Here is a 228525-nt window from a genome sequence, read left to right as displayed (position 1 = left end):
TCATTCTCCTTCCCATTAAACCCATAACGATAGTCCCCTGCGCACTTTCACTCCGACAGCCAACCCGCCCTGCACGCTTTTTTACTCAAAGAACTGGCCCTAAGATATAGTTTTTTCTTTCATCTGTTCTTTCAGCTGAAAGAAAAAAATAACACTACGTCGGTGGGATAGTGGATGCGTTACTGATGCTGAGGGATAGATCCTGCGGATGGGCATTATCCTGCCGTATAGCCCTTATACTGACGCTCACCGCATCCACTATCCTGCCGACGGAAGCAAGATAGTACTAACGTTGATCAGGGTACTACTGCTCACGTTCGCGCAGGCATTTCATCAGCTGGTGGGTCAGCGGTCTAATGCCTGGCAGCTATAATCTGCCGCCTAATAGCGATCCTCCGCCACCACCGCCATGACGCCACGGCTGCTGGGGCGGGAGTGCGTAGCGCAGCGTAGCACGGAGCCGCAGCTAGCCGCGCCTAGTCCTTGTTAATAGCTGGGAGCGAAGCGGACAGCAAAGACAAAAAGATAAGGCCGTGGCGGCTAGGCAGGTGGCGGACAAACGAGAGGCAGCGTAGGGATGGCTATAGCAGAGCCAATGCGGGCAGCCGCCAGACCGGGAGCTGCCCGAACGTAGGACGAAGGGGCGCAAAAACTGTGACAGGTTGCGCATAGGCCCCTTGCATACGGAACACTTGCGCGCAACCTGGCGCAGGTTTTTGTACGACCCGAGGACGGAGTGAGACCGCTTTTCCTGGTTCACTAGTAATACGCAAGGACCTGATTTGATGGTGGGAGGCTGGTTCGATTCCCAGAACAGGAACAATACCTGCACGATCAAAATAAACATTAGATACACTGCAACTACTCATTTTTGCTAACTTTGCAAACAATGGATACCGTCAGAGATATCTTTATAAATCTTCTCTCCGATGCTCTTTGGGCACTTGGCGGCTTTGCTGTGACCTATTTCCTTTTTAAAAAAAACCTTTTTTTAAGGATCCTGACATGATTCGAACTACCCACTGTAATTAATTCATTATCTACACATTACACTTCCAATCACAATAACATTATACACTTTTGTATCCACTAATCAGATACTTACTTTTTCATCTTACCGGGTGATACAACTCTATAGCAGCCTGTAAACGACCTACATCGTCCTGACGATACCTTTCTGTGCTGGATGGATACTTATGACCTGCGAACTGCTGTACTACACCTATATCATGGCCCTGTTTAAACAGGTTAGCGATTACACTCTGGCGGATGCGCTGGGCACTAACTTCCCTGCCCCGGAACATACCTGCATAGCTACGTTTTACATGCTTACTGATATCTTCTCGTGCCATCCCATTACCACGCTGGCCGATTATTAGCAGCTCACTTTCCTGGCCAGCTAATAATACAGGGCGTACTTCCTGCAGGTAACTGCTGAACCAACCTACCTGTAACGGCTTTAGGGCCAGTGTGCGGCTATTGGTAACGGCGGTACATTGGATATATACAGAACCACTCTCCAAGAACACATCCTGGACACGTAATGCGGCCAGCTCTCCCACCTGTAAGCCCTGGTAGATCAATAAGCTCATTAACACCTTATTTCGTAAAGCAAGCGCATTAAAACGCTCTTTGCGCTCCAGTAACTGTTCTAGCTCAGTACTGCTGAACAGGTCCTGCAGCTGGATGTCTCGGCTTCGCCTGTCACGCAGTTTGATCCCCCGTGCAGGGTGATCCGACCGCTGCCCCGTATAGCACAGGTAATCATAATAAACTTTGATGCTGCTCACGATCCGGTTTAAAGTATGGCTGTTACGATAGTGATGACGAAGGACGCCTATATAACCCATTAAGTCCTTATAAACGGCGGTAGATGCCTCGGGGTAACCGGATAAAAAGATGCTGATTTCGCGGGCATAGGACGCCGCTGTAGATGGGGTGTATTGCTGTTGTAAATACTGTTCCAGTGTCATAACTGTTGTAATTGATGGGCGCCTACCTTGGCATAGATCTGCGTCGCTTCCAGGTGTCTGTGACCTAAAAAGTCCCGCACATATTCAAGGCTCATACCGCCCTGTAGCAGATGCGTAGCTATACTGTGACGCAGGTAATGTGGTGTGACCCCCTCCCATAGTCCTGCACGTCTGACCACACCTTTCAGTAAATGATTATAACTAACTCCACTCATCGCCTTACCTACACGGTTCAGCATAAAGGCACTCTTATCACTTTCTTTGCCTTTACGCCACTGTTCAAGGTAGGTGGTTAACTCCCCTGCTACCTTACCCGTCAACGGGATCACACGACGGCTGGCCCCTTTACCTGAACGTACATACAATAACCGGTGCCTGGCCTGTACATCACGGATGCTTAGCTTCACTGCCTCACTACGACGAAGACCACAGCTATAAAACAGGTGTAACATTACCCTCTCCCGGATGCTCAACGCGGCTGTAAACAAGGCCGCTACTTCATCCTGTCCCAGCGCCTCACGGCTGTTACGCTCACCTCTGCGGAACTTTAACCCACTCATCGGGTTATAGCTGATGCCTCCACTGGCCTCCTGCCAGCTAAAGAACACTTTCAATGCATATACATAATGGCTGATCATCCCCGCACTCAATGCCCCCTCTCGGCGCTTTAAAGGCCGTATATGCAGCCATTCGTAAAAATCAAGGATACACCTCGGGGCAACCTCTGTTAGCCGCTTAAAACGCCCGTATTGCAAAAAATCACGTACACAACCAGGTAACATGTTCTGGGTTGTTGTACTATAACCGCTCTGTTGTAAGTATTGCTTAAAAAGTGTAGGATAATGATGCATGGTACCGCTATGATCTTAGATATACTTTTTGACCCCCTTGAGCATTTTTCTGGAACACGGAACGCAAGGCACTTTTTCCAGTATTCACGCAGGTTCCAGCGTTCCACTAGCGTTCCGTAGCGTTCCAACCTCTGGGGAGGGACTGTCTGCTTTAATAGCAGTGATTTGGGTGGATAGGTGGGATTTGATACGGTCTCTTAACCCCTGATAGTTGTCCCAGTATACTATCTTGTAGATAAACCCTTTATTAGCGTGGCCGCCACAGGGACGGATATATTCTAACCGGGTTAGGTCATTCGCATAACGGAACAACTGCGTTTTACTGATCTTTAAGCCCTGACGGATTTCACGTAAGCTAAACTCGGCCTGGCTGTAATGCTGACCATATTGACTACGCAGGTAGTCCTTTAACTGTTCATAGAACTGACGAAGACTACCATCCAGCTCATCTACTTTCAGGACTATACTGTCGAACATAATACTTATGGCCTGCTCTATATCACTGATCTCTGCTATCAGACGCCCCTTGCTGTCTTTGGTACGCTGGTATTGGTGTACCAGCGTTACCATCTTCACAAAGTTTAAAAACAGGTCATGTAAACGGCGGATCTTATGTGCATCCTCGGGCAACTGTAAACGCCCCGCATAAGGATTAACTACCTCCAGTGCTTCCAAACAGCGCACCAGGTTACGGATAAAACCTTTACTATCCTGTTCCTTGCGCGTATCTGTCTCCCCCGCTGCCTTACTGTTCTGGTAGCCTATAATACGTCTGGTCTGCTCAGGGCTCTCGTCTACAGCTATCAGGAACACACGGCTCATATTGTCCTCATAAATCTCTCCATGGGTTGTACAGGCTAGGCTGGCTATCGGACCTCTCACTGTCTTTTGTCCACTGGTGATCTGCCCATTTTCCAGTTTAATACTGGTGGCACTATTCAGCTCTCCATTACTCTGCAACTCACGGAACGCGAACTCTGCTTCCTCACTCAACCCGTCTATATCCTCTAAGCATAGTAACCGATTCATAAAGTAACGCTCAGGGTAATTATATAACACTTTATCACTTACCCGTGTCAGCCGTGTGACCTTCTCAGGGGGCATACAGTCTGATACCTGCTTTAATAACCTGGTCTTTCCACTGCCACTACTGCCCTGTATCAGCGCATGTAAGGGTGCAGGCATCTTGTAACTCAGCGCTACCAGTAATAAAAATAACCGGTTCCTTTCCTCGCCTACTATACCCGTTTCGCCTAATAGCTTGTTCAGGTTCTCTAATAAGCCCTGCTCCCTTAAAAAACGCTCTGCAGCACTCCGCTCCCCAACACTTAAAGTATAACCCTTTGCCTCTTCTCCTGCTGCTGGCGGCTCATCCCTTTCACGGTACTGGTCCAACAAGTCGGTTAACTGGTATAGGTCCTGTTCCAGTATGTCTTTTCGAAGCCCCAGCTTCTCACCTACCTCTCTGCATAACTTCTCTACCTGCTTATCTTCATACAGGTCCAGTTTATTGCGGCTCTTCTGGCCATTATCCTTACGCTCTACAACCAGTGTTACCTTCATGCTGTCCAGCTGTTTACTCACCCCTCCCTGCACGTAATAAATGGCCAGATCGCCGCTGTAGCTCAGTTTGTAGGGATTACTACTGTCCAGTATAGAGGTGGCTGATAAAGGCGCTGCAACTGGCCCAGAGGCAGGAACGTTTTGTTTTTCAACTGATTCAACTGAAAGAAAAAAATCAGTCCGACTATTTAGTAAGTGAGGGAAGATCTCAGCACTATGACTAACACCCCTACTGTTGATGTCTTCGCCTTCCGGTAGCTGTAAGGTGCTGATTAACACATGGGGTAACTTATCTTTAAAAGTAGTGGCGTATTTCGCAACTGCCTTACGTCCTGCTTCATCCCCATCAAAAGCAAAGATGATCTCCTGCAGGTGGGTTAAGCCTTTGATGGCTGCTTCATGTTCTGCGGTTAGACCATTGGTACCATAACAGGACAGGATACCGTATGTTTGGGATATTTCGCTACACTGTAACAATGTGGCTGCATCTATTACTGATTCGGTCAGTATCAGTCTTTGTACATCTGGCTTCGGATAACAGGGATAAAGACCACGCCTGTCCTTTAAGTAATAATGTCGCTGGTCTTCATCATTAACTGTACTGCGGAAGTACATACCGCTTACCTCTCCGCCACTGTTACGTAAGGCAAACACAATACAATACTTCCCAAAAGGTTTATACGCCTGGCTACCATTGCTACTTGTACCCCATGGGGATAATAACCCTACAGATACACACGCAGCTATCAGCTCATCATCCTTACGGTTGCCGTGATGGAACTGTGCGGTATTATAACCAATCTCTAAACGGGTAGCATCTAAACCTCTGCTTCGTATATACTCCTGCGCGGGCTTGCTGTTATGCACTGCATTCTTAAAATAAATGAACATGTGACCAAGCGTCTCCGCTCGGCTGTAGTTCCTTGCTGGTGTAGCAGGAACATTACCACCTATTAACGCCTTACACTTCAGGATAGCTTCATGTTTACTGCAGCCTTCCTTGTACATCACAAAGTCTATTACATCCAATGGCTTGCCATGCGTCTTACAGTTACTGCTAAAACAATAACAGCTATGCGTCTTGTAATACACCTGCAGGCTCGGCGTCTTGTCATCGTGGAACGGGCAGTGTAATCGCAGGTGCTTATCCGGTTTTAACCCGTAATAAGACAGCACCTGCGATAACGTTAGCTGCTGCTTAATGGCTGCTATTTCCATCATAGGCCTTTTTAACGATCAGCTTTCCTTTTCCGACTATGATATCTATCGGATCACCTACATTAAAGCCTGCTTCTTCCAGCCACAGACCTCGTACATTTAACCAGGGTACATTACGACCGCCATGCCAATGATTACTGACTGCCCGGTACTGCCCATGCATTTTACCGCGACGGAGTGCTTTACTTTTAGTTCCTGATGACATAAAATATTTTTTAATTAACCGTAAACGGTGCAAAGATACCGGATCAGTTTAATTGAGCAAATATTTTACGATTTTATTTTACCGCATTCGTTTCATAATTTTGACTAAACCCTCTATAACAGGGGTTTTATTAACCGTAAACGTATCATACAATGGTCTCTTTTGGTAAAAAACTCAGGGAGTGTAGGGAAGCTAAAGGGTTCTCACAACAGGAACTTGCTAAAAAACTGGGGTCTGCTCATACTGTCATAGGACGTTATGAACGTGATGAGATGCTACCGTCTATTGATGTGGTCAGGAAGCTGGCTGAAGCCCTGGAGACTACCGTGGGATTCTTATTAGGGGAAGCTAATGATACTAATATTTTGAAGGACCCTAAGATGATGAAGCGGCTCAATGAGATTAATGAACTTCCTGAGAAGGATAAAGAATGTGTCTATTCGCTGCTGGACGCTTTCCTTGCTAAATCTAAACTACAAGCTATTCTTAAATAAGGAAGCCCGGTGATTACCGGGCTTCCTTATTTAAGTTTACATATAAACTCACTATATTTATTCTTATACTCGATGCATCTGATGTATCTCTTCAATAGCAGCCTCAGGCCAAACTTCGAGTTTTAAACAGCCTGATGCCTTTTTAACCGAGATGTTTATCACTCTTCTATATCCTTGAACGGAATATATTTGTTAGGATCATCAAAAAGCCCTTTCCAAGAATTATCTGGCAAGTACGTTTCCACCTCTATGTCATTAAACCAACTAACAAATAACTTCGCATCGAAATCTATAAAAAATATAACATGCAATAAACTAGCCGCACTAAGCATTTGATAACTAATCCTATACTCTTCTGTTGCGCTAAAGAAATCAAGAATTTTGTCATCACTTACTACTTCCACATTATTTCGAAACACAAACTCATCTTCACTTGGATCGTAGTCCGGATCGTACGTATTCATATTAAGAATCCAATAAGCTATAGGCATTAGATAAAACCCATACTCATTTTTGTATTTAATACATCCAGCAAAATACCCTTGTTCTAATTTCTCTTCTATAGTCATTTTAATGTGGTTGTTCGCGTCTACCAGTTCCCGGTATCGCCTGTTGTCTTATTTTATCAATATAAGCTTTAGGCAAGCCATAAGCGCTTCTTGATTTACTTGGATCTGAAATTTGAGGTGAATTTGGAAACGCACTGCCCTTTCTTTGAGGAACTGCACTATTAACTATTTCATTAGCTAAACTACGCGGTATCTCAAACGAGACAATCTCCGCCCCAGCTTCTGCACCACCTCTTTTTTGATAAAAATAAATTTGGTGGGCTTTATCATCTAAAGTTACAAATAACATATCGTTTCCTCTTATCGATATTTTACCATCCCGACTGAATAAGACTCTTTCCTGACTTTGTTTATCACCCTGTCCCCCTTGGATTCTAAAAACCCTTACATCCTCCATTGTCCTCGAATACCAAGCCTTATCAGTCAACGGACCGTACATCGCTGTATTATTCTGAGTATGTACAGCCATGGAAAAGGCTTCAACGCTTTTCGACTGGTCCTCATCCAGAAAAATGTTGTCTACTGCATAAAGAACCTCATTTGCATTGCGCCTAATTGACTTAAAAAATTCCATCTCACCTTCATTGCCCCTACCCTTAGAACCAGAGAAACCTATGTAGTATTTCTTATCTCCGTAGTTAATAACAGCCCTTTCTGGTATACGAGGTTCTTCTTCTCTAGTATTAAAAACTCCTAAAGCCTTATAGAACCAATCCTTCTTTTGTACAAAGGTTATATTGGTTAACTTAAGAGATGCAGATCCATCATCATTTTTCGTCAGAGTATAGTGTAATTCTTCTTCTCCATCTAAATCAATCGCCTGTATTGGTGTATTTCCTGCGAACTGGTATGGAGTATACCACGGATAGCCCTTCGTCAACGGATCCACACTCAAAAACTTCCCTAACCTCGGATCATACACCCTCATCCCATAATCCTGCTGATTTCCCTCTCCCTTCACCTCATTATCATTCTCCTTCCCATTAAACCCATAACGATAGTCCCCTGCGCACTTTCACTCCGACAGCCAACCCGCCCTGCACGCTTTTTTACTCAAAGAACTGGCCCTAAGATATAGTTTTTTCTTTCATCTGTTCTTTCAGCTGAAAGAAAAAAATAACACTACGTCGGTGGGATAGTGGATGCGTTACTGATGCTGAGGGATAGATCCTGCGGATGGGCATTATCCTGCCGTATAGCCCTTATACTGACGCTCACCGCATCCACTATCCTGCCGACGGAAGCAAGATAGTACTAACGTTGATCAGGGTACTACTGCTCACGTTCGCGCAGGCATTTCATCAGCTGGTGGGTCAGCGGTCTAATGCCTGGCAGCTATAATCTGCCGCCTAATAGCGATCCTCCGCCACCACCGCCATGACGCCACGGCTGCTGGGGCGGGAGTGCGTAGCGCAGCGTAGCACGGAGCCGCAGCTAGCCGCGCCTAGTCCTTGTTAATAGCTGGGAGCGAAGCGGACAGCAAAGACAAAAAGATAAGGCCGTGGCGGCTAGGCAGGTGGCGGACAAACGAGAGGCAGCGTAGGGATGGCTATAGCAGAGCCAATGCGGGCAGCCGCCAGACCGGGAGCTGCCCGAACGTAGGACGAAGGGGCGCAAAAACTGTGACAGGTTGCGCATAGGCCCCTTGCATACGGAACACTTGCGCGCAACCTGGCGCAGGTTTTTGTACGACCCGAGGACGGAGTGAGACCGCTTTTCCTGGTTCACTAGTAATACGCAAGGACCTGATTTGATGGTGGGAGGCTGGTTCGATTCCCAGAACAGGAACAATACCTGCACGATCAAAATAAACATTAGATACACTGCAACTACTCATTTTTGCTAACTTTGCAAACAATGGATACCGTCAGAGATATCTTTATAAATCTTCTCTCCGATGCTCTTTGGGCACTTGGCGGCTTTGCTGTGACCTATTTCCTTTTTAAAAAAAACCTTTTTTTAAGGATCCTGACATGATTCGAACTACCCACTGTAATTAATTCATTATCTACACATTACACTTCCAATCACAATAACATTATACACTTTTGTATCCACTAATCAGATACTTACTTTTTCATCTTACCGGGTGATACAACTCTATAGCAGCCTGTAAACGACCTACATCGTCCTGACGATACCTTTCTGTGCTGGATGGATACTTATGACCTGCGAACTGCTGTACTACACCTATATCATGGCCCTGTTTAAACAGGTTAGCGATTACACTCTGGCGGATGCGCTGGGCACTAACTTCCCTGCCCCGGAACATACCTGCATAGCTACGTTTTACATGCTTACTGATATCTTCTCGTGCCATCCCATTACCACGCTGGCCGATTATTAGCAGCTCACTTTCCTGGCCAGCTAATAATACAGGGCGTACTTCCTGCAGGTAACTGCTGAACCAACCTACCTGTAACGGCTTTAGGGCCAGTGTGCGGCTATTGGTAACGGCGGTACATTGGATATATACAGAACCACTCTCCAAGAACACATCCTGGACACGTAATGCGGCCAGCTCTCCCACCTGTAAGCCCTGGTAGATCAATAAGCTCATTAACACCTTATTTCGTAAAGCAAGCGCATTAAAACGCTCTTTGCGCTCCAGTAACTGTTCTAGCTCAGTACTGCTGAACAGGTCCTGCAGCTGGATGTCTCGGCTTCGCCTGTCACGCAGTTTGATCCCCCGTGCAGGGTGATCCGACCGCTGCCCCGTATAGCACAGGTAATCATAATAAACTTTGATGCTGCTCACGATCCGGTTTAAAGTATGGCTGTTACGATAGTGATGACGAAGGACGCCTATATAACCCATTAAGTCCTTATAAACGGCGGTAGATGCCTCGGGGTAACCGGATAAAAAGATGCTGATTTCGCGGGCATAGGACGCCGCTGTAGATGGGGTGTATTGCTGTTGTAAATACTGTTCCAGTGTCATAACTGTTGTAATTGATGGGCGCCTACCTTGGCATAGATCTGCGTCGCTTCCAGGTGTCTGTGACCTAAAAAGTCCCGCACATATTCAAGGCTCATACCGCCCTGTAGCAGATGCGTAGCTATACTGTGACGCAGGTAATGTGGTGTGACCCCCTCCCATAGTCCTGCACGTCTGACCACACCTTTCAGTAAATGATTATAACTAACTCCACTCATCGCCTTACCTACACGGTTCAGCATAAAGGCACTCTTATCACTTTCTTTGCCTTTACGCCACTGTTCAAGGTAGGTGGTTAACTCCCCTGCTACCTTACCCGTCAACGGGATCACACGACGGCTGGCCCCTTTACCTGAACGTACATACAATAACCGGTGCCTGGCCTGTACATCACGGATGCTTAGCTTCACTGCCTCACTACGACGAAGACCACAGCTATAAAACAGGTGTAACATTACCCTCTCCCGGATGCTCAACGCGGCTGTAAACAAGGCCGCTACTTCATCCTGTCCCAGCGCCTCACGGCTGTTACGCTCACCTCTGCGGAACTTTAACCCACTCATCGGGTTATAGCTGATGCCTCCACTGGCCTCCTGCCAGCTAAAGAACACTTTCAATGCATATACATAATGGCTGATCATCCCCGCACTCAATGCCCCCTCTCGGCGCTTTAAAGGCCGTATATGCAGCCATTCGTAAAAATCAAGGATACACCTCGGGGCAACCTCTGTTAGCCGCTTAAAACGCCCGTATTGCAAAAAATCACGTACACAACCAGGTAACATGTTCTGGGTTGTTGTACTATAACCGCTCTGTTGTAAGTATTGCTTAAAAAGTGTAGGATAATGATGCATGGTACCGCTATGATCTTAGATATACTTTTTGACCCCCTTGAGCATTTTTCTGGAACACGGAACGCAAGGCACTTTTTCCAGTATTCACGCAGGTTCCAGCGTTCCACTAGCGTTCCGTAGCGTTCCAACCTCTGGGGAGGGACTGTCTGCTTTAATAGCAGTGATTTGGGTGGATAGGTGGGATTTGATACGGTCTCTTAACCCCTGATAGTTGTCCCAGTATACTATCTTGTAGATAAACCCTTTATTAGCGTGGCCGCCACAGGGACGGATATATTCTAACCGGGTTAGGTCATTCGCATAACGGAACAACTGCGTTTTACTGATCTTTAAGCCCTGACGGATTTCACGTAAGCTAAACTCGGCCTGGCTGTAATGCTGACCATATTGACTACGCAGGTAGTCCTTTAACTGTTCATAGAACTGACGAAGACTACCATCCAGCTCATCTACTTTCAGGACTATACTGTCGAACATAATACTTATGGCCTGCTCTATATCACTGATCTCTGCTATCAGACGCCCCTTGCTGTCTTTGGTACGCTGGTATTGGTGTACCAGCGTTACCATCTTCACAAAGTTTAAAAACAGGTCATGTAAACGGCGGATCTTATGTGCATCCTCGGGCAACTGTAAACGCCCCGCATAAGGATTAACTACCTCCAGTGCTTCCAAACAGCGCACCAGGTTACGGATAAAACCTTTACTATCCTGTTCCTTGCGCGTATCTGTCTCCCCCGCTGCCTTACTGTTCTGGTAGCCTATAATACGTCTGGTCTGCTCAGGGCTCTCGTCTACAGCTATCAGGAACACACGGCTCATATTGTCCTCATAAATCTCTCCATGGGTTGTACAGGCTAGGCTGGCTATCGGACCTCTCACTGTCTTTTGTCCACTGGTGATCTGCCCATTTTCCAGTTTAATACTGGTGGCACTATTCAGCTCTCCATTACTCTGCAACTCACGGAACGCGAACTCTGCTTCCTCACTCAACCCGTCTATATCCTCTAAGCATAGTAACCGATTCATAAAGTAACGCTCAGGGTAATTATATAACACTTTATCACTTACCCGTGTCAGCCGTGTGACCTTCTCAGGGGGCATACAGTCTGATACCTGCTTTAATAACCTGGTCTTTCCACTGCCACTACTGCCCTGTATCAGCGCATGTAAGGGTGCAGGCATCTTGTAACTCAGCGCTACCAGTAATAAAAATAACCGGTTCCTTTCCTCGCCTACTATACCCGTTTCGCCTAATAGCTTGTTCAGGTTCTCTAATAAGCCCTGCTCCCTTAAAAAACGCTCTGCAGCACTCCGCTCCCCAACACTTAAAGTATAACCCTTTGCCTCTTCTCCTGCTGCTGGCGGCTCATCCCTTTCACGGTACTGGTCCAACAAGTCGGTTAACTGGTATAGGTCCTGTTCCAGTATGTCTTTTCGAAGCCCCAGCTTCTCACCTACCTCTCTGCATAACTTCTCTACCTGCTTATCTTCATACAGGTCCAGTTTATTGCGGCTCTTCTGGCCATTATCCTTACGCTCTACAACCAGTGTTACCTTCATGCTGTCCAGCTGTTTACTCACCCCTCCCTGCACGTAATAAATGGCCAGATCGCCGCTGTAGCTCAGTTTGTAGGGATTACTACTGTCCAGTATAGAGGTGGCTGATAAAGGCGCTGCAACTGGCCCAGAGGCAGGAACGTTTTGTTTTTCAACTGATTCAACTGAAAGAAAAAAATCAGTCCGACTATTTAGTAAGTGAGGGAAGATCTCAGCACTATGACTAACACCCCTACTGTTGATGTCTTCGCCTTCCGGTAGCTGTAAGGTGCTGATTAACACATGGGGTAACTTATCTTTAAAAGTAGTGGCGTATTTCGCAACTGCCTTACGTCCTGCTTCATCCCCATCAAAAGCAAAGATGATCTCCTGCAGGTGGGTTAAGCCTTTGATGGCTGCTTCATGTTCTGCGGTTAGACCATTGGTACCATAACAGGACAGGATACCGTATGTTTGGGATATTTCGCTACACTGTAACAATGTGGCTGCATCTATTACTGATTCGGTCAGTATCAGTCTTTGTACATCTGGCTTCGGATAACAGGGATAAAGACCACGCCTGTCCTTTAAGTAATAATGTCGCTGGTCTTCATCATTAACTGTACTGCGGAAGTACATACCGCTTACCTCTCCGCCACTGTTACGTAAGGCAAACACAATACAATACTTCCCAAAAGGTTTATACGCCTGGCTACCATTGCTACTTGTACCCCATGGGGATAATAACCCTACAGATACACACGCAGCTATCAGCTCATCATCCTTACGGTTGCCGTGATGGAACTGTGCGGTATTATAACCAATCTCTAAACGGGTAGCATCTAAACCTCTGCTTCGTATATACTCCTGCGCGGGCTTGCTGTTATGCACTGCATTCTTAAAATAAATGAACATGTGACCAAGCGTCTCCGCTCGGCTGTAGTTCCTTGCTGGTGTAGCAGGAACATTACCACCTATTAACGCCTTACACTTCAGGATAGCTTCATGTTTACTGCAGCCTTCCTTGTACATCACAAAGTCTATTACATCCAATGGCTTGCCATGCGTCTTACAGTTACTGCTAAAACAATAACAGCTATGCGTCTTGTAATACACCTGCAGGCTCGGCGTCTTGTCATCGTGGAACGGGCAGTGTAATCGCAGGTGCTTATCCGGTTTTAACCCGTAATAAGACAGCACCTGCGATAACGTTAGCTGCTGCTTAATGGCTGCTATTTCCATCATAGGCCTTTTTAACGATCAGCTTTCCTTTTCCGACTATGATATCTATCGGATCACCTACATTAAAGCCTGCTTCTTCCAGCCACAGACCTCGTACATTTAACCAGGGTACATTACGACCGCCATGCCAATGATTACTGACTGCCCGGTACTGCCCATGCATTTTACCGCGACGGAGTGCTTTACTTTTAGTTCCTGATGACATAAAATATTTTTTAATTAACCGTAAACGGTGCAAAGATACCGGATCAGTTTAATTGAGCAAATATTTTACGATTTTATTTTACCGCATTCGTTTCATAATTTTGACTAAACCCTCTATAACAGGGGTTTTATTAACCGTAAACGTATCATACAATGGTCTCTTTTGGTAAAAAACTCAGGGAGTGTAGGGAAGCTAAAGGGTTCTCACAACAGGAACTTGCTAAAAAACTGGGGTCTGCTCATACTGTCATAGGACGTTATGAACGTGATGAGATGCTACCGTCTATTGATGTGGTCAGGAAGCTGGCTGAAGCCCTGGAGACTACCGTGGGATTCTTATTAGGGGAAGCTAATGATACTAATATTTTGAAGGACCCTAAGATGATGAAGCGGCTCAATGAGATTAATGAACTTCCTGAGAAGGATAAAGAATGTGTCTATTCGCTGCTGGACGCTTTCCTTGCTAAATCTAAACTACAAGCTATTCTTAAATAAGGAAGCCCGGTGATTACCGGGCTTCCTTATTTAAGTTTACATATAAACTCACTATATTTATTCTTATACTCGATGCATCTGATGTATCTCTTCAATAGCAGCCTCAGGCCAAACTTCGAGTTTTAAACAGCCTGATGCCTTTTTAACCGAGATGTTTATCACTCTTCTATATCCTTGAACGGAATATATTTGTTAGGATCATCAAAAAGCCCTTTCCAAGAATTATCTGGCAAGTACGTTTCCACCTCTATGTCATTAAACCAACTAACAAATAACTTCGCATCGAAATCTATAAAAAATATAACATGCAATAAACTAGCCGCACTAAGCATTTGATAACTAATCCTATACTCTTCTGTTGCGCTAAAGAAATCAAGAATTTTGTCATCACTTACTACTTCCACATTATTTCGAAACACAAACTCATCTTCACTTGGATCGTAGTCCGGATCGTACGTATTCATATTAAGAATCCAATAAGCTATAGGCATTAGATAAAACCCATACTCATTTTTGTATTTAATACATCCAGCAAAATACCCTTGTTCTAATTTCTCTTCTATAGTCATTTTAATGTGGTTGTTCGCGTCTACCAGTTCCCGGTATCGCCTGTTGTCTTATTTTATCAATATAAGCTTTAGGCAAGCCATAAGCGCTTCTTGATTTACTTGGATCTGAAATTTGAGGTGAATTTGGAAACGCACTGCCCTTTCTTTGAGGAACTGCACTATTAACTATTTCATTAGCTAAACTACGCGGTATCTCAAACGAGACAATCTCCGCCCCAGCTTCTGCACCACCTCTTTTTTGATAAAAATAAATTTGGTGGGCTTTATCATCTAAAGTTACAAATAACATATCGTTTCCTCTTATCGATATTTTACCATCCCGACTGAATAAGACTCTTTCCTGACTTTGTTTATCACCCTGTCCCCCTTGGATTCTAAAAACCCTTACATCCTCCATTGTCCTCGAATACCAAGCCTTATCAGTCAACGGACCGTACATCGCTGTATTATTCTGAGTATGTACAGCCATGGAAAAGGCTTCAACGCTTTTCGACTGGTCCTCATCCAGAAAAATGTTGTCTACTGCATAAAGAACCTCATTTGCATTGCGCCTAATTGACTTAAAAAATTCCATCTCACCTTCATTGCCCCTACCCTTAGAACCAGAGAAACCTATGTAGTATTTCTTATCTCCGTAGTTAATAACAGCCCTTTCTGGTATACGAGGTTCTTCTTCTCTAGTATTAAAAACTCCTAAAGCCTTATAGAACCAATCCTTCTTTTGTACAAAGGTTATATTGGTTAACTTAAGAGATGCAGATCCATCATCATTTTTCGTCAGAGTATAGTGTAATTCTTCTTCTCCATCTAAATCAATCGCCTGTATTGGTGTATTTCCTGCGAACTGGTATGGAGTATACCACGGATAGCCCTTCGTCAACGGATCCACACTCAAAAACTTCCCTAACCTCGGATCATACACCCTCATCCCATAATCCTGCTGATTTCCCTCTCCCTTCACCTCATTATCATTCTCCTTCCCATTAAACCCATACCTATAGCCACCCGCATTATACCGCCTACCCGGCATCTGCATACCAAACGGATAATACTCATTCGCAGAAAGCAAATCATATTTATACGCTCCCTGCCCTGCCAACACCTTCTTATCCGACACCGTAGCCAGCACGTTCCCCAAATGGTTACTTAACTCAAAGACCTTTTTACCACGAGTAAAATTAGCGATTTCTCCCAAACCTAATCCTCGCAACACTATTCCATTCTCTGTACCACTGTTTAGATCAACCTCGGGCCTGGACACACCCAACCTGCTACTACCATACAAATGGCTCTCTGATAGTCTGATATTATCGCCAGCAGGAAGAGTATAAACACTCATTACATTCCCCGTAGCATCCCGTACATACCAGGTAGTAGTATCATGGTAACTCTTACTGATACGATTACCGCTCACATCATAACTATAATGAATCGTATCATTTCCTTGCTTTACAATATAAGCGATTTTACCATATAACGTCCAGTCAATCTTCTCGATTTTCCCCGCAACATCTTTCACAAGATTACCAATACTGTCATATGCATAGTTGCCCGGCAGCTGTTTATCAATATCGCTCTCATAATTAGCAGCACTTACCGCATCATCCACATAATCCAGCTTATTGGTACCGAGGCGATAAGCATAGCTAAGACTATCCATACCCAGTGGCTTATTCGCAAAAGTCTGACTACCATTACGGTTGTAGCTAAGAATATTACCATTAGGATCATAACTAACGGACTCCTTAAAGTCTTCCAATGCCACCGGATTCCAGGTATTTGTCGCCACATTCAGGCCATTGTACGCCTGCATCCCCTTAATCCGGTTCAAAGCATCATATCTGTAATTATACAACAACGGATTACCCAAACCAGCGACATACTGGCCAATCGCCCCAATATTACCATTATACAGCGGTTTAAAATCACCGCCTGCAGCAGCAAAAGGCAGTTTGGCACTGTTAATTGGCTTATAATCAGCTCCATAGTAATTCAATGCAAAACCAAATGCATCCACCGGAGTTACAGCCCCAGCTTTTCCATCGCCTCCCTGATCGCTCTCTGGGCTCAGTGCGGTACTGTTCACACCTTTGAGCCATCCCTGCAAAGTATACGCATAATCAAGCCCCTGCACCTGTTGCTGACCGATCACTGTACGCGCCAGTGGGCCGTGCTTGTAATACTGATAGTACGCATCATTCTCCCAATACACCCTGTCCTGACTTGTCTCGACATTCGTTAGCCTGTTCTCTGCATCATAATTATATCGATGATAAAACGCATCAGATGCGCCTGGCTGATAAGCTACTTCATTGACCTTACCGCTGATCAGATCATAACTATATGCCACTCTCTTGAAACGATGGCCCGCAGCTTTCATCCTTCCTTCCCGGTAGTCTTGCAACAGGGTGTCTACATTTCCGAGAACATCATATGTATAAAAGGTTGCTGTGCTATGCCCACCGCCATTCACTGAATCTGCATTCCTATACAACGCAGTCCAGGACACACGATTACGAAGATTACGTGCTGCGAATTCCGTCGTACTGAAGAACGGATACGCAATATCATAAGTCGTCTTTGTTATCTCCCTGCGACTATTCGATACACTATTAAACCAGCTGGTGAAATTCTCCTGCTTCCGGCTGATAGCATCAGTCATGGCAGTACCAGAAGTCAGCTCCCCGACTTCTGTTATTCTTCCAAGATCGTCATAGCTTGTATAGCTGTAGTTATTAGATGGCTGCTGTTTGGCATTCTGCGATACAGCCAATCTACCCAGGCGGTCATACCAGAATTTTGACTTGCCAGCATCGGGTGTCTTCTGTGCCACAACACCATTCAAGGTGTTATACCTGTACTCCGTCGCCATTGTATGAGCCGGTACTAATCTTACACCCGCAGCTTTAGCCACGTCCACACTGTCCACCCAACTCTGCCTGCGGTTCTTCACCACGCCTGCCGGTGGAACGGTCTTCACCAGGTTCCCTGCCTGGTCATAATAATATAGGGTATAATGATATTCACTAAGCGAGTACCTCACTGCAAATTTCTCCAGCCATGCCGCTTTCAGGGCTGTACGCATGTACTCTGTATCGAAATTATTCTTTACAGAATCTGCGTAAGTATTATATATCACCCTCGCAGCACTTTCTGCAAAGAATGTGCTGTCGGAACAAGCAGTGGTCTGGTCTATCTCCACCGTCGGGAATACCCCCAGGTTGCCGCACAACAATGGCAGACCATTCACTACATAACAACTGTCAAGTCCGGGACACCCTGCCTGGCTTCTTACCGGCGTACATGATTTCTCCGCCAGCGCTACAGCACTGATCAGCTTCTCGTCAAGATCTGTAATAGTCTGCGCTCCAATTGTCTTACGGACAACGGACGCATAAATATCATTACTTCTTACATTTTCGCTGGTGTCTTTACATCCTGTCTTACCACCGCTAGTGGCGATCATCAGCAACCCCTTGTTATCCAGGATACCCGCTCCGGCAATTGTACCGTCCGGATGCTGAGTGAGATGACGAACATAATCAGCACCGTCCACCCGTACATGACTCGACCACAGGATGCCGTTATTAGCTCCTATTTTATGCAGATATACATCCCTCGATCCAGCACCAATAGGAACAGTCTGCGCGGCCAGTATACTACCATCTGCTGTTGTAACTCCGCTAAACAGATTTCCTTCATTGGTTGTAGGAAGGTCAATCTTTCGTGCAAAAAGCACATCACCACCGCCATTAATATCTAACAGAATACCCGCACGATCGCCTAATAATTTATAACCAGTGGCGGTCTTAAGAATACCTCCCGGTATATTATCACTACCGCTGATACCATAACCACTCATACCCAATACGTCACCGGTCGACTTGCGCTGTTTTATCACAACAGCATCATAATTGGCGCCCGCAGCACTCATCGATGTTGCCATCACCAATGTATCGCCATTCTCCAACAGCGAAATCGCCTCCTTCTTTGCTGAAGATGCAATGACCTTTGACCATTTCAGCATACCGTCATTAGTCAGTACACCAGTTACCCACTCCAGCGGATTACCCTGTGATATACTCAATCCCGCAAATGCATACTCTCCCTCACTGGTCTGGATTATGTCATAACCTTTTCCCTCGTAATTGCTGCGGCCCATTCCCATTGCCTTGTTCCATTCAACACCTCCCAGGCTGTCAAGCTTTACAACCATTATCGTACCTGCATCATAACAATAAGAGTTGGTAGACCCTATCGCTATATATCCGCCATCTGCTGTCTGCCTTATACGTTTAAATTCCTCATGATTCTCTGCTCCATAGGTTTTTGCCCATAATAACGCTCCCGTAGCATCCGTTTTGACCAGATACGCATCTTCCTGACCTGCACTACATCCCCTGGTCCATCCTGCCAGCAGATATCCTCCATCACTACTGCGAACGATATCCCTAATGTCATCAACACCGCCGTTAGCATAAGTACTTGCCTGCGCATTCGTGCCTGCCTGAGCTGGTTTACATACCGTGAAGCTGTCACCGGTTCCCTTTGTACAACTGTCTTGCAGGAAAGCAAGGTATTCCCATGCCTGTTTACCGAACCCGAGACGGTTATTCATATATGCCGCAAAGAATTCATTCTTTTTGTCCTGTAATGTATCGTCCATTACTATCATCGGCTGTATACCGTAGGTGGCTACAAATGAAGTGTACAAACGGTTTACATCCTCACAGGTTGCACAGCCCGGCGCTACATTACATTGCAGCAATACCGGGATATTGATCTGCGCAGGCAGCCAGCTGCAGCTGCTGTTCACAGGACTGCTACAAGCTGATTCCAGCATATCCAGGTCTGACTGGCTGATGTTCACGCCACGTTTGCGGCTCAGATAAGACGAAAACGTCTCTGAAGGCAGCTTCAGGGATGTGTATTCCCTGCGCAATTCCGCCAGCTTATCACATTGACAATCCGTAGGACGTGAAAAACTGGGCTGGTCTCCATAACTTACCTGGCGGTCATATGGTTTGGGCATGGTGATCACATCAGCGTTACAGCTCATGCTTTTCGTAATGCCATGCTGCAGATTGTATTCATCTATTACTTCTTCAAAACTATGATACTGATAGGTACTACCTGGCTTTACAGTACTGGAGCCATTGGTATGGTCCCGGTCTGCACCTTCCTTACAAACCTCCAGCAATTTCGGTATGATATCATTATCAATGGCAGACTGGCTGTAGCAGCCGGATAACTGTGCTGCCCAATAAGAGACATACGCACGGCAGTTTTCATCGTAGGTACGCATCTCCATTGCCCTGGCAGTATCTTCCATCGCCTTCTTATCGGGCGTTCCCACCATATTGCTCAAACCTGCATTCGCAAGCTGTTCAGTGGTGGATGTAAAACGAAGCTGTTTGCCGGCACTCAACAGGTCCTGTGCTTTTGCGCCGCAATTGATCGCCTTCAGATAATCATCCAATACGGTACGCTTAGCCGTGAGGTACATACTACGGAAACTACGCCACGCCATGTTCAGATCACCTTCACACATTTTACCTTCGTCGAAAGCTAATGCAGGCGTATTGTATAGAGCTATGCACGAATTATCTGTTCCGGAACATTTGATCGAACTGGCAGCAATGCTCCACATAGTATAACCCGTACTATTAAAGTTCTTCAAACGGGCCTCCAGCGCCGATTTAAAATTAGCAGACAAGGGATCGATACCTGTTCCCGGGAATGGGATTCCCGACATATTCGTAGGATTCAGATACCCTTTATTCCGTGCTTCAGCATAAGTATCAACAGATTCAAAATCCACACTCCATTCTTCGCTGCTACGATATTTGCTCTTTTCAATCAGCTTGCAATACTCTGGATGCAAGTGCAGTAAAGCGGGCGCCCAGGAACTCTTGAAAGCTGCCGCAAAGTCCGAAGGCCGCAGGGTTTGCGGATCCACGAACAGTCCGCTGGCTTCATTATACACTTTATCCGGCCGGCCTGCTTCATCCAAATAATGGATGGATGTATCCATATAAGCATACATCGTATCCTTGCGATCCAGGTAGAATATAGAATAGATGTTAGCCGTATCGCTGGGAATCGCGTACTGCCCTGAAGGAGCTTCCATATCCATCAACATCGCATCACGGATAGCATCTGTTTCCGTACCCGTTCCGCAAAGAATCGTACAGGCGTCCAGTGCAGTGTTGTATGCGGCCTGCGCCTCGCTGCGGTAAGATGCGGTGTCTGTCACAGGATAATTATTCTCCGACATATACCTGTCACGATAAGGCTCCCAATCCCCAAGACTGGCCAGGCAACCCGCACAATCCGGCACACACTGAACAGCACGCAGGAGATTCTGTTGCTGCTGCAGAACAGTGTCGTAGCTTTGGCACACATTACTCTTCAGGAAAACGCTGTCCCTATAGTAATCCATTGCCGCCTTATTGATCGTCAGCGTCTTCGCGAAATCATAACTACCCTTTTTCAGATAGACGTCAAAGGACACATTTATTGGCTGAGGTATCTTATTACAGTCAACACTGATATTATCGAGCTTCGCCTTTATTACTTTTTCAAACGGCTTCTTATCATCAAAGCGCTGGTTAAACGCATCGTCTGTGATCCGGATCTCCAGATCGTACAGGCCCGTATAACATACAGGTTTACCATTACAATCATTTTTTTGTAATACCGGCGGTGTCAGCTGATAAGTAAATGAGAAATAACCGCTTTCCGATACAAACTGGGAATGCCTGCTGCTGATCTTCATGTCAGCGATGGTATTCTGTCCGGGACCAGACAGTGAATCTGTTACAGACAGACTATCTTTGGATGGCAGATCTTCCAGTCCCCTGTTTTCAGGAGAGCCGGCCAAAGCTGTAGCAATTGTACGGCCATGCATATCAACATATGCCACCGAAGTCTGTCCATTGCCATCGGTTACTGTGTTTTTAAAGTAGTGCGTATTATCCCCTACCTCTGTACCAAACAGCGCATAGAGGTCCTCCTTTGCAGCAGTATTGTAGGTATACTTTGTCTCATGGCCACTCCCTAATTTAAACGTCGGTCCCACGCCACTCTGACGAAGTACTCGTCCGGTATTATCCGCTGTATATTCAGTTTCAGTAAAGGCATAACCCTCTCCATCAGGGATGAACTGGTTAAAGCCAATATTTTTCTCAGGGTTAGCGGGCGAATAATACTGGTTGGTACCGGATGCCGTACTCATTGGCGCGGCAGAAGCGGTCAGGTAGGTTTCCGGAGAAGGAAGTGAGTCATAATAACTCTTGTCATATTCTGCTCCATTGAGAGCGGAGTTCAGATTATGAGCGTATTTCAACACCGTATTCAAGGTAGGGGCTGGCAATACCTGTACGGCAGGTCGTCCCTGGTAATCATAAAAAGTTTCTGCAGCTACTACAGTGTTCGTCGTATTGTCTTTCGTAACGGTCTGACGGCCTCTCAAACTTCCATCATAATACTGTACTACCACTTTCCGCTTTCCATCTTCTGCGAATGAGATAGTAGATTGCCAGTTCAGTGTCGGCTCATGCCCGGTAAACTGATAAGCACCTATACCTGTTGTGGTATCTGAACTCCAGGCAGTTTCCATTCGCTGATAACCCACCTTTTCCTGTACACCTCTTACACGGTAATAGAGAGTACCCGCATCATCATATAAAAGCGGGATACTGTAGTTATTACCGGCGATGGTAACCCGGGTCGTATTATGCTCAAATATCAGGGCTGGATCGGGACTGGAAGGATTACCATAACGTCCGGCGGCGAGCGCACTCTGGTCAATATATGCCCATTCCAGGTCGTAGACATCCGCTCCTGTCATTACAGGCCAGTTCACTTCCAGCTCGTTGGTGGTATCTGCTTTTGCAGGATTGCCATATATAAATTTAACAGCATCCGCTTTGCAAGCCAATTTATACACAGGATGGACTTCCATCTCGTTCAATACCAGTAAGGCAGGAATGATATTCGCCTGCGCAGTGGACGTTATACCCAGCACCTTCACTTTCACCCGGTGGGCTCCATTGAACACAAAACTACTGCGCATGGTATAAGTACCTGCTGTGTCGTAGTTAACAGAGAGCTGCTGATCAACAGAATCAACCGAAAGATCAGCAAGTGTGTAGTAAATACGCAGGTTCACCGTTGCACGGAAAGAATCCGGCAATGGTAATGTTGCGTATTCATTTATACTGAAGGTAATAATGTTCTTCACCTGGTACGGCGTATCGAGTCTGCCAACCAGTGCAGCATTAAAATAAGCCGAGTCCGATACCGTTGCGATCGAGTCAGCAGTCAGCTGCCCCTTTGCGCCGTCCAATATACGCTTAAGGGTAATTTGCCCCCCTGTCTGCGCGCTGGCCAGCTGTGGCAGATATGCCAGTAACAAGAACAATATTCCTTTCAGAATCGTTTTAATTCGCCTCTTATAGTTCATAGTCCGGGATACTCTAATTCTTTTTCTTTTGCAGTCAGCTACGCGGCTCGTTGCGAACCTCGTATCTAAATTCCACCTGCAACTGTTTCATTCCTTGTCACACGCTTCTGTTACAAAGAATTGTTGTTTCTATTTATCCTTTTTACCAGCGGCCTTTTCGCTTTTCAGCCGCTTTACTTCCTGCTCCAATGCTTCTACCCTGGCGTTCATTTCCTGTAATGCCTTTACCAGCAATGCTACAGTATTCGCTTCATCAACACCTTTATGTTCAGCAGCTGACATCTCCTCTGGCAGTTCATCAGCAATAAAACCGATACGTTTAGTATTCGTGCTGTCCGCCTTAAATACGAAAGTACGGACCTGCGCATCTTTCAGAATGCCGGTTGCACTTGCCGTAAATGGCTGGATATCCCTTTTAAGGCTTCTTAATGAGGACTGAACGAATCCGGTAGCTGTTACCTGGCCGGTTACAACAGCATTACCACTGGCATCTGTTTTTAATCGCCAATTGGTGCCAGAGCCTCCTGTAAATCCGATTTCATTACTATTTGTGGCGTATACGCTACCACGGCTGACAGCGTCCGAAGTCTTAAGATCGAGGTAAGTGACGGTTGTTCCCGGTGCACTTTTGAGTACCCAGCAGGCAGGTCCATTATGATAAAGGGCTGTGCTATCCGGTGTCGTTAATCCGGTATTATTTCCTACTCTCACCCAGCTTTCCAGGCCTAATCTGCCATTCGGTTCTGTCTTTAGCGCGACATTAGCCCCTTTGGTACCAAATGTCACATTACCTGAATGCCAGAATTCTTTCCAGGTGGTCCAGGTACCATTGCTCTGATTACGGAAATATGTCCTGCCCAGATAAGTACCGGCCATTCCGCTGGCTATCTGCATCCCGTAATTATTGCCATCAGTAAGGCCGTTCCTGTGCCTGGTAGAAATTAAATTCCACCAGGTGCCGTCTGTAACCGGTGCATTTGTTCCCATGTTTACGGATCCGATGAAGCTATTGCTCACAAGTGTATTCCAATCCGGAGGAGTTTCGTACACACCGCCTCTTACAAAAAGAGAAGAAGAGTTACCCATATGAAGCACATCTAACCCTTTGTATTGTAAACGATCCCTTCCAATCGATAATAAATCGGTCTTCGCACCGCCTGTGTTGGTGGCATCATGTCTAAAGATCCAACCTTCATTATCATTGTCCCTTGCTTCAAAGATCATGTTCCCCGGAGGGTTATCGTCTGGCGATTCAACAAAAATCCTCCATGCATCGGAATTATATACCCAGGTCAAACCATTTGACGGATTACCCGATGCCTTGTTAAATGTGATGTCACTAACTGTCGTACTTCCTCTTGCCGTAACTGTCGCCAGCGTCTCAGGCGTAAGCTGCAGTGTATCCTGTCCTGTTATCGCAATTCCATTAATACCAACAGTTTGTAACTGAAGTTTACGGAACTCCGTCCGACCATTTCCCTTGTTATACAAAAAACCCAGGGTATCCTTCGTTTTGTTTTCTATGATCAGTTCAGCAGTATCACAACCGCTGTATATCCGTACACTGTCAGCGCGTATCTGGTATACGTGCTTCTGTGCCATTACCTGACTTGTCACAAATGAAATGCTTAAAAATAACAGCAATCGTTTCATTCTTCTGTTCATAGGTTTATTTAAAAATAGATTCAATTATCAGTTTATAAATTTCCAGAGCCTGTGAATACTGCATATTCCGTTTACTCCTTAATTAAAGCGCTTCTTGTTTCCTTAATTGTCTTAACACCCCTCTCTGTCTCCTTCTTCACGCGGGTTAATGTCGCGTCATCATCATACTCAAAGAAAGTGGCATAGTTATTTTCGTCCAGCTCAGCCATCATACGCAGGTTCCTTGCATCATATACAAATGACTTCATATTGGCATTATATGGATGAATGCGGATATCATCATAAAAAACTGTTGTCGATCCTGTTGCAAACAATACAACGGAGAACTTTGAGCTACCTGCCGGAACATCTATCACCTGTTCATATCGTTGCCAGCCGTCAATGATTGCCCCAACAGGTTTAATTTTAACAACCACACTATTTCCATCTGCAAGTGTTACTGCAAGTGCTACCTGGTTACTTTCATAAGAGCTGCATTGGCAATCCTGAATTTCTTTCACCCACGCACTAAACACCACCTTCCCACCAGATAGCAGCGCGAAAGAAGGCAGCAACACTTCGCTGTTTGCCCGAACGCTTTTCAGCACGGTGGTCGGGATATTATTACAAGTGAAAGTTGTCTCGTTGAAAGAAGGCGTACCAAGTGTGTCAGCAGCGTCCATTACAGGGCTGATGACACCTACAGTGTCTCCGGGCGCAACTCTGATACTATATCTGCCTGTATGTCTCTGGGTAGAGTCTATCCTGCTCATATAAGGTGTGAAGTCAAAACGGCGGCCAACAGGACAGGCTTCCTGACAACTTGCATCCGCAAAATAATAGTCTTCAAATCCTTCAAAAGCTGCTTCCTGGTAACGGCTATTCTGTACAACGGCTACTGGTATTGCATCACCATATCCGTATATCCCTGCATTATAACGTCCAAGCGGGTCCTTGTTTTCCAGTTCGAAGCCTTTTGCGTTAAAAATGGTGCTTTCTGCATTCCATACCCATGCCTCTTGTTTTTGGGCCGACCACTGTCCGTCTTTAACCTGCCAGAAAGCATCGAAATCAGCAAAGGCGCCATCCTTTCGGATATCTGTCGGTTTATCAGGATCAGATTCCGCACGCGATCCATAATAGGTATAAGAACGCATCGGACGCCAGCTACCTAATAGGCCGTAAACGTATGGATTGACACTAGTATCTGTGACAGCACTGTAACATACCGCCAGATATGGCGCTGCGCCGACTGTAACTGTTCCAACGATAGAATCGCCACACATATCCGACGTAATAGCCACCCTGTATTCGCCTGCTTTTTCAGCGCTGAAATCGGAAATGAAAAGATCAGCTGCTGCGCTCTGTGCCCTAAAACCATTAGGCCCAGTCCAATATGCACGCCTGGCTGTTGTAGGAAGGTTAATGGTACGAAGGTGGACCGTCTCCCCGATGCAGTACTCAGGCTTATCGCTGGACACGACCTGCGCGGTAGCGAAATCTATGATTTTTACTGATTGTACCGCTGAGGCGCCACAATCATCCTCTACTCTTATGTCATAACTCTGGTTAGCGATCAGACTATAGCTTCCACCTGATGCCACTGAACTGAAATAACCATTGTTATTCACTGCCAGATAAGGCCCTGTGGCCCCCTTACCGGATTCGGCCAGCTTAAAAGTGTAAACGCCGGATTGCGCAGTACTTCCGTAACGGCCAAATGCCTTGATCGTTCCCGAATTATTCGGCTGTCGGGGACAAACCCATCCAAGAGAGTTCTCTACATCCACCGCCAACGGCTGGTTAATATAAGGCACGTCTTTAGCGTTTGACCCATAGTCAACAGCCGCGTCCTCATAAGCCGATACTGCAATACGATAAGACCCCGGAATGGACAACAACAGACTATCGCCCTCTGCTACTATCGGATTGCCGGCCCCTGCAGGGCCACTTACGATCTGATAATAGGTGGGTAGGTCAAGTCCTTTATAGTAAGCATGCCCTGTCGGTTTTACAGATTGCCCTATACACGTCTGTATAGCGGTATAGCTCCATGAATACCTGTAGACATCTTGTTCTTCGATCGTTATGGGAACCTCGTACATGCCGCAGTTATCCGTTACCCGCATCAGGTAATTACCCGGACCAAACATTTCCATTTCTCCATTTCTTAACGGATACACTACAGTACTATTACCATATTCTACTATGTAAGTGAATGCTTTGTCGGCCGGACTGATTACATCTATCCTGGTGCCAACTGAAAACAGCGAAGTCTTATGCACTGCTATCAACGCAATACCTTCCCTGCCCAGGTTTGCACCAAGTCCTTCTTCTGCAGTAAGGTAATAAGGAGACTCCCCTGCAGGCGCATTCGCCGAAAAATTGTGCTGCGATACAGCTTTTCCATCTGCACCTGTAATGGTTATTTCATACTCCCCAAATATGAGGTGATTGATAGTATCGGTTAAAGCTGCCTCTTTATTGTAGCCTATCGTATCGTAGCGATATGAACCAGTATTTGTGTTCCTCAGACTCACATAAAGAGGATAACAAACCATCTGTGCACCATGAAGAGTATAACTGAGATTAAAATCTGTGCTGCAATTCTTTTCAACTGTCGAAACCATCCAGGAGGATGGCAGAGGTAGCGTAACCGAAATTATTTCATTGCAGGGCGATTTGAAATTGACCTGTAATGGCGCTCCACGATAGTCACTTATAGTAGTCCCTGCGGGCAAAGTCAGGTAGCCGGGCGCCGATGTTAATGGCACATAGTCCGTCGACACACCGCCTACTGTACAGCTCACCTGCAATGGTCCGTTCTCAGAAAAATATTTATGGAAAGTAGCTATAAAAGATCCGATGTTCCCTACCCGCAATTTTTGGCATTCGGACTGTACAGGCTCTATACTAACCCCTATGTCTGTTGTAGCTAAAGATGTAATCGCGTCAATTGTCAGTGTCTGCGTTGGCGCAGTAGACGTACAGGCATCGGTTACGGATAACGTATAAGTTCCCGGTTTCAGGCTGTCCAGCAGTAAAGCCGACGCCGATGTCACAAAGCTGGTACGACCGCTGTATCCTGCTGGCTGTCCCGTTATTGTGACTGTATAAGGCGCACTTCCACCAATAAACGTAATTGTTCCCTGTCCTGTATTACAGGCGCCAAATGCCATCCTTTCTTCCGTGACAGACACATTCATCGGTACATAGGTGCCTGAAACAGTAACATTTGTGCTGGCAGACACGGATGCGTTATTACATATGGCCTGCACTACCACTCTGTACTGGCCGCCGGGCACATTTTCAAACACGGGAGCTGCACTTTGTGGCACGCCATATCCTCCGGATACCACAGGCTCAAGGCTGTACAAAATATTCGTTAGCGAAGAAGCCCCGCTACCGGTTAATGTCACTGTTATCTTACCGTTTGCCGCGCAGGTGGAAGTTTGTGCTGCCGCACTCACCGCCCACTGGCTGCATTGGGCATGCACACTGCCGTTGCGCAGTAACAAAAAACAGAGTATCATCCAACACAAGATGACCTTCCACGTATACCGATCTTTAAATATCATCGAATCTCAGGTAATATATTATTCAATAGTTCCTTCACCAAACTGTCCAGGTGCACTAATTCCTGCTATACTGGCATTGATATATGACCTTTACAGGTTCGCTCCTGCCGGCATCCCGGTAGTATACTGATGGCAGCGTTATTGTCAATAATCCAGGGGTAAGCACGTAGGGATATGTCTTCATAATCGACGGAAGCCTGGGATTGATCACCTGCCGGATCCTGAGTAAGCCGCCCCCAACAATATTATAACTGCCGTCTATGGCTTCTCTGCCCCGCAGGAAACAAGAGTCGCCTGTAAACCGGATGCCATGCGGAATTCCCATCTTCAACTGGCCATCTTCCACTCTCGGATCAATCGATCTTTTTTCCAGTAATACTCCATCGTTCTGCGAATACACTTCGGCCTGTACACTGAAGATATTCCACTGTCCAAGTATTGCGACAGAATCTGCCGCCTGCTGCGCACGTGCGGTATTCGCAAAACCAGTCATTGCTATCAGCAATACAAAAAGTCTTTTCATCAACATCTTATTTTTTCAATGAGCGTTTTTTAGTACGCACAGATTATTTTCAGTTTTTTCCTATCCTGGACCTGCCAGTTTTGCTTGTACTCTACCGCACTGGCATTTATAATCTTCTTATCCTTGTTGATATTCAAAGAATACTTTCCATTCAGCAAGTCAAGCGGCGTTTTCATCATAGTGACTGTCCCCGCATCGGCGCTTACATTTCTCCGGCCGGAACGAAGTACTTTTAAACTCACATCGTTGCCGGTATAAGGCGTTCCACTCTCATCCAGGAAATAAATATTCTTTGCACCACCATTCATTGTATTGGCATCAACCGCCCATATTTTGGTTGAATTGCCGAACGTCGCAACAAGTGGATCACAGTCGTCATCATTCACTTTGTTTTTTCCGGAAATGAGGATCTCATCGCCGGAGAAAAAGCATTCATTGATCGTCTGTAAGGACGCCCCTCCTATAATCTTTCCGTCCCTGATATCTACATGATCGAGTGTGGCATTTACGTTCTTATATGCACCTGCCATACCTTCATACATCCATGCGGCAGGGTAGTTAAATTGAAATACGGAATCGCCGAACTCATTCTGCGTTGCAGTAAGGAGGACATTTCCGGTTTCCCCGTCATACAGCAAATTGCTGGTTACAACCTTGCTTCCCTTATCCATTGCCTCCACCTTTTCCATAATACCATGCCTGTTAATCACCTTCATAGCTGCCGCAGACCGGAACAGGTTACGTTCACTCTGCGGGATCGCTATAACCGTCGGAACACCAATAATCGCAAAGCCGGCGAAAGTGACGTCAACATTGGCCTGCACCTGAACACTGAGTGTCTTCATCTCTGTCTGACGCATATCCATCATCACCTCTACATCTTTACCAATAGTCAGGTCTGTGCTGATCTTACCTTTGGCATCCATCGACAACACCGTGTTATTCAACCTCTTAATATCCACAGAATCGTTTTCGACATGATAATAGTAGCGGGTGTAAGAACCTGGCTGTCCGGCTGAATCGGTTGCCGCATAAATATTCTCAGCTTTCGGTTTTCCATGCATGTCGTTCAGCTCTACCTTAAAACCCTGACTCATTACGAGATGGTGCTGTGCATCTATTTTCAGGAGATTCCTCAAACCTGGTTTAAACGTCTTTTTGGTATCAGGATTCAATAGCGAATAGTCTGAAAAAGTAGGGAAATCATACGCCGTGTAAAACAGATTTTCCTTGTACCCTGTTACGGACTTAATTTTCGAACCGGCGTTATGGATAGACCTTGATATCACCGCACTGTACCCAACTGCCGGACCGGGGTAGAAAGACTCGCACATGGGTGTTTCTACATATCCCATATTCGTTGGCGCCCACAGCGCCGCCCGCTGACCATATTCAATAGGCACGCGCAAAGGGTTTTCCTCACCTCCGAGCACCGGCTCGTAAGTAGCTACGCCGCTACTGATCTTCCTGTCCTTTCCATCGATGTTCCTGATAGTTGTATACTCATATTCGGTACCGTACCTCGATTCCTTACGGCCGGTCATAGCGTTCCAGTTATCATATATGACAATACGCTTAACACGCTGTCCACCACCATACTTCTTATAATCAGGTACATTTAACCGCACCCACGAGCGGCTCAGATCAAGATCTCTGACCCATCCTTTACCTCTCACCATATTATCAAACGACTTTAGCGCATTGATCACATTACCAGCCATTGAAGTCAGCATCTTAACACCATCCGCCAAATCGAGGTTGTCTCCTACATCTGATCCCGGATATGCCTTTGATGGCAGGTTAAGCCGAAGAAACTGTGCGGCAGTCTTTGCTATTGTAGTGTACTCGCCGCCATCTTCGCCCTTCTTATTAACAGTTTTGATCTTAAACCAGATCGTGTTCCCATTGTTTAAGAACCCATATTGTCCCGGCACCAGGTCAGCATAAGCTGGCACGAACTCGTATCCTTTACCCCATTTGTCAGAAGGCATTCTCACACTTACCCTGAAGGCTATGTTGTTGTCAAGACCTGACAGGTATTTACGATATACCTCTTCGTTTGAACTGACGGCCTCAGGAACGTTTACCACCACATACGGATAATCGCCTTCAGCACCATATAACTGCGGTTTCACGTTGTTCATATCCACAGGTGCCTGAGAAGAAAAACCTGCTATATTGAACATCCGGGCTGCCCTTTTATGTTGGACAAATCCGTAGTCATCGCTTTCATAAGTGATCTTCATTCGTCCTCCTGATGGAAGTACAATTGAATCCAACGTCCATGCTGCGGCATTCAGTGCTGCCTTTACGCTATCCTGTACGGCATAGGGGCGATCAGCATTAGTGATCTTGTTATTATCAGTATACCCCGGATTGTCTGCCATACTTTTGTAGTTGCCCCAACGGTCGAATGATTTATGATCGTAACCGGGATTCTTTCCTGTATAATGAAATACATAGGCATTCTTACGTCCCTTTTTATTACCATTGTAAGTGAACCATATGCGTTTCAGGGTCAGTTTTCCGGTGGAGTCTGCAGTAGTCACATCGCCTCCTATGCTGCTATATCCCTTGCACAATTCATATGTATATTCGAAATGCACCGTCTTAACAGGGGTTGCAGCCGTATTATATTTCATGAAATCAGCCTTGGTATACAGGTTGATCTCTTCCAGCCGCTTTGACATTTTACTGTTGGCGATCTTTTGTCCATCTTCCTGGATAGGTTGCTGGTCCTTTCTGTCGCTCACTACAAACGTCGCGATCATATTTTTAGACTCAATGGAGTTCAGGTACCACAGTTCCTTCTCACCATATACATAGCTACCCTTATCATCTCTGTCGTCTGTTTTCAGGGATTCATTATAAGTTGCGCCTGCAGAATACGGGGTACGCCATTTAAAAGGATTATCTGCGCCTGCGGTACGCGTGTAATTGAATTTTACCGCATTCCCCGGATCGTCATCGGAAATACCATTTCCTGTCAGATCCACATAGTCCGGCGAAACGATTCCGGTCAACAGGAATGAATGCGGATAAGCAGGTGTTTCTTCACTATTGAAATACCAGTCAACTCCGTTCCTGTTCTCGGTTGTGTTGTCCGTTCCATGTGTGTAACCAACCGTACCTTCAACCGGATCGCCGTTGTTATGATTTACTGCGAAGGTTACTTCCTTTTGTCTGATGTTATAAACCGGCAATCCATAAATATTTCTTTTCCCGTCAGGACTAAGCACCTCTATTTGTGAAATGTGGTTATCCTTCCGTAAACCTGTTACCCTTTTCTCGCGGATCAGCGTATCGGGTATGACAACAAACGACTCGTGTACCGCCGCAGGTGTGAACAGGTCTTTTCCCTTTATAGTATCTTTTCCGTTATGGATATATAGTTTTACATACGCAAAACTTTCGTAGTTAACATATTCTACTCTGAGGTCATAGAAAACACCGGCCTCCAGGTTAACAGAATCCTGACTATAGCCGTAATGGTTCCACTTGTCTATAAATATCTTTTCGTTAATGAATACTCTGATACCATCATCAGTCACAGACTCTATCTTGTATTTTCCAGATACCGGCGCTTTTATCCGCCCAGTCCATCGTGCGCTGAATGCCTTACCACCTTTTTCTCCATTCGGAGCCCCTGTAAGATCATCGTATTTAAAAGCGTTTATATCCGGGAAATAAATATTAGTATCTATTCTTTCATACACTTTCACTTTCTTCTTCCAATCTGACCCGCTGTAATACTCACCACGAAGGCCTGGGGTATCCAGGTCATGTTCACCACCATTATTTGACACAACTGCACAATCACGCTGCTGTACATATTTATTTAAGAGATGATTTTCGATATATGTTGATTGCCCTACCAGACCCGCCTCCGCTGCTGTCAGATAAGTAATTACCTGTGTACGCTTATCCCGTTCATTCTTCACTACTGATTGGTTAGTCAACTGAACATCGCCCCTTTGCAATCCGCCGGCGTAGCGTGTAAGGACATTTGTTGTGCGAATATCAGGGCCTGAACCGATTAATTTCGGAAAAACGACATCATCGCCCCCTACGGCATTATAAAAGGCTGCAGTGTTGACGGTCATTTCTCCCGGGTTTCGGAAGTAAGCCGGCTCAAACAAACCATTGGCCTTTCTAAAGCCAACCATCTGCGCAAGACGGTTCGACTTTGCCAGCCACTGACCAGCTTCAGTATTGGAACGGGTATATGTGATGTCCAGACCGATATGCGCAATGTTACCAAAACCGACGTCCACTCCAACGCTGCCGGACCTGTCTTTTGTCTTTATTTTATGGTCATACACATATCCAATATCGCTTCTATAACCACGGAAGCTACCCCCTACCCCTTCACCCGAAATGGAAAAGATATCATAGGTATAACTGGGCACTCCAATGTTGGGTAATGTTGGCTTCTCGCGGTAAACAATATCTTTCTCCCTGTTGAAGTCAAGAACAGCTAAGGGATTTGCTGCTGCGTTCTGGTAATTGAGATAACCATATGCCGGCAAGCTCACTCGCTGGTCTTCTTTTTCAATAGACTGTTTAGTAACATACCCGCTTAAAAAGAGACTCGGATGCACCATGGTAGCTTCCCAGCCAGCCTTCAGCGTAATAGTCATCATCGAGTTAGTATAAGGTACAGACATCGATGGATTGTATGACGGATAAGCGAAGGAAATACCACTGGATAAAACGCCTCCATAGCTGTCACGGGAAAATTTTAAGGGGCCCGCCTGCATGTTGGGAATTCTTGCATTGAGAGCGTCCTTCCGCATCTTTGAAAGCCCTGCGCTAAACTGTATCGACTTCATGCCCTCTCTGCTGTTATAAGCTGAACCGATTGATAAAGATCCCGAAAGCCCCCCTTTATCCTGTATATCCTTCTGATACAGGCTGGCTGAAATGCTCGGGGAGATTGTCAATCCGTCCTGCGAATTGCTGGTAAAACCCAGGCCGCCCGCAGCACCATACGCGCCACTTTTGGCTGTGCGCAGACTCACTCCTGTGCCAACTTCCATTCCCCATCCACGGTAAGTATTATGAAAAACCCCAAAACTTCCGGTGAGTTCGGGCGTCGTTGTTGTCGTTGCTTTCTTAAGCGCTTCCTGGTCCATCCCCACGATTTCCAGGTTTAAACCTGCACTGGCTCCAATTGTCTTATTTTCTTTGATACTCTGTGTTTTGGTAACGGAATCGGTGCCGTTAAAGTCATCAGGTATTCCCCGCACATTACGTGTAATCGTACCCGGGTTCAGGTTCCATCCAAGACCAGTCCAGCTGGCCTCCTGATCCATGGTGATACCACTATTGTAACCTATAGCAATCGGATACCCTCCTACGTCCATTAAAGGAATAGAATAAGAGAAATCGCCGGTAAAAAGGTCCACCATATTGTCACTATTGACGGAGTGGAACTCCTGCATTTCCGGCTGAGTAGGACCGCCCTCGGCTTTCTCAGGTGCAGCAACGTGGGCATTATCCCTCCTGGAAACATCCGGATGGGTAGCCGCCATTGCAACTATGTCAACAAATCTGTTACCTGGCATTACAGTACGCTTAGCATAGCCAGAATCTCTATAATATGGTTTGGTAGCAGGTGCGCCTGATGCGAATGGAGGTATGACCATCTCTAAATAAAGCAGCACCAGCATGGCACGGGCAATCGTTTTCTTTCTCTTTGCAGCAAGAGCCAAAATCATCGTCGATCTCATTTATAAGTATAGCTCCGGTGGCCCGGTTTTATCTTGTATATGTAAACTTTATCTGGGAATGTCTGTTGCGTGAACTTTTTTGCACGCGTTCAGGAAAGTTTTAACGTCCCGGAGGCGACTGACCATCGGAAGTATCCATCAATGTGAACAGGAAAAGGGAGACTAAATATTTCATGGTATATAGCATCAAACCACACCAGGCCGATACGATCCATACAGGCCGAATGTGTCAACAAAAATCGTCAGGTAATTTACTAACCGGGTCAGGCAAACAATATCAAACATATCCGAACAAAGCAATTCACTTATAAGGTATAGCTTTTAAAACGCAGTAGAGTTGAGATGACATCTTACATTACTCAAACTATTACATAATTCAATGACGTATTAATTGCCCCCGTTTTAGAGCGCAATAATAGTTATTTTTTCTCAAACATTCGATAATAATACTTATGTTTTTTTTCTCATTTTAATACGGATTAAAATACAAATTCGTTTTCCGCCAATAATTAAACAATGGCTCTAACATGCGCCTTACCTGACGCTATGACTCGCTATAAGCAGCAAAAGCCTCCAGATACTTACTGATATACTCTTCTTTTCGCTTCAAACGGTATTGCATAATAAAACGCGGATGTTCCAGCGGTACGACCGTTTCAAAAAACCGCTCCTTCTCATTCACCTGCTTCAGGAAAGCTGCATTCTTTCCCGTACCAAAACAGTAACAAACACGGGTATCTATCCCAAACTCCAGCTGCTGACGGATGCTTCGTACCATAAAGTCATAAACCGCATTGGTCAGGGCCTTACTGTCGTAATAATTGTAATTGATCTCGGAGCCATCCGCTTTCACCGACGTAAATCCAAGTGGAGAAACGGAGGCAAAATAAAAATCATGGTAGAAAGCGGTTGGTCCTCCATATGCGCTGATTACATCATAAACGAAGACAGACGAAGGCTCGTGGGTTTTCAGCCCTTCTATGTTGATCCCTACAACTTCTGTCAGTCTTTTAGTATCGGTAAATGGAATACCCGTTGCACCAGAACCCAGGCGGCCGGGATTAATACCCATGATCATACGGCGTTCGTGATGATCATTATAATACTTGCGGTAAAATTGCTGCATAATATCCATCACCTGTGGCTGTTCGCGGAAAGGGTTCATGATCCTGATGCCCGGAGGCAGGGTACCGGTATAATGCAGGTTAGTATTGAATTCAATGACGTGCTCGGCGAATGTCGTTTTCTTCATGATAGTATTTAGTCATAAAAATACTATCCAACCGGCGAAAATCAATTTTAATGTATAACTTAAGAAAATCGGAGACTGATTTGTTAGTATCTTACCAGCCGGAGATTAGCCAATAGGCACGTTAAACTCGCCAAGTGATGGCATTCACAGTCCACCAGGGGCAAAAACGCCGGCAACTACTGTTTGGCGGAAATGTGAAGATTCCCGTTGCCGTCGTAGTTGATTTGCGTTATTTGATTATAGATGAAACAATACGATGTGTTTCCAGCGGGCCCAAATGTCTCGATATGAAAGTATGAAGGCGTAACGTCCCTGATTCGGGCGTCGGATTTAATTTTGTCGTCATTTATGTGGATCATGATATTGGGGCTGTGTTGAGTATTGTCGCGATATGCCCGAAACTGTCGCATATACGACGCCACCCTTATGTCATTACTTGTTGTTTCTGGCATTGCTTGCGTATCTTCTTTAAGATTCCCTCCCGAACATTGCGGATGAGCCTTCGCCTCCGCGACATCTGTCCTAGTAACTTTGGGAACCGTCTGTGATCTTGCAACGATTGCCAATGAAGTTAAAATAACTACTGCTAGTATCTTTTTCATAACATCTATTTTTAAATAGCTTCAGAATTCTGACTAAATGGTTAAAAACGCTATTGATATAGTAATAATCCGATCGGCCCAATAAAAAGTACCTTACCTCCCTGACAATGGCTTTACTACCGGCGCCAAGTCCTTCAAAAAGAATGCTTTGGAAAGCGTCACATTATAATAAGGCTGGGCCTTACTTACCTTAGGTTCAGACTTGGTATAACCAAAATAGTTGGACACTTCCGCTCCCATTGTCAACCCTGTCTTAGGCTCAGTAATCCACATGCGTGTAAAGAAGAATCCCCTCGTATCCTTTTTATATACCTGGTTCACCATTTCTATTTCCCCATTCGCCGACAAGAAGCTAATGGGAGTATAATTGATATTAATGCCAACAGAAGAACTTACGCGAATACTGATATCTTCCGTTTCATACCGAAGCAATAGACCCGCCAGTCCCAGATAAGCGTCATATATATTGAGTTTTACCTTATTCCGCAAAGGAGTAACTAGCGAAAACGCTGTACCAGGTGGGAACCGTTTAGTTATGGTATCTATGTCATAGTTATGGTTATTCAAATACGAGGTTTCCCGAACCGTTCTTCTCCAGATGAACTCAAACTGCGGAGCATAATACAGTTTTAAGTCGCCTTCCTTAAAGAAATTAAGCCGGAACAGCGGAGTAATGTATGCGCCAATATTATCTGAAACCTTAGATACCACTTTCATAGCGCTATCCTTATAGTATGCGGCACGGCCTGTGTCAATAGTGACTATCCTTGAGGTAAATGTAATGTCACGTGCAGAATCGGTGCTGGTCATTGTACGATTGCCGTACACTCCAAGACTAATCCCCATCTTTTTCGTTTCTGCGATAAAAATATTTGTAGCAAAGAAGAGGTTTTGTGCCTTTACGCCGTCAACCAAATCAAAATTAGTCCCAAGGTAACCCAGAAAGCGGTAATCAGTTAATAGCTTATTCGGAGGCAAAACTATCAACTCTATGCTCGTAGCTCCAGACTCATTATTATCTTCACTATCAACATCTTCTTTGTCATCTTTTTTCTTCCTTACAGACAGTTTTAAAATTAGCTTTAGGGGTTCAACCTGGATGTAATTGGGATCACTAGGGTTGAGCTTGATCGTGAAAACATTTTTGTTCTTCATCATCGCATTCAATGACGTCCCACTTATAGGATCAATTACCTCGAAGTCGTCTTGGCGAATGGTGCTCGCCCTTTCCACCGCTACATTTACTATATAATCCTTAAATGCTTCTCCTATATTGCCGACCTTGATCTGCAGGCTTATAAAACTTGCACCAGTGTTGCTTCTAAGAACGGTGTCCTTTACCTTGTCAAAACCTATACTGTACTTGTCCTGTGCTTTGCTTACATTCAAACAAAGAAAGGCCACAATGAAAACAGGTATAACTACTTTCATAAATAAAGTTTTAAAAGAAATGAGAAGAATTTAACCAGGACAGGGGCTACTTTACGGTGATTCAAGCCACCTAACACATCCCTGTAAGCAAATCTAGCAGGTTATTCATTTGTAAAAAATACCAACTAGTTGGTATTTCGTCTGGCTATTTTAAGCACATTCCCGTGATGTATAGATCCTATATATTATTATTTTTACTAAACTTACAATCAAATCCAATGCTTGAAGCATCGTCGCACAATTTTTAATGCCCATCACTATGGAAAATATTTCTCTATTTAATGATACATTCAGAGAGTTTTTAAAAGAAACCAGCAAAAAGAGAACGGATAAATTCATCACCAGGTTATCATCTCTTTTCGATACTCCGGAATTTCATCTTTGCAGGTCAACGATGGAAGACTATTATTTTAAATACCCAAAAATTCGTCTGGACAAGGAGACTGCATGCAAAATGCTATCCCATCGCTTCAAAGAGGGTCTTTTGTCTGTTGTTGACTATAGAACTCTGCTTGACGACGATTTAGGAGATGAATGCGATGAAGATTCTTTTGAAATTGACGATCCTTCGACCTGGAAACAAGCCTCATTAAACTGGTATGCGTTCGAACAGGAATTACTGAATAAATACTGGGCCAGTATTGAGAAACCTGAGAATTTCATCTTCTATAAAGACAGAGATCCCAATGGTATAAGGGAAATGGTACTTTCAGGACAATTAGTGGTATCAATCAGTGGAGAACCTCTAGCAACGCTCTATTCATTTTTTGATGTCAGCCCTACGCTCAAATATTACGAGAAATTATTTGCGCAGTTTCTCCCGGAATATCCATTGCAGAAAGAAGTCTCTACAAAGAAAATCAAACGATATGCTAAAGATATCGGGAATGGCATAAAATTGGGGTTTTATGTCAACTATGCAGCACTAGAGAAAGAATTGAAATATGGATATCTCGAATTTCCGCCCTTCCTGATAGAAGCATTTTCGAGCCAGCTGGCACATCCTATCACCGAGTCAAATTATCTGAAAGGACAGATAGACCAACCCATTATAAGAATCCAACCATTTCACTTTATGGGGACTCCTTCTGATAGTAGATTGGGCGACTCTTCCGAGCGTGTCGAAGAACTGCAAAAGAAACTACATTTTCACTTTGCAGTTTTTGCTTTCTATGCAAGGATTTATCTGAAAGAAGTAGCTGAAATATTGTTAGCATGCAGTACTAAGCAAAACGATACCTCACATTAGTACTGGCCCCTGCGTAGCCGGGATACTGCCGTTACTGGCCAGGGAAGCTACCGGAGCAATAACACTTCTATTGTTGCTCATCACTACTACTTTTCAGGTTATGCGGGCCGCGCTGGTGAATCCGGTGAAGAATTTAAGGACAGAATAAAATGTAAAGTCAAAAATTATTCGGCCATCTGATTCACCCCGGATGGCTTTTTTATGTCTACGCCTCCCCTAATATATCATTTCTCCCTAATCCCACTTTATTGTACATATGACAATATATCCCGGCTTTTTGTATATTTATACTCACTACGTATCTTAGATTGTCATGCGTAAGAATTCCTACAATGATGAAGAACTACTGGAACAGATCCAATTACACAGGGATGCTGCCGCTTTTACGACGCTATACGAGCGTTACTGGGAAAGGCTGCTCACACTCGCCTACATTCGCCTTCAATCATCTGCAGACGCCCAGGAGGTAGTACAGGAAGTTTTCCTCGACATCTGGAAACGGGCTGGTAACATTTCCCTGGAACATTCTTTTCATACATATATATCCGCCGCACTCAAATATAAAATACTGACCCTCTTAGCCAAACGTAAAGCAGAACAGGCCAGAAGTTCGCTCCTCGTTCAGGATGAAGCCGATGCCAGCACAGAACAATGGCTTAGCTACCAGCAATTACGCCAGGAGCTGGAACAAACCGTACAAACCCTCCCCGAAAAATGCCGCCTGGTATTCCGCCTGAGCAGGGAAAAAGGTATGAGTGAAAAACAGATTGCCAGGACCCTTAATATCTCTATTAAGACCGTAGAAGCCCATATCTCCAAGGCATTAAAAACGCTGCGTACCTCCCTCCAGCATCTCCACTCCTTTTTCCTCTGGTAATTTTTTTTTTCAGCGCACTAAGGGAAACTGCCTTTATCCGAAGACTATATATAAAAGAGGCCCTACAATGAGCGATCTGACATCAGAACAGATATCCCGGCTTGCCGATAAATGGCTGAAAGGAACTATCAGCCAGGAAGAAAAGGCTTTGTTCGAAGCATGGTATAATAGTGTACCTGAAGGTACTGTTGAGTGGCACGATGAAACGGCGCATTCCTCCCGGGAGCTCCGCGAACAGCTGCTACAACAGATCAGGGACCGAATGGAAGAAAAAAGGCCTCTTACATTGTATAAAAGGATACCCGTCAGATACCTGGGCGCAGCTGCAGCGGTAATTGTGTTGATGATTGCAACAGGTATCTACTGGTATACCGTCAGGAAGGACCAGCCATCATCCATAGCCAACAATAAAGAGGCAGCCGCCCGGCTCAAACCAGGTGGTAACAAAGCTACCCTTACACTGGCCAACGGCGCCGTAATAACGCTTGAAGACGAACAGAATGGCGCCCTCGGACAGCAGAACAATACTAAGATCATCAAACTCAATAACGGTCAACTCGTCTATAACAGTGAACAGGGAAAGGCGGGCAGTACACCGGCCGTTCTCAATACACTTTCTGTGCCCCGTGGCGGCAAATACAACATCACACTCGCCGACGGAACAGTGGTATGGTTGAATGCAGCCAGCAGCATGACCTTCCCCGCTGCCTTTACAGGCAGGGAAAGGCAGGTCACTCTCAATGGTGAAGCTTATTTTGAAGTGGCTGCCGATGCCTCCCGCCCCTTCATTGTAAAAGTGGGTGATATGCATATAAGGGTATTGGGGACGCATTTTAATGTCATGGCCTACAATGATGAACAATCTGTAAACACCACACTATTACAGGGAGCAGTGAAAGTACAGAGCGCTGGCGGTGAGGCATTGCTTAAACCAGGACAACAGGCTAAAATGGATCATACCGGCAATCTAAAGGTTGTACGGGCCGACATCGACGCTGCTATCGCCTGGAAAAATGGCCTGTTCAGCTTCAACAACGCCTCCATAGAAGAAGTAATGCGGGAAGTGGCCCGCTGGTTCGACGCAGAAATTGTATACCCGGATGGCATTCCACAGGATCGCTTCCAGGGTGAAATAGACAGAAACTCAGATATAACGGCCGTTCTGAAAATACTCGAAGCTAGTGGGGTTAAATTCACCGTACAGGGACATAAGATAATGGTAAGATCCTGACACCGTAAAGACAACTTTTATCAACCAAAATTGAATGCAGGTATGGACAACGCACCTTGATTCCACCTGCCGTATAACCTGTAATAAAACAGGGGCGATTGAGCCCGCCCCTGCAACGTTTGGGTTATACTGGCAATAAACAATCCGCTGAAGATCAATTATCACTCTCACCCAAACACTGCAAATCTATGCAATTGTATGATTATGTGGAAGCCACAGGTATGCCCGGACTTCCGCCAACCAAAATTGAACATCGCAGCATAGCAAAGAAAGTGACGCTATTCCCTGTGCGCAAAATTCTACTGGTTATGAAAATGATCACCATTTTACTGACAATCGCCTGTCTGCAGGTAAGCGCCGCCAGCTATGCACAAAAGCTGAGCTTATCTGCAAAGGACCGCCCACTGGAAGAGGTGTTCCGGGAAATCAAAGAGAAAACCGGATACCTGTTCTTCTACAAAATAGGCATGCTGAAAAATGCAGAAAAGGTGAACGTACAGGTAGAAAACGGCGATCTGCGGTATGTGCTGGACCTCATCTTCAAAAAACAGCCCTTCACCTACGAGATCGTCAATAAAACAGTAGTGGTAAAACCACGGCAGAATGACCTGCTGATGGTTGTACCCGAAGAAGCAGCCGCTGGCAACGTTTCCGGCCGGGTGACGGACGAAAAGGGGAATCCCCTGCCCGGCGTATCTGTACAGGTAAAAGGTACTTCCAAGGGCACACAAACCAATGCCAATGGCGAGTACCAGCTGACAGGACTAGCGGATAATGCAGTGCTGGTATTCCGTTACATTGGTTTCCAGCCGCAGGAAGTACCGGTAAACGGACGCAATACTATTACGATAGCCCTCTCCTCCGGCGCGCTTGGCCTTAGTGACGTGGTAGTGGTAGGTTACGGTAAACAATCCCGTCAAAACCTTATCAGCGCTGTAAACACTGTAAAGGCAGATGAACTGAACAAAGGCGCCATTACAGATGTAGGTCAGCTGTTACAAGGTAAAGTTCCGGGACTGAACGTTTCTGCCAGTGGCGACCCGAATGCTGTAGCCGCCGTAGTACTGCGTGGCGCTTCTACGCTGAACGCATCCCAGGGCCCGTTCTATGTTATTGATGGTATACCGGGCGCTGATATCTCTGTGATCGCTCCCGATGATATTGCTTCTGTGGATGTGCTTAAAGATGCTGCCGCCACCGCCATCTATGGTAACCGCGCTGCCAACGGCGTGATCATGGTCACCACTAAAAGAGGGAAAAAAGGACAATTACAGGTATCGTACAGCGGTTATGCAGGTATAGAAAAAGTATCCAACAACCTGGAGATGATGAATGCCGAAGAATTACGCAGCTTCCTTTCAAAGAATGGACAATCCTTCTCTCCGGCAGATGATAAAGGTGCCAATACCGACTGGCAGGCTGCTATACAGAGAAGTACCGCCGTATCGCACAACCACAACCTCTCCCTGAGCGGAGGCACAGACCATAGCTCATATGCCGCAAGCCTGAACTATACAAAGAAAGAAGGTATCCTCCTGAATAGCGATCTGGAACGTGTCATCGCCCGCCTGCAGCTGGAACAATACGCGTTGAATGACAAGGTTAAATTTGGCCTGAATGTGATGAACTCCAACAGCAATGCCGATGATATCCCCTATCGTAACGTGGTACTCCTGCAATCAGCCTTGCACCTGCCTGTTTCGCCTGTTAAAAATGCAGACGGTTCCTGGTTTGAGAACTTCGCCACACAGAGCTATTATAATCCTGTTGCGATGATGAACAACAGCGAGATGAACACCAAATACAACAATCTTGTCGGCAGCTTCACCACCCAGGTGAAACTCCCCTTCGGATTTACGTACGATCTTAATCTATCCTATGTCGGCTTCACCTCTTTACACGGTGAATACTATAACAAATATTTCACGACAAATTATAACAGCATGTATGATAACCCTAATCCCGGATTAGGCTATCATACACCGCAGACCTTCGGCCAGAACGGACAGGCGACCAGGAACTCCTACCAGAATACAACAAAGATCCTGGAAACATTCCTGACCTGGGACAGAACATTCGGAAAGCATACCATCAACATGGTATTAGGATATTCCTGGCAGAACAACAAAGTGGGTGAAGGCTTCCAGGTAACTACCAGCAATTTCCCGGTAGATAATATCAGTTATAATAACCTGGCCCTGAGCAACCCTTATGCCGTATCCGGCTTCCAGATAGGCCTTGGTGCGAATGGAGTTTACCAGGAGAACAGACTGATCTCGAACTTTGCCCGTTTGAATTATAACTACGGCGACAAATACCTCGTACAGGGATCTGTAAGAAGAGACGGAAGTTCTGTATTCGGCGTCAACAACCAATGGGGCTATTTCCCCTCTGTAGGTCTTGCATGGCGCATAAGCCAGGAGAACTTCATGAAGGATATCACCGCGCTGAGCGATGTAAAACTGAGAGCCAGCTATGGTGTAACAGGTAATGCATCCGGTTTTAACGCTTATACTTCCCGCTTCATCTCCGGTACAGTCGGCGTGTTTTATTACAACGGAATGTCCATCGCTGCAAGCGGTCCCATACAGGCGGCCAATCCGGACCTGAAATGGGAAAAGACAGCAACTACCAATCTCGGTGTCGACTTTGGTATACTCAAGGGTAAACTCAACATTTCAGTTGATGTCTATAACAAGAAAACAACCGGTATGATCTACTCCTACAGGGTAGACCCGATACTTGTTCCAACCGGCACCATCGTTGCCAACGGTGGCAGCATGCGCAACAAAGGGATAGAAGTAAGCCTGAACGCTACGCCGGTACAGAACAAGAATTTCAGCTGGACCAGCAGCCTGAATCTGGCACATAACCAGAACAGGATCACCAGTCTGACCAATCCGCTCTTTTCAGGAGGAGATTCCGTACTGCTGGCCTTCCCTGAAGGCGCCGGCCAGTCCAGCCACTCCCTGCAGATACTGAAAGAAGGTAAACCACTGGGACAGTTCTTTTCACTCATATATGCCGGCAAAGACGCCAATGGCGTTTCCCAGTTTGTAGGTGGCGATGGTAAGCTCACCACTACTCCCGTTATCGGTACAGACTATCATTACATCGGTAATGCACAGCCTAAATTGCTGATGGGATGGGCCAACAATTTCCACTATCGCCAATGGGACCTGAGCATCTTCCTGAGAGGAGTATTCGGCAACAAAATATTCAATGCGACCAGGGCTGACCTGTTCAGACCTGCTACCGCCCAATATACCAACATCCTGAAAGAAGCGGCCAATGAAAGCGCGGCAGATTTCAACGCATATCTCTATTCCGACCGCTTTGTTGAAAGCGGCAGCTATGTGAGATTTGACAATGCCAGCCTTGCCTACAATTTCAAAAAAATTGGCCCTTATATCAAAGGACTCAGGCTGTATGTAACGGTTAATAATCTTTTTGTCATTACCGGATTTAAAGGCGTTGACCCTGAAGTGAACCAGGGAGGCATAGCACCAGGAGTAGATTACAATAACTTCTACCCGAAGACACGTACTTTCTTATTTGGCGCAAACCTATCCCTGTAAGTGAACAAGTAAAAATATTCATTATGAAAAAACTACTTCAATATATAAGCATTCCTTTGCTGATGAGCGTATTGGGAGCCTGTTATAAACTCGATATGCCAATCACAAGTGAATTAACGCCGGATGTATTTCCGCGGGACAGCGCACAGTTTGTTGCGGCATCAGGCCCCGCCTATGTAGCTTTGAGAGGAAACATTTCGGTGGAATACTTCTTCCTGCAGACGCTATCCACCGATGAAGCCATCTTCCCCGCAAAAGGAGGTAACTGGTACAACGGTGCGGAATTTCAACAAATGCACTACCACACATGGACTAAAGACAATGGGCTGGTAAACGGGAACTGGACCTGGCTTTCCACTATCATTGGAACAGTGAACCAAACGATATCGATCCTATCTAAAAATGCACCGGAAGGAACTTTTAAACAGACTAATCTTGCAGAACTTAGAATGATCCGTGCGCTGGCTTATTTCATGATGATGGATAACTATGGCAACGTCCCCATCGATACAGTGAACGGCGACTTCACGCCAAAGCCCAATACTCCCCGCGCCCAGGTGTTTACCTTCGTAGAACAGGAAATAAAAGCATGTATCCCCTACCTCGGCACAGATCCTGTTGCTACGTATGGCAGGGCCAATAAATGGATGGCCTATACCTTACTGGCGAAAATGTACCTGAACGCTGAAATTTATACAGGCACTGAAAGAAATAATGATTGCATCGCCGCCTGCGATAATGTTATACAATCCAACCAGTATGCGCTGGAACCTAAAAACACCTACCTGCAGATGTTCTATCCCAATAACGGGCCGCAGATGAAGGAGTTTATCTTTGCAATACCTTTTGACCCTTCCTGGTCAAGCACACTTCCTTTCAGATGCCAGAACCTGCATGCACGCTATGATATCCCGAGAGGACTGGCGCAACAGAAGTATCATCTTCCTTTTACACCGGATGGTGCTATCTGCACCCTGCCTTCATACTATGCGAATTTTAACGATCCTGGTGACATCAGGAACAAACAGTGGCTCACTGGTCTGCAATACCTGGAAGATGGCGTAACACCGGCAACTGTTACCACTACGAAGAAAGGGTATGACCAGTTCTATACCGGTGCAGATGGCTCCGCTCCCTTTACTTACCAGATCGAGCTGAAGCCTGAAGTGACCCTCCGCCAGGATGTAGCTTCCTTTGATGTAGGCAACGACGAAATTGCATGGAATATGGGATACCGCAACATCAAGATCTATCCCGATGCCACTTCACTGAACAGGAACCAGAAAAATGATATTCCGTTCTTCCGTTACTCAGACGTCATACTGATGAAGGCGGAAGCTATATTACGGGGAGGAAACCCTACAATGGGTCATACAGCACTTACACTGGTCAATCAGCTGAGAGCAGAGCGTAGTACCTCCGCTCCATTGAGCGCTGTGACACTGGAAGATATTTATAGCGAAAGAGCCCGTGAATTTGCATGGGAATCATGGCATAGAAATGATGTGATCCGCTTCGGCAAGTATGAAGAAAAATGGGGGTTCAAAACAGATGCAGACCCAAATCATCGCATCTTCCCCATCCCTACTACGGCCTTCCAGCTTAACCCTGCGCTTGTCCAGAATCCGGGGTATGCGCAGTAACACCATCGTACAACATAAATTTTACACCCGGTATAAGCACACCGGGTGTAAAATTTATCAGCAAGTACTTAATTTCACCGGAGGATCCACAGGATACGTTAGTGTCCGGGACCCCGACAACCAATTTTTCAATATCAGATAATGAAGATCTCTTTCCCGGCCAGAGTACGCCAATACTGGTATTACATCGCCTTGTTCCTTTCTGTTTGCTTTTATTCCAGTGCTGCCGCACAGCTTAATAAAGCGGAAGCTACTGCGCTGATCAGCAGGATACTGCCCGAAAAGGCAGGCGCATTTGCGGTAGAACCACTTCCGGCACAATCAGACAAAGACGCTTTTGAAATAGAAAGCAGCAAGGGAAAGATCATTTTAAGAGGCAATAACGGTGTGGCAATAGCAGCCGCCTTATACCATTACCTGAATGAATACACGCATTGCCAGATAACCTGGAATGGCACCAACCTCCATCTTCCCGATCGCCTGCCTGCTGTGCCTCAGAAGGTGCAACGACGCTCTCCATACCAATACCGCTATTACCTGAACTACTGTACGTTCAATTATTCCATGAGCTGGTGGAACTGGGAACGCTGGGAAAAGGAAATAGACTGGATGGCGCTGCATGGCATTAACATGCCGCTGGCCATCACAGGAGAAGAATATACATGGTACCTGGTCTATAAGGACATGGGATTCAGCGATGCGGAATTACAGGACTTCTTCAGCGGCCCGGCCTATTTCGCCTGGTTCTGGATGGGCAACCTGGATGGCTGGGGCGGCCCCTTGCCTCTCAGCTGGATGAAAAGCCATCATGCCTTACAGGTAAAGATCCTGCAAAGAGAAAGAGCACTGGGCATGAAGCCCGTATTGCCAGCTTTTACCGGTCATGTGCCTACGGCCTTCAAAAAGAAATTCCCTGCTGCCAAACTGATAACAACCAACTGGAAGAACGGCTTTGCCGATACGGAGATCCTGGACGCGGCTGATCCTCTTTTTGCCATGCTGGGCAAGAAATTCCTGGAAAAACAAACACAGTTGTATGGCACTGATCACTTGTACTCTGCGGATACTTTCAATGAAAACGAACCTCCCTCCGATGATCCCGCCTTCCTCTCCGGATTGAGCGCGCGGGTCTATGAAGGCATGAAACAGGCAGATACTGCCGCCGTATGGGTGATGCAGGGATGGCTGTTCTATAGTGACAGGAAGTTCTGGAAAGCGCCACAGGTAGAAGCCTTGCTGAAAGCTGTACCAAACGATAAAATGATCCTGCTGGACCTCGCTGCCGAAATTGAGCCTGTCTGGAAAAGAACGGATGCATTTTACGGTAAACCGTGGATATGGAATATGTTGAACAACTTCGGCGGTAATGTCAACCTTTTCGGAAGAATAGAGGGTGCTGCTTCCGGACCCGCACTGGCGTTGAATGACACCCATTCCGGTAATATGGCAGGCATTGGCCTTACCATGGAAGCGATTGAACAGAATCCGGTATTGTATGAACTGATGATGGAACATACCTGGCAATCCGAACCCATACAACTGGATGAATGGCTGCATAAATACATTCGTAACCGCTACCGCAGTGAAAATGAAGATCTGCTCAAAGCCTGGGATATTCTTAAACACACCGTCTACAACGGACAGGCCATCAGGGATGGTGCAGAATCCATCATTACCGGCCGTCCCACCTTCGATTCTGCTGCCGAATGGACACGTACCCGTCTCAATTATCCGCCACATGAACTGTTGCCTGCATGGGACCTTTTCATCAAAGCGGCTACAGCGGGTGTCAATACTGATGGTTTCCGCTATGACCTGGTAGATATCAGCAGACAGGTACTGGCAAACTATGCACAGCCGCTGCAACAGCGATGGGTACGCGCGTTCAGAGAGAAAGACAGCGCGGCTTTCCGTTTGTACAGCGCCCGTTACCTCACACTGATCAGCGATATGGACGCACTTCTGGCTACCCGTAAGGACTTTATGCTCGGTCCCTGGCTGGCTACCGCCCGCAGCTGGGGCAACAACAATGCAGAAAAGGCTTTATATGAGCGCAATGCCCGCGACCTGATCACTTTATGGGGAGATGCCAACAGTCCCTTGCATGAATATGCCAACCGCCAATGGAGCGGACTACTGAACGACTTCTATAAACCTCGCTGGGAACAGTTCTTCGATATACTGCAACAGGCACTGCGAACAGGAAAGGAACCCGATCTGCAGGCATTCGACAAACAAATACGCGCCTGGGAATGGCAATGGGTCAATCGACGGAAAATATTCCCTGTTACTGCGCAGGGTAATAGTATACAGACCGCCCGCAGGTTATATGATAAATACAGATCAGTAATAGAAGAGTAAGTATCAAAAGCAAGTTGTTTTTTTTCGAATCATATAAACGAGCCTTCCACGGTCAGATGTCTGAACAAGAAGCGGGTGTATCGGGAACTGATCGCCCACTTCTTCTTCAGAATAAATTGATACCTCAGAGAGCAAAGCTACCCATATCTGAACTCAGCGCAATTCCGGCAAACTTAAACGTCCTATCAGAAAGATTACCTTGTTTACCCCTCTGACGAGGAGTGATACACTACTTCCCGATATTTCGTAACTTCAATATCTAAAATTTGGTCACCATGAGAAAGCATCTTTTACTGGTGATACCAGCCTGTTCTCTTTTAACACTCTTCTCTTTCCGGTTCGCCGCCGATAAACATAGAACAGCTTCCACACGCAGTAACAACGTATCGGAGGAGCGGGTTTCCATCGCCTGTGCGCCACCGCCTCACAAAGACATCCTGCCTGACGCAAGTGGACGATATGCGCCTGTATTTCCCGGCTGGGGTGATTACCACTATCCCGTTTCGACCGTCAATGACAGCGCGCAGTTCTTTTTCGACCAGGGACTGAACATGTACTATAGCTATCATCTTACCGAGGCGCTGGCCTCCTTCAGGGAAGCCGCCAGGCATGACACTACATGCGCCATGGCTTACTGGGGACAAGCACTGGCCATGGGCCCTTATTATAACGCCTACTTTTATCAAATGCCGCCCGGCGTATTGTCCGTGCTGAAACAAATGAACGAGGCAGCGGCGAATGGTACAAAAAAAGAGAAAGACCTGGTGAACGTGATGAATGCGCGCTATTCCAATGATCTTACCGACAACAAACGCAGTGAATTAAACCGCGCATATGCTTTGGCGTTGGCTGCATTAATTACAAAATATCCTGCTGATGCCGATATAAAGGCATTGTACATAGATGCTGTGATGCTGGAACATGTCTGGGACTTCTGGCAAACCGATGGTACGCCCAAAGCATGGACGCCGCAGCTGGTAGCCTATTGCGATGAGATACTGAAAGCACATCCACACCATCCTGCAGCGTTGCATTATCAGATACACCTTGTCGAAGCTTCCCTGCACCCGGAAAAAGCATTACACAGTGCAGATGTGCTGAAAGATGCGCTGCCCGGCGTACCTCATATGGTACACATGTCCAGCCATATGTATCAGCGGAATGGTCTCTATACGAAAGGTGTGGAAGTAAACAAGGCGGCATCGTCACTGGTGCTGCAGTATGATACACTGGCGGCTCATCTTAAGTTAGGCGTATTTGCGCTGACACATTACGATGCCGTTGGGACCTATTGCGCGATGAACGCCAATATGTACGAAAAAGGCAAAGAAATGTCCGGTCATCTTCATCACATCTTAACCGACAACTATCCGAAGCATCTGTCCAGTACCTTCTTTCAATACCTCTCCATGATGCCGATGTTCAATGCGATCAGATCGGGTAAATGGGATGAGATCACTGCGATGCCGGAACCGGATACTGCGCTTCATTACGCGAGACTGTTGAACCATTTCGGGAAAGGACTGACGTTGGTAAAGCAGTCTGATACATCCGCCGCCCGTCAGCACCTGCAACAATTGCAGGCGCTATTGAAAGACAGCGCCCTACGTGTCAGGAACATGCCTTTCAATAGCGCCATACAATCAGCAACCATTGCGGAAGCTATTTTAAAAGGTGAACTGCTCTTTGCACAAGGAAAACATGACGCCGCAATACGCGCACTTGAAGCCGCCGTTGCCGGCGAAGACAATCTGATCTATCGTGAACCAAAGGAATGGCCTATACCCGCACGTCATTTCCTGGGCGCGCGCCTGTTGCAATTGAAGAAAGCAGCGAAAGCAGAACAGGTATACCGGCAGGACCTTATCCATAATCCCGGCAATGGCTGGGCATTACTGGGCCTGCATCAAAGTCTGCTCATGCAGCGTAAGCCGAAGGAAGCAGGCAAATACAAGGCGGCATTCAACGATGCTTTCGCAATGGCGGACGAATTGCCTCCCGCATCTGTTTATTAGCGCATATATGCTCACGAGCGTAACAAACACAGGCACTAAACGTTTTGAGAACTGGTACGTGAGGTGGGTGGTCCCATGGTCCGCTGGGGCACCAGACACCGGGAGATAGTCGCAGCAGCATCTGCTAATGCATAATCCGCCAAAAACCTTTATATTCCACTTTGAACATTAACCGTTAATCCAAATGAAGCATCTCATCACGACCTTATTATTGCTGTCGATCGTTTACCCGGCCTTCTCCCAACAGCAGACAAACAACGGCTATCCTGCGAAACTGGCGGATGGTATTTCCATTGCGACGCTGAAGGACGAAAAGATAAGCGAGGACAAGATAAACATGCTGGCAGAAGAGATAGGCAAAAATACCTACCCTAACATTCACAGCCTGCTGATCAGCCGTCACAACAAGCTGGTATATGAACGTTACTGGCCGGGCGAAGATCAGCACTGGGGTAATGCCATTGGTGTGGTGCCGCATGCGCAGGACAGCCTGCATGATATCAGAAGCATCTCCAAAAGTATTGTATCTGCCTGTGTCGGGATTGCCATACAGCAGGGAAAGATCAAAAGCGTTGACCAGAAGGTGCTCAGTTTCTTTCCTGCTTACGCTGCACAGGATACCGGCCTGAAATCAACACTCACTATCGAACACCTGCTCTCTATGAGTTCCGGCCTGGTATGGAATGAAGATGTTCCCTACGACAACCCGGAGAACAGCGAAATAAGGATGATCATGAGCCCCGATCCGGTAGGATATGTACTCAGTCAGCCGATGGAGGCGCCTCCCGGCCAGGTCTGGAAATACAACGGAGGCACTACCCAGCTGCTGGCAGCCATCATCGAACGCACGACCGGCAAGCCGGTAGACCAGTTTGCCCGCGAATACCTGTTTAAGCCATTAGGCATCACCGCCTTCGAATGGCTGAAATATCCGGGCACCAACATACCAGCAGCCGCTTCGGGCTTACGCCTGCGTTCCCGGGACCTGCTGAAGTTCGGCCTGCTGTACAGTAATAATGGCATCTGGCAGGGCAAACAGGTAGTTCCGGCCCATTGGGTAAAAGCGTCCTTTCAACCGCATGTAAAGCGCCCCGGCGGTGCTTATGGCTACCAATTCTGGATCTGGAACGATACTGTAGATAATAAGCCGGTAAGCGTAGTGAACTGCGTCGGCAATGGCGATCAGCGGATCATTTTTGACAAGGAACATGATCTTGTGGTGGTTATTACTGCCGGCAACTACAACAAATGGGATATCCGGAAGAATAGTGCGGCCATAATGAGAGATTATATCGTTCCCGCTGCTGAGAAATAAAAAAATACCGGCTTCTTTCCCGGAAACAGGATTGTCCTGCGCGCAGCGCATTAACCTACTTTGAAAATTGGCCGATGTGCCAGAGGATACCTGATGGGTCATGCACAAAACACTCCTTCCCCCAGTCATATGTTCGTATGGGTGTCAGTTTCACACCTTCATATTTAGCGGGCAGGTTTAGTGTCTGCACTTCATTCCAGAAACGGTCTACGTCCTCCACTTCGAGGAAGATCATAGAATTATCTATCCAATCCTTCACATATGCCTGCTGGAGATAAAATGCCAGTTCACCAGTTATAAAAACGGACATATCGGCAGAGAGGACATGTTCCTCGAATCCAAGGTCCCGGTAAAAATTACGGGACACCTCAAAATTTTTAGCGCCGATGAATGGCCGGATGGATATAGCTTTATGTTCCATGGGTTGTGTTTTTAGTGATTATCAGGGGCCTGGCTTACAGATTAAAGGTATAACAAAGCCCGGACAAATTGTCCGGGCTTCATTGCAACGAATCATTAATTTATTGACGCCGTTAATACAGCCTTCTGTAGCCAGCGCTGCCCATCGGGGAGCCTGCCAGCGGCTGAAAGTAAGTGGCGTCTACCTTCGCCGATAGCCAGGTCGGGAACTTCCCGTTCACCAGTGTACTGGTACCTTCCGCTACCCGGGCACCATTTTCCAGGTAAATGTAATTCTTAGCATAGATAGGCGTTCTCGCGTTTACCGGTCTGATAAAGGCATTTGCATTGATGATCTGCACACCTGTCTGACCAGTGGTACCATTGATACGCAGGCTGTTTCCCATTGTATACGCGATGGTATTGTTGGTGAATTGCACGATCGCATTTGAGTACCCTCTCATGCTCACGCCATCGAGCGATCCACCCTTGAACAGGTTATTGTGGATGATATGGGTAACCCCGCTTCCACCAGAACCATAGAACTGACACAGCTCGCCCCAGCCGTCGTGTACATAGTTGTCGTGTGTATTAGTGTTTGTGGTACGTCCACCTATCAGGATACCGCCGTTGTGTGCGGAATTCCTCTGTGTAGCCCAGTTGGTCACTTCATTCCTGTAAATCTCCAGCTGATCGATCGCAGCCGTTTGAATACCATCCAGTCCTATGTTTTGAACCTTGTTGTTATAAATTTTCACATTCCGCCAGATGATGGGCTGTACATACTGGTGAGTGGCAGTCATTGACGATGTGGCGCCGTAGTAAGGAGCATTAGCCGTCAGATCCCAATAGGTAGCTGTATGACCGATATACATCGCCTCATTTGTCGTGTTCCTGATCAACAGATCATGGATCTTCAGATTCGACATAGTGGTGTTTGGATACACTGTAGTGGCATCTCCCCTTACAGGATCTGTTTTCGCTACGATACCGTTTCCACCATACTGGATGGTCATGTTGGAGACTTCAATGTTATCGCTCTTGTTGCCGATCTGCAGGTCATAGTAAGATGCTTTTGCAGCCTGGGTAGAACCGCTGATGATCATCTGTGACTGGCCTGCTTGTCCGCCGAAACGAATGTAATGACAATTCCAGAAAACACATGCTACCCCATAGGCGCCACCATTCCAGGAAGGATTACCGATCGTTACGGTGGTACCTGTCAGGTTGCGAATAGTAATAGGAGCTGAAGCGCTCCCACTCAGATTTACAACCTGTACAGCTTTAAATGTGCCTTTCAGGTTGATGACGTCTCCGGGTAAATAAGTCTTTGCTGAATTGTCAATAAGCAGGCGGCCATAGGCGTCAGGAACAAGTGTAAATTGTCTTCCTGTAGTTGTTGTGATGACAGACAGGCCATTGTCTGTGTCTAGTTTTTCTTGTAAAATGTCTTCTTTTTGGCAGCTGGCAGCCAGAAAAAGCATAGCTGCGCCAATCATTGATTGGACAATGTAATTGCGATTTTTCATGTTGCAGTAGGATACAGTTAAAATTTAGGGCACGGTAACTCTGCGCACCCCATTAATGTTGTGATTAATCAGATTTAAACAGGTGTATAAATTAAATGACTCGTTGCAGTGTATTCCTCTTCTATTCCATTGTGAATTCCAATGGTCCTTCAACTCTTCTGTTGGTCTTCATTGGCATGCATCGCTCACATTAAACCGATGCCGAACATTCCATGACGATAAAAGTAAATGACAATTTGCCCCCTTAATGCGGTGGCAAATCTAAAAATTATTATTTGAAATGAGAAGCGAAAATAATTTTCAACTAAACGAAAATATATCCAGTAACTGTAACTAATCAATGAATTTAGTAACTGTTTACTATCTTGTGTCGCCTGTAACAAGGCATCATTATTAACTGAAAACCCTTGCTGTATATGAGAAAAATTGTCTGCCTGACAGTCATATGGACTATGATCACCGGCATGGTCTATTCCCAGACTACCAAAGCAACAGAAGAAAAAGAACTGCTGAAATCCATAGACCTATTCACCAATACAAACCGGCAAAGCTGGTATGAGCTTGAGAAAATGATGAGCAGTCTTCCCGACAGCGAAATTGTACAGCGCACGGAAAAATTCCGCAATGCTGCATTCATCAAAGCTTTCAATTCATTCAGTCAGTCAAATGGCGACAAATACGCAGCGGTGCGTTCGGCAAAATTTGTACAACATGCGCCTCCGCCGCCTGCATTGCTGGCACTCGACTGGGATACCACCAGCCTCCGCGACCCGCGTAGTCTGACCAGCAATATTGATCTCTTCGCAGTGGTACTGCTCCGCACATTCGATCCGACAATGACCGCGCAAATTGCCAATTCAATGTTCACTGTGGCCATGTTTTCTGATTCCACATTACAACAACACGCACTTCGCTACTATCGTACAAAAGGACTATATGGCATGCAGGTGTATACCCAGCATCTTTCCGGCGATAGCTGGCAGGTATGGGCTGCCGATCATCTGCTGGCAGTTTCATTCCGGTATGACGTGAGACGGGGTATCATCACAGCTGCCAGCCGCACCAGGCTTGATGATCCGGCATATTTGAAAATCCAGTGGCCTCACTCCATCGCAAAACCAGCTAACAAAACCATCCACCTGATGGATGATCTTCTCCAATCGATCTGGGACAGCTATCCCGCCACCGGATATACCAATGAGGATAGTTATTATCGTAACAGACAATTGCAAACTGTAAAATTGGCAGCTTTTCTCAACAACAACCGTGCCCGCTACAGAACAGCGAGAGAACAGGAGTTGCGCTCATTGGAACAGCCTCCGGCCTCACTTCCCGGTTTTAAAGAACTGACCGGAGCAGAAGACGACATTACACCTTACAGGGATAGCATTTACAATGCTGCAACCATCTTATATCCGCACCAGTGGGCTTCTGCCATACAGATGGCGGCACTGTCCTATTTTGAGCTTAATGGGAAAGATTATGCAAGACGGGTACAACATAATGCCATATTCGGGGTAAACAGTTATGCGCGCCGCCTCAATGATAACGAATGGGAAGTATGGAATGTAGGCGCATTGGATGCCAGCTGTTATATATGGGACCTCAGGTCCGGACATGTCAGCAAGGTCCGTTACTGGCTGCGGGAGGATACCAGGCCCTGACGCCCACCAACATCCCTTATTTTAGTAATCTTTTAATCCAATATGTCAAGGAGCTTTCCTTTCACTGCGGGAAAGTGTTGTCCTCCGGATGACACTTTCCCGTAGTCTTTCATGCAATGTTATGGAAGATCAGCATGCAGTTTTGGACTTTGTCCTTTAACTGCAAAATCCTGTCCTCGAACTGCAGAATGCTGTCCCTTAACTGCATTTTCCTCCACTGCAGGAAAGCGCTTTTTTTCGGGTGGCACTCCCCAACGCCCGTAGCGCGATATCAGGAAAGACTCCTATGCGGTTTAAACAATGTATACGAAAGGCCCTTAATCCTGTCATAAAGACACCTGATTCGGTTATAAGCCCCTTTTTCTGTATGTGATGCTAAAGTCAGCAACAGCATTTTGACTGGATGTGAGTTGCATGTAACCAGCATATGACCAGGATTAACTTCCGATTATCCTCCGATTGAATCGGAAGATAATCGGAAGTTAATCCTGGTCATATGCTAGTTACATCCTGGTCACATGCTCCCAGGTCAAACGCTCTTTCGAGCACCGTTCACTTTAAGATTTTTCATAATCCAGCAGCAGCACGCCGGATGTTGACGGAACAGCCCGGTTAAGTTTCAGGTTGGTCCGGTCTTTCAGGTCTGAAAACAACGGTTTCCCTCCTCCCAGTATCACGGGATGCACCGCCAGCAGGTAATTGTCGACAAGCCCCAGGTTCACAAACGTGGTGATTAGTTTAGCGCCGCCATAGAGCCAGATGTCCTTTCCCGGCTGGGCCTTCATTTCATTTACCCTGCGGGCGATATCGGATGTGACATACACTGCGTCGCTACTTTCTTTCGATTCTGCTGAAAAAACATACTTGCTTTTACTATGTACATTCTCCCAGAGTTTCTTTTCCGGTAATGGGGCATCGGCTGCAGGCTGATATTGGCCCCAGAGGTCATAACTCACCCGTCCGTAGAAGATAGTGTCGATCTGCGCCAGAAACGCGTCAAAATGGGACATAATGCCCTCTTCCGACCCTGGTCCATCGTCAGTGATACACCAGTCTATTTCTCCGTTGGGACCTTCAATAAAGCCGTCCAGTGTTACCGCAAGATTTACAATTACTTTTCTCATGTCGTATGGTTTAAGTTTTATGTTTCTTCCAGGTTCCGCTAAAAACCCTTTTATTGTTGCAAATAACGCAATTTTTAGCCGCGTTGCTTCTAATTGACATCATATACCCGGATTAAGTACCCATTCGAAATCCGGGCTTAAAAACCGGTTTTACCCTATAACAGGAATATGCTGACCTTCTCATCCGCCCGGCCCTCCAAAGTGCGTGAGCTCCCGATGTATACAAAAGACAAAGGCCGCGCAAAGGCGGCCCTTATCATTGTTACAGATCAATTCACTTAAAGCACCACGAGCTTTTGTGTGGAGTTGAGCGCTGTATTCGCGATTTTCACCAGGTATACGCCTGGTTTCAATGCCTTAGGTTCTATTGTATAATTAGTTCCTGTAGTCATTCTCTGCAGTATCAGTTCACCAGTCAGGCTATAGACAGTGATAATGCTTCTTTCTGCCTTCGCATTGGAGAAACGGATCTGCACACCATTGCTGCCCACAGCGGGGTTAGGATATACCTGGAACGCCGGATGCGCGAAAGCTACTTTGTATTCTTCAGGTCTTGCCTGGCCATGGAATGGCTGGTTACAATACAAAGACCAATCTATACCTGATCTAGCCTCTGCAACGGCTTCGCCGGTTCTTGCACCGGAAAGCAGGGCAGCAGCATACCATTTCGTGTTCACGCTTGCAGCGCCGGTAACACCGGTAACAAGCTGCAGACGGTAGTCATACTTCGCCTTTCTGGTGGCTTCTCCTGAATAGATATAATCTGTGTTTGTTATGATAGCGATCACCACATTGTTAGCCGGAGCAGCAGGCAATTTCAGTGTAACGTTACCGCTGGAAACATACTGGCTGTATACAGGTGTCCCATTGGCAGTCCAGTAAGCCAGCTGACAGGTCATGTTTGCGCCGATAGGCTGAAAGTTTACAGTAACGGTATTGCCGGTTACTGTTAAAGGGATCTGGTTAGCGCCCGACCAACCTGGCAGTGTAGTGGTGTCAGGTCTCAACACCCCGTTGGTACTGGTTGTTTTCGCATACGGTGTTGCGATCCACGGAGCAGGATTTAACCAGGAAGGCTGCCACTCGGCACCGATAGAACTACCGAAGTTATCATTGAGCAGCGCAACAACAGCTCTCTTCCATTTACCAAAATCAACCATCGCCTGTTTAGCCCTGTATTCTGTGATCAGTCTGCGCATCTGAGCAGCGCCGATTCCACTTGCGATTCCTTCCAGTACCCTTGAAGAGGCATATCTCCAGATCCATGGAACGGCATTGTCGCCCAGGGTATTACCGAGGAATGTCGGGAAGGATGAACTGTATTGATGACCACCCAGGAATCTACGCCATGTACAAAGCTGTTGACCGCCGCTGTACATATTCACGCCTTCTGCTGATGGTCCGCCGAAGCTGCCATCCTGCAGCCAGCCTGAATAACATTCTATAGGCATGAACGGTGCAATGAAATCAGTACCGTTCAGGAAGCCCATAGAGCTGTAGTTATTGGACCTGCGGGCATCAGCTGTTTGCTGGAACCACACGTTACCGCCTTCATGGAACCATGCTGAATTCTTTACGCCGGGTAAATCTGCCAGCGTTGCGTGGATACCCTCATGCACCATGGCACTTCGCTGATATTCTCCGTCGCTGCCAGTGTATGCAGGGTCAAAAGCATATACCGGATAATAAGAAGCCAGGATCATCGGCCAGCTCCTGCCGTTGTAATAAATAGCGCTCTGCCATCCGCCGGCCTCTGTGCTATCTGCATTGTCTGTGCAAAGCCCGGAACCATACAGGTATACTGCGCTCTTATAACCGTTTCTGGCTCTCACATCAGCAGGCCAGCCCATTGTATCGCGGAAGTATCTGAACTCGCTGTTTAAGCGGGCCAGCATTGGTGTGATAGCAGCGGAAGTAATTCTTGCGCGTTTCTTTGGTCCCCAGCGGAATGTCCACCAGCCGGAAGACTGGGTACCAACTACCTGCGGACAATCATTCAGCACTTGTGCCGGTTCAGCCAGATTAGGATATTCACTCCTGAAGTCATAACTAATGGTAGGCGAATATGCCGGCCAGGTATAATTGCTGCTGTCGCCGGTAGGCGGAGGTGTTGTCACCTGAGTACCATACACCCGCCATTCAAGGATACCTGTTGACTGCGAAGTGTTACGCATTGACAGCCGCAGCCTGGTTACATTCACGGATGCAAATGATACCGTGTTGAATGCATCTTTCTGTAAAGGAACATTTGCCAGCTGTGTCCATGCAGCGCCGTTCCAGTATTCAAGATACGCTGTAGTGGGCGTCAGTACACCACCGGCATCATCAAACCAGTATACCTGTGCAGAGGTAATGGCATACGTCTGCGACCAGTCATATTGTACCCACTGGATGGAGTTAGGATTGTTCCAGTTCCCATAGGCGCCATGACTTTTGTCGTTTGAATTGGCCGGCGTGTAATTGTCATTTAACGCCGTAATTGTTTCCCATGAAGAAACATAGGACGTTGTTGAAGTGGCCTGTGGCGCAATATTCGTTTGTGCGTGCGCAACAAAGCTGCCAAATAACAACATGAGCGATGTCCATGTAAATTTTAGCATCGTGTGCTCTTTTAAATGGTGATAAAAAAAGGATAGCCTGGATAGTTGTTCACTTCACCATCAACGGGTTTTTCAAAGCCACAGCAATCCCACAAGCGGGCATTTCAAGTCACAGCTTCATAGGTTCTCGCATTAGTCGTCAGAATGAAAATTAAACTACAGCAGAATAGAGCGCCATAGCTGGGTTCGTATCATTTTCCTATACCGTGAATGGTTCTTTTGAGTTTTAATAATATGGGTTTTGATGCTCAGTACACTATACTATTGCACGTTGTAAAAATAGTATAGTCCTCAATACAAGGAGCTCCGTATTTTAACTTTTTCAACTAGTATTTTATCCCATGGTGTCACTAAGACACTATATAATCATAGATCATCACCAGACTTATAGTACCAACAGGGCGATATACAATCTTCCGCGTATTTTGTTCAGGTTCCGCTCTAAAAAATAGTATTTATGTTGGATCAGGAAATAGCTAATTTTGTCGCCTTACCATATCTATTCGTTTCGTTTACATCTACCATAATCCTAAAACCTCAAACCATGATTACACTTACCTCAAGTTCCACAGATGTCATCCAGAACCTCGCGAAACAGATTGACCAGGACCCTTTTTTTGCCGACGCACTAACGGCTTCACTGGTAGCAGCCAATGCCAGGGCAAAGACCAGCCTGGACCCTGAACTTTACGCAGCGTTGAATGATCTGTATTCTTCTTATGGCTGGCCGGTTATGCCGGCAGATTATCTTGTTTACCTGACGAATTTCGCAGAAGTCATTCCCAGCGAAAACACAAACCCTAAATACGATCCATGGCAGAACACCAGTTCACAAAATGGCTATAGTCAGGAGATCTATGACCGCCTCTGTCACTTTTACTGGCTGGTGGACCAACCACTTGACGGCAAGACCCTACAGGATTACAGGAGCGCTATTAATGATTTCTCATTTGCCGACTGGCTGGTTGAGTATGCTAACGCCTGGGGCAGTTTCCTGAATACACCGGAATCGCTGACACCTGAAACCCTGGCATCCTTTAAAAACGATCCGGAGTATAACCTGCAGGACTATTCTGATGACGAGCCAAACTGGACCTCATTCAATACTTTCTTTTACAGACAGCTAAACTCCCTGCAGCCGGACGGCTCCCCCATGCGCCCTGTGGCAAATCCTTTTGACAATACGATCATCTCCTCTCCTGCTGATTGCACCTTCAAAGCACATTATAAGATTGACGGCAACGGGAATGTACTGGACGTGGACGGCAACAGAACCAATGTCACCTTAAAGAAGACGCACAGCATTGGTAATATCAGCGACCTGCTGGGACCAGATGCGAGCCAGTATGCCAGCAACTTCTATAATGGTACATTTGTCCATTACTTCCTGAGCCCGTTCGATTATCACCGCTACCATGCTCCTGTAAACGGGAAAGTGCTGTACCTGGGTGCTGTACCGGGTAAAGTTTATTTAAACGTAAATATCTCCGGCGGACAATTTGATGCGCCTGATGGTGCAGAAGATGGTTATGAATTCTCCCAGGCGAGAGGGATACTGGTGCTCGAAACCGGTGACGACAGGGTTGGGAAAGTAGTTGTCGCGCCGATCGGCATGGCGCAGGTATCATCTGTGAATATGTACAGTGATGACCTGGAAGGAAGGCCGGTACAGAAGGGACAGGAATTCGGCTATTTTGCCTTCGGAGGCTCTGATATTATTATGCTGTTCGAACAACCTCTCAGCGCACTTAAATTCGTCACACATGTTGCGAATGCCGAGGAACCAGCCAGTTATCATCCACCCGCCCCCTTCCACTTTAGGTATGGACAGGCATCCGTGATCATCTGCAACCAGGCATAATGTCCTTTTTATAATAGCCGGTAAGCGGGTATTTTCTGCTTGCCGGCTTTGTTATTGTTGACCAGCATCGTCCATCTCATCTGTATTTTCTTCCCCATAAATTGACGCGTTAAACAAAGTAGTTTGACGTTTTAAACAAAGTAGATTCCTATAGTTGTCTTTAGTTTTGTCTTACAAAAATTCTAAAATGAAAGACAACTACAACGGAGCATTACAACAAGCGCTTCACTCGGGATTCAACGCTGCATCAACGACTCATGATGTTATAAAAGGAATTGACCTTACTGGTAAAAAGGTGATCGTTACCGGTGGCTACGCAGGTATAGGACTGGAAACAGTAAAGACGCTGGTTGCTGCCGGTGCCAGTGTGGTTATCCCTGCACGCGATGTGGAGAAGGCCAATAACAATTTAAAAGGTGTAAGCAATGTAACAGTAGCAGCGATGGATCTTATGGACCCGGCATCTATAAATACCTTTGCAGAAAAATTCCTTGCTACTCATGAAAAGCTTGATATCCTCATCAATAATGCGGGCATCATGTGGGTACCATTGCAACGTGATAAACGCGGGTATGAATCGCAGCTGGCAACCAATCACCTGGGGCATTTCCAGCTAACGGCCAAGCTCTGGCCAGCCTTAAAGAAAGCAAACGGCGCACGCGTGGTGAACGTATCGTCCTTCGGGCACCAGATGGCCCCCTTCAACTTTGAGGACCCTAATTTCATTAACAGGGAGTATGAAACATTACAAGGCTATGGGCAGTCTAAAACAGCCAATAACCTGTTTGCCGTGGAACTGGACCGCCGCGGTAAAAGCGCCGGTATAAGAGCTTATTCGCTGCATCCGGGATCAGTGTTGGGCACAGACCTCGGACGTGTTGCACCGATGGCCTTATTCCAGCAAATGGGCACGCACGATGAAAACGGAGACATCTATCCAGAAGTGGCCGCCAGGTTAAAAACTGTGGCCCAGGGTGCCGCTACCTCCGTCTGGTGTGCTGTCAGCCCCCAGCTAAACGGCATAGGTGGCGTGTATTGTGAAGATGCGGATGTGGCACAACTGGATGAAGGGAATATTGTACATAATTATGATGATCCTTCATCGCTTCGGGGTGTAAAACCATACGCTGTTGATGCCGCCAATGCACAGAGATTATGGACGCTGAGTGAAGAGATGACAGGGATTTCATTTCCTGCAAGTTGAGATAAGGTGAACTCCGCTAGATCCTGTGTTTATGCGCAGGGTTTCCCCCCGGGGAAAAATGGTGAGCCCCTGAAACATACATTCAGAACAAATGACCATCAACAAAACACAATAGGACTCCGCTAGGAGTCCCGTGTTTGTAGCGCGGGGTTTCAACCCCGGGGCGAAAATGGTGCACCCCCGGGGAAAATGTTTAAACCCGCAACGAAAAATGGTGGCGCCCCGGGAAAAATGGTGCAACCCGGGAAAACATGACGTCCCCGGGAAACCAAAACACCCCGGCAATCCATCCGACCCGTTTTATTTTTGTAGATTTATCATTTACGGCAATGGAATTTGAAACAAAATACATCACCCCTGACATTAAATTATCTGAGTTTAAAGGCAAGTCCTTTAGAGTCGAAGTCATGTTTGAACACCATATGCTGGTCTGGTTCATCTCGGGCGAAACTAAAATCATTCAGGCTGACGCTACCCATACATTCAACGCAGGCGATACCTTCCTGATCCCACGCAATCAGCTGGCTACTGTTATCAATTATCCCAAGGACGGACTACCGCATAAAGCCGTGGCTATGCATCTCACCAGGGAGCGTCTAACGGATTTCTATTCCCGGCACAAGGCTGTTAATACCGGGAGGGTACAACCATTGCAAAAGGTGTATCGCTTTACCAAACATCCCCTGCTGGAAAGCTGTCTTGCATCGCTTATTCCCTATTTCGACCTGGGCGATAAACTCCCTGCAGATATAGCGGCAATCAAAATAGAGGAGGCGATCAGTATTTTAAGATCCATTGATAAAGATGTAGATGGGCTGCTGGCAAACTTCGAAGAGCCGGGTAAGATCAACCTGACGGAATTCATGGAACGACATTATATGTTTAACATGACGCTGGACAGATTTGGTTATCTCACCGGCCGTAGTCTGGCAACCTTCAGAAGGGATTTTAAAAAGGCTTACAATACCACTCCGCAGAAATGGCTGACAGAAAAACGGCTTGATCTCGCCCATTACCAGATAGCGGAGCAACAACGAAAACCTATCGATGTCTATGTGGAAGTAGGTTTTGAAAATCTATCCCATTTCTCTTATGCTTTTAAGAGCCGCTTTGGGTATCCGCCGAATGCGCTGCTGGATAAGAAGTGACAAATAGTTCTGCTATCTCCGGGCAGGATTATCACTGATCATCAAAGATGTTCAGATAGTGTATTTCCACGTAATCATATTTCTTAAACAGCTCAAACTGTGTCCTGTCGCAATAGGCATAGATAAAGTTATCATCATCCGGCCTTAAAAGGCAATACTTCTCCTCCCTGTCTTTCAGTAGTTTGTTGAACATCATCCCCAGTTCATAGAAGTTCCATTTATCCAGGTGCTCAACTGTCTGGAACCGTCCTGACGTAAAGACGACCTTCATCCTGTTGGATACGGGATCAAACGGCGAGTTGATATTTAATTGTATGGTATTTTCCGGGTTGATGTGTAATACCCTTTCCAGTTCCTGACGCAGCCATTGCGGGGCTTCCTTATCCGCGTAAACGGGCAGATAATGCCTGCCATCATACAGGTCGGACTGGTATTGCAGATTCAGCTCTTCCAGTGTCAGACGTGCAGGGATCTGTGGAATCTCCCTTGCTTCTTCGGGGAGCAGGGGCAAATAATCAACGGTATCACCCACCAGCGAATATCCGGGTATACCATTCAACAATTCGTTACGGCTTACATAAGCAAAGTATAAATTGGATAGCTTGAATGATTCATTGGCGGCAGTAGTATTACGCAACGGTACAATACCATACCCACTAAAGCGATGTACAAGATGTGAATTGACCGTTTTAAAGAGATCGGCAATAAAGTCGTCCAGGCGGGCAATATAATTATCATACAACATGCATTCCTCGTGCCGTACATAATCATCTGATATTTCAATGTGAAGCAGGTCTTCATCATTATTCTTCAGTACGATCCGGCAGAGATGGTCCTTAATGGCTGTTAACACGCTATTGAGGTGCTTGATCAGATCGGGGACAAACCAGTCATAGTGGTCGGGGAACTCCAGTCTCACGGCATCGCCATGAAAGAAATGGACAACTTGTTTTTCAGGCATAAGAGATTATACAACGAACACAAAATAGAAAATTAGAAATATTATTTCTGTTTTTTTTATCTGTTGCAACGCTTTAAAACACCCGTGATCTTTTCGCATTTCTGCTACTTATTTAACACGCTGTTGGGCATTGTTCACCGACTCTTCCTGCCTCTCCGGCGAAAAACACCTGACGAATCTCCCTATGTCAGGTAGTTTCGGGGCATATTGACTTCCCATGGCAGACATCATCACCTCAATTGCATATGCGTATAAGTAAACGAACAACAGCGAAGCTGCTGACATGTATTATGCTGGTACAGCTCATTGCCTGTGGCGGTAAGAAAAACGGTCCTGCGAAAAATGATGTGAAGACTTACCCGGTACTTGAAATGGCTTATCAGCAGGCAGAGATAGACAATGATTACCCCGCCACTATTCAGGGTATTCAAAACATTGAAATACGTCCGAAGATCGACGGGTATGTGGAGGACATATACGTAGATGAAGGCGCAGCTGTGAAGAAGGGACAATTACTTTTCCGTATCAATGCGCCGCAATATGAGCAGGAAGTAAAAACAGCTGAGGCGAACATTGAAATAGCACGGGCAGATGTGAATGCAGCGCAGATGGATCTGAACAAAGTTAAACCGCTTGTGGACAAAGACATCGTCAGTAAATATGCCGAGGAATCAGCGCAATATACGCTGCAATCCAAACAGGCTGCGCTTACACAGGCCAGGGCTGCATTAAGCAATGCAAGAACGAACCTGAGTTATACCTGCATATACAGTCCTGCCGACGGCGTGATAGGCATACTACCTTATAAGATAGGTAGTCTTATCAACAGTACAACACCGAACCCTTTAACAACCGTATCCAATATCAGCAGGATCTATGCTTACTTTTCGATCAATGAGAAACAGGGGCTGGATTTCTTTGCTGCATCTAAAGGGAGAACCATGCAGGAAAAGCTGGCGACGCTTCCTCCTGTAACATTAGTGCTCGCAAACGGAACACTGCTTCCGGATAAAGGAAAGGTAGAAACAGCCAGTGGCCTTATCAACACACAGACCGGGGCACTGAATATGAGAGCTACCTTTCCTAATCCGGCTGGCCTGGTTCACAGCGGCAGCAGCGCGCTTGTGCGCATTCCGGAGAAGATTGATACTGCCTTACTGGTTCCGCAGAAAGCCACTTATCAGATACAGGGAAAATTGTTCGTGTATATACTGGAAGCCGGTAATAAGGTCAGGTCTGTCGAGATCACTTCTACAGCATCAGCAGGACAGGCATTTATTGTCACCGCTGGCATCAGGCCGGGCGACAAAATTGTGGCGGATGGGATATCGAGTTTAAGGGAAGGCCTGGTCATAAAACCTAAAACGATCAGCGCAGCCGATGCATTAACCTCACTATGACAAGCCTGCCTGTTAAAACAATGATATGTTAAAGCGATTTATAGAACGGCCGGTATTATCGACGGTAATATCTATTATTATCGTGACGCTTGGCGTACTCGGGCTGGCATCATTGCCGATATCACAATATCCTGATATTGCTCCTCCTACTGTACAGGTACAGGCCAGCTACAGCGGAGCAAATGCAGATGTTGTAATGAAGAGTGTGATTGTTCCGCTGGAACAGCAGATCAATGGCGTGGAGAATATGGATTACATTACCTCTACTGCCGGTAATGACGGCAGCGCGAACATCACTATCAGTTTCAAGATCGGCAGCGATCCGAATTTGGCGGCGGTGAACGTACAGAATGCAGTATCGCGTGCCACACCTTTGTTGCCGCAGGAGGTAACCCGTGCAGGTGTAACGGTTCAGAAGAAACAAACCAGTACGCTGCTCATTTTTGCCTTATACAGCGATAATCCGGCTTTTGACCAGACCTTCATACAGAATTACGCGTCTATCAATGTATTGCCTGTTATCAAGCGTATACAGGGCGTAGGCGATGCATCATCTCCCAGCACAATGAATTATTCCATGCGTATCTGGCTGAATACACAGGCCATGGCATCGTATGGGCTGGTACCTGCAGATGTCACTGCCGCCCTGGCCGATCAGAACATCCAGGCGGCACCGGGACAGTTTGGTGAGCAGGGAAAGCAATCCTTTCAATATGTGATAGCCTATCCGGGCACTTTGACGGATGCCGCACAGTTCGGGGACATAGTGATACGTTCCAACCTGAGAGGCCGCATTCTTCGGTTAAAGGACATTGCACGGGTGGAACTGGGCGCATTGAGCTACTTCAACCCTGGCCGGGTGAACGGGCGTCCGGGCGTTTCTGTTGACGTAGCACAGGTGGCAGGTTCCAACGCCCACCAGGTGATCCGGCAAACACTGGAAGCCCTCCAAGAGGCTGCAAAGAGTTTTCCACCCGGTCTTAAGTATGCCGTGTTACAGAACGCAGATGACTTCCTGACTGCCTCGATCGACAAAGTATTACATACCCTGGCAGAAGCTTTCGTGCTTGTATTTATCGTCGTATTTATCTTCCTGCAGGATTTCCGTTCCACGCTGATACCTGCTATTTCTGTTCCCGTGGCTATTATCGGCACCTTTTTCTTCCTGAAATTATTCGGGTTTACAATTAACCTGCTGACGCTTTTTGCTATTATACTGGCGATAGGCATTGTTGTGGATGATGCGATTGTGGTGGTGGAAGCTGTCCATGCCAAGCTGGATGAAGGGTACGAGTCGGCGGAGCAGGCCAGTGTCGATGCACTCGGTGAAATATCGGGAGCGATCATTTCCATTACACTGGTAATGTCTGCCGTATTTATTCCTGTCAGCTTCATAGGCGGTTCGTCAGGCGTATTCTACAAACAGTTTGGCCTTACGCTGGCCACTGCCATTGTGCTTTCAGCTATCAATGCGCTTACATTAAGTCCGGCGCTATGTGCGTTGTTTCTAAAACCTCATCATGAAAAGCATCGGAAAAAGGGGCTGTTACAGCGGTTCTATACGGCGTTTAACACCGCCTTCGCGCTGATGACCGCCCGTTACCGGCAGTCGGTTGCGTTTCTGGCGAAGAAGGTGTGGATACCGCTCTCCATACTTGCCGTCTTTATCGCCGTATTGTATTTCCTTTCGAAAAGCACACCAACGGGCTTTGTGCCCGATGAGGACCTGGGTGCTGTCAACTGTAATATTGCGCTGCCTCCCGATGCCTCGCTTGACCGGACAGATGCTGTGGCGCGAAAGGTAGAGCAGATTGCCGGCACCATCCCGGAGGTGACCAGTGTACTTGTGGTAACCGGCCGCGGACAACTCTCCGGCAGCGGCAACAATTACGCGTTGGTCGTCATGCGGCTTATTCCCTGGGCACAAAGGAAACGGAATGTGCAGACGATCATCAAAGAGTTGTTTGCAAAGACGGCCGATATTACAGAAGCGGAGATCAAGTTCTTCGCACCTCCTACTATCCAGGGTTTTGGCGCTACCAATGGATTTGCGTTCCAGTTACAGGATAAAACAGGTGGCAGCATTGCCAGCTTCTATAAGGTGGGAAAAGATTTCCTCTCTGCGCTGACCGACCGCCCGGAGATTCAGTTTGCTACTACATCATTCAATCCCAACTTTCCGCAATACACGATGACCATCAACGTGCCGAAAGTAAAAGAGGCAGGATTGAATGTGACAGATATTACGGGCGCCATGCAGGGTTATTATGGCGGCATCTATGCATCTAATTTCAACGAGTTTGGGCAACAATACCGTGTGATGGTACAGGCTTCACCTGAATTCCGCACAACGCCGGAAACCCTGAACGCTGTATTTGTACGCACGCAGGATGGTCAGATGGTGCCTGTTACTGAATTCGTGACACTGACACAGACTTACGGGCCACAGTCCATTACCCGCTTTAATCTTTTCAACTCCATCAGCGTGAACGGTACACCCAATCCGGGCTACAGTTCCGGGCAGGCTATTGCCGCTATACAGGCAGTGGCCGCAGAAACGCTTCCGCAGGGTTACAGCTTTGAATATTCGGGTATCACAAGGGAAGAATTGATGGGAGGCAGCCAGACAGTATTTATATTCCTGTTGTGCCTTGTATTTGTATTCCTGCTGCTGAGCGCCCAGTACGAGAGTTATCTGCTGCCTTTTGCCATACTGCTGGCCATCCCCGTAGGGATCGCGGGCACCTTCCTGTTCATCAGGCTCTTTGGCATCAGCAACAATATCTATGTACAGATCACCCTCATTATGCTAATTGGACTACTTGCTAAAAATGCAATTCTGATAGTGGAATACGCGCTTGAAAGAAGAAAGGCTGGCATGGACATCGTTGAAGCAGCTGTAAAGGGAGCAGAAGCGCGGTTACGGCCTATTTTAATGACTTCCTTTGCCTTCATCCTGGGGCTTATCCCCCTGATGCTTGCTACGGGCGCAGGCGCCAACGGCAATCGCTCTATAGGTACGGGAGCAGTCGGCGGTATGCTGATCGGCACCACCTTCGGGATCTTCATCACACCTGTTCTGTTTATCCTGTTCCAGACCTTGCAGGAAAAACTCAGCAGCAAAAAGCGCGTAATATGAAACGGCATTTCTCACAGCATATCGTCCTTACCGGTATAGTTATACTGATGATGACATCCTGCGCTATCACAAAACAGTATGACAGCCAGCATACAGCCATAAAGGGCCTTTACAGGGATATTGACGAAAAGGATACCGGCAATATTGCCAGTCTGCACTGGAAAGAGATATTTACGGATACACTGCTGCAACAACTGATCACCACGGGGATCAATCAGAACCTGGACATTCAGGCCGCCTATTCCCGCATCCGGCAGGCGGCGGCGATGTATGAACAAAGCAAGCTGCAGTTCCTTCCCTCATTGGGTGCAAATCCAACAGCTGCCTTTGCAGGATCATCTGATCCGCAGGCCATCGGGAAAACTGTCACAAACAGCCTGTACCAGACAACGTTAACGGCCAGCTGGGAAGCCGACATCTGGGGAAAGCTGAAGAGCGCCAAACGGGCCAGCCTTGCCGGCTTACTGCAGGCCCAGGCCAACGCCCGGGCGGTACAGACATCGCTGGTAGCAGGTATCGCCAGTAGTTATTACACCCTACTGGCGTTGGACGAGCAGCTGATCATCACACAGGAAAGCGTGAAGAACTGGCAGTCGACAGTGGATATTATGAAGGAGCTCAAAACGGCCAATACCGTTACCGGAGCTGCTATTGTGCAGAGTGAAGCCAGCAAGTATGCTGTATCTGTCACCATCCCCGATCTCAAACGGTCTATCCGGGAAACAGAGAATCAGCTGAACCTTTTACTGGGGAATATTCCAGGGCCAGTCAGACGCGCAACACTGGACAGCCAGCACCCTATTACGTTGTTAAAAACAGGCGTACCGGCTCAATTACTGGCTAACAGACCCGATGTACAGTCGGCAGAATATAACCTGCGCTACTATTTCGAATTGACGAATGTAGCCCGCAGTTATTTCTATCCCTCCCTGACGCTAAGTGCATCAGGAGGGTATGCAAGTTTAAGTTCTTTCTGGGGAGTGGGTTCCTGGCTCAGTAACCTGACAGCAGGGTTAAGCCAGCCTATTTTCAACCAGGGAATCAATAAAGCAAGGCTGCGTGCCGCCAGGGAACAACAGCAGCAGGCAGCCCTAAATTTTAAAACCACCGTGTTGACAGCTGGAGAAGACGTGTCTGATGCCATGTATTCATACCAGATGGCAGGGCAAAAGGCAGCAGACAGAAATCTGCAGCTGGAGAACCTGCGGAAATCAGTAGAATATACGCAGGAACTGGTACGTTACGGTTTCGCTAATTACACAGAGGTATTGACTGCGCAGCAAAACCTGCTGATTGCACGCCTCAACAAGGTGAGCGACCGCGAACAGCAACTGCTGGCCATTGTGTCTCTCTACCGTGCATTAGGCGGCGGCTGGAGGTGAGCCGCCGGTGTTTAGAAAACATCCAGTATCATCAGCTTCTTCTCTCCCGCCGGAACTGACCAGCTGATCTCATTTCCCTTCTGAAATCCCAGCAGGGCTGTACCGATAGGCGCCAATACGGATATCTTGTTCTGGCTGATATCTGCTTTGTCGGGCGTAACGATCGTAATGGCCAGTATGCGGTTCGTTTCCAAATCTTTGATAACAGCGGTAGAATTAAGTCCTACCACTGTATCAGGAAAATTCTCCTTGCTGACCAGTTTTGCTTTTTTCAGCTCTGTTTCCAGTTCCATTACATTATTCTTATCGAATGCCTGACGACTTCCTCCATTTCTGATACATGTTGTGAGGATATCAAAATCCTCCTTCTTTATTACTAATTGTTCTTTTTGCATTTCTTTTCATTTTTGGTTTAACATTGATAATTCGGAGCTCGATTTGCCCCGTGTTTGCAAGCCGCGGTTACAAACACGCGGACTTCCGGCGGAATCTGTCACGCGCTTTTTTTCAGCGACAGCGGCAACATTTTGGACAGGATCACCTTCCATTTTTCTGCTTTATCTTCCAGGTCAGAGAGCTCACCGACTTTGTTTTCCGTCTGTCTGAAAAAGGGAATATCAGCAGGTTGTGTTTCCATCATGAACTTAAAATGTAAGCTCATGTTTTCAAGATATTGCTCCAGCTTTCGCGTTCTCAGGCCATTGACCCGGATACGGCCATATTGCTTTTTCACTGAACAGTTGGTCACCTTATTCAGATCAATGACATAGTCAGTAAGCGTTCCTTTATTGATGCCGTTCAATACCAATAACTTTCTCTGTACCCCATCCAGCCCAATGATACAGTTCCTCAACACTTCCTGGCTTGAGAATGTGAGGTTGTACTTTGATCCCAGCCTGCTGAAATAATCAAGTAATCTTTTCATCTTTCTTTGTTTTTGTCTGTTTCGAATAGCTGTCAGCAACCCGTAACATAACAACCCAGCTGCTGAAAGCAGGATAAACACATCTGCAAATGACATGATATTTTTTTACAGCGCAGTATGATCACCTGTTTCGGGCAAAGCCATACAACAGCAATACCGGGGTGGTGATGCATAATATAAAATACCATTTAGGACTGGAGATCATTCCCCGTTCCACGGAAATGGCACACAATAGTGTTAATAGCGCGACAGCTCTGCCAGCTGAAACACGTTGTTTCCGGTACATGGCAATAACTTTTACACGTTAATTACTAACAGTAATAAGATTGAAATACTTATCCCAGGCTATTGGAGCAATCAGGCCTGGGCAAACCTGTTAAAGTCTTTAAAGTTGGAGAAGTAGTACAGGTCTACACAAAAGGGGATAAATTCCGGGAATGACCAGGTAAAACAGTTGCTGATATCAGGTATCACGTACCTGACAGCATCTGTGGTGTTATTATGTGAAGTCTTCCGGATCATTTACTCAAACTTACTAAATAAATCTGTCATAATAAACCCAAATATCTAATGGTTTGTTAATTCTGGCGGCATTATGCTAACTTTAACGGTATGAAGGCAGGTACGTTTTTACGCAGCACATCACTCCTCGATGACACCTTTTTTGAACAAACCGTTATTTTCATCACAGAACATAACGAAAAAGGCGCTATGGGCTTCGTAGTGAACAGACTATTTCCCAGGAGGATCAATGAACTGGTAGAGTTCAGGGACTGTGCTCCCTTCCCCTTGTATGAAGGCGGACCGGTAGACCAGGAGCACCTGTATTTTATACATCAGCGTCCGGATCTGATAAAGGGAGGCGATCCGGTAACAGACCGTATTCACCTGGGCGGCGATTTCAAGGCGGCCATGCAGTATATTAACGACAATACCATCACTGAAAAGGACATCAGGATATTCATAGGCTATTGTGGCTGGGACGACCAGGAACTTGAAGCGGAGATAGCGGAGGGCAGCTGGGAGCTTGCGCCGGAAGCTGAAGTTGGCCTTTTATAAGCGGGACCCGAAATATTACAACTGTAACATTTGTGCTGCAATGGACCGGGATGCCGCTCAGGCTCTATGTTCGGCATGATCCCGCAAACTATACCACCGGGCATATCGTGTATCGCGTACAACTTCAATAGAACAAGCATCTTGTACTAAGATAAAAAACGAGGCACACCTGACAATCGGGTGTGCCTCCTTGCATTGGCGCTGCTACGGGACTTTTTTACTAACTTTAGAAAAAAATAGACATGGATAATAGAGGGCTACTTTTTATTCCGGATATAAGTGGCTTTACCCGTTTTGTGAACGAAATAGAGATCGATCATAGCCGGCATATCATACAGCAATTACTGGAAGTCCTGATCAACGCAAATAACACCGGACTTGAGATATCAGAGATTGAAGGGGACGCCATTCTGTTCTATAAATTCGGAGAACCACTGGAGCTGGAAGCACTATATAAACAGGTGGAAAAAATGTTCTGCGAGTTTCACCGGCATCTGAATGCATACGACCACCGCAAAATATGCCAGTGCAGGGCCTGTATATCTGCTGTGGATCTTACCCTGAAGGTCATTACCCATTACGGCGAGTTCACCACATATAATGTGAAGAATTTCAGTAAGCTGATAGGCAAAGATGTGATCGTAGCCCACCAGCTCCTGAAAAATGATATTGCACAGCACGAATACTGGCTGGTAACGGATAACCTCTTACAAGACACACCGCCTACAGGGCTGGCCACATGGATGAAGTGGGACGCCAGCGCAAAACAGACAGAAACAGGCGAAATTCCCTTCCACTATACACAGCTAAGCCAGTTAAGAAAAGAACTGCCGCCGGAACCCGATCCTCAACTGGAACTTTCAGACAAGGTGAAAGTGGTCTCCGTATCCAGGGATTACGATGTGGACATTAAAACCCTCTGTTTTACCGTCGTACATTTTGAGTTCCGCCATCAATGGCAGGTAGGATTAAAAGAAATAAATGAGGTTGAACATTTTCTGCCCGGTGTAGGAAGCCGTCATCAGCACATACTGGACAACGGACAGAAAATTATGATGTTCACAAGCAGTTTTGCCTATAATCCCGAAGAAAAGATACTATTTAGTGAAACCGACGAAAAGCGGAAAAGCTCGACCTACTACATCATTGAAAAAGCACCTGATGGCCGCTCCCGCCTAACGATGGACATCTACATTCCTAAAAATCCGGTACGGCAGCTGCTGTTTAATCTTTTTGAGAAAAACAATTTACAAACCGGCCTGCGTCAGTCACTGGAAAACCTGGAACCTATCGTGAAGGAGATGGTGCTGCCGCTTGAATTCTAATATCGGGCCTGTTACCGGCCTGTTATAAGCAAAATACTCCTCTCCGGCTGTGATAAGCCGGAAAGGAGTATTTCAGATCAATTCAGGGCTTATTTTGCCCTTATAAGCGAAGTTATTTTTTATACATTCTGCAGTTCTGCAATTTCTATCTTTCTCATCTGCATCAGCGCTTCCTGCGATTTCTGCGGATTAGAAGACTTAAACAGCATCTGGCCTATGTTTTTCGGCACTACCTGCCAGCTGACGCCGAAAGGATCTTTACACCAACCACACATGCTTTCTTCCCCGCTTTTTGTAAACGCATCCCAGTAATAGTCTATCGTCTGCTGGTCGTCGCATTCCAACACCAGTGAAACTCCTTCTGTAAAGGTGAACTGCTGAGGCACGCCGCTATCCATTGCCATGAGCAAATGACCATTGATAGTAAATTGTGTATGCTGGATCTGCCCGGTCATTTCCCCATCTGAATAGCGCATGATACCGTCATTCTTATATTCAGGGAAAGTCTTTCTGTAGAAATCGAGTGCCTGTTCACACTGCCCTTGCTGGGCCTGGCAGAACATCAGCGTAGGTACGAGTTTGTTATACGTCCAGTCATCAGGTCCATAATACAGCTGCCAGCTAACACCATACTTGTCTACCGCCCAGCCATAACTGGCGCTCCATGGGTAACTATCCAATTGCATTAATATGTTGCCCTCTTCGGTCAGCTTTTCCCATATCTGTGCAATAGCGACCTTGTCGTTAGAGATCCACATGAAGGAAATAGCCGGATTCGGCTTGTATATAGGTCCTCCGTTCAGGCCCATCAGTTCAGTGCCATCCAGCAGGGCTTTGACAACGATCGGATTCTGATCTGTAATTTTTGAATTGGGGAAAACCGAAACATAAAAATCAAATGCCTCTGTGGCCTTCCCGTCAAACCATATACAAGGAAAGATATTGGTGTTGGATGAAGATTTCATGATGCATCATTTTCTATCGAATTTAACCAATTGCTCAATGACAACGAAATTTCTTCATTCTTTGGCAATATCCTTATCTCTTCCTTCTACCAGGAACAGGTGCAGGTTCTCGAGTAATTGATCAGCCGTGCTTGAGTTCGTAAAAATGGCATAGCCCATTTTCAGATCATCATACACTTCGAACCGGCATTTAAAATCCCCGTTATTACCGCCATGGCCAAACGTTTTACCAAAAGGTGTTTCCCTTATCTGAAGGCTCATACCCATATATGTAGGCACTTTGGGTTTATTTTTCAATCCGGTGAAATCATAATCTGACTGCTTTGACATCATGACATCATAGGTTTCCGGTTTAAGTCCTTTCCGTTCTAAGAGGTACAACATAAACCTCGTGAAGATCTGCGCTTCGGTATGCATGGAATACGCCATGCCCGGCTTTTCCGGCAGGTTGTTGTTATTAGGTCTCCCCTCAAAGTGACCATATGCCACCATCCGCTGCAAAGAATCATTTTTTGAGAAAAAAGTATGGTATAATCCAACGGGTTGGATCACCTCTTCCTGTAATACCTGCTCTACCTTTTTACCTGTGACCTTTTCCACCACCATTTTGAGGTATTCAAAACCTTCTCCAGAATAGCCGAAAGCCGTTCCGGGCGTGAACTTGATGACGAGTTTACCCTCACGCCAGTTCGGAAAACCGGTACGATGTGTCAGTACGTGCCTTGCTGTGATCAACTTGTAGCGATCGTCATATTCTATGTCTTTATAAGGAAGGTACTCATACAAGGGCTTGTCGAGGTTAATAACACCACGTTCTGCCAGTTTTTCAACGGCCAGCGCAAACACAGGTTTGGTAATAGAAGCGGCTTCAAACAATGTGCTGTCGCTCACCTTTTGACCGGTTATCGTGTTGGTGACACCATATGTTTTATGATAAACTACTTTTCCATCCCTGATCAAAGCGAGTGAAACGCCGGGTATTCTATAATACTCGCGATAGGCTTCAATAAAGCTGTCCACCTTACCAGGGTTATCAGCAGTAAAATCAAACAGTATACCTTTATCAGGGATCAGATCAGGCACAGGCGCCAGTGGAAGAACAATATCGGGCGCGACTATTTTCTGTCCGGGTTTCGCTACAACTGTTGGGGGTGTTTTATAGGTGACATCATATAGTTTGTCATCAGATTCAAAATAACGATCGGGAAATGAGAGCTCATATTTCCCTGCAGGAATAACCACTGAATATTTACCGAGGCTATCTATTGCTGCAGTTATCCATAGTTTCGGGTGCTCCAGTGACCTGAGACGCACCTGGCCGGGCAACTTCACATCGGTGTGTTTATCCCAGTTCACTTTACCTGAAACGGTAGACAATTTCCCGTCCTTCGGTAAAAAGACGATATCACCCAGGCTGTTTGGATTCATATATTTAGAACCTCCGCTTCCCCAGTCTGACCAGGAAAAACTTCCATCCTGGTCTTTGTCGAATACATTAAAATCAAAGCCCAAAGACTTATCAAGCGCCAACTCATTTCCCAGGTGGATCCGCCACTCGTAAAAGCGCATATCCCCCTTCCTGGTCATAGCCACCTCCATAATATTCCAGGAGGCGGTGCTGGCAAAGGGATCATAGAAAGCGTTGTTCGTATTACGTAGTTTCTTGCTGTACATAAATGAGGCCACGCCGGAACCGGAGATCAGGTGAAGGGCATCAAGGCTTATCTGCAGGCCATCCTGGGTGTTCCACGCTACATTTTCGGAGGTATCTTCCAGGAACTCGTCGTCCCTTATCGTAAATGCCAGGTATAATGATTGGTCTTCCAGGCGGTAGCCCAGCTGGAAGAAACCGGAGAAATCAGCCTCGTCTTTGGGCTTTGTATCTGAGAGATGCATTGCGATCATGTACTTCGTTGCATCTTTCGGCCAGTCTGAAAGATCGCCGTCAATAGTGACCTTACCCAGGGGATAAGCAAAGGCTACACTCCCGTTGTGGGCCATGGAGTGCAGGCAGAAATGCATGCATAATACAGCGACGCATACTGTTTTAAGAGATGGAATTAACATGTTCAACAATTTAAAGGTAAAGTACTTGGTTCCGTTGAACGAAATAGTGTTGCTATCTAAGGACTCCTTAACTATAAAAAGGTTGCATGCGTCATAAAATCTCCCCGGGGCGCGGAAACTTATCATGCTACTCCGCCGTAGCTGGAATCCGGTCAGGCCATCCCCGGAGGGATATGCCTGAGATTTGCGGCAGGGCAGGTTAAACATATCTTATACAAGGTCTTTCCTCATTTCCATCAGAGAAATTGAAGATAGGGCTGCTGAGGATTTATTGGAAAAAGGCATCAGGGTACCGGTAGGTACAAACCCTTTGCGCCGGTACCAGGCAATCAGTTCTTCCCGCTTGTCGATTACTGTGATGGTAATGGAGTTACACTGCTGTTCCCTGGCAAAGGTTTCACCATATTGTATCAGCCGGCTGCCGATGCCTCCGGTCTGTACACCTGGCAAGACTGACAGCATGCCAAGGTATAATGTAGGTGCTCTTTTTTCCAGTAGTACGCAGCCTAATATGACAGACCGCATGTCGCAACATTTAAACATCGTTACTCCTGGCCGGCTGATAAGCTCAAGTAAACCATTTTCAGTGGTCCTCTCCCCTTCTACCAGGTGACCTTCGGAGGTCCAGCTTTTACTGCCTGCTTCGCCTTTATAAGCGCTGTTGATAAGCTTTGTTACGGCGGGAATATCGGCTGCCGTAACGGGTGATATTGTAAAAACTTCCTGAGTTGGCTGCATACTTTAAAATACTATTTCCGTGGATATTATGCAAATCACCTACACGATAACTTTATGATTGAGAGCATCGAAATACCTCTCCGGTAATATCGGACATATCTGACTACGCCATGCGGGGAATAAGCTCAATACCGGCGCATTAAATAGAGCCATAAGGCCACTAAGGATCGCAGATAGCGCAGCCGGTTCTGTAAAGTGTTAAATTTGCTGACATCGGCTTTATGGACGTAAATATTTAATTTCCCTTCGTTTTAGATATATTCCATTAACCACAGATCAAAACCTCTTATTTTAACATGCAAAAAGTTATTAACCCTATTGTATATGCCTGGTGCCTGCTGTTTGCGATACCCTTTATATACAGCTGCTCTTCAAACCGTAACAGTACGAAAGACGTAGTCCACATTCCTTATCCATTGCCGATACCTGATTCCATGCCTGCAGTTTTCTTACCCGGACTCGTTTCAAAAGACGGTTTGGATTTTAATGCAGCCTTCTCTCCGGACGGGAAAACATTTTATTTCTCCCGGTCACGAAACCGCAAATATGTAATTTACGAATGCAGCTATAGTGGAGGTAAATGGCAGGAGCCAATAATCTGCAAGCTGTTTGACACGCTTTACTCCAACACAGATCCGTTCTTTGCTGCAGACGGCGCCCTCTATTATATTTCGAACAGACCTGTAGTCCCCACTGATACTACCGACGACTACAATATATACTGCATGTCAGGACAGGAAAACTCTTATGCGCCTCCGAGATACCTGCCAGCTGTAAACAGTGACAGTACGGAATACTACGTATCTGTTGCACGGTCGGGTAACATCTACTTTGCCTCCTACAGGGAAGGTAACCTCGACCTGTTCATGAGTAACAAGTCTGACACTGGATACGAAAAACCGGTTAATCTGGGTGCTGTTGTCAACTCAGCTGATGACGAACATGATCCTCTTATTGCCCCTGACGAATCGTTTCTCGTATTTACCTCCGGCAGGCCCGGAGGGTTGGGAGAAGCAGATCTATATATCACTCATAAAATAAACGGTCAATGGCAACAGCCCGTGAATATGGGTAGTAATATCAATACTAAAACCTATGATTACTGCCCTAATCTGTCTCCAGATGGCAAATACTTTTTCTATAGCAGTGAATTTGAGATTAAGTGGGTTAACAGTGGCATTTTAAAAAAGTAAAGCTGTAATTTATTTTCTTATCTTTCCCGCTCTCAAAAAACAACGTTATGATATCTGTCAGAGCTGCTGTCGCCTTTATACTTGCTCTCTACCTCTTTGCAAAGACCGAATTGGCTTTCGCGGTAAACTATCAACATGTAACCGATACCGGTATAATAGCTGATGGCGCCACGCCGCAACTGATTGCCAGGACTTTCGCGTTTACGGAAGGCCCGGCGGCAGACAAACAGGGCAATATCTATTTTACAGACCAACCTAACAATAAGATCTGGAAATACAGTACCGATGGTCGTCTCTCTGTTTTCATGGACAGTGCTGGCAGATCAAACGGGTTATACATCGATAAAAAAGGCAATCTCTATTCGTGTGCTGATGAAAAGAACCAGCTTTGGATGATCGATGCTCACAGGAAGATAACGGTACTGATCAATGATCTTAACGGTAAAAAACTGAATGGACCTAATGACCTTTGGGTATCGCCACGTGGAGATATTTATTTCACAGATCCGTACTATCAACGTAGCTGGTGGGAAAGGACAAAGCCTGAAATAGAAAGAGAAAAAGTTTATGTGTGGTTGCGCGGCAGCAGAAAAGTAGTGCCCGTTGTCGACACCCTGCAGCGTCCCAATGGTATTGCCGGTACGGCGGATGGCAGGTACCTGTATGTATCAGACCTTCAGGGCGGCAAAACTTATCGCTATACGATCAATAAAGATGGGGCTTTAAGTGAGGCAAAACTCTTTGCAAATATGGGCTCCGACGGTATGACAACTGACAACCAGGGCAACGTGTATTTAACCGGCAGAGGCGTTACGGTATTCAACAGCCGGGGAGTACAGATAGCGCATATTGCGATCCCTGAAGGTTGGACAGCCAATGTTGCTTTCGGGGGCAAAAAAAAGAACAAATTATTTATAACTGCCTCCGAGGCAATTTATACCCTCGATATGAAGGTGAAAGGTGTTGAGTAAAGCTATTTTCTTATTATCTTCATCCCCGATTAATAACTTATGCCGTGAACTTCACCACACTATCATTAAGGGACGCAATAGACCAGGAATTGGTAACCCCACTCGCTACAGATTTCGACATGCTGCTGGAAGATAATGCTGACTCCCTCACCGTTAGGATATATGAAGGAGACACTATCCTGAACGAATATGTGGATCTGAACGACCTCTATACTGAAGAAAAGACCGCAGGTATTATTGTAAACGGCAACCTAACCGTTAACGCCCCCATTATCGACTTTGAGATCGACACCTATTCTGCCTTCCTGATCGTACATGGATCTCTCACCTGTAAAACCCTGGCAGCAGGATGTACTGAGATCATTGTAGACGGGGATGTAACGGTAGCAGATGCGATGCTCGCTTACTACAACCATGGAAATGTGGGGATTCAGGGTGACCTGCATGCCAGGCTACTGATTATCGATGAGCATGGCGCCACCATTAAAGGAAAGATCAACGCTGCCACCTTTTGCCGTGGATGGCACATCAAAGCGGCTGATTATACTAACTGGCGGCATATTTTATTGCCTGACGTGGCTGATGAGTTACTTGATAAGGATGACTACCTCTTTGCCGGCGATGTCCGCCTGTTACATCTGCTGAAGGATGGAAAGCCTGTATTCAGCGATAACCTAGGTAACATATCCGCTGCCAATAATCCCGAAGCAAAAGTTGTTTCGTGGGAGGAGATAAAACCGCTGATACAGCATCTGAAGTGCAAATACGAAGATTACCCTTTTGCTATTGCGGAAAAACGTGATCCGGGATTACCGGATGACAAATTCCTGCTCTATAACGGCACTACCGCACTGGATGAGCTGGACCTGGATATTGACTATATGGGCATAGTAGTCGTAGGAGACCTTCATGTAAAAGGTAGTATCATCAACGAAAATACTGATGGTGCCTGTTCATTGATAGTGCTCGGCAATCTGAAGGCGAAAAATGTATGTGTCGGCGGACAAATCATTTACATCACCGGGTACATTGCTGTTGAAGAGGTGCTGATAGGCATATATAACCACGGAGAACTTTATAGTACATCCTACGTCTGGTGCCCTCTGGTAATATCAGACGATTATCACTTTGACTTTTCAGACCATGCTGCAGTGAAAGTACTGGAACTGTATGACGAAGATGACAACGACATTATAAAGGAAAAGTTGATAGAGGACTTTTTCGATGAAGAAGACGGCTTCCTGCCATATAGCACAATCCGCGAGGGCCTTCCCCTGCTCAAACAGCAGGTGCGATATGCAGCGATCACCAGGGATGCCATTCAGGCGATCATCAATGGTCCGCTCCTGGGGCCGGACAATTTTAAAGTTGCGTTCAGTGAGGACGACTGGCATATCACATTGAACAGGGCGGGCGGAGACATAGATGCTAATGGTGACGATAGCCCTGCATCGGTGATTGCTATCAACCTTAATAAAGGCAAATACTATTGCTGGTATCTGTCCAATGATGATACCATCGTCACGATGATAAAAGAGGGGGAAGACTGGATACCGGCACCCGCTGCAGCTGCTGCTGATATACTGGAACACTTTTCTCATATCAGTACGATCATAAAACGTAAGGTACGCTGGAATAATAAATATGTTCAGAACATCGACCAGGAGCAATTGTGGAAACTGGTCTGGATGTTCCGGAATGACCAGGAGGAAATAATATTTCAGGCTGCCGCGACTACGATCTGCAGAAGAGTGCTCTATGCCGCAGCCTATCCCTTTGCGTATATCTTTGCCAGGTACCAGGAAGACAGCGAGCACCGCGGTCTGGCCAACTATCCTTCGTGGGCGCCAGCAGCTGCATTATTGGACGGACTGATACAATGGGGCTTTGCAGAGGAGATCACCAGAAAAAAGCCCCTGGCGGAAAAAGCAGAAGAACTGGATACTGTTACCAATTATAACTGGGGCATCACCTATGAGATCCCTGAGCAGTATAAGACCCGACCCATTGACCGGGATTTCATGACTGAACTGAATGCGGATCTTGCATCACGTGAAGGAGCAATACTGCGTCTCGACGCGGGAATCGGTTCGTTCATCATTGCAGGCATGCATGTTAATGACCTTGCTATCTTTAATGAGCTGATGCATCCAATGGGTATCTATCCGAAATACTTCACCGTTGTGGATGAGGAAGAGGAAAACGCTTTGAAGGAGATCGCTGACGCACTGCTCGACATTGCCGGAGATGGAGATCCGCTGAATCTGCAACCTTATCGCGAGTATCAGGAAACCTTCTGGAACTATGTGTATAATGAGCGTGGAGATATCGCGTTCTGGCAGGACTGGATTGAAAGGCTGCAAAGCAGGTTAACAATGCAGGCTGGCGCATCCTATATGCTTCTTGGGGACGACAGCATAACTCCTATGCATCCTGAACTGATCCACTGGATCAACTGGTGCGACAAGTATGAGACAATCAAAAAAGGAAGTCATATCATTATGCCGGGAGATGAATAATGAGATCATTATTATCCTGTGAAAAAGAACGGTAACTGCTGATGTAGTCACCGTTCTTTTTTTTTTGACATTATAACTGTTTCTTCATTGAATATTTCAGTGCTACATTACCGGAAACCGTGCTGGTCACTGCATACCATTTCTTATCGTCGCAAAGCATCAGCTCATAGATTACCCCGGCCTTATTGGTCACTTCTGTAACACCCTCAATATGCATGTCGCGGTACTTTTTCTTTACACCTCTCAGTACTGTTAAAGGCAGCTCGTTTTCACCACAGTACCGTAGCGAATAGATCAGTGTACCTTGTCTGTCATACCAGATCCTGTACTGACTTTCATTCTGAACAAAACATACAACATCGTATTCTCCATCTTCCGTCCATCTGATGTATTCCGCCTCGGGGAAGGAGCGATGGAAAAGGCGTAACACTGCTTCATCCGGAGCAGCAAACAATGGTAACTGTGAACAGAGCACCAATACTGCTAACAGGACAATCCTTTTCAGATTAAACATTGGATGAAAAACAGCTACACGTAAAAGAGTATTTCGTTTCATGGTTTCAGATTTTAATAAAGACAATTTTGTTGTTGATGATGTAAAGGTAGAATGGCGTCCAACTTTAAAATTGTATAAAACGGAATAGGGATCTTTTCCCTGGAAATGCTTCTTTATTAAACTCATGTAAACACAGGAACCTTATTCCCCGACCGCTACTGCCCCTTTAAAGATCTCTGCCAGCTTTTCCTCTAAGGCCTTACCCCGCAGATCGCGTGCAATGATCTTGCCGCCAGGGTCCAGGAGGAAGTTAGCGGGGATTGCACGGATGTTATATATTTTTGCCGCTGTGTTATTCCATCCTTTCAAATCGCTTACCTGCGTCCAGTCTAACTGGTCTTTTTCAATAGCCTTGAGCCAGGCCTCCCGTTGACTGGGGCCATCCAGTGAAACGCCCAATACAGTAAATCCCTTGTCTTTATACTGCTTATAGGCTGCCACTACATTAGGATTTTCTTCACGGCACGGCCCGCACCAGCTTGCCCAAAAATCGAGCAACACATATTGCGATCTGAAATCAGAGAGTTTAACTTTCTTTCCATCGGGAGCGGTTTGCTGAAAATCTGGCGCCATCTTTCCGATCTGGGTATTCCTTACAGCGGCCAGCCGGACAAGTATGTCTTTAGCCAGTGGTGTCTTTTTCAACGCCGGGGAAAGCCGGTTGAAAGTTGCTTCAATATCCCCATTAAGATCCGCTTCGGCGGTTGCATATGATAAGTTGACCAGGCTAAAATATGCATCCAGGTGTTTCTTTGCGAAGTCAAGACGGATCTGGTAGGATTCTTTTAGGAGCAGCTTCTCCCTTGCTTCAAAACTGGCATACACCTGTTTATCCTTTTGTTGTGCTTCGGGTAATGCGCTAAATTCTTTATTTAAGGCGGTAAAACCGTCGTCATTCGGTTTTAATAAGGCCAGGACTTCCTTATTCAGGTCGTTGGTAACAGAACCTTTGATCTCAAGATGTTTCAGAGAGTCAGGCGCCGCGACTGTAAACGCAGCGGGCTCCAGGTAAAACCGGAAGAAATCCATGGTTTCTCCCTTGGCCAGTTTGTAGACATAAGGGTTCTTATGAAGAAATATAGACGAGTAAACAGGGTATTCTAATTTACCTGTAAAGACAAAGCGCCCGTCCTGGACAATAGCTGAGTCAGTTATCTGTTTGTCGTCCAATTGGTATACCAGGAAGATCTTGTCGCCGGTCTTCAATGCATCCACCTTCCCTTCTACTTTAAAGGAATTCTGCGCCATCAGCATTGATGGGATGAATAATAGTACTGCCAGCGACTGCTTTAGTATAATGGCAATGCCGGAACGTACTGATGGAGCTATGTCCTGAATGTCGGGTAATCTGTCTTTCATATTCTATTTACGTATAGGTGGGTTATGGGAAGATACAATAATATACAAGTTAGCCTCATTTCCTGATATTCCTCCTGAAATAATGATACCTGTATATTGCGGCTGATATACGGTCAATATATCTGCAACAGCGTCAAAAAGGTATGTAATAAATGGCCGCAGGTATTATCTTAGTGAACTACTTTTTTACCATTAAATAAATATACATGCGTTTATCAGGTCTCCTGGTCCTACTGGCCATGTTCTTTTACAGCCATAAGCTATTTTCCCAGCAGCGGCCCAATATCATTTTTGTACTAACGGATGACCTGGGATATGCTGATCTTTCCTGTTATGGCAACCCTGTTATTAAAACACCTTTTTTAGACCGGATGGCGGGGATGGGTGTAAGGGCCACCAATTATGTTGTTACCAGTCCTACCTGCTCCCCTTCAAGAGCTTCCTTACTTACTGGCAGGTATTGCACGCGGCCCAATATTCCGTTGCCACTGGCGCCTGGTTCACCATTAGGATTACCGGCAAAGGAAATAACAATTGCAGAAATGCTCAAGGCATCAGGCTACAGAACTGCCATGGTTGGTAAATGGCACCTCGGCGACCATCCCGCCAACCTGCCCATGAACCAGGGCTTTGACTCCTATTTCGGATTGCTATACAGCCACGATTATCATCCACCCTATGTTAAGAGCGATACTATCATGAAACTGTATCGTAACTATACACCAGCAGTGTTAAGACCGCACGATAGCACTTTAACAGGAGTATATACCAGGGAGGCCGTACAATTTATAAAGGAGCAAAAGAAAGACCAGCCGTTCTTTTTGTACCTGTCGCACAATATGCCCCACCTGCCGGTATATTATGCAGCCCGCAGAAAGAACAGCAGCATGGAAAACGGAGGAGAGCTGGGAGCGGTGATTGCTGAACTGGACGCAGGGCTGGCAGCTATCTGGAAAACGCTGGAGCAACAAGGCATGGCAGACAATACCATTTTTATGTTTTCCAGCGATAATGGGCCATGGAATGATTATCCGGGTCGCATGGCGGACGACAGTGTCACCAGGTCTTATCACACCGGCTATACAGGTGTATTCAGAGGAAGTAAAGCCACTACTTATGAAGGTGGTGTACGGGTGCCTTTTATTGTTTACTGGAAGAACCACACGCTCAAAGGAGCTACGAGCGGGGCGGCTATGACCTGCCTGGATGTGCTGCCTACACTCGCAGAATGGGTACACTGCCCATTACCTGCCAATACGGTGTTGGACGGTCAATCCATTGCTGCCGTCCTTACCCGGAATAATGCGCCGGATGCGCACAGGGAAATTTATTATGTACACAATAACATTCCGGAGGTGGTACGCCAGGGCCCCTGGAAACTGAGAAGGACTAAATTGTCCGGACAGCCTGTTATTGAATTATTCAATCTTAATTATGATCCCGCCGAAAGAGTAAATCTTTCCGGTGAACATCCGGAAATAGTAGCAAAACTCACCACACTTTTAGACCAATATCCCGTAAATTAGCAAGAGAAGAAGCCTTCTCAATATTTTCCCTGTATGCTGACATACGGGGAAAATATCGGCATATACCGCACCCGGTCCACGTTTTATCCCACCCTACCTACCCATTTACAGAGCGGCTCTTTCGCAATACACCGAAGGAGACACGAAGTAACAGAATAGATTTTAACTATTAAATTATAAAATCAATTGATTTTGATTATTTCTCCAATATCATACTTTTACCGTCCTATACATAATAACCAGGTGTAAAAACTGTTCATTTAACTTCATAAACTCATAAAAATGGAAAACGTACAGGATATCAGTAAATGCCCCTTTCATAACGGCACTATGAAGCAGAATGTTGGCGGTGGTGGCACCAGGAACCGCGACTGGTGGCCCAACCAGTTAAAGCTCAATATACTGCGTCAGCACTCCTCTCTATCAAACCCAATGGATGAGGATTTCAACTATGCCGAAGCTTTTAAAAGTCTCGACCTGGAAGCCGTAAAGAAAGACCTGCATGCGCTGATGACAGACTCACAGGATTGGTGGCCGGCAGACTTCGGGCATTATGGTCCTTTATTTATCCGTATGGCATGGCATAGCGCGGGTACCTACCGCGTATTTGACGGTCGTGGCGGCGGTGGCGAAGGACAGCAACGTTTTGCACCGCTTAACAGCTGGCCTGATAACGTGAGCCTTGATAAAGCCCGCAGGTTACTCTGGCCTATCAAGCAGAAATATGGCCGTAAGATATCCTGGGCTGATCTGCTGATCCTTACCGGTAATGTAGCGCTGGAGTCAATGGGCTTTAAAACCTTTGGATTTGCCGGTGGACGTCCGGATGTATGGGAACCAAGTGAAGATGTTTACTGGGGTGCTGAAAACACCTGGCTGGGTGGCGACATACGTTATGCTCACGGCTCGCCTGGTGTGGTAGAAGGTCATGGTGTACTGGTATCTGACGACGATGCAGACGGTCATATCCACTCACGCAACCTGGAAAAACCACTGGCTGCCGTACAAATGGGTTTGATCTACGTAAATCCGGAAGGTCCTGACGGTAATCCTGATCCTATTGCTGCCGCTAAAGATATCCGCGATACTTTTGGCCGCATGGCGATGAACGATGAAGAAACAGTGGCCCTGATAGCAGGTGGACACAGCTTCGGTAAAACCCATGGTGCAGCCCCTGCCACTCACGTGGGAAAAGAGCCTGAAGCTTCTGATATCGAACTACAGGGTCTTGGCTGGAGCAACAGTTATGGTTCCGGTAAAGGCGCTGATACTATTACCAGTGGGCTTGAAGTTACATGGACGAAAACTCCTACCCAATGGAGTAACAACTTCTTCGAAAACCTCTTTGGTTTTGAATGGGAATTAACGAAAAGTCCCGCCGGTGCTCACCAGTGGGTTGCTAAAAATGCAGACAACATCATTCCGGATGCACATAATGGCGCGAACAAGCTGCCAACTATGCTTACCACTGACCTGTCTTTAAGGTTCGATCCGGCTTATGAAAAAATATCCAGGCGCTTCCTGGAAAATCCGGATGAATTTGCAGATGCATTTGCCCGGGCATGGTTTAAGCTGACTCACCGTGATATGGGACCTCGTGCACGTTACCTGGGCCCAGACGTGCCACAGGAAGAACTGATCTGGCAAGATCCTATTCCTGCTGTAAATCACGTATTGATAGATGAAAAAGATGTTGCAGCCCTGAAGGCAAAAGTACTGGGTTCCGGCTTAAGTGTATCTGAACTGGTTTCGACTGCATGGGCTTCTGCTTCCACCTTCCGTGGTACAGACAAACGTGGTGGTGCAAATGGCGCACGCATTCGCCTGGCTCCGCAAAGATATTGGGCAGTAAATAATCCAACACAGCTGCAAAAGGTATTGGGTGTGCTCGAGGGAATTCAAAAAGAATTCAATGGTGCACAGACTGCCGGTAAAAAAGTTTCACTGGCAGACCTGATCGTGCTGGCGGGTTGCGCTGGTGTTGAAAAAGCTGCGAAAGACGCAGGACAGACTATCACCGTTCCTTTTACACCCGGCCGTATGGATGCTTCCCAGGAACAGACGGATGTAGAATCTGTAGGCTACCTGGAACCAATTGCCGATGGATTCCGTAACTACCGCAAAGCTAAATTTCCGGTATCTACTGAAGAGCTGCTGATAGACAAGGCGCATCTGCTTAGACTTAGCGCCCCTGAGTTAACAGTATTGGTAGGCGGTATGCGTGTACTGAATACTAACTTTGATGGTTCCAAACATGGTGTGTTCACCGCACGTCCGGGCCAGCTCACGAACGATTTCTTTATCAACCTGCTTGATATGAGCACCGCATGGAAAGCCACATCTGCTGATAAAGAGCTCTACGAAGGCAGTGATCGTTCTACCGGTAAGATCAAATGGACAGGCACCCGTGCAGATCTCGTATTTGGCTCTAACTCTGAACTCAGAGCAGTTGCAGAAGTATACGGAAGTGCAGATGCTCAGGAAAAATTTGTGAAGGACTTTGTAGCTGCATGGAATAAAGTGATGAACCTGGACAGGTTTGACTTAGCTTAATTGTAAGATTCAGTGTATATAAAACTAAAGCCGCCTGTCATGGCGGCTTTAGTTTTATATACTTTCAGACTTACACTTTTAGTGAGCCACGAAATCCCCTGGCAGCATAATAAGAGATGGCGCCGTTATGATACAGGAAAACAGTGTCGTAGCGACGATCACAAAAGACTGCACCGCCGAGCTTCCTGATGTTAGCAGGTGTCAGTACCCAGCTGGACGTTTTCAAATCGAATTTCCCCAATTCCTGTAGTCCGCGATATTCTTCTTCCGTTAGAATTTCTATGCCCATGGTGGCTGCCATATCAATAGCACTACCATCCGGTTTAGCTTCTTTCCTCTCCTCCAGCGCTTCGTCGTCGTAACATAGGCTTCTGCGGCCTTTAGGACTTTCAGCGGAACAATCGTAAAAGATGTATTCACCCGTCTTTTTATCATAGCCAACAACATCCGGCTCTCCACCTGTTGTTTCCATTTCATTAAGTGACCACAATTTTTCCGCATTGGCTTCCAGTCTTGTCTGTACATCCGCCCAGTCAAGACCTTTATGACGGTTCATGTTTTTCTCGAAACGGGTCTTCAGTAAGCTAAGTAACTCTTTGCGTTGTTCTGATGACAAGCCTTTCTTTGAAATAGTTTTCTTTGACATGATTGTAATTATTACTGCCACTTTGGGGCTTTACCTAAATATGTAAGGATCTTTTCAATACGCTGTTCATTTATTGATTCACCGGAACAAGTCTTCTTTCCACCGGTCTGAAATACCACGATATAACCGTCAGCGCTAACAACAACAGGGATGGAAATATTTCATTCACGGCATTACCGGCTAAAATATGTGAAGATATTGCTCCAGTCATCGCAAAGAAAAAGCCTGCATAAGCCCATTCCTTTAGTAGAGGGAATCTGGGAATAAGTACAGCAACAACGCCCAGCAATTTCCAGATACCCAGTATTGTCGGAAAATAGACAGGATAACCCAGGTGTGCAAGAAAATCTCCTTCCTGATTTACTTTGAATAATTGTACGATCCCTGTCGATAACATTCCTAATGCAAGCCAGGCAGTAGCAATCCAATAAATGATCTTATTTCTTTTTGTCATCAGTGTTATTTTAATTTGCTTAGAATATTTTCCAATCGGTCATGCGCCATATTTATGCCATAGGCGAACGGCATTTTCAGCTGTCTGTCCCTGTCTTCTACTGATCTGTACACTACATGCATATTGAGTTTGCTGGTATCGTCAGTGAGCTTTATAAATTCCAGGAACTCCAGCTGTACACCTAAGGAAGCATTCACCATTTCAAATGTCCGTGTAATTCTCTCATTGGGGCTGAACTCATGAAATACCCCGTTGGCCTGAAACGCTACATTGCCCTGAGGATCTTTTGTTTCATACTGCCAGCTGCCATGCTTTTTGCCTTCGAATTTCAACACTGTAGTGCCCATCCATTGTTCAATAATTTCAGGTTCTGCATGTGCTTTGAAAAGCAACTCCAATGGCAGATCAAATTCTCTTGTTATCATCAGATCATGCCTTCCTTCCTCGGCATTCACTTTGGTTTTTCTCTCCATATTATTTCATTTATCAGATTTATATTTTTTCATAACAGCTTCCAGCTTGTTAAACCTGTCATCCCACATCTGGCGGAATGGTTCGATAAAGTCTGCCACTTCTTTCATTTTTTTTGCGTTAACATGATAGTAAATCTCCCTGCCGTTTTGCTCTTGCTCAAGCAATTCGCACTCGGTAAGTATCTGCAAGTGTTTTGAAACTGTCGGTCTTGCTGTGTCAAAGTTTGCTGCTATTGCGCCTGCTGTCATTGACTGTGAAACAAGTAACAGGAGTATGGCCCTTCTGGTCGGGTCTGCTATCGCCTGGAATACATCTCTTCTCAGATTCATTATGTAGCTATTTGACTACAAATATAAGCGTAGCTATTTAGCTACACAAATTTTTTTTAAGGAAATCTTACCAAAAAGGCAAATGAGGTTGATTCCAAGGATATCTGCAACGGTCACATCCTTTCTCAACGATAGTAGATCAGATAGCAAGTCAGGGTAAATGGATAATGGCTGGAATGGCCGCTGGCAATTATTGTAACTGTATGGCCGAAGCAGAGGCAAGCGAAGAGCTTACTCTGGCAACAGTCTGTTTTACACAGGATAAAGTGTAAATTACGCCATTTTTTGACCTGATCCCTTACCATATGGAGGCACCATCACCTAAGACAACTATAAACATTTTTAACCAGTCCAAACGGTACTGGTGACACTCCTGCACTCCTGAATTATGCAAGCTTACCAAAAATATGTTATAGATTTGGTCCGGATGCTTATAACTTCGACATTAACTGTAACGTATCAGGGAATGCTGCAGAAGGCGAACCTTAAGACCTACACATAAATTCCCTGAACTTACCTGTTTGATTCTTTAGTTTGAGCAGATCTTTATGTTGACTGATAACAACGCTAAAAGATGGACTTTGCAAATTACGAACAATATTTCCACGCTATTCTGAACGAAGAGATCACCGTTTCGCCGTATGATAAACCAGCGTATATGAATTATACTAAGCTGAACTGGACCCGCCAACAGCGCTGGTTAAAAACCGGTGAGCTGAATGCAGATCTTATAAACCAGGTGATGGAGATAAAGCATCCACAAGACTGGATCATCATCACAGAACCATGGTGCGGCGATGCTGCGCATATTTTGCCCTTCATTCATAAGCTCAGTCAGATGAATCAGCTTATTACGCTGGATATCCAGCTGCGTGACAGTGAACCGTATCTTATCAACAGTTATCTCACCGGCGCGAACAAATCCAAATCTATTCCAAAGCTGATAATTCGCAATAGTGCGGGTCAGGATCTGATGGTATGGGGGCCCAGACCTCAGGAAAATCAGGAACTCTTCGAACAAATGAAAGGAGATGAGAGAGATATGGAAGAAATAAAATTGCGGCTACAAAAATGGTATAATGACGATAAAGGCAGAAGCCTTCAGCATGAGTTGCTGGAAGCCTTAACTTCAATACCTGCACATTTGCTTTGAGAAACCAACGTTATCCAGTTCCTTACAGCGTCCCTGCCATGTTAGCTAATAAAAGTTCACAACCTGTAAATATCCCTGCTTCAATTGCCAGGTCTAATCCAAATTCTTCAGGTATATCCATGCCTGCGGTTCATCCCTATCAAAAAGTAGCAGCTGATAATGTGAATAAGGAGAAATCTCCGGACCAGATACAGGATGTACAAAGGGCTACGGCAGCTGAACCATTTCAGTTAAAACCAAATAAAACCGGCCGGCCGGAGAACCTGAAATCAGGCATTGGAAACTTTTCAGCACAAGGCGGTCATCCCGTACAACGGGTCATTAAATCAAAAGACCTGGCGGGCTTTCTACAGGAACAGATCGCGCTTCAGCATAATGAACTACGGGGCCAGGACACCAAAGGCAAAGCAATATCCAGCCCGCCACCAGAAAGCACAAGCGACGGAAAGCCAAAAGAATCTGAAGTGCTGGTGGAGGATTCCAGCGCGGATGTAAAGGATAAAGGCAAGGAACCTGAGGAGGCCCCATCAAAGTATACCACGCTGGGGTTCGAGCATGAATTCGCGCAAATGACGGATGGACCGCTGCAGGGTGTTTCGCACCTGGAACTGGCCACATCAGACATGCATATGCCGGTCACAGACCTGCCTTTTGTACTGGAAACCGATGCGGGAAACGAGGTTGAACTGGTGAGCCCACCGTTTTTATTTGAAACGCATCCCGATATTCCCATCCCCGACCCGGAGGAAGTGGCATTCGTTGACCATATGCTGGAAATGGCCTTACGCAGCCATACCCGCGCAGACAATTCAACCACCCTGGCAACTTTCATGCAGACATTCGGGGCCGCCTATGGCTTTACATTCAACTGGAAAGTGAACAAAAATGATCAGGTGGAACTGGCACCTAAAAACATGACCTATAACACCCATGCTTCCATCCACAAGGGAATTTTAAAAAAGGGAGTATATGCCTTCGATAAGGCGACTTTGGGCAACATTCACATCGGTCCCGGCGTGAAGGGGCTGACCGGCGGCATGGCGTCTGAAGGGCTTGACGACGCAGACAAAAGAGAACTGGAAAAGACTGGAAGCAATTCCACCGGTGTTGTTATCAGCCAGGCAAATCTGGCCACCGACGCACGGGTGATTGAAATGATACGGCAATTGGGAACAGGTCGCAGTGACCAGGTAGAAAGCTACCTGACGGGCCTCAGCGATTATTTCAGACAAAAATTGCTGTTTGCGACTTTCGGGGTTAAACGCGAGGGAATGGATAAAATACTCGCAGACCTTGAGATCCTGACCGGGCAGGTGGAAAACATGTATCGCAATGCTGACTCCAGACGTAAGCGCGACAGACTAAAGAATTTCACCACCCAGATGAAAAAATACATGGTCTCACTCGGAGAGGCTGATTTAAGTCAGGGCGAAACAGTGGCCGTAGCCGAAAAACTGGCCAGACAGCTTGCCGACGCAGCCTACGATCTGGGTGAGACGTACAAGGGAGCTACCCTGACGATAACCACTCCCGGAAACCCGGATAAAGGCGTAGAAGAAAGCGAGGAGGAAGTAAAGCTGGAAGTGTTCGCTCAACAATTGATACACCGGTTAAAAACACTGCCGGAACTGGGTGCCGGATCCCCTGGCCTGCGCATGTTTTTAGGTATGCTGGGCCGCACCCTGGCAGGACAATTGGCTGTACCTGCCCAAAAGAAACTGAAGGAGGCGCAGGAAAAACGTTTCAAGTCCAGCATTTTTAAAAGCAAAATGGACAAAAGCGAGATAGGCGTAGAAGCTGCGCTCACCAGCCGTGTGAAGGATTTGGACCAGGCATGGGTGAAAGACAACATCATTAACATAGGTACCGGCATATTAGGGCCGGAAGACTGGCAAGAGGTGGTAAAACTGTTGGATAAGGGAAACGATTTCAGACGAAACCTGGAAACCGAAATGCCGCGCCCCGATCCAAAGGAAGATAAGGGTGGTGAAACGTTCAAAAAACTGACCCAATACCGGGGCAAACTGAGAAGCCAGGTAGTGGATACAATGGACACCATCCTCAAATACATAACAGCCAAAAAACTCACAACAGAGCATCCCGACAACAGTCCCATAGCTCCCAAAAAGACACTCGATTTTATGGCACACGATGCCGCGTTTATAGATCCGCGGCAAGACACCTTCCTGGACAGCAGACGGATACAGCTGCCTAAACATTGGCCCAACCACCGTTTACACGTGTTGGAGATACGCTGGAAATCGACCGAACAGTTGAGGAGACTGAGGACATTCTATGAATCCGGCTTTGCGCCGCAGGGCGCAGAACGCTACGTTCATCAGCCCCGGGGCATAGGAAACGAACTCTGGCAGGCATTCCTTCATGAAATAAATCAGGTGCCACGCGAAGCGGTTGACGACAGACCATATGCTTACGGCAACATGTTCGCAAACGTGGCCGGGGAAAACAATAAAACGACCACCTCCCCTTCGACCAGCAGTTCCAAAAAAGAAGAGAGCCGCAGCTTTGCGCTGAATGAGTTTGACCTGATTGAAAATGATGGGCGCGGCGACTGTCTCTTCCATGCGCTGGCCGGCCGTAATCTCGATCCGCAGGAAATACTTCTTGAACGTGCACAGATAGCCGAGGTGAGAACGGGTATGGGCGGTAACATCAACAGGAATGCGCATGCTATGGTAACCGCCCTGTACCAGACCGGGGTGGTAAATGACGAGGACCTGCGGTTCCTGGTGGAAGGCCGGCACGCCATCCCCCACAATGTGCTGGCAGCCATGCAACGCATTCCCGGCATCTATGCCGGCGACGAAGAAATACAGCAATGGTGTATGCACGGGGAAGGCAATCGTACAGTATTTGTAATCGACACCAATGGTACCTTAACCCGCTTCGATAACAACGGTCCGCAGGCAGTGCCCTACACCGCGATAAATCGTCTTGCGGTTTTGACAAATGGCATGAATACCTCTACTGTGACACTTTTTAAAACATCCAATCACTGGCGTCAGGTGAGAACGATAAGAGGCGTACTTCCTCCTGTAGACAATAGCAGCAATAAGTCGGAAGAGTAGTAATCGCCTATCGTTTTACCGGCTTCGCGACAATCAGTGAAACCGCTCGCGGTTTCACGACATACAGTGACAGATTATTGAACATCGAATTAAGTAATAACCCTGTAAAGACTAAAGGGGTTCTATGCTAACCTCACCTAAACGGCTTCCTGTAGCTGGTTTCAGAGACCAACCTACTTTGCTATGCCCGCACGTGCAATGCAACTTTCCTCCCAGGCATACCATTTGAGAAATTCCCTCTGAACAATTCTCAAATGGTTCCAATGTCAGTTACACCTAAACTGGCATCCTAACCAGATGTATCATCCAGCTCTTTAAGAGCAGTAAATTTTAAAACTCAGAATTATGAAAAAGTTTGCATTAAGTCTTACGGCATTACTCACCGCATTCGCATTCAGTACAAAAGCCCAACATCAGGAACATGCCGATGGAGAAGTAACTGTATATCCTCCTAAAGTTCTCTTCACAAAACAGCTCCCTGCCAGTCTCCAAAAAGATGAAGCGCAGGTTGTATTAGTAAGATTTGCACCAGGCGAAGTTTCTTATGCCCACAGACACCCAATGGCAACAGTTGGATATGTACTGGAAGGAGAAATAGAGTCTACGTTTGAAGGAGTGAAGCATGTATTTAAACAGGGAGAAGTTTTCTGGGAAGAACCAGGCGGACTCCACAATCAAACCAGGAATCTCAGCAAAACCAAGGAGGCTAAATTGGTCGTTTTCTTCGTAGGATCTGCAGGAAGCCCTGTGCTCATTCCGGAAAAGGCTAAAAAATAAAGATTGTTGCCCCTCCGTCTATTCAGTGTGAACATAGACACATTACATGCCCTGCTCACCCAGGGAAAATTTTTTCCCTGTCCGCAGCTTCGGTCACTTGTTTTATCTTTGGGCAAATTTTTCTCATGTACGAAAGGAAAATACCCGAGTTGCTTGATTGTGGGCTGGCAGTGGCCCTGAAAGTCATTGGCGGCAAATGGAAAGCCTGGATAATGGACTGCATCAGACGCGGCGTTTCGCGACCCAGCGCCATTCATCGAGAGATGAATGAAGTAGCTCCGCGGATCATCAACATGCATCTGAAAGAACTGGAGGAGTATGGCATTCTTTACAAAGAGGTGTTTGCAGAAAGCCCTGCCCGGGTGGAATACAGATTTACCGACGTTGGTGAAAGCCTGTTGCCGGTGCTTGAAACACTGGAGGCATGGGGCAATACGAACAAGGAGTATATTCACCGTAATATTGAAATTTATCAACCTGGTTCTTGCCGGTTCCTTCCGCAATAGTAACTATGCGGAAGGGCCGGCAAAAACTAATCATATCTGTTTCCGCAGCACTTTAATAATAGCAGCGTGTTCTTCAGCCCCATAACCAGCATCTACCGTACGCTGAAAGATGTTGGCGGCAAACTTTGGCAGTTCTGTACTGATACCCGCTTCTTCTGAATGCTGCACCAGCAAATGAAGATCGTCAGTTGTTGTTTTGACCGTACTTTCGGGATTGGCGAAACGGTTATGTTGTATTACTTCACCCATGTGACGCGATTCTGTGGCCAATATGGGCGATATATTGGCTATCAGGTTACCGAATGTATCCACAGGTACACCTTCATTCTCACATATTAATGCACCATGGCAGAAGCCGATCCAGTTGCCGGCAAGGTAAGCCATTACCGCTGAGAAAAATACTGCGGATGCACCGGGCTCTTCACCCAGGTGACTAAATGTACCTGCCAGTGATTGCAAGGTTGTTGCATGCTGTTGAAATGCATCTTGCGGGCCGGATATAGTAATAGTGGCCTCGTCTCCACCGATCTGCCTTGGCCATGCCAGTATATCACCGTTTAATGCCACCGCACCTTGTTGTTGCGCCCATGTGTGCAGTTCGCGCGCTTCTTTGGGAGTACCGGTGCTCAACTGTACGAGTGTACGGCCATTCAATGCGGCAGTTGCATCCGTTGTACCGAATATCTTTCTGGTGACTTTATAGTCAGATACACACACCACTACCAGGGGACTGGCTGTTATTGCTTCCACAATACCGGTGGCCAATACCGCCCCCTGGGTTACAAGCGCGGCAGCCTTTGACGCATCGCGGTTCCATATAGTTACCTTATATCCTTTCATGATAAATGCCCGGGCGATAGCAGCGCCCATGGAGCCGAGCCCGATCATAGTTACCCGCTCCTGCTTACTGTTTGTTATTCCTGTCATTTGATTGTTTTTTATATGCCGCAAATTAGCCACGACAAGCTCCGCTGACAATACGGGAAAAAAGATTCAGGTAGATGAAAAATTTATCCCTGTGGCAAATTACCATGCGGTACGTGGCAACGTAATAGTGGTTAAATAATATTCAGCACATCACTATCCCTTGCTCCGAAACTATCGATGCCTTATATTGGGAACATAAATCCACTGCATGAAATTCCTGATATCAACCTTACTTCCATTATGCATGACCGTTTTTACCTTTGCGCAGGTGAAAGTAGACATGAAAGGCTTTAAACAGACAAACGGTACTCTGGTTACTCAACAGGGGCAATCATTAGAGATCAGTTGGCCGGCAGGTAATTCACTTAAGGGCAAAGTAGTGTTTGATCTCTCGCCTTCCCGGCCGCTCTTTAAAGCGATCTCGCTGGGCCAGCAACAGATCACCGCAGGTGTAGATCCTGCATTTCTGATGACCGTCGGCAAAAGGGATCTGCTCTCGCAAAATAGCTGGAATATATTTTTTGATAAGGTGCCCAATAAGCCGCATCAGAGTTATCCACTGACCCTGAAGAAAACAGCGGTATCGGTGAGAACCGAAGGTAGTCGTACGATAGCGAGTATAGGCCCCATCTCCGCAGAGACCTTCTCCGGCATGCTGGAAGTTACGTTCTATAATGGAAGTCCATTACTCAATATTGCTGCTGTAATCAGCACAGAAGAACAGGCTAAAGCTATCTTGTTTGATGCGGGCATGATAAGTAAGGAGTCGGACTGGCAGCGTATCTCATGGATGAATACAGGAGACAGTATGCAACAGGCACCCGTTATTTCCAACGATTCCGCGCGTAATCTCGCTGTAAAATACAGAGCTATTGCGGCATCCGGCAAACAGGGAACTATGGTGGTCTTCCCTCCCCCACATCAATATTTCTATCCACTGGATGAAGCGTTCAACCTGAGTTTCACCTGGTATGGCAATCAATACCGGCAAATGGTCAAAGGTTACGGTATAGGCATACGACAGGAGCTGGAAGGCGACAAACGCTTTGTGCCCTGGTTCAACGCTCCCCCCGGTACCAAACAGCGCTTAAATTTCTTTTGCCTGCTCAGCAAGGACAACGATGCCGCAGCATTTACAGCACTGAAAGCATTTACGCATAATGACCGGTATGTTGAATTACCCGGATTTAAAACAATGTCCAGCCACTTCCATAATGAGTTCGTGATGAAGGTGATGATGGCGGGACAGCCGGTACCTGAACATCCTGAGTTCGTAAAAGTATTCAGGAACCTGGGCGTAGACATTGTACATCTTGCGGAATTCCATTACACTGCCGATCCCCGTGGACCAGATGAAAAACGCCTGCCGCAGCTAAAAGCACTTTTTGACTTATGTGAAAAGCAGTCAGACAACAAATTTCTACTGCTGCCCGGCGAGGAGCCTAATGAATTCTTCGGTGGCCACTGGCTGAATTTCTTTCCACGGCCTGTATACTGGGTAATGTCCCGCAAACCCGGACAGCCCTATGTGGAAGAAAAGCCCGGTTACGGGAAAGTGTATCATATCGGTGATAAGGAGGATATGCTAAGATTACTCAAGGACGAGCAGGGGCTTGCTTGGACGGCCCACCCCCGCACCAAAGGCTCAGTTAATACTCCCGATAATTACAACCACGAAGCGTTCTTTTTATCCGACCGTTTTATGGGAGCTGCCTGGAAAGCAATGCCGGCAGATCTTTCCCAGCCCCGTCTCGGCAAAAGAGTGCTTGATCTGATGGATGACATGAACAACTGGGGCACTAAAAAGACCGTTATCTGTGAAGCTGATCTGTTCACTATTACACAACACAACGAGATGTATGCACACATGAACGTCAACTATCTCATGCTCGATAAACTTCCGGCGTATAAAGACAGCTGGCTTCCTATACTGGATGCCATGCAACATGGACGGTTCTTCGGTAGCACAGGAGAAGTACTGATGCCACTGCTGAAAGTTAACGGACATTCTTCAGGCGATAGCTTGCAACTTTCGCCTAACGGCATGGCCACTATCGACCTGAAATTACAATGGACGTTTCCAATGAATTTCGTGGAGATCATTTCCGGCGATGGCAAAAAGGTATATCGTGAAAGAGTCCCGCTGACGAATACAAAGGCGTTCGGGGACAAAAGTTTCCAATTTCCGGTTAGCTTACGCGGTAGAAAATGGGTTCGTGTCGAGGCCTGGGATGTAGCCGCCAATGGAGCTTTCAGTCAGACGTTCTGGTTGTTATAAGGCGTTGAGCACCTTACTTACGGTTCGGCAACTTATCCTTCCAATTCCACCATTTTAACTTTTCGGTTTCATGTTGCGCTTTCGGTGTGTCGGCATAATACACTGCACATCTGAAAACATATAATACGCAACGATCCTGTACGACACCGGCAAGGCGGTTTGAAAGGTCATAAAGCAATTCCGGGTCTTTTCCCTTGAGCTCAGCAACTTTTGTAATACCAATATTCCAGAGGTCTGTAGCCAAAGATTTGCCCACTCCCGGAATTTGAATAAGGTCTTTTATTGCCTCCTGCTTTGTCATCTGTCATTATTATCTATCTCAAAAGTATGCAATTTGAAAATTATCGGCCTTTTCACTTATCTTAAAGCAACGGTTATAAAATTACTGTCAATGAAAAAATATACGTTTCATTTCACGGCTGTTTTCATCTTCTCATTGATGCTGTTCTCAGTAACAGCATGTGGCCAGCAAAAACAGATTTCAAAAGGCGTTGTTAAGCGAATAAAGGTTCACGCTCAATTGCTGGAAGGAAATCTCAGTGGCGACAGTACCAATCGTTATGTGTCAGTATATCTGCCTCCGAGCTATCAGACTAACCCTGCAAAGCGTTATCCCGTAGTTTATTTCCTCCATGGCTATACAGACGATGATGCAAAATTTTATGGGTTTACAAAGCACTGGATGGTATTGCCGCCAATTCTTGACACCGCTTTTACGGCTGATGCGGCCCATGAAATGATCGTAGTTACACCGGATGCTTATACACTTTTCCAGGGAAGTATGTATTCGAATTCTATCACAACGGGTAACTGGGAAGATTTTGTTGCGAAAGAACTGGTTGCGTATGTCGATAGTCATTACCGCACCATCGCGAAAAAAGAAAGTCGCGGTTTGTGCGGTCACTCTATGGGTGGCTATGGTGCGTTGCGGATCGGCGAAAAGAATCCCGATGTATTTTCAACGGTGTATTTGCTAAGCCCCTGCTGCCTGAATTCTTCTCCAATGTCTATGGAAACCATACCACCACCCTTCCTGCGTGCAGATAGCATTAAAACAACAGCAGAAGTGCAGAAAGCCGATTTCTTTACCAAAGCACTCTTTGCTTCAGCAGCGGCCTGGTCACCCAATCCCACGAATCCTCCTTTTTATCTTGACCTGCCGGTAAAGGATGGAAAACTGCAGCCCACTGTTTTGCAAAAATGGGACGCCAACAGGCCACTGAATAATCTGGATCAGTACATCTTCAACATCAAAAAACTAACCGCCATCGGATTTGACGCAGGAACAAGAGATGCCAATATTGCAGAAAGCATTAAAACGTTGGACAGCGAGTTAAACAAATATGACATCAAACATTCCTTTGAAATTTATGAAGGCGATCATATTAACCGTGTCGCCGAAAGGATTGGAAAGAAAATGTTGGGCTTCTTTTCGGAAAATTTATCATTTAAGTAAGATTTTCCGGAACTTGTTACAGGATTAAATCCATCTTATAAAATAACTTATAGACTTGATTCCGCAAACATAGCGTTTTAGCGTTCATGGGCTAAGGAAAAGGGATATTTAACATCCGCAACATCTGACTAAAAAAGGGACTTAAGGATAAAAAGAGTAACAAAAGCGCAATGATACCTTAATTAAAGTAAGTATATTGCAATTACAACAGCTTGAAACCCTCAAACTCCCTGCGATGCCCTCTAAAGATAAAGCTCCACAACCCGTCAAAATCACTACTCCTATCGCTTCATCCGGCCTTACTTCATCAGGCGCCTCCAGGCCTGCCGTTCATCCATACCAGAAAAAAACAATTGAGCCGGAAGAGCCGGAAGACAACATTGCGCAAACAAGCCCGGCAGCTATTACTATTAACACCGCAGCCGTCATTCAAAGAAAAGAACCATGGGATTCTCTGGCGAAAAAAAAATGGGAGAGTAAAATTAAAACCATAATATCTTATGCACAAGATATAGGGAATTATGACATTGAGGAATCAGACATTATAACTTTTCTTAGAGACGAATTAAACATAGAACCTCCAAACCAGCTAAACCTCCAGAACGAGAGTGAATACGGGAAGTATTACAGGGAACTCGAAGAAGCAAACAGTGTAAAAGCTATCCGATTCGCCACAGCAGCCCATCAGCAACGTGAATGGCTGAATTATGAGGTAGACGATTCCAGATCATCAAGTGATAGCGACGACCGGTACTATAGCAGCGAGGAAGACGAGACGCCGGAAGGAAAATTAGAATTCGATCGTATTATCTCTGTCATAACAGCCTTGAATGACTTACTGGATGAATACATTTCGGAATTAGCCCCCAACGAAACGTTTAGCAAAATTGCATTATCTGTCATTAAAGAAATTGGGAAGTATAAGCAAACTGACGCGTATCGAAAAGAAAAGAAATTCCCGAATTCCTTTAATAATGTCTCTATTGTTGGGATGGAAGATTGGCTAAGTTTCGCTCATGAATTCAAGAATGCCAAAAGTAGTGGAGGTAAACAAAAGCCAACTGTGTACAACATTGAATTTGGAATATGGGATGAGGCCCAAAGTACAGAAATCCAGTTTCGCGGTCGCCAACTTAAGGATGCAGAAGGCGGTCCCGGAAGGTCCTGGCCCGCCATTGCACTGTCGCTACACCAGCTTGCAGCAGATCTGGGTGCCCACTTGCTGGAAGCTTCCAGCCAGGAAACCCAGACAGAACGGGGAACTCAGATTCTGGCAGCAGCTATGTTGGCCATTCTGAGTGGTAGGGGAAACGAAGTATATGCTACCATTCAGGAATATAAAATAGATCAAGATATCATTCATCGCTTCGAATCTATTTTACTTGAGTTTTTCGCCCTGACGATGGGTATTGAGAATATACGACTAGAGTTCACCCAGCTGGATACCATTCTTCACCTCAATAATATAGCTCGTGGATCCACCATGGGGCAAACTAATAAAAAGTACAATTTCCTAAATGTATTTTCCTCTGTAAGAGAAACAGACACAGGTGAACTGGTCCATGTTTACGATCGGGCGCGATACCGGTGGAGAAGAAGGAGGGACAGCGACGACTACCAACAATTGAACGAATTTGAAATTGCGGAGCAAATACAGGACACAGAAAATGATCTGGAAATCACAAAGGAACTTACTGAATACAACGGACACAAAACTGCTTCCGTTGAGGAAAGTGAGGATAGGCCCAGCGAACGCGGAAGCATTAAAAGTAGTAAGTCTGTCGGTAAAAGTATGTATTCACACAGCGCCGGGCACAATAAAACGGAAAACTTGCTTTTTGGGGTACAGAAAGAGATTGAAAAACTATGGACGCAGGTACGCCCCGTCCATATTGATGAAGACAAAAGGGAACTTCATCGGGAAAGACTTTTCAGCATGGGACCTATTCGCTTATATAATCTTTTTGCCAACCTGATATCAAGACACGGGGAAGAACTTGGCGAGTTATCTCCACAACAGATTGCTGCATGGATTATGGAACTATATATCAATTTCGTGGAAGGTACGATACCCGGTAGTGACAATCCGTTCCATGATGAAATTGAGGTTATAAGCGGGTCCGACTTTGGTGCAACAGTGCTAAAGATCTTATCGGGGGAAGACGGTCACAAGCCCGATGAAGCGGTTGTCAATATACTGAAAAACGGGCTTCTCGGAGACAAAGATGCCCTGCAAACAATAGGAACCATTGATAAACTGAAGCTCAGAATTGCTTTGATCGAACTACTTCGTTCACCCGAGATACAAGGCGCCGATCTATTGCATTTGGCAGTTATTTCAAACAGTGTCGCATTGATCGAACTGTTATTGTCTATCGGCGTAAATCTTGATGGAGAAGATGATCAAGGTCGCACGGCCCTGGCGCTTGCGCTGGAGTTACATGGCACTGGGGAGAAGAACGAAGAGGTTATTAATTTGCTTGTGGGCGTACAGAATAAACAAACGAGAAAGAAAAAAATACAGTTACCCAGGGATTGGGCGAAATATGCTCGTTTCACCGATCTTGACGAAGATTGGCTGACTGATGCCGAAGTGGAAGCAGGGCTTAATAATGCAACTCTGCCCAACACACATATTATACCGGCCGTCAACATCACGGATAATCCGGATGTCCTGGCTGAAGTCATCCGCAGTAACTATCTTCATCAAATGGACAGTGGTGCAGTGGAAGAAAATACAGTGGTTCCAATTAACTTCAATAATGCTCACTGGGCTACATTGGTTATCAGGCAAAACCCGGATCGCAGGTCAGCCCCGATGGTGTATTTCTTCGACTCGATGGGACAAGATGAAAAGAAGATAGCGTTAATTAAACTCATGCTTCGAATGACTGGTGTTTATACCAGAGTTGACAACATCGTTGACCTATCTGACGACTTGCAGGAGGACGGATATACATGCGGCACATGGATGATTGAATCTGCCAGCAAAATTGTGACTATTTTGGAAAATGGAGGCAGTGTACAGGACTTACATGATTCCCTGAGTGTGATAGGAGCGGTTGTGGAAGAGCTGCACAAACAAAATCTAAAATTGGCGAAGAATAGTCCTGGGGAGAAGTCAAGAACTGAATCTTCTATGGAACTGGTCATTGAAGATCATACATATCATACTTTTGGAAATGGAATGCAGGAATATAGTGAACTTTGGATAGAGGAAAACTATCATGAATTTCTCGACGTTCCTTCCTCACTTCTTGAGTTATCGCAAAGTTTGATGATAAATTTTGAAGATGTGGATGAGAAAATGCAAAAAATTTACATGGTATATATTTACAAGATATACCAGGAATTGACTAAAACGGAAGAGTTGGCGGACCTATTTGAAGAAGAACGACAAGAAATCGCTAAATTTTTAAAAGCAAACAAGTAATCCGATGTCTCCGCAGGTCGCTCATCTAAAACGCCTACCACCGTCCCGGAATGGCCAGGGTCACATCTCCTTATAATCCTCCCTCACCGGAGTGAAAATATCAAATATCTTACAGTCCGTGAGCGCCACGCCGCTATGCTCTACCCACGAAGGTATAAGCGCTACCATCCCTTTCGTGTACACCTTCGTTTCGCCGCCAACGGTCAATTCAAATTGCCCCTCTTCTACCTGTGTTACCTGCTCATGAACATGCTTGTGATTCGGAAGCACCGCCCCTTTTTTTACATCCCAGTAACTCAGTGTCATAGAAGGCGTGTGAACGAATTTTGCAGAAAAACCGGGTATAATCTCTTTGGCGGTGATCTCATCTAAATTTATCATGTTGAATTCCTTTTAGTGCTATAAGTTAATAAAATGTGGCTGATTAACCGCCAATTTGTTCCCCGGCTCCTGCTATCTGCTACCAGCTGCTACTGGACACTTCATTTCGCGGTCTAACTTAATTGTTAGCGAAATACAGTGAAAACGAAAGTGCAATAAGCCAACAAACACCTGATTAACAACCGTTTAATTGCAGGCATAGGTATTGCAATTCTCCGTCTGTTCATTAACGTTAACAACTTCCTCCACCAGAGGTTGATTATTGCTAGTATACTCCTGAAGAAATAACAAAAAAACAGAACAATAACTTTAAAAACTAAAAGATGACCAGTCAAGAATTAATTGAACTAACCAAAGATCTCATCTATCATGCAACACATTTTGATGTACCATATGTCAGGGAAATCTATGCAGACAAATTCCTGATAGCTAATGTTGATAAAGATGGTGCGGTACAAACCATGAACAAGGAACAACTCGTCGCTTTTGTTCAGGGAAACAAGGATGCGAACATTGAACCACTTTCGACCAAAACCGAATTTCATTACGCTGTATGCGAGGAAAATATGGGCATGGTGGTGATTACCCGCGAACTCGAGCTTAATGGGCAACCGAGTAGAAAGTTTCTGACAGTCATCTGGGAATATCTGTCCGGAAGATGGCAGGTTGTTAAGGAATCGTCAATTGTACGCGACTAAGGAATTGCATACAAGAGAACAAGCCTAACGTTGATAGGCTTGTTCTGCTATTTCAGCTCTAACTGTAAAGCCTGAAGATCACCCACCCAGCGCTCAATGCCTGCATCACATATCCTGCATTACGCACCAGCAGTCATCGAAATTTCTTCTTTCGAGATCCTGTTTTTTATCCAGAAGCACAAACGTCCCAGGTCTCTCCACATCATGTAAGCACTTTCCTGGTCAGTTTATAATATCTGATGGTGTCTTTTATCATGGCCTCAAACTGTGGCTTATGTTTGGCTAAATTGTCGGCGGTTAATGCTGAGTAAACTTCCGTTTGTTCATGACATAGCTATAAAGTCAGTTAAAAGTAATTTCTTTTGTCAGTAACAGCGTTAACGTTATCCGACCGCAGGAAGTAGCCGGATATATATAATAACTTTTTTGGAATAAGGATCAGTGCTTCATACCTTTAGATACCAACTCATAAAAATGAAAGTAATCGTACTTACAACATGCCTCATATTAGCCTGCACCATTGCAAAGCCACAACAGACACCCACAGTCATCAACAGATTTAAGCTATTGATTACCAATGACAGCAATGAATTCCTGTTGGTCAAGTGGAAAGGTAACTGGGAAGTTCCGGGTGCTGGATATGGCGATAGTACCGTGGTTAAACCCATAAATGAATTCCTTGATGACATGGCGGCTAAACTTGGGATCAAAATTAAACAGCGGAAACTGGCAGGGCTATTTACCTATTATATGAATGATATGACATATCCCATGATCTTCAGCTACTATACCGCGAAATTGGATAAAGGGCAGCTTAAGCTGGGTCCAGGTATCGAAGATGTAAAATGGTTCCCGATATCAGAAGGTTTAAAAACAGTTCCTTACCCCAATTCCAGTGCGATAATCAAGCAGGTATTCTCTTCTCCGCAAACGGTTTGGGGAGGTGCATTCAGGATATATCCCTCACAAGGCTGGAGATATGAAACCATATCAGACTTCTATAAGATGAATTGAATGCGACTGGAATAGCCCGCGTCTCCCCTTTCGTCGGGAGCGTAACAAGAAGGTGAGAACAATAGTTTTCAGGAAACTAAGTAGCCCCAAAAACCTTATCTTTGTCACGTTAGCTCTAAACAATCATTTCCCAACAGGGCTCCTAAATTTATGAAATATATTACCTCCATCTTTTTCATCGGGATTATTGTATTCTTCATATCCTGCGGACAATCCACCGGAACCAAAACGTCTGTTCCCGTTAAAGCTGACAGCATGACGACCAGCATTCCCAAAATAGAGCCAGAACAAGGGGAATCAAGCGCCAGGTTGACAGCACTAGAAAGGGCCGATAGCATTCGTTTTGATAGTGTTTTGCAGGAAGCAGTAAGAATGGCTGCTGCAAAGCAAAAAGACACATTCAGCATGCAATATGTTGTGACACTGCCGGATAGCTCTGGACAGGTGGATGTTGATTTAAGCAGCAACCTTTTTTTCACAAAAGAACACCCGCATCTGGTTGTCAGAAGATATGCGGGAGGCTCGATTTACACCAATATTTTTTTTAAAACTGGAAAAGGCCTTCAACAAGTGCTTGCATCCGAACTAGCGACCGTAGTACATATGGGAGATACAATTCTCGACGTCAATGGGGACCATTTAAAAGACTTTGTTGTAAACGGATATAGCGCCAACGGCTGCTGTCTGAAAGGCTTTAGTATTGTTTATTTACTGAGACAGGACATGCGCTCTTTTTCCGAAGGTTTTCATTTTATAAATCCAACATTCTCACCAAAAGAACACATGATCCGTGGCATTTGTTACGGGCACCCCGGCGAAACAGAAATGTACAAATACCGGTGGAATGGAGAAGCCGTTGATACTGTGGAGTATATTTACTATGAGAGAAATGACAATGGCAAAAAAACGGGAAAAATAATCGTGTCCAACAATGAGCCTGATAGGGACAATCATAAAGTCTTACGACGATTAAGTGTTATGCCAGCAGAATACGAAAAAATAGAGGGATATGACTGGTTTATAGGGTTCTAGACCTGGCTCATTTTTGTCTCTAAATTAAAGTACTACCATTTCACCATACTATTATGCCGCCATTAGACTTAACCAATCGAAAACCAGAAGAAGAACGCAACAAGCTTCCGAAACCTTCGAATGAGGGTCTAAAAGAGCTATTTGTTGATGTAGACCGGGTTATTATCAAAGACGGGGGCGTCTATGATGACAAAGCAATGTCCGACCAAATACTGTTAACCATTAACCAGGCAGATAAAGTCCGAATGTTTCACCAATTAATGGAAATTAATGAAAATAGCACCGGATTTTATTGTATGTGCTTAGGGACATATGCTATTGAGCTCTATAAGCAAAATAGCCTTAAAGCGACCATCGGATTTCATCACAATGTTTCTATCCGTTATTACAAATGGAATGGTGATGCTGAACTTGCAAAAAACGACGACTTACTGACGTTCCTTGCAGAAGAAGGACTGACACAGCCATTAGCTGATAGAATAGAGCAAAAAAGAAATCAGGCTGCTGACCGCATTGCACAAAGGAAATGGCTTGAGATATCCCCCAGGTGCTTCAATAAATATTGGGAGCAAATCATCGGCCTGGATGACAGCTATTATCCTTCACTCATAAGCGATTTAAACTTAGAAATTCCGGACAAGCAAAAGCAGATTATTGCATTACTTCAAACATTCGGTAAAACCGATCAATTCTGGACAGGCTATCCCAGCTACGAGGTAGTGCCGGAACATATACTTAAAACATTTGAGGTAAAGGATATTATGGAAGCATATATACAATCCGACAGAAATTATAAAACCAGGAAGGGGCTTGGTCGGTTTGTATGTTCATTTGAGTTTAAGAAAACCAGAAAAAAGTATTTAAAATACATAACTCACGAAATCATAGAAGACCTCGAAAAGTGCTTTGATTGGCTAGGTGACAAAAGAGGAATTAATGAAATATTTAGCCTGAGAAACGATAAAAACAAGAATAGTGCGAAGGAGGATGGGCTCCGTCACGAAATCTGATAAGGTCAATGCATGATACATCGCCAACGAGCTCTAACTAAAAACCGACTATTTAACCTTGACATTTAAGTTCTAAAATCATATGTTTGTACATACAATTACTACAAATGTACAAACATATATACATTCTAATAGTCTCAACCTTCCTTTGTTCGTGTGTAAGTCAGCGCGAAAATGTGCTGCAATATGCCGATCCTGGTATTGGGACAGCCCACAGCCGCTGGTTCTTTTATACCCCCGCCGCATTGCCACACGGCATGGCAAAACTGGCTCCTTCCACAAACGGGCATTACGGCAATCCCAGCGGCTGGGAAGCCGTAGGTTATGATACAAGACACAGATCAATAGAAGGATTTGCCCATTTTCATGAATGGCAGGTAGGCGGTGTGGTCGTTATGCCCGCAACAGGCAAGCGACTGTTGACACCAGGAGAATTGGCAGACGCTGAAAAAGGGCTTAAAAACGGCTATCGCTCCCTTTTTGACCATAAAAACGAAGTTGCCCAGCCTGGATACTACAAAGTGAAACTTGACGACTACAACATCACTGCCGAGCTGACGGCAACGGAGCGGGTAGGTTTCCACAGATATACCTTTCCCGCCACTTCAGAATCCAGGATCATACTTGATATTGGCAACAAGCAGGGAGAAAGTGGCGAGGTGCAGGATGCAGCCGTACGCATGACTGATGAAACGCATTTTGAAGGCTTTGTAACCACTTATCCGGCGTATATCAGAAAATATGACCCACAAGGCAGGATATCCATGTATTTCTATGGCGAGATCAGTAAGAAGCCGGCATCTGTTGGAGCATTCAATATGAGCGGCGCAAAAGAAAATACAACTGAAAGTAAAGGCAAAGGCGCCGGCCTGTTCCTCGAATTCGCCACGGCAAGTCAGGAAACCGTCGAATTGAAAATCGGACTCTCTTATACTTCTGTGCTAAACGCGAAGAGAAACCTGGAAGCCGAAGCTGCGGGCCTTGACTTCAGCAAGGCTAAAAAACGCGCACAAGAGATCTGGCAGCGTGAATTGAGCAAGCTGTCTGTAAACGGCAAAGACCCGCAGGATAAAAAAAAGTTCTACACCGGACTGTATCATGCACTTCTGGGCCGCGGCATTATTAACGATATAGGACAACCCAATCTGTATAACACAGACGCTATCTGGGGCGCATTTTGGAACCTCACGCAGCTCTGGGCACTCGCCTATCCGGAACATTATAACAACTATGTCCGCACGCAACTCGACATCTACCAGAAACGGGGCTGGTTTGCCGACGGCGTCTCAAATGGCCATTTTACGTCTGGCGTGGGTACCAACTTTGTCGGACTGGCAATAGCCGCTGCCTACCAATGCGGCATTCGCGACTACGATACAGCACTGGCGTACAAAGCCATCAGGGAAAACGAAACCAAAGGGACAAACAGACCAGTAGGGTCCGGAAAACTCGACGTAGAAGCTTTTATCAGGTATGGTTATTCGCCCTTCCTTGAAGAAGATAAAACAGATTCCACCGGGTCACGTTTCTCAGCATCACATACCCTTGAGTACAGTTACAGCGCTTTTGCTACTGCACAAATGGCAAAGGCAATGGGAAAACTGGCCGATTATGATTTTTTTATGGGCAGATCCAATGGCTGGAAAATGCTTTTCGACCCCGAACTGAAACTAATACGCCCTAAAACCGCCGATGGTAAGTTTATTGGCAAATTTGATCCGTTAGAGCCCTGGCGTGGCTTCCAGGAAGGGAACGCCGTCCAGTACACTTTTTATGTACCTCACAACCCTGCCGGCCTTATCGCCGCAATGGGTAAAGACGAATTTAACGCAAGGCTGGACAACATCTTTAATACCGCCCGCCAAAACAGTTTCGGAGGAGGAAAAACAATTGATGCATTTGCTGGCATAAAAGCAAGCTACAACCATGGTAACCAGCCCAATCTGCATGCCAGCTGGTTGTTTAACTATTCCGGCAAACCCTGGCTCACCCAGAAATGGACCCGCGCCATCTGCAATGAGTTCTATGGAACAGACAGCATCCATGGTTACGGGTATGGGCAGGACGAAGATCAGGGGCAGCTTGGCTCCTGGTATGTAATGGCATCGTTAGGGCTGTTTGACGTCAAAGGACTGACCGACTTGCGGCCCGTTATCCAACTGGGCAGCCCGCTGTTTGACAGGGCAGACATTCAACTAGGCAATGGCAGCACACTTAGCATCATTACACAAAACAACAGTAAGGAAAATATTTATGTACAGGAAGCCAGCTTTAACGGAAAGCCGCTTAACAATGCCTGGCTGTACCGGGATGAACTGATGAAAGGCGGCAGGCTGCTAATGAAAATGGGAAATGTTCCAAATGAAAAATGGGGAAGCACAACGCCTCCGACAGGAAACTAGTTAATATCATTTGATTATCAGCTAAAATAAACTTATGTGCATGTACGGATTCTTCATAGTTTCATAGAGAACTATCAGATAACTAATTATCTATCTCAACACGTTGATTGATACACCTCTATCCACTAAAAATGTGGTGTATAAATAGATAGATATAAGGTTATCTGAGGAAAATCATGCTAAATATGAAATTATACAAAGTATTCGTGCGTGTCACCTTGTTTATGGCCGTTCTAATCGAGGGTATAAACACCGCCTGGGCACAAGACCAGATACTGGATGGAATCGGGGAAACGGAAATGATCGCACGTTATGTTTTTAACGGAGATCTTAAAGACTGGTCACGAAATAATCTGCACGCCAAATCGCAGGGCGATGAAGTCAAATTTGTCAGTGACGACCGTTTTGGGAAGGTTTTGTCACTCCCGGGCACCAGCAACGCCTTTGTTACGATTCCCGGAGAAGCACTATCAGACCTGGAATCGCTCAGTATATCAGGATGGATATACCTGCGCTCAAAACAGCCTGGCCAACGTTTTTTTGACTTCGGAGAGGATGCCGGCAAACATTTTTTTGCTGCTCCTGCCGGAACGAATACCCAGGAAGGTTACCAGGCCTTGATAACAGCGGAAAAAAGTAACAAAAAAGGAGCGGTTGCCCCGGCTATTGAAATGAACAAGTGGGTGCATCTGGCCATCGTGATAGATGTGCCTTCAAAATCTATGATCACCTATGTCGATAGTAAACCAGTTGGTCAAACGAAAGATATACCGTCGGAACTAACAGCAGTATTCAGTCAGCCGGCAGCGAAAAGGCAGCTTTATATAGGGAAGTCGTTATCAGCGGGAGATCCCTGTCTCAATGCCATGCTACATGATTTCCGTATTTACCGCGTAGCCCTCAGCAACAGACAGATTGCCGGAATTTATAACAACTCCCAGAGAGGCATTAATGAAGGGTCTGTAAATACAACAGGCAAGCGCGAAGATGATCTTCCTCGTTTCTCCCCCACCGAAGCACAGCTGTATAATACCTATTTAGTGCATGTATCCGATGTGGAAGTGGAAACAGCGGTAGGAAATTTGCCCCGATTACCAGGCTATGTCCAGGGAACTTACCAGCATGGTATAAAAGGCCCCAAAGTACGTGTACTGTGGCCATCTCCTGTCGACAACAACGCTGTTCTTAATCCCGGACGCTATACCGTCACAGGACGTGTTGCGGGAACGAATTTCCAGCCCAAGGCATTCGTCACAGTAAAAAACACCGGCAAATCACCTACGCCAGATTTAAAGCTGGCAACGTTTGATCTGGGCCAGGTTTCTCTAAAAACCGACGCTCATGGTCACGCAACCCAATTCATCGAAAATCGCGACAAGTTTATCAGAACGTTAGCTACAACCGATCCTAACTCCTTTCTCTACATGTTCCGTCATGCTTTTGGTCAGCAACAACCTGAAGACGCAAAGCCGCTGGATGTCTGGGACAGTAAAGACACTAAATTGCGGGGGCATGCTACAGGCCACTATCTTACAGCAATTGCACAAGCCTATGCCAGCACAGGATATGACAAAGCACTTCAGGCCAATTTCTCCGGAAAAATGGAGTATATGATAAACACTCTCTACCAGTTATCGCAATTGTCCGGAAACCCAAAAGAAGCAGGCGCCACATATGTGTCTGATCCGTCGGCTGTGCCACATGGTCCGGGCAAATCAAATTATGATTCAGATCTGAGCGATGAGGGCATCCGTACCGATTACTGGAACTGGGGAAAAGGTTTTATCAGCGCTTACCCTCCGGATCAGTTTATCATGTTAGAACATGGAGCTAAGTACGGCGGACAGAAAACGCAGGTGTGGGCGCCGTATTATACCCTACATAAAATTCTGGCCGGCTTGATGGACGTATATGAAGTGAGCGGTAATAAAAAGGCCCTTGAAATAGCTACCGGCATGAGTGATTGGGTATATGCCCGATTAAGCCGCCTGCCAAAGGATACACTCATAAAGATGTGGAATACCTACATTGCCGGAGAATATGGAGGTATGAATGAAGCAATGGCCCGTCTGTACCGGCTTACCGGCGAACAAAAATACCTGAAAACAGCGCAGTTGTTTGATAATATCAGAGTGTTCTTTGGCGATACTGCGCATTCTCATGGGCTGGCCAAAAATGTAGATATCTTCCGTGGTCTGCATGCCAATCAACATATACCACAAATTGTGGGAAGCATCGAAATGTACCGTGCATCCAATAATCCTGAATATTACAAAATTGCCGACAACTTCTGGTACAAGGCTGTCAATGATTATATGTACAGCATCGGAGGCGTTGCCGGCGCCCGTAATCCTGCCAATGCAGAGTGCTTTATCAGTCAGCCGGCAACGTTGTATGAAAACGGCTTCTCTTCGGGCGGACAGAATGAAACCTGCGCCACATACAATATGCTGAAACTGACCAGTGATCTGTTCCTCTATGACCAGCGGGCAGAGTTTATGGACTATTACGAGCGCGCGTTGTATAACCATATTCTCGCTTCTGTAGCCAAAGATAACCCTGCCAATACCTACCACGTACCACTCCGGCCAGGGTCTATCAAACAATTTGGCAATCCGGATATGACAGGCTTCACATGCTGTAATGGTACCGCAATAGAAAGTAATACCAAGCTGCAAAATTCAATTTACTTTAAAAGCAAGGATGACAAAGCCCTTTATGTCAATCTCTATATACCCTCAACGCTGCAATGGAAAGAACGTCAGATAACAGTAGAGCAGACAACCAATTTTCCAAAGGAAGACAATACACGTCTCACTATAAAGGGTAGTGGAGAATTTGATATCAATGTGCGGGTACCAGCCTGGGCTACCAAAGGTTTCTTTGTAAAGATCAACGGTAAAGAACACACGCTCCCGGCTAAACCAGGCAGCTATCTTAAAATAAGCCGCAGTTGGAAAGATGGCGACATTATCGAATTAAAAATGCCCTTCCGGTTCCACCTGGAACCCGTGATGGATCAGGAGAACATAGCCAGTCTTTTCTATGGACCAATATTACTGGCCGCTCAGGAACCTGAAGCAAGAAAAGAATGGCGTAAGATAACGCTGGATGCGAAAGATATAGGTAAGTCGATTAAAGGGGATCCTCAGCAGCTACAATTTACGATCGATGATGTGGTATTTAAACCATTTTATGAAACATACGGACGTCACTCAGTGTACCTGGATGTTAAGTTAAAATAGTCCTTTGATGTCAAAACACTAGATGGGGTCGTTACTTTCCGAAGTAACGACCCCATCTGATATAAATGTGTCCTGGCAATCTGTCTGGCATTCGCTCATATCTTATGTCAATACCGAGACAAACAAATTACGCTGATCGTTGTAATAATACAGTGAACAAAATCATTCTCGTTATGAAAAACAAACATGTATTTGCCATGACCGCTCTTGCTCTGGCTGGTCTTACATCCATCTCTTCCTGTAAGGACGACGATGATAATAACAACATCGTACTGGAGTTCGAGATCCCACTCAGCGCTAAGATGGAGAACCCGGCACCTGAGGGCAGAGCAGAAACAGGTCTATTGACGATGCGACTTAGAGCCAACAATACGCTTGAATACTCGTTCGATGTAGACAACCTGACTTCCGGCGACGCACTTACCGCCGCTCACTTCCATGCGGGCGATCCCGTAACCAACGGGCCCGTCATTCTTCCGTTCCCATCCTGGACAGGCACTACCAGCAGTGGCACGCTCACGTTGCGGCAATCCCTGGCAGATAGTCTGAAGAATGCCAGTAACGACATTTATTTCAACGTGCACTCCACTCAAAATCCGGGAGGCCTGGTGCGCGGTCCGGTAAACACCGACCTCGTGTTGGCAGAAACCATCAATTTGTCTGGCGCGAACGAGGTACCTCCGGTAGTAACCACTGCCACTGGCATCGCATTGCTCCGTCTTACCGACGACAGGAGGTTATATTCAAAGGTAACAGTAACGAACGTCCCCGTAGGCGATGCCCTCACCATGGCACACATTCACCGTGGTGCGGCCGGTGCTAATGGAGACGTGCTCGTAACACTCTGTGCTACAGAGGCTGACTTCGGAATGTCCAAATTGACGCAGTTGGACGAAGCTAATGCCAACACTGTGCGCACAGAAGCATTGTATGTAAACGCCCACTCCACTATGTGGCCTGCCGGTATAATACGCGGACAGATACGTTAACTGCTGATATTGATTTTCATTAAAGGGATAAATGCGTTTATCCCTTTAATTTTGCATTATTGCTGAACTCCTTCTGAAGTCATAATCACCCGTTTTATCGTGTTATCATCGTTATAAAACAATCGGTCTATACATACTGAACGATGGTGACTGCCACCATTCTCCAATGCTCCATTGTGATAAAAAAAATAACTCTCCCCCTTAAAGTCCAGGATGCATGGGCGATTGGTTTGGCAATTGCCTGCAATTTCATTTAAGATCCCTTTAAACGTCCATGGCCCATGGATACTCCTGCTCATAGCATAGGCCACCTTTTCAGGCATACCAAATCCATATGATAAATAGTACCAGCCATTACGTTTATGAAGATGCGAACCTTCTTCAAAGCCGGGAAGATCAATGGTGTGTATTCCTCCCTCAAGGCTAATCAGGTCCGGGCCAAGTTTTGCATAATAGCACCGCTGGTTGCCCCAGAATATATATGCAGCACCATCATCATCAACGAGCACTGTTGGGTCAAGATTCGCTTTTTCGTTAGTGTCACTATTGGGCAACATATCCATAGAAATCAAGGCAGCCCCTCTGGCATCTTTAAAACCACCTGTAGGTTGATCGGAAACGGCAACGCCAATAGCTGTTCCTCCAATTCCGGCATGTTTTACCGCTACATACCAGTAAAACCTTCCTTCATTGTAAATCATCTTCGATGCAAAAGCGCCACCGGAAGACCATTTAAAATCCTTTGCTCTTAAACCTACCGCGTGCTCCGTCCAATGTATCAGATCCGGAGAAGAAAAACAAAGCCACTCCTCCATGACATAATCTTCCACACCTATCGGCGCCTGATCATGTCCTGTATATAAATACACCACATTGTCAAAGACGATCGCCGTTGGATCCGTCGTAAACTTATGTTTGATAATCGGGTTTGCTGGCACCAGCGCTGAATGACTCATCGTATTGAATTTTTGAATTCAAAAATTTGCAGGCTGCAATCAATTCCATTAAAAATAATCGGGAACATCCGCAACAATCACACCTTTTTGTAGGCATGGGCGACTCCTATATTGAAATTATCTACTGTTTATGATGTCGCAATGCCGAAGGGATCAGGGAACTTAAAGCGGGGTCAGGAAAACCGATCGTCGCAATTGGCGGCGCAGGATTTATGCAGAGCCTCATTGCAACAGGTCTCATCGATGAGTACCATCTGGCCATTCATCCCGTCGCATTGGGATCAGGCTTGCCAATCTTCGCCGATCTGAAAATACCACTTTACCTGAAGCTGGATGAGACAAAGGTTTTCCCGAATGGCGTCATAGCACAGATTTACCGTGCGTAAATCTATAACCGTCCCACTGGGACCTCTCCCCTTTTCATTGCCGCTATCTGCTCTGGTTTGAATGCTGGTTGATACAGCTGTTCATCAAACTGATAACAACGGAAAAGCTCCGTGATAAAATGCATACGATCAGTGAGATCAGCCCAATCTTCAGCGCCGCTTTCTTTTAAGCTTTCAGGAGTCGTATCGATTACTGCCATTAATTCAAGCAGGTCCTTACAGGAAAGGCTGCTTAACGCCTTAGGGTAAGTACGTTGCAGATCTTTGGATAACAACAGATTTTCGTGTGGCAGGTTCAGTGTCATCAGACAGGCGGTAATCTGCTTCCTTACCAGGTGCTGCAGCCCTGTTATCAATTTATCGATCGCAGCTTCCAGGCGGGATGTCTTTCCGGTAATTTTCAGATAGAGAAAACGTAACTGAGAAAGCAAGCTTCCGGGAGGAAATAAGAAGTCAATGACCTCTTTGCGAAAGGTCTCTTCCCCTGTAAAAGCAGCATTAAGGGAGTCCAGAATTTCCGGTTGTAATCTGGTTTGCTCGTGGAATCCAATCTCAAGGTTAGCCAGTAGCAATCTTTCCAGGCGCAGTTGCTCATCGTGCTCAAAAAAAGCCATATAATAATTTGTGAAAGCTCTTTTTAAATATTGCTGCCCATCAGGCGGATCGCCATCACGCATCTCTCTGCAAAACAATTCACAATGATGTAAGTCAGGTTCTGCATTGTCGAAACAGGTAGTAATGAACCGGGCAAATTCAAAACCTATTTCTTCAAATACCTTTTTATTTCCTTTAGCAACCGCCTCGCTTGTCTGGTCAACTATCCTGGTGAGCAGACTATTTTTTACCAGGGCATGGAGCTTCATTTTGATAGAGGAACCAATGCCCATTTTCATTGCAATTGCAATAAGTGCCTGAAATTCCTCCAACAGCTCAATGTCCAGCCGTGCCTCGAGCGTCCGTTGAAGATCCTCTTTCCGGATACTCTGCCCGGCCTGTTTGGACGCCCATGTAGCGAAGGTGCACCAATTGGCCACCGGCCCGGTGCGGGACATGATGATCTGTGAGAGCTCGCAATAAGATTGTGTGATGAGTACATTGCGTAGTATAGGATCATTGATCAGGGCTATCTTTCGGATATCAGCTGTAGTTGGGGTGTGCATAATTTGCCTTTTATGGAGCAAAAATAATAAATGAAGTTATTATTTTATACTTCCGGTCCGGAAGGAGTATTTCAGGACTTATTCACCAGTTGCCAGGGTGCAATAATTAAGCGATTTTACCTCATAATCCTCAATACGCAACTGCCTTGTTTTATTATCTTAGTGTAAGAAAGCAGCCGCTATCTCTCCAGCCCAAGTTGCCTTCTCATGTCAAGGTTAAGATGATATTGTTCCTCAATAGAAATAATTTTCCTCGAATTTTTATTAACGTCCTTACCTTCCTCCGCCCAAAGAGGAGGGAAAAAATTAAAGACCTCCTCGCCGTTTAAGTTTGAAACTTCATTTCGCCAGTTTGTCCACCTACTACCTTCGTAAAACTTATCTAAGTCATTATCGAAGCAAAAATGTAAGAATTCCGTATAGGTAAGGCCAAGTGGTTCATATTCCAGATTGTCCGGCGAAAAATAGTAGACCTTTCCTAAGTCAGTACCGAGTCCTCCACCGTTTAGAAGATAAAACCCTCCGATGGCATCATCGGCAATTAAAAGAAATGGTGGGCTTTCGCCGAATTCTTTAAAAGACTTTCCCTTATTCCAATCAGGAAGTCTCCGATTAATTTTTGAACTGCCTGAACCGAGAATTCTAATCCATCCATCGTCTATTAAAAGTCCACCGGTCATATAAATAATTGCACCCATTGGGGAACGCGTTGTCACCTGTGTTTTATGCAATGCATCTCTTGCCGTTGTTGTGTCAACTGGCAAAATTTCAACTTTGTTTTTTGCGGATTTAATCCACTCAGCAACAAGTATCCAACCTGGGTCTGTTTTATTGATTAGTTCCTCAACCGTCCTCATTTTATTTTGGGCTGTCGTTGTTAAGGTGTATAAGGTTACCAACAGTATTGTTAAATATAGTCTCATAATTCTTGTAAAAAAAATTATATCATGTTTCAGCTAGTACACGCTACATTCTTACTTGCCGGCGTTTCCCATCGTTTTCATGGTTACACTCATCGGTTACCCGAACACTTACAACAAAAATTGACAGACAACTGAAGGGAATAAACTGGAAGTAAGCTATACGCCGCAACACCCTAATTTATATATTTATCATTTCTAAGCCGTTAACTCGATGTTAATGATCGAACTTCATCGTACGGGCTTCCGTTTAGCCAGGGAAATTTCTGATTTATTACGGCCATCCTTATACAAAAAATTCAAAATTAGATCTGCTACTATTTGTGGTTGCTCTTCTTGCAAAAAGTGACCAGAATTTTTCATCTCATCTATCATAGCGTTTTTGATATGATTTGGAAGTGATACTTTCAACATTTGAAATGCTTCCCGGGCTTGCAATTCATAAAGTTGGAGCATCTATTCGTGGCATTACTTTAATATCTTGTAACACCCCGTAAACTCACTTGTATTTTCTTCTCTATCCATTGTTCAGCGCCGGACAACAACCGTCCATTTGCGGACAGTTATTGCCTTGTTATTCGGCATAAACAGGCCGTTTCTATTCAGAAACCACCCATTTAATTAGCTGGTACCAGATTTGTACGATAAAATAGAGACTAATAACATGAACTTATGCGTCGGACTTATTTAGGTGAATTTGAAGAAATGGTTTTATTGATGGTCGCCATTCTGGATGGAGAGGGTTATGGTGTTACAGTCAGTCAGGCGTTGGAAGAACATACGGGACGTATCGTTACGTTCGGCACGGTTCATAACACACTGATTCGCCTGGAAGAGAAGGGGTTTGTGCGATCCGAACTGGGCGGAGCTACGGCAGAACGTGGTGGGCGACGTAAACGGCTGTTCCGGATTACAGCGCTGGGAAGTCAGGCACTTCAGGAAGTTCAGCAGCTTCGTCAGAATCTCTGGCAGTTATTACCGCCTAACACTCTTCGACCTGGCGGCATATGAACTCAGGTATTCGACCACCTCATTGGGCTCACTGGCTGCTAATCCGACTGCATCCTGACGATACGTTGGAGGAGGTAGAAGGTGATTTGGATGAGCTATACACATACTGGTATAATCGTTCGGGGAAAACCCAGGCTATACTACGTTATCTGCTGAACGTAGCGTCGGTAGTGCCCCCGTTTGTGCGCAAAAGAAAAACAAATAAACAAGCATATTATCAACAACAGCAAAGCAGGACTAACTCCAGCTTAACATTCACCATGATTCGGAATTATCTAAAAATCGCGTTTCGCAATCTAAAGCGACAAAAAGTCTCAACCAGCATTAATATAGTTGGTTTAGCCATCGGATTGGCTACCTGCATACTGATTACGCTTTATGTGCAGGATGAATTATCCTACGACCGTTATAATGAGAAAGCGGACCGAATTTTTCGGGTTGGGCTCAGGTTACGGTTAAACGGTGAGGATGTTGGTGGACCTATACTAGGCCCGAATGCCGCACGGGACTTACAACAGGAATTCCCGGAAGTATTAAAAGCAACACGTATCCGGAATCAGGGAAGTGAGTTTGTTAGCTACGGAACAACTTCATTTAAAGAAGATGATCTGCTGTGTGCCGACTCGACTTTTTTTGAAGTGTTCACCATTCCGTTCCTGAAAGGGGATCCAAAGCGGGCGCTGGCCGAACCAAATACATTGGTATTGACAGAGCCAACCGCCCGGAAATACTTCGGCAACCAGGACCCAATCGGGAAAGTATTGTTATTTGGCAGTGAAAAGACGCCCTACCGAATTACGGGCGTTGTCGGGAATGTACCGGCGAACTCCCATTTCCGGTTCAATATGCTGATGTCATTAGACGCTTATGACGAGCAACATATCGGATGGATATATAACATAACCTATTATACCTATGTGGTTCTGCCCGAGAAATACGATTACAAACGGTTGGAGTCTAAAATTCCCCGACTCGCTGAAAAACAGATTGGAGGTGAACTACAGCAATTTCTGAAACTTAGCCCGAAACAGTTTCGCGAGAAAGGAGATGATTTCGGGATTTTTCTTCAACCCCTCACTGATATTCATTTGTATTCCTCCTTCGGAGGGACTGAGTTAAGCCCAGGGGGAAATATTCTATACGTATATGTACTTACGGCCATTGCTGCCTTTATGTTGCTGATAGCCTGTGTAAACTTTATGAACCTGTCGACGGCCACGGCAGTCCGGCGTTCGCGCGAGGTAGGGGTACGTAAAGTATTGGGGTCGGGAAAAGGGCAATTGCAGCAACAGTTTCTGATTGAATCAGTGCTGCTGGCGATTGTGGCGTTGATGGTCGGATTGCTGATTGTAGGTCTGGCACTGCCCTTCTTTAATCAGCTGACAGGTAAGACCCTTACAATGGGATTATTGACCAACTCATTTGTAGCTGCTGGTTTAGTAGTGGGGACTGTGTTAGTGGGACTGTTGGCTGGTAGTTACCCGGCTTTTTACCTCTCCTCCTTCAAGCCGGTTTCAGTGTTAAAGGGGCGGATTGCGACCGGACGCGGAAGCCTTAACCTGCGAAGTGGCCTGGTGGTGTTTCAATTTTTTATCACCATTTCAATGATTATTGCCACCGTTACGGCAGATCGGCAACTACGTTATATGAAAACGCAGAAAGTTGGTTTTGATCGCGAACAAGTGCTGGTTATTCATGATACGCAGATGCTTCGCAATAACGAAACTGTATTTCGCGACAAGATCATTCAATTTCCGCAAGTCATCATGGGGAGCATTTCAGGCCAAGTACCCATTGGGAATTCAGCCATCGATAACACCACTGTAATGTCCAGAGAAAACCCTGATAAAGGCGTAATGAGCCGATTCTATAAAGTTGATTACGAATATATTCCTACATTAGGGATGCGGGTAGTTCAGGGGCGTAATTTTTCAAAAACTTTCCCTACCGATTCTTCCGCTGTTATTCTGAATGAAACCGCTGTACGGGCATTAGGATGGCAAGACAATCCGATTGGAAGAGAACTGATCGGCCACATTGATGATAACGGTGTAAAAACATATTATCGGGTCATTGGTGTTGTAAGTGACTTCCATTTCGAATCCCTGCGACAAAAGATCGGGCCTTTGGTTATGTTTTTGGGTGGGAATTCAGGCAATATTCTGGTCAAAACCCATACTGATAAACTTCCGCAGTTCCTCGCTTCATTGAAGCAGCAATGGGAGTCATTTTCGCCAGCAGCCCCTTTTTCCTATTCGTTTTTAGATGACCGGTTTGAGCAGGTTTATGTCAGCGAACAAAAAATAGAACAGGTATTAACTCTCGTTTCAAGCCTGACTATCTTCATCGCCTGTTTGGGGCTATTCGGATTGGCTACCTACACCGCCGAACAACGTACAAAAGAGATTGGCGTTCGGAAAGTACTTGGCGCATCCGTTGGCAGTGTTGTGGCGTTACTCTCCAAAGACTTTCTCAAACTCATTCTGATAGCTCTGGTACTGGCTTCCCCTATTGCCTGGTGGGGTATGAATCAATGGTTGGAAGAATTTGCCTATAAGATTACGATTGACTGGTGGGTTTTTGCGCTGGCAGGATTGCTGGCGGTTGGGATTGCCTTGCTGACGGTGAGTTTTCAGAGTATCAAAGCCGCGCTAACGGATCCCATAAAAAGCTTACGTAGTGAATAGCACAGAACAGTGGGCGTTGAGAGAATAAGTAATAGACAATGACCTTTCTTTTTTGTTTACATTCATGTATCGAAGAGAGGGCTGAATGATGAAAAATCTTTTGTGCTTTAGTAAATGCTACTTAACCTGTATAAAGTACTGGCAAGCAAAAGAGGTCATTCAAAGGAACTCGGCCATCCACTCGACTAAAAAAACAAGACCTGCGCTGCGCGCAGGTCTTGCCAAATTCCAGTGATCCCGCTGGGACCAAACTAATTATTTATAATTAAATGAATATTAGTTCGTTAGAATGACGATTAATTAACAGGTAGCCTAATGGGTAGCTGACCAATTTAGTCTGTTTTAGACAAGTTCAAAAGAGCCTTATCAGATGCAGAGATTTAGAATTCTTCAAAAAATATGGTCGGAGGGCAACGCCAGAAAATCATTCAAAGTAAATATTCTATTGTTATCTGTGAAATGATAGAGAGTCACTGGGCGAAATAGGATAAAGAATTTATCGGGCCGGTTAAGTGTCTGATGCTTTAACCGATAAACCGCGTCAGGACAGCAGACCTAATCGGATAAGCGGCTTCTATCCACAGGATATGGAGAAATGATTCCACAAGAATAAACAAGAAGGCTCAAATTGAACTTGATAATCAATAGAATATACTTTTGCAAGGTTCTTGCTTTGTATGACATATACAATATGTTATATAACTTCATATGAAAATGGAAAAACTTAATATTGTTCGCTTTGCCCCAAGGGAGAGAGATGGATTTTATGATACAATTAAGGCAAGGATACGGACCTATTTTGAGCGCCATAATATTTCTCCATATGCGAACGTACATATGTGGATCAAAACAGCAGCGATGCTGCTATTATACTTTGCGCCCTACCTTATTATAGTAATGGGCCTGAGCGCCGGTAACAGCTGGCTATTCTTCAACCTCTGGTTCCTGATGGGATTGGGAATGAGCGGTATCGGAACAAGCATTATGCATGACGCCAACCATGGCGCTTATTCAGCTAACGACAGGATCAACAAACTGATCAGTTATATACTGGAGGTGATAGGCGGCTATACCGTTAACTGGAAGATACAGCACAACCTTCTCCATCATACTTACACAAATATATCGGGGCTGGATGAAGATATTGATACAATGGGGCTGATCCGTCTATCTCCCAACCAGCCGCTAAAATGGTACCACCGCTATCAGCATCTCTATGCATGGTTCTTCTATATGATCATGACCTTATACTGGATGACGGTAAAAGATTTTGTTCAGATTGTACGCTATAAGAAACTGGGTTTACTAACAAAGGCACAGTTATCCCTGAAGCAGGCCCTTTGGTGGATCGTCTTATATAAAGCATTTTACTATAGCTACATTATTGTTCTTCCGATACTTTTTTCCGGAATGCCCTGGTATTTTATAATTGCCGGCTTTCTATTGATGCATTTTACTGCCGGACTGCTATTGTCCTGCATTTTCCAGCCCTCCCATATCATGGAAACATCGGGTTTTGCATTACCGCTGGAAGAAGAAGGGAAAAAACAGATGCAGAGTTCATGGGCAATACATGAAATAGAGAATACCACTAATTTCGCCCCCCGTAACCGCATTCTTTCATGGTTTGCGGGAGGATTAAACTTTCAGATAGAACACCACCTGTTCACGAATATCTGCCACATACATTATAAAAAACTAGCTCCTATCGTAAAGGAGACAGCCGAAGAATTTGGTGTGCCATATCATGAGCAACGTACATTTCGCATTGCACTATGGGCGCATGCGAACATGCTGAGAAAATTAGGTAAGGAATTAACATGATGTATGTGGCGCAGAATCCTGAAAACCTATCAATCGGAAAATGTAAATCAAATCCATGCGTACTTCAACTATTATTACAGGTACCGGCAGTTATATTCCGTCCGTAGTAAAGCATAACAGCGAATTTTTGCACAATAACTTTTATACTAACAGCCGGGAGCCGATACCTGGTATGCCTGCTGACGTTATTGAGAAATTTGAGAAAATTACCGGCATACTGCAGCGGCGATACGCTCGCGAAGACATGAACACATCGGATCTGGCATACCTGGCCGCAAAATTTGCAATTGAAGATGCGGCGATCGACCCCGAAACGCTGGATTACATCATTGTAGCGCACAACTTCGGCAATGTTCCGAAACATACAGTACAAAGCGACGCTGTCCCATCTCTTGCGTCGCGCGTAAAGCATGCCCTGGGCATCAGGAATCCCGCATGCATACCCTATGATCTCCTGTTTGGCTGTCCTGGATGGGTCCAGGGCCTAATACAGGCCGATCTGTACCTCAAGGCAGGCGCCGCCAATCGCTGCCTGGTCATTGGTGCAGAAACACTAAGCAGGGTAATTGACATACATGACCGTGACAGCATGATCTTCAGTGATGGTGCCGGGGCTTGTATTGCAGAGAAGAGGGAAGTTACCAACTCACAGGGCATACTGGGCTCCAGTGTACAATCATATGTACTGGATGAAGTGCAGTATATTAACATGGACATGTCCAACTACCCTGACTCGAATAAATGTGTCCGGTACATTAAAATGCAGGGCCGAAAAGTTTATGAATTTGCGTTAAAATATGTGCCTGCTGCCATTAGCAGCTGCCTGGAAAATGCGGGGGTGCAGATCGGGGATGTTCGCAAAATATTTATTCACCAGGCCAATGAAAAAATGGATGAAGCCATTATTAAGGCATTATTTGCATTATATAATATGCTTGTTGATACGAGAAACGTAATGCCTATGAACATACGCGAACTTGGAAATAGCTCTGTAGCAACTGTTCCCACCTTATTTGACATGGTACGAAAAGGCGTTATTCCCGGGCATGTCTTAACTGAGGGTGATATCATAGTTTTTGCTTCAGTAGGTGCGGGCATGAATATCAACGCGGTGTGCTACAGGATATAAGTGTAGTTATGCACACCGGCACGAAAAGCCATATATGCTGTGATGTCAGGACGACGGACTTTCTTCTGACAGACTTCCTTTCTCTGGTGGCTATAATTCTCCTGGGCCAAATCAGAACTTGTGAGACTAACAGAGGCAACATCGGTCCTATAGATCTTGACAAGACCCGCATTTTCAAGTTCTGAGAGTAACGCCGGCAGTATAGCCCTCCACTATTGCCCGAATAACCTACAAGGATGCAAGACCATTCGGGGTTTTCTCAGGCTACAACAGTCATAAGAATATGAGTAGCAAGCTCTTCATGTCAAATTAGTCTGCAGCCTACATTATCTTATCGTAAATTCGATCTTCGGAGTATCCTTTATAAAAAGGATCCAAACATATGATACTTGAACACAGAATACCCATAAAGTATTTAGTTGGCGTGGTTAAATATGAGTTGATATTGGTTCCACTGGTAGGTATCTTTACTCATTTTACCGCGATTGAATTTACAAAATCCCTTCCCAATATGCCATTGGCCATTCCTGCGTTTCTCGGAACGTCCATATCAGTACTTCTTTCGTTTAAGATGAACCAATCTTACGACAGATGGTGGGAGGCCAGAAAAATTTGGGGGACAATTGTAAATGATTCCAGGGGCCTGATCATTCAGTTGCAGTCTTTTTTAACTGCAAAACAGGCACCATTAATAAAAAGAATTTCCTATCGTCAGATTGCCTGGTGTTACACATTGGGGAAGTCATTGCGCGGCTGCGATGACCTTGAAAACCTGGATCACCTGATCATCGGTGCAGAGTTGGCTCAAATCTCTGAACAGGACCATCATCCCCTGGCAATCTTGCAATTAACCGCGAGGGACTTGGAGGAGCTGCGCCGTAGCAACGCGCTCAACGTACATAGCCACATTCATATACTGGAGACTATTAACCGCTTAACTGAGGCTATGGGCGGCGCAGAAAGGATTAGCCGAACCATTTTCCCCTCTACCTATCGTTTAGTGCTGCATTTCATCATTTACCTGTTTGTTATAACATTGGCTATCTCCTTAAAAGACATCAACAATATTTTAGTGACGCCGCTGCTGCTCTTAATCTCTATTGGGTTCTTTTTTATAGAGAAAATTGCCTATCATTTGCAGGATCCTTTCAGGAACCGGCCCAGCGATATCCCGGTTACAAATATCGCAGAAACCGTTGAAAGAAATATCAGACAGCTATTAGGTGAAGAAACAACGCCAAATCCTATTGGCATCAAAACTTATTACGTTATGTAACATTAACTCATCAGGAAACAATAAAAAGGAGAGGCCGTCTCAAAGTAATTTTGGGACGGCTTTTTTAACTTCAGTTTTTGAGGTGGGTTTATACACATTGTTGGGGGATAAAAAAGTGGTTCTATCCATATCATTTTGGGGTAGTTAGCTGTTAAATAGATATAGCAAGAGGTAAAACTTTATCATTGGTATTTAATGAGCAACCATCAACACCAGGGGATGTTGTTACCACCTGATCTAAGCGATCTGATAGCAAGCAATCATCCTGTACGGGTAGTTAATGATGTACTGGACAAGGTTGATATTACTGCGTTACTGCAGCAAGATAAGCTTGGTGGCACCAGCAGTTATCATCTCTGTATGCTGTTTAAAGTGCGGTTTACGGCTACATTAATAATATTTACAGTAGCCGTAAAATAGAAGTGGCCATAACTGGTAAGCAGGAATATTTTTCTAACAGCCAATGAAGAAAAGAACAAGGTCACCCATGGCTTCGTACAAAACCCATTAAATGAAGCATTACCGTTAAAGCTCTTCATGAAATGCGAAGCCTGCAAGCGCTGCCAAACTCCACGATCGTTTTATGACTATTCTCAGTGAGATAACCCTTCCTGAAAAATATATCCCTCTTTTTCCGCTGCAATTGAGAAAGCTATTTACTACCGTCAATGCAGAAAGAGAGGAAACAACTAAACATCTTAAAGCAAGGCTTACGGAACTGGAAGAAAAGATTGATAGCTGGAAGAACGTTATATTGAGGATAAGATCACAGAAGAGCCTTATAAAACGTTCGCCGATAAATACGGCACAAAACGTAAAAAGTTGGAGGAATTACAATCGTCTCCTATAAACGCCTCGAACCTCGAAAAATACATCGAATTTGCTACTCAGAAAGTCATAGAAGCAGCGCTGGTATGGAATCGCAGCAATTACCGAGAAAAACAAAGATTGCAGAAAACGATATTTCCTGAAGGTATCTATTATAACAAGGAAAATGACCAACCTCGAACCACAAAATTTATTCCTTTATTCGCGCTCGTTGCAGACCTGACTGGCACTTCATATAAAGAAGAAACCCGACCTTTTGAGACTATTCTCAAGAAGTCGGGTTTTGTGATCCCGCTGGGACTCGAACCCAGGACCCATACATTAAAAGTGTATTGCTCTACCAACTGAGCTACGGAATCATTCCCTTTTTGTGATTGGGATTGCAAAGGTATAAAATATTTTATTCCCTCCAACTTTTTGGCAACTTTTTTTCAAACAATTTCACAAAACCCGCCACAGACAAAATAAACCATCATATCTCATTTACCCCTATTTTTGCATTTGAAAAAAAATCATAATGCAAGATAAAGTCGTGGTTATCACAGGTGGTACTTCCGGAATAGGGAAAGCCCTGACGATAGCATCTCTCCATTCAGGCGCTAAAGTAGCGGTTTGCGGCAGAAAGCCAGAAACACTGCAATCACTGGAAAAAGAATTGGCATCCGGCAACCTTTATACATATACAGCCGATGTAAGTAAGGAAGAAGACTGTAAAAACTTCATTGAACAGGTTGTTGCCCGATTAGGTAAAATAGATATCCTGATCAACAATGCCGGGATCTCTATGCGGGCATTGTTCCGCGATGTAGACCTGAATGTCCTCAAACAAGTGATGGATATTAACTTCTGGGGAACTGTTTATTGTACAAAATATGCTTTACCATCTATATTGGCGAACAAAGGCACAGTTGTAGGTGTATCTTCTATAGCAGGCTACAGGGGTTTGCCTGGCCGTACCGGATACTCCTCTTCTAAGTTTGCCATGCAGGGTTTCCTGGAATCATTACGCACTGAAAATTTGCATACAGGCATTAACGTAATGTGGGTATGTCCAGGCTTCACCAGTTCCAACATACGCAATACCGCCTTAAATGAAGACGGACGCAGTCAGGCAGAAACACCACTCGATGAATCAAAACTAATGAGCGCAGAAACCGTAGCCGATGCTGTCCTGAAAGCGATTGCCAAACGGAAACGCACACTTGTACTTACAGGTCAGGGAAAGATGACAGTGCTGCTTAGCAAACTGTTTCCCGGACTGCTGGATGGTATAGTATATAATCACTTTAAAAAAGAACCGGGTTCGCCGCTTAAATAATGATGTTAAGCTGTTCAGCGCCAATGGCTGATTACAAGGCAATTAGCATGAACAGCTTAACTTTAATCTTTTACTTTTTATTCTATTTTTTTTTGCTTATAAGCGCCCCAAAGCCCCGACCCCGGCCCTTTTATAGTTATTCACATCTGAACAAGTAATTGGCTGTTTAGTCACAGCTACATGCAGATTTTATATTTCTTTGCATTACAAAACAACGCCAATGCCCCAATGGCATTCTTTTTGGGTAAATTGGTATTCATTGATAACATGTCCATAATTACATTAACATCAGATATAGGCTTGCAGGACTACCTGGTAGGCGCCATCAAAGGGCAGCTGTGGCAACACTGTCCTGGTGCTCCTGTTATGGACATTACTCATCAGATATCTCCATTTAATCTGCCACAGGCAACTTACATCTGTAAGAGCTCTTTTGCATATTATCCACCACGTACATTCCATATTGTACTGATTAATCTGTTCGACCGTAAAGTAGATCACGTGCTGCTCGCAGAGCATAATGGACAATACATAGCGTGTGCTGATAATGGACTGATTACTATGATTGCAGGCGGAACGCCGGCAAAGGTGATCAAACTTCCTTTACATAAAACACAGTCCAGGGATACATTCTCCATTCTCCAACGCTTTGCCGAAGCCTACAGGGAATTACAGAACGGTAAAACACTGGCCGAACTGGGTGAACCAGCCACCGGATATATCATCAAGAATAACCTGCAGCCAATGACAGGACAGGATTATATTGACGGACAGATCATTCATATCGACAACTTCGAGAACGTAGTTGTGAATATCACCCGTCAACAGTTTGATGAACACCGCCAGAACAGGCCATTCTCCATCTATTTCCGCCGTGATGAGGTAATTACACAACTTTGTGAAACCTATGCGGATGTACCCGAAGGACATAAACTAGCCCTCTTCAACGCCGCCGGCTATCTGGAAATAGCCATTAACAAAGGGAACGCCGCCGGCCTCTTTGGTTTACAGGGCTTTACCCGCGACCAGCTGACCTCCGGCTACCAGAAACTGTCATTCTACCAGACCGTTCGTATTATCTTCGGCTAAAACCAGCCGAAGCCCCCCTCCCATTGCCCCGCTTTCACTTATCCACTGCTAATCAATTTACTATCCTGGCCTGCATTTCAGCGCCCCATCTACAAAAAAATTAACTTATTAAAGAAAAAGTTAAAACTGTTATCGCTAATTATCATAATTTGCCACTTTTTCTATTTTTGTCGGACCTAAAACATCCTTATGAATTTTAAAAGGACCAACAACATTGTAGGTTGGGTTATCTGTATCATTGCCTGCACTGTCTACATTATGACTATGGAGGCCACCGGCAGCCTGTGGGACTGCGGCGAATTCATTTCCAGTGCCTACAAGGTACAGGTTCCGCACCCTCCGGGAGCTCCTTTATTTGTGCTGTTAGGTAGATTGTTCACTATCCCGCTGTCACCCAAAGACGCAGCGCTGGGTGTGAACCTCATGTCCGCTCTGTCCAGTGGTTTTACCATCCTGTTCCTCTTCTGGACTATCACCCACTTTGCACGCCGCCTGATGGTGAAAACCGGAGAACCTATCTCCCGCGAACAAATGATCGCTATCATGGGCGCTGGCGCTGTTGGTGCACTCGCTTACACTTTCTCCGACTCTTTCTGGTTCTCCGCTGTGGAAGGTGAGGTATATGCAATGTCTTCCCTCTTCACCGCCATCGTTTTCTGGGCCATCCTGAAATGGGAACACGAATCAGATGAAGCATACGCTGACCGCTGGATCGTATTCATTGCCTTTATGATGGGTCTCTCTATCGGTGTTCACCTGCTGAACCTCCTTACTATACCGGCTATCGTAATGGTTTACTACTTCAAACGCTATAAAGTAACCCCTGCAGGTACTTTCTGGGCGTTTATCATCGGTTGTGCCCTTACCGGTATGGTGCAGAAGTTCGTTATCCAGGATACTATCAAAGCTTCCGGGCTGATGGACGTTTTCTTCGTAAACTCCCTCGGTCTGCCTTTCTATAGCGGTTTTGCCTTCTATTTCATCGCACTGGCTGCTATCCTGATCTATGGATTGAAAAATCCTAAATTCGGATTCTATGCACCACTGATCCTCGTTGCTTCGGTGATCGTTATCCCTGCCTTTAACGACGCTACAGGTACAGGAGTGAAGATCCTGAAGATTATCGTTGCAGGAGCCATAGTAGCAGTACCATACTTCCTCAAACAATTTGGCACCAACGTAAACACTGGCAACTTCCAGCACTTTACAAAAGTGACCATCTACTCAATACTGTTCCTGTTATTAGGTTACTCCACGTACATCACTACGATGGTACGCTCTACTGCTAATCCATCCGTAGATATGTACAATGTGGACAACCCTATCTCCCTGGTAGGTTACCTGGGCCGTGAGCAGTATGGCGACTTCCCGCTGATCTACGGACAGGTGTTCACCGCCCGTCCTACCAGCTACGAAGATGCCGGTAACATCTATGCCCGCGGTAAAGACAAATACCTGATCGCTGGTAAGAAACAGGTACCTGTTTATGCTCCTGAAGATAAAATGCTGTTCCCCCGTGTATGGGATGCCAGCAATGACCAGGGACATGCAGACTACTATCGCGACTTCCTCGGTCTCGCTGAAGGACAAAAACCTTCCTTTGCTGATAACGTACGCTTCTTCGTAAAATACCAGGTAGGCTTCATGTATCTCCGCTATTTTATGTGGAACTTCTCCGGCAGACAAAACGATACGCAAGGTTACGGTAACGTCCGCGACGGTAACTTTATCACAGGTATTCCTTTCATTGATAACTTGTTTTATGGCGATCAGTCTGCAATGCCAGACAGCCTGAAAAATAACAAAGCGCACAACACGCTGTTCCTCCTGCCCCTGATCCTGGGCCTGATCGGATTCATCTATCACTACAATAACCACCGCAGAGATGCCCTTGTAGCTGGTCTGTTGTTCTTCTTCACCGGTTTCGCTATCGTCCTGTACCTCAACCAGGCCGGTAATCAGCCACGTGAACGTGACTACGCATACGTTGGTTCCTTCTATGCTTTTGCCATCTGGATCGGTCTGGGCGTACTGTCTATCTACCAGTTCCTGAAAACCAAAACCAGATCAGCTATCTCAGCACCAGTGGCAACCGTTGTCTGCCTGCTGGCTGTTCCGGTACTGATGGGCTTCCAGGAATGGGATGACCACGATCGTTCTACTAAAACCATCGCCCGCGACGTAGCATCTGACTATCTCCAGTCCTGTGCGCCGAACGCTATACTCTTCACCGTAGGTGATAATGATACTTACCCGCTGTGGTACGCGCAGGAAGTAGAAGGCATCCGTCCCGACATCCGTGTGATCAACCTCAGCCTCCTGGGTGTTGACTGGTATATCGATCAGCAACGCCATAAGGTGAACGAAAGCCCTGCTGTTCCAATGAACTGGACGCCTGACAAATACCAGGGTGAAAACCGTAACTACATCCAGTATTACGACGGTGGTAACTTCCCGCAGGATAAGTTCTACAACCTGAAAGAAGTAATGGGCTTTATGGGTTCTGATGATCCACGCGCGAAACTGTCTACTACTGATGGTTCCCAGATCAACTACCTCCCTGCTAAAAAGCTCTTTATACCTGTAAATGTTCCTGAAGTGATCAAAAATGGCACTGTTGATATCCATGACAGCGCCAGGGTGATGCCTCAGTTGCCTTTCCAGATCAATAAAACTTACCTGCTGAAAAACGACCTGGCCGTATATGACATCATCGCTGCCAACGACTGGAAACGTCCGATCTACTTTACCAGCCCGACTGACCTCGGTCTGAATGACTACCTCCGCATGGATGGTCTGACCTACCGCCTGGTACCGCTGAGAAAAGAAGAAAGTAATGATCCGATGGGTGCAGAGAAAAATGTGAACGTTCCTGCGATGTACGACAACCTGATGAAGAAATTCGCTTTCGGTGGTGCAAATGTGAACGGTACTTACTTTGATGAGCCTAACCGTAAACTGCTGCAATACATCAGAAACTCCTACACCAGACTGGGTACCGCCCTTGCACTGGAAGGCAAGAAAGATTCAGCATTGGCCGTGCTCAACAAGGCTGACAAGAACCTGTTTGAAAGCAATTTCCCGTACGCGATGACAACTCCGGGTCAGATGCATAACTATAGCTCCATGCAGACTGTATATGCATACTACCTGGCAGGCGATTTCAAGAAAGCAGATGAGATCTCTCAGAAGATCATTAAGGATTGTACACAACAGATACAATACTACCGTGCGCTGCCACCGTCTAAACAGGATGGTATCAAGCGTGATACGGATATGTCAGAACAATTTATTACCCTGCTGCAACGTATGAAGGAAGATTTTACTCATCCTGAACGCCGTCAGCTGGGCATGGAAGGCAATCAAAGTATTGAGGTTGACTCCCAGGGCCAGGCTACTGATGCACCGCAAGGCAAGTAATTGATACTCTCATATAAAAGCGGGGCTCGTCTAAGACAAGCCCCGCTTTTATTTTATTGATGCTATTCCGCTGACCGGAGATCTGCTATCGTTTGAAAATTGTACCGATTAATTCTGAAAACTTGTAATAAATAGTTAAATTGTAGTATAAATCAAATAATTATGGCCATTAAACCCGGTCCAAAAAGGACTGCAAAATCGACAGGAAAACCAGATAAACGTCAACGAGATAATAAAAAAACGCCCGGGAATACACCGTCATTAAAACCGCACGACCATAAGAAAGGAAAATAGATTGTAAAAATCTTCCCCTGTTGGTGCGAAAATGTCGTTCATATACAATAATGCAGCGATAAGTGTTTCATTGTTTGCATTGGATGCCGTTTATTCCAATATTCAGAGGCCCTGCCGACTTCGAAGTTACACTTATCAGTCTTTGGACCTTAATCCTTCACTTTTTCAGACACCAACCGGCAATGATCGCATTTCAGATCAAATTTCTCCAGTAACTTACTTTCCAGCTGCCATTGCCCTCCACAGGAAGGACAACTTTGCTCCATTTTCTTACTGTCGTAGTTAAACAGATAATAATAACTAGGCTTACCGGTCAGCTCTTCCAGCCTGTTGCAGATACTCCTTCCCTGCATTGTCAGTGGGCTTTCGATATCTGACAAATAACTGTGGAACGGCTTTTCTCCCATGGACCCTCTGAACCAGAGTCCGTCAATCTCCTCATAACTCCTTGACCATGAGTTAATATCCTCATAATTCCTGTGCCGTGTATGCGTATAGGGGAAACTATATAAGGGAATCGGTTCAAAACTGTCACCCGACCTGATAGGAGAAGCTCCTCCCCAGTATAATATCAGCGAGCTGGAAGAGGCGATATCTGCAGTGGGTATAGCTACCAGGTGCTCCCCTACATATTTGTAGGATACAGTAACGTTATAGCGGTCCATGAGAATAGCGTTCCACTGGTTGACATAATCGCTGTTATAACGCTCGTCCAGGGAGTCCTTTTTCAGGCATTGCACATGCAACCCTACTGTATTCTCCTGAAAGAGGAATACCTCGTTCTGGGATACCAGCTGTCCATTGGAACGTAAGGATCTGACAAAAAAATCTGCGTCATGCAGAAAGGATTCCATCTCCGGCTTCGGCCAGTCGGCCTTTTGAAAGAGGATTTGATAGATGTGCATAGGATATAGTTGATAGCGTGTAAATAGGATATATTAAATTTAATCAAATACGGTCAAATAAAAAAGCCCTGGCTGCGACTGCAACCAGGGCCAATACTTTTACCTGGAAACTACTGTAACAAGCTGATGATGTAGCATCTATCGAAAATAGTGACCTGAAGTTTAAGTTTGTCATTCCGGTGAAGAGCGTCGCAACACAGATTAATCCTTATACTGTATTATATAATGGACAGTCTGCGAGGTCCCGCCCTCACCGGCCTGTATGCTCACCTCGTAGTGTACGTTGCCTTCATCTACAGAAAAAGGCGTTTTCCGCTTTTTAAATTTACCGAGGTAGGTTCGTTTCGACAGCCGGTTGAGATCATCAGCAGTTACCTTACCCCAGAAGAAATACATAATGTCGATCTCTGACAACAGGCCCGTCTTTCTGTCAAAAGCAGCTGCAATACTACAAGTCTGATAGAACCGGTCTTTCTCCTTCAGATCATCATCCGTCAATGCCCAATAGTGGTCGAGCTTCCTCTCTTGCCCGTCAGGAGCATAGTTACTTTCCTCATCAACCGACAGATCATATTCTTTTTCCAGTTTTTTCAGATCGTCACACAGGGATATTTTATTGCCTTTGTATGATAGCCAGGCATCAGCACATGGACGGCGCCGCGCCGAGCAAGACAACAACAATACAATTGCAAGGGATAAACAGATATACGATACAGTTTTCATAAAAATTAAGATGCTTTCATAGGCCGTCTACCAAAGTAACGATGTTTATATAAACAAAAAAACTCCCGCTTTCACGGGAGTTCCTATCAAACATAATACACTATTATAACTTACCTACTTCCTGCCACCAGAACTTCACACACTCCTTCACGTCAGGTACACTGTTATCCCAGTTATATTCATACTCTACGGAGAACATACCCTTGAAATTCTGCGCTTTCAGCTCAGCCAGTACCGCCGGCATGTTGCAAACACCATTCCCCCAGATAACATCATGTGCAGCAGGTGCTTTTTCATTCAGGTCTTTAAAGTGCAGGTGCAATACATGACCTTTCAATTGTTTAATACAGTCCACAGGCTCCATACCGGAACGTGCCCAGTGACCAATATCCGCGCAGGCGCCGAATAGCTTGCTGCGGCCTTTAATAGCTACCAGTACACTATCCGGATGCCAGTAATGGCTTGGTTTCGGATGGTCGTGGATAGCCACTTTGATCTGATATTTATCGCACAGGCGGGAAATCGCGTCCCAATGCTCACGTTTAGGCTCAGCAGTGATCACCTGAATACCCATCGCCTTCGCAAATGTGAACACTTCCTGCCATTCCTGCTCGCTAGCCGGGGATAGTACGCCGTAAGCTACCAGTTTCTTCTTCTTCGCTTTCAACAGTGCTTTTACCTGTGCCTGTTTTGCAGCATCCATTCTCCAGTCAAATTTGCCCTCAATACCGTTGCCAATGGTCTGACCATTGTAACATTCCACATAATGTACGCCAACGCTGTCCATTTTGTCCAGCGCCTGCGCCAGGGTAAAACGGTTGAAGGTATACGCCTGTGCGCCCAATTTCCAGCCCAGTTTATCTGCTTTTCCCTGCGCAAAACTTAACGTGGATGTCATCGTCGTACCAGCCAGCATGCCAGCCAGTAACAGCACGCTGCTCAATTTTTTAATCATCTGCAATAATTTTAATTTGATAATCAGTAAAGACCTTCGCGAAAAATAACAGCTTTCCCCGAAGAAAGCAAGCTATGCATGGTTAATCGGCCATATGACTGCTATAAAGGGTACGGTTTCCTGGTAAATAACGGTGTCAAAACGCCTTAACATTGTTAAAAATCTAACAACTATCCACACATTTAAATATGACACATACATAATACTCTATATCTTATCGATATTTTTCGTTACATTTTGTACAGATTGCCGCCTGTGGACTATGTGCTCACATCATCCAACTAAATTCGCTAATTTTAGATTTATTATGAGAGGCATACATTTTTCCAAATTTGAACCCGATGAGCAGCAGGGAAAATCGCCCTTTGAGAAGCTACTGGATGTATTTACGCAACTGCTGACTTATACCAGCGGTGATGTCAGTGAAGCACTGCAATGGCTGACCGAACTGGACAAAGAGTACCAACTTACGAATGAGGAGTATGGCATCGGAGATTTTATACAGGACCTGAAGGATAAAGGATACATCCGCGAAAACGAAGAGAACGGAACCATCCAGATAACCGGTAAGACCGAACAGAACATCCGGAAACGCGCACTGGAAGAAATCTTCGGTAAACTTAAAAAATCCCACCAGGTTGGTAATCACAATACCCGCAAATCAGGCCAGGGTGACGAACTGAACGCAGACAGCCGTCCATTCCAGTTCGGGGATGCACTGGAGCAGATCGATATGACCGCTTCTATCCGCAATGCCCAGATCAATCACGGCATCGACAGCTTTTCCATCCAGCAGGATGACCTCGAGATCCAGGAGACGGACTTCAAAACGCAGACCTCCACCGCCCTGATGATCGATATCTCCCACTCCATGGTCCTTTATGGTGAAGACCGTATCACACCGGCTAAAAAGGTAGCAATGGCGCTCAGTGAACTGATCACCACCCGCTATCCGAAAGACACGCTCGATATTATTGTGTTTGGCAATGATGCCTGGCAGATAGAGATCAAAGATCTCCCGTACCTGCAGGTAGGTCCCTTCCATACCAATACCGTAGCAGGACTGGAACTGGCCATGGATATCCTCCGCCGCAGGCGCAACCCGAACAAACAGATCTTTATGATCACTGACGGTAAGCCCACCTGCCTCAAGAACGGGAAAGAGTATTATAAGAACAGTTTCGGCCTGGATCGCAAAATCCTCAACCGTACACTCAATCTCGCTGCTCAGTGTAAGAAATTAAAGATTCCAATCACTACATTTATGGTAGCTACCGACCCGTGGTTGCAAAAATTCGTAACAGAGTTTACAGAAACCAACAACGGGAAAGCCTTCTTCTCCGGTCTGGATAAACTGGGACAGTTCCTGTTCTTCGACTTCGAGAATGGAAAAAGAAAAATGCTGTAAAAGCATTGCACCATCATATCATTGATAATCCATTAATACAACATGAATATTAATATTAGTACGTTAGGTGAATTAAAGAAGAGTGGATACAAACCCAAATCCGTTAAAGAAGAGATCAGACAGAACCTGATCCGCAAACTGCAGAATAAAGAGAATGCATTCCCAGGTATCATCGGTTATGAAGATACCGTTATTCCCGATACAGAAAGAGCCCTGCTCTCCCGTCATAATATCCTGTTCCTCGGTCTCCGCGGACAGGCTAAAACACGTATGGCCAGGCAGATGATCTCCCTGCTGGACGAATACATTCCCATCGTAGAAGGCTCGGAAGTGAACGACAGCCCTTTCGAACCATTGTCTCGCTATGCCCGCGACATGGTATCTGAACTGGGTGACGCTACGCCTATCTCCTGGGTGTCACGCGAACAGCGCTATAGTGAGAAACTGGCTACACCAGACGTTTCTGTTGCCGACCTGGTAGGCGATATCGATCCTATCAAGGCTGCCAATATGAAGCTGAACTATGCAGACGAAAGAGTGATCCACTTCGGTATCATTCCCCGCTCCAACAGAGGCATCTTCGTGATCAACGAATTGCCCGACCTGCAGGCCCGTATCCAGGTATCACTGTTCAACATACTGCAGGAAGGTGATATCCAGATCCGTGGTTTCAAAGTGCGTATGCCGCTGGATATCCTGTTTGTGTTCACCGCCAATCCGGAAGACTACACGAACCGTGGTTCCATCGTTACGCCGCTGAAAGACCGTATCGAAAGCCAGATCATCACCCACTATCCGAAGAGCGTGGAAAATTCCCTGCTCATCACCGAACAGGAAGCCAATGTACATGCAGACCAGCAACATGTACACATCAGTGATATGATCAAACGCCTGATCGAACAGGTGGCCTTCGAAGCACGTAACAGCGAATATGTAGACAAGAAAAGCGGTGTTTCTGCCCGTCTCACCATTGCCGCCTACGAAAATGCAGTGAGCGCAGGTGAACGCAGGGCAATCATCAACAAGGAAAAAAGTACCTACGTCCGTATAGCTGACCTGCAGGGTATCATCCCCGCTATTACCGGTAAGATCGAACTGGTATATGAAGGCGAACAGGAAGGACCATTACAGGTAGCGGTTAACCTGCTGGATAAATCTATCCGCAGCGTCTTCTCCCAGTATTTCCCCAACCCCGATTCCTTCAAGAAGCGTAAACAAAGCGCGACCGCAGAGAATCCTTACAGGGCGGTGATACAATGGTTCGATAAAGGCAATGCGGTACAGTTATTACAGGATGTGAACGATAAGCAGTATGAGACCTCGCTGCTGAAAGTAGAGGGCCTTAAAGAGCTTATAAAGGGCAAATTCCCGCATGCCAATGCCAAGGAACAATTACTGCTGATGGAATTCGTGTTGCATGGCCTGGCCTCCTACTCCCTGATCAGTAAAAAGGTAGTGGAAAATGAGACCCGTTTCAGCGACCTGCTGGGTACCATGATGAACTTTGGTAACAGCTCAGAAGAGGAGAACGAAGAATTCTAAAACATACTTTTTCGAAAACGACGCGGAATACCGGACAATATCTGCTTAAATTGGGGGTTGCATCTTACAATTGAAGTGTATATCTTTCAGTATTCCGCGTTCTGCATTTCATGCACCGCGCTCATTGAAAAACACTATTTCAACTCACAGTTATGAACAACTCAAGAAGACACTTTATCCGCTCTGCCTCCACATTGATGGCAGGAGCCGGATTGGTCAGTGCGTTACCCGCTTCTTTACGCGCTGTTGCCCCCAGTGACAAGATCAATGTTGCAGCCATCGGTATTAACGGTATGGGATGGGCAGACCTCAACGCCATCCTGAAAAGCCCGTATGCCCAGTGCGTAGCCTTGTGCGATGTAGACAGGAACGTACTGGATAAAAAAGCCGGAGAACTGGCGCAGAAAGGCCAGAAAGTGAAGACCTATAGCGACTACCGCAAGCTGCTGGAAGATAAAACGATCGATGCCGTGATCATCGGCACGCCGGACCACTGGCATTGCCTGCAGATGACCGACGCTGTATCTGCCGGAAAAGATGTCTACGTGGAAAAACCTATCGGGAACTCCATTGCAGAGATCAACGCCATGGTAGCCGCCCAGGAACGCACTAAACGTGTAGTACAGGTAGGCCAGTGGCAACGCAGTCAGCAACACTTCAAAGATGCCGTTGCCTTCGTACATTCCGGTAAACTCGGCCAGGTACGACTGGTAAAAGCATGGGCTTATATGGGCTGGATGCATTCCATCCCCAAACAACCAGACGGTACGCCGCCTGCTGGCGTGGATTATGCTGCCTGGCTGGGGCCCGCTGAAAAGAAACCTTTCAATCCTAACCGCTTCCATTTCAACTTCCGCTGGTATTGGGATTATGCAGGCGGCCTGATGACCGACTGGGGTGTACACCTCCTCGATTATGCCCTGCTGGGTATGAAAGCACAGCATCCGGTATCTGTCATGGCAGCAGGTGGCAAATTCGCCTATCCTGATGATGCAGCTGAAACACCAGACACCCTCACCACTGTATACCAGTTCGATGGCTTCAATATTCAATGGGAACACGCTATCGGCATCGATGGTGGTCCTTATGGCCGTGATCATGGTATTGCATTCATCGGCAACAACGGTACACTGGTATTAGACCGTGGCGGTTGGGAAGTGATCCCTGAAAAAGGAAAGATGGAAGCAGTACCCCGTACTAAATCTGTAGACAATGGCCTGGACAAACACGCCATTAATTTCCTCGATGTTATCAAGTCCCGTAAGCTGGAAGATCTGAACACTCCCGTTCAGGCAGGCGCACACGTGGCAAGGGTAGCTCAGCTGGGCAACATCGCATATAAAACGGGCAGGAAACTGAACTGGGATGGCGCCAAAGAGCAATTCGACGACGCTGCTGCCAATAAGTTCCTGGCTGCAGAATATCACAATGGTTACAAGCTGCCAAAAGTTTAGATCATAAAACTAAGGCGGGCGTTCAGTAATGATGAATGCCCGCTTCTATAGTCGTCTGAGTGTACCCACATCATGCACAGACAAAGCCACGCTTTGCGTTTTTGTAGTAGAGGCAACATCCCAATATTGTCAGTAGTAATCCGGGTTTGAGGAAAAATGAATCGCAAAGAGGAGAAGATCGTGTATCCCTGCCATAAATTATACATAGGATGGTTAACACATCCTTCAGTACAACTTATCAATATTTATGGCTGACAACTATCAGCCTGGTAAAAAACCGTTACAACGGCAGCACTCAGATAGCCGTACCGGCATTTTCGTTTTCCTGCTCCAGCATCATAGACAGGTATACGGCATCACTGATCGGATTGTCGTAATAGGCTGCTATCGGCTGAAAACCGAGGCTCGTATATAATTCAATTGCCGGACGCATATGAGCAAGGGTATCAAGCAACATACGTTTATAACCCAGCTCCCTGCCAGCTTCTATGGCTCTGCTGGCAAGTGCCCTGCCAACGCCATGACCTTTAAACGCATCCCGTACAAAAAGTCGCTTCATCTCGCAGGTGGAGTTCTCAAAACTGCGTACCCCTACGCAACCTGCCGGCTGTCCGTCAACCAAAGCAAGAAACAAAGCACCTTCAGGCGCTACATAATAGGGATCAGGTAAACTGATCAGTTCTTCTTCGAACCGTTGAAAACTAAGGTCTACACTCAACCAGTTGGCATACTCGCGAAAGAGTGCTTTTACCTGCTCCAGCGATTTCAAATCGTCTCTTTTTACTTCTACAATGTCTAGCATACCGCATCTTTTTAGTATATAAAACACAAAAGCCTCCTGAGCATCAGAAGGCTTTTTATCTGGTTCCGGATTGGAAATATGTTTGTTCGTCACATAGTACCTGTCCTGAACTCTTACTGTAAACGATATAATTTTAAAATTAACTCATTGTCAGCATTCACTACTTCACTCAATTCAGCCTTACTGCTCACCTCCCTGCTTATTTTAGGGGGGAAACAAATATAAGGAATTTTACGTAAAAAGCACAGCTGTTGAAAGAAATACTTTAAGTCCTATTTACTGTCTGCATGTAGTGCTTTTAATTCTGCCGCCAGTGCCATCATAGTGTTGACCCCCCAGTGTTCATAGTACTTTCCGTCCTTTATAGTAACCATATCCATTACCTGGATATTTACAGGCTGATGTGTAGCTGGTATGCCCAAAAAAGCGCCGGTATGTATGCCGCTGATCATTTTCCGGGTGGTCACCTTATCACCTTCCCCCACCTGCTCATAAATGGTTACTTTCAGATCAGAGAATGCAGGCCGCAGGATGTGTTCAAAAGTATATATCAAACCCGCAGGCCCTTTGTCTATGCCTTTAGCAGCGGTATGATTGATGAATGCTGTATCTACTATTTCCTGGAAGCTTTGCGGGTTACCTTCCTCAATGATCTCTTTGTTAAAACGTCTTACGATGGCCTTGTTCTGTTCAATTGTTGCTGTCATGATCTGTGATTTTATACAGCAAAATTAGGCAGCACTATAAGGTACATGTTAGTCCTGCGCGTTCAGCCTTTGTGCCTGGACGTTCATATTTTGTTCCTGATATGCCGAGGGCGTCACACCAAACACCTGCCGGAATGATTTTGTGAAGCTGGAATGGCTTTCATATCCCACCTTGTCATATACATCGCCAGGTTTGGTCTGCGGGTCCAACAGCAGACGGGCCGCTACCTGCATCTTCTGCTCCAGCAGCCATCGCTGGGGAGATGTGCCGTAGATCTTTGTAAAACGGCGTTTAAAAGTAGACAGGCTCATACTACACAGAAAAGCCAGTTCCTCCACAGTCACAGGGCGGGTAATGTTGCCTTCTACCGCTTTCCGGATCTCGAAATCCTGTGTACTGCCAGTACTATTCACTTTAAACTGCAGCAGGGCATCCGGGTCCGTTTGTAAGAGGTAAAACATCAGCTCTTCGAATTTCAGTATGCAGACCTCCTGTGGCAAGGGCTGACCCAGTTGCAGCATCAGTCGCAGGGACTCGATATAGTTGCGCAGAAAAACATCTTTCTCAAAAGTAATGAACGATGCCTCCTCTAGTTGTTTCCCCTGCCGGTGCTGCTGTACCAGGCGATCATACTTCATATAGAAATCCAATAGTGCATGATCGCTGAAATAGAGCAGGATAGCCTGGTAGTCGCCTTTATCTGACAATACGCTGGTGGTCAGGCAGCTCCCTGCGGCCAGGAAAAGGAACCCATCGTCATTGACCGTGGTGGATTGTCCGCCGTAAATAACGGTCTTACGACCTTCGATCAACAGGTGGATCATATTCCTGTGCAGGATGACCCTGTTCTTTTTCGTCTTACAAAGGGAAGTAAAAGGCCTGATGAGGATGTGGTCCTCTTCGCGGTATTGCGCCGGATTCAGGTCCTGAGGAAGATTGATGACTTGCATTCCCGCAAAGATCACGAAAAAACACTTAAGGAATGATGCCACGTTCTCTGAAATCATCAAAGATCCGGAAGAACATTTCCTTTGTCTCCACATACTCATGGAAGCCGGCCCTCCGTGCTTTGGAACCATCAGCAAACATATCATAGTCCCAGCTGAACACGAAGTCGGCAAAGCGCCAGGAGGACAGCTCCTCATAGCTGATATCCGCCAGCCCGTATTTCTGCTTTATTTTTTCCCATAAAGGGGCTTTATCGGCCATAATCACCTCCAGCGACATTGGTAACGGAGGAGCTACGGCTAAATCGAAATAAGAGGCTATTTCCGGCCACATCTCGTTCCAGCGGAACAAGTCTCCATTCACGATGTTAAACGCCTCATTTGCCCCCTTTTCTGCCGTTGCAGCCCAGGTAGTAGCCTTAGCCAGCAGACCGGCATCAGTCATCTCCAGCAATTTGTCATAGGCGCCCGGTTTACCAGGAAAGCGGAGCGGCAGGCCCAGTTCCTTCGAGATAACCGCATACACGGCAATTGCCAGGGCCAGGTTCATCGGATTCCCCAACGCGAATCCACCTACTACCGAGGGGCGTAATGCCGACCAGGTCCACCGTTTGCCAGCCTGCTGCTGTTCCAGGAATTCCTGCTGATCTACATTGAATTCGGGCGGCATATGTCCTGCGTCTGATTCTCTCGCAGGCGTTTTGAAAGGCCCCAGGTGAGCGCCATAGACTTTATATCCCTGCATCAGGCTGATATGCTGCAGGTCCCTTGATACGGGTTCCACGACCCCCACCAGGTTTTTCAGCATAGCCAGATTAGGTGGCACCAGTTCCGCCCAGGTAGGGGCATCTACATAGGCCGCATAGAAAATGTGGGTGATGTCCGTGAGATCATGCAGCTTGTTAAAGGTATCTTCCCTGTCCTGCAGGTCTACCGCGATATATCGTATACGCCCCTCCGCCTTCCCTCCTCTTCTTGACAATCCGATAATCTCCCAGTCTTCCAGTGTAGCCAGGTGTGCTGCCAGGTTCCTTCCTATTACGCCTTGTGCCCCGGCGATGAGTGCTACTTTACGTTGTCCATTCATACAGTCGATTTTATGCCTCAAAATTACCTGTACCGGCTAGCCTGGCATTTGTACATTGGCAGGGATTATTTGTATTTTGCGTCATATGCAGCGATATGTTCAACATGAATTTTTAAAGGTTTCCCATTTCACCTGTGCAGAGTGGCCACATCCCTTGCATAACCACAATCATTTTGAGCTGATCTTTATTCACCAGGGCAGCGGTTTTCACTGTTTGTCCGGCATAAAATATCCTTACAGCGGCGGGGCTGCCTTCTTGCTTCATCCGGCAGACTACCACAGTTTTGAGATAGACACGCCCACTACATTTACCTTTATCAAGTTCACCAGCGCCTATATCGCACAGGTAGGTCATCTACCGCCTGAGCATCACTGGAACCGGCATATGGATGAACTGCTGGTGTGTAGTCGCCGGCAACAGCTGCCTATTCTAAGATCTGCTGCGGATGCTGGTAAAATCGACGCCCTGCTCCGCCTACTGGTAGCGGAATGGCAGGAGAAGGCCAATGAAACGAGTGAGACTATTTTCTTCCTGCTGCAGTCTGTTATGTCCATCATCCGGCGTAATATGCATGAGCCGAAGGAAGCGTCAGTAAAGCAACAGGAAAAGATCACACAGATCGTACATTATATCCACCAGCATGTCTACGATACAGCCTATACGAAGCAGGAACATCTGGCTGACTTATTTGGTTTTTCAAAGAAACATTTAGGCGCCTTTTTCAGGGAGCAAATGCAGGTTTCATTACGTGATTATATCCACCAATACAAGCTCCATATTATTGAAAACAGGCTGAAGTACAGCTCCTTATCCTTAAAGGAGATCAGTGAAGAACTGGGCTTTACCGACCTTAGTCACTTCAATAAGTTTTTCAATACCCATCACGGTATAAATCCATCTGAATACAGAGACAAATAGCCGTTTGTTAATACATATAAAAATATTATATTTGTCATGCAAGTGTTCGATCCTATGACTGCTGGCATGATGCCGGCGAACTATTCTAAAAGCCGTATTACGTCCTATGAAACTATTTGATCGCTTCAGCAAGAAATCCGCAACAGCTACGATGCCTGCACTATCGCCTACGGGCGAGAAGAATTTTGTAGATGACCTGGTAACTTATTTCAGCTCTCAACCGGAAATTACCGCTGCCTGGTTTGGCTTTGCATACAACAACGCTGTTAAGCAATATCAGTTGTTCCTGGCAGTAGACCATGACGGTGAGGCTGAAGCAATTTCAGCTCTCACCTGGACGATCAAATCAGCCCACATGAGCGATACAGACATTCAGTACGCTTCTCCCACACATAGCGGCGACATGCTCGAATACATCAGTCAGCACAATCCTCCTTTTTATCATAAAGACAATTCAGCGTTATTACAGCAGAAGGTAATGAAGCAGTGGTTTGATGTAAAGAAGTATAAACAGGAGCTGATCGATACGCTTAAAGCGTCCAAAGTCTTCGCACTTGCTTATGAATATGAACTACCAACTGACCGCTTCAGCTTTGCGACCTATGTCAGGGATACGGGTGAGTTCCTTCCCTTATTCAGCAACCAGGACATGATCGCGAAAAGTGGCATAAGTGACATCCCCAAAGGCCGGCTGGCGGTCCAACTGCCTTTTGAGATGATCTCGAAAATGCTGGCGAAGGAACAGTTCTTTATCCTGAATCCTGGCACACCGTTCGAAGTGGAACTGCGTGTATAAAAGTGCTATCTTGCAGCTGCTGTCATCTTCTCTGTTTGGTATTTGCGACAGACAAGTGAAGTTACAAACCGGTAGCATACACAACGCATGATAGAAAATCTGGAAGAACTACTTTCCGAATTAAATCCGAATGACGTCTCCAGGTTTAGCCTGGCAGGTGCTGAAACCCTCTGGCTAACCTTCAGGAATATTTACGCTAAAGAATTCGGTGGAGACATCAATATAACGTCAGACATATTCGATAAGGCCTGGTTACTTGTAGCCGGTCAGCTTAAAGATACTACTGTTGATCAGTTGGAGGAGGCCGCCAAGAACCAGATCCCTGATCTCGACAACTTCATGGACATCTTCGAATCCGCCTGGCGTACTACGCTGGCGTCTGCTGCACAGAATGCGGCTACCGGCGTATGGCTGGCCATCTGCGGATTGGCAGTAGAACCATTAGGCGCTGCCCTGGACACTACTGATATTATCAGGAATACACTGGATATCCTGATCAGCACACAGTTTAGCACAGAGCATGGCGATGATGCCTATCCGTCTGAAGAAGATGTCGAAAGCCATCCTTTGTATCAACATGAAGTAACGAGACAACGGGAAGCGATACAGGCATTGAAGAACGGTAAGGCCGCGACTTTCAGGTCTGAGTTTGTAACGCAAATGAACCTGGAGGCTTTGGGGATTCCGCCACAGTAAAACAATATTATTTTACAGGCAGAAAAGCCCTTCTCCGTAAATGGAAGGGGCTTTTCTTTTTGGTCTTCTAATGGTCCTTGCTTATCCGGAAGGAAAACTTCAGTAATTCACTTTGCGGGACGTGCGCTTATCCCAATAAAACCGTGACAATTTATCTTTAAAAAGATCTGCTCATCGGGGGTATAACCAGGATGATGCATCTTTCAAAAGAGCGCTCCCCGAAGGAAAAACTGTCGTAGTTCCTCTTCTGAAAATGTTTTTACTGAGCAGGAAAGAGTTGTAGTAAAATGCCAATATTAAACTCAACGATCTCTTTTATATCCTGATTAATTGCCTGGAATTTTTCAGCCATTGGTCCGCCGCCAACGATAGTCCACAGTGGTCTTTCGCCCTTAGGTTGTTCCACGAGTTTCAACATAGCGTCAGCTACTTCCTGCGGATCAGGGCTTTCCGGCGTTGGTACAAAGTACTGCAGCAATGCACGTTTAAAAGCCATTGCATCAGCACCATATTGTGCCTGCACAGCTTCATTTTTTCCAATCATACTCTTATTGGTAATGTCAGTAGACGGATAAGCGCCAGGTTGGATAGTCACCACATCGATACCGGAAGATTTCAGTTCATAGTGGTATCCTACTGAAACAGCATCCAATGCTGCTTTGGTACCGTTGTAAGTACTGAGACTTGGGATCAGGTTCCTGCTTTGCACACTGGTCACATTGATGATCAGCCCTTCTTTCTGCGCATGCATATACGGCAATACAGCCTTCATTGTACGTTCGGGCCCGATGGTGTTTACCTGGTACATTTGTTCCGTCTGTTCAATGGTCAGCGCTTCACCCAAACCATAATAAGTAACACCGGCATTATTGATCAGTACATCGATCCTGCCACCTGATTTCTTCGCTATTTCAGCAATGGCGCTGTTCACGGAAACGGTGCTCGTTACGTCCATTTCTACTACTTCCACTTTCACTTTGTTCTCCCTGGCCCAGTCTTCTAACTCCTTTGCTACAGTGGCATTCGCGCCAGATAACCATTTTACGTTACGCATAGTAGCGTATACGGTATGTCCTTGTAATGCAAGTGTCTTTACCGCTTTCAAGCCGAATCCACTGGCGCTTCCAGTCAGAATGATGTGTTTCATTGTTGATTAATTGTTTGTTTGATAATTGATTTTGTTGCTTTAATATCTACCTACACACAGGTAGGCAAAATGCTTCTTAAAAAAGCCTTCTAGAAAGGCTATCTCAACTACCTACATGAAGGTAGATTGTACGGGCATAAAAAAATCTCCCTTATGAAGATTTAACTGTTTGTCTTAGTGAATTAATAGCCTTGTCAAAAGCTGCCTGTCCTCCTGTACGGCCTATCAGCAAGGCGCCGGGCATCATGGCCATCCATACATTGGCCAGTTCTTCTGCCGGTTCCTTAAATGAAAACTCATGTGATGCCAGTCCCTCTTTCAGGGTAGCCACGATCCAGGCTGCTACCAGCTCGGCATATTGTGATGCCGCCAGCTGCATTCTTTCCGTAATCTCGTTATAAGAACTACTGAAAGTGCTGATCACACAAAGCTTTTTCCCCTCTTTAAAATAGTATTGATAACTGGCAATTAAGGCCTCCAGCTTATCCATAGCCTTCGCCTTCTTTACCTTCTGCGTGAGATAAATGAAATCCTGGCGGTCTTTTTCTATTACAGCCAGACCAAGGTCTTCCTTGGATGGAAAGTAATGGTGGATCGAAGCGTTCTTGATATTCAGCTCCAAAGAGATTTGCTTATAATTAAAGGAATGGTAACCAATCCTTTGCATATAATCCCTGCCAAGTTCTATTATTCTTTCTTTGGTGTTTTGTGCCGTGTTCATCGTAAATGTGTGCTTTGATGAGGCAAATATACCTACTTGTAGGTAGGTATCAAAATTTATTTTCGAAAGCTCATTGACTCCGGCATCTGTGTTCGGATATGACACCTTATAACTTCATAGTAAATCTATTCCCGGGTGCCATGATTCCAGGCAAACAGATACTAAAGTATTCCGGCCTATGTAAGGAAATGGATCCTTGTGCAGACACAATATATTTGACAACATTGAAGTAACAGTCATTAGTGACCGGCGAAGCTGCCGTGAGTATAATAGTATCCTTTTTATTTTCCCAGGTACCGAAAGAATTAAATATCGTGGTCTTATCGAAACGAGTGTCCTTCTTCTTAGTTGTTAGAATAAAAGTACCCTCTTCCTCTAATTTCAATTCCCATTGTATGGCTGTATTATAGGAAAAGAACAGGTACTCTCCTCCCGCGTATATATTTTTCCGTGGGGAGGCTGAAATAAAAACAGCATCGAAAATAGAATGAAGGTGTTCATTAAACTAGCATTAAATAGTTAAACTATCATATAATTGGCAATTTCGAAATGGGTAAATATTGTACTTAAATTCATTACCGAAAAGATCTTCTACTACTTTTTTTAATACTTGTAAGCGCTGTTACAACAATCACTTAGTTGCCTCTTCGAAAAAAGTTATATAAGATTTTAAACATGTTGAGAATGGGCGCTCCATATTATTTAGGAATACAGAATTACATATCTCCTTCAATTCAACAGAAGGGTAATTAAATGAAATGAAATAGCTATAATCATGGCTAGGCATTCCCAAAGGATCTGCCGTTGCTGTATATATAAAGGAACTATCCTGAGCCAAACATTTCAACCACGTATTTGTTCGTTTATCGGTAACAATTTTATATTTTTTTGTTCTAAAATTATAACAATAAGCCTTATGTAGATTATTTCTAGTGACGATAACAGTCAACATTGCTGCCGCAAAGCCACGGCTTCCTATCACTCGAATAACATCCATTTTATCCTTTCTAACATTTCTCACAATACTATCCAGAGTCGATTTATAAGATTTGATATCAAAGGAAGAGGAATAGTGGCATTTGCATCCCAAATTAACCTGTGCTCTAATATCCTTACTTAAGAATATCAGCAATATTAAACCACATAAATAACGCATATTTTCTATTTTATCTTAGCAATCTCATTATTTTGAGTATTTCCTTAGTATCCTTATAGTACTGTGGTATGTCATTAGCGACTTTGGGATCAAGAGGCCCATATCCATGTTGCCCACCAAACTTTCCATTATGCTTTAAAAAATTAAAGGAAAATATATCATACTCCGAATCAAAATGCCCAGTTTTTGATGTTTGAAGTACATACGTTCTTAATGCCATATTCTGAACATTAGATCCAACCTCGTTCATCACCTCTTCTGGCATTATCCCACCCTGTCCTGAGGGAGCGTAACTCGTAACATCCGGTTCATCCCTGACCATCCTTACAATAGCTCCTCCAGCTTCAAGATTCCAATCTATCCCTGTTTTGGTTGATAATGCCTCTACCTTCACTCCATTAGAACTATAATGTAAACTTATCGGTACCGATAAGTTTGGTGTTTTATACTCGGTTATTGGAATCTCTGCACCCGCAGTCCCAGAAAACAGCCCCGTTTTCACAAAACCGGCGCGGCCCAGACTATAGGCAGTTGGTGAAGGAGGTATAATTGGAATATCACGATCGCTGGTTTGCGCATGCACACTTATAATATTAAATATACACAGCGAGCCAACTAAATAGGCACTCAGTTTGTTGTAACTCTTCATTTTCTATTTACAATGGATAACTACTTTGATTCAACAGCCTTTATTCTTTCTCTCAGGCTATTCAGTTCTTTCTCCTGCTCAATCACATGCAACGTCAACTCCTCCACCTTCTGTAACAAAATCCTATTCATCTCACCTACATCCTGCCCATCCTTCGCCACTTCTTCTGCAGATGGCACGTCGGGGAGATGCTTATTCGCCTTTATATAAGCTTCCACTTCCTGCAGCGACGGCAATTTATACTCCGCGTCAAATACAAAGTCCGGCCATGTTGTAGCTTGTGTAACTTTAACCCTCCTTGCAGCTATTGTTCCTTCTACAGCCAGTTTACTCGTACCTGTATTTCTTGTTCCGATACCAAGATTGCCACCAAAATAGTTGGTGCCCACTCCATTGAAATAAGCTGTATTGCCATAGGTCGAACCGTATATGTTGATAATATCATCTACAGCCGATCTGGCGCTGTATGTCACCCCTCCTGCAGTGGGCGTGTAACTTGCAGGGTTCTGTACGCCATCATAAACAACCGGCGACACGGGGTAGTCAGAACGGTATGTATATGTTGTCTTACCCCGCAGCCAGATAATTATATTCGCTGTATTATTACCAAAAGATGCATCTGTCCAACCCGCAATAAAAGTGCTGTTAGCAGGCACATGACTATTGGCCCCCCTGATATCCGCATCTATAAACTCGGATCCCATTCCCCAGTTGTTAACATGATATCTGAACTTTGCGATCAGTGATCCACGCCATGAGCTGTCCCGATGAACATTTGACCTCCCAATCTCCACCTCCGTGGCCAGATCAGAAGGGGCAGCGGCGTCTTTGAATGTAACCGGATAATACTTGCTAATATCTCCATTCACGGTAATAGTACCTGACGCCTGCGCATTAGCGTTCTTTACACCTGCAATACTTAAAATGCTTACAATACCCAAAAGGATGCTTCCTGACTTTAAAACTTTTCTCATATTCTGATCAAATACTTTTAAAAATTATACCCTAATCTCAATTTAACCGGACTCGTTGACGGCACATTCCGCTTCGCCAGAAAATCATACAACACCATGATATTCCCCTTCAGCTTCGCACTCACCTTATATTTCTTGCTGATCCCCAGTAACGCACTTCCCTGCCAGCCACTCCAATCCTTTAGTTGATCCGCATGCGTAATAGTCGACACATAATTCTGCTCAAACCCGCCATTCACAAAAAATGTCCCTTTCAGCTTCCAGTCAACAAACGAGCGTAATCCCATTCCCTGATGACTGATGTAGATGTCATTCCAGCCAGTACCCATACCCAGCTTATAAGACGCGCCAATACCAGCCGTCCCGTTCTTATGGAACTTATACCCCACCTGACCGGCGATATCAGAAGTTGTAGGAAAATAACGGTTGGACTTCTGGAACTGAATATTCCCACCAAACTCCAATCGTTGAAGGAAGCTTTTAGTCTTCATAGGATTCGGCTTAAAATCCGGCATATCACCAGCATTGTCGAGATCCGGGAACTTGTTCTTCAGTTCATTCAATTGTGACCTCGCCTGATCCATCTGCTGACTTACCGCCTGCCTGGCCGTCGGATCATTACCGAGCCTTTGCTGTATCAGCTGTTCTACCTGCGTGCGCGTCTGCAATCCCTCCAGACTCTGGGCAGTGTTATTCCCCGCAGTTCCCAGGTTGAATAAACTTGCTATCTGAGAGTTTTTACGGAGAAAGTCATTATAAGCAGGCATTTTTTTCAGCAACTCCATTGCCTTTGCCTCTGCTTTCTTTTTATCTTTCAGTACGGCTTTGTACTCGTTGATCTGCTGACCATAGTAGTAAGCCTCCTTATTGATCTTCTGAAGATCTTTGGTAAAGCCAGCGTACTGGGATAACTGTTCCTTCAGCTGCTTTTTATGTTCACGGATATACGCCTTGATCTGCTCGGCCTGTTGCAATTTGCCCTGCAGCGATTCAATATTCCCGGTAACACCTGCCAGCTTTCCTTTGGATGCACCTAACAGCTCGCCTTTACCCTCCAGGAACTTCAAAGAATTCCCCAGCGAATCCAGATAGCTATTCCCTAAAGGTAGCTTACCAGCCACCTTGTTTTTGAGCCCTGCCTTCAGACTCCCCAAACTGTCTATGGACTTTGAGAAAATATTACCTGCAGCCACAGAATCGACCTTCCAAAGGCGGGCCTTCATTTTCCTCTCCTGCTTAAGTAAACGGGTCAATGCCTTGTCAGCACGCTTATTCACCTGCTGCTCCATACGCATTGACTTCTGCTTTACCTGGGACAAATATTTCGCAGGTAATGCTGGTGCTTTCATAGAACTGCTATCCCGGGCTGTAACCGTCGTATCTTTCCGATAGGTATCAACAGGATCATGCAGGTTCATTATAAGAAGACTTATAACAATCCAACTATTCATATTTATAGGCTAAGATCTAAATTGAGAATTGTGAATATGCTCGAACAAAGTATAGAAAATGAAATAAATTTTGGGCAACATCAAATTTCAACTGCGACAAAGATCATAAAACGATCTGACAAACCGCATAACACATTCGTTGTACATGTGTTATGGAATTATAAATCAGAAGTTCCTTTACAAAGAAAAAACTCGCCTACGCATCGTATATGCGCAGGCGAGTCCAAACTCAGGCGCTGCATTTTATTTCTATTCCCGAAAAACATGCAGCATATAATTTCCATTACTACATTACTGTAGATAAAAACAGTTTATAATTAACCGCCGTCCATTTCCAAACATCATCGCGAGCTATTCTACGCCTCCGTCTCCACCTCCTTCGGATTCGGCGCCCCTTTTCCGGTAGCGATCAGATTCTTCAGGCTCTTTTGGATATATCCCGTCCAGGCGTCATGACAAATCTGATAGCATTCATACGCAGGCACTAATCCCTGGTGCGTGAATCGGATCTCCGTTTTTCCTTCCTTTTCCGCAATGTCGAAGATGATCTTTGTATCCTTCCACTCGCTCTTATCTTCCGTAAAATTGAAATAATTATCCATAACATGCCAAACCACCTTCTGCGCCGGAATAAGCTCAATGACCTTGATACGGCAACGATGAACATCCTTGAAACCATATGCAAATTCACTATTGAGTTTATCTGTACTTCCTTGAATGTTCTCAGACCACCATCCGCGAACATTGATGATAGCATTAAAAGCTTGCTGGGCTGTCTGATCCACCAGAATAGTAGTGGTAAAGTCCTGATTTTTCATGCTTATATCTTTTTGATGTTAAGCAAATTTAACGCTCGTTTATACAACATGAACTGTACTACCTGGACATTCTGACAGGTGGATTTAGACAGCCCCGCTACGCTATTCTCTTACATGCAATACTTTATAAGTCTTCACGACATCATTCGCTCTCAACTGCAGTACATACACACCTGCAGGTAAATGCGGTGTCCGCCAGGTTATGGTCTGTACACCCGGTTGCATTACCTTATCTACCAGGAGTGCAATCATTCTACCATTCACATCGTACGCGTTCAGTTGTACCCTGCTTTCATGTACAACATCAAATGAAATAACTAAATAACTATTGAACGGATTAGGATAAGTCCTGATGACTGGCTGACCCATTAATTCCTTACGCGCGCGGTCTTCCAGGTCTTTCCATTCGCTGTCATTGTCGGTCGTTGCTGATGACTGACGGAGCGGCAATGCTCTCAGTTGTTCAATGATCTTCTGTGCTGATGCAATCAATGCATTCCTGTCAACATCTGTCAAACCTGTTCGCTGTGTAGCGGTCCGTATCAACACAATGAATACCCTGAGCACAACAGCAGCTGGCCGGATCTGTCCGTTATTGTGCAGCTGTAATGAAATATCCAAAATGCCGTTCAATACCTGGCCTTCCGCCCGGGTCAGCTTACCAGCGTTCACCAATGCGGTGATCTGCTGCATCAGCGCCTTATACTGCTGCGCAATGTCTGGCTGCTGGCTTACCTGTATAGAAACACTGCTTTGATCATCTTCTGTGCTAACACCATTATTCGGAGATGAATCCGGATCAGGTAGCTTACTGGCTGTCACTTCCGCCGTATTGGTAATAGTACCCGCTGCATTAACAGTTCCTATGATAACCATGGTGGCCTGCTTACCAGTATTCAGGATCGGCACCTGCCACTTACCTGAAACATTATTATAAGCACCAACAGTCACTATCGCCTGCTTAAAGGCAACACCTGCCGGCAGTATATCTGTAACAACGATGCCTGGCGCATTCGCCGTGCCTTTATTAGTCAACCGGATAATAAATTTCACCTGATCGCCTGTAACATATTGTGTCTTATCAGCCGTCTTGCTCAATTCAAGATCTGCCGTTCCCTGCTGTTGTACATTTACGGTAACACTGCTCTGATCATCTTCTGTACCGATTCCGTTGTTCGGCGATGAATCCGGATCAGGTAGCTTACTGGCCGTCACTTCCGCAGTATTGGTAACAGCTCCCGTTGTATTAACAGTACCTGTAATGGCCATTGTAGCCTGCTTGCCAACATTCAGGATCGGCACCAGCCACTTACCTGTAACATTGTTATAAGTACCTACGGTAACCACAGCCTGCTTGAAGGTAATACCCGCCGGCAGTAGATCTGTAACAACGATGTCAGGTGCATTCGTTGTTCCTTTATTAGTTAACCGCACAACGTATATTATCTGATCGCCAGCAACATACTGGGTCTTGTCAGCCGTTTTGGTCAACTCAAGATCTGCAGTTCCCTGCCGGACGTTGATGGACACACTGCTTTGATCGTCTTCAGTACCGATACCATTATTCGGAGATGAATCCGGATCAGGTAATTTACTTGCTGTCACTTCAGCAGTGTTGATAACAGTACCCACAGCATTAAGAGTACCTGTGATGGTCAGTGTAGCCTGACTACCACTGTTAAGGATCGGCACCTGCCACCTGCCTGTTGCATTATCATAAGTACCAACAGTAGCCACTGCCTGTTTAAAGGTAATACCAGCCGGCAATACATCTGTAACAACAATATCCGGTGCATTGGCTGTTCCCTTATTAGACAATAGAATAGTATAGATAACATCAGCGCCAGGTGCATAATCTGTCTTATCAGCGGTCTTGGTCAATTCAAGATCTGCCGTTTGAACGTTACCTGTCAGCAGACAAGCGCTGAATTCACTGGTATTGTGACCAGGATCAGTAGCTGTACTGGTGATAACAGCTCCCGCCGGCAAAGTTATACCCGTTAAAACTGCATTAAACGCGGCATTACCAGCAGCATCAGTAGTCACTTTAAAGGAATCCAGGAAAGCCTGCCCCTCTCCGAATCCTGACGGATTGCAGACGTCATTGGAGAAGAAATCCAGTTTGTAAGTGGTATTAGGCTTGCTATTCAAAGTACCCTGTATGCTGGTGTTCCCACCTGCGCTATTCACAGCCGTCAATACAGGGAAGTTCTGCAAATTGTTCGGTCCTGCATCTCCATCGCCAGGATCATTGGCAGTAGGGCCATTATTACCCAGGTCAAGCCCCAGACCATTATTTTTGAAAATAGCATTCGCTGTTATTTCACTTCCTGTACCGGTTCCACCGAACGCAATACCCTTACCATTGCCGGTAACGGTATTGTTGTTAATACGCGCTGTTGCAGCATCATTCACAAGAATACCGGTACCATTACCGGATATAGTATTCCCCTCAAGATGCGCAATCGTAGTACCGTTTAACAGGATACCTGGTCCTCCGTTGTTGGTGACGGTGTTATTAAGTATACTCTTCTCTGTCAGGAAACTTTTTACCTCTATGCCTGCCTCGGTGTTTTTATCAAAGACATCATGCTCTATAAAGGCACGGACGGTAATAAGGTTCCTGCCATTGTTGATCCATCGGAGACCAACGCCACCATTCACCTTAAATTCATTATCCATCGATGTAAAGGTGCCGGTAGCGTTCGCATCAGCGATCACATCCAGCCTGTCTCCATCTTTACCATTATTGACAGCCGAAGAGCCAAGCAGCGCATAGCTGAAAGTTGTTCCTGCAGTCAATACTACCTTCCCGGTCCTTGCTCCGCCAGCGTTGCCGGTATATGCGTCGCCTTTCACATTCAACGCCATTTGCATACCAGGAGAAAGATCTGCTACATAGTTAAAGGCCACACCTGCAATACCCTGGTATATGCCATTGGTAAAGTTTTTGTTGCCCGCAGCGTGAAATATAAAGTTAGCTCCTGCCTGCCCCAGTTTTAATGTATCGCCGAGAAAGATCCAGTCGATCTTTCCACTGGCAGATTCTTCCACGTCCAGGGCCAAACCATTTTCGGTATGGAAATTATTCTCGTACTTCATCTGTACAATTTTCCCGTCCCCGAACCGGAACTTGCTGCCGACCGTCATATTTCCCTGGAAACTGTTCTTGCGTATATTGTAGCTACCATCTCCGTTTACAAACAGATCAATACCTACTCCCACAATTTCGGTAATGACATTCCCTTCAATGGTAATAGGTTTGGCACTGGCAGCGATGCCTATTTTGAATTTAGCCCCCGTATTATTCTCCCCGATAAAGTTCCCTAATATCTTAATCCCTTCTGTGAAACTACCGGTTACGGTAACCCCGTTGCTGTTGGTGGTTCCGGCCATCTTATTCCCCTGACCGGGACTCGCCCCGCCCACAGTGTTGTTCGGCGCATTGTTCAACACAACTCCGTCTTTCTTATTCGGCAAGGCTTTGTCACCCGATATGTCTAATCCGATGAAATTACCTACCGCAAAGTTATTTATCGCGCCGTTGGTACCAAACTGCGACGAATCACCCTGGATCTTAATACCATTACCCTCATTCCCCGATATGATATTTCTTAAAATACCGGTACCACCGATCGTACAACCCGGTGTATTATCAATGAAGATCCCATCGCCGCCATTGCCCTTTGCAGCAGTAGCGGTAAAGTCAGTACCGATGTAATTGTTCTGAATAACGTGTCCGCCTGCGCCCGGAGGTGGCGTACCTGAAATGTACATACCATGGGAAGAGAAACTATTGATCACAAAAAACAGGATCTCACAATTGCCACCCAGCAATTGCAGCCCTATTGCACCACCTCCCGCCATGCTGCCATCCAGTTCAATACGCCTGCTGTCGCTGTTTACAGCGTTAATAGCCACTGATCCGAGAATCGGCGGCAAGGCTCCCAGACCCGTGCTTCCTACTTTTATAACGATACTACCCGTACCCGGAGCGTCGGGAATGGCAAAGGTGATCCGGTTCTGCCCCAGGTGGCGATTACCATTATGATTTTGTATGGCTGCACGAAAAGTACATTGGTCGCCCATTGTAATTGGGTCCACATCACATTTCCCATCATCACCGATATCATTTGCGTTAGGATCACTTTCATCGCCGGTCATATTCACCGTAAATGTCTTCGTGGATTGCGCCAGCAACGTCGCTGGCATAAATAATAAAAACAGCAGGAAGATTTGTAGAAAAAGTACATAGAAATGATTTTGTTGGTTTTGGTGTAGATAAACGGGATCGGTAAGAGATGAATACCTCTCGTTTAGATTTTGTCTCATGATGATTTGCTTTAGATGTAGGCAATACGATACAATCCAGACTATAGTAATCTGTTGCTGTTCGCTGCAAGCGAACGCTCACTTGATGTCAGTGAGTGGCACTATCCCGAAAAAAGGCCCACTCAAAATGTTGAGTAATGCATTGGCGTAAGTTTTTTGGAGAATGTTGATAGATGGTATAAAGAGAATCCTGGACGTCTGAAGTTGGCTGCTATTCTATGCTAAACACTATGGAATCGATTCCAAACCAGTTAGTTAGTCATAGTAACAAAGATCATAAAAAACGGGAGAGATAAAAAATAATATATCGTTCTCCGGGGAAATTTCTTTCACCAGATCATACGATTACGCAGGTACTATTCACATCAAATATTTATTAGTTTTACATCCCTATGGCATTATTCCCTCATGGAGGCATCGGGCTTCTCATCCTGCTAATACTGGGCAGTATTATGTTCATCTGTATCAGGACCAAAAAACTCACTATTCCGGCGGCCCTGCTGGCTGGTATAATCGGCGCTGTTACCTTCTTCGGCACGAGCTGGATAGGCCTACTATCACTGATCCTGTTTTTTATACTTGGCGTTTGGGCTACTTCTCACCGGAAAGATCTGAAAGCTAAAATAACATCAGATGGAATACACCCTGAAGGCCGCAAAGCCAGCCAGGTCTTTGCCAATGGCGGTGTGGCGGGTATTGTCTCTTTTATCGCCTGTCTCGATCGTTCACATATAGCCCTCTACGAATTAATGGTGGCCGCCAGTCTGGCCTCAGCGCTGGCCGATACGCTTTCTTCTGAACTGGGCATGGTATACGGCCGTAATTTCTATAATATCTGGAGTTTCAAAAGAGAACCCAAAGGCCTGGATGGTGTTGTCAGTCTGGAAGGAACACTGATCGGTGCTGCAGGTGCAGGCATGATGGCACTGCTGTATGCCGGCTTTGATAAAAGAGGGATTATTGTCTTACTGGCAGGCATATTGGGAAACTTACTTGACTCGGTACTCGGTGCAACCCTGGAACGCAATAAATACATCGGGAACGATGTGGTGAACTTCCTCAACACATTCTTCGCGGCAATTTTTGCCGGTGCATGTTATGCACTGGCGCAGCAATGGTATGTTCACAGGATGCCAGGCATAACATGCCTACAAAAAGAAATAAAAATATTGCTTTCATAAGATGGGATTGCTGCGTTCAATTTATCCTTTTTTTTCGTTAAATTCATTATGAGCAAGCATCCATAACACCAAACAGCTTTACTATGTCCACGTTTACTGAAAATAAGACTACGGTGTTTGATAAGTTCCCCAACATACGCACTCCACACCTGGAACTTGTCCAGATCACCGAAAAACATGCCCAGGACCTGTTTAAAATACTATGCGATAAACAGGTGAGCCGGTACTACAACCTGTTGCCTCCAGACGATGAAAATGACTGCCAGCGACTCATCGATTACTTCCGCGAGCGTTTTAAATCAAAAGCCGGCATCAGGTGGGGTATTCAACTGAACGACAACAACGGCATCATCGGCACTGTGGGGTTCAATCACTTCACTAAAAAGCACCGCGCCAATATCGGATACGACCTGCAATATTCGTACTGGAACAACGACGTCATTGCAGAAGCGCTGTATGCAGTTATCAGTTTTGGCTTTTTTGCGCTGGATATTAACCGTATCGAGGCGGAAGTAATGGAAGGCAACGATCCTTCCATAGAAGTACTGAACAAGATCGGCTTCAAACAGGAAGGCGTGCTCAGGCAATGGCATTACTGGGATGATAAACACTATGATATGCTGATGTTCTCACTGCTGCGGTCAGATGGACAAGCGTAACAAACGCAATATACCCTGCCGATAATCTCATTGTCTTCCTGCCATCCGGTCTGTTTTCCCCGCCGTGGCGGGCTTCAGACACGTGGCTTCGGTCGAAGCTTGTAACGATACTATTACTTAAACAGGCCTCTGGTTGTATTACCGCTTTTTCTTAAAATCCCGTAAACCAGGTTGACCGGTTTACGGGATTTTTTTTATGCCTTCAGGAAACACATATTTTGTTATTGCCATGTATTGCTCACAAATTCTTCAGTCCTTTATATAATCCTTATTTTATACAGGCGATGTAAGCCCACTACTATACTGCTTTCCCTGAGATAACCCATATATAACCCATATATAACCCATATATGAGCCATATATAACCCATATTTATAGAGATATGGGTTATATATGGCTCATATATGGGTTAATGATAGTTTATTTATGAGTTAATGCAGAGATTCCCTTAAATTAGTAGTATCTTTAAAAGCACGTTGACCTCAAACTGAGAGTAAACCAGACCCTATTTGTAAACCATTTAAAAACTGTTAATTCCCTTATTATGGCCATTTTTAATAACAAGCTCCTCGATATCTCCGGAAGCTTAGGGATGTTGAGCCTTTACAAGCGAAGAGATTCAGATAAGCTCATTGCGCGCACCAAAGGTGGCGCTACCAGGAAGCAAATCCAGAAATCGCCGAAATTTGCGCTAACGCGCCTCAACAATGATGAATTTGGGGACGCAGCCAGGGGTGGTTGCGCGATCCGGCTGGCAATATTTCATATCAGGCACCTGGCAGACTATAATTTTACGCCTACCTTGAATTCCTTATGCCGGTCTATTATGAAGATGGATACCCACAGACCACTTGGCATAAGAAAGACTGAATTTTCGGAACACCGCCATCTGCTGAATGGGTTTAATCTCAATAAACGGTATCCCTTCAACCATGTGGTAAAACCACCTGTCTACTGTACGGTAGAAAGGAACACCAGCAGTGCTACTGTTCAACTTCCTGAACTGACTCCCGGCATTAATCTGTCATTACCATGGCAACATCCTATGTATAGGATCGTATTGTCTATTGGTATTATCGAGGATGGCGGTGCTGACAGCGATTATGCAGCCAAAGCCCCTATGTTGATCAATCAGCCTGTTACTACAGGCTGGCGATTAGCAGCACAGGCCTATAAAGGAGAAGTTATCGTACTGCAGCCAGAGACGCTAAAAAAGTTGCGCGACGATGAAACCCTGGTAGTATCCATAGGTATTGAAATGGGTACCCTGATCTCTGATGCAGTCATCGAGCGGGTAAAATATGCCGGTAGCGGAAAAATCCTGATAACGGGATAATAAGGTGCTGGTGTAAGGACAACATCGTGCCGGAAACCTGAAACCCAGGCTGACATAAGGCCAGGAATAATATCCTGCGGGTAACTGAAACGCGGCAGGCATGAGGCCGGGAATAACATCCCGCACGAACTCGAAACCGAGGCGCGCATAAGGCCAGGGACAAGATCCGGCTAGAATCTGAAACCGGCCGTAATATAAGGCTGTGCGCCCTCTTCAGAGATGCCCACGGCCGCCTGTATCAGGAACAGTTCGACCGGTATGATATAGATCCCGCCTCCATAGCCATCATGCCATCTGGCAGAAGATTCATTGGGCAGCCATACGCGACCCAGATCATTAAAGCCGATCAGGCCCAGACTGCCCGGCAACAGGTAAGAGGTAAAGTCAAACAATTTCAGGCGCAGCTCAAAGTTGTGATACACGGCCGTCTTTCCTATGAAGCGGTTACTATGAAAGCCACGAAGGATCTGTGTACCACCTATAGCCATCATCTGGAAATAAGCAGGATCACCGAAAGTGGTGCCTGCTGCTATACGATTGGCCATTACCAGCGTGGAATCGCCGATCAGCGGAACATAAAAGCTAAAGTCAGACGTTAGTTTGCCATATCTTTTATGTTCCCTGTTCGTCTGCTGCATGCCCGTCAACTCCGTATGCCAGTTGATCCCCCTGTGTGGCATCAAACCCGGATTGCGGGTATCAGCCTCAATAGCTGTCACCAGACCGGCATAAATGCGGTCCTCAAATACATTTTCTCCCGGGAAAGCGGCATTGTAAGCACCAAGGAACTTATGACTATTGTTGGCTGCCCGGCTGGTGTAAAACTGTCCCGCAATACCACCGCTAACAGTGATATGACGGCCAATACCACGGTATAATCTTACATCTCCGTTAACCAGGTCATAGCGGTTACGGTAATACGAGATTTCTTTTTCATCGTCATTCACAAAAACAGATTCATTACCCAGACCGAAGAAATTACTCAGGTTGTGCGGTCCGCGGGAAAGGATATTAATACGCAGGTCATTCTTTCCCACCAGCTGTTTAAAGTCGGCCAGGTATTGCAACAGGAAGGCCTGCCTGCCCGTCACATAGCTCACTATGAGCTGATGCTGCTGGGCATAGGGCTTTTTACGAAACCCCTGCTTTTCATACATCATATTGGCGCGGAACATCAGGCCCTGATCCGGATTGTACTGCATAGAAAATAGTGGCCCGAACCTGTCAAACAGGAAACTGCGTTTATCGTAGCTGTTCACGATTGTATCTGCAGCCGTTCTGATCTTTGCAGCTCCTTTCGGTGGTATATGATTTTCTTCGTCGGAGCGGTCATAAACATACAGTCTTCCTTTACGTGGCACATTATCCGCCACGGTGAAACTGTCAACGCCACTCCCACCGATCATCCGTATACGAATGGGCGACTGCTCATTGCCACTGACCCTGAATACGTCACGCCCGTCAAGACCATACAGGCGTACTTCTTTCGTTACCGCCGGATCGAATGCCCGTTTGTATAACAGATCATCCGTAGTACCATCCTTCTTTATTTTGTAGATAGAAACATCCACCTTTCCATGCGCCTGTCGCTGAACGTCCAGCAGCTCCTGCTTATCGGACGCCGGAACATCCACATAGATAGACAGGAATTTATAATAGCTGATCGCCTCTTTTTCCAGTTCATTCCTGCGGGCAATAAAAGCGCTGATGATCCGCTCTCCCGACAACCTGAAAATAGTGTCCGGCATGAGCATCACCGACTGACGAATGAGGCTGTCTGTCAGCGTAGCCTGTACATAATGTATCTGTTCCCGCCAGTCTTCCTCACTCAGCCCGTTCAGGAAATAACGGTCGAAGAAACGGGCATTATAGTTAAAGCCTTTGATATCCCTGATATGGTCATGATAGCCCTGGAACTTGGACTTCAGCCATTGGTGAGAGATGATCCAGGGAAACAGGCCGGTGGTATTATAATACACCTGGTCCCTGTCGCGGGGAATGGGCGTATAAGTCACTTTTTTCTTGTCCTTCTCCCGCTCCCAGCGCCACTGATCCTCATGCCGGTCCCAGTCGCCCAGCAGCATATCCAGTAGTCTCGCTCTCAGCACGATCTGTTGATTAAGATGCACATCATTGTCTTCCTCCAGCTTGCGCTGTGTCTTTTCTGTATTATCGGTACGACTGGCGTCTTCCGGCTCTCTTTCTTCAAACAGGAACACGGCATTGGCAAAGTCCTGCCGGTATTCTCCCAGCGCAGGATCATCAGGGACGTATACAATCTGTGGATTGGCATGTGGTATGCCCAGGGCTTCCGCCAACGGCGGAACGGTCAGGGAGGAATAAGGATGTGCAGTGACCACCTGGTCCTGCAGAATGTCTTTGGCAATAGTGGCCTTCAGATTGGGAGGAAGGCCCCGTTCGGGATATTTCTGAATAGTGCGTAGTACCCATTCCTGTCCGCTGGGGTCTTTCAGCCGTAAGGACTTAGTTTGGAGTCCGCCGCCCTTTTTTTCTATGCTCAGCCCACCCTTCTCTTTTTGCAGGTAGAACACCTTCATCTTTACGGGAGCGGCCCACAGCTTGCGGTAACTCTCTCCGAACAACATACGGTGCAGACCACTTACACTATCATAAGCGGGAGAAATAGCTACGGTAATACTATCGCCGGCAGGCGTCTGTGCCTGCGCCGTGGAAATTACCAGGATCGCCAGGGTAGTAAAAAGTCTGTTCAGGCCCATGCGGTTGTTTTGTCGGATTTGATTGTTATCAGGATAACATGACTGTCTTAGCCCCAGACCCTCAGATATCAATGTTTGTGCCGTGCTACCGGATAAGGTCCAGCAGTAGCACGAAAAATACGAAAATGAAAGTAACTCCGTCCAGGAAGGCACAAAATTTATCGATTGAAAGTATAAGCGGTTAGCCACATTAAGGTCTGCTTTATGCAAAACAGGTGTAATGGAGACATTGTTCTATCGGTGATATTAATAACAAATGCCATCAACACAACACAATAGGACTCCGTCAGGAGTCCCAGTGTTAGTAGCCCGGGGTGAAATCCCGGGGACCGTGTTGTTACCCGTAGTGATACCCTGGGCACCATGTTTGTAGCCCGGGTGAAACCCCGGGGAACCGTGTTGTTACCCATGGTGACACCCTGGGCACCATGTTTGTAACCCGCAGGTGAAACCCTGGGCACCGTGTTGTTGCCCCGTGTGACCACCCCGGAATATTTATACATTATATCTCCTAATCGGGAACCGGGGTTGCGCTGACAGCACTATTCCGGATAAAGATGACAGACATCAATGCTCCCAGGAAGCCAAGGAACCCCGATATGCGCATGATCTTCTGATAGGCGGATACGAAGCTGCTATGGTATAGACGCGTTACTTTTTGTTTATCCGCTTCATTTAATGAGGCAGGGGCTTTTGCATTACCCAGTTCCTTTGTTTGCTGTATTACCTCCTGTTTACTGGCCTCATTCAAAGGCAGGTCACCCAGTTCATGTTTCAGGGAACCGGAGAAAAACAGGACCGCTAATGCACCGAGGATGGCATTGGCAAATACACCTGCGATACGGGACAATGCATTATTGATACCGGACGCTGTTCCGGAGAATTGATCACTCACAGCGCCCATCACCGTTGCTGTTAGAGGAGCTACGGTAAAAGACATTCCTAAGCCAAAAACAACAATACCGGGAAAGAAGGTGCGGAAATATGCAGAAGGCCCGGGAGTTTGTCCGACGAAAGACAACATCAGCAAACCCGCTCCTGCTATCGCCGGACCGATGGTCAGCAATAACTTGGGGCCATATTTATCGGCCAGTGAACCTGCAAAGCGGGCAACGAACACCATCAGGATGGTAAATGGCAGGAACGTAAGTCCAGACTGCAGCTGGTCATACCCCTGCGCCTGTACCAGGTTAAGAGAGAGGAACAACATACCGGCTCCCAGTCCGGCGTAAAGAAAGAGGGTCAGAAGGTTGGCTCCGGAGAATGTCATGTTCCTGAACAGTGACAAAGGCATCATGGGATGCCTGCTTTTCCTTTCTATGAAGATGAATGCTATTAACAGCGAGAGCCCCGCTCCTAAGGACACCAGCACCTGCCAGTTGTTAAACCCAATCTCGGGAATGCGCAGGAAGCCAAAAGTAATAGCTGCCAATCCGAGTGCAATGGCTGCTGCGCCGGGGAAGTCCAATGTCTTGTCATCATCGTCTGCAATACTCTCCTTCACTTTTTTCCAGAGGATGAGCACTGCCACTAAGCCTATGGGTACATTAATGAAAAAGATGTAGCGCCAGTAACCGGCGTCAGCCAGGGCACCGCCCAGTATTGGTCCGCCGATAGTTACGACAGTAGTAAAAGCTGACCAGGTACCGATGGCTTTACCCCGCTCGTCTTCATTTATGGACGAAGATATTAGCGAAAGACTGCCGGGTATCATCAATGCGCCGCCTATGCCTTGCAGGACCCTAAAGAGGATCAGTAGTGTCACGTTGCCGGCCATTCCACAAGCGGTAGAACCAATGATGAATATCAGGATGCCTGCAATAAAGACCTTTTTACGGCCTAACTTATCTCCCAGCGAACCGCCGATGAGCATCAGCGACGCCAGCATCAGGAGGTATGCGTTCAACATCCAGAACAGATCAGTGCCGGAAGCGTGCATGCTTTGCTGAATAGCGGGCAGGACCACATTCAGGGCTGTACCGTCAATAAAAGCCATAGCCGAGGCCATGATCGTCGATACCATGATCCATTTTCCGGCTGTGCTGGAGAGAGATACTGTTGCCATTCAGGAAAGTTATGACAAAAAGAGACGCATAACTCATTCCGTTTTGCGGCTTTTATCAGCTTGCATCCACGGATTATTTAAATCCGTTCACTATGGGCATTAAAGCATTCATTATTTGACATGGGGAAACGTAGGGAAGAAATCAGGGGGTTAAACAATTTGTTGTTGCTGTCAGACCTTTCATTGTTAAAGCACTAACACCAAATTAGCTTTCTTTCCTTTGCTAATTGATATTCGCTGCTGTCAACAGATCTTCTTTCGTCAATGTGCCTTTATCAATCAACTTTCTTACATAGCCTTCTTCCGATAAAGGGCAATTGGCCAAATCGAGGAAATCATCTTTCCCCAGATGACATTGTTTTTTCATTTTCGTTATTAAGTAGTCATTTATATCCTGATCATTATGACTACAAAAGGTTTGCAGGACATACTTCCCATTGTGCCAGAACTCCAGATATTGGTGCCCGCCATTTGCCTTTACAAACCCTTTACTTAAAAGGTTTCTTATTGTCTTTTGTGCTTGCAATGATGCCATCATTTAAAATTTACTTCTTTAACAATAGTATTTAATAAAGTTTTGATCCGCTTAATACGCCCGGACATCTGAGCATCGGATAATTCGTTATACCGCTGGTAAATAAAATCAAACTCCTGAGCAAAATCCTGCTCGGCTTCAGCCTGAGTTCTACCTGAAGCCACTATCCCTAACATCTCGTTCTCGATCAAAAAGTGTTTATCTTCCTGGCTCAGTTGAGAAGATAATGGAGAATAGAGCGAATAAGTTCTCTGCTCAGAGATGATTACGTGGGGAGAATACGATGACATAACTGGTTGGTTTTTGTTTGATTCAATAACTTTGGTTACTCCTTGTGTACCCGTTTGTGGGTTGGTGTTAACAAAACCAGTTCCACCATTGAAGGCCATTGGCTGTGCGCCAGCCTGGGATCGGTTATTTACAATGTTCTGCATACTGTATGATTGTTTAGTTAATACTTCCTTATTTCCTCATATCTATCACTACAAAAATCATTACAGCAACAAACTTACCTATTAACTTTCGGGTTATTTCAGTTCATTTTGTTCATTCCTTAATTCATCCCTTCATACCGTTCATTCAATTCATTAACCACATTTGCATGGAAAAAATACTGTAAGGCCGGCCCTATATATTACGTGCAGTTTTGACCATCATTTCAAAGTCACAATATTATTCGGATAACATACAATACCATGCCCCGTAACATTGCGGGAACCTGTTTTCTGCAGCAGATGATTACGGTGACCATTAACAGTTGGCAAAGTAGCAGTAATATTTCCACTGCCATAAAACAAAAAAGGACTACATTTCTGTAGTCCTTTCCGAGGTTTCGAGCGGATTCGAACCGCTGTAGGAGCTTTTGCAGAGCTCAGCCTAGCCACTCGGCCACGAAACCTTATTTTTGTGCACCCATCCGTTCGATGGGATTGCAAAAGTAGTAAATTTTAGATATTTGCCAAATCTATTTCACAATTTTATCAGATAACCATGAATAAACGTATTGCAGAATCTGAACTGATATTAAATAGCCGGGGAGCTGTATATCATCTGGATGTCAGGCCAGAAGAGCTTGCCACGACTATTGTAACGGTTGGAGACCCTGATCGCGTACCCGAAGTTAGCAAACATTTCGATCGTACAGAAAGCACTCATCAGCACAGGGAATTTGTTACCCATACGGGATATATCGGACAAAAACGGCTCACTGTCGTGTCTACCGGTATCGGAACAGACAATATCGACATCGTGCTCAATGAACTGGATGCCCTGGTGAATATCGACTTCAGCACCCGCACCGTAAAACCGTCCCTTACCCGCCTGCAAATCATCCGCTTAGGTACTTCCGGCGCCCTGCAGGAAAATGTGCCGGTGGACAGTTTCGTGGTTTCCTCACACGGTGTAGGACTGGACAATCTCCTGCCCTGGTATGAATTTGAGAATACCGCGCAGGAAAAGAGCCTCCTGGAAGCTTTCCGGCAGCAGGTATACCTGCGCCCCGGTAGCGCCAGCCCGTACCTGTTAAGCGCGGCTAATGACCTGGCAGGGCGTTTTACCCAGGGGTATATCAGTGGTATTACTATTACCTGCCCGGGGTTCTATGCGCCCCAGGGACGTGCACTGAGAGGACCACTCTCCCACCCTCAGTTGCTGGAACAGCTGACAGCCTTCCGTCATGACAATCACTACATTTCCAACTTTGAAATGGAGACTGCCGGTATTTATGGCCTTGGCCGTGTACTGGGACATGATTGCCTCTCTATCAGCGCCATCGTTGCCAACCGTATCCGGCAGGAATTTACCAAAGATGGTGCACTGGCTGTAGAGAACCTCATCAAACAATCCTTAGCCATCATAGAAAAGATCTGATTATCAATCCTCCTTAAACTTGACTTTGTCAGCCTTCAACAGTTGACCATGTCAAACAACAGGCCCTGGTACCAAGGTTCCAGGGCCTGTTCTGTATGGGCTATTGACTATCATTTAAAAGACTTACTTTTGCGCATTATGTCAGCAATTCATTTCTACAAATACCAGGGAACCGGCAATGACTTCGTGATCATGGACAACCGGAATGGCGAGTATAACTTTTTGACGGAAGAGCAGGTACATTTTCTGTGCGACCGGCGTTTCGGTATCGGGGCAGATGGACTGATGCTCCTCAATACCCAGGAAGGTTATGATTTCGGAATGAAATATTACAACGCTGACGGCCGTGAAAGCAGTATGTGCGGTAACGGTGGCCGCTGCCTGGTGGCTTTCGCCCGTAAAATGGGTCTCAATGGTGAGAAACTCAGTTTTCTGGCGGTAGATGGTCCTCATGAAGCTACCCTCAAAGGCGACAGCTGGGTGAACCTGAAAATGCAGGATGTGAATGGCGTGGAATTAGGTTCCCTCTATTCCTATCTCAATACCGGCTCTCCTCACTTCGTTAAGTTTGTAGAAGATGTACAGGCCGTAGACGTATTCACCGAAGGAAGACAGATCCGCTATAATGACCGCTTTGCAAAAGAAGGCACCAACGTCAATTTTGTTCAGCCCCTGGAACAGGGCATCTTCGTTCGTACCTATGAACGCGGCGTGGAAGATGAGACCTATTCCTGTGGTACCGGCGTCACTGCCGCAGCCCTGATGACTGCAGGCCAGGAGGAAAAAGAATATGTTATACCCGTGCAGACATTGGGAGGAAAACTGGAAGTACGTTTCACCAAAACCGGTGAACGCTCCTACAACAATATCTGGCTCTGCGGACCCGCAACCCTTGTTTTTGAGGGAAATATCACATTGTAGTAACTTTAATTAATCTACCTTTGCGGCCGGATGATTCAATATTTCAAAAATATAGATGCGCGTACGGTAGAAATATCAAGTCCTGAGAATGGGGCATGGGTGAACATTACCCCTCCCCTGAAACAGTCTGAATTCGAACAACTTTCAGAAGAACTGGATATCCCCCTTGACTTCCTCACCGACTCTCTCGATATCGATGAGAAGTCCCGTTATGAACTGGAGGATAACGTAAAGCTGATTGTCATCAAAACGCCTACGGAAAATAATTCCATCAACGAAAGCGATGCCTATTACATTACAATCCCCATCGTTATCATCCTTACGCACAATCAGATCCTGACAGTTAACTCATTCGACAATGCAGCTATCAACCGCTTCCTGAATACTTTCCATAACCGTCATCCTGAAAAAAGGAATATGATGGTGCTGAAGATCTTCGAAAAGGTGACCATGAACTTCCTGGATTACCTGAAAGAGATCAACCAGCGCAGGAATATCCTGGAACAAAAACTGTATGACAGTAACCGTAACGAAGAGTTGCTCTACATTATGCGGATCCAGAAAAGCCTGGTGTATTTCCTTACTGCCCTTCGCAGTAATGAACTATTGCTCATGAAGATCGAGCGTACCAATTTCCTGGGATTGAATGAAGATGAGAAGGAATTCCTGCATGACCTGATCGTAGACACTTCACAGGCGCTGGAAATGGCCAACGTCTATACCAACATCCTCAGCAGCTCAATGGATGCCTTTGCGAGCATCATCTCCAATAACCTGAACCTGGTCATGAAACGCCTGACGTCCATAACCATCGTGCTGACCTTCCCCGTATTGGTAGCCAGCATTTACGGTATGAACGTAGAGATCCCGTTTGCCCACTCGGCACACGCGTTCTATATTCCGGTCATACTGTCTATCGTCATCTCCGTGATCATGAGCTGGTATTTCATGAAGAAGAAATGGTTTTAAACAATGTTTAATGTTCGCGTATACGGAATAATGATGAATGAGCAGAAACAGGTGCTCGTTACTGATGAATATATCCGTGGCGGATTTTATACTAAATTCCCCGGTGGCGGACTGGAATTCGGAGAAGGCACATTACAATGTGTGGTGCGGGAATTCCAGGAGGAACTGGGACTTGAAGTGGAGGTTATAGAACATATCTATACCACCGATTTCTTCCAGCTTTCTGCTTTTGGCGATAATTCCCAGATCATTTCTATCTATTACCTCGTAAAACCTTTATCGGCAACCAGTTTCCCAGTGCTGGACAAACCCTTTGACTTCCCCATTCCGGAAGATAAAACAGATGTGGAAGGAGCCAGATGGATAAACTGGGAAGAGTTTTCCGCCGAAGCAGTTACCCTTCCCATTGATAAAGTAGTAGCTGATCTTGTGAAACTGCGCTACTGAAAATAATGCGTTATTCCGCCGTCTTGCCCATAGCGGCTGCTTTCATGCTGGCCGCAGTTTCCTTGCCTAAATAATTTTCAATACGTCCTTCAATAAAGTAGATCAAAGGAGTGAGTAAGATGGCAACGGTGAACTTGTAGATATAATTCACCACACACACTGCCAGCACCAGCTGCCAGCTCCAGTTACTTCCCAGTTTAAAGGCAATATACAATACGATAAAACTGTCTACCAGCTGCGATACCACCGTTGATCCGGTTGCCCTCAGCCATACATGTTTTTCACCTGTAGCACGTTTGATGCGATGGAATACCGCAACATCTATCAACTGGCTTACCAGGAATGCCGTGATACTACCGATAATGATCCACATACCCTGACCAAAGATTCCACCAAAAGCTGACTGCATATTGGGGATACCTCTTTCTGCACCGGTGCCGATCCAGAAATCGGCCGGCGGCACTGACACGGATACATAAAACATGATAAAGGCATAACTGATCAGCGCTACAGCAATGTAGGAGATCCGCTTCACTGCTTTAGGACCGTAATACTCGTTGACAATGTCTGTCATGACAAACTCCAGGGGCCATAATAATACGCCGCACGTAAGATTGAAGGATAATCCGCTTTGACCAAACACCGTGAAGGTATGTACGGGAAAACCGAACAGTTTCTCCAGCGAAAAGATCTTCCCGCCGATACATTCTGCTATCAGCGCATTAGCTACGAAAAAGCTGCAAAAGAAGATGAAAAGTTTAGTTGGTCTGTCTTTTAGAATGTTGTGTACCATTTAGAATAGGAAATAAAATTGCACGATTAAAATTATAGTGTTCACAATAAATACAAAGGGAGGAAGCGCTGCCCAGGTTATTTTACGCCTGTACAACATAATGGAAGCTACGAGTAATGTCAGCAGGTTCAGCGGAAAAGAGATTACAATGCCCATCAGCAGTACGTATTTCAGCAACTCAGGCGTAGTGCCCCTGAAGTCGATGTAGTAAGATGCCTCCGCCAACAGAAAACAGATGTTGCAGATAAATGCCACCTTCAAAAAGAATCGTAACCGCCCCATTATTGAAATTTCGGATAAATTACAGTTATTTTGCTTTCCCTGTGTGGAATTAAATAAAAAAGGAAACTAATTCATGCAAATAGCAATATCGATAGTCATATGTTCGTATAACAGAGAAGCCTATATCATTGAGGCCATCGATAGTCTGTATAAACAGGATATTGATAAACAACGCTATGAGGTGATCGTGGTCGATAATAACAGTAAAGATAATACCGCTGCCAAGGTAAAGGCATATATTGCTGAACACCCTGATATGCAGCTGTATTACTACCTGGAAACCCGCCAGGGTGCGTCCTATGCGCGGAATACCGGTGCAGAAAAATCTCGCGGGGCCCTGATCTGCTGTATGGATGATGATGCAGTAGCGATGCCGGGATATCTGCAGAATATCATCACCTTCTTTGAACAACATCCGGATGCTACAGGCCTGGGCGGCCGTATCATTCCACGCTATATTCCGTCAGAGCCGAAATGGATGTCTCATTATGTCTCTTCGCTGGTGGGCAACTTCGATTACAGTCCTGTAGCGAAACCTTTCGATAATGGACGCTATCCATTGGAATCCAATATGATAGTGCGTCGCGATGACTTCTTTGCCGTAGGTGGTTTTAATACCAGTCTGCCGGGCGTGAAAGGTACCTTGCGCGTAGGTGGTGAGGGTAAGGAATTCTTTTACAAGCTGATAGAAAGAGGCGGCATCATCTACTACGATCCATCAGTAATTGTACATCACGTGGTGGAAGTGAAGAAGCTCACATCCGAATATATGTACCGTGTCGCGTCCGGTATTGGCCGTGGAGAGAAGGTGCGCATGGTGACGAAGGGAGGCATGGCTGTGCATAAGAAAAGCCTGGAATACCTGTTTAAACTGGGAGCCTCTGTTGTGATAGGTGGATACTACTTATTACAGGGAAGACCAGCCAAGTCATGGCCGGTGATTCAATTCAGGATCGATGTGCTGAAAGGATATTGGGAGCCGGTGCATAAGCAGGAAGCGTAAGCATAAGTACTGGCCTGGGGCAGATGCGATAGTATCCGGCGGAAACTGGTACGAGCGGGTTTACCGGACTTATTCAATAGTTGTCACATTACAATAACATATTTAACAAAACATAATCGGCTCCTGACGGAGCCGTGTGTTTGTAGCCCCGGGTGCAACCCGGGGAATATGGGAATATAACATTACAACACCTTATAGAAATGCGGTTTGTTACGGATAATCGTCGGTGTCATCACCCACAGCTGGAAGACATTTTTCGTTAATCCCCATACCTGCGGCATGTATCTGAAAGGGTTTCGTCCCTTGAATAAATTCTCGAATATACTGCCGAAGAAAAATACCGGCACTGCGAATGAATAATTGAGCAGAAGAATAAAATACCACATTACACCGAACTGCTTACGTACCCTTACATGATTGGACAACATCAGCTGTAATCCTTTCCTGTCATACAATCCGTAATAACCCTTCTCATCAGAGCCGAATGCGTCGCCGGTCGTTTCACCCTGAAGATGTATGATATTAATATCTCCGAAAATAGCCAGGGGCCCCAGTTTACGCAGGCGACTGCACCACTCTACTTCTTCCGCATACAGGAAGAAATCTTCGTCCATATAACCTGCCTTTTCGAGCGAACTGCGTTTCACCATCAGGAAAGCCCCGCTGATCCAGTCTACATGATGTTCTGTACTGGCCTCCTGCACGTTGGGCACTTTGGTTTTCAGCTGATAACCTGCCCAGCGGATCACTTTTCCCCAGTAGGGCAATGGCAGCAGGTGATTGAGCCCGCCTTTCATGAAGTAGTTGCCCGATATCTGCAATGAGCGATCAGCGTTCAGCTGCTGTACACCACAGGCAACCAGCTTGCTTTCTGCAAACCGTTGTACGCAACGGTCTAATGCATGATCGAGGATCAGTGTATCAGGATTCAGCAGTAACAGGTAATCGCCCTTTGCGGCACGTAAACCCATATTGTTGGCACGGGAAAAACCTGCATTGTAGCCCATCTGCAGGAACTGCACAAAAGGGAAGGCATATGTGATCAGTTGCTCGCTGTTATCACCGGAAGCATTATCCACTACAATCACCTCATAGCTAATAGCGGTTGTCTCTGCCACAATAGTGCTGATACAATCCAGAATGAGGCGGCTGCTCTTATAATTCACAATGATGACAGACAAATCCATATGCAGGGCGAAAATAAAGTAAACCCTCAAGATAAAAAATATGCGGCAATATTATATGAAAGGTCTCCTTAATCTAAAAATATAAATATCTTAGTGGGTCAAACAGACTAGTGTTATATGGGTGTTGTAAGGACTAAGAGCCTCGTTTCTTCGATTTATACATATTTTGGATTCATTCTGGGTGCGATCAACATCTACCTGATGACAAAATACTTCGCGCCCGCAGAAAACGGCCTTACCCGTACACTTTTCGAGATCTCTACCCTGATGACCAGTGTTGCCTGTCTAGGTATTCCGACCCTGGTGGCACGATACTATCCTTACTACAGGGCGCTTCCACAGAAGAAAATGGACCTGCTCACGCTCGCATTTGCATTGGGCGGCATCGGGATACTCATTGTATTTGCGGGTTCGTATTTCCTGGAACCGCTGATTATCCGTAAGTTCTCCGGAAAATCGCCCTTGCTGGTGGAATATTTTTACATCAGCTATCCGCTTGTTTTTTTCTTCCTGGGCTTTCAGATCATGGAAGTGCATGCATGGAATCAGCATAAGACCATTCTTTCCAACTTCATGAAAGAGGTCGTATTCCGCGTGTTTCACACTATTATAGTGCTGGCTTTCATCTTTGGCCTGATCCGCTTCCATACCTTCATGAACATCTTCGGATTTACATATGCCGTGACGTTCTGCGGATTAATTTTTTACTTCTGGTATAAGAAACAATTGCCGTTGGGCAGACTTCCCAGCCAGGTTACAAAAGACCTTGGAAAACAGATGTTACGTTTCACGGCATTCATCTTTGCCAGCAATGTAATTACTATTATCAGCCTCACCATTGATTCCATCCTGATCTCCAGTTTCAAAGGACTGGAATTTGCTGCCGTATTTACACTGGCTACTTATATCTGTACTGTAATAGACGTACCGCAAAGAAGTATGATCAGCATAGGAGTACCGATCATCGCCCAATCATGGAAGGATAATGATATGGCAAACATTGCCAACGTTTATACGAAGTCCTCGATTAATCTGCTGATCTTTTCTTCCTTTATATTTTCTGTTATCTGGCTGAACCTGGATGATGCCTTTGATTTCCTTAAGTTGCCCGCAATCTATCACGAAGGCAAACCATTAGTACTCATACTAGGTATCACGAAGATCATCGAATTGGGTACAGGGTTAAACTCACAGGTAATTTCCACTTCACCGCGCTGGCGTTTTGAATTGCAATCGCACCTCATCCTGCTCGCATTAACATTGCCACTGAACTATTATTTTGTAAAGACTTATGGTATTATGGGAGCTGGTGTAGCGCAGCTGATATCCCTGACAATCTACAATGGGATCCGCTACCTCTTCCTCCTGAAAAACTATAACATGCAGCCGTTTACCAGACAAACGCTGTATTCAATTATACTAACGCTATCGCTGTATTTTATTGTGAGCCGGCTGATCAATATTTCCATACCACTTCTGAATATGATCGTCCGGACATTGGTATTTGCAGGCATCTACGGATTTCTGGTCATCAGGCTGAACCTCTCAGAAGATATCACCATACTGTATAAAAAGGGTATATCCCTTATCAGCAGTAAAATGGGAAGACCATAACTATTTATACTTCCCAAGCAGTCTGTTCTTCAACATTTTAAAAATGTTCTGGTAAGAGATCCTGCTTTCAGTATAGATCACTTCCCGGCGTACTATCAGCTGTTTGATCATATCCAGGTACCAATCCTGGTGTTTGTTGACGATGTAGTCTACCAGTTCTACTACATTCGGGCGGGTATCATTACGGTAGGTCGATTTTTTGGTCTGCCTGTAGAACAGCAGTCTTTCGGGGATCACTTCTATCTTCCATCCCTGGCGGGTCACGCGGATATAAAACTCCCAGTCCTCATATCCCAGTTTCATCGCTTCATCAAAGCCGCCGATATCTTCCCAGCATTCTCTTCTGTAAATTGCACAGGCAGGGCATTGATTACCGAACAGGAAGTTAACGGCTGTTCCGCCTCGTGGTTTGGATACCAGCTTTTCAGCGCCAAACAACTGGATATAAGAGGTCACCACTCCTATTTCCTTGTTGGCATCCAGTATGGCCATTGCCTTCTTAAAAAAGGTATCGCCAAAGTAATCATCTGAGTCCAGTGCCGCAATGATCTTTCCTTTTGCATGTCTGATACCATGATTCCTTGCGGAAGCCATTCTGCCGTTTTCCTTGTGCAGCACCTGCACATCCGGGGCTACCACTTCATCCAGCACTTTTAAAGTAGCGGCATCTGTGGAACCATCATTCACAATAATGATCTCATAATTAGGATAATCCTGCCTGCGGATAGAAGCAATCGCTTCATGCAGATAGGCGCCATCATTATAACACGGAATTACGACAGAGATCAGCTCATTCAACATTATGGATCAGATTATTTTTTTAAAAGTGATGTTAGATAACAAAGAAACATGCCAGTTTTTGAAATAATGCCCTTTTTCCATAAAGAAGCCGGCAGTTTTGACTGGAGGGCCGCCATGCGATAAAGCTCAGGATGTACAGGAAAACCCTTTGCCAGCGCGTTCAATTCGGCGCTGCTACGAATGTCATACCTGCGTAGCAATCGCCAGAAGTAGTCATAATACAACCACTTTCTTAATAATCCGGGGCGCAGCTTATCGAGTAACTGGATGTGTTCCTTTACGTCTACGTCTTTATTGTTCTCGCATTCCTGTGTCACCTGGTAAGCATGAATACCGACTTTCACGAGTGGTTCATTCACACACACGATGGCGGGATTACGGTAAAGTTCCTGGATATAACCATCTATATCCACCATCCATTTCATGCGGTTATCGTACATGAACTTATTTCTGAACAGCGTAACACTGGGTGTGGATATTGGTTTTACGACCATCACATATTCCGGTTCCCGGCGCACACGGTCGAGGTTTTCGATCTTCATGGGCAACAGCCATTCTTTCCCATCGTCGTACACCAACAGCGCTCTTGCGTACGCAAAATCGCTTCCGGGGGCAGCCTCCAGTGCATCGTGCAGCTTTTGCAATGCATCGGGTGTTGCCAGCCAATCGTCGTGATGGATGAGTTTAATATACTTTCCCTTTGCCTGGCGAATGGCTTCATTCCAGTTTTCCGGCGTTCCCATAGCGGGCACGTTGCGTTTATAGCGGATGGGAAGAATATCTTTATAAGTGTCGATCAGACGTTCGACTTCATCGCCCGGACTATCATCTGTTACGATCACTTCTATGTTGGTAAATGTCTGCTGCCGGATACTGTCAAGACAGCGTTTTAGCATCTCGGGTTGTTTGTATGCCGGTATACATATTGAAACTGCAGGACTACTCATGAATCTTTTCTCTTTTTCCGGTTTACTCTATTCTGCCACTCCCGGCATAATATCTTGCCCAATAAGTCTCGTTCAGATCACTGATTGTCACTCCGAGGCTCGTTGAAGCGTGCACAAATTTATTATTATTCAGGTATACACCCACATGAGAGATTGATTTTCCATCGGTTTTGAAGAAAACCAGGTCACCTTCCCTCATTTCTGACTTACTCAATTTTCGGGCCTTTTGATATAATTGTGAGGAGCTGCCTGAACTATTCAGCCGGAATACCGCCACCAGCAGGTTATTTGTAAAACCAGAACAATCCACTCCGTTCCTGTTTTTGCCACCATATACATAGGGTGTACCCCACCAATCTTCGATAAACGCAAACAGATTGGTATTCAGCACTGTTTCTACGCGCACATCCAGCAATTGAGCATATTTAAACTGCCAGAGCGGGGCGTTCTCTATCAGGGGACTTGAAGCAGTGAATTTCAGCGTGCTTTTGCTTCTAGCCGTATAATTATTTCCATTAATGGATAAACCATCCAGGAATTCTACATTGCCACGACTATTGCTGCCGGATCTTTTTGTTGTTGCCTGTTTTGAGGATGAGCAGGCAGCCAGTCCAAACACGCAAAATATAACCATTATCCCTAAAATACTTTTTTTGCCGATCATAAGCGCCCGTTGGTTAAAATCGGGACCAATTTACTAATAATAATTATAACAATTGTTTTTAACATGTTCGGTAATGATTACTGATGAGATATCATTTTATAATGCGCAGTATCAGGCAGCGCACTATTATAACGCCGGTATTACACTAACTGATATAAATGTATCAGGGCCTGGCACGGATAGTTAAAAGTGTTAGCGACAACAGGAGACGAAAATGTAATAATGACGATGGCCTGGCCGGAAGACGCTACGTCTTTCAGCCAGGCCATTGTGTTTAAGCGTCTGCTTTATTAGCGACGGCCAGCACTGCCACCGGTGGTGTCAGCTACAATCTGCTCGCCATAATAGTAATAGCTCTGGTCAACGCGATTCCATTCAAAGCGTGTTCCGTTCAGCACTTTGATATCAGCTACAAAGCTCATACCACCATTAGGCGTTACGGTAATGCGCGTAGCGTCACTGTTCACAGACCAGGTACCGTATACGACTGTACCGTCTTTATACGTTTCAACCGAGGTGCCGTCAGCCTTGTACTCGACTGTCAGCTGGTCGAGCGTTGTGAATGTATTGTTTGGTTTACCGATACGCCATACCAGATCAGCTGATGCCAGCGGGAAGTTATAGAAATACGTTTCGTACTTCCATTTCTTTCCGGTCAGCAACTGAGCAGCTGTTTTGCTTTTGTCTGACTCGGGAAAACGTTTCATCATTACGCCATAAGTAGTACCATTCACCACTTCCCATTCGAACTGGTTTTCTGTCAGCACCCGGATGTCGGATGTAAATGTGGTAGTACCGTTCACCACGATCTGCGTTTCATTGTTGATGAACTGCCAGGTGCCTTTCAGTGAATCTCCTTTTTCGGTAATTTCCCAGTAGGAACCATCTTTATTGAATTTTACTTTATTCAGACGGAGATCGAGTGTATTGGCTGTACGGTTGGTTTTCCAAACCAGTTTGGAACCGGAGGTCTGGAAATCCTTATAATATTCATAATACCTCCAGATGGTATCTGTCAGTATTTTTCCTTTCGCGCTTAATACAATAGTATCTGCGGGATTCGGCGTCTCGTCCTTTTCACAGGAGGAGGATGTGGTAGCCAAAAGGGCTACAACACAAAGGGATACAAGGGAAAATAGTTTATTCATATAGCAAATATATGGCATGTACTCAATATTAAAACGAGTAGTGTGCATAAATTTTCATAACCTTTTATTCATATTCTGACAGAAGAGTCGGAATTTTGCCAAATGATCTTTTCCCACTTACACGTTCATACACAATATTCCCTGCTGGATGGTGCGGCAGACATCAAATCATTGTACAAGAAAGCTATGGCCAGCAATCAGCCGGCCCTGGCCATCACGGACCATGGTAACATGTTCGGTGTGTTCCAGTTTGTGGCAGAAGCTTACAACAACAAGCTGAATCCTGAAGATCCGAAGGATAAAAGGCTCAAGGTAAAACCGATCGTTGGCTGCGAGTTCTATGTAGTGGAAAATCGCTTTAAACGCGCCTTTACCCGTGAGGAAAAAGATATCCGTAATCACCAGGTGCTGCTGGCTAAAAATGAGGAAGGTTACCGTAACCTCATCAAATTGTGCTCACTCGGGTACATGGAGGGGTTGTATGGTAAGTATCCCCGTATTGACAAAGAACTGATCGTCCAGTATCACAAAGGGCTTATTGCCACTACCTGCTGTCTGGGTGCTTCTGTGCCCAGGGCCATCCTGAAAAAAGGAGAAGAAGCAGGAGAAGATGAATTCAAATGGTGGCTGGACATCTTCGGTGAGGACTATTATGTTGAATTGCAAAGGCATGGTATCCCTGAACAGGAGAAAGTGAATGAGTCACTGATCAAGTTTGCTGCCAAGCACAATGTAAAGATCATTGCCTCCAACGACTCCCACTATGTAGACCAGGCAGACGCCAACGCGCACGACATCCTCCTCTGTATCAACACGGGCGAGAAAAAGAGTACTCCTACCATGAAGGATTTCTCTGATGATGACGTGTCTATGAAGAACAAACGTTTCGCTTTCTATAACGACCAGTTCTATTTCAAGACTACCGAAGAGATGAGCGCACTCTTCCATGATCTTCCACAGGCGATAGACAATACCAACGAGATCGTGGATAAAGTGGAACTGCTGGACCTGAAGCGGGATATCCTCCTGCCCAACTTCCCTATTCCACCTCCCTTCCTGACACAGGACCAGTACCTGCGTCACCTCACCATGGAGGGCGCCCGTAAGAAATATGCGGAAGTTACAGCCGAAGTAGAAGAACGTCTGAACTTTGAACTGCAGGTAATTGAGAACATGGGATTTGCGGGTTACTTCCTGATCGTATCTGACTTTATCAAGGCCGGACGCGACCTAGGAGTATTCATAGGCCCCGGCCGTGGATCTGCTGCCGGTTCTGCGGTGGCTTACTGTATAGGTATCACGAATATTGACCCGATCAAGTATAACCTCCTGTTTGAGCGTTTCCTCAACCCGGAACGTAAGAGCATGCCCGATATTGATACGGACTTCGACGATGAAGGCCGTCAGAAGGTGATTGACTATGTGGTGCAGAAATATGGTAAGAACCAGGTAGCACAGATCATTACCTATGGTACCATGGCTGCCAAGATGAGTATCAAAGACGTGGCCCGTGTAATGGACCTTCCACTGGCAGAATCCAACATGCTGGCCAAAATGGTGCCCGATAAGCCGGGTATCCAGCTGGACCGTATTTTCAACGCGCCTATCGATGAAGGTGAAAAGAGCCTGGCCGAAAAAGAAGGTCTGGGGCCTGAAGACCTGGAAAACGTGAAGCGGCTGCGTGAACTGATCAAAGGAGAAGACCTGCAAGGTGAAGTGCTGAGAGAGGCCTGCGTATTGGAAGGGTCCGTTCGTAATACAGGCATCCACGCGGCGGGTATCATCATTGCGCCGAAAGACCTGTACGACCTGATCCCGGTTTCTACCGCCAAGGATTCCGACCTGCTGGTAACCCAGTTCGAAGGTAGTATCATTGAGAGCGCCGGTGTAATCAAGATGGACTTCCTGGGTCTGAAGACCCTTACCATCATCAAAGGCGCCCTGGAGCTGATCAAAACCAACCACGGAATAGAGATCAGTATCGACGACATCCCGCTGGATGACGCCAAAACATATGAACTGTATCAGAAGGGGGAAACCAACGCCACGTTCCAGTTCGAGTCTGCCGGTATGCAGAAGTACCTTCGAGAACTGAAACCTGACCGTTTTGACGACCTCATTGCGATGAACGCCCTGTACCGTCCGGGACCGCTGGAGTATATTCCGCTGTTCATCCGCCGTAAACACGGTCTGGAGGAAACAGTATATGACCTGCCGGAAATGGAGGAATACCTGAACGATACCTATGGTATTACGGTATACCAGGAGCAGGTAATGCTTTTGAGCCAGAAGCTGGCTAACTTCTCCAAGGGTGATGCGGACGTACTCCGTAAAGCCATGGGTAAGAAGCAGAAGGCCGTACTGGACAAAATGAAGAAACAATTCATGGAAGGTTGTGCCGCTAACGGGCACGACCTGAAAGTATGTGATAAAGTATGGACGGACTGGGAAGCATTTGCGTCCTACGCGTTCAACAAATCCCACTCCACCTGTTACGCCTTCGTGGCTTATCAGACCGCTTACCTGAAAGCACACTATCCTGCGGAATATATGGCGGCTGTACTGAACAACGCCAGCAACATTGAAAAGATCACCTTCTTCATGGAGGAGGCCAAACGTATGGGTATAGACGTATTGCCGCCGGATGTGAACGAGTCTTTCAAAGGTTTCGCGGTAAACAAACAGGGCCAGATCCGTTTCGGTCTGGCAGGTCTGAAAGGTGTGGGTGAAGCAGCGGTAGAAAACATCCTGGAAGAAAGACAAAAGGGCGGTGCATACAAGAACATCTTTGAGATGATCAAACGTGTGAACCAGCGTGCGGTGAACAAGAAATCACTGGAGGCCCTGGCTATGTCGGGCGCCTTCGACTGTTTCCCTGAACTCCACCGTGCCCAATACTTCCACAAACCGGAAAACGATACTACTACCGGTCTTGACAAGATCGTGAAATTTGGCCAGCAGGTATCTGCCGGAGCAGCCACTTCCATGAGCAGCCTCTTTGGTGCGGAAGATATGCCAGACATTGAACCGCCTAAGATCCCTCCTTGTGATCCATGGCCGCTCATCCTCAAACTGAACAACGAACGTGAGGTGACGGGTATCTATATTTCCGGGCATCCGCTGGACGATTACCGTTTTGAGAGCCGCCACTACAATATGAATACCGTGCAGGAACTGGTTGAATATCAGGCAGATCTGACCACTCCCGGCAATGCCCGTGCAGGCCGTGAGCGTAATTTCAGGCTGGCTGTCTATGTGACCGGTGCACAGGAAAGAATATCCAGGAATAACCGCCAGTTTGGCATAATGACGATTGAGGACTATTCTGGCAAGTTCGAATTTGCCCTGTGGAGTGAGGACTTCATCCGTTTCGCGCCTTATCTCAAAACGGGATTATGTCTGTTCATTAATGGCGGCTTTAAGGCCAAGCGTTTCAATGATGCGGAATATGAGTTTAAGGTGAATGGTATACAATTGTTGCAGGAGGTGAAGAAAACACATACAAAGAAAGTTACGCTGGTCACCATGCCTAAGTTCATCACGCGCGAGCTGGTAGACTTCCTGGTGGACAATATTGCCAAATATCCGGGCGCCAGTGAGCTCTTCCTGCAACTCATTGATCGTGATGATCAAATGACGGTGAAGCTGCATACTTTCAACAAGCATATTGAGATGAATGATGAACTGGCGCACTTCTTGTCCAAACAACCTGATATCGATGTGTATATAGATACAATCAATAAGTAAGGGTCTTAAAATGCGCTAATTTGCATGGTCAAACGGCGCCTTTTAACAAACAAATACCGGCTGTCAAAAAAGCAGTAACTTGCAGCTGGTTTGAAAATTGAATGTATATATTTGCATTTATAAATTTATTCAGGAACTTTGATTACAATAATTTCATAAACTTTAAATATCATGGCATTAGAATTCACAGATTCGAACTTCCAGACGGAAGTATTGAGCTCCGATAAATTGAGTGTAATTGACTTCTGGGCAGAGTGGTGTGGTCCTTGTCGCGCTATCGGTCCGGTTATCGAAGAACTCTCTAAAGATTATGCGGGCAAGGTAAACGTGGGTAAAGTGAACGTAGACCAGAACCCTCAGTTGTCTATCAACTACGGTATCACCAGCATTCCTGCTATTCTGTTCATCAAAGATGGTCAGGTAGTTGACAAACAGGTAGGTGCTGCTCCAAGATCCGTTCTGGAAAAGAAAATTCAGTCCAACCTCTAATAGAGTAAAAGACATCATAAAGAAGCCGGCTCGTCTTAGACGGGCCGGCTTTGTTATTGGGGGCACCTGAGGGGTTGAAACCCGATCGGATGTTTCAGGGGTTAAAATCCATTGGACGTTCCCCGGGGTTAAAACCCCATCGGACGTTGCCGGGGGTTGAACCCCATCGCATGTTCCAGGGGTTAAAACGCATTGGACGTTCCCCGGGGTTGAAACCCCGCGCTACAAACACACGACTCCTACGGAGTCGAATCTAATAGCGTTCATTGTTGTTGTAAAGATGTTGTTATTTCAGGGTTGTTAAACAAAACCTCAATAAAGCCCGCAGGGTCTCAGTTTGTAACACGGAGTGCTGACACCTGGTCTCCTAATTTGTGCAACTTTGTATACCCTACGCTGATAAGAAATATCCCCAAAACGCGTTTACTTATTGCATTATCCCGGAAAACCAGCAACAGTTTACAAATTGGTTATAATAGAATCATATATTTAACCGAAGAATATTGCTTTTCGCAGATTCATTAGCTGCCTAATAGCTATTAGGTTGTAACTTTTCCTGGAAAAATAGCGGGACAAGCCGTATATTTTAACACTCAAACTAGAACATTGCGCAATTTTACCCTTTTTATCCTCGCCTGCCTCTATGTTATACCTGCTTTTGCCCAACGTAAATGCGGTACGGAAGAGGCTATGCAACAACTCATAGCGTCCAATCCGGCGTTGCAGAAGATCCGTGAAAGAAAGGAAGCACGCCTGCAGGAAATGACCCGTTCCATCAAACAGTCAAGGGCGCAGATGAAAACCATCTATCCTACAGTGACCATTCCGGTAGTAGTACATATTGTAATGAGAAATCCCAGTCTTGTGACAGATGAACAGGTGCAGTCGCAGATAGATGCATTAAACCGCGATTACAGTGCCAGCGCTTCCGATGTTTCCAACATTCCTGATGCATGGAAAGGACGCCTGGGCGATGCCGAGATACAATTCTGTCTGGCACAGCGTACACCAGACGATAATCCTACTAACGGGATCGAGAGAGTGACCACTACAAGAAACTCTTTCAGCGTGTCCAATTCCGCATCCGCAGTAAAACATGTTTCCACTGGCGGTGCCGATGCATGGAACAGCAGTAATTATCTCAACATCTGGGTGTGTAGCTTGTCAGACAACTACCTCGGTATTGCCACCTTCCCTGAAGGGTATCCTGCCGCTGAACAGGGTGTAGTGATCAATTACACGGGCTTCGGTACTACCGGCAGTGCTGTGGCTCCGTTCAACCGCGGCCGTACTACGGTACATGAAGTGGGGCACTATTTTTCCCTCCGTCACATCTGGGGAGATGAATCCGGCTGTGACGCAGATGATGGTATTGACGATACGCCGAAACAAGCTAACTATACATATAACTGTCCGCCGTTCCCGCTTACTGATGCCTGCTCAGTCGATTCACCCGGCATCATGTACAATAACTTTATGGATTATTCAGATGATGCCTGTATGCTGCTCTTTACGTCCGATCAGGTGGACAGGATGCGGCTGACATTGACGGAAGACAGGATTTCCCTTCTCTCCTCCAATGGTTGTGTACCGCTGAATCTCCTGGATAACGATGCACAGATATTGAACGTCGTTTCGCCTTTCGGACAGATCTGTGAAAATAGTATTACACCTTCCGTTATACTTAAGAACCAGGGTAAGAACACACTGACTTCGGTGAAGATCAATTACCGCGTGGACGGTGGTTCGGTTAAAACCTTTAACTGGACCGGCAGTCTGACAGCCCTGAAAACAGCGACCGTGCAGCTGGAAGCCAGCGTGCCCGGAGACGGCGTACATACACTGCAGGCTTTCACGGAATCACCTAACGGTATTGCCGATAATGATCCTGCTAACGATACTGCCTGGAGCACCTTCCAGTATTATCCGAACGCCAGCTTCCCATTTGCAGAAGGCTTTGAGACTACCACCTTCCCTCCAACGGGCTGGGAAATAAAGAATTATGATAACAGCTTTACTTGGGAGCTTACAACCGACGCAGCTAAGTCGGGCGCCAGGTCGATCGTGATGCACAACCTGGCATACAATACCAACGATGCTATTGACGACATTCTGACCCCAACCTTCGATCCGGCAGGGCATGATTCCGTATTCCTGTTCTTCGATGTTGCAGCTGCCGCATTCTCCAGTGTCAATGGTTCGAATACCGTATGGGATAGCCTGCAGATCTTTACTACTTCCGACTGTGGTCAGACCCTTGACAGCCTCTATAAAAAAGGTGGCGCTTCGTTCCTGACCCGCAAACAACCGGTAACAAGCGAGTTCATTCCTACAGCTTCAGAGTGGCGCAGAGATTCAGTAAACCTGACCCCTATCATCAACAAGGGTCAGTTCAGGGTAGTATTCAGGAATATCAGCAATGCGGAAAACAACATTTACCTCGACAATATCAATATCGTTACGAAGAATACCCTTCCGTATCTGAAGGAGAAAGGCCTTGTAGTGGGACCGGTACCGGTAGTGAACCAGTTGTTCATTACCTTCCTGGAAGCGCCTAACGATCTGGATTACATTGCGATCTATAACACTTTAGGCCAGCTGGTGACCAAACAACCCGGCTCGTCCATCAACAATAGCAACCGTTTTATCTTTGATTTGGTAAATGAGCCAAATGGTATTTATTTTGTAAAATTAATATACAGGAATAACGTCAAGACTATTAAGATAACTAAAGTGAATTAAGTGAGATGACGACCAGAAACGCTCATCCTGCCGTAGCAACATTACTGCAAGATACAAGATTGGATAAAGGGTTGAAAACCATTGGAGAAAAGGTATTGTCGGCAGAAAGGCTGACACCGGAAGAGGGCCTGCTTTTATTTGAGAAAGGAGAACTGGCATACCTGGGCGCCCTGGCCAATGCGGTGAGAGTGCGTATGCACGGTGATAAGACCTATTTCAATCGTAATTTCCATATAGAACCAACCAACGTTTGCGTTTTTACCTGCAAATTCTGCTCTTACTCGCGTTTATATAAGAACCGTGAAGAAGGTTGGGAATTAAGCATTGACCAGATGCTGGACATCGTAAAAAAGTATGATGGCCAACCTGTTACCGAAGTACATATTGTAGGCGGCGTGCATCCTAAAATGAACCTCGACTTCTTTGTGGAGCTGCTGCAAAAGATAAGGGCACACAGACCAGATCTTCATCTGAAAGGTTTTACCGCCGTGGAGCTGGATTATATGTTCCGCAAGGCAAAAGTTTCCGTAGAAGAAGGTATGCGCATCCTGCATGATGCAGGCCTGCAATCCATGCCAGGTGGTGGCGCCGAAATATTCCATCCAGACATCCGTGCGCAGATCTGCCATGATAAAGTAGATGCAGACGGCTGGTTACACATACACAAAACAGCACACCTGCTGGGTATGCATACCAACGCCACCATGCTGTACGGTCACCTGGAACAGTTCTGGCACCGTATTGATCATATGGAACGCCTGCGCAGCCTCCAGGATGAGACCAAAGGTTTCAACACCTTCATTCCGCTGAAGTTCCGCAACAAGGACAATGAGATGGCGCATATTCCAGAGACTTCCGTTGTGGAAGACCTGCGACTGTACGCTATTGCCCGCCTTTACATGGATAACTTCCCCCATCTGAAAGCCTACTGGCCTATGCTGGGTAGAAATACAGCACAACTGACACTTTCCTTCGGAGTAAATGACCTTGACGGCACCATTGATGATACCACCAAGATCTATTCAATGGCAGGTTCAGAAGAACAGACTCCTTCCATGAACACCGCCCAGCTGGCCATGCTCATCAAACAGGCAGGCAGAAGACCGGTAGAAAGGGATACTGTTTACAATGAGATCAAGGATTATACTGATGTTGTATTCTCAGAGGAAGAATTGATGGCTCGTTAAAAATACGTTTATGTCGCCTACCAGATGGTTGTTATTCAATGCAGGACTCTGTCTATATATTGCCGGATGTCATAACAACCGCAACCAGGTAAGCAACGTTCCATCTTCCGAAACAGTTACTACCGTTACCACTGCTAACGAACCGCCGTTTAAAAAAGAAGGCGTGCTTTATTTTCTCAGTAAGGTAAACAATGATACGCTCCGCCAGATCGATATTGAACTGGCTACTAATGATCAGGAAAGAGCGCAGGGACTGATGGACCGCAAGTCCATGAAAGATACACAGGGCATGCTGTTTATCTTTCCTCATGCAGAGGAACAGTCTTTCTGGATGAAGAATACCTACATCTCTCTTGACATCATATATATCGACGAAAAAAGGGAGATCGTATCTGTGCAGAAATATACCACTCCGCTTTCTGAAGAAAGCCTCCCCTCCTTCAAGAAAGCACAGTATGTGCTGGAAGTGAATGCAGGGTTCTGCGATAAGTATCATATCGCATATGGTGATAAGATCAGTTATAAGGAAATAAAGTAGTATAATGATATTACTATAAAAATAAAAGACCGTTTCATTCAGTATGAAACGGTCTTTATTTTTTGCTTGAATGCATTAATTCGATACCTTTATGCCAGACATAGCATTTATGTGCTTGCAATATCTGCATACAGGAAATTAAACTGTCCACTCCTTTTGCAGTCTGAATCTAGGATATACCATTACTTCTTATTTTTTCTATTTATCCTGGCTGCCAACAATCATGAATTTAAAGGTCAAGTAATAGTGTTCGTGTCATTAGGAAACTATATTATTCACCTTTTAATCTTAACATGTGAAAACTATCCTGATTGTCGACGACGAAATCCACATATGTACATTGCTAACCACCATCCTCACCAAAGAAGGATATAAGGTAGATCATAGTGTTTCAGGCACTATCGCCCTTAAAATGATCAAGGAAAAAAGTTATGATGTCATCTTCTGCGATTACCGTCTGAAAGACAAAGAGATAGATGGTAGCATTCTGTCGCTCAGGATCAGGGAAATGAGCCCTGCCACCAGCATTATTGTAATGACTGGTTATCCGGATGTGCGTGTAGCTATACAACTGATCAAACAGGGCATTTACGATTACGTCGTTAAACCATTAAACGCATCACAGGCCATTCTATTAGTGCAGAAAGCGCTGCTTCATCAGGCAGTGATCTCAAAAGAACAGCTCCCGCCAGCCACACCTTTAGCAACCAGTCCGGTTTCGACATATGTATCTCACCGCGGACAGCTCAGCCGGTTTGTTTATGGCACAGGCAATACCTCGAAGGAACTTCACACACAGATCAAGCTGATTGCGCCTACTGATTATAGTGTTATCATTATGGGAGAAACCGGTACAGGCAAAGAATCTGTGGCCCATCTGATACATAGTCAAAGCAAACGGAAGAATAAGCCCCTGGTGGCTATCGATTGTGGTAGCCTGTCACGCGAGCTGGCCAGCAGTGAATTGTTCGGACATGAAAAAGGAGCATTTACCGGCGCCATACAGGCAAGGATCGGAGCATTCCAGGAAGCTCATGGTGGTACTTTATTCCTTGATGAAATCGGGAATCTCTCTTACGAAGTACAAACTGCATTATTAAGGACCATACAGGAACGAGTGGTTCGTCCTGTAGGTAGTACCAAAGAAGTATCCGTTGATATCCGCATTATAGTAGCGTCAAACGAAGACTTGCAGCAGGCAGTACTGCAGGGCAGGTTCCGCGACGATCTTTATTACCGGCTGAATGAATTCACCATCAATGTCCCTCCTTTACGTGAGCGCAGGGAAGATCTTCCTTTGTTTGTAACTACTTTCAAACAGGCTGTTGAAGATGAGCTGGAAAGAGAATGCGGTCCCTTATCGGATGAAGTACTGGCGGCCTTTTCGAGTTACGCCTGGCCGGGTAATATCCGGGAACTTAAAAATGTAATGCGACGCATCTGCCTGTTATCAACGGAGAAGGAGCCGATTACGACCGACTACCTCCCGGAGGAATTACACCCGGCACCCAAGGAATTGGTAATGTCGGCAGTCCCTGGCGAGGCTAACCTGAAAAACGTAACGCGGCAGGCAGAATACCAGAAAATACTGGATGTACTGCAACAGGTCCGCTTTAATAAATCGCAGGCTGCCAGATTAATGAACATTGACCGTAAGACGCTTTATAACAAACTTCACACATTGAATATATTACTGTAAGCCACAACGCATCCAACCCGCTGTTGTAAGCTTATTTCAGCTCTTCCATGGTGAATGATTTCTGCCGGCCTTTATACTGTCTTCTGACGTCCTGGATATCTTTCTCTGTCACTTTAGAGGCATGGTTACTCCAGGCGCCACGGATGAAGCTGAGCACTTCAGCAATGTCCTTATCAGAGAATTCATCATTGCTTCCTATTCCAGGCATATCACCGCTTATTTCCGGTGCTTTGTACTGTTTGCCGGCCACATTCACAGGGCCGGTCAGTCCGAACAATACAATGGCTGCCAGGCGATGTTTATCTCCTGTTACGATTTCCGACTGATTGAGTGGTGGCGCCAGCGATTGTATACCGTCACCATCCGCCCCATGGCAGGTCTGGCAAACAGTTTTGAACAACAAGGCTCCTCTTGGATAGGTCTTCTGCAGACTCTGATCCATACTGGCCTTCTTCCGGTTTTCAATATCCTTTAATACCGTTTTCAGATGTTTATGCAATACCAGTGTGCTATCCGGATTCCAGGCGGTAAGCTGTTGCAACAAGACCGTTTCCTTACCAGCCATCCGGCTGATAACAGCGTCTGCTACATATGGATCATTGGCATATTTTTCTATCAGCTGCGTTTGCAGCATATCGACTTCTTTCTGCAACTGCGGCGGAAAAGCCGGCAGTAATAAGGCCACATAAGGCGCCAGAAAAACATTCTTCTCCATTGCCGCCAGTTCTTTCAGCACCGGGCCGCCATTGGCAGCAGTAAGCACAGCTGGCAGGGCTGCCAGACCCTCTGCCTGTGCATATGGGTTAGGCTGATGAAGCATTACCATAACATCCGCCAGTTCCAATGCACCCAGGCCTTCCAGTGCCCACAATGCATGGACCTGTCCGTAGAGGCTGTCCTTCCGGTGCAAACGTTCTTTCAGTGCCGGCGCCAATGAAGTATAATGATGGTCGATGATCATTTGTTGTGCCTTGTCCCTTACCCAGCCATTCGGATGATCCAGTAAGGCCAGTAATTCTTCCGGCTTATTCCTTAACAATACGGGTACCGGTTTCGTACCGGCAGGCACTACGCGATATATGCGTCCGCAGTTCAGCGGATTAGTCAGGTTCCGGCTTTTTATCTCCTTTTTAAGATAAGGCGTCAGGTAGGTCTTATGTTGAATGATGCCGCGGTACATGTCCACGATATATAGTGCGCCATCCGGACCGTCATACAGGCTTACCGGTCTGAAACGTTCATCTGTACTGGCAAGGAATTCCTGCCCCTGATAGGCCTGCTGCCCTTTTACGATATAACCGCTGTCTTTTATAATATTTCTTTTAATGAGGTTGCCGGAAGGTTCCGCTACAAAAATATTATTGTCGTATGCCTTAGGCAACAAACCGCCCCGGTACACCAGCGGTCCGCAGGCGGCAGTCATATTGCGCAGACGAAGGCTGTCATTCAGGATGTTCTTCATGTAGCCCCTGTTCACGCCGGTGGTGGCCCTGATGGGATATACACGGGTATCGGGAACGATCTTTTCATCGTAACCGGATACATTCTTCTGTTGCTGATTATTTGCGCCTAGTCCAGCCGGGAAGTAATCTCCCAATACATTTTCGGAGTTGTTATTATAGAAAAGCCGGCCATAGTTATCCTGGGTAATGCCCCACTGACCGCGGAAATGTGTCTGTTCTTTCAGCCATTTGCCGCCCAGCTTACGGTAGCGCTTATCTGATTTCGCATTGTAGATCCAGTTATCCATAGCCCGCAGCAGTCCGTTGGGCTGGTGTTCAACGTTACCACCTTCAGTATATTTATCGTCTACCAGCGTACGTTTGCCGGGTTTATCATGGTCGATCTCTACAAACCACAACCTGGGCGGTTCCGCCACCAGCATGCCGTTCCCCACCAGGCAGATCGCTCTCGGCAGTACCAGCGAATCCATGAACACTTCCCGTTTGTCAGCCACCCCGTCATGGTTGGTATCATCCAGGATCACGATCTTTCCGTTAGGGATGTCTTCTCCTGTGCCAACGGTGTCGGGCATATATCCGGTCATCTCCACTACCCACATACGTCCTTTTTCGTCAAACGTCATCGCCACCGGTACCGTTACCAATGGTTCCGCCGCTACCAGCTGCACTTCCAGGCCTTTCTCCACTTCCATATGCGAGATAGCAGTTTTTGCGTCCAGCACCGGTGAAACCGCGTATTTCTCCCAGATAGCCAGCGAGTCTGATTCTTTTGACGATTTCGTGTTGTCGCCATTGTTACATGCTGCCAACCAGAAGCCGATCCCTAAAAGGTAAAACCTGTAACGCATTTCTTGTAAATCGATTGTTAAGCCCAAAATATAAATTAAATTAGGAATTTGGAATTATCTTCGTTTTTTATATCATTTTAACGCGCTTATGGGACGTTTCCAAGGAATCTTCGGGATTATCCTTATCCTGGGACTGGCTTACCTGGTTTCCAACAATAGAAAAAAGATCAACATCCGTCTGGTGCTCAGCGGAATGGGCCTGCAGATACTCATTGCTTTACTCATCTTTAAAGTAGGGTTTGTTTTCCGCTTCTTCCAGGGCATTGGAAAGGCCATGGGCAAGCTGGAGGATTTTGCCCGTCAGGGTGCTGCCTTTGTATATGGTGGCATTGCGGTAGAAAAGACGCCTGGCACTATAGGGAACTATCTGACCGGTGGATTCGTATTTGCATTCAATATCACTGCAGCCATCATACTGGTGTGTTCACTCGTGGCCATTCTGTATCATTTCGGCGTTATGCAACGTATTGTAGCGGTGATAGCCAGGGCCATGAATTTCATCATGCGGGTGAGCGGAGCTGAGGCCCTGAGTAATGTGGCCAGTGCTTTTGTAGGCCAGATCGAGGCGCAGGTAATGATCCGTCCTTATCTGCCCTATATGACCAAAAGTGAGCTGCTGGCATCCATGAGCGGAAGCCTTGCCTGTATAGCCGGGGGGATCCTGGTGGTGTATTCCAATATGGGTAAAGCGGCCGGTATGGACCTCGCCCCTATGCTGATCACTGCCAGCCTGATGGCGGCGCCGGGAGCGCTGGTGATCTCCAAGATCGTATTTCCGGAAACGGAAGAATCGCAGACGATGGGTAAAGTGAAACTGGAAGTAAAAAGCCAGTATGTAAATGTGATCGACGCAATCACCCATGGTGCAGGCGATGGTTTTAAAATAGCCATGAACGTGATCGCCATGATCATCGGATTTGTGGCTTTGATTGCCTTCCTTGACTGGGGATTACTGAAGATAGGTCAGCTGCTGCAACTGGATTTTGCGCTGAGCCTGAACTGGATCTTCGGAAAGCTCTTCTACCCTGTTGCCTGGGCAATGGGCGTACCTGAGCAGGATGTAAACAGCGTGGCTACCCTGCTGGGACAAAAACTCAGCATCAATGAATTTATTGCCTTCAAGAACCTCACAGACAAAGCCGTTCCTGTGTTAACAGAAAAGGGATTACTGATCGTGAGTATCGCGATCTGTGGCTTTGCTAATTTCAGTAGTGTGGGTATGCAGATAGGCGGTATCGGTGTGCTTGCGCCGGAAAGGCGCGGTGATCTCGCCAGCCTGGGTTTAAAAGCGCTCTTCTGCGGAACGCTGGCATCTTATTTATCAGCAACCATTGCTGGAATACTGATTTAAGTAGGCACAAACAAATACTAACAAAATCCGCCTTATCATCTTCCGGTATCCGGTTGATGATAAGGCGGAGCTCTTTTATAGTATTGATCAGTAACCTAATCTCTTTATCAGATCTGCCAGTACAGCATCCCAGCTATCCAGTTGTCCTTCTTCAGTTCTTGCTTCTTTCATTTCAGATGCAGTCCTGATCTTTTCAACAACATTCGCAGCCAGTTTACGGAGTGCTGGTGTAGCCAGCAGTTGCAGTGAATCCAGGTTATCCAGCGGATCTTCCGGGAAATCTTCACTTGCCTTACCAGCCAGTGCGGCAACCACTTCTGCAGCAGCCAAGGCGTCTTCGCATTCGGATGTATCCAGTACACCATCCTTGTTAAGTGTGAACTGCAATGTGTCGGCTACCATGCCGCCATCTTTGTTGTCCATCATTTCAAATACCCAGTCTTGCGAGCCATCATTTTCGAAGTTTCTGGTACCCCATGTGCCCATGATATGTAGTTTTTTTGGTTTGCTTTTATTGACGATTAACTTAGTTCAGACTCCTGAAATCCACCGGCACCAGTTTACTCACACCGGGCTCCTGCATGGTAACCCCGTAGATTACATCCACAGCCGCCATTGTCTGCTTGTTGTGCGTAACAATAATGAACTGCGAATTGTCTGAGAACTTGCGGATCATATTGGTGAATTTACCTACGTTGGCATCGTCCAGCGGCGCATCCACCTCATCGAGGATACAGAATGGCGCTGGTTTGATCAGGTAAATGGCAAACAGTAAGGCTGTTGCCGTCAGTGTCTTTTCACCTCCACTCAGCTGCGTAATGGCAGCCGGACGCTTACCCTTCGGTTTTGCGATGATCTCAATGCCGGTATCTGCCAGGTTTTCAGGATCGTTCAATATCATATCACACTGGTCTTCTTCGGTGAACAATGCCTTAAATACACGTACGAAGTTTTCCTTCACCTGGTTGAAGGTATCCAGGAATTTTTGGTTAGCTGTTGCCTCCACTTCCTGGATGGTCGCCATCAGCGATTCTTTCGCGGTAACCAGGTCGTTCTTCTGCTCCAGTATAAATTCATAACGCTTCTTCATTTCCTGGTAAGCCTCGATCGCTGTAGGGTTGATCTCCCCCATATTTTCAAGACGCTTCTTCAGTCGCTCGGCGCCTGCCTGCAATTCATCCACAGGCAGTGCTGAATTACGCTGCTCGTCGATGATCTCGTCCAGGTTCACTTTGAACTCTACGCTCAGCCTTTCCTTCATGGAGGCCAGCTGCAATTTCAATTCGTTCACCTTGTCCTTGATCACTGTCAGCGCCTGTTCCAGCTGATCTTTGGCACGCTGGCGTGCACGCAGGCTGCTTTCTTTTTCCTGCAGCTGATTACGGAAGTTATAATACTCCTGGTCCTTTTCGTTCAGATCCTTCTCTTCTTCCTCTTTCCGGCGGAACAGGTCTATCAATCCGTCTTCTGCTGATCCCAGCTTGTCTTCCGCAGCGGCAATATTGGCAACTGCATCTTCCAGCTGAGATTTATTGCTGGTGATCTGCGCATGCAGATCTGTCAATTGTTTACGTTTGAATTCCAGTTCCTGCTTCAGGGCTTGCACCTTACTCTGTTGACGCGTATGTTGCAGGTTCTGGTTGTTGAACTGTACGTTGGCCTGGTTGAACTGTTGCTCTGCCTCTGTAGCCGCCCTTTCTGCCGCTACGATGCTGTCATGCAAAGTATGCACCTTTTCGTTCAGGTCTTCCAGCTCTTCTTTCACACCGGAAATGCTCTCCTGGTTAGCTGCCAGGGAATCCTGCATTTCGTGCAGGCGCTTTTCGCCTGACTCCACCAGGTGACGGAAGTTCTCAATACGGTTCTGCAATCCGAACACCTGGTTGTTCAACTGGTTGATCTTCTCGCGGGCGGCATTGATATTGTTCTCATTCAACTGGCTGTTGTATCCCAATACCTGGTTGTGTTTTTCCTGGATCTGCTGACGCAGGTTAGCCACTACTTCTTCCAGCGCCCTGATCTCTTCATCCAGCTTTTCCAGGTTCTTGGCACGCCCCAGTTTCTTTCCCTCGAACAGTCCTACGGAACCACCACTAAAACTGTACCTGCCCCGGTTCATTCTACCGCTCTTCTCTATCACGAGTATATCCTGGTCGGCCAGCTGGCTGAATTCCAGGTTGCTGATATCGTCGGTAATGAATACTTTACCCAGCAGGTAGTTGCCCAGTCCTTTGTAACGCTCTTCCAGTTCTACCACCTGCAGGGCCGGAATGGCGCCCGGAGGAGTGAACAGGCCTCCACCCTGGTGGTGGAACTGGTCCAGGATAAAAAAGTTTGCTTTACCTTTCTTGTTATCATCCAGTAAACGGATGGCCTGTACTGCCTCTGCTGCATTATTTACAACATAGTAGTTAAGATAAGGTTCAAGCAGATTCTCCACGCAGGTACGATATTCTTCCTTACAGAAGAAAATATCGCTCAGGATAGGAGCACTATTATTCCACTCTGTGTTTTTCTTGAGGAACTTGATACTTTCAGGATAACCTTCCAGACTGTCCACGAGAGACTTTAACAGGTCGTATTCATTCTTCTTCTGGTCCAGCGCACGGTTCTCATCTACCAGTTTATCGCGCAAACCTTCTATTTCCCCCTGGGTGGCCAGGATCTTTCCTTTGGTCTCTTCCTGGAAAGCGATCATATCTTCCAGGTCTGCTTTCTGGTCCTGCAGCGTTTCCTGGAGCCCCACTTTCTCTTCTTCCAGTTGCGTGATCTGCAGCTGACGGCCGGCCTTTTCGTCCTGTAACTGCTGTATGCTGCGTTGCAGGTTCTGTACGGAAGTATCGGCTACTGCCACTTTCTTTTCTGCTTCGAATTGCTGCCGCTGCCATTGCTGCTGGTCGCGACGCAGGTTTTCGAGCGACAGTTTCTTCTGGTTGAAGGCTTCCTTCTTCTCGTCCATCATTTCCTGCAGGCCTTCCAGCTGGTCCTGCAAGGACTCAAACGCGTCCTGTTCTTCTTCCACCTGTGTTTCGGTAAAAGCGATGGAATCGGTCAGTCCCTGCAACTGTCCCTCTGCATTGCTGAGGAACTGGCTGATATTGCGTTCCCGCTCTTTCAGGTAGGTGAGCTGCTGGCTGGCCAGGTTCTTATCATTTTCCTTGGTACGGATGGTAGATACCAGTTCATTGAAAGATTTCTGCAATACCTGCAGTTCTCTCTCCTTGGCAACGAAATGCAGTTTATCTTCTTCCACACTGGCTTCTGCGGAGGAGATCTCCGTTTCCAGGGCCATTTTCTTATCACTTTCCGCCTGTTGTTCATCTGTCAGCTCTTTAAAGGTGACATTGAATCCTTCCAGGGCGGCTTTCGCCAGTTCTATACTGATCTCGCGGTATTCTTTCTTTACCTCATAAAAGCGTTCGGCCTTACGTGCCTGGGCTTCGAGGGTCTTTAAGTTGTTATTGATCTCAAACAGCAGGTCCTCAATACGGTTCAGGTCACCCTCTGTAGCATCCAGCTTGGATTTGGCTTCCTTCTTACGCGTTTTATAAATGGAAATACCGGCAGCCTGCTCCAGCATGCGACGGCGGCTGTTCTCTTTATCTTTGATGATATCGTCCACCATCCCCAGCTCAATGATGGCGTAGGAGTCAGTACTGACGCCGGTATCCATAAACAGGTTATGGATATCTTTCAGGCGGCAGGCCACATCGTTCAGGCGGTATTCGCTATCACCGTTCTTGTAAAACTTGCGGGTAATGGTAACAGTAGTGAACTCGGTTGGCAATACATTGCGGGTGTTCTCGAACGTGAGGCTCACTTCGGCCATACCACTGGCGGAACGTGTTTTGGAGCCATTAAACACCAGTCCTGACTGATTCTCGGAACGCAGGTTACTGATCTTATGCTCCCCGATCACCCAGCGGATGGAGTCGATGATATTACTTTTGCCACATCCGTTGGGGCCAATTACCCCGGTTACCCCCTCATCGAAGTGTAATACGGTTTTGTCAGCAAAACTTTTGAAGCCTTTGATTTCTAATGTCTTTAAACGCACAATTGCTTTGCTTTGTTTTTTTAAGCCGTCAAAGATAACTATGATTTCTCTGATTTATGACCAGGATTTGCCTAATCATACCATAATAATGCATTTTTACCAGACTATTTATCTCCTTTTTCTGATAATCAGTGTCTTAATCCAAGCCTGTTACCTTTATTTTTTCAAAGAAAACAGTAATTTATCAGACAACCATGTCCCGGTTAGAATTTAATTATACACAGTTGTGTATAAATTGCATAGAATGATTGATCAGTGGTTTGAGGCTGTAGTATTATATTTAACCGACATACCGTAAACAGAGGATTGCCTTGTGCTCAGACCAGCATTCTTTTTGCTTATCAGCGATTTAAATAACTTTGCATATATTAAATTTTCCAGATGCGGCATTGGGTTCAGGAAGTCAGGAATTTCATTTATAGCTATCATTTCAGTACAGGATTACGTACTACCATTAGTGTGGTGGTACCGTCTGTGGTGTTCTCCCTCATGGGCGACCTCCCGATGGGTATAGAGCTGTCGCTCGGCGCCCTGGCTACCGCCCTTTCAGACGTTCCCGGTACTGCGCTGCATAAACGGAACGGCATTCTGACCGCCATTGCATTCATCTTCTTCACCGCTGTTGGCACCAGCCTGATAGCACCTTATCCCCTGCTGATGACGGCTTGGATACTGGCTTGTTGCTTTGCCAACAGCATGCTGCTGGTATACGGGAACCGCGGAGGTAATATTGGCATCGCCTGTATGCTCGTGATGGTTTCCATACTGGGAGAAACACCTGTTGGTGCCGCTGAGGCGTTTTTCCATAGCCTCCTTATTTTAGGAGGAAGCGTCTGGTACGGCTTCCTCGCCCTCCTGCTCTGGCGGATCCGCCCTTACCTGAGCGTACAGCAGATGCTGTCGGAATGCATCATGGAAACCGCCCGCTACCTGGAGGAAAGAGCAGGATTTTATGACAAGGGTGCCGACAAGAACTTCGATGAGATCTATAAATCAGTATTGGCACAGCAGGTAGTCGTGAGCGAGAAACAGGAGGCCGTGCGCGAACTGTTGCTCAAACACCGGTCCGCACAACAGGGGTCTACCAGTATCAACAAAAGTATGGTGCTCATTTTCCTGGATATTGTAGATCTTCAGGAACAGATCATGGCTTCGCAGACTGATTACCAGGCGCTGCATAAAGACTTCGGAGAGATGGAGATCCTGGAGAAATTCCATACCCTCATCCTGCAGTTCACATCCGAATTACAACTGATCGGGACAGCGGTGGCAGCCGGACAACGCTCCCTGCCCAAAGCCAACCTCCGGTACGAGATAGAGAAAGTACAACATGCCATCGCGGATATCCGGAGATCATTGCCGACATTCAAAGAACGTACAAAGCTGATCACGCTGACCAATATCCTGCACAATCTTCAGGATATGACACAGCGTATTTATAACCTGCACCGGCTTACCAGACTGGAAAGGGTAAAAGACGAGATCATTGATCCACGTATTCAGCTGTCCAGTTTCACTACCCGCAACCGCTATGACCTGGAAACCTTTCTGAACAACCTGACCTTCCAGTCACACATTTTCAGGCACGCCCTGCGCGTGAGCATTGCGGCGGTGACCGGCTACCTGCTTGGACAGGTGTTTCAGCTGGACAGGGTGTACTGGGTACTGCTGACTATCGTGGTGATCCTGAAACCCGGCTTCGGCATCAGTAAAACCCGGAGTTATCAGCGTATTATCGGTACCATTACCGGGGCATTATTCGCCGCAGGCGTATTGTTCCTGACAAACAACCCGACACTCATCTTCATCCTGATGCTGATCTGTATTCTCGGCGCCTATAGTTTTATGACGCAGCAGTATACACTCAGCGTGTTTTTTGTAACGCCCTTTGTCATTTTCCTGCTGCACTTCCTCCATCCTGCTCACCTGCAGAATGCGGAGCTGCGCGTGCTGGACACTTTTATAGGGGTTAGTATCGCCTTCCTGGCCAGCCTCCTGCTGTGGCCCAGCTGGGAGCATAATTACCTGCCGAACTATATGACCAAAATGGTACAGGACAACACCCGTTACCTTGATCAGGTAATGCGGCTGTACACGGGGCAGGAATTTGTAATGAATGATTATAAACTGGCGAGGAAGGATACCAATGTAAGTGCGGCCAACCTGATGTCAGCCTTTCAGCGCATGCTGTCTGAACCTAAAAGTAAACAGGTACATGGTTCGGAGATCTATCATTTCGTGGTACTGAGTCATTCCATCATGTCGCATATTGCAGCACTGGCCAACTATGGGTTATTGCATGGTGTTCACTTCCCCAAGCCGGAATATCAACTGATCAACCAGCATATGCATCAGCATTTTGACTGCATCTTAAAACTGCTGGAAGATCCACAATACAAATCTGCCCAACTGCCTGCCAGTCTGGAAGCTTTTGAGACATTGGATGTGGAACTGGAAAACCTCTACCAGCGCAGACAGGAAGAGATCAACCAGGGCAAGGGCGATACCCCTGTCCGGGAGGAAATGCTGGAAACGAAGATGGTTCGTGACCAGCTGCATGCCATGCTTTCATTGCTGAAAGATATGAAGAAGACGATCGATAAGACTATTGCTGATAAATAATGCCAAACTGGTCGCTCAGCGGGTCCATATGCTCCAGCAACACATCGAAGAATGCAGGTCCCTGATGAATAAACCAGGGCATGAAGTTCTCCTTTCTTTCCTGTAAAGAATTGGCAGGGAACAATCTCGCCTTCAGGTTCCGGATCTGCTCCGTCTGCCAGCCGAATCTCTTCTTTTCTGCCTTGAGGAACTTGTGCTCCAGCTTCCCGATGGATTTTACCGCCCGGGTGCGCTCCGCTGCTACGGAAGCCACCAGTGTTACGTCGATATCCTTTGCTTTGTGTGCCAGGTCATCAAACAGCTTCTCTACTGCCGCATACTCATCTTTTAATACCAGGGCGGCATTGGTGTGCTCCTTTACAAAGCGGTTCACCAGTTCCTCGGTGTCTTCGAAAAGATCGGTAACGGCCAGTCCGAGCTTCTGCAGGCGCTCCTGTGAAGCACCATCCGTCAGCAGGAAGGAATTACGTAATATCAGGGCAGGGTATGGTACCCTGTAATAAGCAAATAACTGTTGCAGTTCCAGCCAGTAGGCAATCTCCCCACCTCCGCCAATAAAGGCGATATTAGGCAGGATCGTTTCCTGCAGCATGCCACGCAATATTACATTGGGGCTGAACCTTTCGGGATGTTCCTCCAGTTCTTTCTCCAGGCTGGCAGCGGTAAATTCAACCGGCAGGTGTAACACCTTCCAGACGTCGCCTACCTGTACAATACGCTCGCGGGATGTTTCCGTCAGGTAGAACAGGTTTATTTCCCTTGGATTAGCTTGTACCTTATGATGTTTGGAAAGTTGTTCGATCGTTTCGTTGACAATCTTGTAAGAATGCTGATTAAATAGTTCATCCCGCATTACAGGTACAAACAGCTTCTTCAGCTTCGGATTATCTGGTACCAGCACCACCAGTCCATAACGGCCAAACAGTTCGTTGACCAGATACAGTGTGGCGGCCTGAATGTTTGCATGGCCCAGGTAAGCCTTCTTTAAGAGCTCGATCAGTTCTTCTGCATATGCGCCGTACCCCAAAGCTTCTTTCACCTTTCCTATCAGCTCTTCAAAGCCTTCGGGTTGCATACGTCCTACAGCCCCTTGTTGGTCAGTCGGCCAGGTGATGTTCTTGCCGTCAATATAGATATGCCCCAATTCGTCCAGGTCAGCATCTTCACTGCCCATGTAGTAAACAGGCACAAAATTGTACTGGGGATGTTGCGACCTGAGCTGATCGGCTAACTTAATGGTTTGCAATATCTTATAGACGAAGTATAAATAACCGGTGAAGATGTTGGGCTGGTGCGCAGTAGTGATAGTGAAGGTCTGCTGATCCAGCAGGCTGTTAATGTTGTTGCGAACATTATCAGTGATGTCCAGCCCCTGGTATTGTTCCTGCAGTGCAGCTACCAGGACGTCCCGCTGTTGTGCGAAAAGCTTTTTGGCTTGTATAACAGCCTCAAAATCAGGATGTACCGGAGAATATTTATAAAAAGGTCGGAGGTTAGGATGCTCGGCCAGAAAATCTATTACCAATTGATTGAAATACCCGGTTTTACCATACGGGATATGACTTACAGGTTGCTCCATACGCTAAGCGCTGATTCTTTTGAGGCACGAAGGTAGGGAATGAATCACGAATCATCAATTACGAATTACGAATGGTTAAAATATGGAAGGAGCGGAAAAAACTATCAGGTGAAGCAGGACCCATAGCCCCCACTGCTGCGGGTATGTGTTCGAAGCACAGGGTGATAAACCAGGGAATCGCAAGCAGTAATGCCCCCTAATGAAAAATGCCGCGAAGCAACTCCGCGGCATTCAGTTCCATTTATATCAGGTTATCTAGATCACAAAACCATCCGGCAGTACCATACCGTTTTTGATCACCACAATACCATCCTTTACTGCGTAGAGTTCATGGTCGCCATCGGGCAACACCGTGTCTCCCACATTGATCATCACATTATTACCGATACTGCAGTTCTTATCTATAATAGCATTATTAATACGGCAGTTATCTCCTATACCCATTGGCGGGTGGCCTTTAGCGTGGGCTTTCTCAAGGTCTTCCAGCGTCTGATAGAAATCACTTCCCATCACATAGCTGTTGGTAATAACAGAGTTCCGGCCAATGCGGGTTCTGATACCAACCACACAACGCTCCAGGTGGCTGTCCAGTATGATACTACCATCTGAAATAACCGTATTCTTCAGGGTACCTGAAATCTTCGCCGGCGGCAGCATGCGTGCACGGGAATAGATGATCTGCGACTCATCGAAGAGGTTGAACTTCGGAATTTCATCTGTCAGGCCAAGATTTGCCTCCCAGAAGGAACTGATGTTACCAATATCTGTCCAGTAACCGGTGTACTGATAGCTCACTACCTTCATGTCAGCATTGATCGCATAAGGGATCAGCTCCTTACCGAAGTCGGTAGCTGCCTCCTGGCCATTCAGCAGGTCGTACAAAGTCTGACGGCTGAAAATGTAGATACCCATGCTGGCCAGGTATACCCTGCCTTCCTGCTGCATCTCCTCACTTACGGGAGAAGCCCAGGGCGCCAGCACGTCCTGTTTGGGCTTTTCTGTAAAAGAAGTGATCAGGGCTTTGTCGTCCGTTTTCAGGATACCAAAGTCAGAAGCGTCCTTGGCGTTCACCGGGATGGTGGCAATGGATACCTCTGCCTGACTTTCTATGTGATGCTGCAGCATTTCGCGGAAGTCCATCTGGTAAAGCTGGTCGCCGGAAAGGATGAGCACATATTCAAATTCGTAGTTGTCGATGTGATGAAGGCACTGACGCACGGCATCGGCGGTACCCTGGTACCAGGTCGGGTTGTCGGGCGTTTGTTCTGCCGCCAGGATATCTACGAATGCCTTACTGAAGTGGCTGAAATGGTAGGTATTTTTGATGTGCTTATTCAGTGACGCAGAGTTGAACTGGGTCAGCACGAAAATACGGTTCATATCGGCGTTCAGGCAATTCGAAATAGGAATATCCACGAGGCGATATTTACCGGCTACGGGCACGGCAGGCTTTGATCGCTTACGCGTAAGGGGATATAGACGGGTGCCGGATCCGCCACCTAAGATAAGGGAGATAACTGCGTTAGACATATATTACGATTCTTTGTTTCAGTTTTTGGGTACTGGTCTGTGTATTACGATTGAGCTATATAATTGCAGATATTCTTCCGCGGCAGTGTCCCATGAATGGTCAAGTCCCATAATCGTTTCACAGATATCATGCAATTTTTCAGTGTCTCTGTATAGCTCCACAGCCCGGCCTACTGCAAGGCAGGCATCCCATGCAGCTGCATGTATAAAGCGGATACCAAATCCCTCGGGGTCACCGAAGTCTGTTACTGTATCTTTTAATCCTCCTACACTGCGGACAATGGGGACTGTACCGTAACGCAATGCATACATCTGGTTCAATCCGCATGGTTCCACCCGGCTTGGCATCAGCAGAAAGTCACTGCCTGCGTAAATTCTATGTGACAGTGCTTCATCATATCCAAACTGCACATTAAAATTGGCTTCGGTGTATATCCTTGTCTGTTGCAATGACCATTCCACATGTGGATCTCCGCTTCCCAACAATAGAAAATTCACTTGTTGTTTCTGCTCATAGATAGACCTGCCAATGATTTCAGGCAGCAGGTCCGCACCTTTCTCGCCTACGAGACGACCAATAAACGATATCAGCGGGAGTTCCGGATCGAGATTAAATTGTTCACACAATTGTTGCTTTATGTCGCGCTTTCCCTTTACGAATGTCTGCTTATCATAGTTGACTGGCAACATAGGATCTGTAGCGGGGTCCCAGACTACAGTATCTATACCATTCAATATACCAACAGCTTTACCCCTTTCATAGTTCAGTAAATCCTCTAAACCGTTGGCGCCGGTATATAATTCTTCGAGGTAATTGGGGGATACCGTTGTGAACCGCCAGGCACATTTCACGGCTGCGGCGAGCGGGTTAATTGCACCATGCCAGCCGAGCAGGCCAGCTTTCCAGAGATCGAAGCCCGGCAACTGGTACAACCTGTCCCAGCCAAACTGTCCCTGATATTGGGCATTATGAATCGTTAAAACAGTAGCTATATTTCTTAAGCGGTCATACTTGTAGGCATGGGTCATCATGAATGGGATCAATCCCGTGTGATGATCGTGTACATGCACAACATCCGGCTGATGCTGCCATTCATTCAGCCAGTCAAGCACCGCTACCTGGAAGGCCAGGAATCGTTCTGTATCATTGTAATAGCCATACACTCTCTCCGTGTCCAGCAGTCCCGGGATATCGACCATATACAGGTCAAATCCAAGCAGGTTTGTCACCTCCCTCCATACATTGAAGTGATACCAATTGTGTCCTAACCAGCAACCGCCCTGGTGTACCAGTTCAAATTCGTGTGTGTGAAAGAAACGGGTATTGTATGCAGGCATCACCACCTTGGCTATATGCCCTGCCTGGAACTGGTATTTGGGTAATGCCCCGACCACATCTGCCAGACCTCCTACTTTGGCTACAGGGTAACACTCCGCGCTAACGTGTAAAATCTCCATGCTAAACGATTATAACTGTTCTTTTAAATTACCTTGGAAAAAGCATATTACAAAGGATTCACCAAACTTTATTTGGCTGCGCCCATCCTGCAATACGCTGCTGATCTGAATCCTGAAGTGTGGTGTAATTTAAAGCAATCTCTTTATATAACGTCACATTTAAACAAGCGTTTTTTTAATCCCCCCGTTACAGTTAGGTTTCTGTCATTGTCCCATTATCCCCTCATATGGGGCAGGCAGGCCCCGGAATGCGGAATGCTTCATGTAAAAGCATAATGCATTACCTTCGGCAAAAGATTCACTTATTATGGATTTTGGTCGTGTTGATCCGGCCCTGCTGGACGAAATAGACTTCAAACTGCCGGCTGAACCGGCCTTTAATAAAAAAGCCCTCAAGGGGAAACCTGTTAAGCAACCAAAGATCTATCTGGGTTGTGCTAAATGGGGCCGCAAGGAATGGATCGGCAAGATCTATCCCAAAGGCACTAAAGAAGCCAACTTCCTGGATGAGTATGTGCATCATTACAACAGCATTGAGCTGAATGCTACCCATTACAAGATATATGGCCCTGATGCTATAGAAAAATGGGACGTCCGCGCTCAGGGGAAGGACTTTAAATTCTGCCCCAAAGTACCGCAGTCCATCAGCCATTACAGCAATCTCATAGATGCCAGCCTCCAGACCACATCCTTCCTGGAAGGTATCCTCGCCTTTGGCGACCACCTGGGCCCTATCTTTCTCCAGGTGAGCGATAAATATTCGCCCAAAAGAAAGGACAACCTGTTCCGTTACCTGGAAAGCCTGCCGAAAGACCTGCAATTCTTCCTGGAAGTGCGTCACCCCGACTGGTACAGCGATGCCAGCATCAGGGACGAACTATTCAGCACCCTGCAGCAGCTCAACGTGGGCGCCATCATTACCGATACCTCAGGCCGCCGTGATTGTGCCCACATGTACATGCCCATTGCGAAAGCCTTTATCCGTTTTGTAGGCAACAGCCTCCACCCTACCGATTACGTCCGTATCGACGATTGGGTGAACCGTATGCACTACTGGTTGCAACATGGACTGCAGGAGCTGTATTTCTTCATGCACATGCATGATGAGGCTTATTCTCCTGAACTGACCGTCTACCTGGTAGACAAGTTTAAAGAGGTGTGCGGCATACAGTTGCAGAAACCAACGTTCATTGCCCAGCAGAATAGCTTATTCTGATGCTGTAGGCATGCGGCCTAAAATGGAACTTAATTCGAATTGTAGTTGTGTCCCAATTTTCTAAATATTAATTTTACTCTCTGAAAAGGGAAGTTTAATAATATGCGAGATAAGCTTAGGGGATTGGCCCGTGATCTGACGGGTACACTATATGACGATGACACCATGCGTACCCTATACGCCACCGATGCATCAGCCTACCGTGAAATGCCACTGGCCGTGGCGATCCCGGCAAATGAACAGGATATAAAGACATTGATCGCTTTCGCCCGCGCCAATAAAACCTCGCTCATCCCCCGTACTGCCGGTACCTCCCTCGCAGGACAGGTAGTCGGAAACGGGATTATAGTAGATGTTTCAAGAACTTTCACTAAGATACTGGAAATCAATACGGAAGAACATTGGGTAAGGGTACAGCCAGGCGTCATCAGAGACGAGCTGAACATGTTCCTGAAACCTTATGGCTTCTACTTCGGACCAGAAACCTCTACCGCCAACAGGGCGATGATAGGGGGAATGGTCGGCAATAACTCCTGTGGGTCCAACTCGGTGGTATACGGCAGCACCCGCGAACACCTGCTGGAAGTAAAGGCCATCCTCAGCGACGGGTCAGATGTGGTGTTTAACAGCATTTCGGCCGACGAGTTCCATGCCCGCTGTGAAAAGAACGACGGCCGACTGGAAACCACCGTATATCGTCAGATCCGCACCCTGCTGGGCAACCATAGCAACCAGGAGGAGATCCGCAGGGAATTTCCCAAACCCAGCATCACCCGCCGTAATACAGGGTATGCTATCGACCTGCTGCTGGAAACAGCCCCCTTCACTGCCGGTAAAGAAGATTTCAACTTCTGTAAACTCATTGCCGGTTCTGAAGGTACCCTCGCCTTCCTGACAGAGATCAAACTGAATATATCGCCACTGCCACCCAAAGAAACCGGGTTGCTCTGCATACACTTCAACAGCATCGACGAGTCCCTGCGCGCTAATATTATTGCTATGCAATATAAACCCAGTGCCAGTGAACTGATCGACCACTACATACTGGAATGTACCAAAGACAATATTGAGCAGAGCAAGAACCGCTTCTTTGTACAGGGCGATCCTGGCGCCATCCTCGTGGTGGAATTCTGCCGGGATAACCGGGACGCCATCACAGAAGTGGCCAACCGCCTTATTGTAGAGTTGCAGGCAGCCGGACTGGGTTATCACTTCCCCCTGCTGTTTGGTGATGACACCAAAAAGATCTGGACACTGCGTAAAGCCGGCCTGGGGCTGCTGAGTAACCTGCCGGGCGACGAAAAAGCTGTTCCCGTGATTGAGGATACCGCTATTGATATCTACGACCTCCCCGCTTATATCCGCGATTTTAACGATATCCTGAAGCAATATGGCCTGTACAGCGTTCACTATGCGCATGCCGGTAGTGGTGAGATCCACCTCCGTCCCATCATCAACCTGAAAACGGAAGAAGGCAATCGCCTGTTCAGGAAGATCGCAGAAGAAATAGCTACCCTCGTAAAGAAATATAAAGGCTCCCTCAGTGGAGAACATGGCGACGGCCGTCTGCGTGGTGAATTCATCCGCCAGATGATCGGGGAGAAAAACTATGCCCTTCTGCGTGAGCTGAAGTATACGTGGGACCCGGAAAATATCTTCAATCCGAATAAGATCGTTGATACGCCGAGCATGAACAGCATGCTGCGGTATGAACCCGGACAGAAGGCCCCTCAGCTGAAGACCGTGTTCCACTTTCCCGAACAGACCGTCCTGCAGCATGCGGAGCAATGTAATGGCTCCGGCGACTGCCGTAAAACAGAGAAAAGCGGCGGTACCATGTGTCCCAGCTACATGGCTACCCGCAATGAAAAAGATACGACCCGCGCCAGGGCCAACATCCTCCGTGAGTTCCTGACGCATTCCAATAAAGAGAACCGTTTCGATCATAAAGAGATCTATGAGGTACTGGACCTCTGCCTGGCTTGTAAAGGATGTAAATCAGAGTGTCCGTCCAATGTCGATATGGCGAAACTGAAAATGGAATTCCTCCAGCATTATCACGATGCCAATGGCGTTCCTTTCAGGGCAAAACTGATCAGCAATTTCACCCGCCTCAATGGCCTGGCCACGATAGCGCCGGGTATTTATAACTGGATGGTGAATACGCCGCTGACGGGCAACCTGATTAAGAAGACTTCCGGCTTTGCACTGAAACGTTCCCTGCCGGAACTGCAGTCCACAACACTCAGAAGCTGGTTCAAAAAGCAGTGGCCCCGCGAAAAGACGCCAATTGCTGCCGTTAAGAAAAAGGTATATCTCTTCTGTGACGAGTTTACCAACTTCAACGACACCCATATCGGTATCAAGGCCGTTAAACTGCTGCACCGCCTGGGCTATGATGTGCAGATGATAGAACATCCTGAAAGCGCCCGCGCCTGGATGTCGAAAGGATTGCTGCGTAAGGCCCGCAACTTTGCGGAGGAAAACGTACGCATCTTCAGTGCGATCATCAATAACGATGTGCCTTTACTGGGTGTAGAACCTTCTGCCATTCTCAGTTTCAGGGATGAATATCCTGACCTCGTCAGGGAAGAGCTGAGAGAAAAGGCCAGGAAGCTTTCTCCGAATGTATTCCTGATAGATGAATTCCTGAGTAAAGAAGCCGCTGCTGGTCATCTCCCAACTACGCTCTTTACCAGTGAAAAAAGGCAGATCAAACTGCATGGCCACTGTCAGCAGAAGGCATTGTCCACACCACTGCACAGCAAAAATATCCTGTCATTGCCCGCAAACTATTCCGTGGAGATCATTCCTTCCGGTTGTTGCGGTATGGCCGGTTCCTTCGGATATGAGAAGGAGCATTATGACCTCTCTATGCAGATCGGTGAGCTGGTATTATTCCCGGCAGTACGTAATGCGGCGGAGGAAACGATCATTGCAGCTCCCGGCACCAGCTGCAGGCACCAGGTGAAAGACGGTACCGGCCGTAAATCCATGCACCCGGTAGAGATCCTGTACGATGCATTAGTATAACGACACTTTATTACAACATAAAAGGCAGACCCATCACAGGTCTGCCTTTCCGTTTTTAAACACAATTGGCAATTTATAACCTGATCTTAGCAGGTAAATATTTTGCTATAAGATCCTCATAGTATGGCTTTAATTCGCTTATTACAGGAGGTTTTGGACTCTTTGAATAGAGATCATACGGATTGAATTTCTTTACCCATTCAAACATTTCATGATCATGCTCATTCATCAGATGCGCATAGGCGTTCTCACGATGCTGTGCGTAGAAAGAGTGGTAGCGGATCATATATAAAGCCGGTTCAGGCATATGATCTTTCACCATCTGGTAAAGATATTCGTCATGTCCCCATGACATGTCCACCTGGTCCAGTCCGCAGTTGGGACTATATACACCATATTTGGTATTATAACGTTCATCCTTTGCATCAGGATTGTCGGCAAAGAATTCAGGATAAACTATTTTATCGGAATGCTGGCAGCCTACGGGGAAGGTATCTCCTACCACCGCCCATTGCGGTTCACCAAACAGGCAAAGCACCTTACCCATATCATGAATGAAGCCCGTCAGTACGAACCAGTCAGGATGACCGTCGGCCCTGATGGCTTCTGCGGTCTGCAGCAGGTGCTGTAACTGGTCCAGTTCAATGTCCGGATCAGAATCGTCCACGAGGGTATTCAGGAACTCCATTGCGCCCCAAACCGGCATTTCCTTTCTACTGAAAGCCAGGAACTCTTTCTTCTTCTCCTGCACGAAATCGTAGGTCTGATACTTATGATTCAGCCGGTAGAACTCGCGCACTGTATCTCTGCCCGGGTTGTCATAATTCCTGTATTCCTCTTTGGATTTGGCCGTTTCTGCAACCCCTGGCTCGGGATAGCGCAACACCACATCGTCTTCCCATTGTTCTATGCTCTGTAATGGGTTTAATTCTTCACCAGTAAAGTTGTTTGAGCTCATAATTCGTGGATATTGAAATGTTGGAGAAAATAGATCGTCTGCATTTACAATTTACGTATTTCAATCGATTTCCGCAAATATTATGTGGGGATAAATTTCGGTTTAGATTCCCTGGTGTCGGACGCATGAGTGGCTGTGACGATTTTCACGCTAAGTAGCCGGGTTTCGGTATGGGATGGCGCCTTCTGTGGAGCCTCTTGGGTGTTGTCGGTTATTCACGCTAAGTAGCCCGGTTTCGGTATGGGATGGCGCCTTCTCTGGAGCCTCTTGGGTGTTGTCGGTTATCTACGCTAAGTAGCCCGGTTTCAGTATGGGATGGCGGTCGGCGCCTCTCTGAATGGCTATTGGGCGTTTGTCAGGCGAATCGGAGTTGGTGGGATGGATTTGACCGCACCGGTCGTGTCACCGGAGAGCCGAAGGCCCGCCATTCCCATCTGAAACCGCTGCTACTTCCGCTGACCCTACGATAAATATAAGCTTCCCCTTATTGGACGGTGGCGGTACGTCTGTCTATTAAGTGATCCTGATCTGCTGTCAATCTAAAGCATACCTATTCGCTACGAATCCGGTAGAATCTTTAGCCTATAGGCTCTCTACTATAGCATTACAGCCACTATTCTATAGCCATCGCTATAGAATGGCAGGCGTAACGCAGGACTATAGCGCCTATAGATATACCATCCCAGGCCATTGTCAGCGAAGTGGTACCGGATAGTGACAGTCATCCGGCAATAATAAAAAAGGCGTTCTGGTTGCCAGAACGCCTTTTTATAACATATCATCTTTTGTTTAACGACTACCAGAATACTGTATACAATGCTGCCAGTATTCCCATAATAATCACGCTTCCGACAATAAAACCCGGAGAGCTCCTGAACAAAGACGTATCGATCTCTATCACGCGTTTCTGCAACTTGCTCTTCTTATCCGCCAATGTGATAATGACCATCAGCAACACAAGCACTGCGAACACGATGGTCATACGGTCGAGGAACGGAATTTCATACACCCCGTCTTCATTAGGTACCGCCAGTCCCCAGTTATACAATGGGGACAGGTCCATCCATAAAGGCACGAACTTCAGCACGGTGGACAATGGGATAGTCAGCACTGCCGCCGCCAGCGCAGCGTTAGAAGTGGTCCGTTTCCAGAAGAAGCCCAGCAGGAATATAGCCAGTACACCCGGGGAAATGAAACCTACGTAGTCCTGTATAAACTGGTAGGCCTGATCCAGCGTGGTTAAGGCCGGAGCCACCAGGCTGGCGATCACCATCGCCACGATCACCGTGATACGGCCCACTTTCACCAGCTGCTTCTCAGAAGCCTCCTTATTAAAATAACGGTGATAAATATCCAGCGAGAAGATAGTAGAGATACTGTTTGCCTTACCTGCCAGCGAAGCAACGATTGCTGCTGTCAATGCGGCAAAGGCCAGCCCTTTCAGACCTTCCGGCAGGAGGTTCATTAGGGTCGGATATGCCTGATCCGGTTTTATGACGCCTGCGGCATTACGGAGTTCTTCGTTAAACACGCCTTCCTGGAACAGCACATAAGCGGTAATACCCGGCAGTACGGCAATCACAGGGATGAGGAGTTTCAGGAACGCAGCAAACAGGATACCACTGCGTGCTGTTTTAAGATCTGCTCCCAGGGCACGCTGAATGATGTACTGGTTACATCCCCAGTAATTCAGGTTATTGATCCACATACCACCTATCAGGACAGACAGACCTGGCAGGTCCTTGTAATAATTATGTTCTTTTGAGAAGATCATATGGAAATGGGAGTCTGCCTTTTGACGTACCAGCGATAATCCTTTCAGGATATCCTCTCCATACCCGAAATGGGTTGACACCATGCGTAAAGCCAGGTAAGTAGTGGCCAGTCCGCCGACGATCAGCACAAATACCTGTATTACGTCCGTATAACCGATCACCTTCATTCCTCCCAGTGTCACGATCACGGCAAAAACAGACAGGCCCACAATACACCAGAGGAATGGTATACCGGAAATGGCAGTGATGGCCAGCGCACCCAGGTAAATGATGGATGTCAGGTTCACAAATACATATACCAGCAGCCAGAAAATGGCCATTATTGTACTCACTGTGGAGTTATACCGCTCCAGCAGGAACTGTGGCATGGTGTAGATCTTATTCTTCAGATAGACCGGTATAAAGAATACCGCCACAATAATGAGTGTGGCGGCAGCCATCCACTCGTACGTGGATATGGCCAGACCGAGGGCAAACCCGGAGCCTGACTGCCCTATGAAGTGTTCTGCCGAAATATTGGATGCGATCAGGGAGGCACCTATCGCCCACCAGGTAAGAGAACCTTCCGCGAGGAAGAAGTCTTTGGTACTGGTGGTTTTTGCCCGCTTACGCTGGTAAATGTAGTAACCATACCCGGCCACAATAATAAAATAGATGAAAAATACCAGGTAGTCCCAGTATCTTAAGTGATGTGTATCAGTCAATTGATTCATATCTGGAAGTTAAAATCCACAGATAACCGTCTGCAGACCGTGGCATTAAGTTAGATAGTATTAAAAGCGGGGCAAGATACTCAAATAAGCATTATTTCTATAGTCCGCTGATATAAATGATACTATGCCCCTAAACCGGTGGACGTTTTTTACATATATTTACCCGTATGTTAGAAGTAGATAAAAAGGAAGCGCACCTTTTGCAGAAGGCTATCCGCCAGTGGGAATCCGAATCGCTGATCACGTCAGAGCAGGCCGGCCGTCTGAAAGAGAGCTGGCGGATCAGGGAAGGCGACTGGCAGGTGGTGACGCTGTATATCTTCATTGCAGCCATCTCCTGCGCCCTGATGGCCTTTGGGTCGCTGGTGCTGGACGAAAAATGGATCGAGGTCTTACGACTGAAGTTTTCCCTCACGGATGGTATTATCTCCACACTATTTGCAGCATTGACCGTATTTCTTTGCTTTCATGGCTACCGCCGCCAGCAGAAGCATCCTGACTACTCCCTCAACAGGGAATTATTCTGGCTGTTGCCGGTGCTCAGTGTGGGCGTTAGTGTAGTATACCTGGGAAAGACACTGCAATACCTTAATGGCAACTACGGCGTGTTCTGGTTGCTGGCTACTGCCACATACGCTATATTGGGGATATTGTTGTCTTCCCGCCTGCTCTGGACCGCTACGCTTATATGTTTGATACCGGCTTATGTAAAACTGACCTATTATATCTCCGGCGGCGACTATTTCCTGGGCATGAACCTCCCCTGCCGGACTTTCCTGCTGGCAATTATTATGACGGGCATTCACCTGTTGTTCCGTAACAATCGTTTATACAAACACGTGGGGGATATTACATGGACAGGTAGCTGGCTTTTATTGCTGCTTTCCGGATGGATGATCTCTATTTTCGGCAACTCGGCCTCCTGGGAACAATGGCAGCATGTAAGACAGGTGCAGTTGCTCTGGTGGGTGGCGGCATTTACGGTGTTGTGTGTGCTGGCGCTGATCTGGGGTATTAAGAAGCATGACGCGATGGTCAGGGATATGGCAGTGTTATTTTTGTTGCTCGACCTCTATACGCGATATTTTGAATACCTCTGGGACCGTACGCATAAAGGTGTGTTCTTCACTATTCTGGCATTGTCTTTCTGGTGGATTGGCAAGCTGCTGGAGAAGAGGATGAGAAAAGCCCGAAACCATCCATAACTCAATGTTCATATATCCTGCCTAAGGCCGGTTACAAATAAAGGGGCTGACCAAAGTAATGGTCAGCCCTGTTTTATTCGGGTACCCGATGGAGACCTCTTATCATTTAAGCAATGCAAGAAGCCTTCATTTTACTTTGGTCAGCCCCGTGATGTCGTGCACCTGGCTACGTACAAGGCCCACGTTTATTGCGCCGGGGCACCAATTAGAACCGACACGTTTACACTATCTATTTCTCTGCAAGTACTTCCACTTCTCTCACCTGATACCTGCCGGTATCATGGAAGCTCCAGTCATAATTCGCCGTAATCCATGAACGCAGTACTGAGAGGAATCTTTCCAGTTCCTTATCCAGTTCAGCGCCAAAGGAAGGCAGCAATTTTTCCAGGGCAGTAAAGAGTTTCACTTCTTCATTGTGCATCCGCACGGTTTCATCTACCGCTTCCTGTAAAGAAATGTTGCGTTCATGTCTGAGTACTAAAACAAGATTGTGTACGTCTCCCTGCCGGGCTTCTTTGGCGCAGGAGAAGATGTCGTTGGCCCAGCATACAATGTTGTTGCAGGCCAGTACAAGACGTTGTACGATAAAATGTTGCAGGATGTGGGCGGGCAGATACACCTTTTCGATGATCTCTATGGCTTCCACATCGGCGAACAATGCTCCGGTATAAGGGCGCATGGTGACGTATTCCGCAACGGTAGGGGTAACGCCTGCTGCCCTGTTGCCAGCTTCCCAGTGGCAGGAAGTAAAGTATTCCTCCATACTACGGATAAATCTTGCCTGCCATGCGGTGTCTCCAATGGCTTGCATACGATCCCATATGTCGGTAAAACTCCTGCCCAGAATAGTATCAATAGGTGTATTATGTCTCAGAATGTTCATGAAGCCGTCTGTCACCTGTTCCAGAGAAAGTGCTTTCTTACCAAGTTGGGCTTCATCGCACTGGTCGTCCAGCATGAATAACCAGGTATTGAAGTTGGCAATGATACACAGTTCGTGAAAGTCGGCATGCGGAAAGGCGCGGGCGGCTAGCCATGCGAAGCGTGATCTGTCGAACCGGGCTAAAGCTTCAGGGCTTGTAATAAATCCGAAGGATTGTACCCATTGGCGGTTCTGTTCGTGAGCTGCTGTTACAAATTGGTTAATAGAAGAGGGGAACGGATAGGCTATCCGTGGCAAGGTGATCGTTGGCATAGTAAAAAATGGTTAAGAGGTGAATAGGGCCATCAGACCCTTAATTGGTCAATTACTCTGGGAAAAGCCAGCCTGAACCAGCTGGTAAACTGCCCGGGCACCTCTGCCATTAACCGGATAATTTCGTTTACGGGTAAATATTGATATGCGTGCACTTCTCTGGGATCGGGGTTGATAGCACCATTGTAAGTGCCTGCCCATACATGGTCGTATTCATGCTCAATAAGACCATTGTCAAATTCTGTGCGGTAAGTAAATTGGAATAGTTCGTGTAAGGGACAGTCAAATCCCATTTCCTCTGAAAGACGCCGGTGAGCCGCCGCTTCCACAGTTTCTCCCGGCAACGGATGACTGCAGCAGGCATTCGTCCATAAACCGCCGGAATGATACTTATCAAGTGCACGCTGCTGCAACAGCATGTCACCCTGATCATTCAAAATAAACACGGAAAAAGCCCTGTGAAGCAATCCTTTCTCGTGTGCCTCCATCTTCTCCATCAATCCTGTTTCCTGATCCAGCTCATTCACCAATATAACCTGTGCTTTCATACAATGACAAATATATGGTTCATAATTTATGTAAACGAATTCCGGCTGGCATAAGTACCCTTATAGCAGCAACATACCGTTGCCCGGCGGGGAGTGGATGCTCATCATAACAGGTGTCTTTTAAGGTGACTCTTAAATTTTGGTTGCTGGATTTTCAATAGGGATATTGCTGATGGCAGCGGTGGGTTAAAACTTACAGCTTCAAATTACGCATTTATTTGTTCATTTTATCTTTTGCAGTTGTTCATTTTATCTCACAGCTGCCGCCCTTTTGCATAGCTCCCTGCAAGTTTCATTATATTTGCACCTATGGCAGAAGACCTGAGCATATTAAAAGGAGACAAGACAGCAGAATATAAGTCTATTATTCCGCAGATAAACGCATTGATAACCGGTGAGCCCGACCTGGTGGCCAATCTGGCCAATACAGCCGCGGCGTTGAAAGAGCAGTTTGGCTGGTTCTGGGTGGGTTTCTACCTTGTAAAAGGCGATGAACTGGTACTTGGCCCCTTCCAGGGTCCCGTGGCATGCACACGTATTAAAAAAGGACGCGGTGTATGCGGCACCAGCTGGGCACAAGCCCAAACCCTGGTCGTACCCGATGTGGAAGCTTTTCCAGGTCATATTGCCTGCAGCAGCCTGTCAAGATCAGAGATCGTGGTTCCTGTTATCCGCAATGGCCAGGTAATTGGCGTACTCGATGTGGACAGCGAGCACCTGGATCATTTTGATGAAACTGACCGGGTTTTCCTGGAAGAGATAGTAGCATCCCTCAACTTTGAAGTGTAACTTCACAGACCAGATCCACTGATTATGTTCTTTTTCCGTAAAAAAACTGATACCGCAACTGCACACATTCCATTCCTGGCAGGAATAGAAACCGACATACACTCGCACCTGGTGCCAGGTGTGGACGATGGCGTGCAGGATGTGGAAACGGCTGTCCAGTTCGTTGAAACCTTACATGAACTGGGTATTAAAAAGGTCATTACTACTCCGCATATCATCATCGACCGCTATCCAAACTCGGCAGAAACCCTCGCCGCTCCTTTCGCGGATGTAAAAGAGGCATTGAAGGCCAAAGGCTGTCCTGTGACCTATCACCACGCGGCAGAGTATTACATGGATGAATATTTCGAGGAGCTGATGAAATCCTCCCGCCTGCTTACCCTCAGTGGAGAGCTGCTGCTGGTAGAGATATCTTTCATGTGTGCACCGCCTCAGCTGCATCAGTGGCTATTCGAGCTGTCGGCACAAGGCTACCGGCCTGTACTTGCCCACCCGGAACGGTACAACTACTACCACCAGCAAACGGATGAATATATAACCTTCAAGCAAAGAGGTTGTTATCTGCAGGTAAACCTTCTGTCGCTGGCAGGTTATTACGGTAAGCATATCCAGAAAGCCGCCGAGTGGCTGATCGACAATCAGCTGGTCGATTTTATCGGTACGGATCTGCACCATGAAAAGCATTTACAGGCTATCAGAGCCATTGCCAAAGACAAAAAGCTGGTGAAACTGCTGGAAACCTATCCGTTTAAAAATAATACACTCACGACACCGGCTCAGGCTATAAAATAATCTACTCTACATGATAGCAGTTATTGGTCTTGGCTACGTTGGCCTGCCGCTGGCTATTGAGTTTGCCAAACAATATGACGTACTGGGGTTTGATATCAATGAAGCCCGGGTACAGGAACTCAGCAATGCCCAGGACAAAACCCGTGAAGCCAACATTGAAGACCTGAAGGCCGTTATCCGGCAGGGGCAGCAAGCAGATACCACCGCCGGACTGCGCTTCTCTTCAGATAAGCATGATCTGAAGGCGCATCAGGTCTTTATCGTTACCGTTCCCACTCCTATTGACGAGTTTAAGTCGCCCGACCTGACCTTCCTGCTGACCGCCTCAGCCATGCTGGGCAGCATCCTTAAACCGGGTGACATTGTGATTTACGAATCTACCGTTTACCCAGGCTGTACAGAAGAAGACTGTGTGCCGGTGCTGGAAAGATCGTCCGGGCTACGCTATAATCAGGATTTTTTCGTCGGCTATTCCCCCGAACGTATTAATCCGGGCGATAAGGTCAATACCCTGACAAAGATCAAAAAGGTGACCAGTGGTTCCACACCTGAAATAGCTACCAGGATCGACGAGCTATATGCTTCTATCATAACGGCAGGCACGCATAAAGCGCCCAGCATCAAAGTAGCGGAAGCCTCCAAAGCTATCGAGAATGCGCAACGCGATATTAATATCTCTTTTGTAAATGAACTGGCCCTGATCTTTGACCGTATTGGCATTGACACCAATGATGTGATAGAAGCAGCAGCCACCAAATGGAATTTCCTGCGCTATAAACCCGGGCTGGTAGGCGGGCATTGCATAGGCGTGGACCCTTATTACCTGGCGCATAAGGCAGAATCACTGGGCTATCATCCGCAGGTGATCCTGTCCGGCAGAAGGGTCAACGACCAGATGGGCTATTTTGTAGCCAACAAGATCGTCAAACTGATGATCGAAAAAGACCACAAGATCAAAGGCGCCAAAGCGCTGATCATGGGCATCACTTTTAAGGAAAACTGCCCCGATGTACGCAATACCCGTGTAGTGGACATTTATCACGAGTTGAAACAATACGGACTGGACATTACAGTATATGATCCGTGGGCCGATCCGAAGGAAGTAAAACAGGAATATGGCGTACAGATCACGACGCAGCTGCGTGGAGATGAAGTGTATGATGGGATAGTCATAGCGGTGGCACACCGGGAATTCCTGGAATTTGACTTTAAAAAACATGCCCGCAACAATGCGGTCATTTTTGACACAAAAGCCTGTATAGACCGTAATCTCGTAGATGCAAGACTGTAATACAGTAACAGTCATCACTAAATAAAAAAAGGCAATATCTGGGTGGTATTGCCTTTTTTATGTACTAAATCAATCAGTTGTAAAAAGATTTCTTTAACTTTACTTACGTCCCGCTGCTTTTATCGAGGGGACTCAAAAAATCCCGTATCTTTTTTCCAAAGCCTCAGCAAGATTGTTATTATTACTATCGACCTTATCATGCAAGGCTTAAAGAGCTAGCCAATTTTTTTTAACCATTAGAAGACGAGTCATTAACCTAATAAAGCATTCCCGCAGAATGACCTTTTGAAGTCGTTTTACCGGGGATAAACCATGTACCATGAATACACCTTACCCAGTAGCCTCCGGCGCACATGAGGCTCCCCCATCGAAAATCCTGTTGGTAACAGGAGATGCATCTATTTTGCGCAAATTCCGTCAGCAGTTAATGCCAACTTATGATGTGATAACGGCCAACACCGTTGCTGAAGGCGTACAACTGACAAACAAACAGCGACCAGATTTAATACTGTGTGATGTATTGGTAACCGATACCTCCGGTTATCAGTTTCTTATTACCCTCAGAGATGATCCCAGTCTGAAACATCTGCCTTTCATTCTTTTTAACCGGCTTAACGTCCCCCCTAATGTCAGAAAGGGCATGAACCTGGGTGCGGACGATTACCTGGTATATCCATTCAGCGGCGAAGAGCTATTGAAAAGCATCCAATCCCGTCTGAGCCGATACCATCATATCAGGGAGACCCTCGGACCTGTTAAAGAGACGATAATACCTCCTATTCATGCTGATGGCAGGGGCACTGTGATCAATGAACGATTGAGCAAAACAGAAGCTAAAATCCTGGATATGATAGCCCGGGGTATGAGCAGCAGGGACATCGCGTCTTTTAAATGTATCAGTGTACGCACAGTAGATAATCACCGGCATAATATCACCAAGAAACTACAGCTCTCAGGACCCAATGCCCTCGTCAAATTTGCGATCGGTTACGGGGGAACGCATGCCCGGTAAATTTCCCGAGATGATATTTGATTCACGCGGTATGCATTTAATACCCAGGGTTACCAATGCCACGCATAGCATTTGATATCGGATGCCGGGGACCTCACGCATGCATTTGATACCCCGGGGTTGAAAACCCCGCGCTACAAACACGCAACCGCTAAAGGGGTTGATTGATGGTTTGTTGTATCCGATGCCGGCGTTGCGAATGTCACCGCTGCATCGAAGACCCCGGGGATTGTGAATGTCGCGCATACATTTGATACCCGGGGTTGAAAACCCCGCGCTACAAACACGGCAACCCCTGACGGGGTTGATTGGTGGTTTGTTGTGAATTTGATCCAATAAACAACGGGAATGCTGCCAGGCGCCTCTATGTCTGGAAACAAGGTATTACATGGCTTTAAAAGTAAAAGAGCGCTCAATTGAACGCTCTTTTTTTATGCAGAGGAAATTATTAACAACGGTCGCGTAGATCAACCCCTTTAGGGGTTGCTGTGTTTGTAGCGCGGGGTTCAACCCCGGGGCTGCGTTTGTAACCCGCAATATCACCCCGGTTTTGTTTGTTCCGGTGGTATCTCCCCCGGTGTGTTTATAACCCCGGTTTCAACCAGAGGTAAACACAAAAAAAAACGGCCAACCATGAATGGAAAGCCGGTCTTTCATCCATTGTTTGTTAACCCCAGTTATCGAATCCTATTTGGTATCTGGTAACTGGGGCTACCCTCACAAGGATTGTTAATGCAATATTAAGACTTTGTTAATTAGAAAGTTGTTAATCCTTGGTTAACGAAAATTTATTCTTGCATCATCTTTGTAATACGAGGTGACACGTTTGTTGGATGGTGGAAATATCTGGCAACCGACTGCGTGAATATGCATGATAGTTTTTTGCCACATTCACAGCATTTTTTCTCATTCAGCTGTCATAAGGTCTAACGGTTCCCGCATTCGTCAATACATTCTTAGTTTGATTTTTCGGTCCGGGGAAATCATCGCTTTTGCGTAAATAATATCCGGAAAAACGTAAAAACTGACAATACGCTGACAGAACTAGGGGCAAATCCGGGACTTATGAATTGTTACATATCTGCTATACTGCAACCATATTGCCTTTCCGCCGCTCTCTCCAGGTCCTGGTCAATCATTTTCCCCGTCCCTTATTACTTCCCCGCTGCCCAGAAAATGGCATTACGGAACAAAAGAAGGTATGCCCTGTTTTCAAACAGGTCAGGCGAATGCCCCATAAATATATAGACGTTCCGGGTCTTATATGCGCTATTTGTCCATATAACAGGGTGATCACCCATTTTCTTTTCAGAAGCAGGTTTATAAGAGCTTTCGTCCACGCTGGCCAGTACATGTACGTCAGGACGCGGACTTCTGTCGTAGGTGTACCATTCCTCCGTCTTTACATTAAATACTGCCGGCACGCCTTTCAGCACAGGATGCGCAGCATCTTCCACATGTACATCGCCAGCGGCAAAATCGCCGATATAATCTTTGAAGCGGATCTTTCCCATAAAATCGTAAAACCAGGGCCATAAACCATAACCATCAAACTCTCCCAGTAATGAAGCATGATGGAACCCGATCCAGCCACCTTTTCCCTCAGATATATACTGTTCAAATGCTTTCACTGCTGCCGGCTTCCAGGCATATGGAGGATAGTCCAGCTGGATGAACAACTGGTATTGCGCCAGAAAAGCGCTGTCTATCTGATCAGTGTTCTGAACGTAATCAATAGCAAAACCGCTGTCGGCGGCCAGCTTGTCCAGCCAGACCTTTGCAGTTTTTGAATAGGCAATATGATGCCCACCGTTCTCCGCCAGTGCCAGTACGCGGAAACGGGGTTTAACAGGCTGCATGGCCAGTAAGGAACACAGGCCGGCCATAACGGGAATAAAGAGGATGATCTTCCGGAAAATACGTTGAAACATGGTTATTGTGATGATTGTGATCTTTACAAAATAACACATCCCGCCCAATAATGCTAGATCTGTACAGCGAACCATATGTGCTGTTTCCCGCCATCATTCACCGGTATATATCCTGTATCCGTGCAATTGGGGCATAGTATTTGGGGTTGCCTTGATTATTACAATCATAAAAAAGGTTTACAAATGCCTACTTCAAAACAAACGACAGCAAAGCAAGCAGCAAAAAGCACTACAAAAACAGCTCCGGCTAAGGAGTCTGCGGCTAAGAAACCGGCCAAAGACGCAGGTGGAAAAGGGCTCAAAGCACCCTTGACGCCCAGTCCGGAGTTAGCAGCTGTTATTGGCAGCAATCCGCTGCCCAGAACTGAAATGACGAAAAAGATCTGGGATTATATTAAGGAGCATAATTTGCAGGACAGCAAGAACAAACGCATGATCAATGCTGATGACAAACTGAAAAAAGTATTCAATGGTAAGAGCCAGATCTCTATGTTTGAACTGGCCAAAGAAATGAATCAACACGTGAAATAATTGTCAACCCCTTATCTGATTAATACGAGGGTTCCTTGTTTTGTTGATGGGTTGTTACTTACACGCAAGCGCAGGTAACAACCCATCAATGATGTGTTGTTTGTATCTGTGCCCTGCTTTATACATTGATCTTTAAGATCCGGCCCGGGTTACCTACTACAACTACATTGTCGGGAACATCGCGTATCACAACTGTCCCCGCGCCTATTACAGACCATTTACCGATCTTTACTCCCTGTTTTATGGATGAGCCTATACCAATATGCGTTCCCTCTCCCACAGTAACATGACCGGCCAGAGCAGCATTGGGAGATATATGCACAAAGTCGCCTACTTTGCAGTCGTGGTCAACAGAGGCATTGGTATTAATAATAGCGTGACTGCCAATGACTGCACAGGTATTGATACTGACGCCAGCCATTATCACGGTCCCGGGATCAATGGAACAACGTGTTGAAATATTAGCAGAAGGATGAATGGCACTCATCCACTGGCAGTCCATTGTGTCCGCCATTTTTTTCCGGATTGCATTAGTGCCGATGGCTAAGATCATTTTAGCATCTTTACTTATCAATGAAGGATCCCACCTGCCTAATACCGGATAGCCCAGTACTTCTTTAATGTCGGGGTTATCATCAAAAATGCCGGCACAATCTTGTTTTAGTACTTCCAGTATCTCCAGGATCACTTTCGCCTGGCTACCGGCTCCTCGAATAAAAATTTTTGGGTTATGCATGCTCATCACTGTTTTAGACGTCTGCTGCTCGCTATAAAGGCAGCATGTTTAAATATATTGAATAAAACCATTTCCAAAAAATTGCACTTTCTTGTTTTAGTGATTAACATGGCATTAACTAATTTCTAAGAAAAAAAATCTTCCTTTGTAGGCATAACCTTTCCGTGAATTATCGCTACCGTATCCAAACAATACAACCGAAACATCAAAAGCTATCAGCATCATTATTGACCTTATCCTGAATCAGCAGAAATATTTATAGTCCCACACAACCTCAAAATATTATGAAAAACAGCTGTACGCCCACATTTACACTTTCCATCGACTGGGAAGATTTTGGTCAGATATTATGCAGAGATTATTGTTCCCTTATCACACGGCCGCTTAAAACAATAGAGAGACAAACCAACATCATTCTTGACATCTTATCTCAAACAAATCAAAAGGCTACATTCTTTATACTCGGCATGCTTGCACAGTACCGTCCCGACCTGGTAATGAAGATCGCCAGTCAGGGACATGAAATTGCTATGCATGGTCAGCATCATGTAAACATGCGCCGTCTCAGTAAAAAAGAGGCGTATAAAGACCTGTCAGATTCCTATAACCTGATAACAGATATTATAGGAGCTCCTGTCTATGGATACAGAGCCCCCTATTTTTCTATTGATGAAAGTAATCTGTATGTATTGGAAATGTTGTCTGAAATGGGACTCGTATATGACAGCAGTATCTTTCCAATGAAACTTCGGCGGTATGGGATAGCCAATTTTAACACAAGCGATATGTTGTATGAATTGCCTAATGGCAGATCAATTGTTGAACTTCCTTTGACAGTGATAGATTGGAAACAGAAGAGAATACCGGTAGCCGGCGGCGGGTATATGAGACTCCTTCCAAAGTTCTATTTAGACCGTATTTTCAGGGACCTGAACGACAGGCAACAGAATGTAATGTTATATCTGCATCCCTACGAATTTGACACGCGGTATATCAATTGCAGCGAAAACTATCCGCCAGGTACCAATTACTCCAAAACCAAAACTTTCATTGCGAATGTACGGTGGAACCTGTTCCGAAACTCTATCCGGCCGAAAATAGGCTCCTTACTTCAAAGTTATAATTTCATTACCTGTTTAAAAAAAGCTGAGAATGTCAAAACACATACACACAGCCCAACAGTACTGGGATGTCCGCAGTGAGCTGTTCGCCAATTATTATAAGAAACCCTCATTCTTCGACAAACTTTTCAGGCAGGCGGTTTACACTCGTACGGCTGTAGCGCTTAAAACAATACAGGAATACGACCGGCCTACTGTGTTAGATATAGGCTCAGGACCGGGCGTAAACAGTGTAACCTGGTTGAAGAACTCAGATGCGTCATTCCTGCTGGGAATTGATTTTGCTGCTTCAATGATTGAGTATGCGGAAAAATATGCAGTTGCAGAAGGGGTCGCCCATCGTTGTAAATTCATAGAGGGAGATTTCATGAAGCATGATCTGGACCACCAGACTTTTGATGTATCAGTAGCGGCAGGCGTATTTGATTACATTGAAGATGCACGCTCATTTATTAAAAAAATGGCCGCTGTTACCAATAAAGCGTTTGTTGCATCCTGGCCCAGTAATGGGATCAGAATGGTGCTCCGACGCTATCGTTATACCTGTTCCGTTTATCATTACAGTGAAAAAACCATACGGGAGCTTCACGCCAGCTGTAACATTAAAAGTCTTGATATAATACCTGCCAGCGGAGGCTGGGTCACCGTGGCCAGGAAAAAATAAAATCTTCATTAATTATAAATCCCGCGCAGTAATAACCGCGCGGGATTTAATGCTATTTGCCTCAGCGTCTCAGATGGCCTGATTCCTGAGATATACCTTATCGGCAGTCGTTAATCTGTTCTTTACAAAATCTATATCTCTGATGTAGATGGTATTAAAATCACCAAAGGTCTCACATTTCTGAAGCGCTTTCTTAAACGGATCATAAGTATAAGCAAGGAATCCATATCCCAGCAGCGCTTCATGGTTCTTTTTGTTTTCCACACCATAGCGCTCGCTCAGGCCGTTTAGTTCAATTATAATGGCTTTCAGGCTTTCTTTCTGCAATGTCTTTTTTGCGCCTTTCAACACCTCGGTTTCAAATCCTTCCACATCAATTTTTAATAGTATGGGAGACTGTTTTTCCAGCACGTTGTCAAGCATATCTATATTGATCTCTACGGTGTCCGCCACCTCATTCTCCACTACTACGTGATTGGTAGTATCGAGGGATGTTGTGAAATTCACGACTCCGGCACTCGACCCCAATGCTATATTTAACGGATGCACCCTGTCCGCCATATCATTAATGCGGATATTCGCCAGTAACTTTGCATACGTCGACGGAGCAGGCTCTATAGCTATGGTGTCTGCTTCTACATGGGCGGAAGCTAATACCGTATATCCGCCTACATTTGCACCCACATCTACAAATAGATCTCCTGCCCTCAGTAAATGCAGTAAAAAGGCCATGTCATGGAATTCATGAAGACCACAATATAAGTTGCCTGTAGCTCCGGACATTCCCTTTTGTACAATCAATTTTGATTTTACAGTGAAAGGATAAATGACGGGATACGGCGTCAGCCTGGAGGAGATTTGCCAGCCAATAAAACGGCAGATGGTCCGGAACTTGCGGTCTGAGCTCAACGGATGGTTGGCCAGAAACTTCAAAGTAGTAAGAAGACTCATGGGATTGGTTTCTAATATGGAATTTAAACGGGGTAAAGACAAAATATAACAATCCTTTCCTGTAGTTAGTTTATCAGGATTATCCTTAATCTCTTAGAAAAAAAACTTGCATTCCTACTTCAAACTACGATAAATTTCCGAACCGGAAAACTTTTTTCCGCCTCAGTAACAATCCTTTAGCCATTAGCGGACCAGTACAAGAGTACCCTGCTGTTTTACCGGCTGCTTCTTACTGTCTGTATATGTCAGCGCCCACACATAACTGCCTGCTGGTAAAAAACTCCCTTTCTGCGCACCATCCCAGCCTATCTCCGGATCGTTTGTTTCAAATATGAGGTTACCCCATCTTCCATAAACAGCGAGTCTGAATCCTGTTACCTCATCATTTACCTTCACCCTGAATACATCATTAACCCCGTCTCCGTTTGGACTAAATGCAGTGGGAGTATACACGGCACAATCCCGCGTCTCCATATCAACACCGGCCTGCCCTTCTACCATGCAGCCATGACTATCAGATACTTTAAAGCTGTACCAGCCCGCTTCAAGTTGTTGCAGTGTGCTGTCAGTTTGTACAATATTCCGTGCAGAAATACTATAAGCGTAAGGAGGTGTTCCTCCTTCAGGAGTTAACGTGATCCGGCCATCGTGTACGCTGCTGCAGCTCGTATTCTTCACGGCAATGTGTCGCAGCGTAAGTGCAGGTGGCTCAGTGATTCGAATGTCTTCTATCCTGTTGGAACAGCCGTTCTCATCTTCCACTTTCACACTATATCTGCCAGCAGGCAAATGATCAAATTCAGGTGTGCTCACACCATACTCAGCGTTGTTCAGGTAATAACGATATGGCGGCTGTCCGCCTGTTGTCCGGATCTGCAAACGGTTCTGATCATCTCCATTGCATAAGGCGTGTGTTGCGGTAACAGAACTTGACAGATCTGACTCTCCTATGTGTACTTTACCTGTTACCTTCAGACCATTTGTTGCTGTTACCATTACCTGGTAATCACCGGCAGCAAGATGCGACAGATGACTGGTTGTTTCTCCACCCGGCAACCACTCATATGTAAAGGGGCCTGTTCCGGCAATTACATTCACGGATATATTTCCTGTATTGCCGCCCTTGCAGGTATTTGTTGCCGCAATACTGATCTGCGGCGCTTCCCTCAGCTGTGGCGACAGATTATCGATGAGCGTCACCACCCCATACTTACTATTACATGCAGCAGCAGATACGGTGGCGTAAATAGCCAGATATTTATAATCCGCCGAAGGGCTCAGCGTAACAGCATAACGTTGCCAGTCAGTATGATAGAAATCTCCGGAGTTCCACAACAGCTCAGCGGTATCGCTGGGCGTATTTCCTCCGTAAACGGATACATTCCCATAACATCCCCGGTATACATAAGCGACGTAAAAAGCAAGATCAAAAGACATCGTATAAGATCGTCCTCCCCGCATAACACTTGTCAGCTCCTGTGCAAAACCTTCCAGGTATCCGGGCCCACTGTGCATGCCTACATAAGACTTACCATCGGTAGGTGGCACATACACCTTGTACATACCCGGTTGTACATCGGGCGTCTGTGCTGCAATTACCCAGCCTGCAGGCGCTTTATTATCCTTGGGCTTATCTTCAAGTGAGGGATTGACCAATGGTATGTCCTGCGCTGCAACAGAACAGACAGACAGCGTTGCAATAAATAAGCAACAGAGTAACTTCAGGCCGGTACAGGTTATTCGTTTTTCTCCAATGGAGAATGAGTGGCGTCTGGGCATGGCATTCCGTTGCCGGAACAGACGGACAATGATTTTCATAGGTTCATAGGATAGGTCTCTCACTACTTACAATGTGTAGCAAGGATGATTAATTAGTCTGGAACAATAGTCTGAATCAAATATACAAAAGTTATTATATAACTATTACTTCCGACATCAAATATTTCATATTTTACAATACATGAACATTGGAATCTCAATCGTTTTGCGGGGTATTACCAGTCATTACCTGTTACGGTAGACCTGGAAAGAATAGAATTAGCTGGTAGTGAATAGAGCTGGTCGGTCTTTAATGATTGCAGCAATTGAAGTCTTTGTTTGCCTTCGGGCGAGTTTCCTCTCCCCTGTTTGTATTTCTTGTATGCTACTACGGATAATCTGTAAACGGTCCACATCTGGGTCAACCTGGTCACCAGCTGTCTTTGCTGATCTGTTTCGGCCAGTTTATAAGCGTCGCTGAGCAGTTTATCGGATTGGGTCAGGTAATTATCTGGTACTGATTGTAAGTAAGAGGGATCGTAAAAGAGAATTCTGCTTTTCGTGTCTGAATTGCCGCCATTGGCAAATACGTCCTGCGTCCAGAACTTTTCCCATATCGCATAATAAGCCTTCAGTTTAGGCCCTCCCTGCTTGCCGGCAGCGTTCCTGTACCAATCATCCAGCAGGGCATCCACGTCCTGGTTGGGATTCCATAATAGTTTTCCCAGCACCCATCCTTTGGGGCCTTCGCCCCAGTTAGGATATAGCTCTGCATAATAATATTTTACCTTATGTGTACTTCCCCATACGAGATAATCTTTCATGGCATGAAAGAAAACCCTCGGCAGCAGATAGGTAAGACCATAGATATAATCGTACCAGCCCAATGATTGTGCAGCCTGTCCCCATCGCAGGGTTAAGTCCTGATCTGTCTGTTTTAATGCTTTAGCGCCCCAGCGCGCCCTTTCATAAGCAATAAAAGGAATGATATCCTTATCGACTTTTCTATCTGTGGGAGGGTCTGCTACAAAAGTATAGGCAAGCACGGGATATTTCTTTCCCGGATATACTTTTCTCACCTTACTTACCACATCATTTGCCCAGGCATAATACTGATCGGAATAACTGAGAAATCCCAGTGTATTCTTACGGCCCATGCTCCGGGTATTGTCCGACTCATTGAAGTTGCCGGAATCGTTGATGCCTAATGAGAAATTTGTCGCGTCCTTATGCTGGTCGAACCAGCTGATGATCTCCTTTGATGCAGCATCCGCAATACCGGACGCACCAAAATCAGGTTGCCAGGATTGATCAGTATTGGTTGTAGGTAACACTTTCTTTCCCTTTACCATCGGATAGAATTCGGGATGGGCCTTGGAGAACTTCTCCGGTGGGAACAGGTTCTTCAGGTTATGGGAAGCCTCTACTCTGCCTCTCAGCCTGTTGAACCTACCCCATTGATTCAGCGGAGTGGTATTTTTATCGATCCAGATAGGAGATATTGCGCGCGATAAAAAGACGGGGTTTTCGACAATCTTAACTGCGGGAATCCTGAGTGTACTCAGTTTAGGGATCACCGTTCCTACATCCGTCGGCATTAGCCATCTTACGCCTACGAACCTTTCAAGGAAATCATATACCCCAAATTCAGTTCCCCAGTCGCTGCCGCCGAGAATAACAAAGTTATTCGCATCAACTGCCTGCAGGAGAAAGCCATCTTCATCCAGGTCAACATTACCTATACGGGAATAAGCGCCCTTACCGACATACAGGTTGGATGTACCCTGCCCGGTGTTTCTGATAGGCAGGGTAGCGCCGGTACTTTTTTGCAGATACTGCTGTAGCGTCTTCGCTGCAGTCTGCACCTGGTCGCTGGCGTCTTTTGCCACAACGATCCCTGATACGGCCGCATTGTTTTTTACAAGAACAATGCCCTGTGCGCAGCTGGTAAAAGCGCCCGATAATACCGCCAGTAATAAAAATGCTATTTTCATGTTCACGTCCTTTTTTTACGCAACCGCATTTTTATTATGCCGGTATCAGTCGCCCTATACCTTTTGCGGCTGCATTACTTCATTGAATATATTAATTACTCTGTCCAGTTCTTTGTGGGTAAGGTTCGATCCGCTGGGCAAACAAAGTCCCTGGTCAAACAATTTTTCGGACGTACCATTCACATAAGCAGGAGCGCCTTCAAATACCGGCTGTATATGCATTGGCTTCCATACAGCCCTTGACTCTATATTTTCTTTTTCCAGCGCAATTCTGATCTCTTCCCTGGTAACACCGTTACTTTCGGCGGGATTCACCAGTATGGTTGTCAACCACCTGTTGGAATAAAATCCCTCCGGTTCCATAACAAAAGTAATGCCCGGAAGATCGCCCAGCTGATTTAAGTAGTAGTCATGATTTGCCCTTCGCTGTGCCACACGGTCGTTAAGCACTTCCATCTGGCCCCGGCCTATGCCTGCGCATACATTACTCATCCGGTAGTTGTAGCCCAGCTGGCTGTGCTGGTAATGTGGTGCAGCATCTTTGGCCTGTGTGGCCAGGAAGCGGGCCTTTTTAATAAGGTCTTCATCATTTCCTACCAGGGCGCCGCCACCGCTGGTGGTAATGATCTTATTACCGTTAAAACTGAGTACCCCCAGCTTTCCGAATGTGCCACACGCCTTAT

Annotated in this window: 165 protein-coding genes, 2 tRNA genes and 1 pseudogene (1 of these 168 running past the window's edge); 83 read left to right on the top strand and 85 right to left on the bottom strand. The window is 46.1% G+C overall.

The features are described from left to right. The first annotated feature begins 208 nt into the window (after nt 1-208). On the top strand, nt 209-373 hold the full coding sequence (locus tag L3C95_RS21730; protein ID WP_236390751.1) for a hypothetical protein: 165 nt from the start codon (nt 209-211) through the stop codon (nt 371-373). A 736-nt stretch (nt 374-1109) separates the two neighbouring features. On the opposite strand, the gene L3C95_RS21725 is transcribed toward L3C95_RS21730, so the two are convergent. The 4 genes from L3C95_RS21725 to L3C95_RS21710 all read right to left on the bottom strand — a co-directional run bounded on the left by L3C95_RS21725 (nt 1110) and on the right by L3C95_RS21710 (nt 5810). Further along, nucleotides 1110-1973 (bottom strand): tyrosine-type recombinase/integrase, encoded by an 864-nt coding sequence (locus L3C95_RS21725; RefSeq protein WP_236390750.1) that lies wholly within the window; start codon nt 1971-1973, stop codon nt 1110-1112. Then, nucleotides 1970-2611, bottom strand: a complete 642-nt coding sequence (locus L3C95_RS21720; RefSeq protein WP_236390749.1) for a tyrosine-type recombinase/integrase — start codon at nt 2609-2611, stop codon at nt 1970-1972. The genes L3C95_RS21725 and L3C95_RS21720 overlap by 4 nt, the downstream gene beginning before the upstream one ends. A 297-nt stretch (nt 2612-2908) precedes the next feature. Next, on the bottom strand, nt 2909-5608 hold the full coding sequence (locus tag L3C95_RS21715; RefSeq protein ID WP_236390748.1) for a CHC2 zinc finger domain-containing protein: 2700 nt from the start codon (nt 5606-5608) through the stop codon (nt 2909-2911). Beyond that, nucleotides 5586-5810, bottom strand: a complete 225-nt coding sequence (locus L3C95_RS21710) for a SymE family type I addiction module toxin (RefSeq protein ID WP_106606301.1) — start codon at nt 5808-5810, stop codon at nt 5586-5588. Before L3C95_RS21710 ends, L3C95_RS21715 begins: the two co-directional genes overlap by 23 nt. A gap of 152 nt (nt 5811-5962) precedes the next feature. On the opposite strand from L3C95_RS21710, the gene L3C95_RS21705 reads away from it, so the two are divergent. Then, nucleotides 5963-6304 carry a helix-turn-helix domain-containing protein gene (locus L3C95_RS21705; RefSeq protein WP_236390747.1) on the top strand — a complete coding sequence of 114 codons (342 nt, stop codon included), beginning with the start codon at nt 5963-5965 and terminating at the stop codon, nt 6302-6304. Between the two features lie 158 nt (nt 6305-6462). On the opposite strand, the gene L3C95_RS21700 is transcribed toward L3C95_RS21705, so the two are convergent. Together L3C95_RS21700 and L3C95_RS21695 are read right to left on the bottom strand one after the other, a co-directional pair. Further along, nucleotides 6463-6873, bottom strand: coding sequence for a hypothetical protein (locus L3C95_RS21700; RefSeq protein ID WP_236390745.1), 411 nt, complete (start codon nt 6871-6873; stop codon nt 6463-6465). Between the two features lies 1 nt (nt 6874). Continuing rightward, nucleotides 6875-7858: pseudogene (locus tag L3C95_RS21695) on the bottom strand (RHS repeat-associated core domain-containing protein); the annotation flags it as partial. 191 nt (nt 7859-8049) lie between these two features. Between L3C95_RS21695 and L3C95_RS21690 the strand changes: the two are divergent. Then, nucleotides 8050-8214 (top strand): hypothetical protein, encoded by a 165-nt coding sequence (locus L3C95_RS21690; protein ID WP_236390751.1) that lies wholly within the window; start codon nt 8050-8052, stop codon nt 8212-8214. Between the two features lie 736 nt (nt 8215-8950). On the opposite strand, the gene L3C95_RS21685 is transcribed toward L3C95_RS21690, so the two are convergent. The 4 genes from L3C95_RS21685 to L3C95_RS21670 form a co-directional block, all read right to left on the bottom strand. Then, on the bottom strand, nt 8951-9814 hold the full coding sequence (locus L3C95_RS21685; RefSeq protein WP_236390750.1) for a tyrosine-type recombinase/integrase: 864 nt from the start codon (nt 9812-9814) through the stop codon (nt 8951-8953). Next, a complete protein-coding gene (locus tag L3C95_RS21680) occupies nt 9811-10452 on the bottom strand; it encodes a tyrosine-type recombinase/integrase (RefSeq protein ID WP_236390749.1) in 642 nt (213 codons plus the stop codon). Before L3C95_RS21680 ends, L3C95_RS21685 begins: the two co-directional genes overlap by 4 nt. Nucleotides 10453-10749: 297 nt before the next feature. After that, a complete protein-coding gene (locus L3C95_RS21675) occupies nt 10750-13449 on the bottom strand; it encodes a CHC2 zinc finger domain-containing protein (RefSeq protein WP_236390748.1) in 2700 nt (899 codons plus the stop codon). Beyond that, nucleotides 13427-13651, bottom strand: a complete 225-nt coding sequence (locus L3C95_RS21670) for a SymE family type I addiction module toxin (protein WP_106606301.1) — start codon at nt 13649-13651, stop codon at nt 13427-13429. The genes L3C95_RS21675 and L3C95_RS21670 overlap by 23 nt, the downstream gene beginning before the upstream one ends. Before the next feature lie 152 nt (nt 13652-13803). Here L3C95_RS21670 and L3C95_RS21665 point away from each other — a divergent pair, with 152 nt between their 5' ends. Continuing rightward, the gene (locus L3C95_RS21665) at nt 13804-14145 is read left to right on the top strand and encodes a helix-turn-helix domain-containing protein (protein ID WP_236390747.1); all 342 of its coding nucleotides are present in this window, start codon (nt 13804-13806) and stop codon (nt 14143-14145) included. Between the two features lie 158 nt (nt 14146-14303). Here the strand turns inward: L3C95_RS21665 and L3C95_RS21660 are convergent, their stop codons facing one another. The 8 genes from L3C95_RS21660 to L3C95_RS21625 all read right to left on the bottom strand — a co-directional run bounded on the left by L3C95_RS21660 (nt 14304) and on the right by L3C95_RS21625 (nt 37943). Continuing rightward, a complete protein-coding gene (locus tag L3C95_RS21660) occupies nt 14304-14714 on the bottom strand; it encodes a hypothetical protein (protein ID WP_236390745.1) in 411 nt (136 codons plus the stop codon). A 1-nt stretch (nt 14715) separates the two neighbouring features. Further along, nucleotides 14716-23181, bottom strand: coding sequence for an RHS repeat-associated core domain-containing protein (locus L3C95_RS21655; RefSeq protein WP_236390744.1), 8466 nt, complete (start codon nt 23179-23181; stop codon nt 14716-14718). A 129-nt stretch (nt 23182-23310) separates the two neighbouring features. Next, on the bottom strand, nt 23311-24846 hold the full coding sequence (locus L3C95_RS21650) for a pyocin knob domain-containing S74 family peptidase (protein WP_236390743.1): 1536 nt from the start codon (nt 24844-24846) through the stop codon (nt 23311-23313). 71 nt (nt 24847-24917) lie between these two features. Beyond that, entirely contained in the window at nt 24918-28358 is a 3441-nt protein-coding gene (locus tag L3C95_RS21645) for a hypothetical protein (protein ID WP_236390742.1), read from the bottom strand. Nucleotides 28359-28458: 100 nt separating this feature from the next. Then, nucleotides 28459-28926 carry a hypothetical protein gene (locus tag L3C95_RS21640; protein WP_236390741.1) on the bottom strand — a complete coding sequence of 156 codons (468 nt, stop codon included), beginning with the start codon at nt 28924-28926 and terminating at the stop codon, nt 28459-28461. Nucleotides 28927-28955: 29 nt separating this feature from the next. Beyond that, the gene (locus tag L3C95_RS21635) at nt 28956-34646 is read right to left on the bottom strand and encodes a PA14 domain-containing protein (protein ID WP_236390740.1); all 5691 of its coding nucleotides are present in this window, start codon (nt 34644-34646) and stop codon (nt 28956-28958) included. A gap of 556 nt (nt 34647-35202) precedes the next feature. After that, nucleotides 35203-35910, bottom strand: a complete 708-nt coding sequence (locus L3C95_RS21630) for an SMUG2 DNA glycosylase family protein (protein ID WP_236390739.1) — start codon at nt 35908-35910, stop codon at nt 35203-35205. A 695-nt stretch (nt 35911-36605) separates the two neighbouring features. Continuing rightward, a complete protein-coding gene (locus L3C95_RS21625; RefSeq protein ID WP_236390738.1) occupies nt 36606-37943 on the bottom strand; it encodes a hypothetical protein in 1338 nt (445 codons plus the stop codon). 259 nt (nt 37944-38202) lie between these two features. On the opposite strand from L3C95_RS21625, the gene L3C95_RS21620 reads away from it, so the two are divergent. The 8 genes from L3C95_RS21620 to L3C95_RS21585 all read left to right on the top strand — a co-directional run bounded on the left by L3C95_RS21620 (nt 38203) and on the right by L3C95_RS21585 (nt 52212). Continuing rightward, entirely contained in the window at nt 38203-39192 is a 990-nt protein-coding gene (locus L3C95_RS21620) for a hypothetical protein (RefSeq protein ID WP_236390736.1), read from the top strand. Nucleotides 39193-39505: 313 nt separating this feature from the next. Further along, the gene (locus L3C95_RS21615; RefSeq protein ID WP_236390734.1) at nt 39506-40069 is read left to right on the top strand and encodes an RNA polymerase sigma-70 factor; all 564 of its coding nucleotides are present in this window, start codon (nt 39506-39508) and stop codon (nt 40067-40069) included. A 67-nt stretch (nt 40070-40136) separates the two neighbouring features. Then, a complete protein-coding gene (locus tag L3C95_RS21610) occupies nt 40137-41300 on the top strand; it encodes a FecR family protein (protein ID WP_236390732.1) in 1164 nt (387 codons plus the stop codon). Between the two features lie 188 nt (nt 41301-41488). Further along, a complete protein-coding gene (locus L3C95_RS21605; protein WP_236390730.1) occupies nt 41489-44878 on the top strand; it encodes a TonB-dependent receptor in 3390 nt (1129 codons plus the stop codon). 23 nt (nt 44879-44901) lie between these two features. After that, the gene (locus L3C95_RS21600; RefSeq protein ID WP_236390728.1) at nt 44902-46521 is read left to right on the top strand and encodes a RagB/SusD family nutrient uptake outer membrane protein; all 1620 of its coding nucleotides are present in this window, start codon (nt 44902-44904) and stop codon (nt 46519-46521) included. Nucleotides 46522-46662: 141 nt separating this feature from the next. After that, entirely contained in the window at nt 46663-48882 is a 2220-nt protein-coding gene (locus tag L3C95_RS21595; RefSeq protein WP_236390726.1) for an alpha-N-acetylglucosaminidase, read from the top strand. 275 nt (nt 48883-49157) lie between these two features. Next, nucleotides 49158-50897 (top strand): tetratricopeptide repeat protein, encoded by a 1740-nt coding sequence (locus L3C95_RS21590; RefSeq protein ID WP_236390724.1) that lies wholly within the window; start codon nt 49158-49160, stop codon nt 50895-50897. A gap of 184 nt (nt 50898-51081) precedes the next feature. After that, nucleotides 51082-52212, top strand: coding sequence for a serine hydrolase domain-containing protein (locus L3C95_RS21585; RefSeq protein ID WP_236390723.1), 1131 nt, complete (start codon nt 51082-51084; stop codon nt 52210-52212). 55 nt (nt 52213-52267) lie between these two features. On the opposite strand, the gene L3C95_RS21580 is transcribed toward L3C95_RS21585, so the two are convergent. Beyond that, nucleotides 52268-52633: a VOC family protein gene (locus tag L3C95_RS21580; protein ID WP_236390722.1), complete on the bottom strand. Its 366-nt coding sequence runs from the start codon at nt 52631-52633 to the stop codon at nt 52268-52270. A gap of 112 nt (nt 52634-52745) precedes the next feature. Beyond that, nucleotides 52746-54140 carry a right-handed parallel beta-helix repeat-containing protein gene (locus tag L3C95_RS21575; RefSeq protein ID WP_236390721.1) on the bottom strand — a complete coding sequence of 465 codons (1395 nt, stop codon included), beginning with the start codon at nt 54138-54140 and terminating at the stop codon, nt 52746-52748. Nucleotides 54141-54556: 416 nt separating this feature from the next. Here L3C95_RS21575 and L3C95_RS21570 point away from each other — a divergent pair, with 416 nt between their 5' ends. Beyond that, nucleotides 54557-55804 (top strand): hypothetical protein, encoded by a 1248-nt coding sequence (locus L3C95_RS21570; RefSeq protein ID WP_236390720.1) that lies wholly within the window; start codon nt 54557-54559, stop codon nt 55802-55804. A gap of 557 nt (nt 55805-56361) precedes the next feature. Here L3C95_RS21570 and L3C95_RS21565 read toward each other — a convergent pair. Beyond that, the gene (locus L3C95_RS21565) at nt 56362-56928 is read right to left on the bottom strand and encodes a dihydrofolate reductase family protein (protein WP_236390719.1); all 567 of its coding nucleotides are present in this window, start codon (nt 56926-56928) and stop codon (nt 56362-56364) included. 278 nt (nt 56929-57206) lie between these two features. Next, complete coding sequence (locus L3C95_RS21560) at nt 57207-59528, bottom strand: T9SS type A sorting domain-containing protein (RefSeq protein WP_236390718.1); 2322 nt, start codon at nt 59526-59528, stop codon at nt 57207-57209. A 544-nt stretch (nt 59529-60072) separates the two neighbouring features. Between L3C95_RS21560 and L3C95_RS21555 the strand changes: the two genes are divergently transcribed. The 3 genes from L3C95_RS21555 (at nt 60073) to L3C95_RS21545 (ending at nt 63741) form a co-directional block, all read left to right on the top strand. Then, a complete protein-coding gene (locus L3C95_RS21555) occupies nt 60073-61389 on the top strand; it encodes a phosphatidylserine decarboxylase (protein ID WP_236390717.1) in 1317 nt (438 codons plus the stop codon). 187 nt (nt 61390-61576) lie between these two features. Continuing rightward, nucleotides 61577-62593, top strand: a complete 1017-nt coding sequence (locus L3C95_RS21550; protein ID WP_236390715.1) for an SDR family NAD(P)-dependent oxidoreductase — start codon at nt 61577-61579, stop codon at nt 62591-62593. Between the two features lie 329 nt (nt 62594-62922). Then, nucleotides 62923-63741, top strand: a complete 819-nt coding sequence (locus L3C95_RS21545; protein WP_236390714.1) for a helix-turn-helix domain-containing protein — start codon at nt 62923-62925, stop codon at nt 63739-63741. 31 nt (nt 63742-63772) lie between these two features. On the opposite strand, the gene L3C95_RS21540 is transcribed toward L3C95_RS21545, so the two are convergent. After that, the gene (locus L3C95_RS21540) at nt 63773-64702 is read right to left on the bottom strand and encodes a hypothetical protein (RefSeq protein ID WP_236390713.1); all 930 of its coding nucleotides are present in this window, start codon (nt 64700-64702) and stop codon (nt 63773-63775) included. Nucleotides 64703-64947: 245 nt separating this feature from the next. Here L3C95_RS21540 and L3C95_RS21535 point away from each other — a divergent pair, with 245 nt between their 5' ends. From L3C95_RS21535 to L3C95_RS21525, 3 genes are read left to right on the top strand one after another with little or no spacing between them, the layout of a single operon-like run. Beyond that, a complete protein-coding gene (locus L3C95_RS21535; RefSeq protein WP_236390712.1) occupies nt 64948-66102 on the top strand; it encodes an efflux RND transporter periplasmic adaptor subunit in 1155 nt (384 codons plus the stop codon). A 25-nt stretch (nt 66103-66127) separates the two neighbouring features. Continuing rightward, nucleotides 66128-69241: an efflux RND transporter permease subunit gene (locus tag L3C95_RS21530; RefSeq protein ID WP_236390711.1), complete on the top strand. Its 3114-nt coding sequence runs from the start codon at nt 66128-66130 to the stop codon at nt 69239-69241. Next, entirely contained in the window at nt 69238-70623 is a 1386-nt protein-coding gene (locus L3C95_RS21525) for a TolC family protein (RefSeq protein WP_236390710.1), read from the top strand. Before L3C95_RS21530 ends, L3C95_RS21525 begins: the two co-directional genes overlap by 4 nt. An 11-nt stretch (nt 70624-70634) precedes the next feature. On the opposite strand, the gene L3C95_RS21520 is transcribed toward L3C95_RS21525, so the two are convergent. From L3C95_RS21520 to L3C95_RS21510, 3 genes are all read right to left on the bottom strand, one after another. Next, entirely contained in the window at nt 70635-71018 is a 384-nt protein-coding gene (locus tag L3C95_RS21520; protein WP_236390709.1) for a GreA/GreB family elongation factor, read from the bottom strand. 98 nt (nt 71019-71116) lie between these two features. Continuing rightward, a complete protein-coding gene (locus L3C95_RS21515; RefSeq protein ID WP_236390708.1) occupies nt 71117-71548 on the bottom strand; it encodes a hypothetical protein in 432 nt (143 codons plus the stop codon). 357 nt (nt 71549-71905) lie between these two features. Then, the gene (locus tag L3C95_RS21510) at nt 71906-72070 is read right to left on the bottom strand and encodes a hypothetical protein (RefSeq protein ID WP_236390706.1); all 165 of its coding nucleotides are present in this window, start codon (nt 72068-72070) and stop codon (nt 71906-71908) included. Between the two features lie 90 nt (nt 72071-72160). Here L3C95_RS21510 and L3C95_RS21505 point away from each other — a divergent pair, with 90 nt between their 5' ends. Together L3C95_RS21505 and L3C95_RS21500 are read left to right on the top strand one after the other, a co-directional pair. After that, nucleotides 72161-72607, top strand: coding sequence for a YqgE/AlgH family protein (locus L3C95_RS21505; protein WP_236390704.1), 447 nt, complete (start codon nt 72161-72163; stop codon nt 72605-72607). 242 nt (nt 72608-72849) lie between these two features. Beyond that, entirely contained in the window at nt 72850-73932 is a 1083-nt protein-coding gene (locus L3C95_RS21500; RefSeq protein ID WP_236390702.1) for a DUF2652 domain-containing protein, read from the top strand. A 119-nt stretch (nt 73933-74051) separates the two neighbouring features. Here the strand turns inward: L3C95_RS21500 and L3C95_RS21495 are convergent, their stop codons facing one another. The 3 genes from L3C95_RS21495 to L3C95_RS21485 form a co-directional block, all read right to left on the bottom strand. Then, on the bottom strand, nt 74052-74897 hold the full coding sequence (locus L3C95_RS21495; protein WP_236390700.1) for a VOC family protein: 846 nt from the start codon (nt 74895-74897) through the stop codon (nt 74052-74054). Between the two features lie 54 nt (nt 74898-74951). Further along, nucleotides 74952-76964: a serine hydrolase gene (locus L3C95_RS21490; RefSeq protein WP_236390698.1), complete on the bottom strand. Its 2013-nt coding sequence runs from the start codon at nt 76962-76964 to the stop codon at nt 74952-74954. 210 nt (nt 76965-77174) lie between these two features. After that, nucleotides 77175-77702 carry a GNAT family N-acetyltransferase gene (locus tag L3C95_RS21485; protein ID WP_236390696.1) on the bottom strand — a complete coding sequence of 176 codons (528 nt, stop codon included), beginning with the start codon at nt 77700-77702 and terminating at the stop codon, nt 77175-77177. A 296-nt stretch (nt 77703-77998) separates the two neighbouring features. Here L3C95_RS21485 and L3C95_RS21480 point away from each other — a divergent pair, with 296 nt between their 5' ends. The 3 genes from L3C95_RS21480 to L3C95_RS21470 are packed head-to-tail and all read left to right on the top strand — an operon-like array spanning nt 77999 to nt 82385. Beyond that, a complete protein-coding gene (locus L3C95_RS21480; RefSeq protein ID WP_236390695.1) occupies nt 77999-78895 on the top strand; it encodes a hypothetical protein in 897 nt (298 codons plus the stop codon). A gap of 47 nt (nt 78896-78942) precedes the next feature. Further along, the gene (locus tag L3C95_RS21475; RefSeq protein WP_236390694.1) at nt 78943-79866 is read left to right on the top strand and encodes an SMP-30/gluconolactonase/LRE family protein; all 924 of its coding nucleotides are present in this window, start codon (nt 78943-78945) and stop codon (nt 79864-79866) included. Nucleotides 79867-79910: 44 nt separating this feature from the next. After that, nucleotides 79911-82385, top strand: a complete 2475-nt coding sequence (locus tag L3C95_RS21470) for a hypothetical protein (RefSeq protein ID WP_236390693.1) — start codon at nt 79911-79913, stop codon at nt 82383-82385. 70 nt (nt 82386-82455) lie between these two features. Here the strand turns inward: L3C95_RS21470 and L3C95_RS21465 are convergent, their stop codons facing one another. Together L3C95_RS21465 and L3C95_RS21460 are read right to left on the bottom strand one after the other, a co-directional pair. Continuing rightward, nucleotides 82456-82941 carry a hypothetical protein gene (locus L3C95_RS21465; RefSeq protein ID WP_236390692.1) on the bottom strand — a complete coding sequence of 162 codons (486 nt, stop codon included), beginning with the start codon at nt 82939-82941 and terminating at the stop codon, nt 82456-82458. Nucleotides 82942-83082: 141 nt separating this feature from the next. After that, on the bottom strand, nt 83083-84300 hold the full coding sequence (locus L3C95_RS21460) for a TlpA disulfide reductase family protein (protein ID WP_236390691.1): 1218 nt from the start codon (nt 84298-84300) through the stop codon (nt 83083-83085). 206 nt (nt 84301-84506) lie between these two features. Here L3C95_RS21460 and L3C95_RS21455 point away from each other — a divergent pair, with 206 nt between their 5' ends. Further along, the gene (locus L3C95_RS21455) at nt 84507-85826 is read left to right on the top strand and encodes a sulfatase-like hydrolase/transferase (RefSeq protein ID WP_236390690.1); all 1320 of its coding nucleotides are present in this window, start codon (nt 84507-84509) and stop codon (nt 85824-85826) included. 282 nt (nt 85827-86108) lie between these two features. Next, nucleotides 86109-88379, top strand: a complete 2271-nt coding sequence (gene katG / locus L3C95_RS21450; RefSeq protein WP_262915902.1) for a catalase/peroxidase HPI — start codon at nt 86109-86111, stop codon at nt 88377-88379. Nucleotides 88380-88449: 70 nt separating this feature from the next. Here the strand turns inward: katG and L3C95_RS21445 are convergent, their stop codons facing one another. The 4 genes from L3C95_RS21445 to L3C95_RS21430 form a co-directional block, all read right to left on the bottom strand. Continuing rightward, nucleotides 88450-89025: a DUF4256 domain-containing protein gene (locus tag L3C95_RS21445; RefSeq protein ID WP_236390689.1), complete on the bottom strand. Its 576-nt coding sequence runs from the start codon at nt 89023-89025 to the stop codon at nt 88450-88452. A 70-nt stretch (nt 89026-89095) separates the two neighbouring features. After that, nucleotides 89096-89479 carry a DoxX family protein gene (locus tag L3C95_RS21440; RefSeq protein WP_236390688.1) on the bottom strand — a complete coding sequence of 128 codons (384 nt, stop codon included), beginning with the start codon at nt 89477-89479 and terminating at the stop codon, nt 89096-89098. Nucleotides 89480-89484: 5 nt separating this feature from the next. Continuing rightward, nucleotides 89485-89952 carry an SRPBCC domain-containing protein gene (locus L3C95_RS21435; protein ID WP_236390687.1) on the bottom strand — a complete coding sequence of 156 codons (468 nt, stop codon included), beginning with the start codon at nt 89950-89952 and terminating at the stop codon, nt 89485-89487. A 6-nt stretch (nt 89953-89958) separates the two neighbouring features. Further along, a complete protein-coding gene (locus L3C95_RS21430) occupies nt 89959-90282 on the bottom strand; it encodes an ArsR/SmtB family transcription factor (RefSeq protein WP_236390686.1) in 324 nt (107 codons plus the stop codon). A 574-nt stretch (nt 90283-90856) separates the two neighbouring features. On the opposite strand from L3C95_RS21430, the gene L3C95_RS21425 reads away from it, so the two are divergent. From L3C95_RS21425 to L3C95_RS21410, 4 genes are all read left to right on the top strand, one after another. After that, a complete protein-coding gene (locus L3C95_RS21425; RefSeq protein WP_236390685.1) occupies nt 90857-91435 on the top strand; it encodes a thioredoxin family protein in 579 nt (192 codons plus the stop codon). A gap of 38 nt (nt 91436-91473) precedes the next feature. Further along, a complete protein-coding gene (locus tag L3C95_RS21420; RefSeq protein ID WP_236390684.1) occupies nt 91474-94524 on the top strand; it encodes a hypothetical protein in 3051 nt (1016 codons plus the stop codon). A gap of 345 nt (nt 94525-94869) precedes the next feature. Continuing rightward, complete coding sequence (locus L3C95_RS21415; RefSeq protein WP_236390683.1) at nt 94870-95301, top strand: cupin domain-containing protein; 432 nt, start codon at nt 94870-94872, stop codon at nt 95299-95301. 125 nt (nt 95302-95426) lie between these two features. Continuing rightward, entirely contained in the window at nt 95427-95807 is a 381-nt protein-coding gene (locus L3C95_RS21410) for a winged helix-turn-helix transcriptional regulator (protein WP_236390682.1), read from the top strand. A gap of 30 nt (nt 95808-95837) precedes the next feature. Here L3C95_RS21410 and L3C95_RS21405 read toward each other — a convergent pair whose 3' ends face one another. Continuing rightward, a complete protein-coding gene (locus L3C95_RS21405; protein ID WP_236390681.1) occupies nt 95838-96734 on the bottom strand; it encodes an NAD(P)-dependent oxidoreductase in 897 nt (298 codons plus the stop codon). Between the two features lie 208 nt (nt 96735-96942). Between L3C95_RS21405 and L3C95_RS21400 the strand changes: the two genes are divergently transcribed. Then, nucleotides 96943-99012: a hypothetical protein gene (locus L3C95_RS21400; protein ID WP_236390680.1), complete on the top strand. Its 2070-nt coding sequence runs from the start codon at nt 96943-96945 to the stop codon at nt 99010-99012. Nucleotides 99013-99025: 13 nt separating this feature from the next. Here L3C95_RS21400 and L3C95_RS21395 read toward each other — a convergent pair whose 3' ends face one another. Next, on the bottom strand, nt 99026-99313 hold the full coding sequence (locus L3C95_RS21395; protein WP_236390679.1) for a helix-hairpin-helix domain-containing protein: 288 nt from the start codon (nt 99311-99313) through the stop codon (nt 99026-99028). Nucleotides 99314-99403: 90 nt separating this feature from the next. Between L3C95_RS21395 and L3C95_RS21390 the strand changes: the two genes are divergently transcribed. Further along, nucleotides 99404-100468, top strand: coding sequence for an alpha/beta hydrolase (locus L3C95_RS21390; RefSeq protein ID WP_236390678.1), 1065 nt, complete (start codon nt 99404-99406; stop codon nt 100466-100468). Between the two features lie 196 nt (nt 100469-100664). Next, nucleotides 100665-103901 (top strand): ankyrin repeat domain-containing protein, encoded by a 3237-nt coding sequence (locus L3C95_RS21385; protein WP_236390677.1) that lies wholly within the window; start codon nt 100665-100667, stop codon nt 103899-103901. Nucleotides 103902-103961: 60 nt separating this feature from the next. On the opposite strand, the gene L3C95_RS21380 is transcribed toward L3C95_RS21385, so the two are convergent. Next, nucleotides 103962-104282 (bottom strand): cupin domain-containing protein, encoded by a 321-nt coding sequence (locus L3C95_RS21380; RefSeq protein ID WP_236390676.1) that lies wholly within the window; start codon nt 104280-104282, stop codon nt 103962-103964. Nucleotides 104283-104605: 323 nt separating this feature from the next. Here L3C95_RS21380 and L3C95_RS21375 point away from each other — a divergent pair, with 323 nt between their 5' ends. The 7 genes from L3C95_RS21375 to L3C95_RS21345 all read left to right on the top strand — a co-directional run bounded on the left by L3C95_RS21375 (nt 104606) and on the right by L3C95_RS21345 (nt 114672). Beyond that, nucleotides 104606-104980 carry a hypothetical protein gene (locus L3C95_RS21375; protein ID WP_236390675.1) on the top strand — a complete coding sequence of 125 codons (375 nt, stop codon included), beginning with the start codon at nt 104606-104608 and terminating at the stop codon, nt 104978-104980. Nucleotides 104981-105454: 474 nt separating this feature from the next. Next, on the top strand, nt 105455-105994 hold the full coding sequence (locus tag L3C95_RS21370; protein ID WP_236390674.1) for an NUDIX hydrolase: 540 nt from the start codon (nt 105455-105457) through the stop codon (nt 105992-105994). 150 nt (nt 105995-106144) lie between these two features. After that, nucleotides 106145-107026, top strand: coding sequence for a hypothetical protein (locus tag L3C95_RS21365; protein WP_236390673.1), 882 nt, complete (start codon nt 106145-106147; stop codon nt 107024-107026). 53 nt (nt 107027-107079) lie between these two features. Continuing rightward, complete coding sequence (locus L3C95_RS21360; protein ID WP_236390672.1) at nt 107080-108036, top strand: hypothetical protein; 957 nt, start codon at nt 107080-107082, stop codon at nt 108034-108036. A 107-nt stretch (nt 108037-108143) separates the two neighbouring features. Then, the gene (locus L3C95_RS21355) at nt 108144-110438 is read left to right on the top strand and encodes a GH92 family glycosyl hydrolase (protein ID WP_236390671.1); all 2295 of its coding nucleotides are present in this window, start codon (nt 108144-108146) and stop codon (nt 110436-110438) included. 185 nt (nt 110439-110623) lie between these two features. Next, the gene (locus L3C95_RS21350; RefSeq protein ID WP_236390670.1) at nt 110624-113683 is read left to right on the top strand and encodes a beta-L-arabinofuranosidase domain-containing protein; all 3060 of its coding nucleotides are present in this window, start codon (nt 110624-110626) and stop codon (nt 113681-113683) included. Nucleotides 113684-113856: 173 nt separating this feature from the next. Further along, a complete protein-coding gene (locus L3C95_RS21345; protein ID WP_236390669.1) occupies nt 113857-114672 on the top strand; it encodes a CHRD domain-containing protein in 816 nt (271 codons plus the stop codon). A 56-nt stretch (nt 114673-114728) separates the two neighbouring features. Here L3C95_RS21345 and L3C95_RS21340 read toward each other — a convergent pair whose 3' ends face one another. Next, nucleotides 114729-115628 (bottom strand): glycoside hydrolase family 43 protein, encoded by a 900-nt coding sequence (locus L3C95_RS21340; RefSeq protein ID WP_236390668.1) that lies wholly within the window; start codon nt 115626-115628, stop codon nt 114729-114731. Nucleotides 115629-115780: 152 nt separating this feature from the next. On the opposite strand from L3C95_RS21340, the gene L3C95_RS21335 reads away from it, so the two are divergent. Further along, nucleotides 115781-116014: a dihydrofolate reductase family protein gene (locus L3C95_RS21335; RefSeq protein WP_317207704.1), complete on the top strand. Its 234-nt coding sequence runs from the start codon at nt 115781-115783 to the stop codon at nt 116012-116014. Nucleotides 116015-116016: 2 nt separating this feature from the next. Here the strand turns inward: L3C95_RS21335 and L3C95_RS21330 are convergent, their stop codons facing one another. After that, nucleotides 116017-117174, bottom strand: coding sequence for a hypothetical protein (locus tag L3C95_RS21330; protein WP_236390666.1), 1158 nt, complete (start codon nt 117172-117174; stop codon nt 116017-116019). Between the two features lie 179 nt (nt 117175-117353). Next, nucleotides 117354-118097, bottom strand: coding sequence for a DUF2625 domain-containing protein (locus L3C95_RS21325; protein ID WP_236390665.1), 744 nt, complete (start codon nt 118095-118097; stop codon nt 117354-117356). 669 nt (nt 118098-118766) lie between these two features. Here L3C95_RS21325 and L3C95_RS21320 point away from each other — a divergent pair. The 6 genes from L3C95_RS21320 to L3C95_RS21295 all read left to right on the top strand — a co-directional run bounded on the left by L3C95_RS21320 (nt 118767) and on the right by L3C95_RS21295 (nt 126441). Beyond that, the gene (locus L3C95_RS21320) at nt 118767-119105 is read left to right on the top strand and encodes a PadR family transcriptional regulator (protein WP_236390664.1); all 339 of its coding nucleotides are present in this window, start codon (nt 118767-118769) and stop codon (nt 119103-119105) included. Further along, entirely contained in the window at nt 119102-121792 is a 2691-nt protein-coding gene (locus tag L3C95_RS21315; RefSeq protein WP_236390663.1) for an ABC transporter permease, read from the top strand. Before L3C95_RS21320 ends, L3C95_RS21315 begins: the two co-directional genes overlap by 4 nt. Nucleotides 121793-122506: 714 nt before the next feature. After that, the gene (locus tag L3C95_RS21310) at nt 122507-123616 is read left to right on the top strand and encodes a fatty acid desaturase family protein (RefSeq protein ID WP_236390662.1); all 1110 of its coding nucleotides are present in this window, start codon (nt 122507-122509) and stop codon (nt 123614-123616) included. 55 nt (nt 123617-123671) lie between these two features. Then, nucleotides 123672-124745, top strand: coding sequence for a 3-oxoacyl-ACP synthase III family protein (locus L3C95_RS21305; RefSeq protein WP_236390661.1), 1074 nt, complete (start codon nt 123672-123674; stop codon nt 124743-124745). Nucleotides 124746-125127: 382 nt separating this feature from the next. Then, nucleotides 125128-126021: a bestrophin family protein gene (locus L3C95_RS21300; protein ID WP_236390660.1), complete on the top strand. Its 894-nt coding sequence runs from the start codon at nt 125128-125130 to the stop codon at nt 126019-126021. A gap of 195 nt (nt 126022-126216) precedes the next feature. Further along, entirely contained in the window at nt 126217-126441 is a 225-nt protein-coding gene (locus L3C95_RS21295; RefSeq protein WP_410683473.1) for a hypothetical protein, read from the top strand. A gap of 694 nt (nt 126442-127135) precedes the next feature. Here L3C95_RS21295 and L3C95_RS21290 read toward each other — a convergent pair. Next, a tRNA-Lys gene (locus L3C95_RS21290) sits at nt 127136-127208 on the bottom strand. A 158-nt stretch (nt 127209-127366) separates the two neighbouring features. On the opposite strand from L3C95_RS21290, the gene L3C95_RS21285 reads away from it, so the two are divergent. The 3 genes from L3C95_RS21285 (at nt 127367) to L3C95_RS21275 (ending at nt 132676) form a co-directional block, all read left to right on the top strand. After that, a complete protein-coding gene (locus L3C95_RS21285; protein WP_236390659.1) occupies nt 127367-128167 on the top strand; it encodes an SDR family oxidoreductase in 801 nt (266 codons plus the stop codon). Between the two features lie 267 nt (nt 128168-128434). Next, nucleotides 128435-129256, top strand: a complete 822-nt coding sequence (locus tag L3C95_RS21280; RefSeq protein ID WP_236390658.1) for an S-adenosyl-l-methionine hydroxide adenosyltransferase family protein — start codon at nt 128435-128437, stop codon at nt 129254-129256. Nucleotides 129257-129445: 189 nt separating this feature from the next. Continuing rightward, a complete protein-coding gene (locus L3C95_RS21275; protein ID WP_236390657.1) occupies nt 129446-132676 on the top strand; it encodes a DUF2723 domain-containing protein in 3231 nt (1076 codons plus the stop codon). 443 nt (nt 132677-133119) lie between these two features. On the opposite strand, the gene L3C95_RS21270 is transcribed toward L3C95_RS21275, so the two are convergent. The 3 genes from L3C95_RS21270 to L3C95_RS21260 all read right to left on the bottom strand — a co-directional run bounded on the left by L3C95_RS21270 (nt 133120) and on the right by L3C95_RS21260 (nt 135553). Then, nucleotides 133120-133875, bottom strand: coding sequence for a DUF2310 family Zn-ribbon-containing protein (locus tag L3C95_RS21270; RefSeq protein WP_236390656.1), 756 nt, complete (start codon nt 133873-133875; stop codon nt 133120-133122). A gap of 201 nt (nt 133876-134076) precedes the next feature. After that, nucleotides 134077-134598 carry a hypothetical protein gene (locus tag L3C95_RS21265; protein ID WP_236390655.1) on the bottom strand — a complete coding sequence of 174 codons (522 nt, stop codon included), beginning with the start codon at nt 134596-134598 and terminating at the stop codon, nt 134077-134079. Nucleotides 134599-134701: 103 nt separating this feature from the next. Then, entirely contained in the window at nt 134702-135553 is an 852-nt protein-coding gene (locus L3C95_RS21260; protein ID WP_236390654.1) for a sugar phosphate isomerase/epimerase family protein, read from the bottom strand. A gap of 307 nt (nt 135554-135860) precedes the next feature. Here L3C95_RS21260 and L3C95_RS21255 point away from each other — a divergent pair, with 307 nt between their 5' ends. From L3C95_RS21255 to L3C95_RS21245, 3 genes are all read left to right on the top strand, one after another. Continuing rightward, nucleotides 135861-136961 (top strand): vWA domain-containing protein, encoded by a 1101-nt coding sequence (locus L3C95_RS21255; RefSeq protein ID WP_236390653.1) that lies wholly within the window; start codon nt 135861-135863, stop codon nt 136959-136961. A 42-nt stretch (nt 136962-137003) separates the two neighbouring features. Beyond that, nucleotides 137004-138503 carry a sigma 54-interacting transcriptional regulator gene (locus L3C95_RS21250; protein ID WP_236390652.1) on the top strand — a complete coding sequence of 500 codons (1500 nt, stop codon included), beginning with the start codon at nt 137004-137006 and terminating at the stop codon, nt 138501-138503. Nucleotides 138504-138655: 152 nt separating this feature from the next. Then, complete coding sequence (locus L3C95_RS21245; protein ID WP_236390651.1) at nt 138656-139957, top strand: Gfo/Idh/MocA family protein; 1302 nt, start codon at nt 138656-138658, stop codon at nt 139955-139957. 295 nt (nt 139958-140252) lie between these two features. Here L3C95_RS21245 and L3C95_RS21240 read toward each other — a convergent pair whose 3' ends face one another. The 4 genes from L3C95_RS21240 to L3C95_RS21225 all read right to left on the bottom strand — a co-directional run bounded on the left by L3C95_RS21240 (nt 140253) and on the right by L3C95_RS21225 (nt 143501). Further along, nucleotides 140253-140759: a GNAT family N-acetyltransferase gene (locus tag L3C95_RS21240; RefSeq protein ID WP_236390650.1), complete on the bottom strand. Its 507-nt coding sequence runs from the start codon at nt 140757-140759 to the stop codon at nt 140253-140255. 272 nt (nt 140760-141031) lie between these two features. Then, nucleotides 141032-141466: an ester cyclase gene (locus L3C95_RS21235; protein ID WP_236390649.1), complete on the bottom strand. Its 435-nt coding sequence runs from the start codon at nt 141464-141466 to the stop codon at nt 141032-141034. A 48-nt stretch (nt 141467-141514) separates the two neighbouring features. Next, nucleotides 141515-142417: a helix-turn-helix transcriptional regulator gene (locus L3C95_RS21230; protein ID WP_236390648.1), complete on the bottom strand. Its 903-nt coding sequence runs from the start codon at nt 142415-142417 to the stop codon at nt 141515-141517. A 25-nt stretch (nt 142418-142442) separates the two neighbouring features. Continuing rightward, nucleotides 142443-143501: an SDR family oxidoreductase gene (locus L3C95_RS21225; RefSeq protein WP_236390647.1), complete on the bottom strand. Its 1059-nt coding sequence runs from the start codon at nt 143499-143501 to the stop codon at nt 142443-142445. Between the two features lie 85 nt (nt 143502-143586). On the opposite strand from L3C95_RS21225, the gene L3C95_RS21220 reads away from it, so the two are divergent. The 3 genes from L3C95_RS21220 (at nt 143587) to L3C95_RS21210 (ending at nt 145912) form a co-directional block, all read left to right on the top strand. Next, nucleotides 143587-144420 (top strand): AraC family transcriptional regulator, encoded by an 834-nt coding sequence (locus tag L3C95_RS21220; RefSeq protein WP_236390646.1) that lies wholly within the window; start codon nt 143587-143589, stop codon nt 144418-144420. A gap of 106 nt (nt 144421-144526) precedes the next feature. Beyond that, nucleotides 144527-145216, top strand: a complete 690-nt coding sequence (locus tag L3C95_RS21215; RefSeq protein WP_236390645.1) for an enhanced serine sensitivity protein SseB C-terminal domain-containing protein — start codon at nt 144527-144529, stop codon at nt 145214-145216. 87 nt (nt 145217-145303) lie between these two features. Next, complete coding sequence (locus L3C95_RS21210) at nt 145304-145912, top strand: DUF416 family protein (protein WP_236390644.1); 609 nt, start codon at nt 145304-145306, stop codon at nt 145910-145912. A gap of 259 nt (nt 145913-146171) precedes the next feature. Here L3C95_RS21210 and L3C95_RS21205 read toward each other — a convergent pair whose 3' ends face one another. From L3C95_RS21205 to L3C95_RS21170, 8 genes are all read right to left on the bottom strand, one after another. Further along, nucleotides 146172-147059, bottom strand: coding sequence for an SDR family NAD(P)-dependent oxidoreductase (locus tag L3C95_RS21205; RefSeq protein WP_236390643.1), 888 nt, complete (start codon nt 147057-147059; stop codon nt 146172-146174). Between the two features lie 151 nt (nt 147060-147210). Continuing rightward, entirely contained in the window at nt 147211-147780 is a 570-nt protein-coding gene (locus L3C95_RS21200) for a TetR/AcrR family transcriptional regulator (RefSeq protein ID WP_236390642.1), read from the bottom strand. Between the two features lie 631 nt (nt 147781-148411). Beyond that, nucleotides 148412-148936, bottom strand: a complete 525-nt coding sequence (locus L3C95_RS21195; protein WP_236390641.1) for a hypothetical protein — start codon at nt 148934-148936, stop codon at nt 148412-148414. 10 nt (nt 148937-148946) lie between these two features. Beyond that, nucleotides 148947-149585, bottom strand: a complete 639-nt coding sequence (locus tag L3C95_RS21190) for a hypothetical protein (RefSeq protein ID WP_236390640.1) — start codon at nt 149583-149585, stop codon at nt 148947-148949. A 20-nt stretch (nt 149586-149605) separates the two neighbouring features. Beyond that, the gene (locus tag L3C95_RS21185; RefSeq protein ID WP_236390639.1) at nt 149606-150559 is read right to left on the bottom strand and encodes a hypothetical protein; all 954 of its coding nucleotides are present in this window, start codon (nt 150557-150559) and stop codon (nt 149606-149608) included. A gap of 17 nt (nt 150560-150576) precedes the next feature. Then, the gene (locus L3C95_RS21180; protein ID WP_236390638.1) at nt 150577-151977 is read right to left on the bottom strand and encodes a hypothetical protein; all 1401 of its coding nucleotides are present in this window, start codon (nt 151975-151977) and stop codon (nt 150577-150579) included. A gap of 389 nt (nt 151978-152366) precedes the next feature. Next, the gene (locus L3C95_RS21175) at nt 152367-152828 is read right to left on the bottom strand and encodes an SRPBCC family protein (RefSeq protein ID WP_236390637.1); all 462 of its coding nucleotides are present in this window, start codon (nt 152826-152828) and stop codon (nt 152367-152369) included. Between the two features lie 102 nt (nt 152829-152930). After that, nucleotides 152931-157040 (bottom strand): right-handed parallel beta-helix repeat-containing protein, encoded by a 4110-nt coding sequence (locus tag L3C95_RS21170; protein ID WP_236390636.1) that lies wholly within the window; start codon nt 157038-157040, stop codon nt 152931-152933. Nucleotides 157041-157552: 512 nt separating this feature from the next. Between L3C95_RS21170 and L3C95_RS21165 the strand changes: the two genes are divergently transcribed. The 3 genes from L3C95_RS21165 to L3C95_RS21155 all read left to right on the top strand — a co-directional run bounded on the left by L3C95_RS21165 (nt 157553) and on the right by L3C95_RS21155 (nt 160336). Then, complete coding sequence (locus tag L3C95_RS21165) at nt 157553-158341, top strand: DUF92 domain-containing protein (RefSeq protein WP_236390635.1); 789 nt, start codon at nt 157553-157555, stop codon at nt 158339-158341. An 83-nt stretch (nt 158342-158424) separates the two neighbouring features. Further along, complete coding sequence (locus L3C95_RS21160) at nt 158425-159000, top strand: GNAT family N-acetyltransferase (protein ID WP_236390634.1); 576 nt, start codon at nt 158425-158427, stop codon at nt 158998-159000. 544 nt (nt 159001-159544) lie between these two features. Continuing rightward, on the top strand, nt 159545-160336 hold the full coding sequence (locus L3C95_RS21155; RefSeq protein ID WP_236390633.1) for a hypothetical protein: 792 nt from the start codon (nt 159545-159547) through the stop codon (nt 160334-160336). A gap of 170 nt (nt 160337-160506) precedes the next feature. Here L3C95_RS21155 and L3C95_RS21150 read toward each other — a convergent pair whose 3' ends face one another. The 5 genes from L3C95_RS21150 to L3C95_RS21130 all read right to left on the bottom strand — a co-directional run bounded on the left by L3C95_RS21150 (nt 160507) and on the right by L3C95_RS21130 (nt 166572). Further along, nucleotides 160507-163074, bottom strand: a complete 2568-nt coding sequence (locus L3C95_RS21150; protein WP_236390632.1) for a BamA/TamA family outer membrane protein — start codon at nt 163072-163074, stop codon at nt 160507-160509. A gap of 511 nt (nt 163075-163585) precedes the next feature. Further along, entirely contained in the window at nt 163586-165139 is a 1554-nt protein-coding gene (locus tag L3C95_RS21145; protein WP_236390631.1) for an MFS transporter, read from the bottom strand. Between the two features lie 223 nt (nt 165140-165362). After that, nucleotides 165363-165674, bottom strand: a complete 312-nt coding sequence (locus L3C95_RS21140) for a hypothetical protein (protein ID WP_236390630.1) — start codon at nt 165672-165674, stop codon at nt 165363-165365. Beyond that, complete coding sequence (locus L3C95_RS21135; protein ID WP_236390629.1) at nt 165674-166108, bottom strand: hypothetical protein; 435 nt, start codon at nt 166106-166108, stop codon at nt 165674-165676. Before L3C95_RS21135 ends, L3C95_RS21140 begins: the two co-directional genes overlap by 1 nt. Before the next feature lie 393 nt (nt 166109-166501). Next, nucleotides 166502-166572: transfer RNA gene (locus L3C95_RS21130), tRNA-Cys, on the bottom strand. 92 nt (nt 166573-166664) lie between these two features. Between L3C95_RS21130 and L3C95_RS21125 the strand changes: the two genes are divergently transcribed. The 4 genes from L3C95_RS21125 to L3C95_RS21110 all read left to right on the top strand — a co-directional run bounded on the left by L3C95_RS21125 (nt 166665) and on the right by L3C95_RS21110 (nt 169880). Further along, on the top strand, nt 166665-167543 hold the full coding sequence (locus tag L3C95_RS21125) for a nucleoside phosphorylase (protein ID WP_236390628.1): 879 nt from the start codon (nt 166665-166667) through the stop codon (nt 167541-167543). Between the two features lie 138 nt (nt 167544-167681). Next, a complete protein-coding gene (gene dapF / locus L3C95_RS21120) occupies nt 167682-168464 on the top strand; it encodes a diaminopimelate epimerase (protein WP_236390627.1) in 783 nt (260 codons plus the stop codon). Nucleotides 168465-168494: 30 nt separating this feature from the next. Continuing rightward, nucleotides 168495-169433 (top strand): magnesium transporter CorA family protein, encoded by a 939-nt coding sequence (locus L3C95_RS21115; protein ID WP_199656292.1) that lies wholly within the window; start codon nt 168495-168497, stop codon nt 169431-169433. Between the two features lie 3 nt (nt 169434-169436). After that, complete coding sequence (locus L3C95_RS21110; RefSeq protein WP_236390626.1) at nt 169437-169880, top strand: NUDIX hydrolase; 444 nt, start codon at nt 169437-169439, stop codon at nt 169878-169880. A 10-nt stretch (nt 169881-169890) separates the two neighbouring features. Here the strand turns inward: L3C95_RS21110 and L3C95_RS21105 are convergent, their stop codons facing one another. Both L3C95_RS21105 and L3C95_RS21100 read right to left on the bottom strand, forming a co-directional pair. Then, a complete protein-coding gene (locus tag L3C95_RS21105; RefSeq protein WP_236390625.1) occupies nt 169891-170673 on the bottom strand; it encodes a queuosine precursor transporter in 783 nt (260 codons plus the stop codon). Beyond that, nucleotides 170674-170955, bottom strand: coding sequence for a hypothetical protein (locus tag L3C95_RS21100; protein ID WP_236390624.1), 282 nt, complete (start codon nt 170953-170955; stop codon nt 170674-170676). Nucleotides 170956-171028: 73 nt separating this feature from the next. On the opposite strand from L3C95_RS21100, the gene L3C95_RS21095 reads away from it, so the two are divergent. Next, on the top strand, nt 171029-171958 hold the full coding sequence (locus L3C95_RS21095; RefSeq protein ID WP_236390623.1) for a glycosyltransferase: 930 nt from the start codon (nt 171029-171031) through the stop codon (nt 171956-171958). A 182-nt stretch (nt 171959-172140) separates the two neighbouring features. Here L3C95_RS21095 and L3C95_RS21090 read toward each other — a convergent pair whose 3' ends face one another. Continuing rightward, a complete protein-coding gene (locus L3C95_RS21090; RefSeq protein ID WP_236390622.1) occupies nt 172141-173145 on the bottom strand; it encodes a glycosyltransferase family 2 protein in 1005 nt (334 codons plus the stop codon). Between the two features lie 117 nt (nt 173146-173262). Between L3C95_RS21090 and L3C95_RS21085 the strand changes: the two genes are divergently transcribed. Beyond that, the gene (locus L3C95_RS21085; RefSeq protein WP_236390621.1) at nt 173263-174759 is read left to right on the top strand and encodes an oligosaccharide flippase family protein; all 1497 of its coding nucleotides are present in this window, start codon (nt 173263-173265) and stop codon (nt 174757-174759) included. Here L3C95_RS21085 and L3C95_RS21080 read toward each other — a convergent pair whose 3' ends face one another. From L3C95_RS21080 to L3C95_RS21065, 4 genes are all read right to left on the bottom strand, one after another. Continuing rightward, a complete protein-coding gene (locus L3C95_RS21080) occupies nt 174760-175560 on the bottom strand; it encodes a glycosyltransferase family 2 protein (protein WP_236390620.1) in 801 nt (266 codons plus the stop codon). Nucleotides 175561-175571: 11 nt separating this feature from the next. Next, nucleotides 175572-176507, bottom strand: coding sequence for a glycosyltransferase family 2 protein (locus L3C95_RS21075; RefSeq protein ID WP_262915901.1), 936 nt, complete (start codon nt 176505-176507; stop codon nt 175572-175574). Nucleotides 176508-176529: 22 nt separating this feature from the next. Continuing rightward, nucleotides 176530-177171, bottom strand: a complete 642-nt coding sequence (locus tag L3C95_RS21070) for a C40 family peptidase (protein WP_236390618.1) — start codon at nt 177169-177171, stop codon at nt 176530-176532. 290 nt (nt 177172-177461) lie between these two features. Continuing rightward, a complete protein-coding gene (locus tag L3C95_RS21065; RefSeq protein WP_236390617.1) occupies nt 177462-178319 on the bottom strand; it encodes a hypothetical protein in 858 nt (285 codons plus the stop codon). Nucleotides 178320-178421: 102 nt separating this feature from the next. Between L3C95_RS21065 and dnaE the strand changes: the two genes are divergently transcribed. From dnaE to L3C95_RS21035, 6 genes are all read left to right on the top strand, one after another. After that, on the top strand, nt 178422-182066 hold the full coding sequence (gene dnaE / locus L3C95_RS21060) for a DNA polymerase III subunit alpha (RefSeq protein ID WP_236390616.1): 3645 nt from the start codon (nt 178422-178424) through the stop codon (nt 182064-182066). Nucleotides 182067-182237: 171 nt separating this feature from the next. After that, nucleotides 182238-182555: a thioredoxin gene (gene trxA, locus L3C95_RS21055; protein WP_110051685.1), complete on the top strand. Its 318-nt coding sequence runs from the start codon at nt 182238-182240 to the stop codon at nt 182553-182555. Between the two features lie 606 nt (nt 182556-183161). Continuing rightward, nucleotides 183162-185297, top strand: coding sequence for a M43 family zinc metalloprotease (locus tag L3C95_RS21050; protein ID WP_236390615.1), 2136 nt, complete (start codon nt 183162-183164; stop codon nt 185295-185297). A gap of 5 nt (nt 185298-185302) precedes the next feature. Further along, nucleotides 185303-186484 (top strand): aminofutalosine synthase MqnE, encoded by a 1182-nt coding sequence (gene mqnE / locus L3C95_RS21045; RefSeq protein ID WP_236390614.1) that lies wholly within the window; start codon nt 185303-185305, stop codon nt 186482-186484. Nucleotides 186485-186494: 10 nt separating this feature from the next. Next, on the top strand, nt 186495-187022 hold the full coding sequence (locus L3C95_RS21040) for a DUF192 domain-containing protein (protein WP_236390613.1): 528 nt from the start codon (nt 186495-186497) through the stop codon (nt 187020-187022). Between the two features lie 295 nt (nt 187023-187317). Next, nucleotides 187318-188721 (top strand): sigma-54-dependent transcriptional regulator, encoded by a 1404-nt coding sequence (locus tag L3C95_RS21035; RefSeq protein ID WP_236390612.1) that lies wholly within the window; start codon nt 187318-187320, stop codon nt 188719-188721. A gap of 31 nt (nt 188722-188752) precedes the next feature. On the opposite strand, the gene L3C95_RS21030 is transcribed toward L3C95_RS21035, so the two are convergent. Next, nucleotides 188753-191032 carry a c-type cytochrome gene (locus L3C95_RS21030; RefSeq protein WP_236390611.1) on the bottom strand — a complete coding sequence of 760 codons (2280 nt, stop codon included), beginning with the start codon at nt 191030-191032 and terminating at the stop codon, nt 188753-188755. Nucleotides 191033-191120: 88 nt separating this feature from the next. Here L3C95_RS21030 and L3C95_RS21025 point away from each other — a divergent pair, with 88 nt between their 5' ends. Continuing rightward, entirely contained in the window at nt 191121-192383 is a 1263-nt protein-coding gene (locus L3C95_RS21025; protein ID WP_236390610.1) for a NupC/NupG family nucleoside CNT transporter, read from the top strand. Nucleotides 192384-192470: 87 nt separating this feature from the next. Here L3C95_RS21025 and L3C95_RS21020 read toward each other — a convergent pair whose 3' ends face one another. Together L3C95_RS21020 and smc are read right to left on the bottom strand one after the other, a co-directional pair. Further along, a complete protein-coding gene (locus tag L3C95_RS21020) occupies nt 192471-192869 on the bottom strand; it encodes a DUF4259 domain-containing protein (RefSeq protein ID WP_236390609.1) in 399 nt (132 codons plus the stop codon). A 40-nt stretch (nt 192870-192909) separates the two neighbouring features. Next, nucleotides 192910-196440 (bottom strand): chromosome segregation protein SMC, encoded by a 3531-nt coding sequence (gene smc / locus L3C95_RS21015; protein ID WP_236390608.1) that lies wholly within the window; start codon nt 196438-196440, stop codon nt 192910-192912. 381 nt (nt 196441-196821) lie between these two features. Here smc and L3C95_RS21010 point away from each other — a divergent pair, with 381 nt between their 5' ends. Beyond that, the gene (locus L3C95_RS21010) at nt 196822-199062 is read left to right on the top strand and encodes an FUSC family protein (protein WP_236390607.1); all 2241 of its coding nucleotides are present in this window, start codon (nt 196822-196824) and stop codon (nt 199060-199062) included. Here L3C95_RS21010 and bshC read toward each other — a convergent pair. The 3 genes from bshC to L3C95_RS20995 all read right to left on the bottom strand — a co-directional run bounded on the left by bshC (nt 199046) and on the right by L3C95_RS20995 (nt 203629). Further along, nucleotides 199046-200641, bottom strand: a complete 1596-nt coding sequence (gene bshC, locus L3C95_RS21005) for a bacillithiol biosynthesis cysteine-adding enzyme BshC (RefSeq protein ID WP_236390606.1) — start codon at nt 200639-200641, stop codon at nt 199046-199048. The two genes, L3C95_RS21010 and bshC, sit on opposite strands and share 17 nt — an antisense overlap. A 255-nt stretch (nt 200642-200896) precedes the next feature. Further along, a complete protein-coding gene (locus tag L3C95_RS21000; protein WP_236390605.1) occupies nt 200897-202171 on the bottom strand; it encodes a glucose-1-phosphate adenylyltransferase in 1275 nt (424 codons plus the stop codon). An 18-nt stretch (nt 202172-202189) separates the two neighbouring features. After that, the gene (locus tag L3C95_RS20995) at nt 202190-203629 is read right to left on the bottom strand and encodes a glycogen synthase (protein WP_236390604.1); all 1440 of its coding nucleotides are present in this window, start codon (nt 203627-203629) and stop codon (nt 202190-202192) included. 307 nt (nt 203630-203936) lie between these two features. Here L3C95_RS20995 and L3C95_RS20990 point away from each other — a divergent pair, with 307 nt between their 5' ends. Together L3C95_RS20990 and L3C95_RS20985 are read left to right on the top strand one after the other, a co-directional pair. Next, nucleotides 203937-204845: a DUF72 domain-containing protein gene (locus tag L3C95_RS20990; protein ID WP_236390603.1), complete on the top strand. Its 909-nt coding sequence runs from the start codon at nt 203937-203939 to the stop codon at nt 204843-204845. Nucleotides 204846-204947: 102 nt separating this feature from the next. Further along, a complete protein-coding gene (locus L3C95_RS20985; RefSeq protein WP_236390602.1) occupies nt 204948-207878 on the top strand; it encodes an FAD-binding and (Fe-S)-binding domain-containing protein in 2931 nt (976 codons plus the stop codon). Nucleotides 207879-207951: 73 nt separating this feature from the next. On the opposite strand, the gene L3C95_RS20980 is transcribed toward L3C95_RS20985, so the two are convergent. Next, a complete protein-coding gene (locus tag L3C95_RS20980) occupies nt 207952-208836 on the bottom strand; it encodes an inositol oxygenase (protein ID WP_236390601.1) in 885 nt (294 codons plus the stop codon). A 796-nt stretch (nt 208837-209632) separates the two neighbouring features. Further along, a complete protein-coding gene (locus L3C95_RS20975; RefSeq protein ID WP_236390600.1) occupies nt 209633-211324 on the bottom strand; it encodes a sodium/sugar symporter in 1692 nt (563 codons plus the stop codon). A gap of 167 nt (nt 211325-211491) precedes the next feature. On the opposite strand from L3C95_RS20975, the gene L3C95_RS20970 reads away from it, so the two are divergent. Then, on the top strand, nt 211492-212529 hold the full coding sequence (locus L3C95_RS20970) for a hypothetical protein (protein WP_236390599.1): 1038 nt from the start codon (nt 211492-211494) through the stop codon (nt 212527-212529). A 229-nt stretch (nt 212530-212758) separates the two neighbouring features. Here the strand turns inward: L3C95_RS20970 and L3C95_RS20965 are convergent, their stop codons facing one another. Both L3C95_RS20965 and idi read right to left on the bottom strand, forming a co-directional pair. Next, nucleotides 212759-213724, bottom strand: coding sequence for a (-)-gamma-cadinene synthase (locus tag L3C95_RS20965; RefSeq protein WP_236390598.1), 966 nt, complete (start codon nt 213722-213724; stop codon nt 212759-212761). A gap of 32 nt (nt 213725-213756) precedes the next feature. Beyond that, nucleotides 213757-214272 carry an isopentenyl-diphosphate Delta-isomerase gene (gene idi / locus L3C95_RS20960; RefSeq protein ID WP_236390597.1) on the bottom strand — a complete coding sequence of 172 codons (516 nt, stop codon included), beginning with the start codon at nt 214270-214272 and terminating at the stop codon, nt 213757-213759. Nucleotides 214273-214581: 309 nt separating this feature from the next. On the opposite strand from idi, the gene L3C95_RS20955 reads away from it, so the two are divergent. The 4 genes from L3C95_RS20955 to L3C95_RS20940 all read left to right on the top strand — a co-directional run bounded on the left by L3C95_RS20955 (nt 214582) and on the right by L3C95_RS20940 (nt 218156). Then, on the top strand, nt 214582-215061 hold the full coding sequence (locus tag L3C95_RS20955) for a GAF domain-containing protein (RefSeq protein WP_236390596.1): 480 nt from the start codon (nt 214582-214584) through the stop codon (nt 215059-215061). 24 nt (nt 215062-215085) lie between these two features. Next, nucleotides 215086-215853: a tyrosine-protein phosphatase gene (locus tag L3C95_RS20950; RefSeq protein ID WP_236390595.1), complete on the top strand. Its 768-nt coding sequence runs from the start codon at nt 215086-215088 to the stop codon at nt 215851-215853. Nucleotides 215854-215863: 10 nt separating this feature from the next. Then, on the top strand, nt 215864-217144 hold the full coding sequence (locus L3C95_RS20945) for a nucleotide sugar dehydrogenase (RefSeq protein WP_236390592.1): 1281 nt from the start codon (nt 215864-215866) through the stop codon (nt 217142-217144). A 319-nt stretch (nt 217145-217463) separates the two neighbouring features. Next, on the top strand, nt 217464-218156 hold the full coding sequence (locus L3C95_RS20940; protein ID WP_236390591.1) for a response regulator transcription factor: 693 nt from the start codon (nt 217464-217466) through the stop codon (nt 218154-218156). A 1154-nt stretch (nt 218157-219310) separates the two neighbouring features. On the opposite strand, the gene L3C95_RS20935 is transcribed toward L3C95_RS20940, so the two are convergent. Continuing rightward, nucleotides 219311-220087 carry a ThuA domain-containing protein gene (locus L3C95_RS20935; protein ID WP_236390589.1) on the bottom strand — a complete coding sequence of 259 codons (777 nt, stop codon included), beginning with the start codon at nt 220085-220087 and terminating at the stop codon, nt 219311-219313. Between the two features lie 183 nt (nt 220088-220270). Here L3C95_RS20935 and L3C95_RS20930 point away from each other — a divergent pair, with 183 nt between their 5' ends. Beyond that, a complete protein-coding gene (locus tag L3C95_RS20930) occupies nt 220271-220618 on the top strand; it encodes an SWIB/MDM2 domain-containing protein (RefSeq protein WP_236390587.1) in 348 nt (115 codons plus the stop codon). Nucleotides 220619-220736: 118 nt separating this feature from the next. Here L3C95_RS20930 and L3C95_RS20925 read toward each other — a convergent pair whose 3' ends face one another. Further along, nucleotides 220737-221354 carry an acetyltransferase gene (locus tag L3C95_RS20925; protein ID WP_236390585.1) on the bottom strand — a complete coding sequence of 206 codons (618 nt, stop codon included), beginning with the start codon at nt 221352-221354 and terminating at the stop codon, nt 220737-220739. A gap of 284 nt (nt 221355-221638) precedes the next feature. On the opposite strand from L3C95_RS20925, the gene L3C95_RS20920 reads away from it, so the two are divergent. Together L3C95_RS20920 and L3C95_RS20915 are read left to right on the top strand one after the other, a co-directional pair. Continuing rightward, nucleotides 221639-222556 (top strand): polysaccharide deacetylase family protein, encoded by a 918-nt coding sequence (locus tag L3C95_RS20920; RefSeq protein WP_236390584.1) that lies wholly within the window; start codon nt 221639-221641, stop codon nt 222554-222556. Then, nucleotides 222507-223139 carry a class I SAM-dependent methyltransferase gene (locus L3C95_RS20915; RefSeq protein WP_236390583.1) on the top strand — a complete coding sequence of 211 codons (633 nt, stop codon included), beginning with the start codon at nt 222507-222509 and terminating at the stop codon, nt 223137-223139. Before L3C95_RS20920 ends, L3C95_RS20915 begins: the two co-directional genes overlap by 50 nt. A gap of 69 nt (nt 223140-223208) precedes the next feature. On the opposite strand, the gene L3C95_RS20910 is transcribed toward L3C95_RS20915, so the two are convergent. From L3C95_RS20910 to L3C95_RS20895, 4 genes are all read right to left on the bottom strand, one after another. Beyond that, a complete protein-coding gene (locus L3C95_RS20910) occupies nt 223209-224090 on the bottom strand; it encodes an FkbM family methyltransferase (protein ID WP_236390582.1) in 882 nt (293 codons plus the stop codon). A 183-nt stretch (nt 224091-224273) separates the two neighbouring features. Next, nucleotides 224274-225908, bottom strand: a complete 1635-nt coding sequence (locus tag L3C95_RS20905; RefSeq protein ID WP_236390581.1) for a gliding motility-associated C-terminal domain-containing protein — start codon at nt 225906-225908, stop codon at nt 224274-224276. Between the two features lie 176 nt (nt 225909-226084). Then, nucleotides 226085-227842, bottom strand: coding sequence for a DUF4838 domain-containing protein (locus tag L3C95_RS20900; RefSeq protein ID WP_236390580.1), 1758 nt, complete (start codon nt 227840-227842; stop codon nt 226085-226087). Nucleotides 227843-227896: 54 nt separating this feature from the next. Further along, nucleotides 227897-228525, bottom strand: the 3' portion of a protein-coding gene (locus L3C95_RS20895) for a DegT/DnrJ/EryC1/StrS family aminotransferase (protein WP_236390579.1). 514 nt of this gene lie beyond the right edge of the window; only the last 629 of its 1143 coding nucleotides appear in the window; its start codon lies beyond the right edge, outside the window; the stop codon is at nt 227897-227899.

Source organism: Chitinophaga filiformis (assembly GCF_021646545.1).
Lineage (GTDB): Bacteria > Bacteroidota > Bacteroidia > Chitinophagales > Chitinophagaceae > Chitinophaga > Chitinophaga filiformis_A.
The sequence above is the reverse complement of the archived record's forward strand: the minus strand, read 5'-3'. Positions and strand labels throughout refer to the sequence as shown.

Coding starts and splice junctions, on each gene's coding strand:
- L3C95_RS21000 (WP_236390605.1), bottom strand. CDS start 202,171: ATGTCTAACGCAGTTATCTCCCTTATCTTAGGTGGCGGATCCGGCACC.
- L3C95_RS21610 (WP_236390732.1), top strand. CDS start 40,137: ATGAGCGATCTGACATCAGAACAGATATCCCGGCTTGCCGATAAATGG.
- L3C95_RS20900 (WP_236390580.1), bottom strand. CDS start 227,842: ATGAAAATAGCATTTTTATTACTGGCGGTATTATCGGGCGCTTTTACC.
- L3C95_RS21675 (WP_236390748.1), bottom strand. CDS start 13,449: ATGATGGAAATAGCAGCCATTAAGCAGCAGCTAACGTTATCGCAGGTG.
- L3C95_RS20930 (WP_236390587.1), top strand. CDS start 220,271: ATGCCTACTTCAAAACAAACGACAGCAAAGCAAGCAGCAAAAAGCACT.
- dnaE (WP_236390616.1), top strand. CDS start 178,422: ATGATCTTTTCCCACTTACACGTTCATACACAATATTCCCTGCTGGAT.
- L3C95_RS21085 (WP_236390621.1), top strand. CDS start 173,263: ATGGGTGTTGTAAGGACTAAGAGCCTCGTTTCTTCGATTTATACATAT.
- L3C95_RS21275 (WP_236390657.1), top strand. CDS start 129,446: ATGAATTTTAAAAGGACCAACAACATTGTAGGTTGGGTTATCTGTATC.
- L3C95_RS21075 (WP_262915901.1), bottom strand. CDS start 176,507: ATGAGTAGTCCTGCAGTTTCAATATGTATACCGGCATACAAACAACCC.
- mqnE (WP_236390614.1), top strand. CDS start 185,303: ATGACGACCAGAAACGCTCATCCTGCCGTAGCAACATTACTGCAAGAT.
- L3C95_RS21670 (WP_106606301.1), bottom strand. CDS start 13,651: ATGTCATCAGGAACTAAAAGTAAAGCACTCCGTCGCGGTAAAATGCAT.
- L3C95_RS20925 (WP_236390585.1), bottom strand. CDS start 221,354: ATGCATAACCCAAAAATTTTTATTCGAGGAGCCGGTAGCCAGGCGAAA.
- L3C95_RS21040 (WP_236390613.1), top strand. CDS start 186,495: ATGTCGCCTACCAGATGGTTGTTATTCAATGCAGGACTCTGTCTATAT.
- L3C95_RS20905 (WP_236390581.1), bottom strand. CDS start 225,908: ATGAAAATCATTGTCCGTCTGTTCCGGCAACGGAATGCCATGCCCAGA.
- L3C95_RS21285 (WP_236390659.1), top strand. CDS start 127,367: ATGCAAGATAAAGTCGTGGTTATCACAGGTGGTACTTCCGGAATAGGG.
- L3C95_RS21370 (WP_236390674.1), top strand. CDS start 105,455: ATGAAAGTAATCGTACTTACAACATGCCTCATATTAGCCTGCACCATT.
- L3C95_RS21700 (WP_236390745.1), bottom strand. CDS start 6,873: ATGACTATAGAAGAGAAATTAGAACAAGGGTATTTTGCTGGATGTATT.
- L3C95_RS21065 (WP_236390617.1), bottom strand. CDS start 178,319: ATGAATAAACTATTTTCCCTTGTATCCCTTTGTGTTGTAGCCCTTTTG.
- L3C95_RS21575 (WP_236390721.1), bottom strand. CDS start 54,140: ATGAAAAATCGCAATTACATTGTCCAATCAATGATTGGCGCAGCTATG.
- L3C95_RS21495 (WP_236390700.1), bottom strand. CDS start 74,897: ATGAAATCTTCATCCAACACCAATATCTTTCCTTGTATATGGTTTGAC.
- L3C95_RS21490 (WP_236390698.1), bottom strand. CDS start 76,964: ATGTTAATTCCATCTCTTAAAACAGTATGCGTCGCTGTATTATGCATG.
- L3C95_RS21415 (WP_236390683.1), top strand. CDS start 94,870: ATGAAAAAGTTTGCATTAAGTCTTACGGCATTACTCACCGCATTCGCA.
- L3C95_RS21525 (WP_236390710.1), top strand. CDS start 69,238: ATGAAACGGCATTTCTCACAGCATATCGTCCTTACCGGTATAGTTATA.
- L3C95_RS21585 (WP_236390723.1), top strand. CDS start 51,082: ATGAAGCATCTCATCACGACCTTATTATTGCTGTCGATCGTTTACCCG.
- L3C95_RS21260 (WP_236390654.1), bottom strand. CDS start 135,553: ATGATTAAAAAATTGAGCAGCGTGCTGTTACTGGCTGGCATGCTGGCT.
- L3C95_RS21135 (WP_236390629.1), bottom strand. CDS start 166,108: ATGCAGAACATTGTAAATAACCGATCCCAGGCTGGCGCACAGCCAATG.
- L3C95_RS21270 (WP_236390656.1), bottom strand. CDS start 133,875: ATGCACATCTATCAAATCCTCTTTCAAAAGGCCGACTGGCCGAAGCCG.
- L3C95_RS21160 (WP_236390634.1), top strand. CDS start 158,425: ATGTCCACGTTTACTGAAAATAAGACTACGGTGTTTGATAAGTTCCCC.
- L3C95_RS21325 (WP_236390665.1), bottom strand. CDS start 118,097: ATGAGACTATATTTAACAATACTGTTGGTAACCTTATACACCTTAACA.
- L3C95_RS21650 (WP_236390743.1), bottom strand. CDS start 24,846: ATGAACAGAAGAATGAAACGATTGCTGTTATTTTTAAGCATTTCATTT.
- L3C95_RS21150 (WP_236390632.1), bottom strand. CDS start 163,074: ATGGGCCTGAACAGACTTTTTACTACCCTGGCGATCCTGGTAATTTCC.
- L3C95_RS21600 (WP_236390728.1), top strand. CDS start 44,902: ATGAAAAAACTACTTCAATATATAAGCATTCCTTTGCTGATGAGCGTA.
- L3C95_RS21630 (WP_236390739.1), bottom strand. CDS start 35,910: ATGAAGAAAACGACATTCGCCGAGCACGTCATTGAATTCAATACTAAC.
- L3C95_RS21100 (WP_236390624.1), bottom strand. CDS start 170,955: ATGGGGCGGTTACGATTCTTTTTGAAGGTGGCATTTATCTGCAACATC.
- bshC (WP_236390606.1), bottom strand. CDS start 200,641: ATGGAGCAACCTGTAAGTCATATCCCGTATGGTAAAACCGGGTATTTC.
- L3C95_RS21250 (WP_236390652.1), top strand. CDS start 137,004: ATGAATATTAATATTAGTACGTTAGGTGAATTAAAGAAGAGTGGATAC.
- L3C95_RS21645 (WP_236390742.1), bottom strand. CDS start 28,358: ATGATACTCTGTTTTTTGTTACTGCGCAACGGCAGTGTGCATGCCCAA.
- L3C95_RS21720 (WP_236390749.1), bottom strand. CDS start 2,611: ATGATCAGCCATTATGTATATGCATTGAAAGTGTTCTTTAGCTGGCAG.
- L3C95_RS21280 (WP_236390658.1), top strand. CDS start 128,435: ATGTCCATAATTACATTAACATCAGATATAGGCTTGCAGGACTACCTG.
- L3C95_RS21420 (WP_236390684.1), top strand. CDS start 91,474: ATGTTAGCTAATAAAAGTTCACAACCTGTAAATATCCCTGCTTCAATT.
- L3C95_RS21295 (WP_410683473.1), top strand. CDS start 126,217: ATGAGCAACCATCAACACCAGGGGATGTTGTTACCACCTGATCTAAGC.
- L3C95_RS21635 (WP_236390740.1), bottom strand. CDS start 34,646: ATGATTTTGGCTCTTGCTGCAAAGAGAAAGAAAACGATTGCCCGTGCC.
- idi (WP_236390597.1), bottom strand. CDS start 214,272: ATGAAAGCACAGGTTATATTGGTGAATGAGCTGGATCAGGAAACAGGA.
- L3C95_RS21500 (WP_236390702.1), top strand. CDS start 72,850: ATGGATAATAGAGGGCTACTTTTTATTCCGGATATAAGTGGCTTTACC.
- L3C95_RS21010 (WP_236390607.1), top strand. CDS start 196,822: ATGCGGCATTGGGTTCAGGAAGTCAGGAATTTCATTTATAGCTATCAT.
- L3C95_RS21565 (WP_236390719.1), bottom strand. CDS start 56,928: ATGAGAAAAGTAATTGTAAATCTTGCGGTAACACTGGACGGCTTTATT.
- L3C95_RS21315 (WP_236390663.1), top strand. CDS start 119,102: ATGAACTCAGGTATTCGACCACCTCATTGGGCTCACTGGCTGCTAATC.
- L3C95_RS21475 (WP_236390694.1), top strand. CDS start 78,943: ATGATATCTGTCAGAGCTGCTGTCGCCTTTATACTTGCTCTCTACCTC.
- L3C95_RS21690 (WP_236390751.1), top strand. CDS start 8,050: ATGGGCATTATCCTGCCGTATAGCCCTTATACTGACGCTCACCGCATC.
- L3C95_RS21430 (WP_236390686.1), bottom strand. CDS start 90,282: ATGAATCTGAGAAGAGATGTATTCCAGGCGATAGCAGACCCGACCAGA.
- L3C95_RS21540 (WP_236390713.1), bottom strand. CDS start 64,702: ATGCCTGAAAAACAAGTTGTCCATTTCTTTCATGGCGATGCCGTGAGA.
- L3C95_RS21705 (WP_236390747.1), top strand. CDS start 5,963: ATGGTCTCTTTTGGTAAAAAACTCAGGGAGTGTAGGGAAGCTAAAGGG.
- L3C95_RS21320 (WP_236390664.1), top strand. CDS start 118,767: ATGCGTCGGACTTATTTAGGTGAATTTGAAGAAATGGTTTTATTGATG.
- L3C95_RS21090 (WP_236390622.1), bottom strand. CDS start 173,145: ATGGATTTGTCTGTCATCATTGTGAATTATAAGAGCAGCCGCCTCATT.
- L3C95_RS21580 (WP_236390722.1), bottom strand. CDS start 52,633: ATGGAACATAAAGCTATATCCATCCGGCCATTCATCGGCGCTAAAAAT.
- L3C95_RS21595 (WP_236390726.1), top strand. CDS start 46,663: ATGAAGATCTCTTTCCCGGCCAGAGTACGCCAATACTGGTATTACATC.
- L3C95_RS21355 (WP_236390671.1), top strand. CDS start 108,144: ATGTACAAACATATATACATTCTAATAGTCTCAACCTTCCTTTGTTCG.
- L3C95_RS21405 (WP_236390681.1), bottom strand. CDS start 96,734: ATGACAGGAATAACAAACAGTAAGCAGGAGCGGGTAACTATGATCGGG.
- L3C95_RS21350 (WP_236390670.1), top strand. CDS start 110,624: ATGAAATTATACAAAGTATTCGTGCGTGTCACCTTGTTTATGGCCGTT.
- L3C95_RS20945 (WP_236390592.1), top strand. CDS start 215,864: ATGATAGCAGTTATTGGTCTTGGCTACGTTGGCCTGCCGCTGGCTATT.
- L3C95_RS20965 (WP_236390598.1), bottom strand. CDS start 213,724: ATGCCAACGATCACCTTGCCACGGATAGCCTATCCGTTCCCCTCTTCT.
- L3C95_RS21255 (WP_236390653.1), top strand. CDS start 135,861: ATGAGAGGCATACATTTTTCCAAATTTGAACCCGATGAGCAGCAGGGA.
- L3C95_RS21710 (WP_106606301.1), bottom strand. CDS start 5,810: ATGTCATCAGGAACTAAAAGTAAAGCACTCCGTCGCGGTAAAATGCAT.
- L3C95_RS21445 (WP_236390689.1), bottom strand. CDS start 89,025: ATGTCAAAGAAAACTATTTCAAAGAAAGGCTTGTCATCAGAACAACGC.
- L3C95_RS21545 (WP_236390714.1), top strand. CDS start 62,923: ATGGAATTTGAAACAAAATACATCACCCCTGACATTAAATTATCTGAG.
- L3C95_RS21185 (WP_236390639.1), bottom strand. CDS start 150,559: ATGAGAAAAGTTTTAAAGTCAGGAAGCATCCTTTTGGGTATTGTAAGC.
- L3C95_RS21505 (WP_236390704.1), top strand. CDS start 72,161: ATGAAGGCAGGTACGTTTTTACGCAGCACATCACTCCTCGATGACACC.
- L3C95_RS21440 (WP_236390688.1), bottom strand. CDS start 89,479: ATGACAAAAAGAAATAAGATCATTTATTGGATTGCTACTGCCTGGCTT.
- L3C95_RS21375 (WP_236390675.1), top strand. CDS start 104,606: ATGACCAGTCAAGAATTAATTGAACTAACCAAAGATCTCATCTATCAT.
- L3C95_RS21230 (WP_236390648.1), bottom strand. CDS start 142,417: ATGCAAGTCATCAATCTTCCTCAGGACCTGAATCCGGCGCAATACCGC.
- L3C95_RS21620 (WP_236390736.1), top strand. CDS start 38,203: ATGGAAAATATTTCTCTATTTAATGATACATTCAGAGAGTTTTTAAAA.
- L3C95_RS21265 (WP_236390655.1), bottom strand. CDS start 134,598: ATGAAAACTGTATCGTATATCTGTTTATCCCTTGCAATTGTATTGTTG.
- L3C95_RS21240 (WP_236390650.1), bottom strand. CDS start 140,759: ATGCTAGACATTGTAGAAGTAAAAAGAGACGATTTGAAATCGCTGGAG.
- L3C95_RS20955 (WP_236390596.1), top strand. CDS start 214,582: ATGGCAGAAGACCTGAGCATATTAAAAGGAGACAAGACAGCAGAATAT.
- L3C95_RS21410 (WP_236390682.1), top strand. CDS start 95,427: ATGTACGAAAGGAAAATACCCGAGTTGCTTGATTGTGGGCTGGCAGTG.
- L3C95_RS21225 (WP_236390647.1), bottom strand. CDS start 143,501: ATGAATGGACAACGTAAAGTAGCACTCATCGCCGGGGCACAAGGCGTA.
- L3C95_RS20920 (WP_236390584.1), top strand. CDS start 221,639: ATGAAAAACAGCTGTACGCCCACATTTACACTTTCCATCGACTGGGAA.
- L3C95_RS21660 (WP_236390745.1), bottom strand. CDS start 14,714: ATGACTATAGAAGAGAAATTAGAACAAGGGTATTTTGCTGGATGTATT.
- L3C95_RS21380 (WP_236390676.1), bottom strand. CDS start 104,282: ATGATAAATTTAGATGAGATCACCGCCAAAGAGATTATACCCGGTTTT.
- L3C95_RS21560 (WP_236390718.1), bottom strand. CDS start 59,528: ATGCTAAAATTTACATGGACATCGCTCATGTTGTTATTTGGCAGCTTT.
- L3C95_RS21330 (WP_236390666.1), bottom strand. CDS start 117,174: ATGCACACCCCAACTACAGCTGATATCCGAAAGATAGCCCTGATCAAT.
- L3C95_RS21205 (WP_236390643.1), bottom strand. CDS start 147,059: ATGAAACACATCATTCTGACTGGAAGCGCCAGTGGATTCGGCTTGAAA.
- L3C95_RS21535 (WP_236390712.1), top strand. CDS start 64,948: ATGCGTATAAGTAAACGAACAACAGCGAAGCTGCTGACATGTATTATG.
- L3C95_RS21685 (WP_236390750.1), bottom strand. CDS start 9,814: ATGACACTGGAACAGTATTTACAACAGCAATACACCCCATCTACAGCG.
- L3C95_RS21105 (WP_236390625.1), bottom strand. CDS start 170,673: ATGGTACACAACATTCTAAAAGACAGACCAACTAAACTTTTCATCTTC.
- L3C95_RS21465 (WP_236390692.1), bottom strand. CDS start 82,941: ATGAAACGAAATACTCTTTTACGTGTAGCTGTTTTTCATCCAATGTTT.
- L3C95_RS21145 (WP_236390631.1), bottom strand. CDS start 165,139: ATGGCAACAGTATCTCTCTCCAGCACAGCCGGAAAATGGATCATGGTA.
- L3C95_RS21435 (WP_236390687.1), bottom strand. CDS start 89,952: ATGGAGAGAAAAACCAAAGTGAATGCCGAGGAAGGAAGGCATGATCTG.
- L3C95_RS21220 (WP_236390646.1), top strand. CDS start 143,587: ATGCAGCGATATGTTCAACATGAATTTTTAAAGGTTTCCCATTTCACC.
- L3C95_RS21725 (WP_236390750.1), bottom strand. CDS start 1,973: ATGACACTGGAACAGTATTTACAACAGCAATACACCCCATCTACAGCG.
- L3C95_RS21020 (WP_236390609.1), bottom strand. CDS start 192,869: ATGGGCACATGGGGTACCAGAAACTTCGAAAATGATGGCTCGCAAGAC.
- L3C95_RS21395 (WP_236390679.1), bottom strand. CDS start 99,313: ATGACAAAGCAGGAGGCAATAAAAGACCTTATTCAAATTCCGGGAGTG.
- L3C95_RS21515 (WP_236390708.1), bottom strand. CDS start 71,548: ATGAAAAGATTACTTGATTATTTCAGCAGGCTGGGATCAAAGTACAAC.
- L3C95_RS21070 (WP_236390618.1), bottom strand. CDS start 177,171: ATGATCGGCAAAAAAAGTATTTTAGGGATAATGGTTATATTTTGCGTG.
- L3C95_RS21155 (WP_236390633.1), top strand. CDS start 159,545: ATGGCCATTTTTAATAACAAGCTCCTCGATATCTCCGGAAGCTTAGGG.
- L3C95_RS21455 (WP_236390690.1), top strand. CDS start 84,507: ATGCGTTTATCAGGTCTCCTGGTCCTACTGGCCATGTTCTTTTACAGC.
- L3C95_RS20985 (WP_236390602.1), top strand. CDS start 204,948: ATGCGAGATAAGCTTAGGGGATTGGCCCGTGATCTGACGGGTACACTA.
- L3C95_RS21400 (WP_236390680.1), top strand. CDS start 96,943: ATGAAATTCCTGATATCAACCTTACTTCCATTATGCATGACCGTTTTT.
- L3C95_RS21360 (WP_236390672.1), top strand. CDS start 107,080: ATGCCGCCATTAGACTTAACCAATCGAAAACCAGAAGAAGAACGCAAC.
- L3C95_RS20915 (WP_236390583.1), top strand. CDS start 222,507: ATGTCAAAACACATACACACAGCCCAACAGTACTGGGATGTCCGCAGT.
- L3C95_RS21715 (WP_236390748.1), bottom strand. CDS start 5,608: ATGATGGAAATAGCAGCCATTAAGCAGCAGCTAACGTTATCGCAGGTG.
- dapF (WP_236390627.1), top strand. CDS start 167,682: ATGTCAGCAATTCATTTCTACAAATACCAGGGAACCGGCAATGACTTC.
- L3C95_RS21115 (WP_199656292.1), top strand. CDS start 168,495: ATGATTCAATATTTCAAAAATATAGATGCGCGTACGGTAGAAATATCA.
- L3C95_RS21200 (WP_236390642.1), bottom strand. CDS start 147,780: ATGAACACGGCACAAAACACCAAAGAAAGAATAATAGAACTTGGCAGG.
- L3C95_RS21125 (WP_236390628.1), top strand. CDS start 166,665: ATGAATAAACGTATTGCAGAATCTGAACTGATATTAAATAGCCGGGGA.
- L3C95_RS21210 (WP_236390644.1), top strand. CDS start 145,304: ATGATAGAAAATCTGGAAGAACTACTTTCCGAATTAAATCCGAATGAC.
- L3C95_RS21425 (WP_236390685.1), top strand. CDS start 90,857: ATGGACTTTGCAAATTACGAACAATATTTCCACGCTATTCTGAACGAA.
- L3C95_RS21550 (WP_236390715.1), top strand. CDS start 61,577: ATGAAAGACAACTACAACGGAGCATTACAACAAGCGCTTCACTCGGGA.
- L3C95_RS20970 (WP_236390599.1), top strand. CDS start 211,492: ATGTTAGAAGTAGATAAAAAGGAAGCGCACCTTTTGCAGAAGGCTATC.
- L3C95_RS21080 (WP_236390620.1), bottom strand. CDS start 175,560: ATGTTGAATGAGCTGATCTCTGTCGTAATTCCGTGTTATAATGATGGC.
- L3C95_RS21590 (WP_236390724.1), top strand. CDS start 49,158: ATGAGAAAGCATCTTTTACTGGTGATACCAGCCTGTTCTCTTTTAACA.
- L3C95_RS21180 (WP_236390638.1), bottom strand. CDS start 151,977: ATGAACCTGCATGATCCTGTTGATACCTATCGGAAAGATACGACGGTT.
- L3C95_RS21390 (WP_236390678.1), top strand. CDS start 99,404: ATGAAAAAATATACGTTTCATTTCACGGCTGTTTTCATCTTCTCATTG.
- L3C95_RS21245 (WP_236390651.1), top strand. CDS start 138,656: ATGAACAACTCAAGAAGACACTTTATCCGCTCTGCCTCCACATTGATG.
- L3C95_RS21025 (WP_236390610.1), top strand. CDS start 191,121: ATGGGACGTTTCCAAGGAATCTTCGGGATTATCCTTATCCTGGGACTG.
- L3C95_RS20910 (WP_236390582.1), bottom strand. CDS start 224,090: ATGAGTCTTCTTACTACTTTGAAGTTTCTGGCCAACCATCCGTTGAGC.
- L3C95_RS21190 (WP_236390640.1), bottom strand. CDS start 149,585: ATGAAGAGTTACAACAAACTGAGTGCCTATTTAGTTGGCTCGCTGTGT.
- L3C95_RS21110 (WP_236390626.1), top strand. CDS start 169,437: ATGTTTAATGTTCGCGTATACGGAATAATGATGAATGAGCAGAAACAG.
- L3C95_RS21175 (WP_236390637.1), bottom strand. CDS start 152,828: ATGAAAAATCAGGACTTTACCACTACTATTCTGGTGGATCAGACAGCC.
- L3C95_RS21095 (WP_236390623.1), top strand. CDS start 171,029: ATGCAAATAGCAATATCGATAGTCATATGTTCGTATAACAGAGAAGCC.
- L3C95_RS21605 (WP_236390730.1), top strand. CDS start 41,489: ATGCAATTGTATGATTATGTGGAAGCCACAGGTATGCCCGGACTTCCG.
- L3C95_RS21615 (WP_236390734.1), top strand. CDS start 39,506: ATGCGTAAGAATTCCTACAATGATGAAGAACTACTGGAACAGATCCAA.
- L3C95_RS21460 (WP_236390691.1), bottom strand. CDS start 84,300: ATGAAAGACAGATTACCCGACATTCAGGACATAGCTCCATCAGTACGT.
- L3C95_RS21530 (WP_236390711.1), top strand. CDS start 66,128: ATGTTAAAGCGATTTATAGAACGGCCGGTATTATCGACGGTAATATCT.
- L3C95_RS20935 (WP_236390589.1), bottom strand. CDS start 220,087: ATGTTTCAACGTATTTTCCGGAAGATCATCCTCTTTATTCCCGTTATG.
- L3C95_RS21165 (WP_236390635.1), top strand. CDS start 157,553: ATGGCATTATTCCCTCATGGAGGCATCGGGCTTCTCATCCTGCTAATA.
- L3C95_RS21340 (WP_236390668.1), bottom strand. CDS start 115,628: ATGAGTCATTCAGCGCTGGTGCCAGCAAACCCGATTATCAAACATAAG.
- L3C95_RS20990 (WP_236390603.1), top strand. CDS start 203,937: ATGGATTTTGGTCGTGTTGATCCGGCCCTGCTGGACGAAATAGACTTC.
- L3C95_RS21625 (WP_236390738.1), bottom strand. CDS start 37,943: ATGAAAGTAGTTATACCTGTTTTCATTGTGGCCTTTCTTTGTTTGAAT.
- trxA (WP_110051685.1), top strand. CDS start 182,238: ATGGCATTAGAATTCACAGATTCGAACTTCCAGACGGAAGTATTGAGC.
- L3C95_RS21520 (WP_236390709.1), bottom strand. CDS start 71,018: ATGCAAAAAGAACAATTAGTAATAAAGAAGGAGGATTTTGATATCCTC.
- L3C95_RS20980 (WP_236390601.1), bottom strand. CDS start 208,836: ATGAGCTCAAACAACTTTACTGGTGAAGAATTAAACCCATTACAGAGC.
- L3C95_RS21510 (WP_236390706.1), bottom strand. CDS start 72,070: ATGATCCGGAAGACTTCACATAATAACACCACAGATGCTGTCAGGTAC.
- L3C95_RS21480 (WP_236390695.1), top strand. CDS start 77,999: ATGCAAAAAGTTATTAACCCTATTGTATATGCCTGGTGCCTGCTGTTT.
- L3C95_RS21485 (WP_236390696.1), bottom strand. CDS start 77,702: ATGCAGCCAACTCAGGAAGTTTTTACAATATCACCCGTTACGGCAGCC.
- L3C95_RS21365 (WP_236390673.1), top strand. CDS start 106,145: ATGAAATATATTACCTCCATCTTTTTCATCGGGATTATTGTATTCTTC.
- L3C95_RS21305 (WP_236390661.1), top strand. CDS start 123,672: ATGCGTACTTCAACTATTATTACAGGTACCGGCAGTTATATTCCGTCC.
- L3C95_RS21170 (WP_236390636.1), bottom strand. CDS start 157,040: ATGCCAGCGACGTTGCTGGCGCAATCCACGAAGACATTTACGGTGAAT.
- L3C95_RS21140 (WP_236390630.1), bottom strand. CDS start 165,674: ATGGCATCATTGCAAGCACAAAAGACAATAAGAAACCTTTTAAGTAAA.
- L3C95_RS20975 (WP_236390600.1), bottom strand. CDS start 211,324: ATGAATCAATTGACTGATACACATCACTTAAGATACTGGGACTACCTG.
- L3C95_RS21195 (WP_236390641.1), bottom strand. CDS start 148,936: ATGCGTTATTTATGTGGTTTAATATTGCTGATATTCTTAAGTAAGGAT.
- L3C95_RS21345 (WP_236390669.1), top strand. CDS start 113,857: ATGAAAAACAAACATGTATTTGCCATGACCGCTCTTGCTCTGGCTGGT.
- L3C95_RS21640 (WP_236390741.1), bottom strand. CDS start 28,926: ATGAAAAGACTTTTTGTATTGCTGATAGCAATGACTGGTTTTGCGAAT.
- L3C95_RS20995 (WP_236390604.1), bottom strand. CDS start 203,629: ATGGAGATTTTACACGTTAGCGCGGAGTGTTACCCTGTAGCCAAAGTA.
- L3C95_RS21730 (WP_236390751.1), top strand. CDS start 209: ATGGGCATTATCCTGCCGTATAGCCCTTATACTGACGCTCACCGCATC.
- L3C95_RS20940 (WP_236390591.1), top strand. CDS start 217,464: ATGAATACACCTTACCCAGTAGCCTCCGGCGCACATGAGGCTCCCCCA.
- L3C95_RS21570 (WP_236390720.1), top strand. CDS start 54,557: ATGAGAAAAATTGTCTGCCTGACAGTCATATGGACTATGATCACCGGC.
- L3C95_RS21655 (WP_236390744.1), bottom strand. CDS start 23,181: ATGAACTATAAGAGGCGAATTAAAACGATTCTGAAAGGAATATTGTTC.
- L3C95_RS21310 (WP_236390662.1), top strand. CDS start 122,507: ATGGAAAAACTTAATATTGTTCGCTTTGCCCCAAGGGAGAGAGATGGA.
- katG (WP_262915902.1), top strand. CDS start 86,109: ATGGAAAACGTACAGGATATCAGTAAATGCCCCTTTCATAACGGCACT.
- L3C95_RS21215 (WP_236390645.1), top strand. CDS start 144,527: ATGAAACTATTTGATCGCTTCAGCAAGAAATCCGCAACAGCTACGATG.
- L3C95_RS21030 (WP_236390611.1), bottom strand. CDS start 191,032: ATGCGTTACAGGTTTTACCTTTTAGGGATCGGCTTCTGGTTGGCAGCA.
- L3C95_RS21300 (WP_236390660.1), top strand. CDS start 125,128: ATGATACTTGAACACAGAATACCCATAAAGTATTTAGTTGGCGTGGTT.
- L3C95_RS21235 (WP_236390649.1), bottom strand. CDS start 141,466: ATGACAGCAACAATTGAACAGAACAAGGCCATCGTAAGACGTTTTAAC.
- L3C95_RS21665 (WP_236390747.1), top strand. CDS start 13,804: ATGGTCTCTTTTGGTAAAAAACTCAGGGAGTGTAGGGAAGCTAAAGGG.
- L3C95_RS21680 (WP_236390749.1), bottom strand. CDS start 10,452: ATGATCAGCCATTATGTATATGCATTGAAAGTGTTCTTTAGCTGGCAG.
- L3C95_RS21555 (WP_236390717.1), top strand. CDS start 60,073: ATGATTACACTTACCTCAAGTTCCACAGATGTCATCCAGAACCTCGCG.
- L3C95_RS20950 (WP_236390595.1), top strand. CDS start 215,086: ATGTTCTTTTTCCGTAAAAAAACTGATACCGCAACTGCACACATTCCA.